General features: G+C 67.0%; 159 protein-coding genes, 1 tRNA gene, 1 rRNA gene and 1 other RNA gene (1 of these 162 running past the window's edge). 101 read left to right on the top strand and 61 right to left on the bottom strand.

Annotated elements, in window-relative coordinates; all coding sequences use genetic code 11:
• The first annotated feature begins 189 nt into the window (after positions 1 to 189).
• The 3 genes from rrf (at position 190) to BT264_RS04300 (ending at position 4,646) form a co-directional block, all read left to right on the top strand.
• Positions 190 to 302: ribosomal RNA gene (rrf, locus tag BT264_RS04310) — 5S ribosomal RNA — on the top strand.
• A 458-nt stretch (positions 303 to 760) separates the two neighbouring features.
• On the top strand, positions 761 to 2,836 hold the full coding sequence (locus BT264_RS04305; protein WP_072436400.1) for a molybdopterin-containing oxidoreductase family protein: 2,076 nt from the start codon (positions 761 to 763) through the stop codon (positions 2,834 to 2,836).
• Positions 2,837 to 2,972: 136 nt separating this feature from the next.
• Complete coding sequence (locus BT264_RS04300) at positions 2,973 to 4,646, top strand: long-chain fatty acid--CoA ligase (RefSeq protein WP_072436399.1); 1,674 nt, start codon at positions 2,973 to 2,975, stop codon at positions 4,644 to 4,646.
• A 360-nt stretch (positions 4,647 to 5,006) separates the two neighbouring features.
• On the opposite strand, the gene BT264_RS04295 is transcribed toward BT264_RS04300, so the two are convergent.
• Entirely contained in the window at positions 5,007 to 6,164 is a 1,158-nt protein-coding gene (locus BT264_RS04295) for a porin (RefSeq protein WP_072436398.1), read from the bottom strand.
• 276 nt (positions 6,165 to 6,440) lie between these two features.
• Here BT264_RS04295 and coq7 point away from each other — a divergent pair, with 276 nt between their 5' ends.
• The 18 genes from coq7 (at position 6,441) to lpxC (ending at position 26,807) form a co-directional block, all read left to right on the top strand.
• Positions 6,441 to 7,067, top strand: coding sequence for a 2-polyprenyl-3-methyl-6-methoxy-1,4-benzoquinone monooxygenase (coq7, locus tag BT264_RS04290; RefSeq protein WP_034182629.1), 627 nt, complete (start codon positions 6,441 to 6,443; stop codon positions 7,065 to 7,067).
• 385 nt (positions 7,068 to 7,452) lie between these two features.
• Positions 7,453 to 7,881, top strand: a complete 429-nt coding sequence (gene mraZ, locus BT264_RS04285) for a division/cell wall cluster transcriptional repressor MraZ (protein ID WP_006487094.1) — start codon at positions 7,453 to 7,455, stop codon at positions 7,879 to 7,881.
• Positions 7,882 to 7,904: 23 nt separating this feature from the next.
• Complete coding sequence (rsmH, locus tag BT264_RS04280) at positions 7,905 to 8,846, top strand: 16S rRNA (cytosine(1402)-N(4))-methyltransferase RsmH (protein WP_072436397.1); 942 nt, start codon at positions 7,905 to 7,907, stop codon at positions 8,844 to 8,846.
• Positions 8,843 to 9,184, top strand: coding sequence for a cell division protein FtsL (gene ftsL, locus BT264_RS04275; RefSeq protein ID WP_009694564.1), 342 nt, complete (start codon positions 8,843 to 8,845; stop codon positions 9,182 to 9,184). The genes rsmH and ftsL overlap by 4 nt, the downstream gene beginning before the upstream one ends.
• A complete protein-coding gene (locus BT264_RS04270; protein ID WP_034182631.1) occupies positions 9,181 to 11,028 on the top strand; it encodes a peptidoglycan D,D-transpeptidase FtsI family protein in 1,848 nt (615 codons plus the stop codon). Before ftsL ends, BT264_RS04270 begins: the two co-directional genes overlap by 4 nt.
• Positions 11,025 to 12,563 (top strand): UDP-N-acetylmuramoyl-L-alanyl-D-glutamate--2,6-diaminopimelate ligase, encoded by a 1,539-nt coding sequence (locus tag BT264_RS04265; protein WP_072436396.1) that lies wholly within the window; start codon positions 11,025 to 11,027, stop codon positions 12,561 to 12,563. Before BT264_RS04270 ends, BT264_RS04265 begins: the two co-directional genes overlap by 4 nt.
• Complete coding sequence (gene murF, locus BT264_RS04260) at positions 12,560 to 13,966, top strand: UDP-N-acetylmuramoyl-tripeptide--D-alanyl-D-alanine ligase (RefSeq protein ID WP_072436395.1); 1,407 nt, start codon at positions 12,560 to 12,562, stop codon at positions 13,964 to 13,966. The genes BT264_RS04265 and murF overlap by 4 nt, the downstream gene beginning before the upstream one ends.
• A gap of 16 nt (positions 13,967 to 13,982) precedes the next feature.
• Entirely contained in the window at positions 13,983 to 15,152 is a 1,170-nt protein-coding gene (mraY, locus tag BT264_RS04255; RefSeq protein WP_006477019.1) for a phospho-N-acetylmuramoyl-pentapeptide-transferase, read from the top strand.
• A gap of 28 nt (positions 15,153 to 15,180) precedes the next feature.
• A complete protein-coding gene (murD, locus tag BT264_RS04250) occupies positions 15,181 to 16,692 on the top strand; it encodes a UDP-N-acetylmuramoyl-L-alanine--D-glutamate ligase (protein WP_072436394.1) in 1,512 nt (503 codons plus the stop codon).
• Positions 16,689 to 17,972: a putative lipid II flippase FtsW gene (ftsW, locus tag BT264_RS04245; protein ID WP_072436393.1), complete on the top strand. Its 1,284-nt coding sequence runs from the start codon at positions 16,689 to 16,691 to the stop codon at positions 17,970 to 17,972. Before murD ends, ftsW begins: the two co-directional genes overlap by 4 nt.
• Before the next feature lie 121 nt (positions 17,973 to 18,093).
• Positions 18,094 to 19,197, top strand: coding sequence for an undecaprenyldiphospho-muramoylpentapeptide beta-N-acetylglucosaminyltransferase (murG, locus tag BT264_RS04240; RefSeq protein WP_072436392.1), 1,104 nt, complete (start codon positions 18,094 to 18,096; stop codon positions 19,195 to 19,197).
• Positions 19,194 to 20,591, top strand: coding sequence for a UDP-N-acetylmuramate--L-alanine ligase (gene murC, locus BT264_RS04235; protein WP_072436391.1), 1,398 nt, complete (start codon positions 19,194 to 19,196; stop codon positions 20,589 to 20,591). The genes murG and murC overlap by 4 nt, the downstream gene beginning before the upstream one ends.
• 1 nt (position 20,592) lies before the next feature.
• Positions 20,593 to 21,534: a D-alanine--D-alanine ligase gene (locus tag BT264_RS04230; RefSeq protein ID WP_072436390.1), complete on the top strand. Its 942-nt coding sequence runs from the start codon at positions 20,593 to 20,595 to the stop codon at positions 21,532 to 21,534.
• A 19-nt stretch (positions 21,535 to 21,553) separates the two neighbouring features.
• Complete coding sequence (locus tag BT264_RS04225) at positions 21,554 to 22,306, top strand: cell division protein FtsQ/DivIB (RefSeq protein ID WP_034182639.1); 753 nt, start codon at positions 21,554 to 21,556, stop codon at positions 22,304 to 22,306.
• 26 nt (positions 22,307 to 22,332) lie between these two features.
• The gene (gene ftsA, locus BT264_RS04220) at positions 22,333 to 23,565 is read left to right on the top strand and encodes a cell division protein FtsA (RefSeq protein WP_034182640.1); all 1,233 of its coding nucleotides are present in this window, start codon (positions 22,333 to 22,335) and stop codon (positions 23,563 to 23,565) included.
• A gap of 192 nt (positions 23,566 to 23,757) precedes the next feature.
• Positions 23,758 to 24,954, top strand: a complete 1,197-nt coding sequence (gene ftsZ / locus BT264_RS04215) for a cell division protein FtsZ (RefSeq protein ID WP_006477012.1) — start codon at positions 23,758 to 23,760, stop codon at positions 24,952 to 24,954.
• A gap of 188 nt (positions 24,955 to 25,142) precedes the next feature.
• Positions 25,143 to 25,649: a peroxiredoxin gene (locus BT264_RS04210; RefSeq protein WP_072436389.1), complete on the top strand. Its 507-nt coding sequence runs from the start codon at positions 25,143 to 25,145 to the stop codon at positions 25,647 to 25,649.
• 240 nt (positions 25,650 to 25,889) lie between these two features.
• Complete coding sequence (lpxC, locus tag BT264_RS04205) at positions 25,890 to 26,807, top strand: UDP-3-O-acyl-N-acetylglucosamine deacetylase (RefSeq protein WP_047899723.1); 918 nt, start codon at positions 25,890 to 25,892, stop codon at positions 26,805 to 26,807.
• 75 nt (positions 26,808 to 26,882) lie between these two features.
• Here the strand turns inward: lpxC and BT264_RS04200 are convergent, their stop codons facing one another.
• Entirely contained in the window at positions 26,883 to 27,362 is a 480-nt protein-coding gene (locus BT264_RS04200; protein WP_034182644.1) for a DciA family protein, read from the bottom strand.
• A 255-nt stretch (positions 27,363 to 27,617) separates the two neighbouring features.
• On the opposite strand from BT264_RS04200, the gene secA reads away from it, so the two are divergent.
• The 4 genes from secA (at position 27,618) to BT264_RS04175 (ending at position 33,130) form a co-directional block, all read left to right on the top strand.
• Positions 27,618 to 30,416, top strand: a complete 2,799-nt coding sequence (gene secA, locus BT264_RS04195; RefSeq protein WP_072436388.1) for a preprotein translocase subunit SecA — start codon at positions 27,618 to 27,620, stop codon at positions 30,414 to 30,416.
• A gap of 143 nt (positions 30,417 to 30,559) precedes the next feature.
• Complete coding sequence (gene argJ, locus BT264_RS04185; RefSeq protein ID WP_072436386.1) at positions 30,560 to 31,801, top strand: bifunctional glutamate N-acetyltransferase/amino-acid acetyltransferase ArgJ; 1,242 nt, start codon at positions 30,560 to 30,562, stop codon at positions 31,799 to 31,801.
• A 19-nt stretch (positions 31,802 to 31,820) separates the two neighbouring features.
• Positions 31,821 to 32,690, top strand: coding sequence for an ATP-binding protein (locus BT264_RS04180; protein ID WP_072436385.1), 870 nt, complete (start codon positions 31,821 to 31,823; stop codon positions 32,688 to 32,690).
• On the top strand, positions 32,687 to 33,130 hold the full coding sequence (locus BT264_RS04175; protein ID WP_072436384.1) for an NUDIX domain-containing protein: 444 nt from the start codon (positions 32,687 to 32,689) through the stop codon (positions 33,128 to 33,130). Before BT264_RS04180 ends, BT264_RS04175 begins: the two co-directional genes overlap by 4 nt.
• A 60-nt stretch (positions 33,131 to 33,190) precedes the next feature.
• Here BT264_RS04175 and BT264_RS04170 read toward each other — a convergent pair whose 3' ends face one another.
• The 9 genes from BT264_RS04170 to BT264_RS04130 all read right to left on the bottom strand — a co-directional run bounded on the left by BT264_RS04170 (position 33,191) and on the right by BT264_RS04130 (position 41,076).
• Positions 33,191 to 33,391, bottom strand: coding sequence for a DNA gyrase inhibitor YacG (locus tag BT264_RS04170; protein WP_072436383.1), 201 nt, complete (start codon positions 33,389 to 33,391; stop codon positions 33,191 to 33,193).
• Between the two features lie 28 nt (positions 33,392 to 33,419).
• On the bottom strand, positions 33,420 to 34,175 hold the full coding sequence (gene zapD / locus BT264_RS04165; RefSeq protein WP_034182650.1) for a cell division protein ZapD: 756 nt from the start codon (positions 34,173 to 34,175) through the stop codon (positions 33,420 to 33,422).
• Positions 34,176 to 34,284: 109 nt separating this feature from the next.
• On the bottom strand, positions 34,285 to 34,893 hold the full coding sequence (coaE, locus tag BT264_RS04160; RefSeq protein WP_072436382.1) for a dephospho-CoA kinase: 609 nt from the start codon (positions 34,891 to 34,893) through the stop codon (positions 34,285 to 34,287).
• A 1-nt stretch (position 34,894) separates the two neighbouring features.
• Entirely contained in the window at positions 34,895 to 35,806 is a 912-nt protein-coding gene (locus tag BT264_RS04155) for a prepilin peptidase (protein ID WP_072436381.1), read from the bottom strand.
• A gap of 45 nt (positions 35,807 to 35,851) precedes the next feature.
• Positions 35,852 to 37,057, bottom strand: coding sequence for a type II secretion system F family protein (locus BT264_RS04150; protein ID WP_072436380.1), 1,206 nt, complete (start codon positions 37,055 to 37,057; stop codon positions 35,852 to 35,854).
• A gap of 2 nt (positions 37,058 to 37,059) precedes the next feature.
• On the bottom strand, positions 37,060 to 38,337 hold the full coding sequence (locus BT264_RS04145) for a GspE/PulE family protein (RefSeq protein ID WP_072436379.1): 1,278 nt from the start codon (positions 38,335 to 38,337) through the stop codon (positions 37,060 to 37,062).
• 83 nt (positions 38,338 to 38,420) lie between these two features.
• Positions 38,421 to 39,713, bottom strand: coding sequence for an HlyC/CorC family transporter (locus BT264_RS04140; protein WP_034182655.1), 1,293 nt, complete (start codon positions 39,711 to 39,713; stop codon positions 38,421 to 38,423).
• Between the two features lie 143 nt (positions 39,714 to 39,856).
• A tRNA-Pro gene (locus BT264_RS04135) sits at positions 39,857 to 39,933 on the bottom strand.
• Positions 39,934 to 40,080: 147 nt separating this feature from the next.
• Complete coding sequence (locus BT264_RS04130) at positions 40,081 to 41,076, bottom strand: polyprenyl synthetase family protein (protein WP_034182656.1); 996 nt, start codon at positions 41,074 to 41,076, stop codon at positions 40,081 to 40,083.
• 210 nt (positions 41,077 to 41,286) lie between these two features.
• Between BT264_RS04130 and rplU the strand changes: the two genes are divergently transcribed.
• From rplU to proB, 4 genes are all read left to right on the top strand, one after another.
• A complete protein-coding gene (gene rplU, locus BT264_RS04125) occupies positions 41,287 to 41,598 on the top strand; it encodes a 50S ribosomal protein L21 (protein ID WP_006025184.1) in 312 nt (103 codons plus the stop codon).
• Between the two features lie 24 nt (positions 41,599 to 41,622).
• Entirely contained in the window at positions 41,623 to 41,886 is a 264-nt protein-coding gene (rpmA, locus tag BT264_RS04120) for a 50S ribosomal protein L27 (protein ID WP_006476999.1), read from the top strand.
• Between the two features lie 186 nt (positions 41,887 to 42,072).
• A complete protein-coding gene (gene obgE / locus BT264_RS04115) occupies positions 42,073 to 43,185 on the top strand; it encodes a GTPase ObgE (protein WP_072436378.1) in 1,113 nt (370 codons plus the stop codon).
• 90 nt (positions 43,186 to 43,275) lie between these two features.
• Positions 43,276 to 44,394: a glutamate 5-kinase gene (gene proB / locus BT264_RS04110; protein ID WP_034182658.1), complete on the top strand. Its 1,119-nt coding sequence runs from the start codon at positions 43,276 to 43,278 to the stop codon at positions 44,392 to 44,394.
• 96 nt (positions 44,395 to 44,490) lie between these two features.
• Here the strand turns inward: proB and BT264_RS04105 are convergent, their stop codons facing one another.
• Entirely contained in the window at positions 44,491 to 45,099 is a 609-nt protein-coding gene (locus tag BT264_RS04105; protein WP_072436377.1) for a CNP1-like family protein, read from the bottom strand.
• Between the two features lie 13 nt (positions 45,100 to 45,112).
• Entirely contained in the window at positions 45,113 to 45,760 is a 648-nt protein-coding gene (locus BT264_RS04100) for an RNA pyrophosphohydrolase (RefSeq protein WP_034182660.1), read from the bottom strand.
• Positions 45,761 to 45,978: 218 nt separating this feature from the next.
• Here BT264_RS04100 and BT264_RS04090 point away from each other — a divergent pair, with 218 nt between their 5' ends.
• A complete protein-coding gene (locus tag BT264_RS04090; protein WP_072436376.1) occupies positions 45,979 to 47,715 on the top strand; it encodes a proline--tRNA ligase in 1,737 nt (578 codons plus the stop codon).
• Between the two features lie 21 nt (positions 47,716 to 47,736).
• Entirely contained in the window at positions 47,737 to 48,339 is a 603-nt protein-coding gene (locus tag BT264_RS04085) for a MarC family protein (protein ID WP_034182662.1), read from the top strand.
• Between the two features lie 79 nt (positions 48,340 to 48,418).
• Here the strand turns inward: BT264_RS04085 and BT264_RS04080 are convergent, their stop codons facing one another.
• Together BT264_RS04080 and ffh are read right to left on the bottom strand one after the other, a co-directional pair.
• A complete protein-coding gene (locus BT264_RS04080; RefSeq protein WP_034182663.1) occupies positions 48,419 to 48,970 on the bottom strand; it encodes a hypoxanthine-guanine phosphoribosyltransferase in 552 nt (183 codons plus the stop codon).
• 94 nt (positions 48,971 to 49,064) lie between these two features.
• Positions 49,065 to 50,432 carry a signal recognition particle protein gene (gene ffh, locus BT264_RS04075; RefSeq protein WP_047899743.1) on the bottom strand — a complete coding sequence of 456 codons (1,368 nt, stop codon included), beginning with the start codon at positions 50,430 to 50,432 and terminating at the stop codon, positions 49,065 to 49,067.
• A gap of 89 nt (positions 50,433 to 50,521) precedes the next feature.
• Between ffh and BT264_RS04070 the strand changes: the two genes are divergently transcribed.
• The 7 genes from BT264_RS04070 (at position 50,522) to BT264_RS04030 (ending at position 58,444) form a co-directional block, all read left to right on the top strand.
• Positions 50,522 to 51,415 (top strand): cytochrome C assembly family protein, encoded by an 894-nt coding sequence (locus BT264_RS04070; RefSeq protein WP_034182665.1) that lies wholly within the window; start codon positions 50,522 to 50,524, stop codon positions 51,413 to 51,415.
• Between the two features lie 13 nt (positions 51,416 to 51,428).
• The gene (locus BT264_RS04065; protein ID WP_072436375.1) at positions 51,429 to 51,737 is read left to right on the top strand and encodes a PP0621 family protein; all 309 of its coding nucleotides are present in this window, start codon (positions 51,429 to 51,431) and stop codon (positions 51,735 to 51,737) included.
• Positions 51,734 to 52,324, top strand: coding sequence for a 1,6-anhydro-N-acetylmuramyl-L-alanine amidase AmpD (gene ampD / locus BT264_RS04060; protein ID WP_072436374.1), 591 nt, complete (start codon positions 51,734 to 51,736; stop codon positions 52,322 to 52,324). The genes BT264_RS04065 and ampD overlap by 4 nt, the downstream gene beginning before the upstream one ends.
• A gap of 451 nt (positions 52,325 to 52,775) precedes the next feature.
• Positions 52,776 to 55,781: a ribonucleoside-diphosphate reductase subunit alpha gene (locus BT264_RS04050; RefSeq protein WP_072436372.1), complete on the top strand. Its 3,006-nt coding sequence runs from the start codon at positions 52,776 to 52,778 to the stop codon at positions 55,779 to 55,781.
• A gap of 363 nt (positions 55,782 to 56,144) precedes the next feature.
• The gene (locus BT264_RS04040) at positions 56,145 to 57,356 is read left to right on the top strand and encodes a ribonucleotide-diphosphate reductase subunit beta (protein ID WP_072436370.1); all 1,212 of its coding nucleotides are present in this window, start codon (positions 56,145 to 56,147) and stop codon (positions 57,354 to 57,356) included.
• An 82-nt stretch (positions 57,357 to 57,438) separates the two neighbouring features.
• Positions 57,439 to 57,765, top strand: coding sequence for a hypothetical protein (locus BT264_RS04035; protein ID WP_072436369.1), 327 nt, complete (start codon positions 57,439 to 57,441; stop codon positions 57,763 to 57,765).
• A gap of 28 nt (positions 57,766 to 57,793) precedes the next feature.
• Positions 57,794 to 58,444 carry a histone H1-like DNA-binding protein gene (locus tag BT264_RS04030; protein ID WP_069746258.1) on the top strand — a complete coding sequence of 217 codons (651 nt, stop codon included), beginning with the start codon at positions 57,794 to 57,796 and terminating at the stop codon, positions 58,442 to 58,444.
• Positions 58,445 to 58,657: 213 nt separating this feature from the next.
• Here the strand turns inward: BT264_RS04030 and BT264_RS04025 are convergent, their stop codons facing one another.
• The 10 genes from BT264_RS04025 to BT264_RS03980 form a co-directional block, all read right to left on the bottom strand.
• Entirely contained in the window at positions 58,658 to 59,131 is a 474-nt protein-coding gene (locus tag BT264_RS04025; protein WP_034182671.1) for an outer membrane lipoprotein, read from the bottom strand.
• Between the two features lie 19 nt (positions 59,132 to 59,150).
• The gene (locus BT264_RS04020; protein WP_072436368.1) at positions 59,151 to 60,089 is read right to left on the bottom strand and encodes a carbohydrate kinase family protein; all 939 of its coding nucleotides are present in this window, start codon (positions 60,087 to 60,089) and stop codon (positions 59,151 to 59,153) included.
• 86 nt (positions 60,090 to 60,175) lie between these two features.
• On the bottom strand, positions 60,176 to 60,679 hold the full coding sequence (tpx, locus tag BT264_RS04015) for a thiol peroxidase (protein ID WP_034182673.1): 504 nt from the start codon (positions 60,677 to 60,679) through the stop codon (positions 60,176 to 60,178).
• Between the two features lie 73 nt (positions 60,680 to 60,752).
• Complete coding sequence (locus tag BT264_RS04010) at positions 60,753 to 62,096, bottom strand: DUF3426 domain-containing protein (protein ID WP_072436367.1); 1,344 nt, start codon at positions 62,094 to 62,096, stop codon at positions 60,753 to 60,755.
• A 45-nt stretch (positions 62,097 to 62,141) separates the two neighbouring features.
• Complete coding sequence (gene prmA, locus BT264_RS04005) at positions 62,142 to 63,044, bottom strand: 50S ribosomal protein L11 methyltransferase (protein ID WP_072436366.1); 903 nt, start codon at positions 63,042 to 63,044, stop codon at positions 62,142 to 62,144.
• 2 nt (positions 63,045 to 63,046) lie between these two features.
• Complete coding sequence (accC, locus tag BT264_RS04000; RefSeq protein ID WP_072436365.1) at positions 63,047 to 64,414, bottom strand: acetyl-CoA carboxylase biotin carboxylase subunit; 1,368 nt, start codon at positions 64,412 to 64,414, stop codon at positions 63,047 to 63,049.
• 85 nt (positions 64,415 to 64,499) lie between these two features.
• Positions 64,500 to 64,973 carry an acetyl-CoA carboxylase biotin carboxyl carrier protein gene (gene accB / locus BT264_RS03995; protein WP_072436364.1) on the bottom strand — a complete coding sequence of 158 codons (474 nt, stop codon included), beginning with the start codon at positions 64,971 to 64,973 and terminating at the stop codon, positions 64,500 to 64,502.
• Positions 64,974 to 65,039: 66 nt separating this feature from the next.
• Positions 65,040 to 65,492: a type II 3-dehydroquinate dehydratase gene (gene aroQ / locus BT264_RS03990; RefSeq protein WP_072436363.1), complete on the bottom strand. Its 453-nt coding sequence runs from the start codon at positions 65,490 to 65,492 to the stop codon at positions 65,040 to 65,042.
• A gap of 194 nt (positions 65,493 to 65,686) precedes the next feature.
• Entirely contained in the window at positions 65,687 to 66,238 is a 552-nt protein-coding gene (locus BT264_RS03985; protein ID WP_072436362.1) for a TlpA family protein disulfide reductase, read from the bottom strand.
• A 7-nt stretch (positions 66,239 to 66,245) separates the two neighbouring features.
• Positions 66,246 to 66,890, bottom strand: a complete 645-nt coding sequence (locus tag BT264_RS03980) for a UDP-N-acetylmuramate--alanine ligase (RefSeq protein ID WP_072436361.1) — start codon at positions 66,888 to 66,890, stop codon at positions 66,246 to 66,248.
• A 235-nt stretch (positions 66,891 to 67,125) separates the two neighbouring features.
• On the opposite strand from BT264_RS03980, the gene mpl reads away from it, so the two are divergent.
• The 5 genes from mpl (at position 67,126) to mtgA (ending at position 72,860) form a co-directional block, all read left to right on the top strand.
• Positions 67,126 to 68,511: a UDP-N-acetylmuramate:L-alanyl-gamma-D-glutamyl-meso-diaminopimelate ligase gene (gene mpl / locus BT264_RS03975; RefSeq protein ID WP_072436360.1), complete on the top strand. Its 1,386-nt coding sequence runs from the start codon at positions 67,126 to 67,128 to the stop codon at positions 68,509 to 68,511.
• Complete coding sequence (locus BT264_RS03970) at positions 68,508 to 69,077, top strand: YqiA/YcfP family alpha/beta fold hydrolase (RefSeq protein ID WP_072436359.1); 570 nt, start codon at positions 68,508 to 68,510, stop codon at positions 69,075 to 69,077. Before mpl ends, BT264_RS03970 begins: the two co-directional genes overlap by 4 nt.
• Positions 69,078 to 69,157: 80 nt before the next feature.
• On the top strand, positions 69,158 to 71,245 hold the full coding sequence (locus BT264_RS03965; RefSeq protein WP_072436358.1) for an RNB domain-containing ribonuclease: 2,088 nt from the start codon (positions 69,158 to 69,160) through the stop codon (positions 71,243 to 71,245).
• Complete coding sequence (gene aroE, locus BT264_RS03960; protein ID WP_034182683.1) at positions 71,242 to 72,108, top strand: shikimate dehydrogenase; 867 nt, start codon at positions 71,242 to 71,244, stop codon at positions 72,106 to 72,108. The genes BT264_RS03965 and aroE overlap by 4 nt, the downstream gene beginning before the upstream one ends.
• Before the next feature lie 14 nt (positions 72,109 to 72,122).
• Positions 72,123 to 72,860 carry a monofunctional biosynthetic peptidoglycan transglycosylase gene (gene mtgA / locus BT264_RS03955; protein ID WP_072436357.1) on the top strand — a complete coding sequence of 246 codons (738 nt, stop codon included), beginning with the start codon at positions 72,123 to 72,125 and terminating at the stop codon, positions 72,858 to 72,860.
• Positions 72,861 to 73,045: 185 nt separating this feature from the next.
• On the opposite strand, the gene BT264_RS39080 is transcribed toward mtgA, so the two are convergent.
• Positions 73,046 to 73,393: a hypothetical protein gene (locus BT264_RS39080; protein WP_177318325.1), complete on the bottom strand. Its 348-nt coding sequence runs from the start codon at positions 73,391 to 73,393 to the stop codon at positions 73,046 to 73,048.
• On the opposite strand from BT264_RS39080, the gene BT264_RS03950 reads away from it, so the two are divergent.
• From BT264_RS03950 to pyrF, 12 genes are all read left to right on the top strand, one after another.
• Positions 73,287 to 74,897: a S10 family peptidase gene (locus tag BT264_RS03950; protein ID WP_072436356.1), complete on the top strand. Its 1,611-nt coding sequence runs from the start codon at positions 73,287 to 73,289 to the stop codon at positions 74,895 to 74,897. The genes BT264_RS39080 and BT264_RS03950 overlap by 107 nt on opposite strands.
• Positions 74,898 to 74,977: 80 nt before the next feature.
• Positions 74,978 to 75,376 carry an EF-hand domain-containing protein gene (locus BT264_RS03945; protein ID WP_072436355.1) on the top strand — a complete coding sequence of 133 codons (399 nt, stop codon included), beginning with the start codon at positions 74,978 to 74,980 and terminating at the stop codon, positions 75,374 to 75,376.
• A 349-nt stretch (positions 75,377 to 75,725) separates the two neighbouring features.
• Entirely contained in the window at positions 75,726 to 76,625 is a 900-nt protein-coding gene (locus BT264_RS03935) for an IclR family transcriptional regulator (RefSeq protein WP_072436354.1), read from the top strand.
• Positions 76,622 to 77,647, top strand: a complete 1,026-nt coding sequence (locus tag BT264_RS03930; protein WP_072436353.1) for a 2-dehydro-3-deoxygalactonokinase — start codon at positions 76,622 to 76,624, stop codon at positions 77,645 to 77,647. Before BT264_RS03935 ends, BT264_RS03930 begins: the two co-directional genes overlap by 4 nt.
• A 23-nt stretch (positions 77,648 to 77,670) precedes the next feature.
• The gene (locus BT264_RS03925) at positions 77,671 to 78,348 is read left to right on the top strand and encodes a 2-dehydro-3-deoxy-6-phosphogalactonate aldolase (RefSeq protein WP_034182689.1); all 678 of its coding nucleotides are present in this window, start codon (positions 77,671 to 77,673) and stop codon (positions 78,346 to 78,348) included.
• A complete protein-coding gene (locus tag BT264_RS03920) occupies positions 78,348 to 79,127 on the top strand; it encodes an SDR family oxidoreductase (protein ID WP_072436352.1) in 780 nt (259 codons plus the stop codon). Before BT264_RS03925 ends, BT264_RS03920 begins: the two co-directional genes overlap by 1 nt.
• A 102-nt stretch (positions 79,128 to 79,229) precedes the next feature.
• On the top strand, positions 79,230 to 80,225 hold the full coding sequence (locus BT264_RS03915) for an arabinose ABC transporter substrate-binding protein (RefSeq protein WP_034182691.1): 996 nt from the start codon (positions 79,230 to 79,232) through the stop codon (positions 80,223 to 80,225).
• A gap of 66 nt (positions 80,226 to 80,291) precedes the next feature.
• The gene (gene araG / locus BT264_RS03910; protein WP_072436351.1) at positions 80,292 to 81,803 is read left to right on the top strand and encodes an L-arabinose ABC transporter ATP-binding protein AraG; all 1,512 of its coding nucleotides are present in this window, start codon (positions 80,292 to 80,294) and stop codon (positions 81,801 to 81,803) included.
• A gap of 70 nt (positions 81,804 to 81,873) precedes the next feature.
• Complete coding sequence (gene araH / locus BT264_RS03905; RefSeq protein ID WP_072436350.1) at positions 81,874 to 82,890, top strand: L-arabinose ABC transporter permease AraH; 1,017 nt, start codon at positions 81,874 to 81,876, stop codon at positions 82,888 to 82,890.
• A 24-nt stretch (positions 82,891 to 82,914) separates the two neighbouring features.
• Complete coding sequence (locus tag BT264_RS03900) at positions 82,915 to 83,730, top strand: SDR family NAD(P)-dependent oxidoreductase (RefSeq protein WP_072436349.1); 816 nt, start codon at positions 82,915 to 82,917, stop codon at positions 83,728 to 83,730.
• A 50-nt stretch (positions 83,731 to 83,780) separates the two neighbouring features.
• Entirely contained in the window at positions 83,781 to 84,842 is a 1,062-nt protein-coding gene (locus BT264_RS03895; RefSeq protein ID WP_072436348.1) for an aldose 1-epimerase, read from the top strand.
• A 39-nt stretch (positions 84,843 to 84,881) separates the two neighbouring features.
• Positions 84,882 to 85,709: an orotidine-5'-phosphate decarboxylase gene (gene pyrF / locus BT264_RS03890; protein ID WP_072436347.1), complete on the top strand. Its 828-nt coding sequence runs from the start codon at positions 84,882 to 84,884 to the stop codon at positions 85,707 to 85,709.
• 102 nt (positions 85,710 to 85,811) lie between these two features.
• On the opposite strand, the gene BT264_RS03885 is transcribed toward pyrF, so the two are convergent.
• Genes BT264_RS03885 through thiL form a run of 3 tightly spaced genes read right to left on the bottom strand, consistent with a single transcriptional unit; the run spans position 85,812 to position 87,883 of the window.
• Positions 85,812 to 86,312 (bottom strand): CinA family protein, encoded by a 501-nt coding sequence (locus tag BT264_RS03885; protein WP_072436346.1) that lies wholly within the window; start codon positions 86,310 to 86,312, stop codon positions 85,812 to 85,814.
• 31 nt (positions 86,313 to 86,343) lie between these two features.
• On the bottom strand, positions 86,344 to 86,895 hold the full coding sequence (locus BT264_RS03880) for a phosphatidylglycerophosphatase A family protein (protein ID WP_072436345.1): 552 nt from the start codon (positions 86,893 to 86,895) through the stop codon (positions 86,344 to 86,346).
• Positions 86,885 to 87,883: a thiamine-phosphate kinase gene (gene thiL, locus BT264_RS03875; RefSeq protein ID WP_072436344.1), complete on the bottom strand. Its 999-nt coding sequence runs from the start codon at positions 87,881 to 87,883 to the stop codon at positions 86,885 to 86,887. The genes BT264_RS03880 and thiL overlap by 11 nt, the downstream gene beginning before the upstream one ends.
• A 135-nt stretch (positions 87,884 to 88,018) precedes the next feature.
• Here thiL and BT264_RS03870 point away from each other — a divergent pair, with 135 nt between their 5' ends.
• The 4 genes from BT264_RS03870 (at position 88,019) to BT264_RS03855 (ending at position 92,092) form a co-directional block, all read left to right on the top strand.
• A complete protein-coding gene (locus BT264_RS03870) occupies positions 88,019 to 90,361 on the top strand; it encodes an NADP-dependent malic enzyme (RefSeq protein WP_371287022.1) in 2,343 nt (780 codons plus the stop codon).
• Between the two features lie 378 nt (positions 90,362 to 90,739).
• Positions 90,740 to 91,171 carry a guanyl-specific ribonuclease gene (locus BT264_RS03865; RefSeq protein ID WP_034182701.1) on the top strand — a complete coding sequence of 144 codons (432 nt, stop codon included), beginning with the start codon at positions 90,740 to 90,742 and terminating at the stop codon, positions 91,169 to 91,171.
• Between the two features lie 16 nt (positions 91,172 to 91,187).
• Positions 91,188 to 91,751: a barstar family protein gene (locus BT264_RS03860; protein WP_027783519.1), complete on the top strand. Its 564-nt coding sequence runs from the start codon at positions 91,188 to 91,190 to the stop codon at positions 91,749 to 91,751.
• A 98-nt stretch (positions 91,752 to 91,849) separates the two neighbouring features.
• Positions 91,850 to 92,092 (top strand): hypothetical protein, encoded by a 243-nt coding sequence (locus tag BT264_RS03855; protein ID WP_256260558.1) that lies wholly within the window; start codon positions 91,850 to 91,852, stop codon positions 92,090 to 92,092.
• Positions 92,093 to 92,209: 117 nt separating this feature from the next.
• Here BT264_RS03855 and BT264_RS03850 read toward each other — a convergent pair whose 3' ends face one another.
• The 3 genes from BT264_RS03850 to speE are packed head-to-tail and all read right to left on the bottom strand — an operon-like array spanning position 92,210 to position 94,321.
• Positions 92,210 to 92,977, bottom strand: coding sequence for a 16S rRNA (uracil(1498)-N(3))-methyltransferase (locus BT264_RS03850; protein WP_072436445.1), 768 nt, complete (start codon positions 92,975 to 92,977; stop codon positions 92,210 to 92,212).
• 17 nt (positions 92,978 to 92,994) lie between these two features.
• Entirely contained in the window at positions 92,995 to 93,411 is a 417-nt protein-coding gene (locus BT264_RS03845; protein ID WP_072436342.1) for a VOC family protein, read from the bottom strand.
• Between the two features lie 52 nt (positions 93,412 to 93,463).
• On the bottom strand, positions 93,464 to 94,321 hold the full coding sequence (speE, locus tag BT264_RS03840; protein ID WP_072436341.1) for a polyamine aminopropyltransferase: 858 nt from the start codon (positions 94,319 to 94,321) through the stop codon (positions 93,464 to 93,466).
• Positions 94,322 to 94,537: 216 nt separating this feature from the next.
• Here speE and tkt point away from each other — a divergent pair, with 216 nt between their 5' ends.
• Both tkt and gap read left to right on the top strand, forming a co-directional pair.
• Positions 94,538 to 96,610: a transketolase gene (gene tkt, locus BT264_RS03835; RefSeq protein ID WP_072436340.1), complete on the top strand. Its 2,073-nt coding sequence runs from the start codon at positions 94,538 to 94,540 to the stop codon at positions 96,608 to 96,610.
• A gap of 87 nt (positions 96,611 to 96,697) precedes the next feature.
• A complete protein-coding gene (gap, locus tag BT264_RS03830; RefSeq protein ID WP_006485712.1) occupies positions 96,698 to 97,708 on the top strand; it encodes a type I glyceraldehyde-3-phosphate dehydrogenase in 1,011 nt (336 codons plus the stop codon).
• 93 nt (positions 97,709 to 97,801) lie between these two features.
• On the opposite strand, the gene BT264_RS03825 is transcribed toward gap, so the two are convergent.
• The gene (locus BT264_RS03825) at positions 97,802 to 98,689 is read right to left on the bottom strand and encodes a LysR family transcriptional regulator (RefSeq protein WP_072436339.1); all 888 of its coding nucleotides are present in this window, start codon (positions 98,687 to 98,689) and stop codon (positions 97,802 to 97,804) included.
• A gap of 151 nt (positions 98,690 to 98,840) precedes the next feature.
• Between BT264_RS03825 and BT264_RS03820 the strand changes: the two genes are divergently transcribed.
• Positions 98,841 to 99,614, top strand: coding sequence for an SDR family NAD(P)-dependent oxidoreductase (locus BT264_RS03820; protein WP_072436444.1), 774 nt, complete (start codon positions 98,841 to 98,843; stop codon positions 99,612 to 99,614).
• Between the two features lie 11 nt (positions 99,615 to 99,625).
• A complete protein-coding gene (locus tag BT264_RS03815) occupies positions 99,626 to 100,684 on the top strand; it encodes an L-idonate 5-dehydrogenase (protein ID WP_072436338.1) in 1,059 nt (352 codons plus the stop codon).
• Between the two features lie 89 nt (positions 100,685 to 100,773).
• Here BT264_RS03815 and BT264_RS03810 read toward each other — a convergent pair whose 3' ends face one another.
• Positions 100,774 to 101,496 carry a FadR/GntR family transcriptional regulator gene (locus BT264_RS03810; protein WP_072436337.1) on the bottom strand — a complete coding sequence of 241 codons (723 nt, stop codon included), beginning with the start codon at positions 101,494 to 101,496 and terminating at the stop codon, positions 100,774 to 100,776.
• A gap of 214 nt (positions 101,497 to 101,710) precedes the next feature.
• Here BT264_RS03810 and BT264_RS03805 point away from each other — a divergent pair, with 214 nt between their 5' ends.
• The 3 genes from BT264_RS03805 to BT264_RS03795 all read left to right on the top strand — a co-directional run bounded on the left by BT264_RS03805 (position 101,711) and on the right by BT264_RS03795 (position 104,779).
• Complete coding sequence (locus BT264_RS03805; protein ID WP_072436336.1) at positions 101,711 to 103,033, top strand: C4-dicarboxylate transporter DctA; 1,323 nt, start codon at positions 101,711 to 101,713, stop codon at positions 103,031 to 103,033.
• 199 nt (positions 103,034 to 103,232) lie between these two features.
• Complete coding sequence (gene alc / locus BT264_RS03800) at positions 103,233 to 104,240, top strand: allantoicase (RefSeq protein ID WP_072436335.1); 1,008 nt, start codon at positions 103,233 to 103,235, stop codon at positions 104,238 to 104,240.
• Between the two features lie 14 nt (positions 104,241 to 104,254).
• The gene (locus tag BT264_RS03795) at positions 104,255 to 104,779 is read left to right on the top strand and encodes an ureidoglycolate lyase (RefSeq protein WP_072436443.1); all 525 of its coding nucleotides are present in this window, start codon (positions 104,255 to 104,257) and stop codon (positions 104,777 to 104,779) included.
• Between the two features lie 170 nt (positions 104,780 to 104,949).
• Here BT264_RS03795 and fur read toward each other — a convergent pair whose 3' ends face one another.
• Positions 104,950 to 105,378, bottom strand: coding sequence for a ferric iron uptake transcriptional regulator (fur, locus tag BT264_RS03790; RefSeq protein ID WP_011350926.1), 429 nt, complete (start codon positions 105,376 to 105,378; stop codon positions 104,950 to 104,952).
• A 142-nt stretch (positions 105,379 to 105,520) separates the two neighbouring features.
• Here fur and BT264_RS03785 point away from each other — a divergent pair, with 142 nt between their 5' ends.
• From BT264_RS03785 to BT264_RS03745, 9 genes are all read left to right on the top strand, one after another.
• A complete protein-coding gene (locus tag BT264_RS03785) occupies positions 105,521 to 106,339 on the top strand; it encodes an outer membrane protein assembly factor BamE (RefSeq protein WP_072436334.1) in 819 nt (272 codons plus the stop codon).
• Between the two features lie 65 nt (positions 106,340 to 106,404).
• Positions 106,405 to 107,202: a 4-hydroxy-tetrahydrodipicolinate reductase gene (gene dapB / locus BT264_RS03780; RefSeq protein ID WP_034182713.1), complete on the top strand. Its 798-nt coding sequence runs from the start codon at positions 106,405 to 106,407 to the stop codon at positions 107,200 to 107,202.
• A gap of 20 nt (positions 107,203 to 107,222) precedes the next feature.
• Complete coding sequence (locus BT264_RS03775) at positions 107,223 to 107,891, top strand: MotA/TolQ/ExbB proton channel family protein (protein WP_059581034.1); 669 nt, start codon at positions 107,223 to 107,225, stop codon at positions 107,889 to 107,891.
• 24 nt (positions 107,892 to 107,915) lie between these two features.
• Positions 107,916 to 108,377, top strand: coding sequence for an ExbD/TolR family protein (locus BT264_RS03770; RefSeq protein ID WP_072436333.1), 462 nt, complete (start codon positions 107,916 to 107,918; stop codon positions 108,375 to 108,377).
• Between the two features lie 294 nt (positions 108,378 to 108,671).
• Positions 108,672 to 111,266: a leucine--tRNA ligase gene (gene leuS / locus BT264_RS03765; protein ID WP_034182716.1), complete on the top strand. Its 2,595-nt coding sequence runs from the start codon at positions 108,672 to 108,674 to the stop codon at positions 111,264 to 111,266.
• Positions 111,267 to 111,304: 38 nt separating this feature from the next.
• Positions 111,305 to 111,856: an LPS-assembly lipoprotein LptE gene (lptE, locus tag BT264_RS03760; RefSeq protein WP_034182717.1), complete on the top strand. Its 552-nt coding sequence runs from the start codon at positions 111,305 to 111,307 to the stop codon at positions 111,854 to 111,856.
• A gap of 18 nt (positions 111,857 to 111,874) precedes the next feature.
• Positions 111,875 to 112,969, top strand: a complete 1,095-nt coding sequence (gene holA / locus BT264_RS03755) for a DNA polymerase III subunit delta (protein WP_072436332.1) — start codon at positions 111,875 to 111,877, stop codon at positions 112,967 to 112,969.
• 213 nt (positions 112,970 to 113,182) lie between these two features.
• Complete coding sequence (locus BT264_RS03750; protein ID WP_072436331.1) at positions 113,183 to 114,454, top strand: glutamate-5-semialdehyde dehydrogenase; 1,272 nt, start codon at positions 113,183 to 113,185, stop codon at positions 114,452 to 114,454.
• Positions 114,455 to 114,471: 17 nt separating this feature from the next.
• On the top strand, positions 114,472 to 114,894 hold the full coding sequence (locus BT264_RS03745) for a CopD family protein (RefSeq protein WP_110281316.1): 423 nt from the start codon (positions 114,472 to 114,474) through the stop codon (positions 114,892 to 114,894).
• 97 nt (positions 114,895 to 114,991) lie between these two features.
• Here the strand turns inward: BT264_RS03745 and BT264_RS03740 are convergent, their stop codons facing one another.
• Complete coding sequence (locus BT264_RS03740) at positions 114,992 to 115,840, bottom strand: MurR/RpiR family transcriptional regulator (RefSeq protein WP_011350936.1); 849 nt, start codon at positions 115,838 to 115,840, stop codon at positions 114,992 to 114,994.
• Between the two features lie 292 nt (positions 115,841 to 116,132).
• Between BT264_RS03740 and edd the strand changes: the two genes are divergently transcribed.
• From edd to BT264_RS03715, 4 genes are all read left to right on the top strand, one after another.
• Positions 116,133 to 117,989: a phosphogluconate dehydratase gene (gene edd, locus BT264_RS03735; RefSeq protein ID WP_072436330.1), complete on the top strand. Its 1,857-nt coding sequence runs from the start codon at positions 116,133 to 116,135 to the stop codon at positions 117,987 to 117,989.
• Between the two features lie 19 nt (positions 117,990 to 118,008).
• Positions 118,009 to 118,635: a bifunctional 4-hydroxy-2-oxoglutarate aldolase/2-dehydro-3-deoxy-phosphogluconate aldolase gene (gene eda / locus BT264_RS03730; protein ID WP_034186432.1), complete on the top strand. Its 627-nt coding sequence runs from the start codon at positions 118,009 to 118,011 to the stop codon at positions 118,633 to 118,635.
• Positions 118,636 to 118,855: 220 nt separating this feature from the next.
• A complete protein-coding gene (locus tag BT264_RS03720; protein ID WP_034182722.1) occupies positions 118,856 to 120,217 on the top strand; it encodes a GntP family permease in 1,362 nt (453 codons plus the stop codon).
• Between the two features lie 13 nt (positions 120,218 to 120,230).
• A complete protein-coding gene (locus tag BT264_RS03715; protein ID WP_072436328.1) occupies positions 120,231 to 120,734 on the top strand; it encodes a gluconokinase in 504 nt (167 codons plus the stop codon).
• A 73-nt stretch (positions 120,735 to 120,807) separates the two neighbouring features.
• Here BT264_RS03715 and BT264_RS03710 read toward each other — a convergent pair whose 3' ends face one another.
• Positions 120,808 to 121,455 (bottom strand): TetR/AcrR family transcriptional regulator, encoded by a 648-nt coding sequence (locus tag BT264_RS03710; RefSeq protein WP_072436327.1) that lies wholly within the window; start codon positions 121,453 to 121,455, stop codon positions 120,808 to 120,810.
• Between the two features lie 273 nt (positions 121,456 to 121,728).
• On the opposite strand from BT264_RS03710, the gene BT264_RS03705 reads away from it, so the two are divergent.
• Positions 121,729 to 123,150 carry an NAD(P)/FAD-dependent oxidoreductase gene (locus BT264_RS03705; RefSeq protein ID WP_072436326.1) on the top strand — a complete coding sequence of 474 codons (1,422 nt, stop codon included), beginning with the start codon at positions 121,729 to 121,731 and terminating at the stop codon, positions 123,148 to 123,150.
• Between the two features lie 69 nt (positions 123,151 to 123,219).
• On the opposite strand, the gene purB is transcribed toward BT264_RS03705, so the two are convergent.
• On the bottom strand, positions 123,220 to 124,608 hold the full coding sequence (gene purB / locus BT264_RS03700; RefSeq protein WP_072436325.1) for an adenylosuccinate lyase: 1,389 nt from the start codon (positions 124,606 to 124,608) through the stop codon (positions 123,220 to 123,222).
• Between the two features lie 231 nt (positions 124,609 to 124,839).
• Here purB and BT264_RS03690 point away from each other — a divergent pair, with 231 nt between their 5' ends.
• The 6 genes from BT264_RS03690 (at position 124,840) to BT264_RS03665 (ending at position 130,711) form a co-directional block, all read left to right on the top strand.
• The gene (locus tag BT264_RS03690) at positions 124,840 to 125,793 is read left to right on the top strand and encodes a LysR substrate-binding domain-containing protein (RefSeq protein ID WP_072436323.1); all 954 of its coding nucleotides are present in this window, start codon (positions 124,840 to 124,842) and stop codon (positions 125,791 to 125,793) included.
• A gap of 284 nt (positions 125,794 to 126,077) precedes the next feature.
• The gene (locus tag BT264_RS03685) at positions 126,078 to 127,364 is read left to right on the top strand and encodes a Glu/Leu/Phe/Val family dehydrogenase (protein WP_034182728.1); all 1,287 of its coding nucleotides are present in this window, start codon (positions 126,078 to 126,080) and stop codon (positions 127,362 to 127,364) included.
• A 229-nt stretch (positions 127,365 to 127,593) separates the two neighbouring features.
• Positions 127,594 to 128,487, top strand: a complete 894-nt coding sequence (locus tag BT264_RS03680; RefSeq protein WP_072436441.1) for a glutamate/aspartate ABC transporter substrate-binding protein — start codon at positions 127,594 to 127,596, stop codon at positions 128,485 to 128,487.
• Between the two features lie 84 nt (positions 128,488 to 128,571).
• On the top strand, positions 128,572 to 129,312 hold the full coding sequence (locus BT264_RS03675) for an amino acid ABC transporter permease (protein ID WP_072436322.1): 741 nt from the start codon (positions 128,572 to 128,574) through the stop codon (positions 129,310 to 129,312).
• Positions 129,312 to 129,989 (top strand): glutamate/aspartate ABC transporter permease GltK, encoded by a 678-nt coding sequence (gltK, locus tag BT264_RS03670; protein ID WP_072436321.1) that lies wholly within the window; start codon positions 129,312 to 129,314, stop codon positions 129,987 to 129,989. The genes BT264_RS03675 and gltK overlap by 1 nt, the downstream gene beginning before the upstream one ends.
• Positions 129,986 to 130,711, top strand: coding sequence for an amino acid ABC transporter ATP-binding protein (locus BT264_RS03665; RefSeq protein ID WP_034182731.1), 726 nt, complete (start codon positions 129,986 to 129,988; stop codon positions 130,709 to 130,711). The genes gltK and BT264_RS03665 overlap by 4 nt, the downstream gene beginning before the upstream one ends.
• 65 nt (positions 130,712 to 130,776) lie before the next feature.
• On the opposite strand, the gene BT264_RS03660 is transcribed toward BT264_RS03665, so the two are convergent.
• The gene (locus BT264_RS03660) at positions 130,777 to 136,035 is read right to left on the bottom strand and encodes an autotransporter outer membrane beta-barrel domain-containing protein (RefSeq protein WP_072436320.1); all 5,259 of its coding nucleotides are present in this window, start codon (positions 136,033 to 136,035) and stop codon (positions 130,777 to 130,779) included.
• 637 nt (positions 136,036 to 136,672) lie between these two features.
• A complete protein-coding gene (locus BT264_RS03655) occupies positions 136,673 to 137,575 on the bottom strand; it encodes a class II glutamine amidotransferase (protein WP_072436319.1) in 903 nt (300 codons plus the stop codon).
• A gap of 205 nt (positions 137,576 to 137,780) precedes the next feature.
• Between BT264_RS03655 and pyrC the strand changes: the two genes are divergently transcribed.
• From pyrC to rnpB, 3 genes are all read left to right on the top strand, one after another.
• Positions 137,781 to 138,845, top strand: coding sequence for a dihydroorotase (gene pyrC, locus BT264_RS03650; RefSeq protein WP_072436318.1), 1,065 nt, complete (start codon positions 137,781 to 137,783; stop codon positions 138,843 to 138,845).
• Positions 138,842 to 139,720 (top strand): DUF3025 domain-containing protein, encoded by an 879-nt coding sequence (locus BT264_RS03645; protein WP_072436317.1) that lies wholly within the window; start codon positions 138,842 to 138,844, stop codon positions 139,718 to 139,720. Before pyrC ends, BT264_RS03645 begins: the two co-directional genes overlap by 4 nt.
• A 12-nt stretch (positions 139,721 to 139,732) precedes the next feature.
• Positions 139,733 to 140,144, top strand: an RNA gene (gene rnpB / locus BT264_RS03640) — RNase P RNA component class A.
• Positions 140,145 to 140,212: 68 nt separating this feature from the next.
• Here the strand turns inward: rnpB and BT264_RS03635 are convergent.
• Together BT264_RS03635 and BT264_RS03630 are read right to left on the bottom strand one after the other, a co-directional pair.
• The gene (locus tag BT264_RS03635; RefSeq protein ID WP_072436316.1) at positions 140,213 to 140,677 is read right to left on the bottom strand and encodes an OsmC family protein; all 465 of its coding nucleotides are present in this window, start codon (positions 140,675 to 140,677) and stop codon (positions 140,213 to 140,215) included.
• Positions 140,678 to 141,098: 421 nt separating this feature from the next.
• Entirely contained in the window at positions 141,099 to 141,404 is a 306-nt protein-coding gene (locus BT264_RS03630; protein ID WP_072436315.1) for a DUF1090 family protein, read from the bottom strand.
• Between the two features lie 311 nt (positions 141,405 to 141,715).
• Here BT264_RS03630 and rplM point away from each other — a divergent pair, with 311 nt between their 5' ends.
• The 3 genes from rplM (at position 141,716) to erpA (ending at position 143,137) form a co-directional block, all read left to right on the top strand.
• Entirely contained in the window at positions 141,716 to 142,144 is a 429-nt protein-coding gene (gene rplM, locus BT264_RS03625; protein ID WP_009687896.1) for a 50S ribosomal protein L13, read from the top strand.
• A 10-nt stretch (positions 142,145 to 142,154) separates the two neighbouring features.
• Positions 142,155 to 142,547 (top strand): 30S ribosomal protein S9, encoded by a 393-nt coding sequence (gene rpsI, locus BT264_RS03620; RefSeq protein WP_006476904.1) that lies wholly within the window; start codon positions 142,155 to 142,157, stop codon positions 142,545 to 142,547.
• Between the two features lie 218 nt (positions 142,548 to 142,765).
• The gene (gene erpA / locus BT264_RS03615; protein WP_072436314.1) at positions 142,766 to 143,137 is read left to right on the top strand and encodes an iron-sulfur cluster insertion protein ErpA; all 372 of its coding nucleotides are present in this window, start codon (positions 142,766 to 142,768) and stop codon (positions 143,135 to 143,137) included.
• A gap of 101 nt (positions 143,138 to 143,238) precedes the next feature.
• On the opposite strand, the gene BT264_RS03610 is transcribed toward erpA, so the two are convergent.
• Positions 143,239 to 144,387 carry an anhydro-N-acetylmuramic acid kinase gene (locus BT264_RS03610; protein WP_072436313.1) on the bottom strand — a complete coding sequence of 383 codons (1,149 nt, stop codon included), beginning with the start codon at positions 144,385 to 144,387 and terminating at the stop codon, positions 143,239 to 143,241.
• 142 nt (positions 144,388 to 144,529) lie between these two features.
• Between BT264_RS03610 and tyrS the strand changes: the two genes are divergently transcribed.
• The 3 genes from tyrS to BT264_RS03595 are packed head-to-tail and all read left to right on the top strand — an operon-like array spanning position 144,530 to position 146,912.
• Positions 144,530 to 145,771: a tyrosine--tRNA ligase gene (gene tyrS, locus BT264_RS03605; protein WP_034182740.1), complete on the top strand. Its 1,242-nt coding sequence runs from the start codon at positions 144,530 to 144,532 to the stop codon at positions 145,769 to 145,771.
• Positions 145,768 to 146,226, top strand: coding sequence for a D-aminoacyl-tRNA deacylase (dtd, locus tag BT264_RS03600; RefSeq protein WP_034182741.1), 459 nt, complete (start codon positions 145,768 to 145,770; stop codon positions 146,224 to 146,226). The genes tyrS and dtd overlap by 4 nt, the downstream gene beginning before the upstream one ends.
• 23 nt (positions 146,227 to 146,249) lie before the next feature.
• On the top strand, positions 146,250 to 146,912 hold the full coding sequence (locus BT264_RS03595) for a histidine phosphatase family protein (RefSeq protein WP_072436312.1): 663 nt from the start codon (positions 146,250 to 146,252) through the stop codon (positions 146,910 to 146,912).
• A gap of 123 nt (positions 146,913 to 147,035) precedes the next feature.
• On the opposite strand, the gene BT264_RS03590 is transcribed toward BT264_RS03595, so the two are convergent.
• The 9 genes from BT264_RS03590 to BT264_RS03550 form a co-directional block, all read right to left on the bottom strand.
• On the bottom strand, positions 147,036 to 147,989 hold the full coding sequence (locus tag BT264_RS03590) for an oxygenase MpaB family protein (RefSeq protein WP_072436311.1): 954 nt from the start codon (positions 147,987 to 147,989) through the stop codon (positions 147,036 to 147,038).
• A 24-nt stretch (positions 147,990 to 148,013) separates the two neighbouring features.
• Entirely contained in the window at positions 148,014 to 149,084 is a 1,071-nt protein-coding gene (gene ruvB, locus BT264_RS03585) for a Holliday junction branch migration DNA helicase RuvB (protein WP_034182744.1), read from the bottom strand.
• 108 nt (positions 149,085 to 149,192) lie between these two features.
• Positions 149,193 to 149,774 (bottom strand): Holliday junction branch migration protein RuvA, encoded by a 582-nt coding sequence (gene ruvA / locus BT264_RS03580; protein ID WP_006401679.1) that lies wholly within the window; start codon positions 149,772 to 149,774, stop codon positions 149,193 to 149,195.
• 156 nt (positions 149,775 to 149,930) lie between these two features.
• Entirely contained in the window at positions 149,931 to 150,473 is a 543-nt protein-coding gene (gene ruvC, locus BT264_RS03575; protein ID WP_034182746.1) for a crossover junction endodeoxyribonuclease RuvC, read from the bottom strand.
• A 151-nt stretch (positions 150,474 to 150,624) separates the two neighbouring features.
• Positions 150,625 to 152,190 carry a bifunctional phosphoribosylaminoimidazolecarboxamide formyltransferase/IMP cyclohydrolase gene (purH, locus tag BT264_RS03570; RefSeq protein WP_034182747.1) on the bottom strand — a complete coding sequence of 522 codons (1,566 nt, stop codon included), beginning with the start codon at positions 152,188 to 152,190 and terminating at the stop codon, positions 150,625 to 150,627.
• 44 nt (positions 152,191 to 152,234) lie between these two features.
• Positions 152,235 to 152,468: a Fis family transcriptional regulator gene (locus tag BT264_RS03565; RefSeq protein ID WP_006476892.1), complete on the bottom strand. Its 234-nt coding sequence runs from the start codon at positions 152,466 to 152,468 to the stop codon at positions 152,235 to 152,237.
• The gene (dusB, locus tag BT264_RS03560; protein WP_072436440.1) at positions 152,465 to 153,532 is read right to left on the bottom strand and encodes a tRNA dihydrouridine synthase DusB; all 1,068 of its coding nucleotides are present in this window, start codon (positions 153,530 to 153,532) and stop codon (positions 152,465 to 152,467) included. Before dusB ends, BT264_RS03565 begins: the two co-directional genes overlap by 4 nt.
• Before the next feature lie 138 nt (positions 153,533 to 153,670).
• Positions 153,671 to 154,858: a UbiH/UbiF/VisC/COQ6 family ubiquinone biosynthesis hydroxylase gene (locus BT264_RS03555; protein WP_072436310.1), complete on the bottom strand. Its 1,188-nt coding sequence runs from the start codon at positions 154,856 to 154,858 to the stop codon at positions 153,671 to 153,673.
• Positions 154,859 to 154,898: 40 nt separating this feature from the next.
• Positions 154,899 to 156,284 (bottom strand): aminopeptidase P N-terminal domain-containing protein, encoded by a 1,386-nt coding sequence (locus tag BT264_RS03550; protein WP_072436309.1) that lies wholly within the window; start codon positions 156,282 to 156,284, stop codon positions 154,899 to 154,901.
• A 183-nt stretch (positions 156,285 to 156,467) separates the two neighbouring features.
• Here BT264_RS03550 and BT264_RS03545 point away from each other — a divergent pair, with 183 nt between their 5' ends.
• The gene (locus BT264_RS03545; protein WP_072436308.1) at positions 156,468 to 157,082 is read left to right on the top strand and encodes a glutathione S-transferase family protein; all 615 of its coding nucleotides are present in this window, start codon (positions 156,468 to 156,470) and stop codon (positions 157,080 to 157,082) included.
• 117 nt (positions 157,083 to 157,199) lie between these two features.
• Here BT264_RS03545 and BT264_RS03540 read toward each other — a convergent pair whose 3' ends face one another.
• From BT264_RS03540 to BT264_RS03530, 3 genes are all read right to left on the bottom strand, one after another.
• Positions 157,200 to 158,819 carry an FMN-binding glutamate synthase family protein gene (locus BT264_RS03540; protein ID WP_072436307.1) on the bottom strand — a complete coding sequence of 540 codons (1,620 nt, stop codon included), beginning with the start codon at positions 158,817 to 158,819 and terminating at the stop codon, positions 157,200 to 157,202.
• 118 nt (positions 158,820 to 158,937) lie between these two features.
• A complete protein-coding gene (gene mnmA / locus BT264_RS03535) occupies positions 158,938 to 160,086 on the bottom strand; it encodes a tRNA 2-thiouridine(34) synthase MnmA (protein WP_072436306.1) in 1,149 nt (382 codons plus the stop codon).
• Positions 160,083 to 160,592: an NUDIX hydrolase gene (locus BT264_RS03530; RefSeq protein WP_072436305.1), complete on the bottom strand. Its 510-nt coding sequence runs from the start codon at positions 160,590 to 160,592 to the stop codon at positions 160,083 to 160,085. Before BT264_RS03530 ends, mnmA begins: the two co-directional genes overlap by 4 nt.
• Before the next feature lie 286 nt (positions 160,593 to 160,878).
• Here BT264_RS03530 and BT264_RS03525 point away from each other — a divergent pair, with 286 nt between their 5' ends.
• The 3 genes from BT264_RS03525 to BT264_RS03515 are packed head-to-tail and all read left to right on the top strand — an operon-like array spanning position 160,879 to position 163,808.
• On the top strand, positions 160,879 to 162,018 hold the full coding sequence (locus BT264_RS03525) for a Re/Si-specific NAD(P)(+) transhydrogenase subunit alpha (protein WP_034182753.1): 1,140 nt from the start codon (positions 160,879 to 160,881) through the stop codon (positions 162,016 to 162,018).
• A 12-nt stretch (positions 162,019 to 162,030) separates the two neighbouring features.
• Positions 162,031 to 162,357: an NAD(P) transhydrogenase subunit alpha part 2 gene (locus BT264_RS03520; RefSeq protein ID WP_034182754.1), complete on the top strand. Its 327-nt coding sequence runs from the start codon at positions 162,031 to 162,033 to the stop codon at positions 162,355 to 162,357.
• A complete protein-coding gene (locus tag BT264_RS03515) occupies positions 162,354 to 163,808 on the top strand; it encodes an NAD(P)(+) transhydrogenase (Re/Si-specific) subunit beta (protein ID WP_072436304.1) in 1,455 nt (484 codons plus the stop codon). The genes BT264_RS03520 and BT264_RS03515 overlap by 4 nt, the downstream gene beginning before the upstream one ends.
• Positions 163,809 to 163,959: 151 nt before the next feature.
• Here the strand turns inward: BT264_RS03515 and BT264_RS03510 are convergent, their stop codons facing one another.
• Together BT264_RS03510 and BT264_RS03505 are read right to left on the bottom strand one after the other, a co-directional pair.
• Positions 163,960 to 164,646 (bottom strand): helix-turn-helix transcriptional regulator, encoded by a 687-nt coding sequence (locus BT264_RS03510; protein ID WP_034182756.1) that lies wholly within the window; start codon positions 164,644 to 164,646, stop codon positions 163,960 to 163,962.
• A gap of 73 nt (positions 164,647 to 164,719) precedes the next feature.
• Positions 164,720 to 165,124 carry a VOC family protein gene (locus BT264_RS03505; protein WP_072436303.1) on the bottom strand — a complete coding sequence of 135 codons (405 nt, stop codon included), beginning with the start codon at positions 165,122 to 165,124 and terminating at the stop codon, positions 164,720 to 164,722.
• Between the two features lie 169 nt (positions 165,125 to 165,293).
• Between BT264_RS03505 and BT264_RS03500 the strand changes: the two genes are divergently transcribed.
• On the top strand, positions 165,294 to 165,626 hold the full coding sequence (locus BT264_RS03500; protein WP_072436302.1) for an ArsR/SmtB family transcription factor: 333 nt from the start codon (positions 165,294 to 165,296) through the stop codon (positions 165,624 to 165,626).
• Complete coding sequence (locus tag BT264_RS03495; protein ID WP_072436301.1) at positions 165,619 to 166,083, top strand: SRPBCC family protein; 465 nt, start codon at positions 165,619 to 165,621, stop codon at positions 166,081 to 166,083. The genes BT264_RS03500 and BT264_RS03495 overlap by 8 nt, the downstream gene beginning before the upstream one ends.
• Before the next feature lie 60 nt (positions 166,084 to 166,143).
• On the opposite strand, the gene BT264_RS03490 is transcribed toward BT264_RS03495, so the two are convergent.
• The 4 genes from BT264_RS03490 to BT264_RS03470 all read right to left on the bottom strand — a co-directional run.
• The gene (locus tag BT264_RS03490; protein ID WP_072436300.1) at positions 166,144 to 167,445 is read right to left on the bottom strand and encodes a THUMP domain-containing class I SAM-dependent RNA methyltransferase; all 1,302 of its coding nucleotides are present in this window, start codon (positions 167,443 to 167,445) and stop codon (positions 166,144 to 166,146) included.
• 154 nt (positions 167,446 to 167,599) lie between these two features.
• On the bottom strand, positions 167,600 to 169,714 hold the full coding sequence (locus BT264_RS03485) for a site-specific recombinase (protein WP_072436299.1): 2,115 nt from the start codon (positions 169,712 to 169,714) through the stop codon (positions 167,600 to 167,602).
• Positions 169,715 to 170,178: 464 nt separating this feature from the next.
• Entirely contained in the window at positions 170,179 to 170,907 is a 729-nt protein-coding gene (locus BT264_RS03475) for a PqiC family protein (RefSeq protein ID WP_072436298.1), read from the bottom strand.
• Positions 170,904 to 172,493: the 3' portion of a PqiB family protein gene (locus tag BT264_RS03470; protein ID WP_072436297.1), read on the bottom strand. 30 nt of this gene lie beyond the right edge of the window; only the last 1,590 of its 1,620 coding nucleotides appear in the window; its start codon lies off the right edge, out of view; the stop codon is at positions 170,904 to 170,906. The genes BT264_RS03475 and BT264_RS03470 overlap by 4 nt, the downstream gene beginning before the upstream one ends.

The following is a 172,493-nucleotide window of genomic DNA, read 5'->3' as shown; positions in this document are numbered from 1 at the left end:
ATCCTATAACAAGTCTGTCTCGATAGCCGTTAGCGCTTCAGCGCTTACGGATATCGAGCGTCGAGTGCGAGGCACTCGACGTACGACGGTTGAAGTACCGCGTACGTGTGAGATACAGCTCACAACTCAAGATTACTGCTTCTTCCCAGATTGGTTCTGTTGGCCACGCCAGCAGAACAACCCCCTTTGCCTGATGACCATAGCGAGTCGGTCCCACCCCTTCCCATCCCGAACAGGACCGTGAAACGACTCTACGCCGATGATAGTGCGGATTCCCGTGTGAAAGTAGGTAATCGTCAGGCTCCCTAAGCCAAGAACCCCCGCCCGAAAGGCGGGGGTTTTTGCATTGGCGCGGCCAAAATGCCGGGCGGCCAAGCAACGGCACCCAGTCGGGGCCAGAGCCGGAGCGCCGATGGCGTCCAAGTCGTCCCTCCCTGCCCGATGGCAGTGCCGCATTCTGTCAATAGCTGATATCTTTAGCGGTTCATCGGCTTATTGGTTGCATCTTCGATCAAAAGCACAACTCCCTCCACTTCACGTATCGATAGGCACGGTCGGACGTGATCAATTTTCCAACGTCCACGTCGAATGCAAAGCAGGAGGCACAGTTCTCCTTCCGCGAACGGTGCGCATAGCCACTAAAGCCCTTCGGCTCCCGCAATCGCTCTTCGACTAAATAACCCAGGATCCATACGAAACAAGCGCGTTATCTGGCGTGCCCACGTAAAATTTGCGAATCCCCATCTCTGCATTCAAAACGATGAACGCCGCCACACAGGTAGCCCGGGCCGTTTGCCCGCACGATTGTCCGGACACGTGTGCCATGCGTGTGACCGTCGAAAACGGCAAAGCGATCAAGGTCACGGGCGATCCCGACCATCCGCCGACGCAGGGCGTGTTGTGCACGAAGGTCAGCCGGTATGCCGATCGGGTTCATCATCCCGATCGCCTCACGGTTCCGCTCAAGCGTGTCGGCGCGAAGGGGGAAGGGCACTTCGTGCCGATTAGCTGGAGCGACGCGTTCGACGAGATCGGCCGCCGCCTCGGTGAAATCGCCGCGCGCGAGCCGGAAGCGATCGTGCCGTACAGCTACGCGGGGACGATGGGGCTTGTGCAGGGCGAGGGCATCGCCCAGCGGTTCTTCCACAAGCTCGGCGCATCGCGGCTCGAGCGCGCGATCTGCGCGGCGGCCGGTGCAGCGGGACTGCGTTACACGTATGGCGGTAGCCTCGGCATGCACCTCGAGCATTTCGAGGAAAGCGAACTCATTCTGATATGGGGCGCGAACCCGATCGCGTCGAGCCTGCACTTCTGGACACGCGCGCAGGAAGCGAAGCGCCGTGGCGCCCGTCTTGTAGCAATCGACCCGTATCGTTCGCTGACAGCGGAGAAATGCCATCAGCACATCGCGTTGAAGCCGGGTACCGACGGCGCATTTGCGCTCGGCATGATGCACGTACTGATTGCCGAAGACCTGCTCGATCACGACTACATCGCCAGCCATACGTTCGGCTTCGACGCACTCAAGGCGCGGGCGATGTCCTATCCGCCGGAACGCGTCGCGCAGATCTGCGGTATCGATGCGTCGGAGCTGATCGACCTTGCGCGTCGTTACGGCGCAACCCGCAAGGCGTCGATTCGCCTCAACTACGGCATGCAGCGTGTCCGCGGCGGTGGCAACGCCGTGCGCGCGATTGCGAGCCTGCCGGCGCTGACAGGGGCCTGGCGGGATCGGGCTGGCGGGCTGTTGCTCTCGTCGTCGGAATCCGCACCGGTCAACCAGCAGGCACTGCTGCGCCCGGATCTGATGCCGGGTTGGCCGCACAAGCTGCCGCGCATCATCAACATGAACGCGATCGGCGATGCGCTGTTGCACGCGGGTGATGCAACGTTCGGGCCGAAGGTGGAGGCGGTGATCGTGTACAACTCGAATCCGGTGGCAGTCGCGCCGGATTCCTCGAAGGTTGCCGCAGGGTTTGCGCGCGACGATCTGTTCACGGTCGTTCTCGAGCATTTCAAGACGGATACCGTCGATTTCGCCGACATTGTGCTGCCGGCGACCACGCAGCTGGAGCACCTGGACGTCCACAAATCGTACGGCCACACCTATGTGATGGCAAACCTGCCGTCGATTCCGCCGGTCGGGGACGCGCGGCCGAACACGGAGATCTTTCGCGGCATCGCGCGCAGCATGGGGCTCGACGAGCCCGCGCTTTATCACAGCGACGAAGAGGTCGCGCGCGCGGCGCTCCGGTGGGACGATCCGGCGCTCGACAGCGACTGGGACACGCTGAAACGGGAAGGCTGGCTGAAGTTGAAGCTGCCGGACGCGCCGTTCGCGAATGGCGGTTTCCGCACGCCGTCCGGCAAGTGCGAGTTCTACAGCCCGCGACTCGAGCAGATGGGCATGGACCCCATTCCCGACTACCTGCCGCCGTTCGAGTCGGCCGAGGCCGCACCCGAACTCGCCGCGCGCTATCCGCTCGCGATGATTTCGCCGCCGGCCCGCCACTTCCTGAACAGCACGTTCGTGAACGTCGACAGCCTGCGCACTACGGAAGGCGAGCCGCATCTCGACATGCACCCGGCCGACGCCGATGCGCGCGGCATCTCGGAGGGCGACATCGTACGCATCTTCAACGACCGCGGATCGATGCAGGCGCTCGCGAGAATTACCGATCGCGCACGTGCAGGGCTCGTTGTCGGGTTGTCGATCTGGTGGAAGAAGCTGTCGCCGGACGGCAGGAACGCAAACGAAGTAACGAGCCAGGCGCTGACCGATCTCGGCAATTCGGCGACGTTTTACGACTGTCTTGTGGAGGTTGAGCGAGTTTGATCGAATATTCCCGTATGATCAGACGATTTTCCGCGAAAGTTCGAAGTGGACATCTAACCCTGTTGTCTCGGGACGGGCGAGCCGTTACGATGCGTTTTAGCACGACCATTCGAAAATCTGTGAGGAGACGCGCAGTATGGAAAAAATTTGGCTGAAATCGTACCCACCCGGCGTTCCAGCCGAAATTGATGCGTCTCCTTATCCGTCTGTCCCGGACCTCCTCGACGAAAGCTTCCGGCTGTATCGCGACCGCACGGCGTTCGTCTGCATGGGCAAGGGCATCACGTACGGTGAACTCGACAAGCTGTCGCGCCAGTTCGGCGCGTGGCTGCAATCCCGTGGTCTCGCGCGCGGTGCGCGCGTCGCGATCATGATGCCGAACGTGCTGCAGTACCCGGTGACGATCGCCGCGGTACTGCGCGCCGGCTATACCGTCGTCAACGTCAATCCGCTCTACACGCCGCGCGAGCTCGAACATCAGTTGAAGGACAGCGGCGCCGAGGCGATCGTCATCCTCGAGAATTTCGCGTCGACGCTGCAGGCCGTCATTGCGAATACGGCCGTCAAGCATGTCGTCGTCGCGTCGATGGGCGACTTGCTGGGCATCAAGGGATGGCTCGTCAATTACGTCGTGCGCAACGTGAAGAAGATGGTGCCTGCGTGGCAGTTGCCGTCGTTCACGCGCTTCAAGGCAGCGCTGTCGGAAGGCGCGCGGCAGGCGTTCAAGCCGCAGAGGATCGGCCCCGACGACGCCGCGTTCCTGCAATACACGGGCGGTACGACCGGCGTCGCGAAGGGTGCGACGCTGCTGCACCGGAACATCGTGTCGAACGTGCTGCAGGCCGGCGCCTGGCACCATCCGGCTCATGAGAAGTACCCGGAGGTGAAACAGTTCGTGACGGTTGTCGCGCTGCCGCTGTATCACGTGTTCGCGCTGACCGTCTGCGGTTTCCTGACGATGCGCACGGGCGGGATGGGCATCCTGATCCCGAACCCGCGCGACATCGGCGGGATGATCAAGGAACTGAAGGGCTACCAGATCTCGACGATTCCGGCCGTCAATACGCTGTACAACGCACTGCTGAACCATCCCGAATTCAATCAGCTCGACCTGTCGAAGCTCGTGATCGCCAACGGCGGCGGCATGGCGATCCAGGAGGGCGTCGCGAAGCGCTGGTATGAAAAGACCCATACCGCGATCATCGAAGGATACGGGCTGTCAGAAACGTCGCCGGTGGCGACCTGCAACCCGGTGACGGCGACCGAATACAGCGGGACGATTGGTTTGCCTCTGCCGTCGACCGAAGTGGCGATTCGCGACGACGCCGGCAACGACGTCGCGCTCGGCGAGCCCGGCGAGATCTGCATCCGTGGGCCGCAGGTGATGGCCGGCTACTGGAACCGGCCGGACGAGACCGAGAAGGTCATGTTCCCGGACGGCTTCTTCAAGACGGGCGACGTCGGCGTGATGGATGCGCGCGGTTACGTGAAGATCGTCGACCGGAAGAAGGACATGATTCTCGTGTCCGGCTTCAACGTGTATCCGAACGAAGTCGAGGACGTGGTGGCGTCGCATCCGGGCGTGTTCGAGGTGGCGGCGGTCGGCGTTCCGGACGAGCATTCCGGCGAAGCGGTGAAACTGTTCATCGTGAAGAAGGACCCGGCGCTCACCGACAAGGACATCCTCGCCTACTGCAAGGAGCGGCTCACCGGTTACAAGCGGCCGAAACTGGTCGAGTTCCGCACGGAGCTGCCGAAAACGAACGTCGGCAAGATTCTGCGGCGCGAACTGCGCGACGGACGCGCGTAACGTCGAAATCGACCGCGAAAGCCCGGCTGTGTGCCGGGTTTTTTATTTGCTGCGCCGCGTGGGCGCGAAATTCGACGCCGCCGGATCCAACCGCGCGGAACAGGCGTCCGACGAAGGGGACTCCCTCCGGCCGGGACGATTCGGTCGAGTGGCCGGCGGGAGCGCCGAGGTCGGATGGCACGGCATTTCGGCGCATGCGTTGGCAGCGCCCGGCATTTGCGTATGCTTTGCCGCAGGACCATGCAGATGGTCGTGAATCGCACCGAGATCGTCCGGCACGCCGCTTCCGTTTTCATCGCCGGAAAAGAAAAAGGCGCCCGAAGGCGCCTTCAATATGCTGCGGCTTGTCAGACAAGCTGATTAGAACTTGTGACGGATGCCGACGCGTGCTGCGACCTGGTTGCTGGTGCTCGAACCTGCGAGACCGTTGATCGCTGCCGTTGCCTGAACGACATTGCCTTTCGCGTCGAGCACGTTGCCCGATGCGTGCTGGTACACGCCGATCACGTAGACGTCGGTGCGCTTCGACAGGAAGTAGTCGACGCCCAGCGAGCCCTGGTGGTACTTGGCTGCCGAGTTGCCGTCGATCTTGCTGCCTTGCGTGTAGTCGTACGCTGCGCCGAGAATCAGCGCCGGGGTCAACTGATACTTGAAGTTGATTTCGCCGTTGTTGAACGTCGCGGTCTGGTTCACGAACGGACCGACCGAGAAGCCCTTGAACTTCGTGTTCGAGTACGTCGCGCCGATCGTCGCCGCGCCGAACGTGTAAGCGCCGCCTGCACCGATGACCTGGTACGTGTTCGCGTTGTTCGCGTATGCGCCGTAGACCGGCGACGATACTGCCGTCGTCGCAGCCGTCGAGCCGTTGTTGAACATGCCGCCGAAGTTGCCCGGCGTGCGTGCGTTCAAGTAGCCGACACCCAGGACCAGCGGGCCGTTGTTGTAGCCTGCGCCGAGCGACCAGACCTGGTTCTTCGAGAACTGGCCTGCCTGACCGCCGAAGCTGTACAAGCCGCCGAACGTGAGGCCGCCGTACGACGGGCTCGTGAACTTGACCGCGTTGTTTACGCGATAGGCGTTGTTGAAGTTGTCAAGGTCGCCCGGGTGAGCGGCGATGTAGCCGCCCCACTGGTCGCCTGCCTCGAGCGGGCCGACGAAGTCGACGACGGAGTCGTACTGACGACCCAGCGTGACCGTGCCGTACTGGCTCGACAGGCCGACGTAAGCCTGACGGCCGAACATCAGGCCGCCCTGACCGAGCTTGCCGCTGTTCACGTCGAAACCGTTTTCGAGGGTGAAGATCGCCTTCAGGCCGCCACCGAGGTCTTCGGTGCCGCGCAGGCCGAAGCGGCTGCCTTGCATCACGCCGCTGGCCATGCTGTACAGGTGCTTGCCGCCCGCGTTGTTGTTGAAGAGCAGGCCTTCATCGATGATGCCGTAAAGCGTCACGCTGCTTTGCGCATGAGCAGCGCCAGCGAACGCGCCCAGCGCGACGAGCGCGAGAAGCGACTTTTTCATTAACGGATCTCCAAGAATCACTGAATTTTTTTGGCGGGGCGGATAGTTATGTTCTGTTGACGGGCCCCATCAACTTCGCAAGAAGTCGCACGTAATGTAGCAAAACCGTTTTTTGCCACAAAGCGAAATGCCGCAGCTCAAGGTCGCCATGTTTCCTTTATGCAACAATGGTTAAAATCACGGGTTAACCGCAATTTCCGCTGAATAATCAAGTCGGTTACGCAGCGGACTCGTGCTCTCGCCGCTCGCGGCGGCACATGCAGCCAGGAGAACAGGATGGTGTTGGATGAACTGATCAGCGAATTCGATCGCGGCCTGCGATCGCTGACCGGCATTAGCCGGATGAGCCGGCCGGTGCCCGCGCCGGCCGCCGCGCCGGACGTCGAGCTGACGCCCGCGGAGCGTACGCATGCCGCAGGGCTGATGCGCGTGAACCACGTCGGCGAAGTCTGCGCGCAGGCGCTCTACCAGGCGCAGAAACTCACCGCGCGCACGGCGTCTGCGAAGGCGATGTTCGAGGAGGCCGCGCGCGAGGAGGAGGACCACCTCGCGTGGACCGCGCACCGCCTGAAAGAGCTCGATTCGCGTCCTAGCCTGCTGAACCCGCTGTGGTATGCCGGCGCGCTCGCGATCGGCGTGGCGGCCGGCACGCTTGGCGACAAGGTCAGCCTCGGTTTCATGGCCGAGACGGAGCGGCAGGTCGAGAGTCACCTGGAAGGTCATATGTCGGAACTGCCGGCGACCGATACGGCATCGCGCGCGATCGTCGACCAGATGCGCATCGACGAGGTGAAGCACGGCAAGGCCGCGACCGACGCCGGCGGAATCGAACTGCCGCTGCCTGCGCGGATGCTGATGCGTGCCGCGTCGAAAGTCATGACGAGCACTGCATACTATCTCTGAGATTTGCGCCGGGCGACGCATGACGTCGCCCCGGCTCATCGCCTCCGATCCCGCCCGTTTATTCCACGTTTTCCCGCCCCCGAAAGCCCCGTCCGCACGCCCGTCTGGCCCGCCTTTCTCATGTATCACCTTCACATGTTGCACTAGCTCATTCATTTATAACGGTTTTTGGAATGAGGGGGCGCATGAGCATGTGCGCGTAAGTCCTTGTTCTAACTAACAAAATTCGTCAAAAAAGCGGGCCGCTCCCTTGACCGTGCCACACCCTTCCTCTAAAGTGGGAGACAGTGTGAGAAAGTGTATTTTTGTGTGATTTGGCGGGCTATTCCGGCTAAATTCTCAGCATTGGTCGGGTACTTCGGTGCCCTGAACGGGAGAGCGGAAAGTGTTCCAAGGGGCGTCGGCGCTGACGCTCGATGCGAAAGGGCGGATGTCGGTGCCGGCTCGCTATCGCGAAGCGCTGCAAGGACAGGCAGAAGGACGGGTGACTGTGACCAAGCACCCGGACGGCTGCCTGTTGCTGTTTCCGCGCCCCGAATGGGAAGTGTTCCGCGCCAAGATCGCCGCGCTGCCGATGGACGCGCACTGGTGGCGGCGAATTTTTCTCGGCAATGCGATGGACGTCGATCTCGACAGCGCGGGCCGGATTCTTGTATCGCCCGAGCTGCGCATGGCAGCCGGACTGGAAAAGGAAGTCATGTTGTTGGGAATGGGTAGTCACTTCGAGCTGTGGGATTCGCAGACCTACAACGCGAAGGAGCAGGCGGCGATGGCGCAGGGCATGCCCGACGCGCTGAAGAATTTCACGTTCTGATTGCGGTGACGGAGACGCCCGCGATGGGAAACGAATTGCAGCATCGGACAGTGCTGTTGGATGAAGCGGTCGAGTCGCTCGTGACGCGGCCGGACGGCGTTTATGTCGACGGCACGTTCGGGCGCGGCGGCCACAGCCGCGCGGTGCTCGCGCGGCTGGCGGCGGCCGGGCGGCTGATCGCGTTCGACAAGGATCCGAGGGCGATCGAGACGGCGCAGGGCATCGAGGATGCGCGCTTCTCGATCGTGCATGACAGCTTTGCTTCGATGCGCGACGCGCTTGCGGCGCGCGGCGTCGAGAGGGTGTCGGGTGTGTTGCTGGACCTGGGCGTGTCCTCGCCGCAGGTGGACGATCCGGCGCGCGGCTTCAGCTTCCGCGCCGATGGTCCGCTGGACATGCGAATGGATCCGACGCGTGGCGAGTCGGCGGCCGAATGGCTCGCGCGGGCTTCGGTGCAGGAATTGACGGAGGTGATACGAGATTATGGGGAAGAACGGTTTGCTTTTCAGATTGCAAAGGCGCTTGTTGCTCGCCGGGCAGAGTCCGACCGTCTTGGGCCTCTCGACACCACGGGCGAGCTTGCCCAAATCGTGGGTCACGTCGTCAAAACCCGTGAGAAGGGCAAGGATCCGGCAACCCGCACCTTTCAGGCTATACGGATTCACGTCAATCAAGAGCTTGCGGACCTGCAAGTCGTACTAGACGCGGCACTGTCGTTGCTGGAGCAAGGGGGGCGGCTGGTGGTCATCAGCTTTCATTCACTCGAGGACCGGATCGTCAAGCGATTCATGCAGGCGCACGCCAGTGCGCCTGCGGTCGATCGTCGCCTGCCGATCCGTGCCGTCGATCTCCCGAGCCCGCCGCTCAAGATCATCAGCCGCCAGTTTCCGAGTGAAGCGGAGGTCGCCGCGAATCCGCGCGCCCGGTCCGCCGTGATGCGCATTGCGGAGCGCGTCACGCCATGAGTCGCTTCAATATCTTCCTGCTGATCATCGTGATGGGCTGCGCGCTGTCGGTCGTCAACTCGACGAACCAGCAGCGGCAGATCTTCATCCAGCTGCAGCGCGCGCAGTCGCAGGAGCGTCAGCTCCAGCAGGATTATGCGCAGCTTCAATATCAGCAGAGCGCGCTGTCGAAGACGTCGCGCATCGAGCAGCTTGCGAACGATTCGCTGAAGATGCAGCCGATCACGACCGGCCGCACGCAATACCTGACGCTGCCGCCGGGCGCCGCGAAGGCGATCGACGCGCCGATCCCTGCTTCGGCCGACACGGCCGGCAAGGGCAAGGGGGGCGCGCGATGAAGCCGTCGCAAAAGCGCCAGAACGTGAAATTCACATCGAGCCCCGTGCTGGGTGTGCACCTGCCGATGTGGCGCTCGAAGCTCGTCGTGTTCATGCTGTTCATGGCGTTCGTCGCGCTGGCCGCGCGGGCGTTCTGGATCCAGGGGCCCGGCAACGCGTTCTACCAGAAGCAGGGCGAAAGCCGCTACCAGCGCACGCTCGAGCTGCCCGCGACGCGCGGCAAGATCCTCGACCGTAACGGGCTCGTGCTCGCGACGAGCCTCCCGGTGCGTGCGATCTGGGCGATTCCCGACGCGGTGCCGGACGATCTCGACGCCGACAAGGTCAACCAGCTCGGCAAGCTCCTCGGCATGACGTCGAAGGAGCTGCGCGTGAAGCTGTCGCAAGACAAGGGTTTCGTCTACGTAAAGCGCCAGGTGCCGATCGACATCGCGGACAAGGTCGCCGCGCTCGACATTCCGGGCATCTATCAGCGCAACGAATACAAGCGCTTCTATCCGGAAGGCGAGATCACCGCGCACCTGATCGGCTTCACGAACGTCGAGGATGAAGGGCAGGAGGGCGTCGAACTGGGCGACCAGAAGATGCTGTCCGGCACGTCGGGCGTGCGCCGCGTGATCAAGGACCGGATGGGGCACATCGTCGAGGACGTCGCCGAGCAGATCCCGCCGCACAATGGAACCGACGTCGACCTGTCGATCGACAGCAAGATCCAGTACATCGCGTACGCGAACCTGAAGGCCGCCGTCGAGAAGTTCAAGGCGAAGGCCGGCGCGGCGATGGTCGTCGACGTGCGCACCGGCGAGGTGCTCGCGCTCGTCAACTACCCGACGTACAACCCGAACGACCGCTCGCGCATGACGGGCGAGCAGTTGCGCAACCGGATCATGACCGACGTGTTCGAGCCGGGTTCGATCATGAAGCCGTTCACGGTGTCGCTCGCGCTCGACCTGCATCGCGTGACGCCGAACACGCTCGTCGAGACGGGCAACGGGCATTTCGTGCTCGACGGCGCGCCGATCACCGACGACGCGGGTTTCGGCACGCTGACGGTCGGCGGCGTGATCCAGAAGTCGAGCAACATCGGCGCGACGAAGATCGCGATGACGATGCGGCCCGAGGAAATGTGGAATATGTATACCAGCATCGGCCTCGGCCAGGCGCCGAAGGTCGGCTTCCCGGGCGCGGTGGCCGGCCGCTTGCGGCCGTGGAAGAGCTGGCGCCGCATCGAGCAGGCGACGATGTCGTACGGCTATGGCCTGTCGGTGTCGCTGTTCCAGCTCGCGCGGGCGTACACGGCGATCGCGCACGATGGCGAGCTGATGCCCGTGACCATTTTCAAGACCGACCCCAACCAGCAGGTCGCGGGCACGCAGGTGTTCAACCCGACCACCGCGCGCGAAGTGCGCGCGATGCTCGAGACGGTGGTCGCGCCGGGCGGCACGTCGCCGGATGCGGCCGTGCCGGGTTATCGCGTCGGCGGCAAGAGCGGTACCGCGTACAAGCATGAAGGCCATGGCTATACGCGCAAGTACCGCGCATCGTTCGTCGGCATGGCGCCGATGCCGAATCCGCGCATCGTCGTCGCGGTGTCGGTCGACGAGCCGACCGCCGGCAGCCACTTCGGCGGTCAGGTGTCCGGCCCCGTATTCTCGGCGATCGCCGGCGACACGATGCGTGCGCTGAACGTGCCGCCGAACATGCCGATCAAGCAGCTTGTCGTGTCTGACGATTCGCCGGCAGCACCTTCCGCAGCGGGGCCGCAAAAGCTGGCCGCGGGTGGCGGTGCGAAGCATATGATCGTGTCCAGCACGACGCGTAATTCACCAGGAGTTGTTCGATGAGCGCCGCCCGCAGTTCCCATCCGGCGCATCAGCAGATCGCAGCCGCGCTTGCGTGGCTGCGTCAGCATGTGGCCCCCGCGGCACAACTGCATGCCGACACGCGCAGCCTCGAGGCTGGCGACGTGTTTGTCGCGTATGCGGTCGACGGGGCAGACAACCGCGCCTTCATTCCCGACGCCGTCGCACGCGGTGCGGCCGCCGTGCTGTATCAACCGGAAGGGCTGGCCGCCGCGCCGGCCGTGCCCGTCGCGCTGGCGGTGCCGGCGCTCGACCAGCTCGCCGGCGAGATCGCCAGCGGCTGGTACGGCGACCCGAGCGACAGCCTGCTTGCGGTGGGCGTGACCGGTACGAACGGCAAGACCTCGTGCACGCAGTGGATCGCCGCCGCGCTGACGGCGCTGCACCAGCCGTGCGCGGTGATCGGCACGCTCGGCAGCGGGATGCCAGGCCAGCTCGTGCCGACGGGCTTCACGACACCCGACGCGTCGCAGCTTCAGCGCAGCCTTGCGCAGTTGCGCGACGCGGGCGCGCGGGCCGTGGCGATGGAAGTATCGTCGCACGCGCTGCATCAGGGGCGCGTGAATGGTACGGCGTTCGACATCGCGGTATTTACGAATCTCACGCAGGATCACCTCGACTATCACGGCACGTTCGACGCGTACGAGGCGGCGAAGGCGAAGCTGTTCGCATGGCGTGGCCTGCGCGCGGCGGTCGTCAACCGCGACGACGCAGCCGGCCAAAGCCTGCTCGAGAAGCTGGCCGGCCGCGTGCGCACGATCGCGTACGGGATCGGCGACGCGCAGGCGCCCGACGCCGATCGCGAGCTGGTCGCGCTCGACGTGCGCGCTACCGCGACCGGCACGGCATTCCGCCTGCGTTCGTCGTGGGGCGACGCGGACGTCGAAGTCGGCACGCTCGGCACGTTCAACGTCAGCAACCTGCTCGCCGTGCTCGGCTCGCTGCTCGCGGCCGACGTGCCGTTCGACGCGGCGCTCGCCGAGATCGAACGGCTCGAGTCCGTCAACGGCCGGATGCAGCGGCTTGGCGGCCGGCTGCAGAACGACGAACCGCTCGTCGTGATCGACTACGCACACACGCCCGACGCGCTCGAGAAGACGCTCGACGCGCTGCGCCCGATCGCCGCGGCGCGCGGCGGCCGGCTCGTGTGCATGTTCGGCTGCGGCGGCGACCGCGACGCGACGAAGCGGCCGCTGATGGGCGCGATCGCGGAGCGGCTCGCCGACGAAATCGTCGTCACGAGCGACAACCCGCGCAGCGAAGATCCGCAGCGCATCATCGACCAGATCGTCGCGGGCATGACCGTGCCCGCTCGCGCACGCCGTATCGAGGATCGCGCGAGCGCGATCCTGCAGGCCGTGCGCGGCGCTGCACGCGAGGACGTCGTCGTGCTGGCCGGCAAGGGCCACGAGGCGACGCAGGAAATCATGGGCAAGAAACGTACGTTCTCCGACCAGGATCACGCGCGGCTCGCGCTGGCAGCGCGCCCGACGCACGGCAAGGGAGGCGGCGAATGACGATGCTCAGTCTCGACGAAGCCGCTCGCCTGATTCCCGGCGCAACTGTTCACGGCGACGCGGGCGTCACGTTCGACCGTGTGTCGACGGACAGCCGCACGGTCGGCCCGGGCGACCTGTTCGTCGCGCTGAAGGGCGAGCGCTTCGATGCGCACGACTTCCTCGCCGATGTCGCGGCGCGCGGTGCTGCCGCGGCGCTCGTCGCGCACGTGCCGGCGGGCCTCGCGATGCCGGCGATCGAAGGCGGCGAAACGCGCGCCGCGCTCGGCGCGCTCGCGCACGGCTGGCGCAAACGATTCCCGCTGCCGCTCGTTGCGGTGACGGGCAGCAACGGCAAGACGACCGTCAAGGAAATGATCGCGTCGATCTTCGCGGCGGCGGTCGGCACTGACGCGCGGCTCGCAACCGCCGGCAACCTGAACAACGACGTCGGCCTGCCGCTGACGCTGCTGCGCCTGTCGGCCGCGCATCGCCTCGCGGTGATCGAGCTCGGGATGAACCACCCGGGCGAGACCGAAATCCTCGCGCGCCTCACGGCGCCGACGGTCGCGCTCGTCAACAACGCGCAGCGCGAGCACCAGGAATTCATGGCGACGGTCGAAGCCGTCGCGCTCGAACACGCGGCCGTGATTCACGCGCTGCCGCCGGACGGCGTCGCGGTGTTCCCGGCCGACGATGCGTACGCGGGCATCTGGCGCGTCGCGGCGACGGGCAACCGGATCCTCGATTTCGCGCTGAACGATGCCGACCGGCAGACCGAGGCGCAGGTCACGGGCCGTCTGCAAGGCGGCGAACTCGCGATCGACACGCCGGCCGGCGCCGTCACGGTGCGGCTGCGTGCGCTCGGCGAGCACAACGCGCGCAACGCGCTGGCCGCGACGGCCGCGGCGCTGGGCGCCGGCGTCGCGCTGTCGGCGATCAGGCAGGGCCTCGAATCGTTCGAGCCGGTCAAGGGCCGGCTGCAGGTGAAGCAGGCGATCGCCGGCAGCCTCGCGGGCGCGACGGTCGTCGACGATACGTACAACGCGAACCCCGATTCGATGCGTGCCGCGATCGACGTGCTCGCCGCGCATCCGGCGCCGCGCGTGCTGGTGATCGGCGACATGGGCGAAGTCGGCGACGAAGGGCCGGCATTCCATCGCGAGATCGGCGTCTATGCGCGCGAGCGCGGGATCGACGCGCTGTTCGCGCTCGGCGATGCATCGCGCGATGCCTGTACGGCATACGGCGACACAGCCCGCCATTTCGACGACGTCGGCGCGCTCGTGTCTGCGCTGCTCGCGGCGGGCTACGGCGCGCAGGCGACGGTGCTCGTGAAGGGCTCGCGGTACATGAAGATGGAGCGCGTGGTTGACGCGCTGACGAACCAACCCGCAGCGGGCGCGACGCCCGCTGCCCACTGAGTAGAAGGAAGGAAGCATGCTGCTGGCGCTGGCGCAATGGCTGCAAGGAGACGCAAGCTTTTTGCGCTTGTTCACGTACCTCACGTTCCGGGCGGTGATGGCCACCATCACCGCGCTGGGGATCGGGCTCGTGTGCGGACCGTGGGTGATCCGCAAGCTGACGCAAATGAAGGTCGGGCAGGCCGTGCGCAAGGACGGTCCGCAGACGCACCTCGTCAAGTCCGGCACGCCGACGATGGGCGGCGTGCTGATCCTGATCGGCATCGCGGTCGCGACGCTGCTGTGGGGCGACCTGACGAACCGTTTCATCTGGATCGTGATGCTCGTCACGTTCGGTTTCGGCGTGATCGGCTGGGTCGACGATTACCGCAAGGTCGTCCACAAGGATCCGCGCGGGATGTCGTCGCGCGAAAAGTATTTCTGGCAGTCGGTGATCGGTCTGTTCGCGGCCGTCTACCTCGCCTTCAGCGTGTCCGAGGCGAACAACGTGCGCGTGTTCGACCTGTTCATGGCGTGGGTGCGCAGCGGGTTGTCGATGGGGCTGCCGGCACGCGCCGACCTGATGCTGCCGTTCCTGAAGTCGATCAGCTACCCGCTCGGCGTGTGGGGCTTCATCGTGCTGACCTACTTCGTGATCGTCGGCGCGAGCAACGCGGTGAACCTGACCGACGGCCTCGACGGCCTCGTGATCATGCCGGTCGTGCTGGTCGGCGCGTCGCTCGGTGTGTTCGCGTACGTGATGGGCAGCGCGGTGTATTCAAAATACCTGCTGTTCCCGCACATTCCGGGCGCGGGCGAGCTGCTGATCTTCTGTTCCGCGATGGGCGGGGCAGGGCTCGCGTTCCTCTGGTACAACACGCACCCCGCGCAGGTGTTCATGGGCGACGTGGGCGCGCTGGCGCTCGGCGGCGCGCTCGGCACGGTCGCGGTGATCGTGCGCCAGGAAATCGTGCTGTTCATCATGGGCGGCATCTTCGTCGCGGAAACGCTGTCGGTGATGCTGCAGGTTTCGTGGTTCAAGTACACGAAGAAGCGCTACGGCGAAGGGCGGCGCCTGCTGAAGATGGCGCCGCTGCATCACCATTTCGAATTGTCCGGCTGGAAGGAAACGCAGGTGGTGGTGCGTTTCTGGATCATCACGCTGATGCTGTGCCTGTTCGGTCTGACCACCCTCAAGCTGCGGTAAAGGAAAGGTAACAAGGATGTCTGGCGAGATGTTTGGAGATCGGCAACGGCCGATGGTGCTCGTACTGGGGCTCGGGGAATCGGGTCTCGCGATCGCGCGATGGTGCGCGAGGCACGGGTGCCGGCTGCGGATTGCCGATACCCGCGAGGCGCCGCCCAACCTTGCCGCGCTGCAGGCAGAAGGCATCGATGCGGAGTTCGTCGGCGGGCCGTTCGCGCCCGCGTTGCTCGACGGCGGCGTCGAGATCGTCGGGCTGAGCCCCGGCCTGTCGCCGCTCGAGCCGGCGCTCGCAGCGCTGGTCGCGGCCGCGAACGAGCGCGGGATCGCGGTGTGGGGCGAGCTGGAATTCTTCGCGCAGGCGCTGCGCGCGCTCGGCACGAGCGGCTACCAGCCGAAGGTGCTCGCGATCACGGGCACCAACGGCAAGACCACGACGACGAGCCTCACGGGCCTGCTGTGCCAGCGCGCGGGCAAGAAGGTCGCCGTCGCAGGCAACATCAGCCCGGCGATGCTCGACCGGCTCGCGGGCGCGATCGACGAAACGGCGCTGCCCGACGTGTGGGTGCTCGAACTGTCGAGCTTCCAGCTCGAGACCGCGCGCACGTTCGCGCCCGATGCGGCCGCGATCCTCAACATCACGCAGGACCACCTCGACTGGCACGGCAGCTTCGATGCGTACGCGCATGCAAAGGGCCGGATCTTCGGCGCGACGACGACGCGCGTGCTGAACCGCGACGACGCGGCCGTGATGAAGTTCGCGCCGGTAGCGGGCGTGGCCGACGCGCCGCGCACGGTCACGTTCGGCCTGAACGAGCCGACCCAGGACGGCGACTACGGGCTGTCGCGCGACAACGGCATCGCATGGCTGGTGGAAGCCGTCGATCGCGACGCGCCGGAGGAAGCGGCGCCGACCCGCCGGCGCAAGCGCGACGCCGCGCATACGCCCGACATCGCGCAGAAGCGCTTGATGCCGGCCGACGCGCTGCGGATTCGCGGGCTGCACAACGCGGCGAACGCGCTGGCCGCGTTCGCGCTCGCGCGTGCGATCGACCTGCCGGCTGCGCCGCTGCTGCACGCGTTGCGCGAATACCGCGGCGAAGCGCATCGCGTCGAAGTGATCGCGACGATCGACGACGTGGACTACGTCGACGACAGCAAGGGCACGAACGTCGGCGCGACGGTCGCCGCGCTCGACGGGCTCGCGCAGAAGATCGTGCTGATCGCCGGCGGCGACGGCAAGGGGCAGGATTTCGCGCCGCTGGTCGCGCCGGTCGCGCGCTGGTGCCGCGCGGTGATGCTGATCGGCCGCGATGCGCCGGCGATCCGCGACACGCTCGCCGAAACGGGCGTGCCGCTCGCCGATCACGCAACGCTAGAAGGTGCGGTGCATGCAGCGGCCGACCTGGCGGAGCCGGGCGATGCGGTGCTGCTGTCGCCCGCGTGCGCGAGCCTCGACATGTTCAGGAACTACGCCCATCGCGCGGATGTGTTCCGTGCGGCGGTCGACGAAATCGCCATCGACAAAGGAGCGACGCCATGAGCTGGTCCGATCGCCTCGTCTCCCGTTTCAACGACCGGCGCGATGCCGGCGGCAACGCCGCGGGCGGTCGCGTCGCGTCGGCCACGCGTGCCGCGACGGGCGGCCTCGCGAGCGTCGTCAACGGCGTGCGTCCGAGCCGGTCGCGGATGCTCGACTTCGACTACTCGCTGCTGTGGGTGGCGATCGCGCTGCTCGGGCTCGGCGTCGTGATGGTGTACTCGGCGTCGATCGCGATGCCCGATTCGCCGAAATACGCGTCGTATCACGATTACGCGTTCCTGATGCGCCACTGCGTGTCGCTCGTCGTCGCGTTCGTCGCGGCGGTGATCGCGTTCCGCGTGCCGGTGTCGACGTGGGACAAGTACGCGCCGCATCTCTTCCTGATCGCGCTCGTCAGCCTCGTGATCGTGCTGATCCCGCACGTCGGCAAGGGCGTGAACGGCGCGCGCCGCTGGATTCCGCTCGGCATCACGAACATGCAGCCGTCGGAAGTCATGAAGCTCGCGGTGACGATCTATGCGGCGAACTACACGGTGCGCAAGCAGGAGTACATGCAGAGCTTCGCGAAGGGCTTCCTGCCGATGGCGTGCGCGGTCGGCCTCGTCGGTGCACTGCTGCTGCTCGAGCCGGACATGGGCGCGTTCATGGTGATCGCCGCGATCGCGATGGGCGTGCTGTTCCTCGGCGGCGTGAACGGCAAGCTGTTCGGCGGCCTCGTCGCGACGGCGGTCGGCACCTTCACGATGCTCGTGTGGCTGTCGCCGTGGCGTCGTGAGCGGATCTTCGCGTATCTCGATCCGTGGGACGAGCGCTACGCGCAGGGCAAGGCCTACCAGCTCACGCACTCGCTGATCGCGTTCGGCCGCGGCGAGTGGTTCGGCGTCGGCCTCGGCGGCAGCGTCGAGAAGCTGAACTACCTGCCCGAAGCGCATACCGACTTCATCCTCGCGGTGATCGGCGAGGAGCTCGGTTTCGTCGGCGTGATGGTCGTGATCCTGCTGTTCTACTGGATCGTGCGTCGCGCTTTCGAGATTGGCCGCCAGGCGCTCGCACTCGACCGCACGTTCGCTGGGCTGACGGCGAAGGGCATCGGCATCTGGTTCGGCGCGCAGACGTTCATCAACATGGGCGTGAACCTCGGGCTGCTGCCGACCAAGGGCCTGACGCTGCCGCTGGTGAGCTATGGCGGTTCCGGCATTCTGCTGAACTGCGTCGCGCTCGCGGTGCTGCTGCGGGTCGACTACGAAAATCGCGTACTGATGCGGGGAGGGAAGGTATGACCTCCTCGCGTCAGTACGCGATTTCGGCGAAGGCTGGCTTCGTGCGCGAAGCGTGCGAAGTCAAGCGAAGCGGCCGTAGCCAAAACGTTTGTTCATCCTTGCTGATGCGGGGAGGGAAGGTATGACCGCGTCGCGACGCACGCTGATGGTGATGGCAGGCGGCACCGGGGGCCACGTGTTCCCGGGGCTCGCGGTCGCGCACCGGATGGAAGCGGCGGGCTGGCGCGTCGTATGGCTCGGCAATCCGGCCGGGATGGAGGCGACGCTCGTGCCGAAGCACGGCATTCCGATGGAATACGTGCGGTTCGGCGGGTTGCGCGGCAAGGGCCTGAAGACCAAGCTGACGCTGCCGTTCAACCTGCTGCGCGCATGCTGGCAGAGCCTTGGCGCGCTGCGCCGCGTGCGGCCGGACGTCGTGCTCGGGATGGGCGGCTACATCACGTTCCCGGCGGGTGTGATGACAGCGCTGTCGGGCCGTCCGCTCGTGCTGCACGAACAGAATTCGATCGCGGGCCTGACGAACAAGGTGCTCGCGAAATTCGCGAAACGCGTGCTCGTCGCGTTCCCCGGTGCGCTGCCGCACGCGGAATGGACCGGCAACCCGATTCGCACGGAACTTGCACGCACGGAAGCGCCCAAAGCACGCTATGCATCGCGCAGCGGCCCGCTGAACGTGCTGGTCGTCGGCGGCAGCCTCGGCGCGGCCGCGCTGAACGAAGTCGTGCCGCGCGCGCTGGCGATGCTGGCGCCGGGCGAACACCCGCGCATCGTGCACCAGGCCGGCGCGAAGCATATCGACGCGCTGAAGGCGAATTACGAAGCGGCCGGTTTCGCGGCCGGCGATGACGTGCGGCTCGTGCCGTTCATCGACGACATGGCAGCTGCGTACGCGGCGGCGGATCTCGTGATCTGCCGCTCGGGCGCGATGACGGTGTCGGAGATCGCGGCGGTGGGCGTGGCGGCGCTGTTCGTGCCGTTCCCTTACGCGGTCGACGATCACCAGACGACCAACGCCGCGTTCCTCGCGGATGCGGGCGGGGCGGTGCTGGTGCAGCAACGCGACCTGTCGGCGGATTTGCTCGCCGACTGGCTGCGCGGCCAGACGCGGGCGTCGCTCGCGGACATGGCGGAGCGTTCGCGCTCATTGGCGAAGCCCGAGGCCACCGATGAAGTCGCGCGCGTTTGCGCGAAGGTGGCCGGCGCGAACCTGGAAATATTGCAATGAAACATATCGTCAAACACATTCATTTCGTCGGGATCGGCGGCGCGGGCATGAGCGGCATCGCCGAAGTGCTCGTCAACCTCGGCTACGAGGTCAGCGGCTCGGACCTGTCGCGCAATGCGGTGACCGATCGTCTCCAGGCGCTCGGCGCACGGATCGCGATCGGCCACGACGCGGCGAACATCGAGGGCGCGAACGCGGTCGTCGTGTCGACGGCCGTGCGCTCGGACAACCCGGAAGTGCTGGCCGCGCGCCACCAGCGCGTGCCGATCGTGCAGCGCGCGGTGATGCTCGCGGAGCTGATGCGCCTGAAGCAGGGGATCGCGATCGCCGGCACGCACGGCAAGACCACGACGACGAGCCTCGTCGCGAGCGTGCTCGCGGCAGGCGGCCTCGATCCGACCTTCGTGATCGGCGGGCGGCTGATCAGCGCCGGCGCGAACGCGCGGCTCGGCACGGGCGATTTCATCGTCGCCGAGGCCGACGAATCGGACGCGTCGTTCCTGAACCTGTATCCGGTGATCGAAGTCATCACGAACATCGACGCCGACCACATGGACACCTACGGCCACGATTTCGCGCGGCTCAAGCAGGCGTTCATCGAATTCACGCAGCGCCTGCCGTTCTACGGCAGCGCGGTCGTGTGCGTCGACGATCCGAACGTGCGGCAGATCATCCCGTTCATCTCGAAGCCGGTCGTGCGCTACGGCCTGTCGCAGGACGCGCAGGTGCGCGCGGAAGACATCGATGCGCGCGACGGCCGGATGTATTTCACGGTGATCCGCGAAGGGCGCGCACCGCTCGCGGTCGTGCTGAACATGCCGGGCCTGCACAACGTGCAGAACGCGCTCGCGGCGATCGCGATCGCGACCGACCTCGGCGTGGCGGACGACGCGATCCAGCAGGCGCTGGCGGAATTCAACGGTGTTGGCCGGCGCTTTCAGCGTTACGGCGAGGTGCCGACCGCGGACGGCGGCCAGTACACGCTGATCGACGACTACGGCCATCACCCGGTCGAGATGGCGGCGACGATCGCGGCCGCGCGCGGCGCGTTTCCCGGCCGCCGCCTCGTGCTGGCGTTTCAGCCGCACCGCTACACGCGTACGCGCGACTGCTTCGACGATTTCGTCAACGTACTGTCGACGGTCGATGCGCTGGTGCTGACGGAAGTCTACGCGGCCGGCGAGGCCATGATCGCGACGGCCAACGGCGATGCGCTGTCGCGCGAGCTGCGCGCGGTGGGGAAGGTTGACCCGGTGTTCGTCGCGACGGTCGACGACGTGCCGGATGCATTGGCGAAGGTCGCGCGCAACGGCGACGTGGTGATCACGATGGGCGCGGGTTCGATCGGCGGCGTGCCGGCGAAGCTCGTGCAGAACACACAACAGAAGGCATGACATGAGCGGGATCGATCCGAAACGTTTCGGCAAGGTGGCAGTGTTGTTCGGCGGCGAATCCGCCGAGCGCGAGGTGTCGCTCACCTCGGGCCGCCTCGTGCTGCAGGGCCTGCGTGACGCGGGCGTCGATGCACATCCGTTCGACCCGGCCGAGCGGCCGCTGTCGGCGCTGAAGGACGAAGGCTTCGTGCGCGCGTTCAACGCGCTGCACGGCGGCTACGGCGAGAACGGCCAGATCCAGGGCGCGCTCGATTTCTACGGGATCCGCTACACGGGCAGCGGCGTGCTCGGGTCGGCGCTTGGTCTCGACAAGTTCCGCACGAAGCTCGTGTGGCAGCAGACGGGCGTGCCGACGCCGCCGTTCGAGACGGTGATGCGCGGCGACGATCTCGCGGCGCGCACGACCGACATCGTCGCGAAGCTCGGCCTGCCGCTGTTCGTGAAGCCGGCGAGCGAAGGCTCGAGCGTCGCGGTGCTGAAGGTGAAGACGGCCGACGCGCTGCCGGCCGCGCTGGAGGAAGCCGCGACGCACGACAAGATCGTGATCGTCGAGAAGAGCATCGAGGGCGGCGGCGAATACACCGCGTGCATCGCCGGCGATCTCGACCTGCCGCTGATCAAGATCGTGCCGGCGGGCGAGTTCTACGACTACCACGCGAAGTACGTTGCCGACGATACGCAGTACCTGATCCCGTGCGGCCTGCCGGCCGAACAGGAAGCGGAGCTGAAGCGCATCGCGCGCCGCGCGTTCGACGTGCTCGGCTGCACCGACTGGGGCCGCGCGGATTTCATGCTCGACGCGGCCGGCAATGCGTATTTCCTGGAAGTGAACACGGCCCCCGGGATGACCGACCACTCGCTGCCGCCGAAGGCCGCGCGCGCGGTCGGCATCAGCTATTCGGAGCTGGTCGTGAAGGTGCTGTCGCTCACGCTCAACGACTGACGCAGGAACGAAACGACGTATGTGGAACAACGTTCGCCAACTCAACCTTGCCGCCAGCGCGCTGTACGCGCTGCTGCTGCTCGTGTTGGCGGCGGCCGGCTGCTACTGGCTGATCCAGCGCCCGACGTTCGCGCTGCGGGAAATCCGGATCGACGGCGACACCGAGCACATCAACTCGCCGACGGTGCGCGCGGGCGTGGTCGGTCGGCTGAAGGGCAATTTCTTCACGGTCGATCTCGATACGGCGCGTGCCGCGTTCGAGCAGATGCCGTGGGTGCGCCACGCGAGCGTGCGCCGGGTGTGGCCGAATGCGCTGGCTGTCACGCTCGAGGAGTACAAACCGCTCGGGACCTGGGGCAGCGACCAGCTGGTGAGCGTCGACGGCGAGCTGTTCACCGCGAACCAGGGCGAACTCGACAAGGAACTGCCGGCGTTCGACGGCCCGGAGGGCAGTGCGAAGGAAGTCGTCACGCGGTATCGGGATTTCGGGAAATGGTTTGCGCCGCTGAAGGCGGCGCCGGAAGAAGTGACGCTGTCGGCGCGGTACGCGTGGACGGTGAAGCTGTCGAACGGCATGCAGGTCGAGCTGGGCAAGGAACGCAACAGCGACACGCTGCATGACCGGAGCCAGCGCCTTGTCGCGGCCTGGCCGGCCGTCACGGAGCGTTGGGGCAACGACATCGAGTACGCGGATCTGCGCTATCCGAACGGATTCGCGATTCGCGCGGCAGGCATGCGGTTCCTGACCGATACCGACAAGCGCAAGAAGTAACGAGAGATCACACGCAAGAGCACTTTATGAGCAAAGACTACAAGGATCTGCTGGTTTCCCTCGACATCGGCACGTCGAAGGTGGTGGCCATCGTCGCCGAGCTGAAAGGCGAGGGTCACTACGAGGTGATCGGCCTCGGCCAGAGCGAGTCGAAGGGTCTGAAGAAAGGTGTGGTGGTCAACATCGAGGCCACCGTGCAGTCGATCCAGCGCGCGCTCGAGGAAGCCGAGCTGATGGCCGACTGCAAGATCACCAACGTGTTCACGGGGATCGCGGGCAGCCACATCCGCAGCTTCAACTCGAGCGGGATGGTCGCGATCAAGGACAAGGAAGTCACGCAGACCGACGTCGCGCGCGTGATCGAGACCGCGAAGGCGATCAACATCCCGACCGACCAGCAGGTGCTGCACATCCTCACGCAGGAATTCATCATCGACGGCCAGGAAGACGTGCGCGAGCCGATCGGGATGAGCGGCATCCGCCTGGAGGTGAAGGTGCACATCGTGACGGGCGCGGTGAGCGCTGCGCAGAACATCGTCAAGTGCGTGCGCCGCTGCGGGCTGGAAGTGAACGACCTGATCCTGCAGCCGCTCGCGTCGTCGCTGGCCGTGCTGACGGAAGACGAGAAGGATCTCGGCGTGGTGCTGGTCGACGTCGGCGGCGGCACGACGGACATCGCGATCTTCGCCGAAGGCGCGATCCGCCACACCGCGGTGATTCCGATCGCCGGCGACCAGATCACGAGCGATATCGCGATGGCGCTGCGCACGCCGACGCCGGACGCGGAAGACATCAAGGTCGGCTACGGGATCGCGAAACAGGCGCTCGCCGATCCGGACGAGATGGTCGAAGTGCCGGGCCTCGGCGAGCGCGGCCCGCGCACGCTGTCGCGCCAGGCGCTCGCGGCCGTGATCGAGCCGCGCGTCGAGGAACTGTTCTCGCTCGTGCAGCAGGTCGTGCGCGAGTCGGGTTACGAAGAACTGCTGAGCTCCGGCGTGGTCATTACCGGCGGTGCCGCGATGATGCCGGGCATGGTCGAGCTCGGCGAAGACATTTTCCTGAAACCGGTGCGCATCGGCGCGCCGGAGTATGCAGGCGGCCTCTCCGACGTCGTGCGCAATCCGCGCTACTCGACGGCGATGGGGCTGCTCGTCGAAGGCAGTGCCCAGCGCATGCGCGGCCGCAAGGTCGCCGTGCAGTCCGGCAACGCGGGGCAGGTGTTCTCGCGGATGAAGGAATGGTTCCTGAGCAACTTTTGAGCACCCCCACGGCTCGGCATGCCGAGCCTGCCCCCCGAGGGGGCCAAGAAAACTTGGGGCGGCCCGGCGTTTTCTTGGGGACAAACCGAATCGAAATTCGCGCTGGTGCCGGCGGCTGGCGCGCGACAGGGGGTTGCCCGATCTCCTGCCGAATAACGGCCGATTAGCAGTCATTCTCTTGACGGAGGCAACATGGAATTCGAAATGCTGGAAACCGAGACCAACGGCACCATCATCAAGGTGGTCGGCGTTGGCGGCGCTGGCGGCAATGCCGTCCAGCACATGATCAACCGCGGCGTGCAGGGCGTCGACTTCATCGTGATGAACACGGACGCCCAGGCGCTGTCGCGTTCGCGTGCATCGTCGGTGATCCAGCTTGGCAACACGGGCCTCGGCGCCGGTGCGAAGCCGGAAATGGGCCGTGCGGCAGCGGAAGAAGCGCGCGAGCGCATCGCCGACGCACTGCGCGGCGCGCACATGGTGTTCATTACGGCCGGCATGGGCGGCGGTACGGGCACGGGCGCGGCACCGGTGGTCGCGCAGATCGCGAAAGAGATGGGCATCCTGACGGTCGGTGTCGTCAGCAAGCCGTTCGAGTTCGAAGGCGGCAAGCGGATGCGCGTCGCTGAAGCAGGCTCGCAGCAACTGGAGGATCACGTCGACTCGCTGATCGTCGTGCTGAACGACAAGCTGTTCGACGTGATGGGCGACGACGCCGAGATGGACAAGTGCTTCCAGTGCGCAGACGACGTGTTGAACAACGCGGTCGCAGGCATCGCCGAAATCATCAACGTGGACGGCCTCGTGAACGTCGACTTCGAAGACGTGAAGACGGTGATGGGCGAGCAGGGCAAGGCGATGATGGGCACGGCGACGGTCGCCGGCGTCGATCGCGCACGCCTCGCGGCGGAACAGGCCGTGGCGAGCCCGCTGCTCGAAGGCGTCGATCTGTCGGGCGCGCGCGGCGTGCTGGTCAACATCACGTCGAGCCGTTCGCTGCGCCTGTCGGAAACGCGCGAAGTGATGAACACGATCAAGAGCTACGCGGCGGAAGATGCCACGGTGATCTTCGGTGCGGTGTACGACGACGCGATGGGCGATGCGTTGCGCGTGACGGTCGTGGCGACGGGTCTGGGCCGTGCGGCGAAGAAGCAGCAGTCGGCTCCGATGACGCTGCTGCGCACGGGTACGGACAACCAGCCGGTCAGCGCGGTGTCGCATGGCTATGCGCAGCCGCATCATGTCAGCACGGCCGACTACGGCGCGCTCGATACGCCGGCGGTGTGGCGCAACTCGCGCGAAACCGCGGCATCGCACGTGCAGGCGCTGCAGGAGAAGGGTGTCGACACCTACGACATCCCGGCTTTCCTGCGCAAGCAGGCTGACTGACGCAAACACAGGCGAAGCCGCGGCGGAATCGCCGCGGTATCGCCGGCGTGACGGATGCTGCGGACCACGACAGGCCGCGTCGGATGCGACGCCGGGCCGGGAAACGTGCCCTCTTCGCTTCGGCGGGGCGGGATGGGCCGTGCTGTCCGCAACACGCTGAAAAACCGTATCGCTATGAGGGACCAGCCATGATTCAAGTGGGCGACGCGCTGCCCGACGCGCAGTTGTTCGAGTTCATCGACGACGCGCGCGAAGGGTGCACGCTGGGGCCGAATGCCTTCAGCGTGCGCGACCAGGTCGCGGGAAAGCGGGTGGTGATCTTCGGATTGCCGGGCGCTTTCACGCCGACCTGCTCGGCGCAGCATGTGCCGGGCTACGTCGAACACGCCGGGCAACTGCGCTCGGCGGGTATCGACGAGATCTGGTGCGTGTCCGTCAACGACGCATTCGTGATGGGCGCATGGGGACGTGATCTGCACACCGCGGGCAAGGTGCGCATGATGGCGGACGGCAGCGCGGCTTTCACTCATGCGCTGGGGCTGACGCAGGATTTGTCCGCGCGTGGCATGGGAATTCGTTCCCTGCGCTACGCGATGGTGATTGACGGCGGTGTGGTCAAGACGCTGGCCGTCGAGGCGCCGGGCAAATTCGAAGTGAGCGATGCGGCGAGTGTTCTCGCGACGTTGACGTCCTGATCGTGCGGTGCGCCGTTGCCTGCCGGCAACGCTGCTCACCGGCCTCAGGACAGTTGTAACACGGGCCGATGACCGGAAACGCCTCCGTTCCGGGCATCGGCCCGTCCCGTATCTGCGCGGGTAAACTGCCGAAACAGATTGATACGCAGTTTCAAACAGCGTTGAATAGGGAATTACGCTATAATCTCATCTATCGGATATAACTCCTGATTGATATCTTCAATCAAGACGAAGAACACCATGCTGAAGCAGCGCACCATCAAATCGATCGTGAAGACCGTGGGTATCGGTCTCCACTCGGGCCGCAAGATTGAACTGACGCTCCGTCCCGCCGCGCCGGGCACGGGCATCGTCTTCTCGCGCATCGACCTGCCTACGCCCGTCGACATTCCCGCATCGGCGATGTCGATCGGCGACACGCGGCTCGCGTCGGTGCTGCAGAAGGATGGTGCGCGCGTGTCGACGGTCGAACACCTGATGTCGGCATGCGCTGGCCTCGGCATCGACAACCTCTATGTCGACGTGACGGCCGAGGAAATCCCGATCATGGACGGCAGCGCGGCGACCTTCGTGTTCCTGATCCAGTCCGCCGGCATCGAGGAGCAGAACGCGCCGAAGCGCTTCATCAAGGTGACGAAGCCGGTTGAAATCCGAGACGGCGACAAGTTCGCGCGTCTCGATCCGTATTTCGGTTTCAAGCTGAAGTTCTCGATCGACTTCCGCCACCCGGCCGTCGACAAGACGGGCCAGGAGCTCGAGGTCGACTTCGCGAATACGTCGTACGTGCGCGAGATCGCACGCGCGCGCACGTTCGGCTTCGCGCACGAAGCCGAGATGCTGCGCGAGCTGGGCCTGGCGCGCGGCGGCAGCATGGACAACGCGATCGTGCTCGACGAGTACCGGATCCTGAACAACGACGGGCTGCGCTACGACGACGAGTTCGTGAAGCACAAGATGCTCGACGCGATCGGCGACCTGTACGTGGTCGGCCATCCGCTGCTGGCGTCGTACACCGCGTACAAGTCGGGGCATGGGCTGAACAACGCGCTGCTGCGCGAGCTGCTCGCGCACGAAGATGCATACGAGATCGTCACGTTCGACGATCCGCAGGCCGCGCCGAGCGGCTTCGCGTTCGACGCGCAGACTGCGTTCGCCTGACCGGCGTTCGGTATCGCCAATAAAAAACGGCCTGCGGGCCGTTTTTTTATTGGCCGGCCGCCGCCGGCGGCGCGCTCAGCGCGGCGATTTCGCGCCGTGCCGGGCGGCCATCCTCGCGAGCGCGGCCTGCAACGGTGACGGTTCGAGGTGGTCGGCGAGGTCGCGCAATGCGGCGGCACCGACCGAGGTCATCCGCGCCTGCTTCACGTGCGGCGGCTCCGGCGCGTCCTTCGGACGCACGCGCACGCGCAGCGTCGCGACGGGCCAGCCGCGCTTCTGGAGATCGCCGAGCAGCCGCGGCTCGACCTGCCGCAGCCGCGCGGCCAGCGCGTTGTGCGCGGCAAAGAGGGTCAGGGTGCCGTCCTTGACGAAGCCCGGTTCGACATGATTCGCAAGATAGTCGGGCAGGAGCGCGGACAGATCGCGCTGCAGCGACGCGATTTGCTCGACGCCGGCGCGCAGCGCAGTGAACGCGTCGGTGCGGCCGAGCACTTCGGACACGGGTTGCGGGCGATGCGCGGCGAGCGGGCCGAAACGCTTGGAAAATCGGTTCATCGAGACATTCTTCGGGCGCGCACGCGCGCGGACGTTGACGCCGATTGTACCCGCGCCGGCTCGTGCACGGGCGGCTTTCGCCCCGTCTGCGCGGCCTCGGCGTGCAATGCCCGTCCGGCCGAGACGCGGGCGCGCGCGTCCCCGCGTGCTAAAATTCGACGTTTGAGTCCACTAATTCGCTAAGCCGCCGAGGCTCGGGCGTCGGGGCGCGCAACACGCGCCGGACGCCGGTGCTGCGACGCAGGATCCGATCCGATGACAACCGGTTTTCTCCAGAAAATTTTTGGCAGCCGCAACCAGCGGCTCGTCAAGCAATACCAAAAGACCGTCACGACGATCAATGCGCTCGAAACGCAGATCGAGAAGCTGACGGACGACCAGTTGCGCGGCAAGACGGATGAATTCCGCCAGCGGGTCGCGGCCGGCGAGTCGCTCGACAAACTGCTGCCCGAAGCGTTCGCGGTCTGCCGCGAGGCGAGCCGTCGCGTGCTGAAGATGCGGCACTTCGACGTGCAGTTGATCGGCGGCATGGTGCTCCACTACGGCAAGATCGCGGAAATGCGCACCGGAGAAGGCAAGACGCTCGTCGCGACGCTGCCCGTGTACCTGAATGCGCTGGCCGGCCGCGGCGTGCACGTCGTGACCGTCAACGACTACCTCGCGCAGCGCGACGCCGAATGGATGGCGCGCCTCTACAACTTCCTCGGTCTGTCGGTCGGCATCAACCTGTCCGGCATGGAGCACGACCAGAAGCAGCAGGCCTACGCGGCGGACATCACGTACGGCACGAACAACGAGTTCGGCTTCGACTACCTGCGCGACAACATGGTCTACGAGACCGACGCGCGCGTGCAGCGGGCACTGAACTTCGCGGTCGTCGACGAAGTGGACTCGATCCTGATCGACGAGGCGCGCACGCCGTTGATCATCTCGGGCCAGGCCGAGGACCACACCGAACTGTACGTGCGGATGAACGCGCTGCCGCCGCTGCTCGAGCGCCAGATCGGCGAGGAGAAGGCCGACGGCACGGGCGTCGAGAAGCCGGGCGACTACACGCTCGACGAGAAGTCGCGCCAGGTGTTCCTGACGGAATCGGGTCACGAGAAGGCCGAGCGGCTGCTCGCCGAATGGGGCCTGATCGGCGATGGCGAGAGCCTGTACGCGCCGCAGAACATCACGCTGATGCACCACGTGTACGCGGCGCTGCGCGCCCACACGCTGTTCCACAAGGACCAGCACTACGTCGTGCAGAACGGCGAAGTGGTCATCGTCGACGAATTCACGGGCCGCCTGATGGCCGGCCGCCGCTGGTCCGACGGCCTGCACCAGGCCGTCGAGGCGAAGGAGCACGTGAAGATCCAGAGCGAGAACCAGACGCTCGCATCGATCACGTTCCAGAACTACTTCCGGATGTACGCGAAGCTCGCGGGCATGACGGGTACCGCGGACACCGAAGCGTACGAATTCAACGAGATCTACGGTCTCGAGACGGTCGTGATCCCGACCAACCGTCCGCCGAAGCGGATCGACAAGCAGGACCAGATCTACAAGACGGCCAAGGAGCGCTACGACGCGGTGATCCGCGATATCCGCGACTGCTACGAGCGCGGCCAGCCGGTGCTGGTCGGCACGACGTCGATCGAGAACTCCGAGCTGCTGTCGCACCTGCTGAAGCAGGCCGGGCTGCCGCACGAAGTGCTGAACGCGAAGCAGCACGAGCGTGAAGCCGCGATCGTCGCGGAAGCCGGGCGTCCGAAGCGCGTCACCATCGCGACCAACATGGCCGGCCGCGGCACCGACATCGTGCTCGGCGGCAACGCCGAGAAGCAGGCCGCGTTCATCGAGGCCGACGAAGCGATCCCGGCCGACGAAAAGGCGCGCCGCATCCAGCAGCTGCACGACGAGTGGGAAACGCTGCACGAGCAGGTGAAGGCCGCGGGCGGCCTGCACATCATCGGCACCGAGCGCCACGAATCGCGCCGGATCGACAACCAGCTGCGCGGCCGTGCGGGCCGCCAGGGCGATCCGGGCTCGTCGCGCTTCTACCTGTCGCTCGACGATCCGCTGCTGCGCATCTTCGCGGGCGATCGTGTGCGCTCGATCATGGATCGCCTGAAGATGCCGGAAGGCGAGGCGATCGAGGCCGGCATCGTCACGCGTTCGATCGAATCCGCGCAGCGCAAGGTCGAAGCGCGCAACTTCGACATCCGCAAGCAGCTGCTCGAATACGACGACGTGTCGAACGACCAGCGCAAGGTCATCTACCAGCAGCGCAACGAACTGCTCGAAGCACACGACATCACCGAGACGATCACCGCGATGCGCCACGGCGTGATTGCCGAAGTCGTCCGCCAGTTCGTGCCGGAAGGCAGCATCGAGGAGCAGTGGGACGTGCCCGAGCTCGAGGAAGCGCTGCGCAACGACTGGCAGCTCGACCTCGCGATACAGGAAATGGTGAACGAGTCGACGTCGATCACGGCCGAGGAGATTCTCGATGCCGTGATGACGGCCGCAGACGAGCAGTACGACGCAAAGGTCGCGATGGTCGGCCGCGAATCGTTCAGCGCGTTCGAGCGTTCGGTGATGCTGCAGACGGTCGACCGCCTGTGGCGCGAACACCTCGCGGCGCTCGATCACCTGCGCCAGGGCATCCACCTGCGCGGCTATGCGCAGAAGAACCCGAAGCAGGAATACAAGCGCGAAGCGTTCGAGCTGTTCGCCGCGATGCTCGACGCGATCAAGCAGGAAGTCACGCGGATCGTGATGAACGTGCAGATCCAGTCGCCGGAGCAGCTCGAGGAAGCGGCCGAGCAGATCGAGGAGCGCAGCGGCCATCTCGAGAACGTCGAGTACCAGCACGCCGAGTTCGCCGAAGCCGCCGCACCGGTGGCCGGCGGAGCGGCCGTTGCGGCTGCTGCTGCGACGGCCGACATGGTCGGCAGCGCAATGGCCCACAGCGGCCCCGGCGGCGAGCTGCCGAAGGTCGGCCGCAACGATCCGTGCCCGTGCGGCAGCGGCAAGAAGTACAAGCACTGTCACGGGAAGCTGTCATGATCGACGGCGGCGCGTGTCACGCGTGCCGCTTCGTTCGCAGCTTCGAGTGCTGATGTGAGTTGTGGCGGCCGGCGCGTGCGGCCGCCGGTTCTTCCAATCGATGCCGGCGTGTGCCGGCATTTTCCATCCGGCAGGTGTGCCCCATGGCTGTCAATTTTCCGTCGATCGATCCCGCCCAACTGCATCCCGTCGCCGGCGTCACGCTCGGCTGGGCGGAAGCGAACATCCGCAAGCCGAATCGCAAGGACGTGCTGGTCATCTCCGTCGACGAAGGGGCGACGGTCGCGGGCGTGTTCACCGAAAACCGTTTCTGCGCCGCGCCGGTCACCGTCTGCCGCGAGCATCTGGCGAAGGTGCGCGCGGGCGGCGCGAGCATTCGCGCGCTCGTCGTGAATACGGGCAATGCGAACGCCGGCACCGGCGAGCCGGGCCTCGTGAACGCACGCGAGACCTGCACGGAACTCGCGCGCCTCGCGGGCATCGAGCCGGCGCAGGTGCTGCCGTTCTCGACCGGCGTGATCCTCGAGCCGCTGCCGATCGACCGCCTGAAGGCCGGCCTGCCGTCCGCGCTCGCGAACCGCAAGGCCGCGAACTGGTTTGACGCCGCGCTGGCGATCATGACGACCGACACGCTGCCGAAGGCCGCGTCGCGCCAGGTCGCGATCGACGGCCACACGGTCACGCTGACGGGCATCAGCAAGGGCGCCGGCATGATCAAGCCGAACATGGCGACGATGCTCGGCTTCCTCGCGTTCGACGCGAATGTCGCGCAGCCGGTGCTCGACACGCTCGTGAAGGAAGTTGCCGACCGCTCGTTCAATTGCATCACGATCGACGGCGACACGTCGACGAACGACTCATTCATCCTGATCGCGTCGGGCAAGAGCACGCTGCCTGCAATCACGTCGACCGATTCGCCGGCCTATGCGGCGCTGCGCGATGCGGTGACGGAAGTCGCGCAGGTGCTGTCGCAACTGATCGTGCGCGACGGCGAAGGCGCGACGAAATTCATGACGGTGCAGGTCGAGGGCGGCAAGAGCGTCGCCGAATGCCGCCAGATCGCGTACGCGATCGGCCATTCGCCGCTCGTGAAGACGGCCTTCTACGCATCCGACCCCAACCTCGGCCGGATTCTCGCGGCGATCGGCTATGCGGGCGTCGCGGATCTCGATGTCGGCAAGATCGACCTCTATCTCGACGACGTGCTTGTCGCGAAGGCGGGCGGCCGCAATCCGGCCTACCAGGAAGAGGACGGCCAGCGCGTGATGAAGCAGAGCGAAATCACGATTCGCGTGCTGCTCGGCCGCGGCGATGCGCAGGCCACCGTGTGGACGTGCGACCTGTCGCACGATTACGTGAGCATCAACGCGGATTACCGTTCCTGATCGGGAGCGTTCGAACGACATGGACAAGCTTGAACAGTTTCTGACGCGCGCGGAAGCGCTGCTCGGCCGGCTCGAGGGGATGCTGCCGCCCGCGCCGGCGGCCATCGACTGGAACGCCGCGCACGCGTTCCGCTGGCGCAAGCGCCAGGGGCGCGGCTACCTGCAGCCGGTGCCGGCCGTATCGCCGATCACGCTCGGCGACCTGCACAACATCGATCGCCAGAAGGGGCTGATCGAGCAGAATACACGGCAGTTCGTGCAGCAGAAGCCGGCCAACAACGTGCTGCTGACGGGCGCGCGGGGCACCGGCAAGTCGTCGCTGATCAAGGCGTGCCTGAACGCGTATGCGAAGGACGGGCTGCGCCTGATCGAAGTCGACAAGGACGACCTGCACGATCTCGGCGACATCGTCGAGCTGATCTCGCAGCGTCCCGAGCGGTTCATCGTGTTTTGCGACGACCTGTCGTTCGAGGAAGGCGAATCGGGCTACAAGGCGCTGAAAGTCGCGCTCGACGGCTCGATCGCCGCGCAGTCGGACAACGTGCTGATCTACGCGACGTCGAACCGCCGCCATCTGCTGCCCGAGTACATGAGCGACAACGAGTCGTACAAGCATCTCCCGGATGGCGAGATTCACCCTGGCGAAGTCGTCGAGGAGAAGATCTCGCTGTCGGAGCGCTTCGGCCTGTGGGTCAGCTTCTATCCGTTCAAGCAGGACGACTACCTCGGCATCGTCGCGCACTGGCTGCGTCATTTCGGCTGCGCGGATGCGGAGATCGGGTCCGCGCGCGGCGACGCGCTCGTGTGGGCGCTCGAACGCGGTTCGCGGTCGGGCCGCGTTGCGTGGCAATTCGCGCGTGACTGGTCGGGTCGCAAGGAGCAGGCATGAGCACGGATCTCGCACAGGGCGCCGTGCGCGCGCCGGATGGCCGCAAGGTGACGGAAGTCGCGGTCGGGGTGATGGTGCAGCCGGATGGCCGGTACCTGCTCGCGCAGCGGCTGCAAGGCAAGCCGTATGAAGGCTACTGGGAGTTTCCGGGCGGCAAGCTGGAGGCCGGCGAAAGCGTCGAGGACGCGCTGGCGCGCGAACTGCACGAGGAACTCGGCATCGTCGTCACGGCCAGTCACCGCTGGCACACGCTCGAACACGATTATCCGCATGCGTACGTGCGGCTTTATTTCTGCAAGGTGACGGGCTGGACCGGCGAGCCGCACAGCAAGGAAGGGCAGGCGTTCGTATGGCAGCAACTGCCGGTCGACGTCGCGCCGCTGCTGCCGGCGGCGCTGCCGGTGCTCGAACTGCTCGAAAAGGAAGCGGCGTCGCACTGATGCCGCGGCGGCCTGCCTGAAAGGCGGGCCATATCGCCGGCGGGCGGTGCCGCGCGCCGCTCAACTGTCGCGGCGGTCGTCCGTGCCGTCTTCTTCCGACGAAGGGCCTTCGTCGGACGTACCGCCGATCCGGTACTTTTCCGCAGCCCAGGCGCCGAGGTCGAGCTGCTTGCAGCGAGCCGAACAGAACGGGCGGAACTGATTTTCAGGGGCCCAGCGCACTTGGGCGCCGCAGGACGGGCATTTCACAACGGTAGTCATACGAAAGCGTCGATCCGGCACGCGGCCGTTACAGATTGCACAGTGTCAGATGGAACGGCACGTCGATGTCCACCGCGCGCGGCCGCACATCGCCGTCCTGCATGGTGAACCGTACCCACAGCATGTATTTGTTCGCGCTCGCTTCGGGAATGACGCGCAACTCCGGCGGCACGCGCACCTGCATCAACTGGTACGTGCGGCCGGACAGCATCTGCTGGTAGCTGCCCTGCATCGCCATGACCTTCGACGCCTGGCCCGATTCGCGCGCGAGGCGCAGCACGATCGACGCGGCGTCGCGCAGCGGCAGCATCGGCATGATCCACTTCGCGATGTCCTGGCGCCGCTGCTCGGCGGGCCATTGCTGCCACGCGTAGTACGACGGCAGGTCGAACTTGCAGGTGCCGCCGGGAATCACCGCGCGGCTGCGGATACTGGCGAGCCACTCGTTGTCGATGAGGTGCTGCCCGGTTTTGCCCTGCATCTGCGCGAGATTCGCGAGCGTCTGCTCGATTTCGCCGAGCACGGCTTCGAGCGCGTTCTGCTCGATGCCCGGATTGCCGCGAAAGGGGGCGAGCGTCTGGCGCTGACGTTCGAGCTCCTTCATCAGATCCGATTTCAGGTCCGCGCGGCCGGTTACCTCGGCGATTTCGAACAGCGTCGTCAGCGCGACGTGGTGTTCACGCGGGTCCTCCTGAGCCAAAAAGAACGCGAAGCGCTCGAACAGGTCTTCGAGGCGCAGCAGCGTGCGAATTCGCTCGTTGAACGGATACTCGTAAAGAATCAAGCGCGCTCGCCTCTAGGGTAGGAATTGAAACAATGCAGCACATTCTAATGCTCACTCTCTACCCTAGCAACGCACCAATTTCGTACGCCATCACGATCGCGCGCGAGGGTCAGTGCGCGGCGGCCGCGAATCCGAGGTAGCGTTGGTGCAGCGCATCGACCTGCGCGGCGAGTGCATCGGGCGTCGTCGCGTCGTTGACGATCACGTCGTCGGCCGCCGCGAGACGGGCTTCGCGCGTCGCCTGTCTCGCGATGATCGCCTCGACCTGCTCGCGCGTGAACCCGTTGCGCTGCATCACGCGCGCGATCTGCGTCTCGACCGGGCAGTCGACGACGAGCACGCGATCGCTGCGCGCCTTCCAGTTGCCCGACTCGACGAGCAGCGGCACGACGAACATCACGTACGGGCCCTGCGCTGCGTGCGCGTCGCGATCGGTCTCCGCGCGGATCAGCGGGTGCGTGATCGCTTCGAGGCGCCGGCGCGCGTCGTTGTCGCTGAAAATCAGTGCGCGCATCTTCGCGCGATCGAGCGAACCGTCCGCGGCAACGAAGCCGCGGCCGAATGCCTGTTCGATCGCAGGCATCGCGAGGCCGCCCGGCGCGGTGATGCGGTGGGCGATCAGATCGGTATCGACGAGCGATGCGCCGCGGGCGCCGAACAGGTCCGCGACGGTCGTCTTGCCGCTGCCGATGCCGCCGGTGAGTCCTACTGCGAACATGTCAGCCTCCGAGCGCCGCGTAGAAAGGGGTGCCGAAAAACAGCGTCGCGACGCCGCCCGCCGCGAGGAACGGGCCGAACGGAATCGGCTCCTCGAAGCGCATGCGGCCGCGCCATGTCGCGACGAGCCCGACGGTCGCGCCCGTCACCGCGGCGAACAGCACGACCTGCGGCAGTGCGGCCCAGCCCATCCACGCGCCGAGCGCGGCGAGCAGCTTCAGGTCGCCGAAGCCGATGCCCTCGATGCCGCGCAACCATTTGAACAGCCAGTAGATCGACCACAGGAACAGGTAGCCGGCCATTGCGCCGATCACGGCCGAGCGCAGCGACGTGAACGTGCCGCCGAGGTTCAGCACGAGCCCGGCCCACAGGAGCGGCAGCGTCATCGAATCGGGCAGGTAGCCGGTGCGGATATCGATCGCGCTCATCGCCAGCAGCGCGGCGCACAGCGCGAAGGCGGCAAGCGCGGCGATGGTCGGACCGAACGCGGCGAGCGAACCGGCGGCGAGCAGCGCGCACGCGAGTTCGACGAGCGGATAACGGATGCCGATCGCGTGGCCGCAGCGGCGGCAGCGTCCGCGCAATATCAGGTAGCTGACGAGCGGGATGTTTTCCCAAGCGCGCAGCACGTGGCCGCAATGCGGGCATGCGCTGCGCGGGCCCCACAGATCGTAGCGCGGCGGATAACCGTCGTCGGGGACGGTGCTGGCGTTGCCGGTCGCTTCGGCGATCTCGGCCTGCCATGCGCGCTGCATCATCACGGGCAGCCGGTGCACGACCACGTTCAGGAAGCTGCCGACGCAAAGGCCGATGACGACCGCGAACGCATACTGCAGCGCGGGCGGCAGCATCGCCAGCGCGAGCAGCGTGCTCTCGGGCGAATCGGGAACGGCGGACAGGGGCGCGGGTGTCATGAGGCTCAAGGTTCGGACTAAAAGGCGACAGAATCGGTTGCGATGCTACACCACGTTGCCGAGCTGAAGGATGGGCAGATACATCGCGATCACGAGGCCGCCGACGAGTGCGCCCAGTACGATGACGATCAGCGGTTCGCCGAGAGCCGCGAGCGTATCGAGACGCGCGTCGAGCTGGCGTTCGCACAGCGCGGCGAGGTCGGCGAGCATCGTGTCGAGCGTGCCGGTCTCCTCGGCGACGGCGATCGGCTGCACGACGTCGTCCGGAAAGCAGCCAGCCGACTGCATCGCGTCGGCGAGACGCGCGCCGCGCAGCACGCGTGCCGCGATATGCGTGGTGGCCCGCTCGAACACCGGATGGCCGGCAGTGCGCTCGAGCGTGGCGAAGGCATCGGCGAGCGGCACGCCGGCGCCGAGCAGCGTCGCAAGCGAGCGGCACCAGCGTGCGGCTGCGAACCGCGTGAGCGCGCTGCCTGCGAGCGGGGCGTGCAGCAGGCGTCGCGCGAGCGCATGGCGCAGCGGCGCCGAGCGCCGAAGCGCGTGATGAGCGGCAAGCCCCGTTGCCGCGGCACCGGCCACGAGCACACCGCCCCACGCCGACAGCGCGGAGGACAGCGCAAGCAGTGCGCGGGTCGGTGCCGGCAGTGCGGTGCCGAATCCGTCGAAGATCTGCCGGAACGTCGGCACGACCCACACCATCAACGCAGCCGAGATCGCGAGCGCGAACAGGATGACGGCTGCCGGATACGCGAGCGCGGCACGCAGCTTGCGCCACTGCGCGTCGGCGCGCTCGCGGTGTTCCGCGACCCGTGTCAGCACGATGCCGAGCGAGCCGGACGCTTCGCCGACCTCGATCAGCTGGCGATACAGCGTGCCGAACTGCGCGGGATAGCGGGCGAGCGCATCGGCGAAGCGCTGCCCGCCGACGATCTCGCGGGCGAGACCCGCGGCGATGCGCGGCACGCCGTCGCGCGTGCGCGTGCGCGCGAGCATCTCGAGCGACGGCGCGAGCGGCAGCCCGGCCTGCAGCAGGCTCGCGAGCTGGCGCGTGAAACGCGTTATGTCGCGTGCGCCGGCCGTCGGCGGCCGGGCCGGCCCGCGGACGTCGAGCGACAGCACCGCGATACCGTCGCGCGCGAGCGCGGCGCGCGCAGCCGCGGCGTCGAAGGCGATGACGGTCCCGTGGCGCGGCGCGCCGTCACGGCGGCGGCCGCGCCACACGAAGCGGGTTTCGCGCGGCGGTGTGCGCATGCTCAGGCCACCGGTGTTGCGGCGACGGCTTCCGCGATGCTCGTCGTGCCGTCGCGGACGCGCGCGAAGGCCGCGTCGCGCAGATTGCGCACGCCTTCGGCCGCCGCGCATTGAGCGAGTTCGCCGACGCTCGCCCGCGCGACGATGCGTTCCGCCAGCGCGGGCGATACCGGCATCGTCTGATGCAAGCCGATGCGGCCTCGATAGCCGATACCGTGACACGCGGAACAGCCGCGCGCGACGAACGGCCGCCATCCGGCAGCCAGGGCCGCCGGGTCGCAGCCGGCTTCACGCAGCACGCGCGCAGGTGCGTCCGAGTGCATGCGGCACGCGACGCACAAGCGCCGGACGAGGCGCTGCGCGGTGACGAGGTGCAGCGCGGCCGCGAGGTTGTACGGCGCGACGCCGATGTCGAGCAGCCTCGCGACGGCGGCCGGCGCGTCGTTCGTGTGCAGCGTCGACAGCACGAGATGGCCGGTCTGCGCGGCCTTGATCGCGACGTCGGCCGTCTCCGCATCGCGAATCTCGCCGACCATGATGATGTCCGGATCCTGTCGCAGCAGCGCGCGCAGCGCCGTCGCGAACGTGAGCCCAGCCTTTTCGGCGACACCGACCTGGCTGATCCCGTCGAGCTGGATCTCGGCGGGATCCTCGACCGTGCAGACGTTGTGCGCGTCGCGATCGAGCATCTGCAGCGCGCAGTAGAGCGACAGCGTCTTGCCGCTGCCGGTCGGGCCCGTGACGAGCACGAGGCCGTGCGGTGCGCGTATCGCGGCTTCCATCGCTGCTGCCTGCTGCGCGTCGAAGCCGAGGCGGGCGAGCGTCAGATCGGGCGGCAGCGTTTCGAGGCGACGCAGCACGAGCTTTTCGCCGAACAGCGTGGGCAACGAACTGACGCGGTAGTCGCCGCGCGTGCCGCCGTCGATCGCGATGCGCAGCCTGCCGTCCTGCGGCAGCCGTCGTTCGGCGATGTCCATGCGCGCGAGGACCTTGATCCGCGTGACGAGCGCGTCGCGCAGGTGTAACGGCGGCCGCGCATGTTCGTGCAGCACGCCGTCGATGCGCAGGCGGATGCGCCAGCCGGCTTCGAACGGTTCGACGTGGATGTCGGATGCGTCGCGCACGCGTGCCGCGTGAAGCGTGTCGGTCAGCAGCCGTACGGCCGGTGCGTCGTCGAGCTGGGCCGCGTCGAGCGCGTGTGGTGCGGCGGCGGGCGACGCATCGGAGTGGGCGGGCGGCTGCTGCATGCGCAGCGGCGCCCCGGGAGGAGGGAAATGCATGTGAGCCGGCGCGTCGGCCGCCTGTTGAACGTGACCTGCAGATGGTCGCGCATTGCGGGCGGTGCCGGCAGTCGGCCGTTCGGCTAGCGTAATGCGGTGCGTGCGGTGCGCGTGCCGCGCGGCTTGAAGAGCTTGACGGTGCGCACGGCCTGGTCGTCGCTGCGCATCACCTCGAGCATCACGTCGCCGATTTTCAGGCACACGTCGTCTTCCGGAATTTCCTCGAGGGTTTCGAGAATCAGCCCGTTCAGCGTCTTTGGCCCGTCGGTCGGCAGCTTCAGGTGCAGCCAGCGGTTCAGTTCGCGCAGCGGCATGCCGGCCGTGACGATGCATTCGCCGTTCTCGTCCCAGCCGCCCGCGCGTTCGCTGCGCGGCATCGACGTCGTGAATTCGCCGATCAGCTCCTCTATGATGTCTTCGGGCGTGACGAGCCCTTCGAGCTCGCCGTATTCGTTGACGACGAGCGCGGTACGCTGCCGGGTCTCCTGGAAATACTGGAGTTGCTGAACCACCGGCGTGCCCGACGGCACGTAGTACGGCTCGGCGAGCAGCGAGCGCAGCGTTTCGCGGTCGAACTCCTGGTTGTGCAGCGCGGTCAGCGTCTTGCGCACGTGCAGCACGCCGAGCACCTTGTCGATGTCGCCTTCGTAGACGACAAGCCGGTTGTGATAGCAGGTTTCGAGCTGGTGCAGGACGTCGTCGAGCGGCGCATAGAAGTTGAGCGATTCGATCTGGCGGCGCGGCACCATCACGTCGTCGACCGTGATGTTCTCGAGGTCGAACAGGTTGAGCAGGATGCTGCGGTGCTTGGTCGGCATGAAGCTGCTCGACTCGAGCACGATGGCCCGCAGTTCGTCGGCCGACATCCGCTGGTCGCGACCCTTCTTCGTGTTGATGCGCAGCACCCACAGCACGCCGTTCGCGAGCGCGTTGACGAACCAGACGACCGGCTTGAACACGCGCATCAGCGGCGCGATCACGAGGCTCGCGGGCAGGGCGATGCGTTCGGGGAAGGTCGCGCCGACGATCTTCGGCGCGATCTCCGCGAACACGATGATCAGGAACGCGACGATGCCGGTCGCGATCGACAGCGCGAGATTGTTGCGGCCGAACGTATGGAGCGCGAGCGACGTCGTCAGGACCGGGATGATCGTGTTGAACAGGTTGTTGCCGATCAGGATCACGCTGAGCAGCAGGTCAGTACGCGTGAGAAGCCCCTGGGTGGTCTTCGCGCCGAGTGCGCCCTGGCCGGCGAGATGCTTCAGCCGATGGCGATTGAGCGCCATCATCGCGGTCTCGGAAATGGAGAAGAAGCTGGAACAGAGGAGAAGCAGGAAGACGGCGCCGATTTGCGCCCATAAGGGAATTTGGTCCACGCGTCGGAAAGGGCAGTGAAGGACAGGAATGGAGGGAATATAGCAGAGGCCGGCGACCGCGATGTGTCGTGCGCGACGCGATGGGCCCGCAACGGCCGGACGAAAAAAAACCGTGCACGCGGTGCACGGTTTTTTTACAAATCTGGTCGGGGTGAGAGGATTCGAACCTCCGGCCTCTACGTCCCGAACGTAGCGCTCTACCAGGCTAAGCTACACCCCGATTTTTGCTCTTCGGACTTCGCCGTCTTCGTGAAGATCGTTGCGTCGTCACAAGCAAGAACGTAACTATAACGATGTTTTTTCTAAAAGGGAATACTTTGCTGAAGAAAATTTTCGAGACAACGCATCGCCGCGGTTCGCGACGTGTTTACGACTGCCGCGACGTCGAGTACGAGCACAGCGCGAGCAGGCTCTCCTTGTAGATCGAATCGGGGAATGCGGCGATCGCTGCCGCTGCCGCCTGCGCTTCCTGGCGTGCGCATTCGAGCGTGTGATCCAGCGCGCCCGAACGCGTGATCGCTTCGAAAATCGTGTCGAAGCGATCGGTGCCGCCCTGTTCGATCGCCTCGCGTGCAAGCGCCGACTGTTCCGGCGTGCCGCGTTCGATCAGATAGATGAGCGGCAGCGTCGGTTTGCCTTCGCGCAGGTCGTCGCCGGCGTTCTTGCCCATTGCCTCGACGGTGCCCGCGTAGTCGAGCCAGTCGTCCATGATCTGGAACGCGGTGCCGATCCGGCGGCCGTATTCGGCGGCGGCGGCTTCGGTCGGCGCATCGGCGCCGGCGAGCACCGCGCCCAGGCGCGCCGACGCCTCGAACAGCTTGGCCGTCTTGTAGCGGATCACCTGCATGTAGCGCGTTTCGTCGACGTCCGCGTCATGCATGTTGAGGAGCTGCAGCACCTCGCCTTCGGAAATGATCGTCGTCGCTTCGGACAGGATCTCCATCACGCGCATCTTGCCGACGCCGACCATCATTTCGAACGAGCGCGAATAGAGGTAATCGCCTACCAGCACGCTCGCCGCGTTGCCGAACAGCGCGTTGGCGGTCTGGCGGCCGCGGCGCAGCTCGGATTCGTCGACGACGTCGTCATGCAGCAGCGTGGCCGTATGGATGAACTCGACGACGGCGGCCAGCACGTGCCGCTGGTGCGACGTCTCGCCGAGCGCGCCGGCGACGAGCAGCAGCAACGCCGGACGCAGCCGCTTGCCGCCCGCGCCGATGATGTACTCGGCGATCTGGTTGATCAGCAGCACGTCGGACGCGAGGCTTTGCCGGATAACGCGATTCACCTGCTCCATGTCGCTGGTGATCGGAGCGAGCAGGTGGGCGGCGCTGAGGGTGGGGGAGGCGGTGGACGACGACATGATGATGGAATTGGGTGATGCCGCGGATTATAAGTCGAATCCGAGATATCCCGGTCTGTCGGACGCGCCGCCGCAGCGATTTTGGCCGTCCGTCCGAGGCTGGCGTACGGCAATCGTCGATCAGTTTTGACTTGGGTGCTAACCCCATGTATAATCACGTGTTTTCCGCGCGTGGTGTGCGGAAAAATTGGATCCAGAGTGAGGTTCTCAATGTACGCGGTCATAAAAACCGGCGGCAAGCAGTACAAGGTTGCCGTTGGCGAAAAACTCAAAGTAGAACAGATACCGGCTGACATTGACGCTGAAATCACGCTCGACCAGGTTCTCGCAGTGGGCGAAGGCGAATCGATTAAGTTCGGTACGCCGCTGGTCAGTGGGGCTTCCGTCAAGGCCACCGTTGTGTCGCACGGTCGTCACGCCAAGGTCACCATCTTCAAGATGCGTCGCCGGAAGCACTACCAAAAGCACGGCGGCCACCGCCAGAACTACACTGAGCTGCGCATCGACGCGATCAACGCGTAAGCGCCTCGGTTAAGGAGCAATCAGATGGCACACAAAAAGGCAGGCGGCTCTTCCCGGAACGGCCGCGACTCCGAGTCGAAACGTCTCGGCGTGAAGGTGTACGGCGGCCAGGCAATCAATGCCGGCGGCATCATCGTGCGTCAGCGCGGCACGCGCATGCACGCAGGCGAGAACGTCGGCATGGGCAAGGATCACACCCTGTTCGCGCTGGTCGACGGTCACGTGAAGTTCGCGACGAAGGGCGCGGACAAGAAGCATCTGGTCATCGTCGTCCCGGCGGCTGCCTAAGTTCAGGCACCCACGGGCTTCGAGCCGAAAGGCCCCGCAGTCTTCGCGGGGCCTTTTTTATTTGGCCGCCGGGCGCATGTGCGTTCCGGCGACCGTCGTGCAACCGGCGTACGATCGGCCGAAAGGCAGATTGTTCAAGCGCGCCGGCGCGCGGCACAATAGCGGAAATACTGGGCGGAGTGACGAATGAAGTTCATTGACGAAGCACGAATCGAAGTCATCGCCGGCGACGGAGGCGATGGCAGCGCGTCGATGCGCCGCGAGAAATTCGTCCCGTTCGGCGGGCCGGACGGCGGCGACGGTGGCCGGGGCGGTAGCGTCTACGCGATCGCCGACCGCAACATCAACACGCTGATCGACTACCGTTACGCGAAGAAGCACCTGGCGCGTAATGGCGAAAACGGTCGCGGCTCGGATTGCTACGGCAAGGGCGGCGACGACGTCACGCTGCGCATGCCGGTCGGCACGATCATCAGCGACATGGATACCGGCGAGCTGATCGCCGACCTGACCGAGCATGACCAGCAGGTGATGCTCGCCCAGGGTGGCGCCGGCGGCCTCGGCAACCTGCATTTCAAGTCGAGCACGAACCGCGCGCCGCGTCAGAAGACGGACGGCAAGCCCGGCGAGCGGCGCATGCTGAAGCTCGAGCTGAAGGTGCTCGCCGATGTCGGCCTGCTCGGCATGCCGAACGCGGGCAAGTCGACGTTCATTTCGTCGGTCTCGAACGCGAGGCCGAAGATTGCCGACTACCCGTTCACGACGCTCGCGCCGAATCTCGGTGTGGTGCGCGTCGGCCCGAGCAAGAGCTTCGTGATCGCCGACATCCCGGGGCTGATCGAGGGCGCCGCCGAAGGCGCGGGCCTCGGGCATCAGTTCCTGCGTCACCTGCAGCGCACCGGCGTGCTGCTGCATCTTGTCGATCTCGCCCCGTTCGACGAAAGCGTCGATCCGGTCGCGGAAGCGACCGCGATCGTCGGCGAGCTGCGCAAGTACGACGAGGCGCTCTACGAGAAGCCGCGCTGGCTCGTGCTCAACAAGCTCGACATGGTGCCGGAAGACGAGCGCGAGGCGCGCGTCGCGGATTTCCTCGACCGCTTCGGTTGGGACGGCCCCGTGTTCGAGATTTCGGCGCTGACGGGGCAGGGCTGCGAAGCGCTGTGCTACGCGATCTACGATTACCTGTCCGAGCATTCGGACGCGCATCGCGCGGCGGAAGCGGAAGATCTCGCGGCGGACGTGCGTTTCCGCGATGCGCCGCCTGCGAACGGCGGTAGAGTGCCGGGCGACGACGCCTGAGCGGTTCCGGAACGCGCCGGGCATGCCGCCCGGCGTCGGCGTTCAATCGCGCCCGGCCGGGCAGGCATCAGATACAGGAGACAGTGCAGGATGCGTTCGATCATCGCGGATTCGAAGCGATTGGTGGTGAAGGTGGGCTCCAGCCTCGTGACCAACGACGGCAAAGGGCTCGATCATGCTGCAATCGGCCGCTGGGCTGCCCAGATCGCCGCGCTGCGCGCTCAGGGCAAGGAAGTCGTGCTCGTCAGTTCGGGCGCGATTGCCGAAGGGATGCAGCGGCTCGGCTGGAGCAAGCGGCCGCGGGAAATCGACGAGCTGCAGGCCGCCGCAGCAGTCGGCCAGATGGGGCTCGCGCAGGTCTATGAGAGCCGTTTCACCGAACACGACATCCGCACCGCGCAGATCCTGCTCACGCACGCCGACCTGGCGGATCGCGAGCGTTACCTGAATGCGCGTTCGACGCTGCTCACGCTGTTGCGGCTCGGCGTCGTACCGATCATCAACGAGAACGACACGGTCGTTACCGACGAAATCAAGTTCGGCGACAACGACACGCTCGGCGCGCTCGTCGCGAACCTGATCGAAGGCGACGCACTGATCATCCTGACCGACCAGTCGGGGCTGTTCACCGCCGATCCGCGCAAGGATCCGAACGCGACGCTCGTCGCCGAGGCTAATGCCGGTGCGCCGGAACTCGAGGCGATGGCGGGCGGTGCGGGCTCGAGCCTCGGCCGCGGCGGGATGCTGACGAAGATTCTCGCGGCGAAGCGTGCGGCGCACAGCGGCGCGAACACCGTGATCGCGAGCGGTCGGGAGTCCGACGTGCTCGTGCGTCTGGCGGCCGGCGAGGCGATCGGCACGCAACTGATCGCACGTACCGCGCGGATGGCGGCGCGCAAGCAATGGATGGCCGATCACCTGCAGGTGCGCGGCCATGTCGTGATCGATGCCGGCGCGGTCGAGAAACTGACGGCCGGCGGCAAGAGCCTGCTGCCGATCGGCGTGACCGGCGTGCAGGGGGCGTTCGCGCGCGGCGAGGTGATCGCGTGTGTCGGCCCCGACGGGCGCGAAGTGGCGCGTGGGCTCACGAACTACAGCAGCGCGGAAACGAAGCTGATTCAGCGCAAGCCGAGCGGCGAGATCGAGACCGTGCTCGGCTACATGCTGGAGCCTGAACTGATCCATCGCGACAACCTCGTGCTGGTGTGACTGTCCGCTCCGAATCCGGTAGCCAAATAAAAAGCCCGCGTGATGCGGGCTTTTTGCATGGTGCGGGACGGAGCAGGCGGCTCGTGCCGCGTACCGTCAGCGCAGTTGGCTCATCGCGGTGCGGTGAAACCGGATGTTCTCCAGAATCTGTTTGGTCGAGCCTTGCGGCATCTTGTTCGCGCAGAAGTAGTCCTGATAGAGCGACGAGTGGTACGCATTCAGTTCGCCGTTCTCGATGCGCCGCCAGTCGTTCTCGACCGTGCGGTCCCAGCCGTCGTGTTCCGCATTCAGGCCGGCGTACTGCCGCCATTCGTAGGTGTCGCAGCGGATGCCTTCGTAGTTCACATTGCGCGCGCCGGCCGGGCTCGTGATGACGACGGCGTAGCGCACGACGCCATCGGTGCCGACCGCGAGCGACTTCGCATCGACGAAGAACTTGAGCGGCGTGTTCTGCGATACGTTGAACGGCAGCAGGTCGCCCGTCTGCGGCAGCGGCGGCAGCGTGTCGACCGCGTTTTCCTTCCAGGTGCCCTGGCGGTCCAGCAGATACACGAACTCGCTGTCATCCTTGTTGGTCGGCGTCTTCGAATTCGCGCAACCGGCCAGCACGGCCGCTGCGGCAATCGATGCGAGCGCGAGAGCAATCGCTTTCAATATGCATTCCTCGTAAAAAAAGGGCGCGACACCAAGGTCGCGCCCGGTCATGCAGTCCGACTCGTCATTTGCCGACGATCACGTGGGGCGGCATCTCGTCGAGCGTGCCCGCTTCCACTTCGATCTCCGAACAGACTACCGATGTGTCGACAATCGTCAACGTCTGCTGGGCCTGTGCGCCGATGACGCGCGGATAGCGCGACAGACGCGGCCCGCGCGGCTTTTCGGCTCGCTGCGCCGGGCGGCGCAGGAAGCGCGACAGTTCCGTCAGCGCCAACTGATAGACATCCCGCTTGAACTCGATCACCGCATCGAGCGGCACCCAGTACTCGTTCCAGCGCCACGCATCGAACTCCGGGTGATCGGTCGCGCGCAAGCAAATGTCGCAATCGCGTCCAACCATCCGCAGCAGGAACCAGATCTGCTTCTGGCCGCGGTAATGACCGCGTACTTCGCGTTTGATGAACTTGTCAGGCACCTCGTAACGCAACCAGTCGCGAGTGCGGCCGATTATCTTGACGTGTTCCGGATGCAGGCCCGTTTCCTCGTGCAGTTCCCGGTACATCGCCTGCATGGGGGTCTCGCCGTACTTGATCCCACCTTGAGGAAACTGCCAGGAGTGCTCGCGGAGCCGCTTGCCCCAAAACACCTCGTTGCGCGCGTTCAAGAGGATGATGCCGACGTTCGGGCGAAAGCCTTCACGATCCAGCATACAACCACCTTCGAATCCTTTAAAATTGCTTTGATTATAAACAGATAACGGGCGCTGCGCACCGTGACGGAGCGAATCCGCGCGGGGCACACCGGCTGAATTGTCCCTTATTAGTCTGCTACGTCATCTGCGCCATCGTCGTTCGTCGCGCGCAGCTTTTTCACCTTGAAACTTTTTCGGGCGCCCCGCCTGGGGGCGCCGTTTTTGGAACCGTCCGCATGAAAGCTTCCCGTTTCTTTATCGGCACCCTGAAAGAAGCACCCGCCGACGCAGAGATCGTCAGCCACAAGCTGATGGTACGCGCCGGCATGATCCGTCGCGTCGCCGGCGGCATCTATAACTACCTGCCGGTCGGCCTGCGTTCGATTCGCAAGGTCGAGGCGATCGTGCGCGAGGAAATGAACCGGGCGGGCGCCATCGAGCTGCTGATGCCGGCCGTGCAGCCGGCCGAGCTGTGGCAGGAATCGGGCCGCTGGGAACAGTACGGCCCCGAGCTGCTTCGCTTCAAGGACCGCAAGGACAACGATTTCGTGATCGGGCCGACTCACGAGGAAGTTGTCACCGACATCGCGCGCAACCAGATCAAGAGCTACCGGCAGATGCCGGTGAACTTCTACCAGATCCAGACGAAGTTCCGCGACGAGATCCGTCCGCGCTTCGGCGTGATGCGTGGCCGCGAATTCATCATGAAGGACGCGTATTCGTTCGACAAGGATGCGGCGGGCCTGAACGAGTCGTATCGCAAGATGTACGACGCGTACGTGCGCATCTTCACGCGCCTCGGCCTCGAGTTCCGTGCGGTCGCGGCGGACAGCGGCTCGATCGGCGGCAACTTCTCGCACGAGTTCCACGTGATCGCCGACACCGGCGAGGACGCGATCGCCTACTGCCCGACGTCCGAGTTCGCGGCGAACATCGAGGCGGCCGAAGCGCTGCCGCTGATTGCCGAGCGCGCGGCGCCGGCTGAAGCGATGGAAAAGGTCGCGACGCCGGGCAAGGCGAAGTGCGAAGCCGTCGCCGAACTGCTGGCCATCCCGCTCGAGCGCACGATCAAGTCGATCGTGCTCGCGACCGACAACGAAGGCGCCGAGCCGACCATCTGGCTCGTGATGCTGCGCGGCGACCACGACCTGAACGAGATCAAGGTGTCGAAGCTGCCGGGCCTGAAGAATCACCGCTTCGCGACCGAGCAGGAAATCGTCGAGTGGTTCGGCACGCCGCCGGGCTACCTCGGCCCGGTCGGCACGAAGAAGCCCGTGAAGGTGATCGCGGACCGCACGGTCGCGAACATGAGCGATTTCGTCGTCGGCGCGAACGAGGTCGACTATCACATCGCGGGCGTGAACTGGGGCCGCGACCTGCCGGAGCCGGACGTCGCCGACGTGCGCAACGTGCAGAAGGGCGACCCGTCGCCGGACGGCAAGGGCGTGATCGACATCTGCCGCGGCATCGAGGTCGGCCACGTGTTCCAGCTCGGCACCAAGTACTCGGAAGCGCTGGGCGCGACGTTCCTCGACGAGTCGGGCAAGCCGCAGCCGATGCTGATGGGCTGCTACGGCGTCGGCGTCACGCGCATTCTCGGCGCGGCGATCGAACAGAACTTCGACGATCGCGGCATCATCTGGCCGGAGTCGATCGCGCCGTTCGAGGTCGTGCTGTGCCCGATGGGCTATGACCGCAGCGAAATGGTGCGCGAGACCGCCGACAAGCTGTACGCGGAACTCGTCGCGGCCGGCATCGACGTGATCCTCGACGACCGCGGCGAGCGCCCGGGCGTGATGTTCGCCGACTGGGAGCTGATCGGCGTGCCGCATCGCCTCGTGATCGGCGAGCGCGGCCTGAAGGAGGGCAAGATCGAGTACCAGGGCCGCCGCGACGCCGAAGCGACGCTGCTGCCGGCGGACGCGGCCGCGGCGACGGTCGCGGAGAAGATCCGCGCCGCGCTCGCGCACTAAGCACGGCGACCGGGGGACACGATGGAATACACGTTCCTGTCGGCCACCGTGCTCCTGGTGCTGATCACCGATCCGCTCGGCAATATCCCGCTGTTCATTACGGCGATGCGGGACGTGCCGCGCGAGCGGCGCGTGAAGCTGATCCTGCGTGAAGTGGGGATCGCGTTCGTGATCCTGCTGTTCTTCATGGTGGTCGGCGACCGCTTCCTGCGGATGATGAGCCTTACCGACCTGTCGTTGCGGCTCGGCGGCGGGATCGTGCTGTTCCTGATCGCACTGCGGATGATCTTCCCGCATCCGGACGGCGCGCTCGGCAGCGATCCGCGCGCGGGCGGCGAACCGTTCATCGTGCCGCTCGCGATTCCGGCACTCGCCGGGCCGTCGGCGCTCGCGACGGTGATGCTGCTGACGTCGCAGGCGCCGGGCAAGATGTTCGAGTGGGTCGGCGCGCTGACGGTCACGATGCTCGTCTGCGCGGTCACGCTGGTATTGGCCGAAAGGATCCAGCAGTGGCTCGGCGAGCGGACGGTCGCGGCGTTCGAGCGGCTGATGGGCCTCGTGCTCGTCGCGATTTCGGTCGAGATGCTGCTGGCCGGCATCCGCGCGTTCGTGCACCAGCTGTAGGGCTGCGCGCGCACGAAAAAAAGCGGCGCTCCGGGAAACCGGAGCGCCGCTTTCTTTTATATAGCGGGCAGGGCGGCGATCAGACGTTCGCGGTCAGCGCGCGGATCGTCGGCAGGTTGCGCCAGTAGCCCTTCGCATCCATCCCGCAGCCGAACACGTAGCGGTCCGGCACCGAGAAGCCGCAGAAGTCGGGGTGCAGCGGTTTCGCCTTCGCGAGCGTCTTCTCGCACAGCACGGCCGACATGAAACGCTGCGCGCCCATGTCGAGGATGCGGTCGCGGATCGCGGCCATCGTTTCGCCTTCGTCGAGGATGTCGTCGAGCACGAGCACGATCCGGTCCTTTACCGACTCGCGCGGCGCGACGCGCCAGTGCATCTCCGGGCTGCCCTGCGTCGTGTTGCGGTAGCGGGTCAGGTGGATGTAGTCGAATTCGAGCGGGAAATCGAGATGCGGCAGCAGCATCCCGGTAAACACCGCGGCGCCGCCCATCACCGAGAGAACGAGCGGGAACGCATCGCCGATCTCGGCGCGGATCGCGTCGGCCATCCGGGCGATCGACGCATTGACGGCGTCGGCCGAGACGATCTCTTCGGAGTGGTCGAAAATGTGGAGGGCTTCTTCGCGGTTCATGTGTTGTGGCGGGCAGTCGGTATACAAATAAGGATGAAGCAGAACGGACGGCGCGCGCTACAGCAAAAACCCGCGCGCCGGCCGACGGGCGGAATCAGCGCATGCCGGGCATCATGCCCTTCAGGCCGCGCATCATCTTCTGCATGTTGCCGCCCTTCAGCTTCTTCATCATCGTACGCATCTGGTCGTACTGGTTCAGCATCCGGTTGACTTCCTGCACCGGCACGCCCGCGCCGGCCGCAATGCGGCGCTTGCGCGTCGCCTTGATGATTTCGGGTTTCGCGCGCTCGGCGGGCGTCATCGAGCTGATGATCCCTTCCATCCGGCGGATCTGCTTTTCGGCCTGGCCCATGTCGGCGCCGGCCGCGGCCTGCTGGAATTGCGCGGGCAGCTTGTCCATCAGCGACGACAGGCCGCCCATGTTCTTCATCTGCGAGATCTGCGCGCGGAAATCGTTCAGGTCGAAGTCGCCGCCTTTCTTGACCTTGTCGGCGAGCTTCTGCGCGGCCTGCACGTCGACGCCGCGCTGCGCTTCCTCGACGAGCGCGAGGATGTCGCCCATGCCGAGAATCCGGTTCGCCATCCGGTCGGGGTGGAACACCTCGAGGCCGTCGAGCTTCTCGGCGACGCCGACGAACTTGATCGGCTTGCCCGTGATGTGGCGCACCGACAGCGCGGCGCCGCCGCGCGAATCGCCGTCGAGCTTGGTCAGCACGACGCCGGTGAGCGGCAGCGTGTCGTTGAACGCCTTCGCGGTGTTGACCGCGTCCTGGCCGAGCATCGCGTCGACGACGAACAGCGTTTCGGCCGGCTTCAGCGTGCCGTGCAGCGCGGCGATTTCCTGCATCATCGCCTCGTCGATGCCGAGGCGGCCGGCCGTGTCGACGATCAGCACGTCATGGTAGTGGCGCTTCGCCCAGTCGACGGCCGCGATCGCGATGTCGACGGGCTTCTGGTCCGGCGTCGACGGGAAGAAGTCGGCGCCGACCTGTTCGCTCACCGTTTTCAACTGCATGATGGCGGCCGGGCGATACACGTCGCACGACACGGTCAGCACCTTCTTCTTGTACTTCTCGCGCAACAGCTTCGCGAGCTTGCCGACGGTCGTGGTCTTGCCTGCGCCCTGCAGGCCGGCCATCAGGATCACGGCGGGCGGCGTGACCGCGAGATTCAGCTCGGCGGCCTTGCCTTCGTAGTCGCCGCCGATCACGGCGGTCAGTTCCTTCTGGACCACGCCGACGAGCGCCTGACCCGGCGACAGGCTGCTGATCACTTCTTCGCCGAGCGCCTTTTCCTTGACCTTGGCGATGAATTCGCGGACGACCGGCAGCGACACGTCGGCTTCCAGCAGCGCGAGACGCACCTCGCGGAGCATCTCCTGCGTGTTCGCCTCGGTAAGCCGGGCCTCGCCGCGCAGCGTCTTGACGACGCGCGCCATCCGTTGAGTGAGATTGTCGAGCATGGGGAGCGATGGACAGTGGGGCCCGAAGGCGCGGCGGAACCGAACAAAGGGAGCCGTCGCGGGAAGGGGGCCTAGTGTAAACTTCGAACATGGATATTGTACTGTATGCCCTCACCGCATTCCTGTACGGCGGCCTCGCCGTCGCAGGCTGGCGCACGCACCGCCAGGGCGCGACGCCGCTCGTCGCGAGCGTGCCGGCCGTGCCGGTTCCCGCGTCCGCCGCGTCCGGGATGAGCGGGGCCGGCCGCGCGCTGCTGTTCGCCGCGCTCGTCGCGCACGGCGTGCTGCTCCACATGACGATTTTTCCGAACGACGCGATGGTGTTCGGCTTCGCGTTCGCGCTGTCCGCGATGTTCTGGCTCGGCGCCGGCATCTACTGGATCGAGAGCTTTTTCTTCCCGCTCGACAGCCTGCGGCTGCTGGTGCTGCCGCTCGCGTGCGGCGCGTCGCTGCTGCCGCTGGTGTTCGGCGGCGTGCGGGTGCTTCCTTATGCCGCAGCGCCGCTGTTCAAGCTGCACTTCCTGATCGCGAACATCGCGTACGGCCTGTTCGCGATCGCGGCGCTGCACGCGATCCTGATGCTGATGGTCGAGCGGCGCCTGCAGTCGCTGCGCAACGGCGGGCGCGACGGCTCGACGGGCTGGATCGCGAGCTGGCTCGAAACGCTGCCGCCGCTGCTCACGCTCGAGAAGCTGCTGTTCCGCCTGATCGGCGCCGGCTTCGTGCTGCTCACGCTGACGCTCGCGTCGGGCATCCTGTTCAGCGAGCAGGTCGACGCGCGCGCGCTGCGGCTCGACCACAAGACCGTGTTCGCGATCCTGTCGTGGCTGATGTTCGGCGGCCTGCTGGTCGCCCGCAAGACGTCGGGCTGGCGCGGGCGCGGCGCCGCGCGCTGGGTGCTCGTGTCGTTCGCCGCGCTGCTGCTCGCGTATGTCGGCAGCCGGTTCGTTTTCGAGGTGCTGCTGCACCGTTCCGTGGTTTGACCGCAGGTTTACGATGCGACAGATTCTTCTCCTGATTCTTCTCTTCTTCGCCGGTTCGTGGCTCGCGCGCAAGCTGCGCCAGGCCCAGGAGCACGCGCAGGCACGCACCGGCCGCGGCGCGGGTGACGGCGGCGCGCCGGATGCCGGCGCTGCGCGCCCGAACGGCGACGCGCGATCGCTGCCCGAGCCGATGGTGCGCTGCGCCGAATGCGGCGTGCATGCGCCGAAGGGCGATGCCGTCGTCGCGGGCGGCGAATACTTCTGCAGCGCCGAGCACGCACAGCGCCACGCCGCGCGCGCGAGCGGTCACGACGCACGATGAGCGACGCGCCGCCGTTGTCGGTCGACGCGAACGGCTGGGTGCGCGAAGCGCGCCATGCGCCGTCGCCGAACTTCGAGGCGCGGCCCACGGGGGCGGTGCCGACGCTCGTGGTCGTCCACAACATCAGCCTGCCGCCCGGCGAATTCGGCGGCGACGCGATCGAGGCGCTGTTCCTGAACCGCCTCGACTGCGATGCGCACCCCTATTACCAGAGCCACCTGCGCGGCGTGCGCGTGTCCGCACACTTCCTGATCCGCCGCGGCGGCGAGCTCGTGCAGTTCGTGTCGTGCGACGAGCGCGCGTGGCACGCGGGCTCGTCCGAGTTCTTCGGCCGGGCGCGCTGCAACGATTTCTCGATCGGCATCGAGCTCGAAGGCGCGGACGACGTGCCGTTCGACGACGCGCAGTACGCGATGCTCGCCGCGCTCTCGCGCGCGCTCGCCGCACGTTATCCGGTCGACGCATTCGCGGGGCACTCGGACGTCGCGCCGGGCCGCAAGACCGACCCGGGCCCGCATTTCGATTGGCAACGCTTCGCGAGCGATGCCGGTTTTTCCGCCGAATACTTTCCTTTCCGTCAGCACTGATCGCGGGGTTTTTTGACCGGAGAAAGTTTTTTCTCCGACCAATGCCTTGTCGTGTCGGCGCGCGAGCGATGTCAAGACCTCTATCGCAAATTATCCGTTTGGACGTCGTCCGAATGTCCACTATACTTGGTGCCAGTTGAGCAGTTCTGTACTAGATATAGTGTGTGTCGCAGGGGAAACCCGAGCGGCACCGGCCGGCGGGCAACGCCGGCGGACAGGGTTCTCAGGGCGGCGCGTCAGGCCGGGCGGTCAGAGCGTCGCGATCAGCGCAGCGAATTTCGACGGGGCGGGGTACACATGACGAAGCACACGACCGGCTCGGTTGTCGCGCATCGACCGAACCGGCTTCCCCGACGCATCGCTCGCCTCTTACCGCTCGCGCACCGCATTGCGCAGCGTTCGTTTTAATCCGCGGTTCTCTCCGCACCATCCAACACCAGGAGCTTTGCACATGCAAACCACCGACAACGCGACGTCCCAGTACGAGAGCGCCTCGAGCCGTCCGCTCGGCGGGACCGAACAGGGCGCGCAAGCGCTCGCGCCGCAAGCCACGTTCGCCGACTACAAGGTGATCCGTCGCAACGGCAGCGTGGTGTCGTTCGAGCCTTCGAAGATCGCGATCGCGGTGACCAAGGCTTTCCTGGCCGTCAACGGCGGGCAGGGCGCGGCATCGGCGCGCGTGCGCGAGCAGGTCGAACAGCTGACGCACAACGTCGTGCGCGCGCTCGTGCGCAGCCGCCCGAACGGCGGTACGTTCCATATCGAAGACATCCAGGACCAGGTCGAACTCGCGCTGATGCGCGGCGGCGAGCACAACGTCGCGCGTGCGTACGTGCTGTATCGCGAGAAGCGTCACCTCGAGCGCCAGCATGCCGGCGAGGAAGCCGCGGCGGCAGGCGGCGAGTCGAGCACCGGCATCAACGTCGTCGACAACGGCGTCTCGCGTCCGCTCGACATGAACGCGCTGCGCGCGCTGATCGTGTCGTCGTGCGATGGCCTCGGCGCTGCGGTTAACCCTGAGCCGATCGTCGCGGAGACGGTGAAGAACCTGTACGACGGCGTGCCGATGAGCCAGGTCTACGACTCGGCGATCCTCGCTGCGCGCACGATGATCGAGAAGGACCCGGCATACAGCCAGGTCACGGCCCGCATCCTGCTGCACACGATCCGCCGCGAGATCCTCGGCGAGGAAGTCCTGCAGGCGGAGATGTCGACCCGTTACGCGGAGTACTTCCCGCAGTTCCTGAAGCGCGGCGTCGACGCCGGCCTGCTCGACGACAAGCTGCTGCAGTTCGACCTGAAGCGCCTCGGTGAAGCGCTCGACGCGAACCGCGACCTGCAGTTCGGCTACCTCGGCCTGCAGACGCTGTACGACCGCTACTTCCTGCACGTCGACGGCACCCGCATCGAAATGCCGCAGGCATTCTTCATGCGCGTCGCGATGGGCCTGTCGCTGAACGAGATCGACCGCGAAACGCGCGCGATCGAGTTCTACAACGTGCTGTCGAGCTTCGACTTCATGAGCTCGACGCCGACGCTGTTCAACTCGGGCACGCACCGCTCGCAACTGTCGTCGTGCTACCTGACGACGGTCGCGGACGATCTCGACGGCATCTATGAAGCGCTGAAGGAAAACGCGCTGCTGTCGAAGTTCGCCGGCGGTCTCGGCAACGACTGGACGCGCGTGCGCGCACTCGGCTCGCATATCAAGGGCACGAACGGCAAGTCGCAAGGCGTGGTCCCGTTCCTGAAGGTCGTGAATGACACGGCCGTCGCGGTCAACCAGGGCGGCAAGCGCAAGGGCGCGGTCTGCGCGTACCTCGAATCCTGGCACCTCGACATCGAGGAATTCCTCGAGCTGCGCAAGAACACGGGCGACGATCGCCGCCGTACGCACGACATGAACACGGCGAACTGGATTCCCGACCTGTTCATGAAGCGCGTGATGGAAGGCGCCGACTGGACGCTGTTCTCGCCGTCGACCTGCCCGGACCTGCACGACAAGTTCGGCGCCGATTTCGAGAAGGCTTACACGGCTTACGAAGAGAAGGTCGCGCGCGGCGAGATCAAGCTGTTCAAGAAGATCCCGGCGCAGCAGCTCTGGCGCAAGATGCTCGGCATGCTGTTCGAGACGGGTCACCCGTGGATCACGTTCAAGGATCCGTGCAACATCCGCTCGCCGCAGCAGCACGTCGGCGTCGTCCACTCGTCGAACCTGTGCACGGAAATCACGCTGAACACGAGCGACACCGAAATCGCGGTGTGCAACCTCGGCTCCGTGAACCTGCTCGCGCACCTGGTGAAGCAGGCCGACGGCAGCTACGCGCTCGACCACGACAAGCTCAAGCGCACGATCAGCGTCGCGATGCGCATGCTCGACAACGTGATCGACATCAACTACTACGCGGTGCCGAAGGCGCGTAACTCGAACCTGAAGCACCGCCCGGTCGGCATGGGCATCATGGGCTTCCAGGACTGCCTGCACCTGCTGCGCACGCCGTACGCGTCGGAAGCGGCGGTCGAGTTCGCCGATCGCTCGATGGAAGCGGTCTGCTACTACGCGTACTACGCGTCGACCGAGCTGGCCGAAGAGCGCGGCCGCTACTCGAGCTACCGCGGCTCGCTGTGGGATCGCGGCATCCTCCCGCAGGACACGCTGAAGCTGCTGACGGAAGCGCGCGGCGGCTACGTCGAGGTCGACACGTCCGAGTCGCTCGACTGGACGACGCTGCGTTCGCGGATCGCCGCGCACGGCATGCGCAACTCGAACTGCGTCGCGATCGCGCCGACGGCGACGATCTCGAACATCATCGGCGTGTCGGCGTGCATCGAGCCGACCTTCCAGAACCTGTACGTGAAGTCGAACCTGTCGGGCGAGTTCACGGTGGTGAACGAGTTCCTCGTTCGCGACCTGAAGGAACGCGGCCTGTGGGACGAAGTGATGGTCGCCGACCTGAAGTACTTCGACGGCATGCTGTCGCGCATCGACCGCATCCCGGCCGACCTGCGCGCGATCTACGCGACCGCGTTCGAAGTCGATCCGACGTGGCTGGTCGAAGCCGCATCGCGTCGCCAGAAGTGGATCGACCAGGCGCAGTCGCTGAACATCTACATGGGCGGCGCGTCGGGCAAGAAGCTCGACGAGGTCTACAAGCTCGCCTGGCTGCGCGGCCTGAAGACGACCTACTACCTCCGCACGATGGCGGCGACGCACGTCGAGAAGTCGACGGTCGCACACGGCGCGCTGAACGCGGTGCCGACGGGTGGTGCGAGCGGCGGTGGTTCGAGCAGCGGCGGCGCGCAAGGCGCGGCAGGCGGCTTCGGTGCGGCAGGCGGCGATGCGTCGTCCGGCGCGATCGGCGCAGCGGCGGCACTCGCGCCGGTCGAGGCCGACGGTCCGGTGTGCACGATGCGTCCGGGCGATCCGGGCTTCGACGAATGCGAAGCGTGCCAGTAACGCAGCGCGCCTGACCTGAAGATGTGCCGTGCGGCGCGCACGACGACCGATCGAGGTTGAAGTGTGCGCCGCTCTCAACTAAAAAAATGATAAGGAATCTGTAACGCGGCACCAACGTTGCAGGCATCGACAAGCGATCGAAACATCCCCGACGACGTCGCGTTTCGATCAGCGTTCGATGCGTCGAGCGCACCTCGCGATACACGCGCGACACACGTCGCGCTCTGCATGAACGACGATGCGTTGCTCAAAGTGTTGTATCGAGGTCGCAACGCGAATCGAAAAAAGGATTTTTCGTGAGCGAACCCTTTTATCGCTCAGGAAAAGATGGTACAAACCGTTCTAAATTGATGGTGAGAATTTATGCTCAACTGGGATGACGAGAAGACTGCCGTAACTCCCGCGAGCGGAGCGCAGCACAATGCGACGCGCGCCCCCGCAGGAGTGGCTGTCGGAATGCAGGCTGCGTCGCCTGCCGCCCATCAGGTCCGTGACATTTTCGAAGGCGATCTTGCGGTGCCGCCGCAAGCATCGGCTGTTCCCGCCGGCGGTTCGGAAGCGCGGGTCAATGTCGCCGACAAGCGCATCATCAACGGCCAGACTGACGTCAATCAGCTGGTGCCGTTCAAGTACAAGTGGGCGTGGGAAAAGTATCTGGCCGGTTGCGCGAACCACTGGATGCCGCAGGAAATCAACATGTCCCGCGACATCGCTCTGTGGAAGGACCCGAACGGTCTGACCGAGGATGAGCGCCGCATCGTGAAGCGCAACCTCGGCTTCTTCGTGACGGCCGATTCGCTCGCGGCGAACAACATCGTGCTCGGCACGTACCGCCACATCACGGCGCCCGAGTGCCGGCAGTTCCTGCTGCGCCAGGCGTTCGAAGAGGCGATCCACACGCACGCGTATCAATATATTGTCGAATCGCTCGGTCTCGACGAAGGCGAGATCTTCAACGCGTACCACGAGGTCGCGTCGATCCGCGCGAAGGACGAATTCCTGATCCCGTTCATCCACACGCTGACGGACCCGGCCTTCAAGACCGGCACGCTCGAAGCGGATCAGAAGCTGCTGAAGTCGCTGATCGTGTTCGCCTGCATCATGGAAGGCCTGTTCTTCTATGTCGGGTTCACGCAGATCCTCGCACTCGGCCGCCAGAACAAGATGACGGGTGCTGCAGAGCAATATCAGTACATCCTGCGCGACGAGTCGATGCACTGCAACTTCGGCATCGACCTGATCAACCAGATCAAGCTCGAGAACCCGCATCTCTGGACCGCGGAATTCCGCGCGGAGATTCGCGAGCTGTTCAAGCAGGCTGTCGAACTCGAATACCGCTACGCCGAGGACACGATGCCGCGCGGCGTGCTGGGTTTGAACGCGTCGATGTTCAAGAGCTATCTGCGCTTCATCAGCAACCGCCGTTGCCAGCAGATCGGCCTCGATCCGCTGTACCCGAACGAGGAAAACCCGTTCCCGTGGATGAGCGAGATGATCGACCTGAAGAAGGAGCGCAACTTCTTCGAGACGCGTGTGATCGAGTATCAGACGGGGGGCGCGCTGTCCTGGGAATGACCCGCAGCAGCGAACCCGTTACATGATGGAGCAGCCGGCGGCCTCTCGGCCCCGGCCCAAGGTTTAGGAGCAAGAACGCCTGATGCAAAGCATGCCCGGTGCCTTAGCGGCCCAACGACACGACAGGCACTTTGCGAACCCTTCAGTGGGATGGGCAAACTTCCCTCCGGATAAAGCGGACGGCCGTGTGGCGGTCCGCTTGATCAAGCGATTAGGGGTAGCGGCGCGAGGTGCGCCGGCTACCGACTTGATTTGGCGCGCGAGGCCGGGTGGTCACGCGCGCCATACCGTATTCATTAGCGTAAGCGCGCGGTATCCGCGTACGCCGATGAATAGCCCGCTTCGAAGCGCACGTCCTGAACAGCGTCCGCGGGAAGCGGGTTTTGACGAAGGGTGTAGTTTGAACTGACTCTCATCTGAACCTGAAGGAGAACAACATGGCTACCGCCAAGAAAAAACCGGCTGCTAAGAAAGTTGCTGCCAAGAAGACCGTCGCGAAGAAGGCCGCTGCTCCGGCGAAGAAGGCCGCCGCAGTGAAGAAGGTTGCTGCGAAGAAGGTCGCGGTGAAGAAGGTTGCCGCGAAGAAGGCAGCACCGGCGAAGAAGGCCGCTGCGAAGAAGGTCGCGGCAAAGAAGGTCGCAACGAAGAAGGTTGCAGCCAAGAAGGTCGCAGCCAAGAAAGTCGCAGTGAAGAAGGTTGCTGCGAAGAAGGCAGCGCCGGCCAAGAAGGCCGCTGCGAAGAAGGTTGCAGCCAAGAAAGTCGCAGTGAAGAAGGTTGCTGCGAAGAAGGCCGCACCGGCCAAGAAGGCTGCTGCCAAGAAGGCTGCGCCTGCGAAGAAGGCTGCTGCCAAGAAGGCTGCGCCTGCGAAGAAGGCCGCTGCGAAGAAGGCTGCGCCCGCCAAGAAGGCTGCCCCTGCGAAGAAGGCTGCCGCTCCGGCGAAGAAGGCTGCTGCTCCGAAGAAGGCCGTCGTGAAGAAGGCTGCACCGGCAACGACCGCGTCGACCGCATCGGTCGCGCCGGCATCGGGCGTGAAGACCGCGCTCAACCCGGCAGCGGCATGGCCGTTCCCGACCGGCAGCCGTCCGTAATCGCGGCTGACCAGCATCACCCGGGCACTCACGTGGTGTCCGTGGGTTGAGTAGCGCTACTCAATCAGTCCCGCCATCTGGCTCAGGTGGCGGGATTTTTTTCGTCCGTATTCGCCCATGTACCGGCCGCGGCGAGGACGGACGAAAAAAAACGCATGTGCAGCTTCGCACATGCGTTCGACTGCGGCTTGCGCCGCATGCTGAGGTACCCGGTTAGTGCGTGACGCGCGTGACGCCGCCGCTCGACAGCAGCCGCACACGCTCGCCGGCGCGGAACGCTTCGCCGCTTGCTGCCTGCGTGATCGAGCGCAGGTCGCCGTTGTCGAGGCGCACGGTGATTTCGACACCGTTCGCCGTGCTGAGGTTTTCGCCGACCGCGTTGCCCGCGACCGCACCGACGAGACCGCCGGCGATTGCCGTCAGGATCGATCCCTTGCCGCCGCCGATCGCGCTGCCTGCGACCGCGCCGAGTGCGCCGCCGCCGAGCGTGCCGATCGCGCTGCCGCCGCCGTCGGACTGGATGCGCACCGCACGGACGCTTTCGACCGTGCCCATGCGGACCGTCTGTTCGCGCTGCGCCTGGCCGACGCTATAGACATCTGCCGAACCGGGTGCCGTGAAGCAGCCGGCGAGGGTCAGCGTGGCAGTCAGCATGGCCGCGAGCGTGAGGTTTTTTTTCGTCAACATTTTGGCTCTCCCACAATATTCATTTGAGACTGTAACCGAATGCAGCCTCGAAGCGCGCGTCGATTTCGGCGCGCGTCAGTACGTAAGTCTGGGGCCCCTGGTGAGCGATCTTGATCGAACCCATCAGGCTCGCGAGGCGGCCCGTGGTTGCCCAGTCGAGGCCGTTCTCGATACCGAACAGCAGGCCGCCCCGGAAGGCATCGCCGCAGCCGGTCGGATCGACGACACGTTCGGCCGGCACAACCGGAATCTGATCCGTGCCCTGCTTGTGGCGGATGGTCGCGCCGTGCTCGCCACGCGTAATGACGAGGGCGTCGACCCGGCTGGCGATTTCGTCTTCGGACCATCCCGTTTTGTCGCTCACCAGCTTGGCCTCGTAGTCGTTGACCGCGACATAGGTTGCAAGTTCAATGCTGCGGCGCAGCGTCGCGCCGTCGAACAGCGGCAGGCCCTGGCCCGGATCGAACACGAACGGCACACCGGCCTTGGCGAGCTCTTCCACGTGCTGCACCATCCCGTCGAAGCCGTCGGGGCCGACGATCGCGAGCTTGATGTCCGGCGCGTCGCCCGCATGGTTCAGGTGCGACTGCATCATCGCGCCGGGGTGGAACGCAGTGATCTGGTTGTTGTCGAGATCGGTCGTGATCATCGCTTGCGCCGTGTACGTGTCGGGCAACACGCGAACGTGATCGCAGCGCAGGCCGAGCTGATCGAACCGGTCGAGATACGGCTGCGCGTCGAGCGCGCCCATCGTCCCCATCATGCGCGCATCGCCGCCGAGCAGGTGCAGCGCGTACGCGATGTTGCCCGCGCAGCCGCCGAATTCGCGGCGCATCGTCGGCACGAGGAAGCTCAGGTTGATGAGGTGCACCTGGTCGGGCAGGATGTGCTCGCGGAACCGCCCTTCGAAGGTCATGATGGAGTCGTAGGCGATCGAGCCGCAAATCAGCGTAGCCAAGGTGTGCGTTCCTGTAGAAATGAAAGGCCCTGCGCGACAGCGCCGCGCGAAGGGCGCGGCGCGGCAGGGGACAGCGGGGGGAAAGCTTACTTCAGTGCGGCGAGCGCGGCGTCGTAGTTCGGCTCGTCCTTGATCTCGCCGACGAGTTCCGCGTGGATCACCTTGTCCTGCGCGTCGAGCACGACGACGGCACGTGCGGTCAGGCCGTTCAGCGGGCCGCTCGTCACGTCGACGCCGTATGCGTTCGCGAACGCGCGGCCGGTGCGGAACGTCGAAGCCGTCACGACGTTCGCGAGGCCTTCGGTCGTGCAGAAGCGCGTGGCGGCGAACGGCAGGTCGGCGGACACGACGACCACGACCGTGTTGTCGAGCGACGACGCGGCTTCGTTGAACTTGCGGGTCGACGTCGCGCAGGTCGGCGTGTCGAGGCTCGGCACGATGTTCAGCACCTTGCGCTTGCCGGCGAAGCTGGCGAGCGACAGGTCGGCGAGGTCCTTGCCGACCAGCTTGAAATCGGCGGCTTGGGCGCCGACGGCCGGGAACGTGCCGGCGAGATCGATCGGGTTGCCACCCAGCGTAACTTTGCTCATGTTCGTGCTCCGAAATAGCGCGCCGCTCGGGCGCGCGGGTTGAGACGGGCGCGCAGGCGCGCGCCGCGGCGCGTCACGGATAGAAGATCTGGACGCGGAAATTCGAGGCGGGCGTGCCGTTCGTTTCGACGCGGACGATCATCGTCTGCGTCTTGCCGGGCGGCAGCCCGGCGTCGATCGGCGTACCCGGGCGCACGTAGTCGCGCGGCGCGAGCACGCGGCGCACGGTCACGTGATTGGTGTCGTCGAGCAGCGTCAGTTCGAGCGACGGGTACGCGAGCGCGACGCGGTAGCGGTTCGTCAGCGGCACTTTCAGCTCGAGCACGCGCGGGCCGTCGAGCTGGCGCAGGTCGGTCGCGTCGAGCCGCAGGCCGTCGATCGCGCGCGGCGGCGCGACCGTGCAGCCGAGCGGCGCGCAGGCCTGACGGAACCAGCCTTGCGTGACGGGCCAGTAGATCATCAGCGTCTCGCGCTGCCACCATGCGAGTTGCGCGACGAGCAGGAAGGCCAGTACCGCGGCGACGAAACCGCCGAAAAAGCCGCCGAGCCCCCCCCGCCGCTGCGGCGCGCGCGTCTCGCGCGTGACGGCGAAGGGCGGGCGATCGTCGTCGGTCGGCGCGGCGGGGAACGGCGCGGCGGTGACCGCGGCCGGTGTTTTGTCGTGCCGGGCGGCGGCGTCAGGTTCGGATCCGGTTTCGGGTGCGGTGACGGCCGGCGCCGGAGCGAACGCAAAACGCGGTTCGCGCGGCGCGCGCTCGTCGTCCGGTACGGCGAAGTGCGCGTTGCCCACGGGTTCGGTGTCGTCGGTAGCGGTTTCTGCTTCCGACGGAATGTGGGCGACGAAGCGGGGCTCATGCGGGTCGCGTTCGACGGGGGACACGACGGGCGCCGGCGATGCTTCGATTTCCCGTTCCGTCTGCGTCGAATGCGGTTCGGCCGGTTGTGCGGCGTCGGCGGATGCATCGAGCTCGGTCGGGGACGGGAACGGCGCGGGCGTACCCGACAGGTGAACGATGCCGGCTTCGGTGGACGGGAGCGCGAGCGGCACCAGCGGCGCAGTGCGCACGGTCTGCACGTTGTGCTGCAGCGACGGATCGACGCCGGCGTCGAGCCATGGCGCCCACATGTCCCAGCCTTCCGGCTTGTAATCGGTGTCGGACGGCAACCCGGCCGGCGCGTCGGCGGCGAACAGCCGCGCGGGCGCGGCCTGGTGGTGCGCGTCGCCGTTCTCCGGCGCGGCAGCCGTTTCGGTCAATGCCGGTTCGGGCTGCTGCGCGTGCTCGGGAACGAGCGATTCCGACGCGTTGAAGACTTCGTGGCAATGCCCGCAGCGCACGAGCCCTTCATGCAGCGAGAGCTGTTCCTGCTGCAGCCGGAAGACGGTTTCGCAATGGGGGCAGCGCGTCGCAAGAAGCATGTCGAGCCGGGCGGCCTGCTGGCCAGAGTAAAGGACAGCGCTATTCTAATGGCTTTCCCGCCGGGTTCCGGCAAGGCATACCCAACCTTCGTGTTCGCGCCAGACCGAGATGTCGATGTAGCGCGCATAGACGGCCGCGACTTCGTCCGCCTGGCGCGCGAGCACGCCCGACAGCGCGATGCGCCCGCCCGGTTTGACCTTCGACGCGAGCATCGACGCCATCAGCTTCAGCGGGTTCGACAGGATGTTCGCGACGACGATGTCGAATTCGCCCTCCGGGCACGCATCGGGCAGCCCGTACGTGACTTCCGCGCGGTTGCGCTCGCTGTTCTGCCGTGCCGACTCCACCGCCTGCGGATCGATGTCGATGCCGATGACGGGGTTCGCCCCGCATTTCTTCGCGAGGATCGCGAGAATGCCGGAGCCGCAGCCGTAGTCGAGTACCGACTGGCCGGGCTTCACCGATTGTTCGAGCCACTCCATGCAAAGGCGCGTGGTCGGGTGGCTACCGGTACCGAACGCGAGGCCGGGGTCGAGTTCGAGTACGAGCGCGTCGGGATCGGGCGCGTCGTGCCACGACGGCACGACCCAGATCCGCTCGCCGATCGGGATCGGCTCGAACTGCGATTGCGTGAGCCGCACCCAGTCCTGTTCCTCGACTTCGCGGACGTCGAATTTCGGCGTCCCGGCGAGGCCGATCTCGTTCGCGGCCGCCGCGAGCAGCACGGCCGGATCGTGGTCGGGCGACAGCAGTGCGACCACGCGCGAGTGCTGCCACGCGGTGCGGTCGGGCACGAGGCCGGGCTCGCCGAAGAGCGGCTGTTCGTCGGGCGTGTCGGCGTCGGCGTCCTCGACGGACACCGACAGCGCGCCGAGGTCGAGCAGCGCGTCGGACAATGCCTCCGCGTGCTCACGGGCCAGTTCGACGACGAGTTCGCGATAGCTCATGCTTACGCTTCTTCCGGTGCGACCTGCTGCTTCTGTGCGAGCCGGTTTTCGAGGTAGTGGATGCTGGTGCCGCCTTCGACGAACTTCGAGTCGATCATCAGCTCGCGGTGCAGCGGGATGTTGGTCTGGATGCCTTCGACGACCATTTCCGACAGCGCGATGCGCATCCGGCTGATCGCCTGCTCGCGGGTCGCGCCGTAGGTGATCAGCTTGCCGATCATCGAATCATAGTTCGGCGGCACGAAATAGCCATTGTAGGCATGCGAATCGACGCGCACGCCGGGGCCGCCCGGCGTATGCCACGACGTGATCCGGCCCGGCGACGGCGTGAACTTGAACGGATCTTCCGCGTTGATCCGGCATTCGATCGCATGTCCGCGGAACTGGATGTCGCGCTGGCGCAGCGCGAGCTTCTCGCCGGCCGCGATGCGGATCTGTTCCTGCACGATGTCGACGCCCGTGATCAGTTCCGACACCGGATGCTCGACCTGCACGCGCGTGTTCATCTCGATGAAGTAGAACTCGCCGTTTTCGTACAGGAATTCGAACGTGCCTGCGCCGAGGTAGCCCATCTTCTTGCACGCGTCCGCGCAGCGGTCGCCGATGCGGTCGATCAGGCGGCGCGGAATGCCGGGTGCCGGCGCTTCCTCGATCACCTTCTGGTGGCGGCGCTGCATCGAGCAGTCGCGCTCGCCGAGCCAGATCGCGTTCTTGTACGCGTCGGACAGCACCTGGATCTCGATGTGGCGCGGGTTCTCGAGGAACTTCTCCATGTACACCTGCGGGTTGCCGAACGCGCGGCCGGCTTCCTCGCGGGTCATGTTGACCGCGTTGACGAGCGCGGCCTCGGTGTGCACGACGCGCATCCCGCGCCCGCCGCCGCCGCCCGCCGCCTTGATGATGACCGGGTAGCCGATCGTGCGCGCAATCTTGACGATCTCCTTCGGATCGTCCGGCAACGCGCCTTCCGAGCCCGGCACGCACGGCACGCCGGTCTTGATCATCGTCTGCTTCGCGGTGACCTTGTCGCCCATCATCCGGATCGTTTCCGGGCGCGGGCCGATGAACGTGAAGCCCGACTGCTCGACGCGTTCCGCGAAATCGGCGTTCTCCGACAGGAAGCCGTAGCCGGGGTGGATCGCCTCGGCGTCGGTGACTTCCGCGGCGCTGATCAGCGCCGGCATGTTCAGGTAGCTCAGGTTCGACGGGGCCGGGCCGATACAGACGGCTTCGTCCGCGAGGCGTACGTACTTGGCTTCCTTGTCGGCTTCCGAGTAGACGACCACCGTCTTGACGCCGAGCTCGCGGCACGCGCGCTGGATGCGCAGCGCGATTTCACCGCGATTGGCAATGAGGATTTTTTCAAACATAGCGAGTATTCGTCTCTTCGAGGGGCGCGCGAACGGCGCCTGGCGAGCATCGGCGGCGCGCGGCTGGCTTAGCCGCGCGGCGGACTTAGCCGATCACGAAAAGCGGCTGGCCGTATTCGACGGCCTGGCCGTTCTCGACGAGGATTTCCTTGATCACGCCGGCTTTATCGGACTCGATCTCGTTGAGCAGCTTCATCGCTTCGATGATGCAGATCGTCTGGCCTTCCTTGACCGTGTCGCCGACCTGGACGAACGGGTCCGCGCCCGGCGACGGCGCGCGATAGAACGTGCCGACCATCGGCGACGTCACGACGTGGCCCTGCGGGACGGCCGGCGCGGCTGCGGCGCCGGCTGCCGGTGCAGCGGCACCGTCCGTCGGCAGCGCGGCCGACGGAGCGGGCGCGCTGAATTGCGGGGCATACCCAGCCGTCGGCTGTACGTAGACCGGCGGTGCGTTCTTGACGATGCGCACCTTGCCTTCGCCTTCCGTCACTTCCAGCTCGGAGATGCCGGATTCGGAAACGAGGTCGATCAGAGTTTTCAGCTTACGAAGATCCATCGGGAATTCCCCTTTCAATACGTGAAAGCGCCGGTTAGGGGCCGGCGCTGAATCTAGATCGCGAAATCAGCCGCGCGACGTGCCTTGCAGCTTGTCCAGCGCGTACTCGAGCGCGTACAGATAACCTTTCCAGCCGAGCCCGCAGATCACGCCTTCGGCCTGGTCGGAAAAGTAGGAGTGGTGCCTGAACGCTTCGCGGCGATGCACGTTCGACAAGTGAACCTCGACGAACGGGATGCCAACGCCGGCGATCGCGTCCCGGATCGCGACGCTCGTGTGCGTATACGCGGCCGGATTGATCAGGATGAAATCGGTCTGTTCCTCCCGCGCGGCCTGGATGCGGTCGACCAGCGCGCCTTCATGGTTGCTCTGGAACGACGACAGTTCGGCGCCGGCTTCCCGGGCACGCGCGGCAAGCGCCTGATCGATCTGTGTCAGCGTGACGCGGCCGTACACCTCCGGTTCCCGGGTGCCGAGAAGGTTCAGGTTGGGGCCGTGCAGCACCAGCAATCGTGTCATGGTCGCTTCTATTTCTGCGGAATTGCGCGAACTTTAGCGCTATTTAGAGAAATTTGTCTAGTTTTGCCGAACGGCCGAGTTCGCCGGACCTGCAAGAATTACCGGTGCGGATGCAAAGTATCGGCGAATTCACGCGAAATTGCGGCGATCGACGGACAAATTGCTGCGAACGTGCGGGCCGGCGTTCGGGCAGCTTACAGCGCGTCGAGCGTCTTTTTCAGCTCGGACGGCTGGATTTGTCCCAATTTTGTCTCGCGAATCTTGCCGGTTTCGTCGATGACGACCGTAAACGGCAACGCGCCAGCGGTGTTTCCGAAATTACGGGCCAGATCAGCGCCCGCATAACCGCTGATGAAAACCGGATAGTCGACCTTCACTTTCTGCAGAAAGTTCTTCACGTTCTGCTCGGAATCGACGCCGATCCCGATGAAACGGATGCCTTTCTGTTTGTACTGATGCGACAGCGCGACGAGTTCGGGCATCTCTTCGACGCACGGGCCGCACCATGACGCCCAGAAATTGACGACGACCTTCTGGCCCTTGAAGGCAGCCAGCGTGGCCGGCTTGCCGTCGACACCCGTCAGCGCCGCTGCCCACAACTGGTCGACCGGGCTGCCCGCTGCGGCGGGCGAGGCGACGGCGACGCCGTCGTCGGCATTGCCGCGGAACCAATGGCCGGCGGTAATCCCGCCGGCGACAGCGGCGGCCGCGACCACCGCGAGTGCCAACATGCGTTTCATCATCATCGTTGAATCATTCAGGTTCGGAAGGGGCTTTGCCTGCTTCGACGAGCGTACGCAGTGCGGCGGCATCCGCGCGGGCGACCCGGCCGCGCGAGTCGGCCTTGACCGCGCCGCGCAGGTCGTCGCTCGCATAGAGCGCGAGGTGGATGCCGATCGCGTCCACCTCGCGCCGCGGGCGCCACAGGAAGCTCAGCGTCTCGACGTCGCCGCGGCCCGCGAAGTGCCGCGTCTCGGACACGTCGTACTGGATGTTCTGGTTCAGCAGGTAGATCGCGACGTCCTTCGGGTTGTCGGTGAATGCCTGCAGATGGATATCCGAATGCGCGTTTGCGGTGCCGTTCAGCACGGCGCCCGTCACATACGGACGGAACTCGGCGAGCCGGCGCATCCAGTCGAGCGCGATCTCGCGCAGCAGGCGCAGTTCGTCCGGCTGCGTGTCGCTCTGGAATAGTGCGAGGTACTCGCGCAGTTCTTCCTCGATCTGATCGTTATCCGGCAGCCATTCGCCGGCAACGCGCGAATCGCCGAGCAACTGGCGCGCGGCCTTGCGTTTCGCGCCGGCATAGTCCAGCCCGTCCTCCGCGATCAGGCGGGCGGCGGACTGAGCGATTTCCTCGCGGACGCGCCGCGGGTCGACAAGAGGTTTGCGAGACATGATCCGGCAATCATACTAGATCGCCGCGGCGCCCGAACACGGGTGCGGCGGCCTGCCGCCCGGTGCGCCGGCGGCGTTCGCGCGCATCGTTCGGGCCGCCGGGCGCGGCAGGCCGTCAGTTACAATACTGCTCTTTGTGTCGCGGCGACGAGCGCCGGTCGCACGGCCTGTCCGGCGCGCCGCAGACGCATCTTTTCCGAATCGACGGCGCCCGGCGGCGCGAAAGCATTCATCTATGCACATCCACATTCTTGGCATCTGCGGCACCTTCATGGGCGGTCTCGCCGTACTCGCGCGCGAGGCGGGCCACACGGTGACGGGTTGCGACGCGGGCGTCTATCCGCCGATGAGCACGCAGCTCGAGGCGCAGGGCATCACGCTGATCGAGGGCTACGGCGCCGAACAGATCGACCTGAAACCGGACCTGTTCGTGATCGGCAACGTCGTTACGCGCGGCAATCCGCTGATGGAGGCGATCCTCGATCGCGGCCTGCCGTACGTGTCGGGCCCGCAGTGGCTCGGCGAGCACGTGCTGGCCGGCAAATGGGTGCTCGCGGTCGCGGGCACGCACGGCAAGACGACCACGTCGTCGATGCTCGCGTGGCTGCTGGAGGACGCGGGCCTGAACCCGGGCTTCCTGATCGGCGGCGTGCCGCTGAACTTCGGCGTGTCGGCGCGGCTCACCGATTCGAGCTTCTTCGTGATCGAGGCCGACGAATACGATACGGCGTTCTTCGACAAGCGCTCGAAGTTCGTCCATTACCGGCCGCGCACCGCGGTGCTGAACAACCTTGAATTCGATCACGCCGACATCTTCCCGGATCTCGCCGCGATCGAAACGCAATTCCATCACCTCGTGCGCACCGTGCCCGGTGTCGGCCGGATCGTCACGAACGGCCGCTCGGACGCGCTCGAGCGCGTGCTGGCGCGCGGCTGCTGGAGCGAGGTCGAGCGGTTCGGCGTCGACGGCGGCTGGCAGGCGCTGCCGGCCGAGGACGGCGTGCCGGTCGACGAGCGCTTTGCCGTGTATTCGCACGCGGAGCGTGTCGGCGAAGTCGCGTGGCAGGTGCAGGGCGATCACAACCGGATGAACGCGCTCGCGGCGATCGCCGCCGCGCGCCACGTCGGCGTGCCGCCCGCGCAGGCCGCAGCCTCCCTCGCAGCGTTCCGCAACGTGAAGCGCCGCATGGAAGTGCGCGGCAGCGTGGACGGCGTGACCGTCTACGACGACTTCGCGCACCATCCGACCGCAATCGAAACCACGATCGCCGGCCTTCGTGCGCGCATCGGTAGCCGGAATGCCCGCATCCTCGCGGTACTCGAGCCGCGCTCGAACACGATGAAGCTGGGCGTGATGAAGGCGCAATTGCCCGCGAGCCTGGCCGATGCCGATCTCGTGTTCGGCTACGGCGCGCCGACCGGGCGCGACGCGCTCGGCTGGAATCTCGGCGAGGCGCTCGCGCCGCTCGGCGGCAAGGCGCACGCGTTCGACGATCTGCATCTGCTGGTGAAGGCCGTCACCGAGGCCGCGCGCCCGGGCGACCACGTGCTCGTGATGAGCAACGGCGGCTTCGGCGGCGTGCACCAGAAGCTGCTCGATGCGCTCGGGGGCCGCACGTGATCCTGTATCTGCACGGCTTCCGGTCGTCGCCGGAATCGCAGAAGTCGAGGCTGCTTGCCGCGCGGATGGCCGAACTCGGCCGCACGGCCGAGTGGCGTTGCCCGTCGCTGTCCGTGTCGCCGCTCGACGCGATCGCCGTCGCGGAAGCCGAGGTTGCCGGCGCACGCGACGTGACCGTCATCGGCAGCTCGCTTGGCGGCTACTACGCCACGTGGCTGGCCGAAAAGCATGGCTGGAAGGCCGTGCTGCTGAATCCGGCCGTCGTGCCGCAGCGCGATCTCGAGCAGCATCTGGGCGAACAGCCGCTGTGGCACGGCGGCGGCACGATCGTCGTCGAGCGCCATCACCTGCACGAGCTCGATGCGCTGCGCGTGCCGGCGATCACGCGTGCCGAGCGCTACTATCTGTTCGCGGCGACCGGCGACGAAGTGCTCGACTACCGCGAGATGCTGGCCCATTACCCGGGCGCGAAAACGCGCGTGATCGAAGGCAGCGATCACGGAATCAGCGAATTTGCCGACTATGTCGACGACGTTCTCGCGTTTTGCGACGGAAAAGCGCGATAAACCGGCCGCGTGCCGATCGAATCCCCATCATCATGCGGCGCCGCCGATGCGGCGTCCGGCAGTCTGAACGAGAGTACTGAGTGAACGTTTTCTTCGAGGAATCGGGCAGTTTCAAGGCGGGCAGCGTGCTGTCGCGCCAGGGCGACGCATTTCAGGTCGAGTTGCCCGGCGGGCGGCGCGCGAAGGTGCGCGCGAAAGACGTGCTGATCGAATTCGACAAGCCGGCCGCGGGCGAACTGATGCAGGAGGCCGACACGGCCGCGCAGCAGATCGATCTGGATTTCCTGTGGGAATGCGCGCCGGCCGACGAGTTCGCGTATACGGCGCTGGCCGAGGAGTACTTCGGCGCGGCGTACGGCCCGGTCGAGCGCGCGGCGCTGGTGCTGCGGCTGCACGGCTCGCCCGTCTACTTCCGCCGCAAGGGGCGCGGCCAGTACCAGCGCGCGCCGGAAGAGCAGCTCAAGATGGCGCTCGCGTCGCTCGAGCGCAAGCGCCAGCAGGCGCTCGTCCAGGCGCAGTATGAAGAGGAGCTGAAGGCCGGCAAGCTGCCGGAAGCGTTCGCGGGCAAGGTGCTCGGGCTGCTGACGCGGCCGGACAAGAACGCGATCGAATACAAGGCAATGGAAGCGGCCGCCGGCGCGCGCGGCGTGTCGCCGGCGCGGCTGATGCTCGACTGCGGCGGCATCGCGTCGCCGCGTGCGCTGCACGAGGCGCGCTTCCTCGCGGAATTCTTCCCGCACGGCACGGGCTTTCCGCCCGTCACGGTCGGCGCGCTGCCGGACGACCTGCCGCGCGCGAACGTCGAGGCGTTCTCGATCGACGACGTCACGACGACCGAAATCGACGATGCGTTCTCGGTCGAACACCTGTCCGACGGCCGCGTGCGGATCGGTGTGCACATCGCGGCGCCGGCGCTCGGCATCGTGCGCGGCGACGCGATCGACGCGATCGCGCGCACGCGCCTGTCGACCGTCTACATGCCGGGCGACAAGATCACGATGCTGCCGGACGACGTCGTCGACGTGTTCACGCTGAAGGAGGGCGATTACCGCCCGGCGCTGTCGCTGTACATCATCGTCAACCGCGAAACGCAGGACATCGTCGCGAACGAGACGCGCGCCGAACTCGTGTTCGTGAAGAACAACCTGCGTCACAACACGCTCGACGAGCTCGTCAACGAAGAGACGCTCGCGGCCGGCACCGGCGACTACCCGCACAAGGACGACATCGCCGTGCTGTGGCCGCTCGCGCAGGCGCTGTTCGAGAAGCGCCAGCTCGCGCGCGCGGGCTACGGCCTGAAGCGCGAAGTGCAGCGCAACACCGACTACAACTTCTACGTCGAAGGCGAGCACGTGTCGATCACGCCGCGCCGCCGCGGTTCGCCGCTCGACCTGATCGTGTCCGAGCTCGCGATCCTCGCGAACTCGACCTGGGGCGCGTTCCTGCACGATCATACGGTGCCCGGCATCTACCGCTCGCAGCGCGGCTTCGGCGCGCCGGGCCCGAAGCGCACGCGGATGCAGACGACGGCCGCGCCGCACGAAGGCCTCGGCGTGCCGCAGTACGCATGGAGCACGTCGCCGCTGCGCCGCTACGTCGACCTCGTGAATCAGTGGCAACTGCTCGCATGCGTGCAGCATGGCGTCACCGCCAAGCTCGCTGCGCCGTTCAAGCCGAAGGACGCCGACCTGTACGCGGTCGTGCAGGGCTTCGACGACACCTACACCGCGTACGCCGACTACCAGCGCCGGATGGAATATTTCTGGTGCCTGCGCTGGCTCGCGCAGGAGCAGAAGAAGCAGGTCGTCGCGAGCGTCGTGAAGGGCGATCTCGTGCGCCTCGAGGAAATTCCGTTGCTGCTGCACGTGCCGGGGCTCGGCGTGCATGCGCGCGGCACGCGCGTGCTGCTCGACGTGATGTCGCTCGACGAGCTGACGATCGAGGCGTCGGTGCGGCTGCTGAACGTGCTCGATGCGCCGACCGTGACCAGCGGCGACGCGGCCGAGGAAGAGGATGATGCCGAAGGCGGCGACGACACGCTGATCGACGCGGAAGACGCCACGGCGGAAACCGAGGCGGAAGCGCTGGCCGAAGCGGACGGTGCGGCGGCAGGTGCGGGCGGCGAAGCCGCGAGCGGCAACGACGGCGAAGAGGGGCGCGCATCATGAACGCGGTTGCGTCGACGAGCGGCGCCGACCGCTACGTAGTGTTCGGCAACCCGGTGGCGCACAGCAAGTCGCCGTTCATCCACGCGCAGTTCGCAGCGCAGACCGGCGAGGCGATCGAGTACGCGCACCGGCTCGCGCCGGTCGACGGTTTCGAAGCGGCCGTGCGCGCGTTCGTTGCCGAAGGCGGTCGCGGCGCGAACGTGACGGTTCCGTTCAAGCTCGAAGCGCATGCGCTCGCCGACACGCTGTCGCCGCGCGCGGCGGCGGCGGGCGCGGTGAACACGCTGCGCATCGACGCCGACGGAAGCATCTACGGCGACAACACCGATGGCGTTGGTCTGGTGCGCGACATCGAAGCGAACCTCGGCGTGTCGCTCGCGGGCGCACGCATCCTGCTGCTCGGCGCGGGCGGCGCCGCGCGCGGTGTCGTGCTGCCGCTGCTCGAGCGCGCGCCGCTGTCGATCACGATCGTGAACCGCACCGCCAGCAAGGCCGAGGCGCTCGTCGGCCAGTTCATGCAGGCCGCGCACGATGCGGGCTGCACGCTCGCGGGCGGCGGCCCCGACGTGGTACGCGCGGAGCCGTACGACGTGATCGTCAATGCGACGGCCGGCAGCCTCGATGCCGCGCTGCCGGCGTGCGACGCGGCCGCATTCGGCGCAGGCACGTTGGCGTACGACATGATGTACGGCGCGCAGCCGACCGTGTTCATGCAGCATGCGGCGTCGCTCGGCGCACGCACGGCCGACGGGCTCGGGATGCTCGTCGAGCAGGCGGCCGAATCGTTCTTCATCTGGCGCGGCGTGCGGCCGGACGGTGCACCGGTGCTTGCCGCGCTGCGCCAGGCGCTCGCGGCGAGCTGAACGGAGCGCGGCACGTGGTGGCGGTAAGCAGCACGCAGCGCACGCGGACGGTGTGCCCGGCCCGCTGGATCGTCTACGCGGGTGCGGTGTTCGCGGGCGCGTGGCTCGCGACCCAGCTGTTCTATCTCGCGCAGATCGCGCTGTGGTCGTTCGTGAACCCGGGTTCGACCGCATTCATGCGCACCGACGCGTGGTGGCTGTCGCGCGACAAGCCGCCCGCGCAGATCCAGCACCAGTGGGTGCCGTACGACCAGATCTCGCGCAACCTGAAGCGCGCGCTGATCGCATCCGAAGATTCCACCTTCGCGACCAACAACGGCTACGACGTCGATGCGATCCTGCAGGCGTGGGAGAAGAACAAGGCGCGCGGCCGGATCGTCGCGGGCGGTTCGACGATCACGCAGCAGCTCGCGCGCAACCTGTTCCTGTCGCGCGAGAAGAGCTATATCCGCAAGGGGCAGGAGCTCATCATCACGTGGATGCTCGAAACGGTGCTCGACAAGGAGCGGATCTTCGAGATCTACCTGAATTCCGTCGAATGGGGCCGCGGCGTGTACGGCGCCGAAGCGGCCGCGCGCTATTACTACAGGATTCCCGCGAGCCGGCTCGGCGCGTGGCAGTCGGCGCGTCTCGCGGTGATGCTGCCGAAGCCGCGCTGGTTCGACGCGCATCGCGGCTCGGCCTACCAGGCACAGCGCGCGGCCATCATCGCCCGCCGGATGGGCGCGGCCGCGCTTCCGCAATCGGAGTGAACGGCGCGCTCGCGCCGCCGCATTGTCCGTTCTGCCGCCAATGCGCGATTGGTGCGCCGCAGCGCATTCGCGTCGCGCGCATTTCGGGCCACATCCTTTAGACGAATTCGTCTATTTCGCTTTGCTGAGCAATGCCGGCGACCGCGCGATTTTGTTGGTCGATAGGGCGCGAAATCCGCGCTTTTTTAGTATTCCCGGGTAAACGCGAAAGGCGTTGAAAGCGGCGCGAAATGCAACGTTTCGCGAACCGAAGCATTCCTGAAAGGTGTGCGCCGCACCGGCCGCCGGCCAAATATTTCAAAATTTTTCAAAGCCGATGTGCTCGCGTATATTGGCCAGCGCCTCGGCTTATCGGCCGCAATCGAGGCGGGGGGCGGCTTATCCGGCTGCTCGACACAAAAAACATCCGAGAGAAGGAAAGCAACGATGCCAGCGAGCAAAGCGAAGCTGTTGTTGGGGGTGGTTTTTTCTTCGCTGATTCTGACGGCCTGCAACGACGACGTGACATCGTCCGCCGCTGCCAGCGCCGACAACTCAGCCGATCCCGCCAGTCAGGTGGACAGGGCGTACAACGATCCGAACAGTTATTCGTCGAGCGCGAACGCGTCGCTCGACGCATCCGCCGCGGTCGAAAAGGCCGCCGTCACGCATCACCAGATCACGCTGAACGGCAAGACGATCCGCTACACGGCCACGGCCGGCCACCTCGTCGCGCGCAATCCGCGGACGGGCGCGCCCGAAGCGTCGTTCTTCTATGTCGCCTACACGGCCGACAACCAGCCCGCGGCGAAGCGGCCCGTCACGTTCCTGTACAACGGCGGCCCCGGTTCGGCATCGGTGTGGCTGCACCTCGGCTCGTTCGGCCCGCGGCGGGTCCAGACGGGCGACCCGAACGCGAACGCGTCGACGTTCCCGTTCGTCGACAACCAGGAAAGCCTGCTCGACACGACCGACCTCGTGTTCGTCGACGCGATCGGCACCGGCTTTTCCGAAGCGATCGCGCCGAACACGAACCAGACGTTCTGGGGCGTCGACCAGGACGCCGGCGCGTTCCGCGATTTCGTGACGCGCTACCTGACCGTGAACCAGCGCAACGATTCGCCGAAATACCTGTTCGGCGAGTCGTACGGCACGCCGCGCACCGACGTGCTCGCGAACCTGCTCGAGACGGCCGGCGTGAAGCTTGCCGGCATCGTGCTGCAGTCGTCGATCCTGAACTACAACACGAACTGCGACATGGCGAGCGACTATGTCGGCAACTCCAACAACGGGTCGAGCCCGGTGAGCTGCGCGGGCTTCGCGCCGTCCTACGGCACCGTCGGTGCGTATTACCAGCTCGACAATCCGAACCCGTCGAACCTGCCGCAGTATGCGGACCAGATGCGCGTGCTGACGGCCGGCAGCTACGCGCCCGCCGTGAACGCGTACCTGGCGAGCCATACGCCGCCGCCGCCGAGTCTCGTCACGACGATGGCGAATTCGACCGGCGTGAAGCAGGCGCTGTGGAACGCGGACTTCAACGTGATCCCGACCTTCTTCGACAACAGCTTCCAGCTGTCGCTGATCCCGGGCACGCTGATCGGCCGCTACGACGCGCGCGTGAACGTGCCGGTGTCGAGCCCGCTGGCGGCGGACGGCGATCCGTCGAGCACGTTCATCACGAAGCCGTTCACCGACACGATCGGCAGCTACCTGCCGAACGAGCTGAAATACACCGCGCAGTCGGCCTACTCTTTGAGCAGCAATGCGATCAACACGTGGGACTGGACGCACGACGGACTCGCGATGCCCGACACGATCCCCGATCTGGCCGCCGCGCTGACGTTGAATCCGTCGTTGAAGGTGCTGTCGCTGAACGGGTATCACGACATCGCGACGCCGTTCTACCAGACCGAGCTCGACCTCGCGCGGCTCGGGACGCAACCGAACCTGACGATCAAGGACTATCAGGGCGGCCACATGGTCTATCTCGACGATACGTCGCGTCCGCAGGAGAAAGCCGATCTCGTGACTTTCTACAACGCGGCCGCGCACTGATGCTGCGCCGGGCCGGCGACAGGCGCCCCCGGCGGCGCCTCGCCTGCCGTCGACGACCTCATTCCAGACTGGAGCCTGATATGAAGAATCGTTTCATCGTCGTTGCCGCGGCGCTCGCATGCGCCGCCGCTGCAGCATCCGTATCCGCGTTCGCGCAGGCGAGCGACGCCGCCGCACCGGCGCGTGCGCGCCAGGCGCAACTCGGCGATCCGTACGTGCCGCCGGCCGCGCGCAAGCCGACCGCCGGCACGCAGACGACGGGCGCCGCGCTGCATGCGCAGGTGGTGCGCAAGCTCGCGCGGCAGTTCGACTCGGCCGATACGCAGAGCACGGGTTCGATCACCGAGGCGCAAGCGCGCGCGGCCGGGCTCGGTTATGTCGCGAACCACTTCCGGCAGATCGATTCGGGCGGCAGCGGCCGCGTGTCGTTCGCCGACGTGCAGCGCTACATGCAGGCACGCAGCACGAGCCAGCAGTAAGCGCGGCGCGTGGTGAACAAACGGGGGCGGAACCTGCTGCGCGGCGGGTTCCGCCCCCGTGCACATGGCGTGGCCGTCGCGTCGCGTGCGCAGCGTACTTCGCCTGAATTCTCATTATCTGGACAACGCATTCAAATATTGGAGACGAGTGCGTGCGCTCCTACAATCCGAAGCACATCGACAGCTTCGGACCCACGCATCGCGCGGCGCCCGACGCACACGGAGACATATCCCATGAAGTTCGCCGGGCGCTTTACTCGGTGCATCGACCGCCGCCACGCCGCAGCACCGGACGCAGTTCCGGCGCCGCGCGAGCGGTTTCACCGATTCCGTTGAAGAAGCCCGCCCCATGACCAAGATGCCCGTATCCCTTGCCCTCGACGCCCGGCGTGCGACGCCGGACGATGGATCGCTGACCGACAGCATCGGCGCGACCAGCACGCCGCTCGATCTCGCCGCGCAGCAGGCTGGCACGCAGACGCTGCTGCGCGGTCTCGCGATCCTCGAGGCGATCGCGAACGGCGCGCGCGACATGCGCGCGATCGGCGCCGCGCTCGGCACGACACGCAGCACGACGCACCGTCTCGTCAGCAGCCTCGTGCAGGCGCGCTACCTGCGCCAGGTGCAGGGCGGCTACCTGCTCGGCCCGAAGCTGATCGAGCTCGGCACGATCGCGCTCGAGCAGATGCCGCTCACCGCCGTGGCGCGGCCGCATCTCGAAGCGCTCGCGGAAGCGACGCTCGACACGATCCATCTCGGCGTGCGCGACGGCGACGACGTGCTGTACATCGACAAGATTCCCGGCACGCGCGGCCTCGAGATGCGCTCGCGCGTCGGCCACCGGATGCCGCTCGCATCGACGGGCATCGGCAAGGCGATGATGCTCGACCTCGATCCCGACCTGTGGCGCTCGCTGTTCGAGGCCGCGCGGCGCGCGCTGGCCGGCGTCACTTTCAAGCCCGACAACCGGCCGGAGACGAGTGCGTTCCTGCAGCGCATGGCCCATTACGCGGCCGGCGGCTATACGTTCGACCTCGAGGAGAACGAGGCGTCGATCCGCTGCGTGGCCGCGCCGATCCGCGACGCATCGGGTGCGATCGTCGCGGCCGTATCGGTCGCGAGCACGATTCCGTACATGCCGCATGACCGGATGGACGAACTGATTCCTCTCGTGCAGCGCGAAGCGCGAGCCATTTCCGCGGAACTGGGCTGGAGCCCGCCGCAGAGTACCCGCAGGATCAAACGATGACGACTTCGATCCGGGCCGTTCCGGTTGCCAGCTCCGCCACCCCGTCGCTGATCGCGCTCGACTGGGGCACGACGTCGCTGCGCGCGTATCTGTACGACGCGCACGGCGCGCTCATCGACACGCGCAGCCGCGCGGCGGGTGTCATGCACGTGCCGGGCGGCGGCGCGCGCGCGTTCGATGCGGTGTTCGAGGACGCCTGCGGCGACTGGCTCGACCGCACGCCCGGGCTGCCGGTACTCGCCGCCGGGATGGTCGGCAGCGCGCAGGGCTGGCGCGAGGCGCCGTACGTTGCGGTGCCGGCCGGCGCCGACGCGCTTGCCGCGGGTCTCATTACAGTGACGACGTCGCGCGGCGCGACGGTATCGATCGTGCCGGGCGTGATCGCGACGGGCGAATTGCCCGACGTGATGCGCGGCGAAGAAACGCAGATATTCGGTGCGCTCGCGAGCGATCCCATGCTTGACGCCGATCGTTCAGGGCTACTGATCGGCTTGCCGGGCACCCATGCGAAATGGGCATGGGTGAAGGACGGGCTGATCGAACGCTTCCAGACCTTCATGACGGGCGAGCTGTTCGCGGCGCTGCGCGACCACACGATCCTCGGCCGCACGATGCGCGCGGGCGCGTCGCCCGATCGCGCGGCGTTCGCGCGCGGCGTGTCGGTCGCGCGCGGCGCGCAGCGCACGGGGCTGCTCGCGACGATTTTCAGCACGCGCACGCTCGGCCTGACCGACCGGCTCGCGCCCGACGCGCAGGGCGACTACCTGTCCGGCCTGCTGATCGGCCATGAGCTCAATGCGCTCGACGCGATGCTCGCGGAGCGCGGCATCGCGCTCGCGGACCAGCCGCTGCTGCTGATCGGCGACGACGTCTTGTGCGCACGCTACGTCGATGCGCTCCGCGTATTCGGCCACACGCACGCGCGGGTCGTCGCGCATGCGACCGAGCGCGGCCTGTGGCGGATCGCGGCGCGCGCCGGGCTCGTGCGCGCGGACGGCGAGCCTGTCCTGGCCGACCAATGAACCGATTGCAGAGGAACCCAGTCATGCCGTCCGACCTTACGTTGCCCGCACCGTACACGCCCCACGCCGCACTGATGCGCGCGTTCGACGCGTGCCCGCTGATCGCGATCCTGCGCGGGATCACGCCAGCCGACGCGGCCGACCACGGGCATGCGCTGTACGAAGCCGGTTTCCGGATCGTCGAGGTGCCGCTCAACTCGCCGGATCCGTTCGACAGCATCGCGAAGCTGCGGCGCGCGCTGCCCGACGATGCGATCGTCGGCGCGGGCACCGTGCTGCGCGCCGAGTACGTCGATCGCGTGCAGGACGCGGGCGGCGCGCTGATCGTGATGCCGCACAGCGACGCGGCCGTGATACGTCGCGCGCGCGAGCGCGGCCTCGCGAGCGCGCCGGGCGTCGCGACGCCGACCGAAGCGTTCGCCGCGCTCGCGAACGGCGCCGACGTGTTGAAGATGTTCCCGGCCGAGCAGCTCGGCGTGACGGTCGTGAAGGCATGGCGCGCGGTGATCGATCGCGCGGTGCCGCTGATCCCGGTCGGCGGAATTTCGCCGGACAACATGCAGCCGTTCCTCGCGGCCGGTGCGAACGGCTTCGGGCTCGGCTCGGCGCTGTACCGGCCCGGCCAGGCGGCCGACGCGACCGCGGCGAACGCGCGCGCGTTCCAGGCCGGATTGCGCGTCGCGCGCGGCGGAGCCGCATGATGGGCCGCCTCGCGGGCAAGGTCGCGATGGTGACGGGCGCGGGCCGCGGAATCGGCGCCGCGATCGCCCGTGCGTTCGTGCGCGAAGGCGCGGCCGTCGCGCTCGTCGATCTCGACTTCCCGCAGGCGCAGCACACGGCCGCCGCGATCGCGCACGACGCCGACGGCGCGCGCGTGCTGCCGCTGCAAGCCGACGTCGCGCGTCAGGATGCGGTGCGCGATGCGCTCGCGCAGGCCGAAGCGGCATTTGGCCCGCTCGACGTGCTGGTGAACAACGCGGGCATCAACGTGTTCGCCGATCCGCTGACGATGACCGACGACGACTGGCGCCGCTGCTTCGCGGTCGATCTCGACGGCGTGTGGCACGGCTGCCGCGCGGCGCTGGAAGGCATGGTCGAGCGCGGCCGCGGCAGCATCGTGAACATTGCGTCGACGCACGCGTTCCGGATCATCCCGGGCTGCTTTCCGTATCCGGTCGCGAAGCATGGCGTGCTGGGGCTCACGCGCGCGCTCGGCATCGAATACGCGGCGCGCAACGTGCGCGTGAACGCGATCGCGCCGGGCTACATCGAGACGCAGCTCACGCGCGACTGGTGGGACGCGCAGCCCGATCCGGCCGCCGCGCGCGCCCAGACGCTCGCGCTGCAGCCGATGAAGCGGATCGGCCGGCCCGACGAGGTCGCGATGACGGCCGTGTTCCTGGCATCCGACGAGGCGCCGTTCATCAATGCCGCGTGCATCACCGTCGACGGCGGGCGCGCGGCGCTGTATCACGACTGACGCAACGATTCGAAAGACCGCACGTGCGACGGCCGCGCGCACGCTGCGTCGAAACCAACAAGCGGCTGCATCCTGTTCGATGAAAACAAGGAGACACTGGAGATGAAACGCAGAACGTTCGTAACGCTGGCCGCGGCAGCCGCGGTGGTGATGGGTAGCCCGGTTGCGCACGCGGCCGACCCGGTCAAGATCGGCTTTCTGGTGAAGCAGCCGGAAGAGCCGTGGTTCCAGGACGAGTGGAAGTTCGCCGAGATGGCGGCGAAGGAAAAGGGCTTCACGCTCGTGAAGATCGGCGCGCCGTCGGGCGAAAAGGTGATGAGCGCGATCGACAACCTGTCCGCGCAGAAGGCGCAGGGTTTCATCATCTGCACGCCCGACGTGAAGCTCGGGCCGGGCATCGTCGCGAAGGCGAAGTCGCACAACCTGAAGATGATGACGGTCGATGACCGCCTCGTCGACGGCGCGGGCAAGCCGATCGAAGCGGTGCCGCACATGGGGATCTCCGCGTACAACATCGGCAAGCAGGTCGGCGACGGCATCGCGGCCGAGATCAAGAAGCGCGGCTGGAACGTGAAGGAGGTCGGCGCGATCGACATCACCTACGAGCAGCTGCCGACCGCGCACGACCGTACGAGCGGCGCGACCGACGCGCTGGTGGCTGCCGGTTTTCCGAAGGCGAACGTGATCGCGGCGCCGCAGGCGAAGACCGACACCGAGAACGCGTTCAACGCGGCGAACATCGCGCTCACGAAGAACCCGCAGTTCAAGCACTGGGTCGCGTACGGCCTGAACGACGAGGCCGTGCTCGGCGCGGTGCGCGCGGCCGAAGGGCGCGGCTTCAAGTCGGACAACATGATCGGCATCGGCATCGGCGGTTCCGATTCGGCGCTGAACGAGTTCAAGAAGCCGCAGCCGACGGGCTTCTACGGCACCGTGATCATCAGCCCGAAGCGCCACGGCGAGGAAACCTCGGACCTGATGTACTCGTGGATCACGCAAGGCAAGGCACCGCCGGCGCTGACGCTGACGACGGGCATGCTCGCGACGCGCGACAACGTGTCGAAGGTGCGCGAGGAGATGGGGCTCGCGTCGAAGTAAGCGGCCCGCCGGCTGCCGCGGCGATGCGGCGGCCGGCGGTCGATCGATCAGGAAGTAGGAGACGACGTGTCAGCGGCACTGCGTTTTGACAATATCGGCAAGGTATTTCCCGGCGTGCGCGCACTCGACGGCATTTCGTTCGACGTGCATGCGGGCGAGGTGCATGGCCTGATGGGCGAGAACGGCGCGGGCAAGTCGACGCTGCTGAAGATTCTCGGCGGCGAATACCAGCCCGATGCGGGCAGCGTGCTGGTCGACGGCCAGCCCGTGCAGTTCGCGAGTGCGGCGGCGTCGATCGCGGCCGGCATCGCGGTGATTCACCAGGAGCTGCAGTACGTGCCCGACCTGACGGTCGCGGAAAACCTGCTGCTCGGCCGCCTGCCGAACGCGTTCGGCTGGGTGAAAAAGCGCGAGGCGAAGCGCTACGTGCGCGAGCGGCTCGCCGCGATGGGCGTCGATCTCGATCCCGACGCGAAGCTCGGGCGGCTGTCGATCGCGCAGCGGCAGATGGTCGAGATCTGCAAGGCGCTGATGCGCAATGCGCGCGTGATCGCGCTCGACGAACCGACGAGTTCGCTGTCGCATCGCGAGACCGAGGTGCTGTTCAAGCTCGTCGACGACCTGCGCGCGCAGGGCCGCGCGCTGATCTACATCTCGCACCGGATGGACGAGATCTACCGGCTGTGCGATGCGTGCACGATCTTCCGCGACGGGCGCAAGATCGCGTCGCACGATGCGCTTGCCGACGTGCCGCGCGAGAGGCTCGTCGCCGAGATGGTCGGGCGCGAGATTTCGGACATCTACCATTACGCGCCGCGCGCGCTCGGCGACGTGCGGTTCTCCGCCGAAGGCGTCGACGGCCCGGCGCTGCGCGAACCCGCGAGCTTCTCGGTGCGCGCGGGCGAGATCGTCGGTTTCTTCGGGCTGGTCGGCGCGGGCCGCAGCGAACTGATGCGGCTCGTGTACGGCGCGGACCGCCGGCGCGCGGGCGTGCTGACGCTCGACGGCGCGCGCATCGACGTGAAGCGCACCGGCGACGCGATCCGCCACGGCATCGTGCTGTGCCCCGAGGACCGCAAGGAAGAAGGGATCATCGCGATCGCGTCGGTCGCGGAGAACATCAACATCAGCTGCCGCCGCCATTCGCTGCGCGCGGGGCTGTTCATCGACCGCAAGACCGAAAGCGAAACGGCCGACCGCTTCATCCAGCGGCTGAAGATCAAGACGCCGAACCGGCGGCAGAAGATTCGCTTCCTGTCCGGCGGCAACCAGCAGAAGGCGATCCTGTCGCGCTGGCTTGCGGAGCCCGACCTGAAGGTCGTGATCCTCGACGAGCCGACGCGCGGGATCGACGTCGGCGCGAAGCACGAAATCTACGACGTGATCTACCGGCTCGCGGAGCGCGGCTGCGCGATCGTGATGGTGTCGTCGGAACTGCCGGAAGTGCTCGGCGTGTCCGATCGCATCGTCGTGATGCGCGAAGGCCGGATCGCGGGCGAGTTGCCGCGCGAACAGGCGAACGAGCACGCGGTGCTGAACCTCGCGCTGCCGCAGACGAGCGCCGCCCAGGCGGCCTGACGCGGCGCACGACATTCGAATCGACCAGGCGCGGCGTGGGCCGCGCGATGCAGGAGCAGGAGACACAATCATGCAAGTCAGGGAAAACCTCGCCGGCGCAGCCGTGAAGCAGTCGGCCGACGCGCTGGTTCCACAGCAAAGCGACCGGCAGAAGTGGTGGCAGCACCTCACCGAGTACAGCCTCATCGCGATCTTCGCGGTGATGTTCATCACGATGTCGCTGACGGTCGATCACTTCTTCTCGATCGACAACATGCTCGGCCTCGCGCTGTCGATCTCGCAGATCGGCATGGTCGCGTGCACGATGATGTTCTGTCTCGCGTCGCGCGACTTCGACCTGTCGATCGGCTCGACCGTCGCGTTCTCGGGCGTGCTGTGCGCGATGGTGCTGAACGCGACCGACAACACGTTCGTCGCGATCGTCGCGGCGGTCGCGGCCGGCGCCGCGATCGGCTTCGTGAACGGCGCGGTGATCGCGTACCTGCGCATCAACGCGCTGATCACGACGCTCGCGACGATGGAGATCGTGCGTGGGCTCGGCTTCATCGTATCGAAGGGGCAGGCGGTCGGCGTGTCGTCGGACACGTTCATCGCGCTCGGCGGGTTGTCGCTGTTCGGCGTATCGCTGCCGATCTGGGTCACGCTGCTGTGCTTCATCGCGTTCGGCGTGCTGCTGAACCAGACCGTGTACGGCCGCAACACGCTCGCGATCGGCGGCAACCCCGAGGCGTCGCGGCTCGCGGGGATCAACGTCGAACGCACGCGCGTATACATCTTCCTGATCCAGGGCGCGGTGACCGCGCTCGCGGGCGTGATCCTCGCGTCGCGCATCACGTCGGGCCAGCCGAACGCCGCGCAGGGATTCGAGCTGAACGTGATCTCCGCTTGCGTGCTCGGCGGCGTGTCGCTGATGGGCGGCCGCGCGACGATCTCGGGCGTCGTGATCGGCGTGCTGATCATGGGTACCGTCGAGAACGTGATGAACCTGCTGAACATCGATGCGTTCTACCAGTACCTGGTGCGCGGCGCGATCCTGCTCGCGGCCGTGCTGCTCGACCAGCTGAAGAACCGCGGCGTACGCGACTGACCTGATTTCACGGAGACGAACCGCATGACCATCGACACTTCCGCGCACGACCCGCACGCCGCGAGCCATGCGCGCTTTGCGCGATACCCGAGCCTCGAGGATCGCGCGGTGCTGATCACGGGCGGCGCGACCGGCATCGGCGCGTCGTTCGTCGAGCACTTCGTGCGGCAGGGCGCGCGCGTCGCGTTCGTCGACCTCGATGCGGCCGCGGGCACCGCGCTGGCGGAAAGCCTCGCGCATGCGCCGCACGTACGCCACGCGCCGCTGTTCATCCAGTGCGACCTGACCGACATCGACGCGCTGCGTCATGCAATCGACGCGATCCGCGCGCGCATCGGCGCGATCGCGGTGCTCGTGAACAACGCGGCGAACGACGCGCGCCACGCGATCGGCGACGTGACGCCCGAGTCGTTCGACGCGGGCATCGCGGTGAACCTGCGCCACCAGTTCTTCGCCGCGCAGGCGGTGATCGACGACATGAAGCAGCAGGGCGGCGGCGCGATCGTCAATCTCGGTTCGATCAGCTGGATGCTGAAAAACGGCGGCTATCCCGTCTACGTGATGGCGAAGGCCGCGGTGCAGGGCCTGACGCGCGGCCTCGCGCGCGACCTCGGCACGTTCGGCATCCGCGTGAACTCGCTGGTGCCCGGCTGGGTGATGACCGACAAGCAGCGCCGGCTGTGGCTCGACGACGCGGGCCGCGCGGCGATCAAGGCCGGCCAGTGTCTCGACGCCGAACTGCTGCCCGCCGACCTCGCGCGGATGGCGCTGTTCCTCGCGGCCGACGACAGCCGGATGATCACCGCGCAGGACGTGATCGTCGACGGCGGCTGGGCCTGACCGTTCGCACCGACCCGCATCGTTTCTTCGACGAAGGAAAGGAGCTCATCATGACCGCCACGTCCTCGCGCGCATCGTCGTCCACGAGCCAGTCGCGCCGCGCCCGCCTGGCCGCCGCCGCGCAGCCGGTCAGCCCCGGCCCGCAGACGGCCGCATTCGCGCAGGGCGTGGGCGCCGCGCATGCGGCGGCCGTATCGCTGTCGAATGCGTCGCTGCGGCTCGACGTGCTGCCGCATCTGGGCGGCGGCATCGCACGCTTCGACTGGCGCGGCGACAACGGTGCGCTGGTGCCGGTGTTTCGCCGCTGCGAGCATCCGGAGACGGCGACGGACCCGAACGAGCTCGCGTGTTATCCGCTGCTGCCTTACTCGAACCGGATCGGCGGCGCGCGCTTCGAATGCGACGGGCGCAAGGTCGCGGTGCCGCGCAACCGGCGCGACGAGCCGCTGCCGATCCACGGCGACGGCTGGCTCGCGCCGTGGCAGGTGGACGATGCGACCGACACGACGCTGCAACTGTCGCTCGATCGCGCGGGCGGCGCGCCGTATGCGTTCCGCGCGATCCAGTCGTTCGAACTCGACGACACGACGCTGTCGATCGCCCTGACGATCGAGAACGCGGGGCGCGCCCGGCTGCCGTTCGGGCTCGGCGTGCATCCGTTCCTCGTGCGCGACGCGGTGACCGAGCTGGCCGCGGCGGCCGGCGGGCTGTGGCTGTCGGGCGCCGATTTCCTGCCGGTGCGGCACGTGAGCGTGCCGCCGGCCTGGCAGTTCGGCGTCGCGTATCCGCTGCCGGGCGCGCTCGTCAATCACGCGTTCACCGGCTGGGGCGGCCACGCGACGGTGAGCTGGCCGCGCCGCCGGCTTTCGCTGACCGTCGCGGCCGACGCCGACGCGTACGTGCTCTATACGCCGCCCGGCGAGGATTTTTTCTGCTTCGAGCCGGTCGATCATCCGATCAATGCGGTGAACCTGCCGGGCGGCGCGGCCGCGCACGGAATGACGCTGCTCGCGCCGGGCGAGCGGCTCACGAGGCGTTTCGCGTTCACCGTCGAGCGCGCCGATGCGCGCGGCAATGCCGCGACACGCGAGGGACGCCGGCGACGCGGGTAAAATACGCGGTCTACCAACGGTTTGCCGCGAGTACCCGCCATGTCTTCCCCGCTTACTTTCATCGAATCGCTGCGCGCCGCGTGGCAGCGCACGAATTCGCTGCTGTGCGTCGGCCTCGATCCCGAGCCGTCGCGCTTTCCCGTGCAGTTCGACGGCCAGCCCGACGCGATCTTCGAATTCTGCCGGCAGATCGTCGACGCGACCGCGCAGTACGCGAGCGCGTTCAAGCCGCAGATCGCCTATTTCGCCGCGCATCGCGCGGAAGACCAGCTCGAACGGCTGATCGCGCACATCCACCTTCAGCATCCGGGCCTGCCCGTGATCCTCGACGCGAAGCGCGGCGACATCGGCAGCACGGCCGAGCAGTACGCGCGCGAGGCGTTCGAGCGCTACCGCGCGGACGCGGTCACGGTGAACCCGTACATGGGCTACGACTCGGTCGAGCCGTACTTCGAGCACGAAGGCAAGGGCGTGATCGTGCTGTGCCGCACGTCGAACCCGGGCGGCTCGGACCTGCAGTTTCTGGAGACCGGAGGCCGGCCGCTGTACCAGGTCGTCGCGGATTTCGCGGCGAACAAGTGGAACGCGAAGAACGGCCAGCTCGGCCTCGTGGTCGGCGCGACGTTCCCGAAGGAAATCGAGATCGTGCGCGGGATCGTCGGCGACATGCCGCTGCTGATCCCCGGCATCGGCGCGCAGGGCGGCGACGTGCAGGCGACCGTCAACGCCGGCCGCACGGCCGACGGCACGGGCATGATGATCAACTCGTCGCGCGCGATCCTGTACGCGAGCAACGGCGAGGATTTCGCCGAAGCCGCGGCGCTCGCCGCGCAGAAGACCCGCGATACGATCAACGCGCATCGCTGAAACGCTCCGGCCGCCCCTCCGGGCGGCCGACTTCGGCAGGCCCGCACCGGCGGGCTGGTGCCGCTTTCCCGCTCAACTTTCCCGCTTCGTCCGCCTGCCGGCTCAGCGTTCGCGCTCGTCGAGCAGTTTCAGCAGCCCGCGCAGCGCATGCACGGCCGCCTGCGTGCGGATCTGTTCGCGGTCGCCCTTGAACACGAGCGTTTCGACGTCGGTATGGAGCCGGTTGCTCCAGCCGAACGACACGGTGCCGACCGGCTTTTTCTCGCTGCCGCCCGCCGGGCCCGCGATGCCCGTGACGGACAGCGCGACCTGCGCGCGGCTGTTGCGCAGCGCGCCTTCGGCCATCGCGCGCGCGACGGGCTCGCTGACGGCGCCGTGCTTGTCGATCAGGTCGGGCGGCACGCCGATCATGTCGATCTTGGCCTGGTTCGAATACGTGACGAAGCCGCGCTCGAACCACTGGCTGCTGCCGGAGATGTCGGTGATCGCCGCGGCGATCATGCCGCCGGTGCAGGATTCGGCGGTGGCGAGCGTCAGGTGCTCGTCACGCAGCTTGTTGCCTGCGCGGATCGCAAGCTGGTGGACGACGGAATCGGTTGGCATGCGCGTCGGGAAACGAGAGTCGGGAAATCGGTCAGCCGACGACGGAGCGCCACAGGGCGATCACGAGCAGCGTCATGAACGCGGCGACCAGGTCGTCGATCATGATGCCGAGCCCGCCTTTCAGGCGACGGTCGAAATAGCGGATCGGCGGCGGCTTGAGCATGTCGAAGAAGCGGAACGCGACGAACGCCCACAACTGGCCGATGAAGGTCGCCGGCGTGACGAACAGCATCACGAGCCAGATCGCGACGATCTCGTCCCAGACGACGGCGCCCGGATCGGACGTGCCCATCTTCCTCGCGGTGAAACCGGTGATCCACGTGCCCGCCGCGAAGCCGGCCGCGATCAGCATCCACCATTCGGGTACCGTCAGGTAGCGGCTCAGCACGACGAACGTGAGCCAGCCGAACAGCGAACCGAACGTGCCGGGCATGATCGGCGCGAGCCCGCTGCCGAAGCCGAGCGACACGAGGTGCGCCGGGTGCGACAGCATGAAGCGCGCGCTCGCGCGCTTCGGCGCATTCCCGTTCGGTGCGGCGCCGGGTTCGGCCGCGGCGTGCGCGGGCGTCGGGTCAGTCTGCATGGAAGTGGTCGAAGCCGTGCAACGTGAGAGCCAGGGGCGCGCCGGCGGCGTCGCGCCACGCGATCGCGGGCCGCTCCGACGGCGCGGACAACGCGCGTATTGTACCGATTCGCGTGACCGGCACGCCGGCCGTCGCGCCGGCCGCTTCGACCGCCGCGCGGGCCGCGGCCGGGGCCGTGAAGCACAGCTCGTAGTCGTCGCCGCCCGCCAGCGTGCAGCGGCGCTGCACGTCGGGCGGCAGCGTCGCGAGCGCGGCCGAGCGCGGTACCGCGTCGGCGTCGATCTCGGCGCGCACGTTCGAGCGTGCCAGGATGTGCTGCAGGTCGCCGGCGAGGCCGTCGGAGAGGTCGAGCGCCGCGTGCGCGACCCCCGCGAGCGCGAGGCCGAGCGCGACACGCGGTTCCGGGCGCTCGAGCGCGTGCCGGAACGCGGCCGCTTCGTTCGCGCCGGCCGCCCATTCGCCGCGTGCGACGCCGAGGCCGGCGCGCGCGTCGCCGAGCGTGCCGGACACCCAGACGTCGTCGCCGTCGCGCGCGGCATCGCGCCGCAGCGCCGCGTCGGGCGCGACTTCGCCGAATACGGTCACGCACAGGTTCAGCGGCCCGCTCGTCGTGTCGCCGCCGACCAGCTCGCAGCCGAATCGCTCGGCGAGCGCGAACAGCCCGTTGCTGAACGCCTCGAGCCACGCCGCGTCGGCGCGCGGCAGCGCGCACGCGAGCGTGAACGCGCGCGGCTCGGCGCCCATTGCCGCGAGGTCGGACAGGTTGACCGCGAGCGTCTTGTGGCCGAGCGCGTCGGGCGCGACGTCGGGGAAGAAGTGGCGGCCCTCGACCAGCATGTCCGTCGAAATGGCCAGCAATTTCCCGGATCGAGGCGCGATCAGCGCGCAATCGTCGCCGATGCCGAGCGTCGACGCGCGTGCGCCCTGTGCCGCGCGGCGCGCGAAGAAGCGATCGATCAGCGAAAACTCGGAGAGGGCGGCTGGCACGGCGGGCGGATCCGATACGGTTCAGGGAACGGCATTGTACGAGGCGAACGGCGGCGTTCCTGCACCGTTCGGTTCATTTTTGTCGCGGCTGTCGCACCCGAATCGCCGGTCTGGCGGCCTTCGATTGGCGCTACAATGCCGTCGAACAGTTATTCTAATCCGCCCGTCACGAGACACATGTCCACCCAAGCCTCCTCCAAAGCCAAGCTCCGCGAAGCCGCCCTCGATTATCACGAATTCCCGACTCCCGGGAAGATCGCGATCGCCCCGACCAAGCAGATGATCAACCAGCGCGACCTCGCGCTCGCGTATTCGCCGGGCGTGGCGTATGCGTGCGAGGAGATCGTCGAGAACCCCCTCAACGCGGCGCGTTTCACCGCGCGCAGCAACCTGGTCGGCGTCGTCACGAACGGCACGGCGGTGCTCGGTCTCGGCAACATCGGCCCGCTCGCGTCGAAGCCGGTGATGGAAGGCAAGGCCGTGCTGTTCAAGAAGTTCGCCGGCATCGACGTATTCGACATCGAGCTGAACGAGTCGGACCCGCACAAGCTCGTCGACGTGATCGCCGCGCTGGAGCCGACCTTCGGCGGGATCAACCTGGAAGACATCAAGGCGCCGGACTGCTTCATCGTCGAGCGCGAAGCGCGCAAGCGGATGAAGATCCCGGTGTTCCACGACGACCAGCACGGCACCGCGATCGTCGTGGCCGCGGCCGTCACGAACGGCCTGAAGGTCGTCGGCAAGGACATCAAGAAGGTGAAGCTCGTCGCGTCCGGCGCGGGCGCGGCCGCGCTTGCGTGCCTCGACCTGCTGGTCGACATCGGCCTGCCGATCGAGAACATCCTGGTGACCGACCTGGCCGGCGTCGTCTACAAGGGCCGCACCGAACTGATGGACCCGGACAAGGAGCGTTTCGCACGAGAAACCGAAGCGCGGACGCTGGCCGAAGTGATCGAAGGCGCGGACATCTTCCTCGGCCTGTCGGCCGCGGGCGTGCTGAAGCAGGAGATGGTGAAGGGCATGGCCGAGCGCCCGCTGATCCTCGCGCTCGCGAACCCGACGCCGGAAATCCTGCCGGAACTCGCGCTCGAAGTGCGCCCGGACGCGGTGCTGGCCACGGGCCGCACCGACTACCCGAACCAGGTCAACAACGTCCTGTGCTTCCCGTTCATCTTCCGCGGCGCGCTCGACGTCGGCGCGACGACGATCACGCGTGAAATGGAGATCGCGGCCGTCAATGCGATCGCCGAGCTCGCGCAGCAGGAACAGAGCGACATCGTCGCGACCGCGTACGGCATCCAGGACCTGTCGTTCGGCCCCGAATACCTGATTCCGAAGCCGTTCGACCCGCGCCTGATCGTGAAGATCGCGCCGGCCGTCGCGCAGGCCGCGATGGACGGCGGCGTCGCGACGCGTCCGATCGAGGACATGGAGGCGTACCGCGTCCATCTCCAGCAGTTCGTGTATCACAGCGGCACGACGATGAAGCCGATCTTCCAGATCGCGCGCAGCGCGCCGGCGGAGAAGAAGCGCGTCGTGTTCGCGGAAGGCGAAGAAGAGCGCGTGTTGCGTGCCGTTCAGATCATCGTCGACGAAAAGCTCGCGACGCCGATCCTGATCGGCCGGCCCTCGGTGATCGAGCACCGTATCCAGCGCTACGGCCTGCGCCTGAATCCGGGTGTCGACTTCACGGTTGTCAACACCGAGCACGACGAGCGCTACCGCGACTTCTGGCAGTCGTACCACAAGCTGATGGCGCGCAAGGGCATCAGCGAGCAGCTCGCGCGCGTCGAGATGCGCCGCCGCACGACGCTGATCGGCGCGATGCTGGTGAAGCGGGGCGAAGCGGACGGGATGATCTGCGGCACGATCAGCACGACGCACCGCCACCTGCACTTCATCGACCAGGTAATCGGCAAGCGCGCCGGCTGCAGCGTCTATGCGGCGATGAACGGCCTCGTGCTGCCGGGCCGCCAGATCTTCCTCGTCGATACGCACGTCAACGTCGATCCGACCCCGGCGCAGCTTGCCGAGATCACGATCATGGCAGCTGAAGAAGTGCGCCGCTTCGGCATCGAGCCGAAGGTCGCGCTGCTGTCGCATTCGAATTTCGGCACGAGCAACGCGCCTTCGGCGCAGAAGATGCGCGATACGCTCGCGATCCTGCATGAAACCGCGCCTGACCTGAAGGTCGACGGCGAGATGCACGGCGACGTCGCGCTCGACGCGGCGCTGCGCAAGGAAATCCTGCCGGAATCGACGCTGGAAGGCGACGCGAACCTGCTGATCCTGCCGAACATCGACGCCGCGAACATCGCGTACAACCTGCTGAAGACGGCCGCCGGCAACAACATCGCGATCGGGCCGATCCTGCTGGGTGCTGCCCAGCCGGTGCACGTGCTGACCGAATCGGCGACCGTTCGCCGCATCGTCAACATGGCGGCGCTGCTGGTCGCCGACGTGAACGCCGCGCGCTGAGCGAAAACGAACGCGCCAGGCCGGTCGAACCGGCGTGGCGCGTCGGGCGAAATTGTAAACAAAAGCAAAAAGAGGCGTGCCCGCAATGGGCACGCCGTCGGGCAGGGCGCAAACGCGCTTCCCTCAAAGCAACAGCAGCATCTCTCCACTCCGGGTAGCGAGCGTGGCAAGGAGGCAGGGTCTTGCCATACGAGAGATGCCGCTCGCATTTTATCTTATGTAAGATAAATGTAGTGTAATTTCGGTAAGAAATACGTCAATCCGCGCGTCGTCGGGCTTTCGATTCCCAAACGGACATTGATTCGCGCGGACAATAACGCTACGCTAACGCCTTTGTTGGTCGTCAACTACTTGATTTAACAGCGGGAACCCTGGTTCATGGCACGCAAGTGGCTCCGCAACGGCGCGCTCGCGTCCGTCTTCGCGATGTTCGCGATGGGTATCGTCGGCACGCCGACGGGCAGTCTGGTTTCCGCCGCTTACGCACGGGAGGCCGTTTCGGCCGACGTGGCCGCCAGCGGGCTCGATACGATCCCGACCGCCCGTCTTCCGCGCGAGGCCGTGACCACGCTGGGCCTGATCGGCGCCGGCGGCCCCTATCCGTACGAGAAAGACGGCGTCGTGTTCGGCAACCGCGAGCGGATTTTGCCGAAGGCGAAGCGCGGCTACTACCATGAGTACACGGTGCCGACGCCGCGTGCCCGCAATCGCGGCGCGCGCCGGATCGTCTGTGGCGGGCCATTGCGCCGGATCGACAACTGTTATTACACGGGCGACCACTACAACAGTTTTAAACGTATTGTTGAATGACTTCGGGACGAATGGCATGAGCGACTCCATCTACGCGCACGATTCGGCGGCGGCGGAACTGTTCGCGGCCGGCGACGGCAATCTGTTTCAGCGCGTGATTCAACTGAACGCGGCGGCACAGGCCGTCGGCGCGCCGGAGCAACAGGAAGCCGAGCCCGGGCTTTCATCGAACGAGGAGCCTATGAGCCTTTTCACGACCGTGCGACCCAATCTCGTGCAGTCGATCCGCGCGTTCCGCGTGCAGGATCTCGCCGACGAAGCCGGTCGGCTCGGCCAGCACTTCCTGTACGCGTATTGCGGCGCCGCGCAGTCGAAGCAGGAAGTGATGGAAACGATCGCGACGTCGTTCCTGTTCCCGAAGCATTTCGGGAAGAACTACGACGCGCTGTACGACTGCCTGACCGACCTCGTCGCGAAGGCCGGCGCGCAGCCCGGTTTCGTGATCGTCCTCGAAGGGCTGCCGATCGCGCAGAAGTTCGACAAGGAAGGGCGCGAGACGCTGCTCGACGTGTTCCGCGAGGCGGCCGAGTTCTGGGCCGAGCGCAAGGTCGCGTTCCGCGTGTTCTACTCGTTCGCATAAGCGCGAATCGGCCCGCGGCTCTGCGCGGCCGGCCCGGCGAGAAGCCCGCCTCGAGCGGGCTTTTTTACGTGTGCGCGGCGCATACAGGCCGGCACGGCATGAACGCGGCAATCCGTGCCGCGTCATTCTTCAGGCGTCCGTTGCCAGGCAAGGCGATCTTCTCCGGCATGGCGCAGGTCTTGGACGCGGCGCCGGTGACGCGCCCCGTGACGGGCAAGATCGACCTCTACAGCCTGGACGGAGGCTGGGCAACCGGAAGCCCGCAAGACGTGCTGAGCCCGGTTCTCGATGCGTTGTCCGATTCGATGCCGCACGGATCGTCGAGCGACAAGCCGCGATAAGCCGCAGCGTGGAAACACGCGCATTCCTGCCGTGACGCAGGCCGCACATCGCGCCGCGGCAGGGTGACGTGTGGGCCGGGAAGTGTCGTGCCGCCTCGCGGCGGCACGCCCATTTCGTCACCATCCGCCCCAGCGCGCTGCCAATGCCGCGAGCACGGCCGCGCCGGCCGTCTCGGTGCGCAGCACGCGGGGCCCAAGCGACAGCGCGGTGAAGCCGCGCGCGCGGGCCGCGTTTTCCTCGTCGGGCGACAGTCCGCCTTCGGGGCCGATCAGCAGCGTGACGGGCGCTCCGGGCGGCGTGTCGGGCAGCGACGCGAACGGGATGCTCGCGCGCGGCGACAGCAGCAGCCGCAGTTCGCCGTCGGCCGGCGCGGCCGGCAGCGTATCGAGCCACGCGTTGAAGCCGAATACCGGCGCGACCTCGGGCAAGCGGTTGCGCCCGCACTGTTCGCACGACGCGCGCACGACGCCGCGCCAGTGCGCGACGCGCTTGTCCGCGCGTTCGCCGGCGAGCTTCACGACGCCGCGTGCGGTCGACAGCGGCATGATCGCCGCGACGCCGAGCTCGACGGCCTTCTCGATCACCCAGTCCATCTTGTCGCCGCCGGCGATCCCTTGCGCGAGCGTCACGCGATAGGGCGGCTCGGCCTCGGCAGGTTCGAACGCATCGATCTGCGCGAGCGCGCTGCGCTTGTCGATCTCGACGAGCCGCGCGCGGTATTGGCCGCCCGTGCCGTCGAACAGCGCGAGCACGTCGCCCGGCTGCAGGCGCAGCACCTGAGCGTGGCGCGCGACGTCGGCCGGCAGCGCGAGCGTGGCGTCGGCGCGCAGTGCCGCATCGACGAAAAAGCGCGGCACGGCCGCGGTGGTGGTGGCTTCGTTCATGCGTGTGGCGGTTTCGGTCATGCGTCGAGGCGGCGCGCGAGCGCCCAGCGGTAGCCGTCTAGATCCTCGATCTGCGCGAACCGGTCGCCCCAGAACTGGTCCTGCGGCGCGCTCAGCGATTTCGCGCCCGCGTCCAGCGCGCGCTGCCAGGTTGCGTCGACATCGTCGACGTACAGATAGAACGACTGCGGTGCGGTGGCGTGCGCGCTTTTCGGCGTGAGCGCGATCGAGCCGAATGCGCCTTCGGGTGCGAACATCACGATCAGCCGGCCGTGATAGGCCATCTCGACGTGCATGATCGCGCCGTCCTCGTCGTGCACGTCGCGCAGCTCGAAGCCGAATGCGGCCTTGAAGAAATCGATGGCCGCGCGCGCGTTGCGTACGGCCAGATAGGGCGTCAACCAAGGCACGTTGGCCGGACGTGGATCGGTCATCGGTCATTCTCCTGCGTGGGGGGAAAGCGGAACGGCTCGGCCGCCCGGACGCTCAGCGGCGAGCGCCCAGTGTATCGCGCAGCGCGTGCGGCAGGGCAAAGAGGGATGGATGCAGCCGCGCGTCGTAGTAGCGCAAGCCCTGGACGTGGCGCGCGGCGAGCCGTTCGTCGATGTCGTGCGCGAACAGCGCGGCCGCATCGAGCGTGTCGCTCGCGATCGCCATCAGCCACTGCGAGCCGTACAGCGGCACGTGCGCGGACAGCGGATCGACGACCGCGAAGCTCGCGCGCAGGTCGTCGAGCAGCGCGGCGATGCGCGCGGCGTGGAACACCGGCGAGCCGAGATGCATCGAGATCGCGCCGCACGGCGTGAGAATCCGCTTGAGCCGCGCGTAGAACGCGCGCGTATAGAGGCCGGCCGCCGGCGAATCGGGTGGCGTGAGGTCGAACACGACGAGATCGAAATGCTCGACGGTCGACTCGACGAAATGCGCGGCGTCGCCGATCACGACCTCGACGCGCGGGTCGTCGAGCGCGCCCTGGTGCACGTCGTCGAGATAACGACGCGCCATCCCGACCACCTCGTCGTCGAGCTCGGCGATCACGATCCGCTCGATGCACGCGTGCTTGAGCAACTGGCGCGCCGCGCCGCCGTCGCCGCCGCCGAGCACGAGCGCCTTCTTCGGCGACGGATGCGCGAGCGCGGCCGGGTGCGTCATGCACTCGTGATAGACGTACTCGTCGCCGACCGACGTCATCGGCCGGCCGTCCAGCGTAAACAGCCGGCCGAGCTGCGGGGTTTCCCAGACTTCGATCTGCTGGTGCGGGGACGCGACGCGCGCGAGCCGCCGAGCATTCGGGAAGCCGTAGGTGGCGTCGGGCGCAGGGTGAAAGAGTAGTGTGGTGCTCACGGGCGGGCCGCTAAGGGCAGTCGGTTCTGACGTCTGAATTATAGGAGGCGCGCGGTTTGACGGAAAACCGTGCCGGAACACCGCGCGCCGACAAGGGAAATGTCGGCCCATCTGTTAAAATGACGAGCTTTGCAGCCCCGTCCGTAGGCTCCGTCCGCTTCGCGTCCGTCAGGCGCCGCACCGCGCGCCGGGAACGATTAACGCTCGAGCTTCCGGATGCCGCCGTGCCCCCGTTTCCTCGACTCGTTCTCCGGACTCGACATGACGACTTCGTCTCCCGCCTCCACCACCCTGATGGCCAACGCGATCCGTGCGCTCGCGATGGACGCCGTCCAGCAAGCGAACTCCGGCCACCCCGGCATGCCGATGGGCATGGCCGAAATCGGCGTCGCGCTCTGGTCGCGCCATCTGAAGCACAACCCGACGAACCCGCACTGGGCAGACCGCGACCGCTTCGTGCTGTCGAACGGCCATGGCTCGATGCTGCTGTACTCGCTGCTGCACCTGACCGGCTACGACCTGCCGATCGAAGAGCTGAAGAACTTCCGCCAGCTGCACTCGAAGACGCCGGGCCACCCGGAATACGGGATCACGCCGGGTGTCGAGACGACTACCGGCCCGCTCGGCCAGGGTCTCGCGAACGCGGTCGGCATGGCGCTCGGCGAAGCGCTGATGGCCGACGAGTTCAACCGCGACGGCGCGAAGATCGTCGATCACCACACGTACGTGTTCCTCGGCGACGGCTGCCTGATGGAAGGCATCTCGCACGAAGCCTGCTCGCTCGCGGGCACGCTGAAGCTGAACAAGCTGATCGCGCTGTACGACGACAACGGCATCTCGATCGACGGCGACGTCGTGAACTGGTTCCACGACGACACGCCGAAGCGCTTCGAAGCGTACGGCTGGAACGTGATCCCGAACGTGAACGGCCATGACGTCGACGCGGTCGACGCGGCGATCGCGCAGGCGAAGCTGTCGGACAAGCCGACGCTGATCTGCTGCAAGACGGTGATCGGCAAGGGCGCGGCGACCAAGGCCGGCGGCCACGACGTGCATGGCGCTGCGCTCGGCGCGGAAGAAATCGCGAAGACGCGCGAAGCGCTCGGCTGGAAGTGGGAGCCGTTCGTGATTCCGCAGGAAGTCTATGCGGCATGGGACGCGAAGGAAGCCGGCAAGCGTGCCGAGACCGACTGGGACGCGACGTTCGCGCAATATCGCGCGAAGTTCCCGGCAGAAGCCGCCGAATTCGAGCGCCGGATGGCTAACCAGCTGCCGGCCGACTGGGCGCAGAAGGCGGCGGCGATCATCGCCGGCGCGAACGAGCGCGCCGAGACGGTCGCGACCCGCAAGGCGTCGCAGCAGGCGATCGAAGGTCTGGCCGCCGCGCTGCCCGAACTGCTCGGCGGCTCGGCCGACCTGACCGGCTCGAACCTGACCAACTGGAAGGCCTCGAAGGCGGTCCGCGCGAATCCGCAAGGCGCGGGCGTCGTGCTGGGCAACCATATCAACTACGGCGTGCGCGAATTCGGCATGAGCGCCGCGATCAACGGCCTCGCGCTGCACGGCGGCCACAAGCCGTTCGGCGGCACGTTCCTGACGTTCTCCGACTACAGCCGCAACGCGCTGCGCGTGGCCGCGCTGATGAAGGTGCCGTCGATCTTCGTGTTCACGCACGATTCGATCGGCCTTGGCGAAGACGGCCCGACGCACCAGTCGATCGAGCACGTGTCGAGCCTGCGCCTGATCCCGAACCACGACGTGTGGCGTCCGGCCGACACGGTCGAGACGGCCGTTGCATGGACGCACGCGGTTGCCGCGGATCGTCCGTCGAGCCTGATCTTCAGCCGCCAGAACCTCGCGTTCAACCCGCGCACCGACGCGCAGATCGCGAACATCGAGAAGGGCGGCTACGTACTGAAGGACTGGGACGAAGAAATCGTCGCGCGCAAGATCATCCTGATCGCGACGGGTTCGGAAGTCGAGCTCGCGATGAAGGCCGTCGAGCCGCTCGCGCAGCAGGGCATCGCGGCGCGCGTCGTGTCGATGCCGTCGACCAACGTGTTCGACCGCCAGGACGCCGAATACCGCGAACGCGTGCTGCCGCACGGCGTGCGCCGCGTCGCGATCGAAGCCGGCGTAACGTCCTTCTGGCACAAGTACGTCGGCCTCGAAGGCGGCGTCGTCGGGATCGACACGTTCGGCGAATCGGCGCCGGCCGGCGTGCTGTTCAAGTACTTCGGCTTCACCGTCGAGCACGTCGTCGAGACCGCGAAGGCCGTGCTGGCCTAAAAGCATTCGCGACGCGCGCCACCCGTTGCGCGCGTCGCACCGTGAAGCTGCACGAAACGAATTTTTTCAGCCATCAGGAGATAGACCATGACGATTCGCGTCGCAATCAACGGCTACGGCCGTATCGGCCGCAACACGCTGCGCGCGTTTTATGAAAACGGCAAGAAGCACGATCTCGAGATCGTCGCGATCAACGACCTGGGCGATGCGAAGACCAACGCGCACCTGACCCAGTACGACACCGCGCACGGCAAGTTCCCGGGCGAAGTGTCGGTCGACGGCGACTACCTCGTCGTGAACGGCGACAAGATCCGCGTGCTGGCGAACCGCAACCCGGCCGAACTGCCGTGGGGCGAGCTCGGCGTCGACGTCGTGATGGAGTGCACGGGCTTCTTCACGACCAAGGAAAAGGCGAGCGCGCACCTGAAGGGCGGCGCGAAGAAGGTGATCATCTCGGCGCCGGGCGGCAAGGACGTCGACGCGACGATCGTCTACGGCGTGAACCACGACGTGCTGAAGGCCGAGCACACGGTCATCTCGAACGCATCGTGCACGACGAACTGCCTCGCGCCGCTCGTCAAGCCGCTGAACGACAAGATCGGCCTCGAAACCGGCCTGATGACGACGATCCACGCATACACGAACGACCAGGTGCTGACGGACGTTTATCACGAAGACCTGCGCCGCGCGCGTTCGGCCACGCACAGCCAGATCCCGACGAAGACGGGCGCTGCTTCGGCCGTCGGCCTCGTGCTGCCGGAACTGAACGGCAAGCTCGACGGTTACGCGATCCGCGTCCCGACGATCAACGTGTCGATCGTCGACCTGTCGTTCATCGCGAAGCGCGACACGACGGTCGAGGAAGTCAACGCGATCATGAAGGAAGCATCGGAAGGCGCGCTGAAGGGCATCCTCGGCTATAACGACGCACCGCTGGTGTCGATCGACTTCAACCACAACCCGGCTTCGTCGACGTTCGACGCGACGCTGACCAAGGTGTCGGGCCGCCTCGTCAAGGTGTCGAGCTGGTACGACAACGAGTGGGGTTTCTCGAACCGCATGCTGGATACGGCTGTCGCGTTCGCGAACGCGAAGTAATCCCGCACGTTGCGCGGCCGCGGCAACGCGGCACGCGCGGCGAACGAGCCCGGCCCGGTTTTCCGGCCGGGCTTTTTCATTGCCCCGACTTCGTCATCGCCTGTCCGCCGTCACCTGCTCGAGCGCGTCGACGAACGCACGCTTCAGCGGGCTGTCGAGGTCGGTCCACGCGAGGCCGATGCCGCTTCGGTGGCCGGCCAGGTCGAGCGGCCGCGCGAGCACGTTCGGCGGCAGCGCGCTGGCGGCCTCTGCCGGGATCAGCCCGATGCCCATCCCCGCCGCGACGAGCGCGAGCATCGTCGTGAATTCCCCGAACTCCTGCGCGATTTCGAGCGTCGTGCCCGCGCGGCTCAACGCGAGCAGCATGTCGTCGTGAAAGCCGGGCGCATAGCGGCGCGCGAGCACGAACGCGGGCTGGCCGCGCAGTGCGGCCGGCGGGATCGTGTCGTGCGCGGCGAGCGGATGGTCGAGCGGCAGCGCGACGACGAAGCCTTCTTCCAGCACCACGCGCGTGTCGATGCCCGCATACGCGGCCGGCAGCCGGATCATTCCGAAATCGATCCGCCGGTCGCGCAGCGCGGCGATCTGGTCGGGCGTCGGCATGTCCTTCAGTTCGAGCGCGATCAGCGGATAGCGCTCGCGCATCGTGCGCAGCACGGCCGGCAGCAGCGTAGGCAGCACCGACGACACGAACGCGATCCGCAGCGTGCCGATCTCGCCGCGGCTCGACAGCCGCGCCATCTGTTCCGCACGCGCGGCCTGCTGCAGCGTCGCGCGCGCTTCCGGCAGGAACACGCGCCCCGTGTCGCTCAGTTCGACCTTGTGGCGGTCGCGCTCGAACAGCCGCGCACCGAGCTCTTCCTCGAGCGCCTTGATTTGCATGCTCAGCGCGGGCTGCACGATGAACAGGCGCTGCGCCGCGCGCCCGAAATGCAGCTCTTCCGCGAGCGTGACGAAGGCGCGCAATTGCTTGAGTTCCATGGGCGGCGGGCAGGAGAGGGCGGTAATCAGATTTCATGATAACCGGATCAAAAAAGACCATTGGCGCGGCATCGGGCCGGCAGCCGAAGATACCGTCAACGCGAGACCGGCCGCGACGGGCAGCCGGCTCCACTGGCACGAGGAGGCATGCATGACCAACGCGCTTGACCGGTTCCGCCTTGACGGCCGCCGCGCACTGATCACGGGTTCCGGACGCGGGATCGGGCTGACGCTCGCCCGCGGGCTCGCGGAAGCCGGCGCGGCGATCGTCATCAACGATCGCAATGAAGAAAAGGCCGCGACGCTCGCGAGCCATTTCCGCGACGAAGGCTTCGCGGCCGACCATGCGGTGTTCGACGTCGCCGAGCATGCGCAGGTGCGCGCGGCGATCGACGACTTCGAGGCGCGCGTCGGCGCGATCGACATCCTCGTGAACAACGCGGGCATCCAGCGCCGCGCGCCGCTCGACGCATTCGAGCCCGACGACTGGCATGCGCTGATGCGCGTGAATCTCGACGGCGTGTTCAACGTCGCGCAGGCCGTCGCGCGTCACATGATCGCGCGCGGCCGCGGGAAGATCATCAACATCTGCTCGGTGCAGAGCGAACTCGCGCGGCCGACGATCGCGCCGTACGCGGCGTCGAAGGGCGCGGTGCGGATGCTGACGAAAGGGATGTGCGCCGACTGGGCGCGCCACGGCATCCAGGCCAACGGCCTCGCGCCCGGCTATTTCGAAACGGAACTTAATCGTGCGCTGGTCGACGACGCGGCGTTCTCGGACTGGCTGTGCAAGCGCACGCCGGCCGGCCGCTGGGGGCGCGTCGACGAGCTGTGCGGCGCGGCGATTTTCCTTGCGTCGGCCGCATCCGATTTCGTCAACGGCCAGACGCTGTTCGTCGATGGCGGCCTGACGAGCGCCGTATAGGGAGGAAGGTCATGCGTATGCGTTGCATGTGTGTCGTGATCCACGGGCCGAACGACCTGCGGGTCGAAGAACAGGACGCGGGCGAGATCGGCCCGGGCCAGGTGCGCGTCGATGTCGCGATGGGCGGCATCTGCGGGTCCGACCTGCATTACTTCCGGCACGGCGGCTTCGGCGCGATCCGGCTGCAGCAGCCGATGGTGCTCGGCCACGAGGTTGCCGGCACGGTCGCGGAGGTCGCGCAGGACGTGACGTCGGTGAAGGTCGGCGATCGCGTCGCGGTCAACCCGAGCCGGCCGTGCGGTGCGTGCCGCTACTGCCTCGAAGGCTTGCCGAACCAGTGTCTGGACATGCGCTTCTACGGCAGCGCGATGCGGATGCCGCACGTGCAGGGCGCGTTTCGCAACGCGCTCGTGTGCGACGCGGCGCAGTGCGTGAAGGTCGCCGATCATGTGCCGCTGTCGCTCGCGGCACTCGCCGAGCCGTTCGCGGTCGGGCTGCATGCGGTGTCGCGCGCGGGCCCGCTGATCGGCAAGCGCGTGCTCGTGTCGGGCTGCGGGCCGATCGGCGTGCTGGCGATCGCGGCGGCGCGCGTGCATGGCGCGGCGGAGATCGTCGCGACCGACGTCGTCGAAGCGCCGCTGGAAGTGGCCCGCGCGCTCGGCGCCGACCACACGATCAATGCGGCGGCCGATGCCGGATGGGTCGCGCGCTACGGCGCCGACAAGGGCACGTTCGACGTGATGATCGAGTGTTCGGGCAATGCGCGCGCGTTGCGCGACGGGCTGGACGTGATGCGTCCGCGCGGCGTCGTCGTGCAGCTCGGGCTCGGCGGCGATGTCAGCCTGCCGCAGAACGTCGTGGTCGCGAAGGAGTTGTCGATCTGCGGATCGTTCCGCTTCCATGCGGAATTCGCGCTCGCGGTGCAGCTGATCAACGCGGCGCGCGTCGACCTGCGGCCGGCCATCACGCGCGTGTTCCCGATGCGCGACGCGAACCTCGCGTTCGAACTGGCCGGCGACCGGCAGCGCGCGATGAAGGTGCTGATCGATTTCGCGGGCGAGGCCGCGTGATCGTCCGGCGCCAGCGCGTGCTTTTTTCGTGATCGACGCGAATCCGGTCGCTGCGGTGTGATGCTCGTGCGGCGCGCGCCGCACGGCCGTCAGGCGCCCGGCGTCGGGAAGAAGATGCCCGCGCGCTGCGCGGCGTTCGCGATGTGCGTTTCGATCGCGCTGCCCGCGGCGGCGGCATCGCGCGCGATCAGCGCATCGACGATCGCGCGGTGCTCGTGCCACGTCGACAGCAGCAGCTCGCGCCGGTAGAACGGCATGCGCTGGCTTTCCTTCATGATGTCCGCGCTGCCGCGCAGGATCGATTCGATCGCCGCGTTGCCGGCGAGATGGACGATCCGCATATGGAAGTCGAAGTCGAGCTGCGACGCCTCGTCGAGCGCGTTTTCGGTCAGCGCGACGTGCAGGTCGGCGAGATTGTCTTCGAACCACGCGATGTCGTCGTCGCTGACCACGCGCGCGGCCATCCGCGCGGCGAACCCTTCGAGCGCGTAGCGCATCTGGTAGGTATCGGGCGGCGACGACTGCTCGGCAAACTGCCAGGCATGCGCGGCAGTTGCCTGCGCGCTTTCGACGTACACGCCCTTGCCCGCGCGGATGCGCAGCATCCCGAGCGCCTCGAGCGTCGACAGCGCCTCGCGCAGCGACGCACGGCTGATCTCCAGCTCCTCGGAGAGCTGACGCTGGGCCGGCAGCAGGCTGCCGACCGGATAAACGCCTGCCTCGATCCGGTCGCGGATCGTCGCGATGGCGGCGTCGGTCACGGTGTGCGGAACATTTTTCATGATGTGAACGATGGCCGGTCTGACCGGCATTGTAATCCGCACACGCGCGGCGCATGACCGCACTACGGGAAAGCCACGATCAGGCCCGATTCCGGGGTCGCGCCGGACGCGCGCGGAGGGGCGGGAAATCCCTATTTTGTCCGTGCTTGACGTCACTATATCGGCTTCCTACTATCCACCATAACATCACTGGTCTTACCAGTATGAACAGACGAAACTGCAACCGTTGGATCGGGAGAGCGCCGTGTCGAAATTCCTCAATTCGCTGTTTGGCCGGGTAGTCGTCGCATTGATCCTGGGGGTCGCGCTCGGCGCGTTCTTCCCGCATTTCGCCGAGTCGTTGCGACCGCTCGGCGATGGCTTCCTGAAGCTCATCAAGATGGTCATCGGCCCGATCGTGTTCTGCGTGGTGGTCAGCGGGATGGCCAACGCGGGCGACCTGAAGAAGGTCGGCCGGGTCGGCCTGAAGGCCGTCATCTACTTCGAGATCATGACGACGCTCGCGCTCGGCATCGGCCTCGTGCTCGCGTGGGTCACGCGCCCGGGCGTCGGGATGAACATCGACCTGCATTCGCTCGACGCGTCGTCGCTCGCGTCGTACGCGAAGAACGCCGAAAGCCTGAAGGACACCGCCGGCTACCTGATGAAGATCATCCCCGACACCGCGATCGACGCGTTCGCGAAGGGCGACATCCTGCAGATCCTCGTGTTCGCGGTGCTGTTCGGCTCCGCGCTGTCGCTGCTCGGCGACAAGGCGCAGCGCGTCAACTCGCTGATCGAGGAACTGTCGCACGTGTTCTTCCGGATCATCGGCTTCATCATCAAGCTCGCGCCGCTCGGCGTGCTCGGCGCGATCGCGTTCACGACCGGCAAGTACGGCGTCGCGTCGCTCAAGCAGCTCGGCTACCTGGTCGCGGTGTTCTACCTGAGCTGCTTCGTGTTCGTCACGGTGGTGCTCGGCATCGTGATGCGGCTCGCGGGCTTCTCGGTGTTCAAGCTGATCCGCTACCTGCGCGAGGAACTGTCGATCGTGCTCGGCACGGCATCGTCGGATGCGGTGCTGCCGCAGGTGATGCGCAAGCTCGAATACATGGGCGTCAAGGATTCGACGGTCGGCCTTGTGATCCCGACCGGCTATTCGTTCAACCTCGACGGCTTCTCGATCTACCTGACGCTCGCCGTGCTGTTCATCGCGCAGGCCACCAACACGCCGCTGTCGACGCATGACCTGATCGTGGTGCTGCTCGTGTCGCTCGTCACGTCGAAGGGCGCGCACGGGATTCCCGGTTCGGCGATCGTGATCCTCGCGGCGACGCTGTCGGCGATCCCGGCGATTCCGGTGCTCGGCCTCGTGCTGATCCTGCCGGTCGACTGGTTCGTCGGCATCGCCCGCGCGCTGACCAACCTGATCGGCAACTGCGTCGCGACGATCGTCGTCGCGGTATGGGAGAACGATATCGACAAGGTCCGCGCGAAGCGCGTGCTGAACCGCGAGCTGCGCTACGTACCGGCCGAAGAGGAAGGCCGCGCGGCGCCGGTCGCCGGCGACCAGGCCCACGCGCTCTGAGCGCCGCGCGGGGCACCTTCGCCCCCGGTTGACCCGCGCGATCGATTTACATGCGGCCGGCGCCTCGATGCGCCGGAACTTAATCAGAAATTGCTTTGCATGGGACGGGAGTAAGCGCTGAAGCGCCAACTCCCATCGACCGCGAAGCATGGGATGGGAGTAAGTGCTAAAGCACTAACTCCCATCGACAGGAGACGACATGGCAGCCCCCATCCTCGATCCGAACGCGCCGGCCTTCACGCGGCGCTACATGAACCTCGCCGACCCGCGCCTCGGTGCGCAGGCATTGTTTGCGAGCGACGAATTCTTCGCGCCGAAAGAGCGCATGCTGAATCCCGAGCCGGCCGTGTTCATCCCCGGCAAGTACGACGACCACGGCAAGTGGATGGACGGCTGGGAAACGCGCCGCAAGCGCACGACCGGCCACGACTTCTGCGTGGTGCGGCTCGCGCGGCCGGGCGTGATTTTCGGCGTCGATCTCGATACGAGCCACTTCACCGGCAACTTCCCGCCGGCTGCGTCGATCGAGGCGTGCGTCGCCGACGGCGACACGCCGCCCGACGACACCGAATGGCGCACGATCGTTCCCGCGACGACGCTGCAGGGCAATTCGCATCACTACGTGAGCGTCGACGACGCGCAGCCGGTCACGCACCTGCGCGTGAACCTGTATCCGGACGGCGGGCTCGCGCGGCTGCGCGTGTACGGCCAGCCGCAGCGCGACTGGCGCCATGTGCCGGCCGGCGAACTCGTCGATCTTGCCGCGATCGAGAACGGCGGTTATCTGGTGGCCGCGAACAACCAGCACTTCGGCCCGGCATCGCAGATGCTGATGCCGGGGCGCGGCGCGAACATGGGCGACGGCTGGGAAACGCGGCGCCGCCGCGAGCCCGGCAACGACTGGGCGATCGTCGCGCTCGCGCGGCCGGGCATCATCCGGCGCGTCGAGGTCGATACGGCGTTCTTCAAGGGCAACTTCCCCGACCGCTGCTCGCTGCAGGCCGCGCAGGTCGCGGGCGGCACCGACGATTCGCTGGTCACGCAGGCGATGTTCTGGGCCGAATTGCTCGGCGAGCAGAAGCTGTCGATGGACCACGTGCATACGTTCGACCAGCTCGCGGCGCTCGGCCCCGTCACGCACGTGCGTTTCAACATCTTCCCGGACGGTGGCGTGTCGCGCCTGCGTCTGTGGGGCGAGCCGGCTTGAAGGAGGGCGACGGCATGAGCGGACCCCATATCCTGCGCGTCGAGCGCCTGACCCGCGAAGCGTTCGCGCCGTTCGGCGACGTGATCGCGCTCGAGGGCGCACGGCATTTCCCGATCAACGGCGGCACGACCGAGCGCTTCCACGATCTCGCGACGATCGACGTCTGCGCGGACGGCGGCCGGCCGCTCGTCAGCGTGTTTCGCGCGCAGCCGCGCGCGCTGCCGGTCGCGGTCACGCTGATGGAGCGCCATCCGCACGGCAGCCAGGCGTTCATCCCGCTCGCGGCCGTGTCGCGCTATGCGATCGTCGTCGCGCCGGCCGGCGAATTCCGGCCCGACGCGATGCGCGCGTTCCTGGCCGAAGGCTGGCAGGGCGTGAACTATGCGAAGGGCGTCTGGCACCATCCGCTGCTCGCGCTCGACGCGGTCAGCGATTTCGTGATCGTCGATCGCGGCGGGCCGCAGCCGAACTGCGACGAGATCCCGCTCGATCGTGCGTGGGCGCTCGAGTTCGAGCCGGCCTGCACGAGCACGGCCTGACGCGGCGCGCGGCAGGCGTCCGGTTCCCGGCGCCGGTTTCGTGCGCGCCGAAGGGCTTTCGTAAGATTTTCGAGCCGGCACGCGCGCGGCGCGGAGCATGATCCCGAAAAGAACACGGCCCGGGCGGCGAGATGCCGGCCGGGCCGTGCTTCGTGCGCGGGTGGCGCGATTCAGTGCTTGCGGTGCGGGCAGTTCTCGGTCGTGCAGGAACCGTACATCGCGAGCGAGTGCTCCTGGAGCCGGAAGCCGCGCTCCTTTGCGATCGCCTGCTGGCGGCCTTCGATCTCGGCGTCGAAGAATTCCTCGACGCGGCCGCAATCGAGGCACACGAGGTGGTCGTGGTGCGAGCCTTCGTTCAGTTCGAACACGGCCTTGCCGGATTCGAAGTTGCTGCGCGTGAGCAGGCCGGCCTGCTCGAACTGCGTCAGCACGCGGTAGACGGTGGCGAGCCCGATGTCGAGCTGCTCGTTGAGCAGGTTCCGGTAGACGTCTTCCGCCGTCAGGTGGCGCACGGGGCTCTGCTGGAAGATCTCGAGAATCTTGAGGCGCGGTAGGGTGGCCTTTAGCCCGATATTCTTGAGATCCGTCGGATTGGTCATGGCTAGGCATCCCTAGAGTACAATGCAGGGCTTCAATGTTACCGGCTTTTCGCCGTTCCAGATACACGCGCGGCCTGCGACGCAGGCCAGCACGGTGAAGGAAATGATCCCAGAAACGCTTTCGCACTTTCAGAGGAGTCGCATGCGGAGTGCCATCATCGCTGCCGCCGCCGTTGCGGCGCTGGCTGGTTGTTCGTCGTACGACAGCGTGACGCAGCGCATCGCGCAGAGCATCACGCCCTATCGGATCACCGTCGTGCAGGGCAACTTCGTGTCGCAGGAGAAGGCCGCACAACTGCAGGTCGGCATGACGCGCGAGCAGGTGCGCGCGTTGCTCGGCACGCCGCTGCTGGCGGACATGTTCCACGCCGACCGCTGGGATTACCTCTTCTACTTCAAGCGCGGCTCGACATCGATCGTCCAGCAGCGCGATCTCGTCGTGACCTTCTCGGGCGATCGCCTCGCGGGCTGGACCGGCGCCGAGAACCTGCCGTCCGAGCTCGACCTGCTGGCCGACATCGACGGCGACCGCGGCGGCAAGAAGGCGAAGGCGGCCGCGGCGGCGAAGGCCGCTTCCGAGGCGGCTGCCGCGCGCGCTGCACAAGCGGCGAGCGCGCCGGCGCCGGAGGCTGTCGCCAGCCCGTCCGCCGTGCCGGCGTCCGGCGCGGTGGTCGACCAGGATGCGAACGCGCAGGCCGCCCGCGCGGCGAACCGCGCGACCAACCAGGTATCGGGTCAGGGCTCGAACGCGCGCCGCTTCGCGCCGGCCGCGCAGGCTGCCGCCGGTGCGCCGGTGCCGGGCGGCCAGCCGCCGGGCGCGGTGCCGGCGATCCAGCCGCAGTTCCAGTTCCATCGTCCGCCGCAGCCGAACGCGTCGAGCGAGGCGTCGCCGCCGGTCGGCCCGCAAGGCTCGGACACGCTGCAGAACCAGCCGCTCACCGCGCCGGCCCAGTCGCAGTAAGCGGCCGGCGTGCGGAAACGGGGCGGCTTGCGCCGCCCGCCTTTAGACCTGTCGTGTAGAAAGCCATGAAGATTGCGATTGCCGGCGCATCGGGCCGAATGGGCCGGATGCTGATCGAAGCCGTTCTCAACGATCCCGACGCACAGCTCGTCGGCGCGCTCGACCGCGCCGATTCGCCGTTCCTCGGCCAGGACGCCGGCGCGTTCCTCGGCAAGGAAACCGGGATCAAGCTGACCGACGACCTCGACGCCGTGTTCGCGCAGGCCGACTACCTGATCGATTTCACGCGCCCGGAAGGCACGATCGCGCACGTCGAGGCCGCGCTGCGCCACGACGTGAAGCTCGTGATCGGCACGACCGGCTTCACCGCCGAGCAGAAGGCCGAACTGCAGGCCGCCGCGGGCAAGATCGGCATCGTGTTCGCAGCGAACATGAGCGTCGGCGTGAACGTCACGCTGAAGCTGCTCGAATTCGCGGCCAAGCATTTCTCGCACGGCTACGACATCGAGATCATCGAGGCGCATCACCGCCACAAGGTCGATGCGCCGTCGGGCACCGCGCTGATGATGGGCGAAGCCGTCGCCGGCGCGCTCGGGCGCTCGCTCGACGATTGCGCGGTGTACGGCCGCCACGGCGTGACGGGCGAACGCGATCCGTCGTCGATCGGCTTTGCCGCGGTGCGCGGCGGCGACATCGTCGGCGATCACACCGTGCTGTTCGCCGGGATCGGCGAGCGCATCGAGATCACGCACAAGTCGTCGAGCCGCGTGTCGTACGCGCAGGGCGCGCTGCGCGCGGTCCGCTTCCTGTCGGCGCGCGGCGCCGGCCTGTTCGACATGCAGGACGTGCTCGGCCTGCGCTGACACCCAACGGGGAAACTCCGATGGCGATTCCCACCGGCGTTGTCCACTACCTCGAAAGCGGCGATGCGATCACGCATGCCGTTGCCTATGTGCTGCTGGCGATGTCCGTCGCCAGCTGGTGCTTCCTCTTCATGAAAGCCTGGCTGCTGGTCCGCGCGAAGCGGCAGGGGCCGCGCGCGCTCGCCGCGTTCTGGCGAGCGCCGTCGCTCGACGCGGGCATCGCCGCGCTCGCCGGCGCCGATCGCGAGCGCGTGTTCGTGCCGCTCGCCGAAGCCGCGCGCGATGCGGCCGACGATCACGATCCGGCTGCGCTGGCCGCGCGCGTCGAGCGCGGCGAACGCGTGCTGCGCGCGTTGCGCCACGCGATGCTGCGCTCGCAGCGGCGTCTCGAATTCGGCCAGGTGCTGCTCGCGTCGATCGGCAGCACCGCGCCGTTCGTCGGGCTGCTCGGCACCGTGTGGGGCATCTACCACGCGCTCGGCAGCATCGCCGCGAGCGGGCAGGCGCAGATCGAGAACGTCGCGGGGCCGGTCGGCGAGGCGCTGATCATGACCGCGTTCGGGCTCGTCGTCGCGATTCCGGCCGTGCTGGCCTACAACATCCTCGGGCGGCTCGTGCGGCAGCTCGCCGAGGAACTCGACGGCTTCGCGCGCGACCTGCACGTGTTCGTGTGCGCGCAGGGCGCCTGACGCGCCGGCCCGGGAGGAACGACCATGGCTTTCGGCGGACTCGAGCACCACAAGACCTCCGCGCCGATGGCGGAGATCAACATGACGCCGCTGATCGACGTGATGCTGGTGCTGCTCGTCATCTTCATCATTACCGCGCCGCTGATGACGCACGCGATCCGGCTCGACCTGCCGAAGGTCGCGGCCAGCGTCGCGCGCGACACGCCGCAATCCGTCACGCTGTCGATCGACGACGCGGGCAAGCTGTACTGGGACGACGCGCCGGTTGCGCTCGACGCGCTGCCCGCGCGCTTCCGGGCCGCCGCCGCGGGCGGCGCGCCGCCCGAGCTGCGGCTGCGTGCGTCGCGCGCGACGCGCTACGACGTGATCGCGCAGGTGATGGGTGCCGCGCAGGCCGCGGGCCTCACGCGGATCGGCTTCGTGACCGACGTGCCGCCGCAGGCGGGCGGTTCCGCCGCGCCGTCTGCCGTGCCGGCGAACCGCTGAGCGGATCTTCCGGCCGGTCCACGCCCGCCGCGGGATCGGCCGACCGCTGCGAGACCGGCCGTACGGGCCGGCGCGGGCGGTATAATCATCGTTTTTCCCGGTTGGCAGGCTTTTTCAAGGTAACCCGGAATTTTCCAGGCTACCCGGGCATGCTGCGGGTTACCCGGAAAATACCCGGAAACCGTGAACAGGTCCGGCAACAGCGAACCTGCAGGTCCGCCGGGCAAGCACGAATTTCGATCCACTCCTGCGCGCGAGCCGTCGCGCCGCTTAAAGCCTAGTCCGAACCACACCATGCACGAGAGATACGTACCCGCCGACGTCGAAGCCGCCGCCCAGGGCGACTGGCGCGCAGCCGATGCCTACAAGACGAAGGAAGATTCGCAGAAGCCGAAGTTCTACTGCGTGTCGATGCTGCCGTACCCGTCTGGCAAGCTGCACATGGGTCACGTGCGCAACTACACGATCAACGACGTGATGTACCGCTATCTGCGGATGAACGGCTACAACACGCTGATGCCGATGGGCTGGGACGCGTTCGGGATGCCGGCCGAGAACGCCGCGATGGCGAACGGCGTGCCGCCCGCGAAGTGGACCTACGACAACATCGACTACATGAAGGGCCAGATGCAGTCGATGGGCCTCGCGATCGACTGGTCGCGCGAGATCGCAACGTGCAAGCCCGACTACTACAAGTGGAACCAGTGGCTGTTCCTGAAGATGCTCGAGAAGGGCATCGCGTACAAGAAGACGGGCACCGTGAACTGGGATCCGGTCGACCAGACCGTGCTCGCGAACGAGCAGGTGATCGACGGCCGCGGCTGGCGTTCGGGCGCGCTCGTCGAAAAGCGCGAGATCCCGATGTACTACCTGCGGATCACGCAGTACGCGGATGAGCTGCTGAACGATCTCGACGGCCTCGGCTGGCCCGAGCGCGTGAAGATCATGCAGCAGAACTGGATCGGCAAGAGCTTCGGCGTGAACTTCGGCTTCCCGTACGAACTCGACGGCGAGAAGAAGCTGCTGCGCGTGTTCACGACGCGCGCCGACACGATCATGGGCGTCACGTTCTGCGCGGTCGCGGCCGAGCACCCGCTCGCCACGCGCCTTGCACAGGACAAGCCCGAACTGCTGGCGTTCATCGACGAATGCAAGCGCGGCGGCGTCGCCGAGGCCGACGTCGCGACGATGGAGAAGAAGGGCGTCGCGACGGGCTTCTCGGTCACGCATCCGCTGACGGGCGAGCCCGTCGAGGTGTGGATCGGCAACTACGTGCTGATGAGCTATGGCGAAGGCGCGGTGATGGGCGTGCCCGCGCACGACGAGCGCGACTTCGCGTTCGCGAAGAAATACGACCTGCCGATCAAGCAGGTGATCGCGGCCGAAGGCCAGACGTACTCGCTCGACGCGTGGCAGGAGTGGTACGGCGACAAGGAAGTCGCGGCCTGCGTCAACAGCGGCAAGTACGACGGCCTCGCATACGGCGCGGCGGTCGACGCGATCGCGGCCGACCTGAAGGCCGGCGGCTTCGGCGACAAGCAGGTCACGTGGCGCTTGCGCGACTGGGGCGTATCGCGCCAGCGCTACTGGGGCACGCCGATCCCGATCATCCACTGCCCGTCGTGCGGCGACGTGCCGGTGCCGGAGAAGGATCTGCCCGTCGTGCTGCCGGAAGACCTCGTGCCGGACGGCTCGGGCAATCCGCTCGCGAAGTCGGAAGCGTTCCTGAACTGCACGTGCCCGAAGTGCGGCGCGGCCGCGAAGCGCGAAACCGACACGATGGATACCTTCGTCGATTCGTCGTGGTACTTCTCGCGCTACACGGCGCCGGACGCCGAGACGATGGTCGACGCACGCACCGACTACTGGATGCCGATGGATCAATACATCGGCGGCATCGAGCACGCGATCCTGCACCTGCTGTATTCGCGCTTCTGGACCAAGGTGATGCGCGACCTCGGCCTCGTGAAGTTCGGCGAGCCGGCGAAGAACCTGCTCACGCAGGGGATGGTGCTGAACGAGACGTTCTACCGCGAAGACGCATCGGGCAAGAAGACCTGGTACAACCCGGCCGACGTGACGGTCACGCACGACGACAAGGGCCGCCCGGTCGGCGCGACGTTGAACACGGACGGCCAGCCGGTCGTGCTCGGCGGCATCGAGAAGATGTCGAAGTCGAAGAACAACGGTGTCGATCCGCAGGTGCTGATCGACCTGTACGGCGCCGATACCGCGCGCCTGTTCACGATGTTCGCCGCACCGCCCGAGCAGCAGCTCGAGTGGTCGGGCGCCGGCGTCGAGGGCGCGAGCCGCTTCCTGCGCCGCGTGTGGAGCTTCGGTTACGCGAACCGCGAAGCGCTCGCCGCGCGCGCGGGCTTCGATGCGGCCGCGCTCGGCGAAGCCGACAAGGCGCTGCGCCGCGAGATCTACAGCGTGCTGAAGCAGGCCGATTTCGACTACCAGCGCCTGCAGTACAACACGGTCGTGTCGGCCGCGATGAAGATGCTGAACGCGGTCGACGGCGCGAAGGGCGCGACGCCCGGCGTGCTGCGCGAAACGTACGGCGTGCTGCTGCGCGTGCTGTACCCGGTCGTGCCGCACGTCACGTTCGAGCTGTGGAAGGCGCTCGGCTACGCGGACGAATTCGGCCCGCTGCTCGATGCACCGTGGCCGAAGGTCGACGAAGCCGCGCTCGAGCAGGCCGAGATCGAACTCGTGCTGCAGGTGAACGGCAAGGTGCGCGGCGCGTTGAAGGTCGCGAAGGACGCGAGCCGCGAGGCGATCGAAGCCGCGGCGGTGGCCGACGACGCGTTCGCGAAGTTCAGCGACGGCAAGCCGGCGAAGAAGATCGTCGTCGTGCCGGGCCGCCTCGTGAACATCGTCGTCTGACGGCCGCCGGCCGTCGGACGTACCCAGAAGGAGCGAAGGTGATCCGCAGATCGTTTTTGATGCTCGTCGGCAGCGCGGTTGCGCTGTCGGCATGCGGCTTCCAGTTGCGGGGCCAGCAGGACTATGCGTTCAAGCACCTGCTGGTGGCCGGCGCGCCGGCGCCCGTCGAGGCGCGGCTCACGCGCCTCGTCGAGGCCGGCAGCGACACGAAGATCGTCAAGTCGGCGGACGACGCCGACGCCGTGCTGCGCATGTGGGAGTCGCGTGGCCAGAACACGCTGACGCTCAACAAGTACGGCTCGGCACAGGAGTACGCGCTGTTCTATACGCTGAACTACACGCTGACGAGCAAGGACGGCACCGTGCTGATCCCGCCGAGCGCGATCGCGCTGAACCGCGCGATGACGTACAGCGACCAGTACACGAACGCGAAGGCGCAGGAAGCCGACATCCTGTACGGCGACATGCAGAACGATGCGGTCGACCAGTTGATGCGGCGTCTCGCGATCGTCCACTCGCTGACGCCGGCGCCGGAGGACGTGGTGCCGGGCGTCGCGCCGCGCGCGCCGCTGCCGCCGCCGCCGCTCTGATCGACGGCGCACGCACCGATGCAATTGCGACTTGATGCGCTGGAGCCGCACCTCGCGAAGGGGTTGGCCGGGCTCTATACCGTCTACGGCGACGAGCCGCTGCTCGCGCAGGAAGCATGCGACCGCATTCGTGCGGCCGCGCGCGCGGCTGGCTTCACCGAGCGTTCGGTGCATACGGTCGAGCGCGGCTTCGACTGGAGCGTGCTGCTCGGCGCGACCCAGGCGATGTCGCTGTTCGGCGAGCGCCAGCTGATCGAGCTGCGCATTCCGTCGGGCAAGCCCGGCAAGGAAGGCGCCGATGCGCTGAAGACGCTCGCGGCCACCGCCAATCCCGATGCGCTGATGCTCGTCACGCTGCCGCGTCTCGATGCGGCCACGCAGAAATCCGCGTGGTTTACCGCGCTGCAGAACGGCGGCGTCGCGCTGAAGATCGATCCGGTCGACCGCGCGCAACTGCCGAACTGGATCGGCCTGCGCCTGTCGATGCAGGGCCAGCGCGTCGCGGCCGGCGACGACGGGCGGCGCGCGCTGCAGTTCATCGCGGAGCGCGTCGAAGGCAACCTGCTCGCCGCGCACCAGGAAATCCAGAAGCTCGGGCTGCTGTATCCGCAGGGCGCGCTGTCGTTCGAGCAGGTGCACGATGCGGTGCTGAACGTCGCGCGCTACGACGTGTTCAAGCTGAACGAGGCGATGCTCGCCGGCGACGCCGCACGGCTCGCGCGGATGATCGACGGGCTGAAGGGCGAGGGCGAGGCGATCGTGCTCGTGATGTGGGCCGTCGTCGAGGAGTTGCGCACGCTGCTGCGGATCAAGCGCGGCGCGACCGCCGGCAAGCCGCTGGCGACGCTGTTGCGCGAGAACCGCGTGTGGGGCCCGCGCGAGCGGCTGATCGGCCCCGCGCTGAACCGCGTGTCGGAACCCGTGCTGGAGAAGGCGCTCGCATTCGCCGCGCAGCTCGACCGGCAGGTCAAGGGGCTCACGGCCGTCGTGCCGGGCCGCCGCACGCAGGATCAACCGCCGCCCGATCCGTGGGACGGGCTGTTCCAGCTCGCGATGACGGTCGCGGGCGCGCGCGGCGAGCGACCGCCGACCGCGGGTCGCGTGCGACGCTAAGTCCCGTTCGGGCCTTCAGCGCGCGCTGCGCAACCCGCTTACAATGCTTCGAAAGCCGGGGCGGCCATCCGCGGCGCGGCCTTCCGGTTGCCGCGCCCCACGGATGGCCACCCGCGGATGGCCGCCCCACGGATGGCCGCCCCACGGATGGCCGTCCCCTCGCTTCCCCACGAATTCATGCCGCCCGGCGCGGCTTGCTTCTCGAGTCACACGATGGATATCGATCAGTACATGACCGACCTGGGCCGTCGCGCCCGGCACGCTTCCCGCGCGATGGCGCGCGCCAGCACGGCCGCGAAGAACGCGGCGCTCGACGCCGTGGCCCGCGCGATCGAACGCGACGCGCAGACGCTGAAGGACGCGAATGCGCGCGACGTCGCCCGCGCCCGTGAAAAAGGGCTCGATGCGGCGTTCGTCGACCGCCTGACGCTGTCGGACAACGCGTTGAATACGATGGTCGAAGGCCTGCGCCAGGTTGCGTCGCTGGCCGATCCGATCGGCGAGATCGGCAACCTCAAGTACCGCCCGAGCGGGATCCAGGTTGGCCAGATGCGCGTGCCGCTCGGCGTGATCGGCATCATCTACGAGTCGCGCCCGAACGTGACGATCGACGCGGCCGCGCTGTGCCTGAAGTCGGGCAACGCGACGATCCTGCGCGGCGGCTCCGAAGCGCTCGAATCGAACACGGCGCTCGCGAAGCTGATCGGCGAAGGGCTCGCGGCGGCCGGCTTGCCGCAGGACGCGGTGCAGGTCGTCGCGACGGCCGATCGCGCGGCGGTCGGCAAGCTGATCACGATGACCGAATACGTCGACGTGATCGTGCCGCGCGGCGGCAAGAGCCTGATCGAGCGCCTGATCAACGAGGCGCGCGTGCCGATGATCAAGCACCTCGACGGCATCTGTCACGTGTACGTCGACGATCGCGCCGATCTCGACAAGGCGCTGACCGTCTGCGACAACGCGAAGACGCACCGCTACGGCACCTGCAACACGATGGAGACGCTGCTCGTCGCGAGCGGCATCGCGGCGAAGCTGCTGCCGCCGCTCGGCAGGCTGTATCACGACAAGCAGGTCGAGCTGCGCGTCGATGCGGCCGCGCGCGCGGTGCTCGCCGACGCGGGCGTCGGCCCGCTCGTCGACGCGACCGAGGAAGACTGGCACACCGAATATCTCGCGCCGGTGCTCGCGATCAAGGTGGTCGACGGCCTCGACGCCGCAATCGAGCACATCAACCAATACGGCTCGCATCACACGGATGCGATCGTCACCGAGGATCACGACCGCGCGATGCGTTTCCTGCGCGAGGTCGATTCGGCGAGCGTGATGGTCAACGCGTCGACGCGCTTCGCGGACGGCTTCGAATTCGGTCTCGGCGCGGAAATCGGCATCTCGAACGACAAGCTGCACGCACGCGGCCCCGTGGGCCTGGAAGGGCTGACGTCGCTGAAGTACGTCGTGCTCGGACACGGCGAAGGCCGCCAGTAAAGCGAGGCGCACAACCGATGGCAATGCTCTGGATCAAGACGTTCCATATCGTTCTGATCGCCGCGTGGTTCGCGGGGCTGTTCTACCTGCCGCGCATCTACGTGAACCTGGCCATGGAAACCGATCCGGCCGCCGTTCGACGCCTGCTGCTGATGGCGCGCAAGCTGTTCCGCTTCATGACGATGATCGCGGTGCCGGCGCTGGCCTGCGGGCTATGGCTCTGGCTCGCGATCGGCATCGGCCAGGGGCAGGGCTGGATCCATGCGAAGGTGACGGTCGTGCTGCTGCTCATCGTCTATCACGCATACTGCGGGCACCTGCTGCGGGTGTTCGAGCGCGGCGAGAACCGCCGCACCGACAAGTGGTACCGCGTGTTCAACGAGCTGCCGGTGCTCGGCATGCTCGCGGCGGTCGCTCTGGTCGTGATCAAGCCGTTTTGAGCGGTGCGGCCGGCGAGGCTGCCGGCCCGATCCATGCGCAACGGCGCCCCTTGGGGTGCCGTTGTTCGTTTACGCACTGTTTCCGTGTGGCGCCTGTTCAATCCTTCGCGCCGTCGTCGATTCGGCGGCGCGTGATCGCTTCCTTCGCGCGGCCGACCCGTTCCATCAGCGCGGGGCCGCGCGACAGCGCGACGCCGACCGCGAGGATGTCGCCGATCGCGAGATGCGACATCCGCGACGTCATCGGCGAGAACACGTCCGTTTCCTCGGCGACGTTCGACGCGAGGCTCACCGTCGCGAGCTTCGCGAGCGGCGAATGGCTCTGCGTGATCGCGACGACTTTCGCGCCGCACGCGAGCGCGGAGCGCGCGGCGTCGACGATGTCGCGCGTGCGGCCGGTGTTCGAGATCGCGACGACGACATCGTGCGGCCCGAGCAGCGCCGACGACATCGAGAACGTGTGCGGATCCGAATACGCAACGCTCGGCACGCCGAGCCGGAAGAACTTGTGCTGGATGTCCTGCGCGGCGATGCCCGAGCCGCCGGCGCCGTAGAACTCGATGCGCGACGCGTTCGACAGCAGCGCGATCGCATCGGCGACGCTGCCCGCGGACAGGCTGTTGCGCACCTCGATCAGCGCGCCGATCGTGCGGTCGAACACCTTGCCGATGATGCCGGGCGCCGGTTCGTCGGGCTCGACGTCGCGATACACCGACGACACGCCCGGCGCGACGCTCTGCGCGAGCCGGATCTTGAATTCGCGAAAGCCGCTGCAGCCGAGCGCCTGGCAGAAGCGCGCGATCGTCGGCTGGCTGACGCCCGCGCGCGTCGACAGCTCGGTCATCGCGAGATCGAGCACCTCGCGCGGCGCGGCGAGGATGTAGTCGGCGAGCTTGCGCTCGGACGGGCGCAGCTCGGCGCGGATCGCTTCAATGCGAGGCAGCATGGGGCAGTGGCTGGAAATCGGGTTCGGATGAGCAGTGTATCGCAATCAAATTGTAGAAAATCTACATTGAAATGCTAGCGTTATTGCAGTGCTTGCGGCGCGATGATGGTGGGGGTAATTAGGGTTTTTACTGATCAAAGCCATGCTGGTGGCGGGAACGAGGGTTGCGCGCGAATCGATCTGCATTGCATGCTTGTAGTTTTTCTACTAGACTGGCTTCGTTCAGTCGATGCATTCGACCGTCCCCACGATTCCAACCGCCGGTGTCGGCCGGCATACAGGAGCGCCCAGCATGACGTCGCTGCACCCCACTCTGGCGAAGGTCACCGAACGCGTGATCGCTCGCAGCCAATCGACCCGTTCCGCCTATCTGCACCGCATCGACGGCGCGCAGGGCAAGTTCCCGGCGCGCGGCGCGCTGTCCTGCGCGAACCTCGCGCACGGCTTTGCGGGCCTCGAGGGCAGCGACAAGTTCGCGATCAAGACGATTCGCGAGCCGAACATCGGCATCGTGTCCTCGTACAACGAGATGCTGTCCGCGCACGCGCCGTACAAGGATTTCCCCGACATCATCAAGGCCGCCGCGCGCGAGAACGGCGGTGTCGCGCAGTTCGCGGGCGGCGTGCCGGCGATGTGCGACGGCGTCACGCAGGGCAACCCGGGGATGGAGCTGTCGCTGTTCTCGCGCGAGGCGATCGCGATGGGCACGTCGATCGCGCTCACGCACAACATGTTCGACGCGGCGCTCTGCCTCGGCATCTGCGACAAGATCGTGCCGGGCCTCCTGATCGGCGCGCTGCAGTTCGGCCACCTGCCGACCATTTTCGTGCCGGCCGGCCCGATGACGAGCGGCCTGTCGAACGACGACAAGGCGAAGATCCGCCAGCAGTTCGCGACCGGCCAGGTCGGTCGCGACGCGCTGCTCGAAGCCGAATCGGCCGCGTATCACGGCCACGGCACCTGCACGTTCTACGGCACCGCGAACAGCAACCAGATGCTGATGGAGCTGATGGGCCTGCACCTGCCGGGTTCGGCGTTCGTCCATCCGCACACGCCGCTGCGCACCGCGCTGACGGCCGAGGCCGCGCGCCGCGTGCTCGACCTGACCGTCGAGCGCGGCCGTTACACGCCGATCGGCCATGTGATCGACGAGAAGGCGATCGTCAACGGGATCGTCGCGCTGCTCGCGACGGGCGGCTCGACCAACCACACGCTGCACCTCGTCGCGATCGCGCGCGCGGCCGGCATCCTGATCGACTGGAACGATTTCGACGAACTGTCGGCCGTCGTGCCGCTGCTCGCGAAGATCTACCCGAACGGCAAGGCCGACGTGAACCACTTCCACGCGGCGGGCGGCGTCGCATTCCTGGTGCGCAACCTGCTCGAAGGCGGGCTGCTGCACGAGGACGTGACGACAGTTGCCGGCAAGGGGCTGTCGCACTATACGAAGGAGCCGAAGCTGATCGACGGCAAGCTCACGTGGGTCGACGGCGCGGCCGAGAGCCACGACACGAAGGTGCTGCGCGGCATCCGCGACCCGTTCCAGCCGGACGGCGGCCTGCGCCTGATGCAGGGCCGGCTCGGCCGCGGCGTGATCAAGATTTCGGCGGTCGCGCCCGAGCACCGCAAGGTGACGGCGCCCGCGATCGTGTTCGATTCGCAGGAAGCCGTGCAGGAAGCGTTCGATCGCGGCGAGCTGAAGCGCGATTTCGTCGCGGTCGTGCGCTTCCAGGGTGCGCGCGCGAACGGGATGCCCGAGCTGCACCGTTTGACGCCGCTGCTCGGCGTGCTGCAGGATCAGGGCTTCCACGTCGCGCTGGTGACCGACGGCCGCATGTCGGGCGCGTCGGGCAAGGTGCCGGCCGTGATCCACGTGTCGCCGGAAGCGCTGCTGGCCGGCCCGCTCGGCAAGGTGAAGACGGGCGACACGCTCGTGATCGACGCGGAAGCCGGCGTGCTCGACATCGAGGTCGACGACGCCGAGTGGCACGCGCGCCCGGTCGCGCAGCCGCTGCACCAGGCCGAGAACGAGGTCGGTTTCGGGCGCGAACTGTTCGGCGTGTTCCGCGCGGCCGCGGCGCCGGCCGAGCAGGGCGCATCGGTTTTCGGGACGCTGGTCGGCGAAGCGGCCGTCCGCGTCGACGCATGAATTTCAAGGAGCGAATTTGATGAAGACGATTGCTGAAATCGTGAAGCTGGGCCCGGTCATTCCGGTGCTCGCATTCGACTCGGTCGAGCAGGGCGAGCACGTGTCGCGCGCGTTGCACGCGGGCGGCGTGAAGGTGCTCGAGATCACGCTGCGCACGCCGGCCGGCCTGGAGGCGATCCAGCGCGCGAGCCAGCTCGCGGACGACATCGTCGTCGGCGTCGGCACGATCACGAAGCCCGAGCACTGCGCGCAGGCGAAGCGCGCGGGCGCGAAGTTCGGCGTGTCGCCGGGCCTGACGAAGGACCTGCACCTCGCGTCGCTCGACGCGGGCCTGCCGCTGCTGCCGGGCGTGATGACGCCGAGCGACATCATCCAGGCGCTCGAATTCGGCTACGAGATCGTGAAGTTCTTCCCCGCGCAGCAGGCGGGCGGCGTGCCGATGCTGCAGGCGTTCCACGGCCCGTTCCCTGCGCTGAAGTTCTGCCCGACGGGCGGCATCACGGTCGACACCGCGCCGAATTTCCTGAAGCTGCCGAACGTCGTGTGCGTCGGCGGCTCATGGCTCACGCCGAAGGCGGCGCTCGCCGCGCAGGACTGGGCCGAAGTCACGCGCCTCGCGCAAGCTGCGAGCCAGCTGCCCCGTTAAGATTTGTACGGAATGACGGTTTGACCCTCGGAAGACAAGCGCTTAGTGCTTGTTTTACCGAGGGTTTTTGCTGATGGAACCGGTTCTATCCGCGAACCGCAAAGATAAGTAAAATTCAGCGTCCTGACGGTGGGGGTCTCCCCGCTGTTTCGGAGACCTGCATAGCCGGGCATACTCGCAACGATCCGCCCGGTTCGAATAATCCCAAGGAGGAGTCCACATGGGGGCTGTCCAAGGCAGCATGCTGCTCATCTATACCGTGATCGCGATCGTGGCGTTGATCGTGATGATCGCGCGGTTCAAGATCTATCCGTTCCTGGTGCTCATCATCGTGTCGCTCGGCCTCGGCCTAGTGGTCGGGATGCCGATGGACAAGATCGTCAAGTCGTTCGAGACGGGCAACGGCAATACGCTCGGCCACATCGCGATCGTCGTCGGCCTCGGCACGATGCTCGGCAAGATGATGGCCGAATCGGGCGGCGCCGAACGGATCGCGACCACGCTGATCGACTGGTTCGGTGAAAAGAACATCCACTGGGCGATGATGTTCGTCGCGATCATCGTCGGCCTGCCGGTGTTCTTCGAAGTCGGCTTCGTGCTGCTGATCCCGATCGCGTTCAACGTCGCGAAGCGCACCGGCAAGTCGCTGCTCGTCGTCGGCCTGCCGATGGTGGCCGGCCTGTCGGTCGTGCACGGGCTGATCCCGCCGCACCCGGCCGCGCTGCTCGCGGTCCAGCAGTACGGCGCCGATATCGGCAAGACGATCGCATTCGGCCTGATCGTCGGCGTGCCGACCGCGATCGTCGCGGGCCCGCTGTTCGCGCTGACGATCTCGAAGTTCGTGAAGCTGCCGGAGAACAACCCGCTCGCCGCGCAATTCGTCGATACGCACACCGAAGGCAAGAAGCGCGAGCTGCCGGGCTTCGGCATCACGCTGTTCACGATCCTGCTGCCGGTGATCCTGATGCTGGTCGGCAGCTGGGCCGACCTGGTCTTCGCGCCGAAGACGCTGCCGAACAACCTGCTGCGCTTTGCCGGCAACTCGGACGTCGCGCTGCTGATCGCCGTGCTCGTGAGCTTCTTCACGTTCGGCAAGCTGCAGGGCTTCAACCGCGACCAGATCCAGAAGTTCTGCGGCGAGTGCCTGGCACCGATCGCCGGGATCACGCTGATCGTCGGCGCGGGCGGCGGCTTTGGCGGTATCCTGCGTGATAGCGGGATCTCGCAGCAGATCGTCGCAACGGCCACGCAGGCGCACCTGTCGCCGCTGCTGCTCGGCTGGTTCGTCGCCGCGCTGATTCGTCTGGCCACGGGCTCGGCGACGGTCGCGATGACGACCGCCTGCGGCATCGTCGCACCGATCGCGGCGGCATCGGGGGCGGCAGTCCGTCCGGAACTGCTGGTGCTCGCGACGGGCTCGGGCTCGCTGATCTTCTCGCACGTGAACGACGGCGGCTTCTGGCTGATCAAGGAATATTTCGGGATGACGGTCGGCCAGACGTTCAAGACGTGGACGCTGCTCGAAACGATCATCTCGGTGCTCGGCCTGAGCTTCACGCTGCTGCTGAGCATGGTTTTGTAACAAGGGGTAGTCAATGATTCTGATCGCAATGGGCGTGTCGGGCGCGGGCAAGTCGCGAATCGGCGAAATGCTGGCGGAACGCCTGTCGTGCAGCTATACCGACGGCGACGCGTTTCACAGCGCGGCGAACAAGGAAAAGATGCACCACGGCATTCCGCTCACCGACGACGACCGCTGGCCGTGGCTGCGCTCGATCCGCGAGGCCATCGAGGAAAAGCAGCGCGCGGGCGAGACGGCCGTGTTCACGTGCTCGTCGCTGAAGCGTTCGTACCGCGACGTGCTGCGCGGCACCGACACCGACGTGCGGTTCGTGTATCTGCAGGGTTCGTTCGACGTCTTGCGCGAGCGCCTGAAGACCCGCACCGGCCATTTCTTCGATCCGTCGCTGCTGAAGAGCCAGCTCGACACGCTCGAGGAGCCGGGCCCGGACGAAGCGATCGTGGTCAGCATCGAGCTGACGCCCGAACAGATCGTCGATCAGGTGATGGTGAAGATCGGTCTCGCGCAGCAGCACTGAGCGCGATTCGCGGCAATCGTGATGAAAAAGGCGCCCTTCGGGGCGCCTTTTTCGTTGGCGGCGCGCCAGCCGGTCAGGCCGCGTGCGCGCGCTTCGCGATGCCGTCGAGCAGCACGTCGAGCATCGTGTCGTGCACGATCTCCGGATCGAGCTGCGCATAGAGCGGGGCGGCCGACCTGACGAGCGGATGCGCGGTGTCCGACAGCGCGTTCATTTCCGCCAGCTCCACGTCGTTCGCGGGCCGCGTGAGGCCGCCGGCCTCGGCGGCGGCGAGCCCGATTACGCTCGCATACCAGCCGACGCACACCGACGGCAGCGCCGCGCGCGGGATGCCGGCGTCGACCAGCGCACGGTGCACGGCCTCGATGTGCGCGAGATCGGCCGGCCCCGTGCTCATGTGGCGCTGCAGCAGCGCGAACGCGGCCGGGTGGCGCAGCGCGAGCGCGCGGTACTGGCGCGCGAGATCGCGCAGCCGTTCGCGCCACGGCAGCGTGTCGTCGACCGGCACGAGCGAGCGCGACAGCGCGTTCGCGATCGCGCGGCTCAGGCCGTCCTTCGACTTGAAGTGATACAGCACGCTCATCGGGTCGCAGCCGACCGACTGCGCGAGCTTGCGTACGCTGAATGCGGCTTCGCCGACGTCTTCGAGCAGCGCGAGCGCGGCCGCGACGATCGCGTCCTTGTCGAGGCCGCGCGGGCCCTGGGCGGGTTTGTCTTTCATCGATGCGGGCTGGCGGCCGGAGCGGATCCGGCCGTAAACTTGACGAAAGCTTATTCTACACTGTAGAATTATTTCTGCGATGTAGAAATTGGGTGTCCCGGCACCTTTCAATGCGTGCTTTCGCACAGTCCGGGATCCAGGCGGCACGAGCGTGTCCGCCGTCAACACGGGCCATCGCGCCCCTTTTCTCGTTGACACCCATGTGGAACCGGCTGCCCCACACGCAAAGCCAGAAGGCTTCGACAGGCGGCCCAAGACCATGCAAGTGCAATCATGACTTCCAATCACCAACCCCTGATCCAGGGCGAATCGCGTTTCGAGCAAACGCAACTGAACATCGAGAAAGACAACTGGAACTGGTGCAACCCGGCCCGCTACGACGGCGAGCGCCCGGCCAACTGGTACGAGGCGTCGCTGTCGCGCCACGCGAACGGCGCGCCGCTCGCACACGACGCCGTGTGCGACGTGCTCGTCATCGGCGCGGGCCTGCTCGGCGCATCGGCCGCGCTGCATCTCGCGGAAGCGGGCGTCGACACGATCCTCGTCGACAAGCATCACGTCGGCTCGGCCGCATCGGGCCGCAACGGCGGGCAGTTGACGCCAGGCCTCGCGCGCTGGGAAGCGGCCGACATGATCGACCATCTGTCGCACGACGATGCGAAGCGGCTGTGGCGCTTCGCGTCGACCGAATCGATGGACCTGATCGATGCGATCGGCGCGCGTTACGCGCTCGATCTCGACCGCAAGCGCGGCCACGTCACGGCGGCGGTCCACCCCGGCCACATGAGCGCGCTGCTCGACGGTGCGGATGCGCGCCGTCATCTCGGCGACGCGGGCGTGACGCTCGTCGGCCGCCATCAACTGCACGACGAATACGTGCGCTCGGGGCTGTACCACGGCGCGGCGATCGACGCGATCGGCGGGCAGATCCATCCGCTCGCGCTCGTGCGCGGCCTCGTGCACGGCTTCCGGCTGAACGGCGGCGCGCTGTTCGAGGGCACCGAGGTGCTCGAGCTCGACGAAACGCCTGCGGGCGTCGTCGCGACGACGCCGGGCGGCACGATCACCGCGCGCCGCGGCGTCGTGCTCGCGCTGCACAACACCACGTTCCGGCTGCTCGACGACGGCGGGGCCACAACGGTGCCGTTCTTTACGTACGTGAGCGTGACGGCGCCGCTCGACGTCGATGTCGCGACGCTGATGCCGGCCGGCATGCCCGTGTACGACACGCAGTTCCAGATCGACTACTACCGGCCGGTGCGCGGCAACCGGCTGCTGTTCGGCGGGCAGGGCACCGGCAGCTGCTGGGCGCAGCCCGACGTCAACGCGTATCTGCTGACGCGGCTGAACACGGTGTTTCCGCAGGCCGACGGCAGCTTCGCGCTCGACTACTGCTGGAGCGGCGTCAGCGACTTCACGCTGAACGGCGCCACCGACAGCCGCAAGACCGACAGCCGCGTGCCGATGTACATGGTGCAGGGCTGGAGCGGCCACGGCGTTGCGCAGACGGTGCGGATCGGCAAGGCGATCTGCGACGATTTCGTCGGCCGCAACGACGATTTCTCGATGCTGACCGGCATCGACCATCGCGAGATTCCGCTCGGGCGGCAGTTGTCGCCGATCGCGATCCCGGCTGCGAAAGCGGCGATGAGCGTGATGAGCGCGCTCAACCCGGGCCGGATGATTTCGTTCTGAGCACTTGAAAGGAAAAAGCCCGCTGCGATTGCTCGCAGCGGGCTTTCGTTCGTCCGGGGGAGGCGGCGCTTACGCGATCCGCTTCGCGAGTTCGACGGCCTTGCCGATGTACGACGCGGGCGTCATCGCGAGCAGGCGGTCCTTCGCGTCCTGCGGGATCGCGAGCGTGCCGACGAACTGCTGCAGCGCTTCGCGCGTGATGCCCTTGCCGCGCGTCAGTTCCTTCAGCTGCTCGTACGGGTTCTCGATGCCGTAGCGGCGCATCACCGTCTGCACCGGCTCGGCGAGCACTTCCCAGCAGTTGTCGAGATCTTCGTTCAGGCGCTGCGGGTTCACCTCGAGCTTGTCGAGGCCGCGGATCAGCGAGTCGTACGCGAGCAGCGAGTAGCCGAGCGCGACGCCCATGTTGCGCAGCACCGTCGAGTCGGTCAGGTCGCGCTGCCAGCGCGACACCGGCAGCTTGTCGGCGAGGTGGCGCAGCGTCGCGTTCGCGAGGCCGAGGTTGCCTTCCGAGTTCTCGAAGTCGATCGGGTTGACCTTGTGCGGCATCGTCGACGAGCCGATTTCGCCGGCCTTCGTCTTCTGCTTGAAGTAGCCGACCGAGATGTAGCCCCACACGTCGCGGTCGAGGTCGAGCAGGATCGTGTTCGCGCGCGCGACCGCGTCGAACAGCTCGGCCATGTAGTCGTGCGGCTCGATCTGGATCGTGTACGGGTTGAACGTGAGCTTCAGGCGGTTTTCGATCACGTCGCGCGAGAACGCTTCCCAGTCGAATTCCGGATACGCGGACAGGTGCGCGTTGAAGTTGCCGACCGCGCCGTTCATCTTGCCGAGGATCTCGACCTTCTCGATGCGGGCGATCGCACGCGCGAGACGCGCGGCGACGTTCGCGAGTTCCTTGCCGAGCGTCGTCGGGCTGGCCGGCTGGCCGTGCGTGCGCGACAGCATCGGCTGTTCGGCGTGCGCGTGCGCGAGCGCGACGAGGCGCTGGTGGACCGTGCGCAGCGCCGGCACGATCACGTGTTCGCGCGCGCCGGCGAGCATCATCCCGTGCGACGTGTTGTTGATGTCCTCGGACGTGCACGCGAAGTGGATGAATTCGCTCGCCTTCTCGAGTTCGGCCTGGCCCTTCACCGATTCCTTCAGCCAGTATTCGACGGCCTTCACGTCGTGGTTCGTCACGCGCTCGATTTCCTTGATGCGCGCGGCGTCGTGCGCGGTGAAGCGCTCGGCGAGCTGCAGCAGGAACTGCTCGGACGCGTCGGAGAAGCGCGGGACTTCCGCGAAGCCGGCGCGCGACAGCGCGATCAGCCAGTGCACCTCGACGGTGACGCGGTGGCGCATGAAGGCGGCTTCGGAGAGCCAGTCGCGCAGCGCTTCGGTCTTGCTGGCGTAGCGGCCGTCGATGGGCGAGAGCGCGGTGAGGGCGAAAAGCGTATCGGGACGAGTGTCGGACATGGTCGGGCGGGCCTTGGGGCCGGGTCGAGCGAGGGGAGGGAGAATCCGGCATTTTACCATCGGCGCGCGACGATCCCGGCCGCGCGCAGCCGGCGGGCGCCGCCGCGTGCCGACGCCGCCCCGGAGCCGGTGCGCAGCGGGCCGCCGGGCCGGGCGCGCCGCCGCCGGCCGGGCCCGCCCGCCGGTAGAATGCAGGCTTCTTCCCGACCGCCGCCCGCCGCGCCCGCCTGCATGGAACTGAAATGGCTAGAAGACTTCGTTTCGCTCGCGGAAACGCGCAGCTTTAGCCGGTCCGCCGAACTGCGGCACGTATCGCAGCCGGCGTTTTCGCGGCGCATCCAGGCGCTCGAAGCGTGGCTCGCGACCGAACTGATCGACCGTTCGGTCTATCCGACGCGGCTCACGCAGGCCGGGCAGATCTTCTACGAGCAGGCGCTGACGATGCTGTCGCAGGCGCACGAGGCGAGGACGCTGTTGCGCGGCCACGTCGGCGCGCCGGTGCCGACGATCGAGTTCGCGGTGCCGCACACGCTGTCGCTCACGTATTTCCCGCGCTGGCTGCAGCGGATCGAGGCGAAGATGGGCCAGGTCCACACACGGCTGCGCGCGCTGAACGTGCACGACGCCGTGCTGTCGCTCGTCGAGGGCGGCTGCGATCTCGTGATGGGCTACCACCACCCGAGCCACCCGGTCGCGCTCGATCCGGCGCGCTACGACATGCTGATCCTCGGCAGCGAGCCGATCAGCCCGTTCTCGGCGCCCGGCCGCGCGGGCCGGCCGCGCTATACGCTGCCCGGCACGGCCGACGCGCGCGTGCCGTACCTGTCGTATACACCGAACGCGTATCTCGGCCGGATGACGGAAGTCATCATCGCGAACGCGCCGACGCGGCTGTTCCTCGATCGCGTCTACGAAACCGACATGGCCGAAGGGCTGAAGGCGATGGCGCTCGCGGGGCACGGCGTCGCGTTCCTGCCGCACAGCGCGGTCGAGGACGCGGTCGCGAGCGGCCGGCTGATCCGGCTCGACCGTGCGGCGCGCGGCGGCGCGCATCCGTTCACGCTGACGATGGAGATCCGGCTGTATTGCGACAAGCTCGCGCTGCAGGGCGACGATCCGCGGCAGAAGCTCGTGCGCGCGCTGTGGGAGGTCGTGCGCGACGAACTGCGCGAGACCGCCGGTTAGCAACCGGCTAGCAATCGGCGACTGCGCACGATCGACCGCGACCGGCTGACGGCGGGCTTGCCGCGCCTGTCGGACGGCTGTCCGGCGGCCGGCCCGCGCGCGGGCAACGCGATTGTTCGCGGATGCGATGCACGGCCGATCGCGTGCGTTCTTGCGCAAATCGACCGCAGATTTGCGAAAAATCGCGATCATGCAAGAAACGCATAATCGAATAAGCAAACGGCATTGGATAAAAAAAACGGGTTTTTCGACAATGTGCGCACCTGTTGACCGTTGGAGCATCCATGTCTTCGCAATTGCAGTCCATCCCGTCCTACCTGCACGCCGACGATCTCGGCCCGTGGGGCAACTATCTTCAGCAAGTCGATCGCGTCGCGCCGTATCTCGGCTCGCTGTCGCGCTGGCTCGAAACGCTGAAGCGCCCGAAGCGCATCCTGATCGTCGATGTGCCGATCGAGCTCGACAACGGTACCGTCGCGCACTTCGAGGGCTATCGCGTGCAGCACAACGTGTCGCGCGGCCCGGGCAAGGGCGGCGTGCGCTACCACCAGGACGTGACGCTGTCGGAAGTGATGGCGCTGTCCGCATGGATGTCGGTGAAGAACGCGGCCGTGAACGTGCCGTACGGCGGTGCGAAGGGCGGCATCCGCGTCGACCCGCGCAAGCTGTCGCGCGGTGAGCTCGAGCGCGTGACGCGCCGCTACACCAGCGAAATCGGCATCATCATCGGCCCGAACACCGACATTCCGGCGCCGGACGTCAACACCAACGAACAGGTGATGGCGTGGATGATGGACACCTTCTCGATGAACCAGGGCCAGACGTCGACCGGCGTCGTGACCGGCAAGCCGATCGCGCTCGGCGGTTCGCTCGGCCGCAAGGAAGCGACGGGCCGCGGCGTGTTCGTCGTCGGCTGCGAAGCGGCGAAGAAGAAGGGCCTCGAGATCGAAGGCGCGCGCATCGCGGTGCAGGGCTTCGGCAACGTCGGCGGCATCGCGGCGAAGCTGTTCCAGGAAGCGGGCGCGAAGGTGATCGCGGTGCAGGATCACACGGGCACGATCTACCGGCCGGCCGGCCTCGATTCGAACAAGCTGCTCGACCACGTCGCACGCACGGGCGGCGTCGCGGGCTTCGAAGGCGCGGAGCCGATGCCGAACGACGAGTTCTGGACGGTCGAGACCGACATCCTGATCCCGGCGGCACTGGAAAACCAGATCACCGAGAAGAACGCGGCGAAGATCCGCACGAAGATCGTCGTCGAAGGCGCGAACGGCCCGACGACGACGGCGGCGGACGACATCCTGAGCGCGAACGGCGTGCTCGTGATCCCCGACGTGATCGCGAACGCGGGCGGCGTGACCGTGTCGTACTTCGAGTGGGTGCAGGATTTCTCGAGCTTCTTCTGGACGGAAGACGAGATCAACCACCGTCTCGAGCGTGTGATGCGCGAAGCGTTCGCCGGCGTGTGGGCGGTCGCGGAAGAGCACAAGGTGACGGTGCGTACGGCGGCGTTCATCGTCGCGTGCACGCGCATCCTGATGGCGCGCGAAATGCGCGGCCTCTACCCCTGATCATTGACTATCATCTAGCCATGACGCAATCCATCCGATTGCGTGCATGAACCCTCGCGGGCGGTGCCGAATCCGGTGCCGCCCGCGCGCGCATTGGGGCGCGGAAAGGGTGCCCGGAGCCGGGAGGAAGGCGCCGGACAGCGCGATTCGTAGTTCGGTAAACAACCAGTACTTTCAAAAATATTACTTTGATACACTGGCGCGGGTTTTAGCCAAGGAGATGACCAAAATGAAATACCACAAGGCAGTCCTGATGGTCGCGGCGCTGTGCGCGTTCGCAAGCGGCGCGCAAGCACAGGAGACGGGCACGCTGAAGAAGATCAAGGACACGGGCGTGATCGCGCTGGGCCACCGCGAATCGTCGATTCCGTTCTCCTACTACGACCAGAGCCAGCAGGTGGTCGGCTATTCGCGCGACTTCCAGATGAAGGTGGTCGACGCGGTGAAGAAGAAGCTGAACCTGCCGAACCTGCAGGTGAAGAACATCCCGGTCACGTCGCAGAACCGTATTCCGCTGGTGCAGAACGGCACGGTCGACATCGAGTGCGGCTCGACGACCAACAACACCGAGCGCCAGCAGCAAGCTGCGTTCTCCGACACGATCTTCGTGATCGGCACGCGCCTGATGACGAAGAAGGATTCGGGCGTCAAGGATTTCGCGGACCTGAAGGGCAAGACGGTCGTGACCACCGCCGGCACGACGTCGGAGCGCCTGCTGCGCAAGATGAACAACGACAAGCAGCTCGGCATGAACATCATCAGCGCGAAGGATCACGGCGATTCGTTCAACACGCTGGAATCGGGCCGCGCGGTTGCGTTCATGATGGATGATGCGCTGCTCGCGGGCGAGCGCGCGAAGGCGAAGCAGCCGGGCGAGTGGGTGATCGTCGGCACGCCGCAATCGGAAGAAGCGTACGGCTGCATGATGCGCAAGGGCGACGCGGACTTCAAGAAGGTCGTCGACGACGCGATCTCGCAAGTCGAGAAGTCGGGCGAAGCCGCGAAGATCTACGCGAAGTGGTTCGAGAACCCGATCCCGCCGAAGGGGCTGAACCTGAACTTCCCGCTGTCCGATTCGATGAAGAAGCTGTACGCGAACCCGAACGACAAGGCACTCGACTGACCGCACGGCCGTTGATGCAGAAATGACGCTAATGAGACGGAAGAGGCCACGCTTCTTCCGTTTCTTTTTGCTGGAGTCTTGCCCATGTCTTACCACTGGAACTGGGGCATCTTCCTGAGCCCCGTGTCGACCGGCGAGCCGACGACTTATTTCGGATGGCTGATGTCCGGCTTCCGGGTGACGATCGAAGTGTCGCTCGCCGCCTGGGTCATCGCGCTGATCGTCGGCTCGCTGTTCGGCGTGCTGCGCACGGTGCCGAACAAATGGCTATCCGCGCTCGGTACCGCGTACGTGTCGATCTTCCGGAACATTCCGCTGATCGTGCAGTTCTTCATCTGGTATCTCGTGATACCCGAACTGCTGCCCGCATCGATCGGCACCTGGATCAAGCAGTTGCCGCCCGGCACGCAGTTCTTTACCGCGTCGATCGTCTGTCTCGGCCTGTTCACGGGCGCGCGCGTGTGCGAACAGGTGCGCTCGGGGATCAACGCGCTGCCGAAGGGCCAGCGCGCCGCGGGCCTCGCGATGGGCTTCACGCAATGGCAGACGTACCGCTATGTGCTGCTGCCCGTTGCGTACCGGATCATCGTGCCGCCGCTCACGTCGGAATTCCTGAACATCTTCAAGAACTCCGCCGTCGCGTCGACGATCGGCCTGCTCGACCTGTCCGCGCAGGCGCGCCAGCTCGTCGACTACACCGCGCAGACCTATGAGTCGTTCATCGCGGTCACGCTCGCGTACGTGCTGATCAACCTCGTCGTGATGTCGCTCATGCGCTGGATCGAAGGCCGTACGCGGCTGCCCGGCTATATCGGAGGCAAGTGATGCATCAGTTCGACTGGAGTAGTATTCCCGGCGCGCTGCCGACGCTGTGGACGGGTGCGATCGTCACGCTGCAGATCACGCTGATCGCGATCGTCGTCGGGATCGTGTGGGGCACGCTGCTGGCGCTGATGCGGCTGTCGGGCGTCAAGCCGCTCGCGTGGTTCGCGCAGGGCTACGTGACGGTGTTCCGCTCGATCCCGCTCGTGATGGTGCTGCTGTGGTTCTTCCTGATCGTGCCGCAGCTGCTGCAGGGCGTGCTCGGGTTGTCGCCGACGATCGACATCCGCCTCGCGTCGGCGATGGTCGCGTTCTCGCTGTTCGAAGCCGCGTATTATTCCGAGATCATCCGCGCCGGCATCCAGTCGGTGCCGCGCGGGCAGGTGAACGCCGCGTTCGCGCTCGGCATGAACTACTCGCACGCGATGCGCCTCGTGATCCTGCCGCAGGCGTTCCGCGCGATGGTGCCGCTGCTGCTCACGCAGGCGATCGTCCTGTTCCAGGATACGTCGCTCGTGTACGTGATCAGTCTCGCGGACTTCTTCCGCACGGCCGCCAATGTCGGCGATCGCGACGGCACGACCGTCGAGATGGTCCTGTTCGCCGGCGCATGCTATTTCGTGATTTGCTCGTTGGCGTCTGTTCTCGTCAAGAGTCTCCAGAAAAAGGTCACACGATGATTTCCATCAAGAACGTTTCCAAGTGGTACGGCCAGTTTCAGGTTCTCACCGACTGCACGACCGAGGTCAAGAAAGGCGAAGTGGTCGTCGTGTGCGGCCCGTCGGGCTCCGGCAAGTCGACGCTGATCAAGACCGTCAACGGTCTCGAGCCGTTTCAGCAGGGCGAGATCCTCGTGAACGGCCAGTCGGTCGGCGACAAGAAGACGAACCTGTCGAAGCTGCGCTCGAAGGTCGGGATGGTGTTCCAGCATTTCGAGCTGTTTCCGCACCTGTCGATCACCGAGAACCTGACGCTCGCGCAGATCAAGGTGCTCGGCCGCGGCAAGGACGAGGCGGCCGACAAGGGCATGAAGCTGCTCGATCGCGTCGGCCTGAAGGCGCATGCGCACAAGTATCCGGGCCAGCTGTCGGGCGGCCAGCAGCAGCGTGTCGCGATCGCGCGCGCGCTGTCGATGGACCCGATCGCGATGCTGTTCGACGAGCCGACGTCCGCGCTCGATCCGGAGATGATCAACGAAGTGCTCGACGTGATGGTCGAACTCGCGCAGGAAGGGATGACGATGATGGTCGTCACGCACGAGATGGGCTTCGCGAAGAAGGTCGCGCATCGCGTGATCTTCATGGACAAGGGCGCGATCGTCGAGGACGACCGCAAGGACGATTTCTTCTCGAATCCGAAATCGGAACGCGCGAAGGACTTCCTCGCGAAGATCCTGCACTGAGCGTTTCACGCGCGCCAATGCGAAACCGCCCGGCCCAGCGCCGGGCGGTTTTTTTTCGTCCGCCGTTACCAGCTATACCGGTAGCCGACCTGCCCGACGACCCCGCGCCGGTACGCGCCGCCGATGTTGCGCGCGATCTTCGCGTTCGCGTACAGCTCGCCCGACTTGCCGAAGCCCGCGGTCACGCCGACGCCGAGCTCGTACCACGTGCGGCCGAGATGCGTCGCGAACGGCGTGCCGCCGACCACGGTCTGGCCGGGCGACAGGAAGTCGTGCAGCACGTCGGCCGTGAAGTACGGCGTCGCGGCGCCGCCGCCCGAGCCCGCCTCGAGGTTCGGCCGGAAGATGCGCACGCCGACGCGGCCGCGCAGCGCATGCGTCGTCGTGCCCGACACGGCCGACACGTTGTCGTTGAACCCGTTGAGCTTCAGGTACTGGTACATCAGTTGCGCCTGCGGCTCGATCGCGATCGGCGTGCCGCCGATGCCGAACGGCTTGCCGACCTCCTGCGACAGCGCGATGCCGAAGCCGTTCTGCGACGCCTCGTTGCCGTAGCTGTCGCGATAGCGGTTGCCGTAGTGCGTGACCTGCCCGACGCTGTCGAAGTACGTGCCGTCCGTCAGGTAGCGCGTCCAGTAGCCGCCGACGCTCTGCGCATGCATCTCGACCGAGCCCGTCGACGTCGACAGGTTCGGCGAGCCGGCGCGCGCCATGTCGCTGGAGCTCGCGTTCGACACGCCGATGCTGGCCGTCACGCCCGCATGCGTGCTGCTGCCGCCGGGCGCCTGAGCGAGCGTCCAGTCCTTGCCGAACTGCGCGAAGAACGTGCGCTCGTCGGCCGCGAAGCGGCCCGCGTCCGCATCGAGGCTCTGGCCGCCGATGCGCCCCCACACGCCATCGCGGTTGCCGGGCTGCTGCTTGCCGAGGTTGTAGATGTCGCCGACGCGCTCGTGCAGCTTGCCGAGCGTCGAGAAGCCGTAGTCGGCGTTCAGCAGCGGCGTCAGCGCATAACCGGCGACGCCCGGGCGGTACGCGAGCGTGCCGCCGCTGCCATTCCCGTTGCCGTCGCCGCCGCCGGACGGGTGGATCGGGTCGCCGGGGTCCGTCGGATCGAGCTGCGAGCGCAGGTACCAGCCGTTCGCGTCGCCCTGGCCGCCGCGATAGAGCCGGTATTCGTATGCGCCGGCCTGTACCGGGCCCGCGAGATGGAACGCCGACGCGGTGGTCGTGCCGCCGTTGGCCGTGACGACCACGGGAATCCCGTCGCCGGTCGTCTGCGCGCCGGTGCCGGCCGTGTTGGCGATCTTCAGGCCGGTCGTGCCGCTCGCGGCGCCGCCGTTCACGATCAGCCGGTCGGTCGGCGATGCATCGGTGCCGAGATACGTGTTGAGCGCGATCGTGCCGCCGTTGCCGACATAGCTGCCGGTCGTCAGCGTCTTGTAGCTGCCCGTGAGCGTCGGCGAGCCGGCCGGCGCGGCGAACGCGACCAGGCCCGCGTTGTTCAGGCTGCTCAGCACCGAGCTGCCCGTCATGCGCCACGTGCTCGTGCCGTCGATCGTCAGCGCGACCGGGTCGATCTTGCCGGTCAGCGTCGTGCCGTTCGCGAGGAACACGTTGCCGGTGCTCGACGCGTCGGAGACGATGTCGCCCGCGAGGTTCACCGCCGATGCGCTGAACGTCACGTTGCTGCCGTTCGCGAGGCTCAGCAGCGTGCCGTTGCCGGCCGTCACGACCGTGCCGTTGCGCACCGCGATGTCGGCCGTGCCGCCGCGCGCGGCGAATGCCGGCCCGGCGGCGGACGTCACGCTGCCGCCGTCGACGAGCACCGAGCTCGTCGCGCCGTTCGCGAGCGTGTCGGATGTCAGCACCCCGGCCGTCGCGCCCTTGAGCGTCGTGCCGGTCAACGCGAGCACACCGCCGCTGTCCGCGGTCGCGCCGTTGCCGGCCGCGCTGGCGATCGACGATCCCGTATCGCCGATGCGGCCGCCGTTGCGCGCGACGACGCCGTCGGCCGCGGCACCCGATGCGGTGACTTTCGCGCCCGACAGCAGCGCCGTCGCGCCGCCGTCCATGACGACCGCATGCGCGCCGGCGCCCGTCGTCGCGACGGTCGTGCCGTTGGCCGTGAGCGTCGAATCCGCGCCCGATACGAACAGGCCGCGCGCGCTGATGCCGGCGGTGCGGACGACCGTTGCCGCATCGGTTGCGATGCGCGCGCCCGCGCCGGTCGATGCGAGGCCGTCGGCACCGTTGCCGGTGGTCGCGACCTGCGTGCCGGACAACGCGATCACCGTGTTCGTGCCGAGGTTGTGGATCCCGCTTCCCGAGCCGCCGACCGCGATCGACGTCGCGCCGGCCGCGAGCCCGCCGCCCGATACGGTCGAGTCGATCAGCACGCCGTCGGCGCTGCCGTTCGCGACGACGGTGCCCGCGCCCGACAGCGCGACCGATGCGCCGGCACCCGTCAGGCGCACGCCTGCAATGCCGTCGTCGGCTTCGATCGAACCCGTGTTGGCGAGCGTCGCCGACGCACCCTGCACGAGCGCGCCGGTGCCGTCGGCTACGCGGATCGTCGACGCGTTGTTCACCGTGCCGAGCGCGCCGGCCACGACGCCCGTCGAGCCGGCGCCCGTCAGCAGCACCGTGTCGCGGTTCTCGAGCGTGCCGAGGTTTTGCGCGACGAAGCCCGTCACACCGGCCGTCGACGACGCGACGGCGGCGTCGTTGATCAGCGTCGTCGCGACCGGCGCGCCGGCATTCGCGCCGGCGAGGTCGTGCGCCTGGCCGTCGACGACGCCCGCGATCGCACCGGCCGCGTTCAGGTTGATCGTCGCGCCCGCATCGATCGTGCCCTTCGCGCCGCCTTCGACCGCGATCGCGATGCTGTTCGCGCCGTTGACGTTGTAGATCGCGTTGCCCGTCGACAGCGTGGTGCCGGCGTCGGTCGCGAGCACGCCGTGCGCACGCTGGCCGTTGACGTCGGTCGTCAGCGTGCCGGCCGCCGACCTGCCCGTGTAGGTCGCGCCGCCCGCGACACGGAACAGCGTCGAGTCGTCGGTGTCGACGCTGAGGTGCCGCGCGGCGACGTTGATCTTCGAGCCGGCGCCATACGCGTAGAAGCCGATCTGGTTCGTGCCGGACATGAAGGCCGGCACCGCGTTGGCGCCGACGTCGATCGTCGCGCCCGAGCGCGCATGCACGCCGATCGCGCCGGTGCCCGTCAGGTTGAGCGCGCCGTCGAGCGTGGCCTTCGCGAGCGGCCCCTCGGCCCAGACGCCGTAGTTGCGCGTGCCCGATGCCGGATCGAGGCCGCCGGCCACGTCGATCGTGCCGGTCGACGTCACGACCGTCGCTTTCGTGCCGGTCCCGACGACCATGATGCCGATGCCGTTCACGCCGTTCAGCGTGATCGTGCCCGTGTTGGTCACGGTCGCGGCGCTATCGACCGCAAGCATGCCGACGTTCGCGAGCGGCGTGCCGGGCGCCGCGCCGTTGACGATGATCGAGCCCGCGTTGGTCAGCGTGCCGGACGACGAGCCGATGCTCGCCAGCGCGGCGCCGTTTTGCGTCTGCGAGCCGATCACGATCGTGCCGAGGTTGCTCGCGGTGCCCGATGCGCCGAGCAGGATGCCGTACGCGTGCGCGGACAGCGCGACGTCGGCCGCGGCCTCGGGCGACGCGGCATTGTACTGGGCCGCGCGGCCGAGGTAGATCGTGCCGCCGGCTTCGTTCGTGAAGCTGCCGCCGGCGACGAGGCCGCCGATCACCTGGCTGTCGAGCGTCGTCGCGTTGACGCCGACGTTGATCGTGCCGGCGTTCGACCCCGTCGCGCCGCCCGTCACGGCTACCGCGTAGTTTTGCAGGTCCGGCTGGTTGCCGTCGAGCGTCCAGGCGCCGACGTTCATCATGCCGTTGTTGACGAACGAGGTGCCCGCACCGTTCGCATACACGCCGTTGCCTTCCGTGTACGCGTTGAAGCCGAAATTGCCCGGCTGCGCGCTGCCGGCCGTGTTGAAGTTGTCGCCGGACGCATAGCCGGACGAGATCGTGCCGTTGTTGACGCCGCTTGCGCCGCTCAGCAGGCGCACCAGCGTGAAGTCGCCCGACAGGCGCCCGTCGTTGATGAAGTGCGCACCGCTCTCCGCGAGGACGGCCGAACTCGAGACGATCGTGTTGGTGCCGCGGAAGTCGATCTGGCCGTCCTTGTCGATATGCAGCGTCGCGTTCGCGCCCATGCCGTGCATCGCCGACAGGAAATCGATCGGCAGCGTGTTCTTGTCGCCCGCGGACACGTTGTTCTGGTACTGAAAGGTTTGCTGCGAGAACGTGACGGCCTGGCTGAATGCGTTGTCGTAGGCGGCCTGCGAGCCGAGCGCGCCGCTTTGCACCGAGCGCACGAGAAAGTCGTTGTATGCGGCGAGCGATGCGGCGTCGGTGACCTTCCATGTGCTGCCGTCGAATGCTGCGAAGGTGCCCGCATAAGCTGGCACGTCGAGCTGGACGTTGCCGACGGCACCGCCGTCCGCAAGATAGTTGCCGGCAGTGAACCGGATCTGGTTGCGCGAATTCCAGTTGACGGTGCTTTTCGCGGAGCCCGTGCCGTCCGCGAGGGTAAGGTCGGTCTCCTTCGCGGCCATCGAGATCGCGTTGCCGGCTGCGTCGGGCGCGTTCGCCGGATTGCCGATCGACACGTTCAGCGTGCCGCCGGAGTTGTCGACTGTGCCGATCCTCGTGTTGACGTACTGGCTGCCGTTCACGTCATGGTAGACGGGCACGTTGGTCGAGCCGGCCGTCGACGCGGAAAACGCGGACGAGTTGTAGGTGGCGACCGACGTCCGGGTGCCCGTGATCGAGTCGGGCGTGCTGATGCTCTGCGTCTTGCCGCCGAGCGATAGCAGCGGCTGGTTCGGGTTGCCCGAGACGACGGTCGTGCTGCCGATCGGCGTGAGGGTGTAGCCGGGGTCGCCGCCGACGCCGGTCCAGGCACCCGTCACGCCGACCGTGTCGCCGCCCGACACGGTGGTTGCGCCGGCCAGGTTGTCGTTGACGGTCGGGCTGAAACTGCCGAGCGCGCAGGTGCCGCCGCTCGCGACGGCCGCGCCGCCGCCGCAGGTCGATGCGTACGCAGAGCCGGCCGACAGCGCGGCCAGCGCGGCGCCGAGCGCGGCGACGCGAAGCGGCGACCGGCGTGTTGCCGTGTGTGCAGCGCCGCGGCTTGCGCCGGATTCGCCGCCCGAACGCTTGCCGCGCGCCCGTGCCGTTTCCGCAACCGCGACCCAGCAGCCGGCGGTTTCGCTCCATATCGATCGAAATGAGTGATTCACGACAAGCCCCTCTCTCTTTTTTGAAATGGTATTCACCGCGATGCAGTGAAATCGCAATCCGCGGTGGAGTAATGGCCTGAATGGGCGTGCAGCGGCCGTGGCCGTTTCTGCGCCAATCGTGATTCGTTACACCGAGGATGGGGGAAGTCTAATGATCGGAAGGGCGGCCGATTGTCAAAAAAATAATGAATGTGGCAATAATGCCGATTTCATTGGGTATTTTTTGATTGTGTGATGAATCGAACTGAAAGCCTTTGTGGGTAAGGGTTTGGGTGATTTTGTCGGCGTGGAAGCGTGATTGTGGGATCGGTGGGGTGGCGCACGGTTCGCATCGGGGTGGTGCGTTAGAATGCGGTTCCCGGATTATATGTGATCCGGATTTCAGGATTTACTTATTTCGGTTTTTGGTTATTTTCGCTTGGAAATTAATAAAATCAAGCGAATGTCGTGTGGCGTTGATTCGATATGCCGGAATGTAGCCGGGATGCAACGAAACCGGCACGCGGCAGGCGATTTTCCCCGACGGTGAAAGCCGTACGCATTGCGTGCGCACGAAATCGTCCGCCACGCCCGAACGTTGCGGACGACGGTCTTGCCGTGCGGGAATTGGAAAGCGGAAAGGGCGCCGGCGCAGCGCTCAGAAGTCGATCGCGTCGTCGGAATCGCCGTCGGCGGCGGTTGCGAGCGCTTCGCGCGGTGCCGAGGCCGACGCGTCGAGCGCCGGATTGCGCAGCTTCTCGAGCACGCGTTCGGGCACCGGGATCTGCATTCGCGCGGCGACGTCGCCGCACTGGAACATGATCAGCTCGCCCGGCTCGAACGCGGTCCAGACCTCGTTGTCGGTGAGCGGCTGCGTCGCGATCACCGCGACGCGATCCTCGGGCGTCGTGTATTTCGCGAAGTCGATCGACAGGTCTTCGTCGACGAGATGCGCGGTCGAGAACGGCCAGCGCCGCACGAGATAGTGCAGCCGCGTCGAGCAGTGCGCGAACAGCGCCTGGCCGTTCGACATCAGGAAGTTGAACACGCCGTGATCGGTGATGCCGCGCGTGAGCTCGCCGACGCGCTCGAACAATTCGGGCAGCGGCGGCTGCGCGCCGGGAAATGCCTCGCGCAGCCCCTGCATCAGCACGCAGAAAGCCTGTTCGCTGTCGGTCGTGCCGACCGGGTGGTAGACGCTGCCGTCCATGTTCGGCGCGTAGTCCTGCAGGTCGCCGTTATGCGCGAAGATCCAGTGCCGCCCCCACAGCTCGCGCATGAACGGATGGCTGTTCTCGAGCAGGATGTGCCCTTGCGTCGCCTTGCGGATGTGCGCGATCGTGTTCTTGGACTTGATCGGGTAGCGCTTCACCATCTCGGCGATCGGCGACGTGGCCGATGCCTGGTGATCGATGAACAGGCGGCAGGCCTTGTCTTCGAAGAACGCGATGCCCCAGCCGTCGGCATGGTGATCGGTGAGCCCGCCCCGGGCCGCGAAACCTGTGAAGGAGAATGTGACGTCCGTCGGCGCGGCGCAGTTCATTCCTAGGAGTTGGCACATTTTACTTGGGGCGGCAGGCAGAAGCGGGGGGTAACGAACCGGGCGAACCCCGGTACAATGCGGCTTCTAGCATATCACCGAGCCCTGAGCGGTAAAAAGCGGATTCCGCTGGCCAAAGGCCTCGTGTTGCGGTTTGCCGTCAGTCGGCCCGCGCACGCGCGTTCCGGCCCCGCTGATGGCCAGTCCGTTCCTCACGACGCCTCCTATGACTGCCTCGAACGCTTCCTCCCCGGCGACGCTTTCGCTCGCCCGTCCCGATGACTGGCACCTGCACCTGCGAGACGGCGACATGCTGGCCGCCGTGCTGCCGCACACCGCGCGCCAGTTCGGCCGCGCGATCGTCATGCCGAACCTGAAGCCGCCGGTGACGACCACCGCACAGGCGCAGGCCTATCGCGAGCGCATCCTCGCCGCGCTGCCGGCCGGGATGACGTTCGAACCGCTGATGACGCTGTACCTGACCGACAACACGCCGCCCGACGAAATTCGCCGCGCGCGCGAAAGCGGCTTCGTGCACGGCGTGAAGCTGTATCCGGCAGGCGCTACGACGAACTCCGACCACGGCGTCACCGATCTCGCGAAATGCGCGAAGACGCTCGAGGCGATGCAGGAAGCGGGCATGCCGCTGCTCGTGCACGGCGAGGTGACCGATGCGTCGATCGACCTGTTCGACCGCGAGAAGGTCTTCATCGACCGCGTGATGACGCCGCTGCGCCGCGATTTCCCGGGCCTGAAGGTCGTGTTCGAGCACATCACGACGAAGGACGCGGCCGACTACGTGCGCGACGCCGACGCGGCGCCCGGCCTGCTCGGCGCGACGATCACCGCGCATCACCTGCTGTACAACCGCAACGCGATGTTCGTCGGCGGGATTCGCCCGCACTACTACTGCCTGCCCGTGCTCAAGCGCGAGACGCATCGCGTCGCGCTGGTCGAGGCCGCGACGTCGGGCAACCCGCGCTTCTTCCTCGGTACCGACAGCGCACCGCATGCGCGCGGCGCGAAGGAAACCGCGTGCGGCTGCGCGGGCTGCTACACGGCGCTGCATGCGCTCGAACTGTATGCGGAAGCGTTTGACCACGCCGGCGCGCTCGACAAGCTGGAAGGCTTCGCGAGCTTCTTCGGCGCCGATTTCTACGGGCTGCCGCGCAGCGCCGAGACGGTCACGCTGCGCCGCGAGGCGTGGGAACTGCCGCGCGAGATCTTCGCGGGCGACACGCCGGTCGTGCCGCTGCGCGGCGGCGAGACGATCGGCTGGAAACTCGCGTGACCGGCGCGCCGCCGCGCGAAGCCGGCCACACGGCCGGCAGCGGGGCGGCGGATTTCGCGCGGATCGACTGGTCCGCGCCGTGGCTTGCGCAGTACGCGGAGCCCGGCCGCGCCGCACAGGCGGTCGCACGGGCGGGCGATGCCGCGCTGCTCGACGCGCTGAACGGCGTTTTGCGCGACGGCGGGCGCGTCAGCGGTCGCGGCAGGCCGCTGCGGTTCGTGCCGCAGGCCGAACTGCCGCCCGGTGTCGCGTACGAGACCCATATCGCCGACACCGGCGGCGTGCCGACCCGCCACAATCTTCACGACTTCTTCAATGCGCTCGTCTGGTTCGCGTATCCGCACATCAAGGCCGCGTTGAACGCGCGCCAGTCCGCCGCGATCGACGAGGCGGGCGGCGTCGGGCCCGTGCGCGGCACGCTGCGCGATGCGCTCACGCTGTTCGACGAGAATGCCGCGCTGTTCGTGACGGCCGACCGCGCGCTCGCCGATGCGCTGCGCGGCTTCGACTGGCCGCGGCTGCTGGTCGCCGCACGCGACGCGTGGGGCACGCGCTGCGAAGCGCGGCTCGTTGGCCATGCGCTGCTCGAGAAACTCGTCGAGCCTTACAAGTCCTGCACTGCGCATACGTGGATCGTCGAAGTGAGCGCCGACTATTTTTCGTGGCCCGACGCGCAGCGCACTGCGCATGTCGATGCGCGTGTCGCTGCCGAACTCGCGACGCGCGAGTTCACGAGCCGCGATTTCTCGCCGCTGCCGGTGCTCGGCGTACCGGGCTGGTGCGACGCGAATGCCGACGCCGCGTTCTACGACGATCCGGCCGTATTCCGCAGCGGCCGCCGCACGCGCGCAGCCGGCGACGGCGCGCAGTGCTAGAATGCGCGTCGCAAAGCAGGCTAGGCAGTCGCGGCCTCGCCGCCTTCGGGCGCGCGGGGGCGAGGAAAGTCCGGACTCCACAGGGCAGGGTGATGGCTAACGGCCATCCGTGGCGACACGCGGAACAGGGCAACAGAAAGCAAACCGCCGATGGCCCGGCGCAAGCCGGGATCAGGTAAGGGTGAAACGGTGCGGTAAGAGCGCACCGCGGCGACGGCGACGTTCGCCGGCACGGTAACCTCCACCCGGAGCAATTCCAAGTAGGCAGGCGCGCATCTTCGGATGCAGGACGGGGCCCCCGTCTCGTCTGCGGGTAGGAAGCTTGAGCGCGTCAGCAATGGCGCGCCTAGAGGAATGGCTGCCACGCGCTGTGCGCTTCGGCGCGCAGCGTGCACAGAATCCGGCTTATCGGCCTGCTTTGCCGTTCGAATGCGAAAGGGCCGGCGTCTCCTTGCGGAGCGCCGGCCCTTTTTTCATGCGCGCGTCGTGCGTTCAGGCGGCGACGATGTCGAACGAATGCGTGAGTTCGGCCGTCTTCGCGATCATGATCGACGCGGAGCAGTACTTGTCGTGCGACAGGTTGATCGCGCGTTCGACCGTGGCCGGGTTCAGGTTGCGGCCGGTGACGGTGAAGTGGAAGTGCACCTTCGTGAACACCTTCGGGTCTTCGCTCGCGCGCTCGGCCTTCAGCGTGACCGAGCAGCCGGTGACTTCCTGGCGGCTTTTCTTCAGGATCAGCACGACGTCATAGGCCGTGCAGCCGCCGGTGCCGAGCAGCACCATTTCCATCGGGCGCGGCGCGAGGTTGTGGCCGCCGCCTTCGGGCGCGCCGTCCATCGTGACGAGATGCCCGCTTCCGGTCTGGGCGGAAAACGCCATGCCGTCCTGACCCATCCAGCTTACTTTGCATTCCATGCTTGCACTCCAGCGTTGCCTGATTCGGATTCGATCCGGCATTGTAGCCCGCAGCGCTTCGGTCGGCTGATGCGGTGCACGACGTGCGGTACCGGAGCCGCGCGAGCGGCGCGCAACAGCGTGCCGAACGGCGATTTCCCTGCTGATTTTAGGGGTTTTACTCTAGGTGCGGGCTATTTTCGCTCGCTCTGGTCTAGGCTATGTAGTTGATTTTAAACGGGAAATTGAATTTTTCTGTCGATCGCCTGAAATTCCGCATTATGGTGTTTGATTTCGTAATGCAAATTTCCTTGTGAAGCCGACGGCGCGTTCGTATAATGAGCTTCATTGGTTGTCGCGCTGCGGCAACCTCCGAATGTCTCCTCCACCCTCCTCCTAAGGTGGATTAAGCCCGAACCAGCCGTTCGGGCTTTTTTTCGTCCCATGCAAACATCGGCGCGCGGCTTGCGCGCCCCGGTATCCGTTACGCGGGCTGCCGTGCGGCCGGCTGCGGTGTCGCGTCGGGCAGCGTGCCGCGCAAGCGTGCGTCGGGTGCCGGCGCGGTCACGGCCGACGCATGGCCGTGGCCGCGTGCGCAGAAGTGGCGGACGCGTTCGCGCACCGCACGCAGGCGGGCGACGCGATCCTCGGCATGGGCAGTCCGGGCTTCGGCAATGCGCGCATCGAGCGCGTCGAGCTTGGCTTCGCAGCCGACCTGGGCGGCGACGGCAGGCACCGCGGCGGCCAGCAGCGCGGCCGCGAAGAAGGGCGTAAGTCGTTGTTTCATCATGCTTGTTTGTTGTTTTCCGTGTTCGGCCGGTCTGGCGCGGCAAGGTCATGTGCCGCGCGTCGATGGGTGCCTCCCTGGGCGCTCGGATCGCCTGGCTTGTCGGGGCACGACCGAATTTTCGCCCATTTCGGGCGCCGCGGACACGGGGCGAGGATTCCCTTTGACCGCGTTGCCGTATTTCCTTTATAATTCAGGGCTTTTCCGCATTCATGCCCACGGAAAAAGAACAGGGAGAGCCTGCACCGCGCCTCGAAGCGCACACAGACAAGCAGGAAGAACACATCGGGCAAAGCATTTTTTTTGGATCGATCATGAAGACGTTTTCCGCAAAAGCCCATGAGGTGACGCGCGAATGGTACGTGATTGACGCGACGGATAAGGTTCTCGGCCGTGTTGCCAGCGAAGTGGCACGCCGTCTGCGCGGCAAGCACAAGCCTGAGTTCACCCCGCACGTCGACACTGGTGATTTCATCATCATCATCAACGCGAGCAAGTTGAAGGTCACGGGCAACAAGACGCTGGACAAGAAGTACTACCGTCACTCGGGCTACCCGGGCGGTATCTATGAAACGACGTTCGGCAAGATGCAGGAACGCTTCCCGGGCCGCGCGCTCGAGAAGGCGGTCAAGGGCATGCTGCCGAAGGGCCCGCTCGGCTACGCGATGATCAAGAAGCTGAAGGTCTACGCAGAAGCGACGCATCCGCATTCGGCTCAACAGCCGAAGGCGCTCGAGATCTAAGGGGACCCACATGATCGGTAACTGGAACTACGGTACGGGCCGCCGCAAGAGCGCAGTCGCACGTGTCTTCATCAAGGCTGGCAAGGGCGACATCATCGTCAACGGCAAGCCCATCGCTGACTACTTCTCGCGCGAAACGTCGCTGATGATCGTGCGTCAACCGCTGGAACTCACGAACCACGGCCAGACGTTCGACATCAAGGTGAACGTGAACGGCGGCGGTGAAACGGGTCAGGCAGGCGCAGTGCGCCACGGCATCACCCGTGCACTGATCGACTACGATGCGACGCTGAAGCCGTCGCTGTCGAGCGCAGGCTTCGTGACGCGCGATGCGCGTGAAGTCGAGCGTAAGAAGGTCGGTCTGCGCAAGGCACGCCGCGCCAAGCAGTTCTCGAAGCGTTAATTCCGCTTCATGGCCGCGCCGCTTCCGGGCGGCGTCCGCCGGAAAAACCGCCAGCTTTCGCGCTGGCGGTTTTTTTATGTCCGCTTCCAGGCTCGTGCTGCGGCGGCTCGCACGGGCAGGTTTGATGAAATCGACAAGAACCTATTGATTTCATGGACTTCAGCACGATCTTCTGATCGGCCCTACAATAGCGGCTAAAGCTTCTTGGAGAGTTCGCAATGAACGCTGTTACCGAATCCGCAGCAACGACGACCGAAATGCCGCTTCCGTTCGTCTTCACCGACGCAGCGGCCGACAAGGTCAAGCAACTGATCGACGAAGAGGGCAATCCCGACCTGAAGCTGCGCGTGTTCGTGCAGGGTGGCGGCTGCTCCGGTTTCCAGTACGGCTTCACGTTCGACGAGGAAGTCAACGAGGACGACACCGTGATGAACAAGAACGGTGTCCAGCTCCTGATCGACTCGATGAGCTACCAGTATCTGGTTGGCGCCGAGATCGACTACAAGGACGACCTCAACGGCGCCCAGTTCGTGATCAAGAACCCGAACGCGACCACCACCTGCGGGTGCGGTTCGTCGTTCTCGGTCTGAGCGCACGACAGATCAGCGCCGGTTCGCCGGAATGAAAAACGGGGCTTCATGCCCCGTTTTTTTATGCCCGTGCGCGGCGCCTGCCGGGGGCAGGCTTTGCGTCAGCCCGGATAGAGCGCGCCGAGCACGCGGTTGCCGGCCGCACCGGTGACCGTCGCGAGATTGCCGGGCTGGCGCGCCGTGAAGCGGTACGCGAGCCACGCGAACGCGAGCGCCTCGACCTGTTGCGGCGGCACGCCGAGCGCGGCCGTCGTGTCGACCGTGGCCGGCACGCCGGCCTCGCGCAGCGCGTGCCGGAGCGCGTCGAGCAGCACCGGATTGCGCGCACCGCCGCCGCACACGAAGACTGCCTTGCAGCCGGGTGCGTGCTGCGCGATCTCCCGTGCGACCGAGACCGCGGTGAGTGCCGTGAGGGTCGCCTGCACGTCCTCCGGCGCGACCTGCGCGAACGCGGCGAGCTTCGCGTCGAGCCACACGGGATTGAACAGGTCGCGTCCGGTGCTTTTCGGCGGCGGCGCGGCGAAATACGGTTCGTCGAGCAGCGCATCGAGCAGCGGCACGTGTACGGTGCCGCGCGCGGCGAACTTGCCGCCTTCGTCATACGGCTTGCCGAGATGGCGGGTCGCCCACGCGTCGATCAGCGCATTCGCGGGACCGCAGTCGAAGCCGCGCACGTCGCCGCCTTCGCCGGGCAGTATCGTGATGTTGCTGATCCCGCCCAGATTGCAGACGACGCGCGTCTCGCCCGGCGCACCGAACACCGTCGCATGGAACGCCGGCGCGAGCGGCGCGCCGTGGCCGCCGGCGGCCACGTCGCGGCTGCGGAAGTCGGCGATCACATCGACATGGGTCAGCTCGGCGAGCAGCGCCGGGTTGTTGAGTTGCCGCGTATAGCCACGCTCGGGGCGATGGCGCACCGTCTGGCCGTGCACGCCGATCGCGCGGATCTCGTCGCGCGACAGCCCTGCGGTGCGCTGCAATTCGTGGCAGCACACCGCGTAGCGCGTGACGAGCGCGTTCGCCGCGAGCGATTCGCGGTCGATCTCGTTGTCGCCGGGCTGCTGTAGCGCGAACAGCGCGTCGCGCAGCGATTGCGCGAAGCCGACGAACGCTTCCGCGAGCACGGCCGGCGCCTTGCCGGCCTCGAAACGCACGGCGACACCGTCGACGCCGTCCATGCTGGTCCCCGACATCAGCCCGAAGTAGATGCCGTCGGCCGGATGGGCATTTTGCGGCTGTCGTTGCGGCACGTTGGGTTCTCCTGAATCGTCCGGCGCGGGCCCGTGCCGCGCGCCTTGCGCCCGATTATCCGCGCAACGTGACGCGCCGTTAAGCGATGCGCGCGCAAGTTATGGGAAAATCCCTGTTTTTGCGACATTCTTCCTGGCACCGATGAGCACCGAACCCAGTTCCAAGCCCGTTTTCCCGATCACCGACGAAGTCCGGCATGCGCTCGCCGTCACGAAGCGCGGCGTCGACGAGCTGCTGATCGAGGAAGAGTTCGCACAGAAGCTCGCGCGCAGCGCGGCCACCGGCACGCCGCTTCGCATCAAGCTCGGCCTCGACCCGACCGCGCCCGACATCCACATCGGCCATACGGTCGTGCTGAACAAGATGCGTCAGCTGCAGGACCTCGGCCACACGGTGATCTTCCTGATCGGCGATTTCACGTCGCTGATCGGCGATCCGTCGGGCCGCAACGCGACGCGCCCGCCGCTCACGCGCGAGCAGATCGAGTCGAACGCGAAGACCTACTTCGAGCAGGCCGCACTCGTGCTCGATCGCGAAAAGACCGAGATCCGCTACAACAGCGAATGGTCGATGCCGCTCGGCGCGGACGGGATGATCAAGCTCGCGTCGCGCTACACGGTCGCGCGGATCCTCGAGCGCGAGGACTTCACGAAGCGCTTCCAGGGCGGCGTGCCGATCTCGATCCATGAATTCCTGTACCCGCTGATGCAGGGCTACGATTCGGTCGCGCTGAACGCCGATCTCGAACTCGGCGGCACCGACCAGAAGTTCAACCTGCTGGTCGGCCGCGAACTGCAGAAGCAGTACGGCCAGGAACAGCAGTGCATCCTGACGATGCCGCTGCTCGAAGGCCTCGACGGCGTCGAGAAGATGTCGAAGTCGAAGGGCAACTACGTCGGCATCAGCGAGAAGCCGACCGACATGTTCGGCAAGCTGATGAGCATCTCGGACACGCTGATGTGGCGTTACTTCGAACTGCTGTCGTTCCGCAGCATGGACGAGATCGTCGGCTTCAAGCGCGAAGCCGAGGGCGGCCGTAACCCGCGCGACTTCAAGGTGCTGCTCGCGCAGGAAATCGTCGCGCGCTTCCATTCGCAGGCCGACGCCGAGCGTGCGCTCGAAGACTTCAACCACCGCGCGAAGGGCGGCGTGCCGGACGACATTCCGTCGGTCACGCTCGCCGGTGCACCGCTGGCGATCGGCCAGTTGCTGAAGCAGGCCGGCCTCGTGCCGTCGACGAGCGAAGCGCTGCGCAACATCGAGCAGGGCGGCGTGAAGATCGACGGCGCGACCGTGTCGGACAAGGGCCTGAAGGTCGAGGCCGGCGAGTTCGTCGTGCAGGTCGGCAAGCGTCGCTTCGCGCGCGTCACGCTGACCGCATGATCGCGCTGATCCAGCGCGTGAAGCGCGCCGACGTGCGCGTCGGCGACCGCACGACGGGCGAGATCGGCGCGGGCCTGCTCGCGCTGGTCTGCGCGGAGCGCGGCGACACCGACGCGGCGGCCGACAAGCTGCTGGCGAAGATGCTCGGCTACCGCGTGTTCAGCGACGCGGCCGGCAAGATGAATCTCCCGGTGTCGAATATCGACGGCGCGGGTCGCGCAGGCGGCCTGCTGCTCGTGTCGCAGTTCACGCTGGCGGCCGATACCAACAGCGGGTTGCGCCCGAGCTTCACGCCGGCCGCGCCGCCCGATGAAGGCGCGCGGCTGTTCGACTATTTCGTCGCGGCCGCGCGGGCGCGCCATCCCGTCGTCGAGACGGGCGAGTTCGGCGCCGACATGCAGGTGTCGCTCGTCAACGACGGCCCCGTGACGTTCTGGCTGCAAGTGCGGCCCTGATTCTTCCCCGGAGACGCGCCGCGATGGCCACCACGCAGATTCTTTTCATCCGCCATGGCGAGACGGCCTGGAACCGCATCAAGCGCATCCAGGGGCATATCGACATCCCGCTGGCCGATTCGGGGCTCGCGCAGGCGCAGCGACTGGCCGCGCGGCTCGAGCGAGAGGCGCGCGAGGGTGCGCGGCTCGACGCGGTCTATTCGAGCGACCTGATGCGCGCGCAGCAGACCGCGCAACCCTTTGCCGATTCGCTCGGGCTGCCGCTGCAGTTGCGGGACGGGTTGCGCGAGCGTTCGTACGGCGCATTCCAGGGGCACGACAGCACCGAGATCGAGGCGCTGTTTCCGGACGCGTATGCGGCCTGGCAGACGCGCGATCCGGGCTTCGCGCCGGAGGGCGGCGAGTCGCAGCGCGCGTTCTATCACCGCGTGCTGCATGCGCTCGAGCCGATCGTCGCCGCGCATCCGGGCGGCCGGATCGCATGCGTCGCGCATGGCGGCGTGCTCGATTGCGTGTATCGTTTTGCGAACGGTCTCGATCTGTCGGCGCCGCGCAACTACCAACTGCTCAATACGAGCATCAACGTCGTCGATTACGTGGATGGCCGCGCGCAGGTCGTGCAGTGGGCCGACGTGTCGCACCTGGACGCCGACAGCGACGACGACGGCTATCGCAAGGTGCTCTGAGCACGCGGCCGGGATTCCCCTGAAGGGCGGAACGGGCAGCACGTGCGACCGTGCGCCGGTGCAAGCCCGTCAGCTTGCACAGGTATTCGACGGTAAATTGAAATGATCTGAAGAGGCGAATCGTCAGGCGGAAGGTGCGCCGTCGGGCGGGGGCGCGGTCGCGCGACGGCGCGCACGCTTCGACGCGCCGTTGACGAGCGCCCAGCGCAGCACGGGTGCGACGGCCCGTACGCCGGGCCGGACCACCGCGCGCCGCAACGGCGCGAACGTCGACACGCGGAGCATGCGCTGCGCCCACGGCGGCAGCAGGTCGATCCCGGCATGCATCATCAGCGACGCGGCCGGCCGCAGCGCGGGCTTCGCGACCGGGACATTCAGCAGGATGGCCATCACGTCGAAGGTATGCGGCCCGGCCTCGAGTTCGGGCTGCATGCGCGCGAGATACGCGGCGACCTCGGCGCGCGAACGAGGCACCTCGTGCGCGCCGAGCAGTTCGGCGACCAACGCCGTTTCGGCGTAATAGCGGTCCTGCAATTCTCCCGACAGCGCCGGATTCACGTAGCACAGATGCGCGGCGAGGAAGCTCGATACTTCCGCGATATGCACCCAGGTCAGCAACGCCGGATCGTCGGCGCGGTACGGCCGACCGTCGGGCGCGGTACCCGATACGCGCGAGTGGATCGTTTTCACGCGCTCGATCAGTGCGAGCGCGTCCGCGCGACTGCCGAACGTCGTGCCGGTGATGAACGTGGCGGTGCGCCGCAAGCGGCCGAGGATGTCGGTGCGAAACGACGAGTGATCCCAGACGCCCGCGAGCGCGAGCGGATGGAGCGCCTGCAGCAGCAGCGCGGCGATGCCGCCCGTCATCATCGACGTGAAGTCGGCATGCACGCGCCAGCAGACGGCGTCGGGGCCAAACAGCCCGGGATCGCCGGGCGGCGAAGAGAGATCGAGCGTCGGGCCGCCGCCGCCCGCGGTCAGGTGCGTGATGCCGGCCACGAGGCGCTTGCGGATCGGCTCGGCCCAGCGCGGGCCCGGTGCGGGTGCGGCGGGGTGGCGGCTAGGCGGCGTCGTCATGGCTGGCGTGGCTCGGGCGGCCGGTTACTTCCCGGCGGGCGTATCCCACATGCCGCGTTCGGTGCTGCCGGCGTCGGGCGCGGAGAGCCCGAAGTGGCGATATGTGAGCAGCGTCGCGACACGCCCGCGCGGCGTGCGCTGCAGGAAGCCCTGCTGGATCAGGTACGGCTCGAGCACGTCCTCGATCGTGTCGCGTTCCTCGCCGATCGCGGCTGCCAGGTTGTCGATGCCGACCGGGCCGCCGTCGAACTTGTACAGGATCGCTTCGAGCAGCTTGCGGTCCATCAGGTCGAAGCCGACCGGATCGACGTCGAGCATCGCGAGCGCGGCATCGGCCACCGCCGCGGTGATCTGGCCGTCGGCCTTCACTTCCGCGAAGTCGCGCACGCGGCGCAGCAGCCGGTTCGCGATCCGCGGCGTGCCGCGCGAGCGCTTCGCGATTTCCAGCGCGCCGTTCGGATCGATCTGCGCGTTCAGCAGCGACGCCGAGCGCCGCACGATGCGCGACAGCTGATCGGCGTCGTAGAACTCGAGGCGCGAGACAATCCCGAAACGGTCGCGCAGCGGGTTGGTCAGCATCCCCGCGCGGGTGGTCGCACCGACCAGCGTGAACGGCTGCAGGTCGAGCTTCACGCTGCGCGCGGCCGGACCTTCGCCGATCATGATGTCGATCTGGTAATCCTCGAGTGCCGGATACAGGATTTCCTCGACGACCGGCGACAGCCGGTGGATCTCGTCGATGAACAGCACGTCGTTCGCTTCGAGGTTCGTCAGCAGTGCGGCGAGATCGCCCGCGCGCTCGAGCACCGGGCCCGACGTCTGCCGCAGGTTCACGCCCATCTCGCGCGCGATGATGTGCGCGAGCGTGGTCTTGCCGAGACCCGGCGGCCCGAACAGCAGCACGTGGTCGAGCGGCTCGGAGCGGCGCTTGGCGGCTTCGATGAAGATCTCGAGCTGGCCGCGCACCTTTTCCTGGCCGACGTAGTCGTCGAGCTGGCGCGGCCGCAGCGCGCGTTCGAACACCTCCTCGTGCGACGAGGTGGGCGTGGCGGCGATGATCCGCTGCTCGGTGGCGAGTTTGTCGGTTTCAATCATGCGGCCATTGTACCGCGCGCCGCTCGCGGTCCGAACTGGCCGGACGGCCGACTGGCGCGCGCCGCGCGGCGGCGCGACACTGCGTCCGACAGTCGGTTCTCGCGGGCGTTACGCCTTCGACAGCGCCTTCAGCGCGAGCTTGATGCCTTCGGACACGCCGGTGCCGGCCGGCACGTTCTTGATCGCGGCGAGGCCCTCCTTTTCGGAGTAGCCGAGCGCGAGCAGCGCGTTGAGGATGTCGGTCGCATGGTCGGATGCCGACGCGGCGCCGGCGAGTGCGCCGAGGTCGGCGCCGAGCTTGCCCTTCAGCTCGAGCAGCAGGCGCTCGGCCGTCTTCTTGCCGATGCCGGGCAGGCGCGTGAGGCGTGCGGCGTCCTGCATCGTCACGGCCTGCGCGAGCTCCTGCACGCTCATGCCGGACAGCACGGCGAGCGCCATGCGTGCGCCGATGCCGGTGATCTTCAGCAGCTCGCGGAAGGTCGTGCGCTCCTGCGGCGTCAGGAAGCCGTACAGCAGGTGCGCGTCCTCGCGGACGATCTGCTGCGTGAGCAGCACGACGCGCTCGCCCGTCTGCGGCAGGTTGTAGAAGGTGCTCATCGGCACGTCGATTTCGTAGCCGACGCCGTTGCAGTCGACGAGCAGGTGAGGCGGGTTCTTTTCGAGCAGGATGCCGGCGATGCGACCGATCATGGATGGCGGGATGCGAGGAAGAAAGCGCGAGTGTAGCGCACGCGCGGCGCAATGCCGATGGGCTTGGCCGTCAGGCCGATGCGGTGCGTGTCGCGTGTGCGCCGCGCACGGGCAAGACAGTCGGTCCGGTGTGCCGGGCGATGGCGCGCGCCGGCATCAGCCGACCAGCCGCCCGCGCCGCACGCGCAGCCCTTTCTTCGCGAGCGCCGGCGCAAGGCCGCCGAGCGTGCTGAGCGTGTTGCCGCCGTGCGCATGGCAGATCGCCATGCCGAGCGCGTCGGCCGCGTCGGAGCCCGGTTGTCCGGAGAGGTTGAGCAGCCGCGTGACCATTTCCTGCATCTGCGTCTTGGTCGCGCGGCCGTAGCCCACCACGGCCTGCTTGAGCTGCAGCGCCGTGTATTCGGCGACCGGCAGCCCGCCCGCGACGAGGCCGCAGATCGCGGCGCCGCGTGCCTGGCCGAGCAGCAGCGTCGACTGCGGGTTCACGTTGACGAACACCTTTTCGATCGCGGCCTGGTCGGGCGCATGTTCGCGCACGATCGTCGACACGCCCTGGAAGATCGTGCCGAGCCGGGTGGCCAGGTCGGCCGTCGGCGTGCGGATCACGCCGCTCGTGACATAGGCGAGCCGGTGGCCGCTGACGTCGATGACGCCGAAGCCGGTGACGCGCAGGCCGGGGTCGATGCCGAGAATTCGCATGAGTGAGGAGAGAGGCGTGATGCAGCGATACTACAACGAATGGTGCGGCGAGCCGGCCGCAAGGTCGCGCGCGCCGGCGCCGCGCAATAAAAAACCCGGCGGGTGCGACGCCGCCGGGTTTTCGTGCAACGGCCGCGCGGGCCGCATGCGATCAGTGACGGAAGTGGCGCACGCCCGTCAGGATCATCGCGATGTTGTGCTCGTCGGCTGCCGCGATCACTTCGTCGTCGCGCACCGAGCCGCCCGGCTGGATCACGCAGGTCGCGCCGGCCGCCACGACGACGTCGAGGCCGTCGCGGAACGGGAAGAACGCATCGGACGCGACGGCCGAACCGGCCAGCGTCAGGCCCGCGTTCTGCGCCTTGATGCTCGCGATGCGCGCGGAATCGACGCGGCTCATCTGGCCTGCGCCGACGCCGAGCGTCATGCCGTTGCCGCAGAACACGATCGCGTTCGACTTCACGTACTTCGCGACTCGCCACGCGAACAGCAGGTCGTCCATTTCCTTCGGCGTCGGGTGGCGCTTCGTCACCACGCGCAACTCGTGCGGCTGCACGTTCTTCGAATCGAGCGACTGCACGAGCAGGCCGCCGCCCACGCGCTTCAGGTCGAATGCGTTATGGCCGTCGCCCAATGCGATTTCGAGCAGGCGCACGTTCTGCTTCGCGGCGAACACCTGCTTCGCGGCGTCGGAGAACGACGGCGCGATCAGCACTTCGACGAACTGCTTCGCGACTGCCTGTGCGGCCGCTTCGTCGACTTCGCGGTTGAACGCGATGATGCCGCCGAACGCGGAGGTCGGGTCGGTCTGGAACGCCTTCGCGTACGCGTCGGCCGAGTCGTTGCCGACCGCGACGCCGCACGGGTTCGCATGCTTGATGATCACGCAGGCCGGCGCGTCGAACGTCTTCACGCATTCCCACGCCGCGTCCGAATCCGCGATGTTGTTGTACGACAGTTCCTTGCCCTGCAGCTGGCGGTAGTTCGCGAGCGCGCCGGCCGGCGTCGAGATATCGCGGTAGAACGCCGCGCTCTGGTGCGGGTTTTCGCCGTAGCGCAGGTCCTGCACCTTGTCGAACGCCATGTTCAGCGTCGCCGGGTACGCATTGCGCGACGCGTGCTTCAGCTCGTCGGTCAGGCTCGTCAGGTAGTTCGTGATCGCGCCGTCGTATTGCGCGGTATGCGCGAACACCTTCGTCGCGAGGCGGAAGTTGGTCGGGTAGCCGACCGTGTTGCCGTTCGCCTTCATTTCATCGAGCACGACCGCGTAATCGGCCGGATCGACGACGACCGTCACGTCGCGGTGGTTCTTCGCAGCGGAGCGCAGCATCGTCGGGCCGCCGATGTCGATGTTCTCGATCGCGTCGGCGAGCGTGCAGTCGTCCTTCGCGATCGTCGCGACGAACGGATAGAGGTTCACGACGAGCAGGTCGATCGTCGGGATGCCGTGCTGTTCCAGCGCCTGCATGTGCTCGGGCAGGTCGCGGCGCGCGAGGATGCCGCCGTGCACCTTCGGGTGGAGCGTCTTCACGCGCCCATCGAGCATTTCCGGAAAGCCCGTGTAGTCGGCCACTTCGGTAACGGGCAGGCCCGCGTCGGCGAGCAGTTTCGCGGTGCCGCCCGTCGACAGCAGCTTGACGCCGAGGTCGGACAGCGACTTCGCGAAGTCGACGATGCCGGTCTTGTCGGAAACGGAAATGAGCGCTTGCTTGATCATGATGGAACCACCAATAGCCAGGGAAACGGGGACGGGACGGCCGACTACAGCAGGCCGTGCTGCTGCAGCTTCTTGCGCAGCGTATTGCGATTGATGCCGAGGTACTCCGCGGCGAGCGACTGGTTGCCGCCTGCCTGTACGAGCACGACCTCGAGCATCGGCTTTTCGACGCAGGACATCACCATTTCGTAGACGTCGTGCGGATTGGAGCCGTCTAGATCCCGGAAATACACGTCCAGGCTCTCGCGGACACATTGTTCGATGTTGTGCTTGCTCATGCTGCTAACTGGTTATGGTCGTCCGACTCGCCCTGGCCGTTTTCCTCTTCGTCATCGACGTAGACGAGATGGTCCGACAGCGCTTTTTGCGCCTCGAAGAATGCATTGACGGCGGCGAGCTGCTCGCGGGAGGAATCGAGCGTGTTCATCCTGTGCCGGAACCCGTTGGCACCGGAAAGGCCGCGAGTGTACCAGCCGATGTGCTTGCGCGCAGTACGGACTCCCGTGAATTCACCATAGAAAGCGTAGTGGTCTTCCAGGTGTTCGTTCATCACGTGCTGGATCTCGTCGATCAACGGCGGGGGCAGCAGCTCGCCGGTTTGCAGGAAATGATCGATTTCGCGGAACAGCCACGGCCGTCCTTGCGCGGCACGACCGATCATCAATGCGTCGGCGCCCGTTGCATCGAGCACGGCCTTCGCTTTTGCGGGCGACGTGATGTCGCCGTTCGCGACGACCGGAATCCGCACGGCCGCCTTCACGGCCGCGATGGTGTCGTATTCCGCGTCGCCGCGGTACAGGTCGGCGCGCGTGCGGCCATGCACGGTGAGCATCGAGATGCCGGCGGCTTCGGCCAGGCGCGCGACCGCGATCGCGTTCTTGTGCTCGCGATCCCAGCCGGTGCGGATCTTCAGCGTGACGGGCACCGCATCGGGCCCCGTGCCGACCGCAGCGACGACGGCCTCGACGATCCGCTGCACGAGCGGCTCGTTCTGCAGCAGCGCGGAACCGGCCGCGACGTTGCAGACCTTCTTCGCCGGGCAGCCCATGTTGATGTCGATGATCTGCGCGCCGTTGTCGACGTTGTAGCGGGCCGCTTCGGCCATCATCGCCGGATCGGCGCCGGCGATCTGAACCGCGATCGGCTCCACTTCGCCTTCGTGGTTCGCGCGCCGCATCGTCTTCGCGCTTTTCCACAGCTGCGCGTTGGACGCGACCATCTCGGACACGGCGTAACCGGCCCCCAGCCGCTTGCACAGCTGGCGGAACGGACGATCCGTCACCCCGGCCATCGGGGCGACGAACAGGTTGTTACGCAATACGTGAGAGCCGATAACGGGCATCGCAATGGCACCGCCCGCGACCGGCGCGGGCATGAAAAGGGCGGAGGGAAAACGCGCATTTTACCGTATTCCCATGCCCCGCCGATTTGACCCGGTTTGTGCGGACCGGCTGTGCGCGCCGCACGGTACGCCCGAGCGTCAGTTGCGCTGGCCGAACATCATCTGGCGCGCGATCGCCTTCTTGAGCGGCGGCACGAATTCGAGTGCGGTGAGCGCGGCGCCGCGCAGCAGCGGGAGCGGGCCCGTGTCGATCGTAAACAGGCGTGCCAGCGTGTCGGTCGCGCCGATCGTGAAGCGCCGGTCGAGCGCGCGGCGTGCGTTGAAGGTCGCAAGTGCGGTCGCATCGAAGCCTTGTGCGGACAGCGCGTCGACGAGCGTATGCGCATCGCGCAGCCCGAGGTTGAGCCCCTGGCCCGCGACGGGGTGCAGGGTTTGCGCGGCATTGCCGACGATTGCGACGCGGCCGCTGACGAGCGTTTGCGCGGCGTTCAGCCCGAGCGGGAACGACGCGCGGCCCGCGATCGCGACGAACTGGCCCATGCGTTCGCCGAACGCGCTGCCGAGCTCGCGCAGGAACGCGTCGTCGGGCAGCGCCGCGCGGCGTGCCGCTTCGTCGGGCGTGCAGCACCAGACGAGCGCGTAGTCGGCCTGGCGCGGCCCGCCGAGCGGCAGCAGCGCGAGCGGGCCTTCGTGCGTGAAGCGTTCCCATGCGACGTTCGGGCGCGGCGCCGATACCGTGACCGTGCCGACGAGCGCGGTCTGCCCGTAGTCGCGGCGATGCTTGCCGGCGTCGGCGTGCTGTTCGTGGAACAGCCCGCCTTCGGCGTTGATGACGATGCGCGCGCGCAGCGTGCGCTCGCCCTGCGGGCCGTCGAGCGTCAGCGTGACGCCGTCGGCGTCCTGTCGCGGCGCGCGCGCGGTGGTCGACGTGAGCCAGTCGACGCGTGCGCCGCGCACGGCGTCCGCGAGCGCCTGCACGAGCGAGCCGTAGCGCACGACATAACCGAGTGCGGCGAGGTCGTGCTCGTCGCGATCGATCAGCGTGCGGCCGAAATGGCCGCGCTGCGATACGTGGATATGTTCGATCGGCGTTGCGTCGGCAGGCCACGCGAGCGTGTCGAGCAGCACTCGGCTGCCGTGCGAGACGGCGATCGCGCGCGGGTCGTTCGCGCTCGCGGCCGGTTCGCGCGCATCGATCAGCGCGATCGACGCGTGCTGCGTTGCGCTGCGGCGCGCGAGCCAGCCGGCGAGCGCGAGCCCGACGGGGCCCGCGCCGACGATGGCGAGGTCGTAATCCGGTGTGGCCGGGGAGGAGGCGGTCGTCATCTTGATTCGTGAAACGGAGGTAACGGTCGGCAGCGGCCGGTCATGCGCCCGCGCGCATCAGCGCTTCGATCTCGGCGGCGTCGACAGGCACGCCGCGCGTGATCAGCTCGCAGCCGTGCTCGCGCACGATTGCGTCGTCCTCGATGCGGATGCCGATGTTCCAGTACTCGGGCGGCACGTCGTCGGCTGCGCGCACATACAGGCCGGGCTCGACCGTCAGCGTCATGCCGGGCTTCAGCGTGCGCCACGGCAGCGCGCCGTTGCCGTCGCGCTCGGCGAGCCGCTCGCGGTAGTCGCCGCAGTCATGCACGTCCATGCCGATCCAGTGGCCCGTGCGGTGCATGTAGAAGCGCGTGTACGCGCGCTCGGCGATCACGTCGTCAACGTTCGAGAAGCGCGCTTTCGGGATGATGCCGGTATCGAGCAGCCCCTGCGCGAGCACGCGCACGGCCGCATCGTGCGGCGCCTCGAACGGCACGCCCGCGCGCGTCGCATCGATCGCGGCCTGCTGCGCGGCGAGCACGATGTCGTACAGCGCGCGCTGCGCGGGCGAGAAGCGCCCGTTGGCCGGGAACGTGCGCGTGATGTCCGATGCGTAGCCGTCGAGTTCGCACGCGGCGTCGATCAGGATCAGGTCGCCGTCCTGCGCGGCCGCGTTGCCGGCCGGGTAGTGCAGCACGCACGCGTTCGCGCCGGCCGCGACGATCGAGCCATACGCGGGTGCCTGCGCGCCGTGCTTGCGGAACGTATACAGCAGCTCGGCCTCGAGTTCGTATTCGCGGATGCCGGGGCGGCACGCCTGCATCGCGCGGCGGTGCGCGAGCGCGGAGATGTGCGCGGCGCGCATCATGATCGCGAGTTCGTGTTCATCCTTCACGAGCCGCATGTCGTCGACGAGCGGCGTGAGGTCGAGCATCGCGTCCGGCGCGGCGACGCCCGAGCGCGCGAGCGCGCGCACCGCGTCGAGCCAGCCCGCGAGCTGCCGGTCGAAGTCGGCCGACGCGCCGAACCGGTAGTGCACGGTGCCCGCATCGGCGAGCAGGCGCGGCATCTCGGTGTCGATCACGTCGACCGCGAACGCCGCGTCGAAGCCGAACGCATCGCGCGCGGCTTCGGGCCCGTAGTGGAAGCCTTCCCAGATCTCGCGGTCGACGTTCTTGCCGCGGCAAAACAGGATCGACTCCGGCGCGCCGTGCGGCGCGGCCGCGTTCAGCACGAGCACGGCATCCGGTTCGGTGAAGCCCGTCAGGTAGTGGAAGTAGCTGTCGTACCGGTACGGGTAGGCCGTATCGCGGTTGCGCAGCAGTTCCGGCGCGGTGGGGACGATGGCGACGCCGCCGCCGGCGGCGCGCAGTGCGGCAAGCACGCGTTCACGGCGCTGGCGGTAGACGTCGACGGCGATGGCGGTATCGTGGGGCGCATTCATCGTGCGATTGTAGCGCCGCGGGACGCGGCGCGTGAGAGAGGGGCGGGAAGCCGCGCCGGAAGGGCCGCGGCGGCGGCTGTTGCAAACCATCCACAGGCCGGCCGGGCGATTTTCTACCGTGCGACGCTGGCCGGTTATGATCGGCGACAACGTATACTCTCGGCGGTTCCCTTAAAAAGGCAGATGATGAAATTAATCGGTTCGCTCAGCAGCCCGTACGTCCGAAAGGCGCGGATCGTGCTCGCTGAAAAGAAGATCGACTACAAGCTGGAGCTCGAGAACGTGTGGGCGCCGGAGACGGATATTCATGCATCGAATCCGCTCGGCAAGGTCCCGTGCCTCGTGATGGAAGATGGCGCCGCGGTGTTCGATTCCCGCGTGATCTGCGAATACGTCGATACGCTGTCGCCGGTTGGCAAGCTGATTCCGCCATCGGGTCGCGAGCGCGTCGAAGTGCGCTGCTGGGAAGCGCTGGGCGACGGCGTGCTCGACGCGGCGGTCGCGATTCGTCTCGAGCACACGATGCGCGACGAGGTGCAGCGCAGCGCGAGCTGGATCGCGCGCCAGCAGCGCAAGATCGACGACGGTCTCGTCGCGATGTCGCAGGGTCTCGGCGGCAAGACGTGGTGCGTCGGTAATCATTACTCGCTGGCCGACATCGCGCTCGGCTGCGCGCTCGGCTATCTCGACTTCCGGATGCCCGAGGTCAACTGGCGCGATCGCCACCCGAACCTCGACAAGCACTTCGTGAAGCTGCAGCAGCGGCAATCGTTCGCCGACACGCTGCCGCAGAACTGAGCTGCTGCCGGTCACGCAGTCACGCCACGCAGCCACACATTCGGCAGACGAAATAAAAGCGCCCCGCGGGGCGCTTTTCTTTTTGCCGGGCCGCCCGGAGCGGGGCGGTTGCGAGCGTCACTCGATCGACGCGTAGACGGTCTCGCCGAGCGTGAACGAATCGCTGCGCGCAATCGGCCACCACTTGTCGTACAGCGAGAAGCCGCAATGGTTGCCATCGAGCAGCGCGCCAGGCTTCAGGTATTTCAGCAACTGCGACATCAGCCGGACCTCGTGCGGCGCGATGCGCTGCACGATGTGATGCGCGCGCAGCTCGGACGGATGCGCGAGGCCGGCCGCCTGCACGAGTTCCTGCAGCGCGTGCAGCGTATTGCGGTGGAAGTTGTACACGCGGTCGGCCTTGTCGGGCACGACGAGCGCGCGCTGGCGCACCGGGTCCTGCGTCGCGACGCCGGTCGGGCAGCGGCCCGTGTGGCAGGTCTGCGCCTGGATGCAGCCGACCGCGAACATGAAGCCGCGCGCCGAGTTCACCCAGTCCGCGCCGATCGCGAGCGTGCGCGCGACGTCGAACGCGGTGATGATCTTGCCGCTCGCGCCGATCTTCACGCGGTCGCGCACGCCGATCCCGACGAGCGTGTTGTGCACGAGCAGCAGCCCTTCCTGCAGCGGTACGCCGACGTGGTCGGTGAATTCGAGCGGCGCCGCGCCCGTGCCGCCTTCCGCGCCGTCGACGACGATGAAGTCCGGCACGATGCCGGTTTCGACCATCGCCTTCGCGATCCCGAAGAATTCCCACGGATGGCCGACGCACAGCTTGAAGCCGGTCGGCTTGCCGCCCGACAGCGTGCGCAGCCGCTCGACGAATTCGAGCAGCCCGCGCGGCGTCGAGAATTCCGAGTGCGTCGCGGGCGAGATGCAGTCCTTGCCCATCGGCACGCCGCGCGTCTCGGCGATCTCCGGCGTGATCTTCGCGGCCGGCAGCACGCCGCCGTGGCCGGGCTTCGCGCCCTGCGACAGCTTCACCTCGATCATCTTGACCTGCGGATCGGCGGCTTGCTTCGCGAACTTGTCCGGGTTGAACGTGCCGTCGTCGTTGCGGCAGCCGAAGTAGCCCGACGCGATTTCCCAGATGATGTCGCCGCCGTTCTCGCGGTGGTACTTCGACAGCGAGCCTTCGCCGGTGTCGTGCGCGAAACCGCCTTTCTTCGCGCCGAGGTTCAGCGAGCGGATCGCGTTCGCGGACAGCGAGCCGAAGCTCATTGCCGAGATGTTGAAGATCGAGATGTCGTACGGTTGCGCGCGATTCGCGCCGACGCGGATGCGGAAATCGTGGTTCGGCAGCTTGGTCGGCGCGAGCGAGTGGCTGATCCATTCGTGCGCGACGGCCTTCACGTTCAGCTCGGTGCCGTACGGGCGATTGTCGGCGACGTTCTTCGCGCGCTGGTAGACGAGGCTGCGCTGCGCGCGCGAGAACGGTTTCTCGTCGGTGTCGTCCTCGACGAAGTACTGGCGGATCTCGGGGCGGATGAACTCGAACAGGAAGCGGAAGTGGCCCCAGAGCGGGTAGTTGCGCAGGATCGCGTGACGGTCCTGCTTCAGGTCGTACAGGCCGAGCGCGACGAGGGCGGCGGGGATCAGGATCCACAGCCAGGAGAGTGCGTGGATCGACGCGAGCGCGGCCGTCGCGGCGAGCAGCAGGACGGCACACCACATCGCCAGATAGCGTCGTGAAAGCATGGGGACTCCGTAAGAATCTTGAAATGCCGCCATGCGTACGCTGCGCGGCGGCACGCCGACCGCGGCGGAATCGTGTTCCGCCGGGCGCGGCGTGCCGCAAGTCTAAACCGAATAGGTGTCAGCGTGCTTCGGCGAGCGCCGGTGCGTGGCCTTCCGCGGGCGCTGCCTGGCCGGGCTGGCCGGTTGCCGCGAACTCGATGATGCCGCCGCCGAGACAGATCTCGCCGTCGTACAGCACGGCCGACTGGCCGGGCGTGACGGCCCATTGCGCGTCGTCGAACGCGAGCGAGAAGCGCTCGCCGCCGGCATGCGCGAACGTGCACGCGGCATCGGCCTGCCGGTAGCGCGTCTTCGCGCCGCACGCGAAGCCTTCCGCCGGCGGCTCGCCGGCGACCCAGCTCACGTTGCCGGCGACGAGCTGGCGCGACAGCAGCCACGGATGATCGTGGCCCTGCACGACATACAGCGTGTTCGACGCGATGTCCTTCGCGGCGACGAACCACGGCTCGCCGCTGCCGCTCTTGCTGCCGCCGAGGCCGATGCCCTTGCGCTGGCCGAACGTGTAGAACGCGAGGCCGATGTGCTCGCCGACGACCTTGCCGTCGGGCGTCTTCATCGGGCCCGGTTTCGTTGGAAGGTAGCGGTTCAGGAAATCGCGGAACGGCCGTTCGCCGATGAAGCAGATGCCGGTCGAATCCTTCTTCTTCGCGTTCGGCAGCCCGATCTGCGCGGCGATCTCGCGCACCTTGGTCTTCGGGATCTCGCCGAGCGGGAACATCGTCTTCGACAGTTGCGCCTGGTTCAGCCGGTGCAGGAAGTACGACTGGTCTTTCGTATGATCGAACGCCTTCAGCAGTTCGAAACGCCCGTCGCGCTCGCGCACGCGCGCGTAGTGGCCGGTCGCGATCATTTCGGCGTCGAGCGACATCGCGTGATCGAGGAACGCCTTGAACTTGATCTCGGCGTTGCACAGCACGTCGGGGTTCGGCGTGCGGCCGGCCGAGTATTCGCGCAGGAACTCGGCGAACACGCGGTCCTTGTACTCCGCCGCGAAGTTGACGGCTTCCACGTCGATGCCGATCAGGTCGGCCACCGACACGACGTCGATCCAGTCCTGGCGCGTCGAGCAGTATTCGCCGTCGTCGTCGTCTTCCCAGTTCTTCATGAACAGGCCGACCACGTCGTAGCCCTGTTCCTTCAGCAGCCACGCGGTCACCGACGAATCGACGCCGCCCGACATGCCCACCACTACACGGCGCTTGCTCATTTGTTGACCGCCTGACGTTCGAATACTTCGGGGCGTGGCGCGACCGAATGCGTGTGCACGAAATCGAGCGGAATGCGCCGCCCGGCGAGATAGTCGTCGACGCAGCGCATCACCGCGGGCGAGCGGTGGCGCTCGCTGCATGCACGCAGTTCGTCGGCGGTCATCCACAGCGTGCGGACGATGCCGTCGTCGAGCACGTGGCCCGCGACCGGCTCGCCGGCCGTGCCGCAGAACGTGAAGCGCAGGTAGGTCGCGCCGGCGGTGCCGGGGCGGTCGTAGTGCGCGAGATAGACGCCGACGAGCGCGTCGGGCGTGAACGGGTGCGCGGTTTCCTCGAGCGTCTCGCGGATCACGGCGTCGGCCAGCGTTTCGCCTGCCTCGAGATGGCCGGCCGGCTGGTTGATGCGCAGGCCCGTCGAGGTTTCTTCCTCGATCACGAGAAAGCGGCCGGCGTGCTCGACGAGCGCGGCGACCGTCACATGCGGGGTCCAGATTTCGGGTTTCATGGTTCGGCATTTTACCGGTTGCGCCCGAACGCTGCCCGGCGTCTGATCTGACGATAGGCGAATCCGACCCTCGCAAATCGGCCGTCCTGCCGATGCGTGGCGCTGCGAGTCGAGTTAATGTCGCATTCGCGCACGATCGTGCGGAATGTGCTGGCGCGACCGTCGCTTTCGGTTAAAGTGCAGCGTGAATGCCGTTGCCCGTGAGCCGGTAAGTCAGCCTGTCCGGCTCGTTGTGCAGTAAAAATCGCAAGAAAAGAAATACTGACAATGACTGGAGGAACTGACGATGCATATTGGAGTGCCTGCTGAAACGCGGGCGAACGAGGCGCGTGTGGCCGCGACGCCGGAAACCGTGAAGAAATACGCGGCTGCCGGCCATCGCGTCAGTATCGCGAAAGGGGCCGGCGTCGCAGCCAGTTATCCCGACCAAGCCTATGCGGCCGCCGGTGCCGAATTGACCGACCAGTCGGCTGCTTTTGATGCCGACATCGTGTTGAAGGTCCAGGCGCCCACCGACGCGGAACTGCCATCGCTGAAGCGCGGCTCCGTGCTGGTCGGCATGCTCGAGCCGTTCAACGGCGAGCAAGCGGCGAAACTGGCCGCGGCCGGCGTGACGGGCTTCGCGCTCGAAGCCGCACCGCGCACGACGCGTGCGCAGAGTCTCGACGTGCTGTCGTCGCAGGCGAACATCGCGGGCTACAAGGCCGTGCTCGTCGCCGCGGCGCTGTATCCGCGCTTCTTCCCGATGCTGATGACGGCCGCGGGCACCGTGAAGGCCGCGCGCGTGCTGATTCTCGGCGCGGGCGTCGCTGGCCTGCAGGCGATCGCGACCGCGAAGCGACTGGGCGCCGTGATCGAGGCTTCCGACGTGCGGCCGGCCGTGAAGGAGCAGATCGAGTCGCTCGGCGCGAAATTCCTCGACGTCCCGTTCGAAACCGACGAAGAGCGCGAGGCCGCGCAGGGTGTCGGCGGTTATGCGCGCCCGATGCCGCCATCGTGGCTCGGCCGCCAGGCCGCGCTCGTGCACGAGCGCGCGAAGCAGGCCGACATCGTGATCACCACCGCGCTGATTCCCGGGCGCCCGGCGCCGACGCTGATCTCGGTCGAAACCGCGCAGTCGATGAAGCCGGGCTCGGTGCTCGTCGATCTCGCGGCCGGCCGCGGCCCGGAATTCGACGGCAGGAAGAGCGGCAACTGCCCGCTGACGGTCGCCGACCAGGTGATCGTGCACAACGGCGTGACGATCGCCGGCTACACGAACCTCGCATCGATGGTCGCGTCGGACGCGTCGGCGCTGTACGCGCGCAACCTGCTCGACTTCATGAAGCTGATCGTCACGAAGGAAGGCACGCTGAACATCGACCTGACCGACGACATCGTCGCCGCGACGCTGTTGTGCCGCGACGGTGAAGTCACGCGCAAATAACGGGGGGAGACCATGGAAGTCATCAATCACACGGTGATCAACGTGATCATCTTCGTGCTGGCGGTGTACGTCGGCTACCACGTCGTCTGGAACGTCACGCCGGCGCTGCATACGCCGCTGATGGCCGTCACCAACGCGATCTCGGCGATCGTGATCGTCGGCGCGATGCTCGCGGCGGCGCTCACCGTCGGCGTGACCGGCAAGTTCTTCGGCACGCTCGCGGTCGCGCTCGCGGCCGTCAACGTGTTCGGCGGTTTTCTCGTGACGAGGCGAATGCTCGAGATGTTCCGCAAGAAGGAGCCCAAGCGTGTCGAGGGCGGCAAGGAGGGCGCGCGATGAGCATGAACGTCGTTACCCTGCTGTACCTCGTCGCATCGGTGTGCTTCATCCAGGCGCTGAAGGGCCTGTCGAACCCGAAAAGCGCGCGGCGCGGCAACCTGTTCGGGATGGTCGGGATGGCCATCGCGATCCTCACGACGGTCGCGCTGATCGTCAAGCAGGCGGCCTGGCTCGGCGCGAACCTGCCGCTCGGCATCGCGCTGGTGCTCGGCGCGCTGGTCGTCGGCGGCGGTGTCGGTGCGTTCGTCGCCGCGCGCGTCGAGATGACGAAGATGCCGGAGCTCGTCGCGGCGATGCACTCGCTGATCGGTCTCGCGGCCGTGTGCATCGCATATGCGGTGGTGTCGGAGCCGGAAGCGTTCGGGCTCGTGCCGCAGGACGCCGTCGCGTCGAACTTCATCCCGTACGGCAACCGCGTCGAGCTGTTCATCGGCACGTTCGTCGGCGCGATCACGTTCTCCGGGTCGGTGATCGCGTTCGGCAAGCTGTCGGGCAAGTACAAGTTCCGGCTGTTCCAGGGCGCGCCGGTCGTGTATGCGGGCCAGCACCTGATCAACCTGATGCTTGCGATCGCGATGCTCGGCTTCGGCATCCTGTTCGTCATCACGCAGGCGTGGCTGCCGTTCATCATCATGACGGCGATCGCGTTCGTGCTCGGCGTGCTGATCATCATCCCGATCGGCGGCGCGGACATGCCGGTGGTCGTGTCGATGCTGAACTCGTACTCGGGGTGGGCTGCGGCCGGCATCGGCTTCTCGCTGAACAACGCGATGCTGATCATCGCCGGCTCGCTGGTCGGCTCGTCGGGCGCGATCCTGTCGTACATCATGTGCCACGCGATGAACCGCTCGTTCTTCAACGTGATCCTCGGCGGCTTCGGCGGCGAGGCGGCGGCCGGCGGCGCGGCGGGCGCGCAGGAACAGCGCCCGGTGAAGTCGGGGTCGGCCGACGACGCGGCGTTCATGCTCGGCAACGCGGAATCGGTCGTGATCGTGCCGGGCTACGGGCTGGCCGTCGCCCGTGCGCAGCACGCGCTGAAGGAACTGACCGACAAGCTGATCGAGAAGGGCGTCGACGTGCGCTATGCGATCCATCCGGTTGCCGGGCGGATGCCGGGGCACATGAACGTGCTGCTCGCGGAAGCGGAAGTGCCGTACGACATCGTGTTCGAGATGGAGGACATCAACGGCGAGTTGGGCCAGGCCGACGTGGTGCTGGTGCTCGGCGCGAACGACGTGGTGAACCCGGCCGCGAAGAACGATCCGAAATCGCCGATCGCGGGGATGCCGATCATCGAGGCGTACAAGGCGCGCACGGTGATCGTCAACAAGCGTTCGATGGCGGCCGGCTACGCGGGCCTCGACAACGATCTCTTCTACATGGACAAGACGATGATGGTCTTCGGCGATGCGAAGAAGGTCATCGAGGACATGGTGAAGGCCGTCGAGTAACGCACGCACCGGCAATGCGGGCGCCTGCTTCAATGCGCGGGCGGCCCGCCCGGACGGGCCCGACCGGCGCAAGCCGGCCGGGCCTTTTTCATGGCGCGACGAGGTTCGCGATGCGCGCGGAGATCGCGTCGCGCACGATCGCCGGATCGCGTCAGCGCATCGGCGCTTCCGCGATCCGCATGTAGTCGGCGATCCGCCGTCCTTCCATGTCCGGAAACTGCTCGTGCACGGTGATGTCGCCCATCCGCGCGATATCGAAGGTGCGGAAATCGTCGCGCAGCTCGCACCACGCGCCGATCGTCCAGCGCCCGCCCCAGTAGACGAGCCCGAGCGGCCATACGCGGCGTTGCGAATGCGCGCCGAGCCGGTCGCGGTAGCCGAAGCTGACGATGTGGCGCGTGTCGATTGCCTGGTGGATCGCGTCGACCTTCGCGCAAAACGTCTCGTCGATGTGGAACGACGGCGCGAACACGGGCAGGCGGTCGAGCGCCGTGCGCTTGTCGGCCGGCATCGCCGACGCGATCTTCGCAAGCGCCGAGCGGGCGCCGCTCGCGAAGCGCGCACCGCCCCAGGTCTCGAGCATGCGCGCGCCGGTGGCGAGCGCCGCGAGCTCCTCGGCCGTGAACGTGAGCGGCGGCAGGCTTGCGTTGCGGTTCAGCCGATAGCCGATGCCGGCTTCGCCTTCGATCGGCACCCCTGACAGTTGCAGGTCGCGCACGTCGCGATAGACCGTGCGCGGCGACACCGATAGCCAGTCGGCCAACTGCTGCGCGGTCGTGAGACGGCGCCCGCGCAACAGCTCGGCGATCTGGAACAGGCGGTCGGCACGGCGTGTCATGGCAGCACCTCGATTCCAACGGCTAAGGGGACTTCGCGATGATAGCGCCGCACCGCCCCGATGGCCGATGCGCTCAATGGCATTTCGGCGCGTGCAGGCCGACGCGGTTGCCTTCGGTATCGATCAGGTAGCCGATGTAGCCGTAGTTGTTCGGCAGCTCGACGACCGAGCCCTGCACGACGCCGCCCGCGCGCTTCGCGCGCTCGAGCGCCGCGACGACCGAGTCGCCGGCGTTCAGGTAGACGAGCACGCCGTTCGCGCTGGGCTTCATCTGCTGCGGATCGAACACGATGCTGCCGCCCGTGCTCGACGCCTCGTGATCGAACATCGCCATCGGCACGCCGCCGATGACTTCGCGCTGCAGCGTGGTTTGCAGCACGGTTTCGTAAAAGCGGATCGCGCGGTCGAAATCGAGGGACGGAATGTCGAACCAAGCGATTGCGCGTTCCAGGGTTGCGGTGGCAGTTGCGGACGTCATGACGAACTCCTTGTTGCGTTGTTATTCGGGTTCTGTGTGGAAACCAGCGTTGCATTGCGCCGGGATTGCAGTGTGATCGCGGCCTGCTGACACCGTATTGTCAGTAGAGTTGTCATCCTTGACATGCAACTATTTGGTTGCATAATAAGACCATCGACCCGGGAGCGGCATGGACCTCGTTTTCAAGGCGCTGGCCGATGCCACGCGCCGTCAGTTGCTCGACCTGCTGCATGCGAAAAGCGGCCAGACCCTGTCCGGGCTGTGCGACGGACTCGCGATGAGCCGGCAGGCCGTGAGCAAGCATCTCGCGTTGCTCGAGGCCGCGAACCTCGTCGCGACCGCATGGCGCGGCAGGGAGAAGCTGCATTACCTGAATCCGGTGCCGATCCACGACATCGCGGAACGCTGGATCGGCAAGTTCGAGCGTCAGCGCCTGCAGGCGCTGGCGGATCTCAAGCGCGGGCTGGAAGCGGCCCGCGGCACAGGAGACGACGATGGGTAATCCCGCCTTTGTGTACGTGACCTTCATCGCGGCGACGCCCGAGCGCGTGTTCGACGCACTGACCAACGCCGAGCTGACGAAGGACTACTGGGTACGGCATCGCAACGCGTCGCCCGACTGGCGGCCGGGCTCGAGATGGGAACATCAGGACTACGACGATCCGTCGCGTGTCGACATCGTCGGCGAAGTGGTCGAGAACGATCCGCCGCACCGGCTGGTCGTCACGTGGCGTACGCCGTCGGGAGACGGCGAGGAATCGCGCGTGACCTATCTCGTCGAGCCGCACGAGGGCGTCGTGAAGCTGACCGTCACGCACGACGGGCTCGTGGCCGGTTCGGAGATGGATCGCGGGATTCGCGGCGGGTGGCCGGTCGTGCTGTCGAGCCTGAAGACGCTGCTCGAGACGGGGCACGCACTGCCGTTCACGATGGCGCGCTGGTCGAAGTCGAAGCACTGACGCGCGCCGGCGGGAGGAGCGCGCGGGCGCCGCGATGGCGGCCCCGCGCGATGGCGTCGCTTATGCGTCGCCTTCCGGCGCGGCCGGGCGCGCCTTCACGCTGCCGGCGATCAGGTCGAAGCGGAACAGCCGGCATTCGAGCGCGCCGTTGAACAGCGGCGTCTTCGCCGATTCGCGCAGCCGCAACTGGCCCGGCAGCGAACGGTCGGACGTCAGCAGGAATGCTTGCCAGCCCGTGAAGCGCTGCTTCAGCGCATCGCCGAGCGCGTTGAAGAACTCGCTGTCCGGCGCGTCGGTGTGCGTGCGGCGGAACGCGTCGTCGTTGCCGCGGTTGCGGCCCGTCTCGCGCACCTCGCCGCGCGCGCTGCGGCCGCGCACTTCGATCCGCTCGCCGTACGGCGGGTTCGCGAGGATGATGCCCGGCCCGTCGCACGGCGGCGTCATCCCGCGGGCGTCGACCTGCTTGAGCCACACCGACGGCACGCCAGCGCGCTCGAGGTTCGCGCGCGCCTTCTCGAGCATGTCGCCGGAAATGTCGCTGCCGTACACGCCGAGCGCGTCGCCGCGCTTGCCGCGCGCCGCGCGCTTCGCATCCAGCGCCGGGACCTTCAGGCCCTGCCACGCGGTGATGTCGTACTGCTTGAGCTTTTCGAAGCCGAACCGGCGCTCGACGCCCGGCGCCACGCCGAGCGCGATCTGCGCGGCTTCCGCGAGGAACGTGCCGCTGCCGCACATCGGGTCGTACAGCGGCGTGCCGGGCGTCCAGCCCGTCAGGCGCAGGATGCCGGCCGCGAGGTTCTCGCGCAGCGGTGCCGCGCCCTTGTCGAGACGCCAGCCGCGCTTGAACAGCGGCTCGCCCGATGTGTCGAGGTACAGCGTGCACTCGTTGGCCGTCAGGAACGCGAACACGCGCACGTCCGGCGCACCCGTGTCGATGCTCGGGCGGGCGCCGGTCTTGTCGCGCATCCGGTCGCAGATCGCGTCCTTCACGCGCAACGTCGCGAATTCGAGGCTTTTCAGCGGCGACTTGATCGCGGTGATGTCGACGCGCAGCGTCTGGGTCGCCGCGAACCAGCGCTCCCACGGCTGCTCGAGCGCGAGCGCATAGACATCCTGCTCGTTGCGGTACGCGCGGTGCGCGATCTTCAGCAGGATCCGGCTCGCGATCCGCGAATGGAGGTTCGCGGCCATGCCGGCGGCCCAGCCGCCGCTGAAATGGACGCCGCCCGGCACCTGCGCGCCCGCGGTGAACGGCGCGCCGTTCAGGTGGCGGCCGGCGATTTCGGCCAGCTCGGCGGCAAGCGCCGCTTCGAGGCCGCGCGGGCAGGGGGCGAAGAATTCGTACAGGGTGGGCGAGGACATAAGGCGGGTGAGGACGTGCAAAAGTCCACCATTGTACGCGGCGCGGGCGACCGGGGCCGGCGTTTCGGCGCGGCGACGCAGGCGCGACGGCGGCGTTCGCGCGGGGAGGCCGGCGCGGCGGCTCCCGGTCGGGCACCGCCGCGCCGCCGCAGGCTCAGTGCGCGCCAGGCTGGCCGGTGCGCGCGGCCTGGCCGCCGGCCGGCCAGAACAGCGCGAGCGGATTCGACAGCACCGTGCGGACGATCGCGGCGACGAGCGCGCGCACCTTGGTCGGGCGCAGGCTGCGCGAGCGCACGGCCATCGTGAACGCGAGCGCGAAGCTCACGAGCACGTTGAGGATCGCCATGCTGAGCACGCCGGCGCCGGCCCACCACAGCTCGGGCGTCCCGAGCGCACCCTTGCCCAGCACGCCGAGCGCGATCCCGATCGAGCCGGCCGACAGCGTCACGTGCCGCACCTCGAACGGGAACATGAACACGGTGACGATCGCCGGAACGAGGCCGAGCATCAGGCCGAGGCCGACGTTCGCGACCACGCCCGCGACGTTCGACCGGCAGAAGTGCGCGAGCTTCGCGGCGCCGGCCGCGCCGAGCGTCAGGCGCAGCCGGCGGTTGTAGGTGAGCGCGTCGCCGACCCGGTGCAGCACGAACCAGTTGTCGGCCCAGCCCGCGAGCAGGCTCGACGCCCACAGCAGCACGCCCGTCAGCGCCGCGTAGAGCGGCGTCGGGCCGAGCAGCGAGAACGAGTGCAGCGTCGCGTGCGCCTTCTCCGGCGAGATCAGGTTCGCGTGCAGTACGTTGCCCGCGAACAGCTGCACGAGCAGGCACACGGGCAGCACGACGAGCACGTTGCCGGAAATCGCGGCCGCCTGCGTGCGGATCAGCGCGATCACCGACGACACGAACGCCTTCACGCCTTCGTCGTGGCCGGTGTCGTCGAGTTCGCGCGCGAGCGTCGGCGCGGTCATCGCGGGCTGCTTGGTCGCGAGCGTGAAGTGCAGGAAGTGCATCAGCATGAAGCTGGCCGCGTAGTTGATGCCCGCGAGCAGCCCTTCGAGCATCGACTGCAGGTGCGCGCCCGTGATCGCGAACTTCACGCACACGGTCACGACCGTGACGAGGCCGCCGCCGGCGGCCATCCGCAGCATCTTCAGGTACTCGGCGCGGCCGCGCGAGATGTAGTGCTCGCCGGTGTCCGCGTTGGTCTCGACGAGCTTGCGCGCGAACAGCGAGAAGTTGCTGCGCACGAGGTGCGTGACGCTCTGGCTGTTCTGGTTCGCGTCGACCAGCTCGGCCGTCAGGCGTGCCATCCCGTGCAGGTCGTCGCGTGCCATCCACGCGTTCAGCAGCGTTTCGGCGCGCAGGATGCGCATGCGCATCCGTTCGACCTGGAACACGATGTCGACCGACACGCCGTTGCGGTACAGGTGCGAGAACACGTTGTCGACCGCGATCCGGCATTCGTCGAGCAGCACGCGCAGGTAGTTCACCTCGTGCAGCAGCTTGCTCGGGTCGCCGCCGTCCTCGACGGCCGCGTGCGCGGTCTCGACCGCAAGCATCGCGCGCGTGAGGCGATAGAACGGCTGCGTTTCGAGCGGCTGGCGCGCGTCATCGTCGGACAGCCGGCTGCGCACCGTCTGCGACAGGCCGGTCGAGCTGATCTGGCAGGTCAGGTTGTGCAGCGCGGCCAGCAGATCGCGCGAGAACGAGCCGGGCTCGTGGCGCTCTTCGTCGGTGACGTCGAACGAGAACAGCTCGGCGAGGCGCGCGAGCAGGTCGTCGGGCAGCGCGTCGATCCATTGCGCGTCCCCGGGTGCCGGGAACATCAGCGTGAACAGCGCCGACAGTTCGCGGCGGTTCGGCGCGGGCGGGATCAGCGACGAGTCGATCCGCTCGAACAGCGCGCCGAAGAAGCCCGAGTGCACGGGCATGCCGGCGTCGCACAGCAGCGAGATGCCGTCGCACTCGCGCAGGATGCCGCGCAGGATGCGCGCGGCATGCGATTTCCATGCGGGGTTGCGATCGAGCACGTGGAACAGGTAGCGCAGCCGCGCATGGGCCGGATACGCGCGTGCGTCGGCGTCGCGCTCGGCCGGCGCGTCCTGCATCGTGCCGTTGCGGCGCAGCCAGTGCGCGAGCTCGATCAGCCATTCGCTGCGCTCGGCGTATGACGCATCGGCGTCGGCGTGCGCGAGCAGCGCATCGAGCTGGTGGCCGGCATTGCGCGACGCGCGCCACTTCTTGATCAGGGTCGTCAGGGAACGGAACATAAACGGAATAGCGAAAGCCCTGGACGGGCGGGTTCGGGATGCCGGCCGGGAATGCGGCACGGCGCCGGGGAGAACGGGTGAGACGGGGCCGGTTGCCGGACGATGCGCGGCGATCCGCGGCACGGCTGCCCCGCTGCGGTGCACGCCGATCGCGTCCGGGCGCGGGGAAGCACGGTAGTCGGGCCGAATGCGGCCCGGTGCCGCCGGCTCGCGCGCACGACGAGCGGCGCGAGCCTGAAAGTGCGTAGGATCGTCAATCGGGCCGGAAAATGCAAGCCGACCGCGTTGCATGGTGCCGGTTCCGGTCGACTTTGACAAACAATGCAAAGCCGCCGTTCGGCCGATGAAGGCGCGCTGTGCGATCGGCTGCGGCAGCGTCATGCAAGCGGCTGCCGGCAGCCGCGCCGCGTCGGACGAAGCCGCACTGGCGAACGGTTCTTCAGACGTCCGTCAGCGCTGCCGGCTCATGCGCCGCCGGACTTGCCCGTCGCGCCGGCGTCGCCGCCGGACGTCGGGACGGCCGGGCACGGCACGACCGGCGCGGCGGCCGTCTTGCTGCCGGCCGCGGGCGCCGTCGCGGGCGTCGTGCCGCGGCTTGCGGCCATCGCGCGCACGCCGGCCGCGGCCTGCGTGGCAATCACGTCGAGCGCGCGCCGATGGCCGGCGACGAGCGCGTCGTAGCTGTCGGCGACCGGTTCCGCGACGCTCGTGCGGCAGGTCATCACGGCCTGCGTGCCGAGCGGGCGCACGCTCCACACGGCGTCGACCGCTGCGCGCTTGCCGGGCCACGACTCGAAGCGCTGCACGTTCACGCTGACGCGATACACGGGCACGCCGGGCGGGTACGCGGAATTCGCGACGTCGATCGTGCCGAGCTGCGCGGCGAGATCGTCCGACAGCGCACGGCGGATCTCGTCGGCGGGCGGCGACGCCCAGCGTTCCTGCTCGAGCACGTCGACCTGCGCGGCGTTCTTCTGCACGACCAGCTGGTTCTTCGCGACCTGCTCGGGCACGCCGACGGACGGCACCTCGATCAGGAACGCCGGGTTGGCCGGCGCGGTGCGCACCGGGGCCGCGGCGTCGGCCGGGCTGAGCGTATAGAACCGCGCGGGCGGCGAGCTGCACGCGGCGAGCGCGAGTGCGGCGAAGGCCGCCGCCGCGCCGCTCGCAAAACCGTTCACGCGTGTCGTCATTGTTTATCTCCTGGCTTGCCCTTGAGCAGCGATTCGGGGTGACGCTCCAGATAATCGGCGAGCGCGTTCAGCGACTGCAGCGTGCGCGTGAGCTCCTTCAGCGCGCCGCGCACGTCGGACTGCAGCGGCGAATCCTGCTGCAGCGTCGCCTCGGCGGTCGAGAAGGTCTGCTTCGCGGCCGACAGCGTGTCGCGCGCTTCCGGCGCGACCTGCGTGTCGAGCTGCTTGAACAGCTTGTCGGCGTTCGACAGCGCGCTGTTCAGGTTCGCGCCGATCTGGTCGAACGGCACCTTGTCGAGTTTCTTCGCGATGTCGGCGACCTGCAGCTGCAGTTCGTCGAGCGTGTTCGGCACGGTCGGCAGCTCGAGCGGCTGGCGCGCCATGTCGATCTTCACGGCCGGCGCCTTCGGGAAGAAGTCGAGCGCGACGTAAAGCTGGCTCGTCAGCAGGTTGCCGGTGCGCAGCTGGCCGCGCAGCCCGTGCTGGACGAGCCGTTCGACGATCTCGCGGCGGGCCGGTTCGCCCTTGCTCTCGATCGTTTCGCGGAAGCGGCGGCCGAGGCGCTCCGGATACACGTTCATCGTCACCGGCATCGTGAAGTTCTTCGTCTTCGGATCGTAGTCGATGCCGATGTTCGTTACTTCGCCGAGCACGATGCCGCGGAAGTCGACCGTCGCGCCGACGGCGAGCCCGCGCAGCGACTGGTTGAAGTTCATCACGACCTGCAGCGGCTGGCCGTCCGGGTCGCGCATCGCGTCGCCCTCGTCGGAGGCCAGGCGGAACGTCGTGTTGTTCGGTGCCGTCGCGCCGCTGCCCTGGTTCGGCGGCGTCTGGAATGCGATGCCGCCGAGGATCACCGTCGCGAGCGACTGCGTGTTCAGCTTCAGGCCGCTCGAATCGAGCCGCAGGTCGACGCCGCTGGCCTGCCACCAGCGCGAGTTTACGCCGACGTACTGGTCGTACGGCGCAGTAACGAACACGTTGACCGTGACGCCCGTGCCGTCCTTGTCGAGCGAGAAGCCGACCACCTGGCCGACCTGCACGCGGCGGTAGTAGACGGGCGAGCCGATGTCGATCGAGCCGAGCGAATCGCCGCGCAGCACGTATTGCGTGCCTTTCTGGTCGCCCGTGACGGCGGGCGGCGTTTCGGAGCCCGTAAAGTCGGTCAGCGTATCCTGCCCGTGGCCGGCGTCGACGCCGATATACGCGCCGGACAGCAGCGTGCCGAGCCCCGACACGCCGGTCGCGCCGACGCGCGGCCGCACGATCCAGAAGCGCGAGCCCTTGACCGCGAAGTCCTCGGCTTCCTTCTTGAGCTGCACCTGGACGAGCACGCGCGACAGGTCTTTCGACAGCTTGATCGTCTTGACCATGCCGATCTCGACGTCCTTGTACTTGACCTGGGTCTTGCCGGGTTCGAGCCCTTCGGCGCTGTGGAAGCTGATCGTGATTTCCGGACCGCGCTCGCGCACGGACTTGATCACGAGGCCGATGCCGATCAGCGCGGCGATCAGCGGCACGAGCCACACGAGCGACGGCAGCCAGCCGCTTTTCGTCGAGATCGTCGGGTCGGGCGGCCGGGGCTG

Origin of the sequence: Burkholderia sp. NFPP32 (assembly GCF_900119325.1) — a bacterium.
Classification (GTDB): domain Bacteria; phylum Pseudomonadota; class Gammaproteobacteria; order Burkholderiales; family Burkholderiaceae; genus Burkholderia; species Burkholderia pyrrocinia_C.
Note: the sequence above shows the minus strand (reverse complement) of the source record. Positions and strands in the feature narration are given on the sequence as shown.

Coding starts and splice junctions, on each gene's coding strand:
- BT264_RS04025 (WP_034182671.1), bottom strand. CDS start 59,131: ATGTTGACGAAAAAAAACCTCACGCTCGCGGCCATGCTGACTGCCACG.
- BT264_RS04070 (WP_034182665.1), top strand. CDS start 50,522: ATGGATATTGTACTGTATGCCCTCACCGCATTCCTGTACGGCGGCCTC.
- rsmH (WP_072436397.1), top strand. CDS start 7,905: ATGGGAAACGAATTGCAGCATCGGACAGTGCTGTTGGATGAAGCGGTC.
- pyrF (WP_072436347.1), top strand. CDS start 84,882: ATGTCTTCCCCGCTTACTTTCATCGAATCGCTGCGCGCCGCGTGGCAG.
- BT264_RS03565 (WP_006476892.1), bottom strand. CDS start 152,468: ATGAGCAAGCACAACATCGAACAATGTGTCCGCGAGAGCCTGGACGTG.
- rplM (WP_009687896.1), top strand. CDS start 141,716: ATGAAGACGTTTTCCGCAAAAGCCCATGAGGTGACGCGCGAATGGTAC.
- eda (WP_034186432.1), top strand. CDS start 118,009: ATGAAGACGATTGCTGAAATCGTGAAGCTGGGCCCGGTCATTCCGGTG.
- BT264_RS04105 (WP_072436377.1), bottom strand. CDS start 45,099: ATGACCGGGCGCGACCTTGGTGTCGCGCCCTTTTTTTACGAGGAATGC.
- BT264_RS03740 (WP_011350936.1), bottom strand. CDS start 115,840: ATGCTGCCTCGCATTGAAGCGATCCGCGCCGAGCTGCGCCCGTCCGAG.
- BT264_RS03855 (WP_256260558.1), top strand. CDS start 91,850: ATGAACGCGGCAATCCGTGCCGCGTCATTCTTCAGGCGTCCGTTGCCA.
- BT264_RS03590 (WP_072436311.1), bottom strand. CDS start 147,989: ATGACGACGCCGCCTAGCCGCCACCCCGCCGCACCCGCACCGGGCCCG.
- BT264_RS03825 (WP_072436339.1), bottom strand. CDS start 98,689: ATGGAACTCAAGCAATTGCGCGCCTTCGTCACGCTCGCGGAAGAGCTG.
- BT264_RS04050 (WP_072436372.1), top strand. CDS start 52,776: ATGCAAACCACCGACAACGCGACGTCCCAGTACGAGAGCGCCTCGAGC.
- BT264_RS03540 (WP_072436307.1), bottom strand. CDS start 158,819: ATGCTTTCACGACGCTATCTGGCGATGTGGTGTGCCGTCCTGCTGCTC.
- murD (WP_072436394.1), top strand. CDS start 15,181: ATGTTTGGAGATCGGCAACGGCCGATGGTGCTCGTACTGGGGCTCGGG.
- rplU (WP_006025184.1), top strand. CDS start 41,287: ATGTACGCGGTCATAAAAACCGGCGGCAAGCAGTACAAGGTTGCCGTT.
- BT264_RS04300 (WP_072436399.1), top strand. CDS start 2,973: ATGGAAAAAATTTGGCTGAAATCGTACCCACCCGGCGTTCCAGCCGAA.
- BT264_RS04295 (WP_072436398.1), bottom strand. CDS start 6,164: ATGAAAAAGTCGCTTCTCGCGCTCGTCGCGCTGGGCGCGTTCGCTGGC.
- BT264_RS03515 (WP_072436304.1), top strand. CDS start 162,354: ATGAGCATGAACGTCGTTACCCTGCTGTACCTCGTCGCATCGGTGTGC.
- prmA (WP_072436366.1), bottom strand. CDS start 63,044: ATGAGCTATCGCGAACTCGTCGTCGAACTGGCCCGTGAGCACGCGGAG.
- BT264_RS03750 (WP_072436331.1), top strand. CDS start 113,183: ATGGATATCGATCAGTACATGACCGACCTGGGCCGTCGCGCCCGGCAC.
- BT264_RS04225 (WP_034182639.1), top strand. CDS start 21,554: ATGTGGAACAACGTTCGCCAACTCAACCTTGCCGCCAGCGCGCTGTAC.
- BT264_RS03775 (WP_059581034.1), top strand. CDS start 107,223: ATGGCGATTCCCACCGGCGTTGTCCACTACCTCGAAAGCGGCGATGCG.
- ampD (WP_072436374.1), top strand. CDS start 51,734: ATGAGCGACGCGCCGCCGTTGTCGGTCGACGCGAACGGCTGGGTGCGC.
- BT264_RS03870 (WP_371287022.1), top strand. CDS start 88,019: ATGCCGTCGAACAGTTATTCTAATCCGCCCGTCACGAGACACATGTCC.
- BT264_RS03530 (WP_072436305.1), bottom strand. CDS start 160,592: ATGAAACCCGAAATCTGGACCCCGCATGTGACGGTCGCCGCGCTCGTC.
- tkt (WP_072436340.1), top strand. CDS start 94,538: ATGCCGCCGTGCCCCCGTTTCCTCGACTCGTTCTCCGGACTCGACATG.
- BT264_RS04090 (WP_072436376.1), top strand. CDS start 45,979: ATGAAAGCTTCCCGTTTCTTTATCGGCACCCTGAAAGAAGCACCCGCC.
- BT264_RS04085 (WP_034182662.1), top strand. CDS start 47,737: ATGGAATACACGTTCCTGTCGGCCACCGTGCTCCTGGTGCTGATCACC.
- BT264_RS04145 (WP_072436379.1), bottom strand. CDS start 38,337: ATGCATTTCCCTCCTCCCGGGGCGCCGCTGCGCATGCAGCAGCCGCCC.
- dapB (WP_034182713.1), top strand. CDS start 106,405: ATGAAGATTGCGATTGCCGGCGCATCGGGCCGAATGGGCCGGATGCTG.
- alc (WP_072436335.1), top strand. CDS start 103,233: ATGGCAGCCCCCATCCTCGATCCGAACGCGCCGGCCTTCACGCGGCGC.
- BT264_RS03485 (WP_072436299.1), bottom strand. CDS start 169,714: ATGTTCCGTTCCCTGACGACCCTGATCAAGAAGTGGCGCGCGTCGCGC.
- BT264_RS04175 (WP_072436384.1), top strand. CDS start 32,687: ATGAGCACGGATCTCGCACAGGGCGCCGTGCGCGCGCCGGATGGCCGC.
- aroQ (WP_072436363.1), bottom strand. CDS start 65,492: ATGACACGATTGCTGGTGCTGCACGGCCCCAACCTGAACCTTCTCGGC.
- BT264_RS04040 (WP_072436370.1), top strand. CDS start 56,145: ATGCTCAACTGGGATGACGAGAAGACTGCCGTAACTCCCGCGAGCGGA.
- BT264_RS03680 (WP_072436441.1), top strand. CDS start 127,594: ATGAAATACCACAAGGCAGTCCTGATGGTCGCGGCGCTGTGCGCGTTC.
- erpA (WP_072436314.1), top strand. CDS start 142,766: ATGAACGCTGTTACCGAATCCGCAGCAACGACGACCGAAATGCCGCTT.
- BT264_RS03920 (WP_072436352.1), top strand. CDS start 78,348: ATGGGCCGCCTCGCGGGCAAGGTCGCGATGGTGACGGGCGCGGGCCGC.
- obgE (WP_072436378.1), top strand. CDS start 42,073: ATGAAGTTCATTGACGAAGCACGAATCGAAGTCATCGCCGGCGACGGA.
- BT264_RS03815 (WP_072436338.1), top strand. CDS start 99,626: ATGCGTATGCGTTGCATGTGTGTCGTGATCCACGGGCCGAACGACCTG.
- BT264_RS03810 (WP_072436337.1), bottom strand. CDS start 101,496: ATGCCGGTCAGACCGGCCATCGTTCACATCATGAAAAATGTTCCGCAC.
- BT264_RS03720 (WP_034182722.1), top strand. CDS start 118,856: ATGGGGGCTGTCCAAGGCAGCATGCTGCTCATCTATACCGTGATCGCG.
- BT264_RS04100 (WP_034182660.1), bottom strand. CDS start 45,760: ATGCTGGATCGTGAAGGCTTTCGCCCGAACGTCGGCATCATCCTCTTG.
- ftsZ (WP_006477012.1), top strand. CDS start 23,758: ATGGAATTCGAAATGCTGGAAACCGAGACCAACGGCACCATCATCAAG.
- gap (WP_006485712.1), top strand. CDS start 96,698: ATGACGATTCGCGTCGCAATCAACGGCTACGGCCGTATCGGCCGCAAC.
- BT264_RS04270 (WP_034182631.1), top strand. CDS start 9,181: ATGAAGCCGTCGCAAAAGCGCCAGAACGTGAAATTCACATCGAGCCCC.
- BT264_RS03715 (WP_072436328.1), top strand. CDS start 120,231: ATGATTCTGATCGCAATGGGCGTGTCGGGCGCGGGCAAGTCGCGAATC.
- BT264_RS03500 (WP_072436302.1), top strand. CDS start 165,294: ATGGACCTCGTTTTCAAGGCGCTGGCCGATGCCACGCGCCGTCAGTTG.
- BT264_RS03675 (WP_072436322.1), top strand. CDS start 128,572: ATGTCTTACCACTGGAACTGGGGCATCTTCCTGAGCCCCGTGTCGACC.
- BT264_RS03845 (WP_072436342.1), bottom strand. CDS start 93,411: ATGACCGATCCACGTCCGGCCAACGTGCCTTGGTTGACGCCCTATCTG.
- coaE (WP_072436382.1), bottom strand. CDS start 34,893: ATGTTCGCAGTAGGACTCACCGGCGGCATCGGCAGCGGCAAGACGACC.
- BT264_RS03545 (WP_072436308.1), top strand. CDS start 156,468: ATGATGAAATTAATCGGTTCGCTCAGCAGCCCGTACGTCCGAAAGGCG.
- purH (WP_034182747.1), bottom strand. CDS start 152,190: ATGATCAAGCAAGCGCTCATTTCCGTTTCCGACAAGACCGGCATCGTC.
- murG (WP_072436392.1), top strand. CDS start 18,094: ATGACCGCGTCGCGACGCACGCTGATGGTGATGGCAGGCGGCACCGGG.
- ruvB (WP_034182744.1), bottom strand. CDS start 149,084: ATGATTGAAACCGACAAACTCGCCACCGAGCAGCGGATCATCGCCGCC.
- murC (WP_072436391.1), top strand. CDS start 19,194: ATGAAACATATCGTCAAACACATTCATTTCGTCGGGATCGGCGGCGCG.
- BT264_RS03495 (WP_072436301.1), top strand. CDS start 165,619: ATGGGTAATCCCGCCTTTGTGTACGTGACCTTCATCGCGGCGACGCCC.
- BT264_RS03930 (WP_072436353.1), top strand. CDS start 76,622: ATGACGACTTCGATCCGGGCCGTTCCGGTTGCCAGCTCCGCCACCCCG.
- BT264_RS03685 (WP_034182728.1), top strand. CDS start 126,078: ATGTCTTCGCAATTGCAGTCCATCCCGTCCTACCTGCACGCCGACGAT.
- BT264_RS04155 (WP_072436381.1), bottom strand. CDS start 35,806: ATGACACCCGCGCCCCTGTCCGCCGTTCCCGATTCGCCCGAGAGCACG.
- BT264_RS03710 (WP_072436327.1), bottom strand. CDS start 121,455: ATGAAAGACAAACCCGCCCAGGGCCCGCGCGGCCTCGACAAGGACGCG.
- BT264_RS04130 (WP_034182656.1), bottom strand. CDS start 41,076: ATGTCGTCGTCCACCGCCTCCCCCACCCTCAGCGCCGCCCACCTGCTC.
- BT264_RS03795 (WP_072436443.1), top strand. CDS start 104,255: ATGAGCGGACCCCATATCCTGCGCGTCGAGCGCCTGACCCGCGAAGCG.
- BT264_RS03550 (WP_072436309.1), bottom strand. CDS start 156,284: ATGAATGCGCCCCACGATACCGCCATCGCCGTCGACGTCTACCGCCAG.
- rpsI (WP_006476904.1), top strand. CDS start 142,155: ATGATCGGTAACTGGAACTACGGTACGGGCCGCCGCAAGAGCGCAGTC.
- BT264_RS03705 (WP_072436326.1), top strand. CDS start 121,729: ATGACTTCCAATCACCAACCCCTGATCCAGGGCGAATCGCGTTTCGAG.
- BT264_RS03860 (WP_027783519.1), top strand. CDS start 91,188: ATGAGCGACTCCATCTACGCGCACGATTCGGCGGCGGCGGAACTGTTC.
- ftsL (WP_009694564.1), top strand. CDS start 8,843: ATGAGTCGCTTCAATATCTTCCTGCTGATCATCGTGATGGGCTGCGCG.
- argJ (WP_072436386.1), top strand. CDS start 30,560: ATGGCTGTCAATTTTCCGTCGATCGATCCCGCCCAACTGCATCCCGTC.
- BT264_RS04170 (WP_072436383.1), bottom strand. CDS start 33,391: ATGACTACCGTTGTGAAATGCCCGTCCTGCGGCGCCCAAGTGCGCTGG.
- BT264_RS03510 (WP_034182756.1), bottom strand. CDS start 164,646: ATGACACGCCGTGCCGACCGCCTGTTCCAGATCGCCGAGCTGTTGCGC.
- BT264_RS03850 (WP_072436445.1), bottom strand. CDS start 92,977: ATGAACGAAGCCACCACCACCGCGGCCGTGCCGCGCTTTTTCGTCGAT.
- BT264_RS03635 (WP_072436316.1), bottom strand. CDS start 140,677: ATGCCGGATCGAATCCGAATCAGGCAACGCTGGAGTGCAAGCATGGAA.
- BT264_RS03770 (WP_072436333.1), top strand. CDS start 107,916: ATGGCTTTCGGCGGACTCGAGCACCACAAGACCTCCGCGCCGATGGCG.
- lpxC (WP_047899723.1), top strand. CDS start 25,890: ATGCTGAAGCAGCGCACCATCAAATCGATCGTGAAGACCGTGGGTATC.
- leuS (WP_034182716.1), top strand. CDS start 108,672: ATGCACGAGAGATACGTACCCGCCGACGTCGAAGCCGCCGCCCAGGGC.
- pyrC (WP_072436318.1), top strand. CDS start 137,781: ATGACTGCCTCGAACGCTTCCTCCCCGGCGACGCTTTCGCTCGCCCGT.
- accB (WP_072436364.1), bottom strand. CDS start 64,973: ATGGATCTTCGTAAGCTGAAAACTCTGATCGACCTCGTTTCCGAATCC.
- araH (WP_072436350.1), top strand. CDS start 81,874: ATGCAAGTCAGGGAAAACCTCGCCGGCGCAGCCGTGAAGCAGTCGGCC.
- BT264_RS03865 (WP_034182701.1), top strand. CDS start 90,740: ATGGCACGCAAGTGGCTCCGCAACGGCGCGCTCGCGTCCGTCTTCGCG.
- BT264_RS03655 (WP_072436319.1), bottom strand. CDS start 137,575: ATGTGCCAACTCCTAGGAATGAACTGCGCCGCGCCGACGGACGTCACA.
- rpmA (WP_006476999.1), top strand. CDS start 41,623: ATGGCACACAAAAAGGCAGGCGGCTCTTCCCGGAACGGCCGCGACTCC.
- fur (WP_011350926.1), bottom strand. CDS start 105,378: ATGACCAATCCGACGGATCTCAAGAATATCGGGCTAAAGGCCACCCTA.
- edd (WP_072436330.1), top strand. CDS start 116,133: ATGACGTCGCTGCACCCCACTCTGGCGAAGGTCACCGAACGCGTGATC.
- BT264_RS03935 (WP_072436354.1), top strand. CDS start 75,726: ATGACCAAGATGCCCGTATCCCTTGCCCTCGACGCCCGGCGTGCGACG.
- BT264_RS04305 (WP_072436400.1), top strand. CDS start 761: ATGAACGCCGCCACACAGGTAGCCCGGGCCGTTTGCCCGCACGATTGT.
- holA (WP_072436332.1), top strand. CDS start 111,875: ATGCAATTGCGACTTGATGCGCTGGAGCCGCACCTCGCGAAGGGGTTG.
- mpl (WP_072436360.1), top strand. CDS start 67,126: ATGCACATCCACATTCTTGGCATCTGCGGCACCTTCATGGGCGGTCTC.
- ftsA (WP_034182640.1), top strand. CDS start 22,333: ATGAGCAAAGACTACAAGGATCTGCTGGTTTCCCTCGACATCGGCACG.
- ruvA (WP_006401679.1), bottom strand. CDS start 149,774: ATGATCGGTCGCATCGCCGGCATCCTGCTCGAAAAGAACCCGCCTCAC.
- BT264_RS03520 (WP_034182754.1), top strand. CDS start 162,031: ATGGAAGTCATCAATCACACGGTGATCAACGTGATCATCTTCGTGCTG.
- BT264_RS03630 (WP_072436315.1), bottom strand. CDS start 141,404: ATGATGAAACAACGACTTACGCCCTTCTTCGCGGCCGCGCTGCTGGCC.
- BT264_RS03980 (WP_072436361.1), bottom strand. CDS start 66,890: ATGTCTCGCAAACCTCTTGTCGACCCGCGGCGCGTCCGCGAGGAAATC.
- secA (WP_072436388.1), top strand. CDS start 27,618: ATGACAACCGGTTTTCTCCAGAAAATTTTTGGCAGCCGCAACCAGCGG.
- BT264_RS04080 (WP_034182663.1), bottom strand. CDS start 48,970: ATGAACCGCGAAGAAGCCCTCCACATTTTCGACCACTCCGAAGAGATC.
- BT264_RS03785 (WP_072436334.1), top strand. CDS start 105,521: ATGCGGAGTGCCATCATCGCTGCCGCCGCCGTTGCGGCGCTGGCTGGT.
- BT264_RS04065 (WP_072436375.1), top strand. CDS start 51,429: ATGCGACAGATTCTTCTCCTGATTCTTCTCTTCTTCGCCGGTTCGTGG.
- BT264_RS03490 (WP_072436300.1), bottom strand. CDS start 167,445: ATGTCCTCGCCCACCCTGTACGAATTCTTCGCCCCCTGCCCGCGCGGC.
- aroE (WP_034182683.1), top strand. CDS start 71,242: ATGAACGCGGTTGCGTCGACGAGCGGCGCCGACCGCTACGTAGTGTTC.
- BT264_RS04230 (WP_072436390.1), top strand. CDS start 20,593: ATGAGCGGGATCGATCCGAAACGTTTCGGCAAGGTGGCAGTGTTGTTC.
- purB (WP_072436325.1), bottom strand. CDS start 124,608: ATGTCCGACACTCGTCCCGATACGCTTTTCGCCCTCACCGCGCTCTCG.
- tpx (WP_034182673.1), bottom strand. CDS start 60,679: ATGAGCAAAGTTACGCTGGGTGGCAACCCGATCGATCTCGCCGGCACG.
- BT264_RS03950 (WP_072436356.1), top strand. CDS start 73,287: ATGCCAGCGAGCAAAGCGAAGCTGTTGTTGGGGGTGGTTTTTTCTTCG.
- BT264_RS04035 (WP_072436369.1), top strand. CDS start 57,439: ATGCAAAGCATGCCCGGTGCCTTAGCGGCCCAACGACACGACAGGCAC.
- BT264_RS03915 (WP_034182691.1), top strand. CDS start 79,230: ATGAAACGCAGAACGTTCGTAACGCTGGCCGCGGCAGCCGCGGTGGTG.
- ftsW (WP_072436393.1), top strand. CDS start 16,689: ATGAGCTGGTCCGATCGCCTCGTCTCCCGTTTCAACGACCGGCGCGAT.
- coq7 (WP_034182629.1), top strand. CDS start 6,441: ATGGTGTTGGATGAACTGATCAGCGAATTCGATCGCGGCCTGCGATCG.
- BT264_RS03665 (WP_034182731.1), top strand. CDS start 129,986: ATGATTTCCATCAAGAACGTTTCCAAGTGGTACGGCCAGTTTCAGGTT.
- tyrS (WP_034182740.1), top strand. CDS start 144,530: ATGAGCACCGAACCCAGTTCCAAGCCCGTTTTCCCGATCACCGACGAA.
- mraY (WP_006477019.1), top strand. CDS start 13,983: ATGCTGCTGGCGCTGGCGCAATGGCTGCAAGGAGACGCAAGCTTTTTG.
- BT264_RS03820 (WP_072436444.1), top strand. CDS start 98,841: ATGACCAACGCGCTTGACCGGTTCCGCCTTGACGGCCGCCGCGCACTG.
- BT264_RS03885 (WP_072436346.1), bottom strand. CDS start 86,312: ATGCCAACCGATTCCGTCGTCCACCAGCTTGCGATCCGCGCAGGCAAC.
- BT264_RS03525 (WP_034182753.1), top strand. CDS start 160,879: ATGCATATTGGAGTGCCTGCTGAAACGCGGGCGAACGAGGCGCGTGTG.
- BT264_RS03985 (WP_072436362.1), bottom strand. CDS start 66,238: ATGATGATGAAACGCATGTTGGCACTCGCGGTGGTCGCGGCCGCCGCT.
- accC (WP_072436365.1), bottom strand. CDS start 64,414: ATGTTTGAAAAAATCCTCATTGCCAATCGCGGTGAAATCGCGCTGCGC.
- BT264_RS03925 (WP_034182689.1), top strand. CDS start 77,671: ATGCCGTCCGACCTTACGTTGCCCGCACCGTACACGCCCCACGCCGCA.
- mnmA (WP_072436306.1), bottom strand. CDS start 160,086: ATGAGCAAGCGCCGTGTAGTGGTGGGCATGTCGGGCGGCGTCGATTCG.
- BT264_RS03900 (WP_072436349.1), top strand. CDS start 82,915: ATGACCATCGACACTTCCGCGCACGACCCGCACGCCGCGAGCCATGCG.
- BT264_RS03745 (WP_110281316.1), top strand. CDS start 114,472: ATGGCAATGCTCTGGATCAAGACGTTCCATATCGTTCTGATCGCCGCG.
- BT264_RS04210 (WP_072436389.1), top strand. CDS start 25,143: ATGATTCAAGTGGGCGACGCGCTGCCCGACGCGCAGTTGTTCGAGTTC.
- BT264_RS03880 (WP_072436345.1), bottom strand. CDS start 86,895: ATGCAGACTGACCCGACGCCCGCGCACGCCGCGGCCGAACCCGGCGCC.
- dtd (WP_034182741.1), top strand. CDS start 145,768: ATGATCGCGCTGATCCAGCGCGTGAAGCGCGCCGACGTGCGCGTCGGC.
- BT264_RS03555 (WP_072436310.1), bottom strand. CDS start 154,858: ATGACGACCGCCTCCTCCCCGGCCACACCGGATTACGACCTCGCCATC.
- BT264_RS03505 (WP_072436303.1), bottom strand. CDS start 165,124: ATGACGTCCGCAACTGCCACCGCAACCCTGGAACGCGCAATCGCTTGG.
- BT264_RS03945 (WP_072436355.1), top strand. CDS start 74,978: ATGAAGAATCGTTTCATCGTCGTTGCCGCGGCGCTCGCATGCGCCGCC.
- BT264_RS04180 (WP_072436385.1), top strand. CDS start 31,821: ATGGACAAGCTTGAACAGTTTCTGACGCGCGCGGAAGCGCTGCTCGGC.
- ruvC (WP_034182746.1), bottom strand. CDS start 150,473: ATGCGAATTCTCGGCATCGACCCCGGCCTGCGCGTCACCGGCTTCGGC.
- BT264_RS04265 (WP_072436396.1), top strand. CDS start 11,025: ATGAGCGCCGCCCGCAGTTCCCATCCGGCGCATCAGCAGATCGCAGCC.
- BT264_RS04200 (WP_034182644.1), bottom strand. CDS start 27,362: ATGAACCGATTTTCCAAGCGTTTCGGCCCGCTCGCCGCGCATCGCCCG.
- ffh (WP_047899743.1), bottom strand. CDS start 50,432: ATGCTCGACAATCTCACTCAACGGATGGCGCGCGTCGTCAAGACGCTG.
- BT264_RS03895 (WP_072436348.1), top strand. CDS start 83,781: ATGACCGCCACGTCCTCGCGCGCATCGTCGTCCACGAGCCAGTCGCGC.
- dusB (WP_072436440.1), bottom strand. CDS start 153,532: ATGCCCGTTATCGGCTCTCACGTATTGCGTAACAACCTGTTCGTCGCC.
- gltK (WP_072436321.1), top strand. CDS start 129,312: ATGCATCAGTTCGACTGGAGTAGTATTCCCGGCGCGCTGCCGACGCTG.
- proB (WP_034182658.1), top strand. CDS start 43,276: ATGCGTTCGATCATCGCGGATTCGAAGCGATTGGTGGTGAAGGTGGGC.
- BT264_RS04150 (WP_072436380.1), bottom strand. CDS start 37,057: ATGCGCACACCGCCGCGCGAAACCCGCTTCGTGTGGCGCGGCCGCCGC.
- BT264_RS03690 (WP_072436323.1), top strand. CDS start 124,840: ATGGAACTGAAATGGCTAGAAGACTTCGTTTCGCTCGCGGAAACGCGC.
- BT264_RS03595 (WP_072436312.1), top strand. CDS start 146,250: ATGGCCACCACGCAGATTCTTTTCATCCGCCATGGCGAGACGGCCTGG.
- murF (WP_072436395.1), top strand. CDS start 12,560: ATGACGATGCTCAGTCTCGACGAAGCCGCTCGCCTGATTCCCGGCGCA.
- BT264_RS04030 (WP_069746258.1), top strand. CDS start 57,794: ATGGCTACCGCCAAGAAAAAACCGGCTGCTAAGAAAGTTGCTGCCAAG.
- BT264_RS04010 (WP_072436367.1), bottom strand. CDS start 62,096: ATGCTTCTTGCGACGCGCTGCCCCCATTGCGAAACCGTCTTCCGGCTG.
- BT264_RS03475 (WP_072436298.1), bottom strand. CDS start 170,907: ATGACGACACGCGTGAACGGTTTTGCGAGCGGCGCGGCGGCGGCCTTC.